This is a genomic window from Duganella sp. 3397, from assembly GCF_031456625.1.
Taxonomy (GTDB): domain Bacteria; phylum Pseudomonadota; class Gammaproteobacteria; order Burkholderiales; family Burkholderiaceae_D; genus Rugamonas; species Rugamonas phyllosphaerae.
In genome coordinates this window covers 55242-283476 of the sequence record NZ_JAVDVB010000004.1, presented here as the reverse complement: position 1 = coordinate 283476, position 228235 = coordinate 55242, and the positions used below count along the sequence as shown (strand labels likewise).

Below are 228235 nucleotides of genomic sequence, written 5' to 3'. Positions count from 1 at the left end.
ACCTGCCGGCGCCGCTGTGCGCCGCCACGCCACTGGAAGGCGTGGAACCGCTGTACGCGCCGCACCACGGCGTACTGGTCTACACCCGCAACATGGGCGACAAGCTGCAGCCGGGCGACGCCATCGCCGACCTGATCGACCCGGTCAGCGGCCACACCACGGTAATCCGCGCCAGCGTGGCCGGCGTGTTCTTCGCCCGCAGCGCCCACCGCCACGTGCTGCGCGGCATGAACGTGGGCAAAGTGGCCGGCGCCACCGCCTTCCGCGCCGGCGACCTGCTCAGTCAATAAACCAATAAGCCAATAAGCCGATACGCCTCACTTCATAGCGACAATAAAAAATGGCCATCAAAAAATTCAAGCTACCGCATACCTTTGTCCTGCTGTTCATCATCCTGGCCCTGATCGCCACCGCCACCTGGCTGGTCCCCGGCGGCAAGTACGATACCCACCTGGTCAACGGCAAGCAGCTGATCGTGCCCGACAGCTTCCATTACGTGCCGAGCGCGCCGCAGGGCGTGGTGGCCCTGCTCAAGGCGCCGATCAAGGGTTTCGTGGAAGCGGCGCAGATCATCGCGTTTGTCCTGATCGTCGGTGGCGCGTTTGCGGTGCTGCACAAGACCGAGGCGGTCGATTCGATGATCAAGGCGCTGGCCGCCGCGCACAAGAATTCGCGCTTCATCCAGAAGGCGCTGATCCCCGTGTTTGTCACGCTGTTTTCGATCGGCGGCGCCACCTTCGGCATGAACGAGGAAGCGATACCGTTCATATTGATTTTCGTGCCGCTGGCGCTGGCACTGGGCTATGACACGATTACCGGCGTGTCGATCCCGTTCCTCGGTTCGCAGGTCGGTTTTTCGGCGGCATTCTTAAATCCGTTCAACGTCGGCATCGCCCAGGGCATCGCCGGCGTGCCGGTGTTCTCGGGCTGGGGCTACCGCCTGATCGCCTGGACCATCGCCACCGCGATTACCGTGGCATTCTTGATGTGGTACGCAGCGCGCATCAAAAAGAATCCGCAGCTGAGTCCTACCTATGCGCTCGACCTGGAAAAACGCAAGGAGCAGCCGGAAGGCCTGGGCGAGTTTACCGGCATGACCGCGCGCCACAAGCTGGTGCTGTGGATGTTTGCCGGTTCGCTGGCGATCATGGTGGTGGGCGTGGTGCACTACGGCTGGTACATCGACGAAATCGCCGCCCTGTTCCTGACCATGGGCGTGGTGATCGGCCTGGTCGGCCGGCTCGATTCGGGCCAGATCGTCGACGGCTTCATCCAGGGCGCGCGCGACCTGGTGGGCACGGCGCTGGTGATCGCGCTGGCGCGCGGCACCATGATCCTGGCGCGCGACGCCCAGATCATCGACACCATGCTGCATGCGTTGACGCCACTGGTGCAGTCGTCGTCGCCGATCTACACGGCGTGGAAAATGTTCGGCATCCAGACCGTGATCAATTTCTTCATCCACTCCGGTACCGGCCAGGCCGCGCTGACCATGCCGATCATGGCGCCGCTGGCCGACCTGGTGGGCGTCACCCGCCAGACCGCCATCCTGGCCTTCCAGTTCGGCGAACTGACCACGCCGATGATCCCCACCTCGGGCATCACCGTGGGCGTACTGGCACTGGCGCGGGTGCCGTGGATTACCTGGGCCAAGTGGATGATTCCGCTGCAGCTGATCTACGCGGTGATGGCGCTGGCGCTGCTGGTGCCGCCGGTGTTGATGCATTGGCAGTGACGTAGGATGGAACTTCTTCGGGGATATGCTAGTCTAAAGTTGCATGTCCCCGAAACCGATCCCCAAGCCATCGTACCTTGACGAGTGCATCAGTCTTGGCGCTCGCGACGGTCAAAGACGTTGGCGTTCCAAGGATGGAACAAAACTCTATACTTGGGACTACACGCACGGCGACATAGAAGTCTTCAATAAACGAGGTCGCCACTTGGGCAGCATTGATGCGATCAACGGGAAATTTATCAAAGATCCAGTGCCTGGGAGGAGAATAGATGTCTAACTTTATTGACATGTGCCGTACGGGTGACGCGCAGCCTGAGGACATCGATGACTTTATCGACGCGTGGCATGATAATCCCGGCTCTGTGCCGCTTTACATATTTCTTGGCATGACCAGGGAAGAATACTCATCTTGGGTTGAGAACGTTGCAAGTCTGCCCGAGATTCTGAATGCACGCGACCATAAACCAAGCATCGCCTGATACCGCTGGAAGCGGTGGCAGACGACTGCTGGGCCTGGCGCCGATCAACTCGACGGATAGACATAAATCTCCGGGAAGTATCGCTCCATCAACGACGCCGGCCCCAATGGCGCGGTAAAGCCGAATTGTGCGTACAAGCCATGGGCGTCGCCCGTGGCCAGCGTGAAGCGGCGCAGTCCCTGCAAGTCGGGATGCGCCAGCACGGCTTCCATCAGGCGCTTGCTATAACCATGGCCGCGATACGCCGGCAGCACGAATACATCGACCAGATTAGCGAAAGTTGCGCCGTCGGTCACCACGCGCGCAAAACCGATCTGGCCGCCGTTGGTATAAGCGCCGAAGCACAAGGAGTTGGCCACCGCCCGATCGAATACGGGACGTGGCAGCCCCCTAGCCCAGCTGGACTGTTCACTCAAAAAACGGTACACCAAGTCAAGATCCAGCGCAGTCCGGTCGGTGCATATTTTCAAAGTAGTCATGGCGAGCCTAGCGAAAACAGCGATATTGACATGGTTTTAGGCAATTGGAACCCTTCTCTGCTAGCCGAGTCCAACCAACCATAGGTACCAAGTGCTTGATATGCAAATATAGCTGGCACGCGCTGACTTCGGCGGCATTCTTTGCATCGCTCCATGTCTGCGAGGTCGCGGTAAGAAACGGCGTTGATGCAGCACTCACGGCGACCTACGGCGCAGAATGGCCGTGGAATCCTACCTTTGAACACAGCCTTCCAAATCCGCGTGGATCGCACTTCAAGCCGCAGGATGAATTGCGCCGCGCACGTGCCAGGATGGTCAAAGGCGCAACCGGCAAGGTGATTGCAAAAATTAAATTTGCCTTTTGGTGCCACGCTTTTACCAGCCGCTACCAAGTGCGCGTATGGGATGCCAATATCAGACATGCGTTTCCCAACCTGCCTGCGGCCTACAGCGCGGCCCTCAACCGACAGGCCATCTATCTCGATCTCGATTCATTGAGCAAGTTCCGTAACCGCATCGCCCATCATGAACCTATCCTTGCCGAGCCCCTGCCGCAACGTCAGCAAAGCATTCGAACGCTGATCCGCTGGCGGTGCATCGAGGTTTCGGAATGGCACGCGACGTGGGAAGCAGTGAGCCAAAATATGGCCACCAAGCCATGATTAGCATGGCAAAGTCGGCAATGTTGACATATTTTTGTGCAGTAAGCGGTTTATAATCACCGCTGACTTTTTACCGCCCCGCTTCACGGCTCCTCAGTGCACCTCTTCAGAAAACCATCATGACTGATCAATTCTCCAAAAAAAGCGAAGCCTGGTCGGCCCGCTTCAACGAACCTGTTTCCGACCTGGTCAAGCGCTATACCGCGTCGGTCTTCTTTGACAACCGCCTGGCCAAGGCCGATATCGAGGGCTCGCTGGCCCACGCCGAGATGTTGTCAGCCCAGGGCATCATCAGCGCGGCCGACCGCGCCGAGATCGAGCGCGGCATGGCGCAGATCTTGTCCGAGATCGAAGCCGGCAAGTTCGAATGGCTGCTGGACCTGGAAGACGTGCACCTGAATATCGAAAAGCGCCTGACCGAACTGGTCGGTGACGCCGGCAAACGCCTGCACACGGGCCGGTCGCGTAACGACCAGGTCGCCACCGACATCCGCCTGTACGTGCGCTCGGCCATCGACGACGTGGTGGTGCTGCTGAACGCCCTGCGCGGCGCGCTGACCGACCTGGCCGAGAAAAATGCCGACACCATCATGCCGGGCTTTACCCACATGCAGGTGGCGCAGCCGATCACGTTCGGCCACCACATGCTGGCGTACGTGGAAATGTTCGGCCGCGATGTCGAGCGCATGCAGGATTGCCGCAAGCGCGTCAATCGCCTGCCGCTGGGCGCCGCCGCCCTGGCCGGCACCACGTTCCCGATCGACCGCCTGCGCGTGGCCGCCACGCTGGGCTTCGACGACGTCTGCCACAACTCGCTCGACGCCGTCTCCGACCGCGACTTCGCCATCGAGTTCACTGCAGCGGCTGCGCTGATCATGATGCACGTGTCGCGCATGTCGGAAGAACTGATCATCTGGATGAGCCCACGGGTCGGCTTCATCGACATCGCCGACCGCTTCTGCACCGGCTCGTCGATCATGCCGCAAAAGAAAAATCCGGACGTCCCGGAACTGGCGCGTGGCAAGACCGGCCGCGTGTACGGCCACCTGACCGGCCTGCTCACCCTGATGAAAGGCCAGCCGCTGGCCTACAACAAGGACAACCAGGAAGACAAGGAACCGCTGTTCGACACCGTCGATACCCTGGTCGATACGCTGCGCATCTTTGCCGACATGGCCGGCGGCATCACCGTCAAGCCCGACAATATGCGCGCCGCCGCGCTGCAAGGCTACGCCACCGCCACCGACCTGGCCGACTACCTGGTCAAAAAGGGCCTGCCGTTCCGCGATGCCCACGAAGCCGTGGCGCACGCCGTGCGCGCCTGCGACGATTTGAAGATCGACCTGTCGGAAATGTCGCTCGAGCAGCTGCGCGCGTACTCGCCGCTGATCGGCGACGACGTGTTTGCCGTACTGACGCTGGAAGGTTCGGTTGCCGCACGCGACCACGTCGGCGGCACCGCACCGAACCAGGTGCGCAAGGCGATTGCCCGCGTGCGCTCGCAGTTGTCCTGATCTGGCTCTTCAGTCGATGCCGTTCACGCATCGACTGACCTGATGAAGTGAAACCTGGAGCGCTCTTAGTCGTTGTAATGGAAGCGGCACTGCACGACGTACACGATGCCCGCCTCCATCCTGTACACCAACCGATGCGCGCGGTCGATACGGCGTGACCACAGTCCGCTCAGATTGCCCTTGAGCGGCTCCGGCTTGCCTATGCCCTTGAAGGGATCCGCAATGCAGGCGTCGATCAAGACATTCAATTTTTCGAAAATTTTCGGGTCACTTTCCCTCCAGTGCTGGAAGTCTTCCAAGCCAAGCTCAGTGAATCCGACATCGATTTTTCTAGCGTGCTCTTTGTTGCTTGCTTTTTGGCTTTTCATTCCGGTCCAGCTCCCTGATTCGGGCTTTGCCGGCTTTGAGCTGTTCGTACGATTCCAGCAACCTGCCAGCGTTTTTCGGTGAGCCAAGGAGGTATAGCGTTTCCTCGATGCTATTGAAATCCGCCAGCGACAACATGACAACCGCCTCGCCGCCTTGGCGAGTAATGACCGTCGGGCTGTGATCGGTGCACACATCGTCCATCACAGCTTTCAGCCCGGCTCGCGCCTCGCTAAAAGTTAAGATGTTCATCCAAATGACCTTTCATCGTCTTGGTTACGCCGCCAGATTCGGCCAAATACATTGTACATATTTCGGTACAATGTGTATACGCGCGATTCAGGCGGTTTTTCAGTGCCGCTTGAACCGGGCCAGCGTGGAAAACGCCGGCCCGGTCTGGTCTTGCTCGAGCAGCACCGTCAGCTCGGTATTGGTGCAGATCATGTTGACCAGGTTGACGCGGTCCCAGGCCAGCTGCCTGAGGATGGCTTGATAGGTGCCCGGTTCGCGGCTTGCCGCCGGCGCCAGGTGCAAGGTCAGCGCGTTCAGGTCGTCCAGCCGGGCCAGCAATTGCTCACCCTCGAAAGCCGCTTCCACCAGCGGCGCCAAGGTGCGGCTGCAAATCACCATCACCTCGTTGACCCCGCGCGTGACTGTCAGGAACGCGCCGCGCAGCGGCCCGGTTGCGGCCAGCAGCTTGCGGTGGCACTCGTGGATGGTGTCGCTGTGGCGGAACGTGTACTCGGTCAGTTCGGTGCGCGTGGTGAGCTCGCCGGTCTTTTGCACCAGCACGATGTTCCCTTCCGGTGGTTCCGGCAGCCGCTCGGCCAGGCGGCGCAAGGCCGTCACCACGGCCGCTTGCCCGACCGGCTTCCATAAATCACTTTCGAGCTGCGGCTGCAACTGCCGCGCCAGCTCCGACAGGTTGATCAGTCCCCGCTTCAGCCCTTCCGTCAGAAAGGCCGACTCCCGCACGATACGTTCAACTTTAGTCGCAATCGACAACATTAACTATCCCCACGCTCTGTAGATGGCCGGCGGACTGCTATCGTCTCGTCCGGCTTCAAACAGTGTAATTCGTACCGGTAACAATCGTGCGATTTTCACGGAAATATTGTTCAGAGTGTTGCATCGCGGCCCCCCTAAATTGCAGAGTTCGCCTTTAGGTAAAGGCGCTATGCGATGACTCATCTGAGCCATTTCTTTCTTGCCAGACCCATTTTCGATGTTTTTTGACTTGCCGATGGCAAGCGGAATAGTGTCGCCATTCCGGTCGGCATCACGTCGCCGTGTCACCATTGGGAGAAGAGATGAACTTACGTAAGACCCTGCTAGCCGCCTCCATCGCCGCCATGCCGCTGATGGTCACGACGCCCGCCTCGGCTGCAGCTCCGGTTGCGACTCCAGCCGTAACCGCCACGCTACAGGACCAATCGCTGCTGGCCACGCTGGCACAACGCGACACTCAACGCGGCCTCGGCAGCGACAACAGCTTCCGCCTCGCCAACCAGCATCCCGGCGTGGACGGCCAGAAGATCACGCGCGTGCACCACACCTACAAGGACCTGCGGGTGTTCGGCTCCGAAGAGGTGGTGGTGACCGATGGCGGCGGCAACATCGTCAGCCTGTCGGTGGCCGACAAGCGCGCCGGCCTGGACGCCAACGTGGCGCAGGACAGCAACCCCGACCGTACGGTGGCCCTGGCAGGCCCGCAAGCCACGCCACTCGATAACATCAAGCCCGCCTTCAACGCCGATGCCGCGATTGCCCGCGTGGCCAAAAAAGTCGCCCCCACCGGTGAGCACCGCTGGCCGCCGACCGCCGAGCTGCTGATCTACCCGGTGATGACCTCCGTGCGCACGGCCGAGGCCGCCGACAAATCCGAAGACGAACTCAACGCGCTCGACCTGCAGGACGTGGTGCAGCGCTACGCCCTGGCTTACTATGTGCAAACGCGCATGATCGTCGATCGCAAGCCGGTCTACCACGACACCATCATCGACGCCAGGACCGGCGACGTGCTGGCCCAGTGGCAGGCACTGCAAACCGTGGTGGGCACCGGCAACAGCCAGTACAACGGCGCCGTGCCGATCAGCACCAGCCAGAACGGCAGCAATTTCCAGATGCTCGACACCACGCGCGGCACCGGCGGCAAGTTCGGCGGCATGGCCATTACCAACGCCAACCATAGCTCGCAGCAAAACCCCAGCCCCGGCAACGTGTACACCAACAGCACCAACACCTGGGGCGACGGCAAGCAGTACATTCCCGGCGGCAGCACCACCAACGCCAACGGCCAGACCGCCGCCGTCAACGCGTTGTGGGGCCTGATGAACACCTACGACACCAACAAGAACGTGCTCGGCTGGCAGTCACTCGACGGCAACAACACCGCGACCTATATCGCGGTCCACGTGGACAATGCCTACGACAACGCCTTCTACGACTCGGGCTGCAAGTGCATGTTCATCGGCGACGGCGGCCAGTATTTCTACAACCTCGGTTCGATCGACGTGATCGGCCATGAAATGTCGCACGGCATTACCGACGCCACGTCCAACCTGGTGTATGCCGGCGAATCTGGCGGCCTCAACGAATCGCACTCGGACATCGGCGGCGACATGGTGGAAGCGTACGCGCGCGCCGGCGGCACCGGCACCGTGATCCCGGCCAGCGGCAACGACTGGATGACCGGCAAGGAAATCGCCCGCGATGGCCAGCCGCTGCGCTACTTGTACAAGCCCAGCAAGGACGGCCGCAGCCCGGACGCCTGGAGCACCAACCTGAAGAACATCGACGTTCACTATTCCAGCGGCCCCAACAACCGGATGTTCTACTTCCTGTCGCAAGGCTCCAAAGCCGAGTCCGGTGACTACAACAGCCAGTATCTGACCAGGAGCCCGGCCGCGATGACCGGCATCGGCAACGACAAGGCGTACCGGATCTGGTTCAAGGCGCTCACCACCAAGTTCACGTCAAGCACCAACTATGCCGACGCCCGCGCCAAGGTGTTGCAGGTGGCGCAGGAACTGTACGGCGCCAGCTCGAAGGAAGCGATCGCCGTGCAGCGCGCCTATGCCGCGATCAACGTGGGCGCCGACATAGACGAGGCCGGCAGCAGCGGCGGCGTCAGCATCGCCACCCAGCCGGCCAGCGTGGCGGTCACCGTGGGCGCCACCGCCTCGTTCAGCGTGGCGGCCAGCGGCGGCACGCCGCCGTACACCTACACCTGGTACCGCAACGGCACGCTGATCGCGGGCGCCACCGGCCCCACTTATTCGCTCACGGCCACGCAGGCCGATAACGGCGCCGTGTTCACGGCGCAGGTACGCGACGCGTCGTCACCGGCCAAGACCGCCACCTCGGGCGAAGCCACGCTGACGGTGGTCACCGCAGGCAGCGGCGGCGAACGGATCACCAACGGCGGCTTCGAAGCGGGTACCACGGGCTGGGCCGGCAGCACCACCGCCATCGGCAGCTTCAGCGGCCAGGCGCCGTTCGAAGGCCAGCGCTTTGCCTGGCTGGGCGGCAACGGCAAGCGGACCACCGAGACGCTGACCCAGAGCGTGACCATTCCGTCGTCGGCTGCCAGCGCCAAGCTGAGCTTTGCGCTGCACATCGATACCGATGAAATCGGCCGGGCCACCTACGACCGGCTGGTGGTGGCAGTCAAGAGCAGTTCGGGCGCGGTGCTGGGCACGCTGGCCACGTATTCGAACGCCAACGCTGCCGACGGCTACCAGGTGCGCACCTTCGACCTGTCCGCGTATAGGGGGCAAACGGTAACGTTGTCGTTCATGGCGACCGAGGATTCGTGGCAGCAGACGTCGTTCGTGATCGATAAGGTCAGTTTGGTGGCGCAGTAAGCCTCAACCCGCAAACCCGTGCGGGGTCGGACCCCGTACGGGGTCCGACCCCATTCGGTAGAGGTGACTTATCGAAACGGGTAGTGACCGGGGTTCCCGGTTACGGCAACTTGATCTGCCACAGTACCCCCTCCTCCCCGTCGTTCTAGCGTGGACTGTCCGCTCAGGCGGACTCGGCGCCATCATCCGATGCACGCCGGAATCGTCATCAGGGTTCAGGAGGATACGATGAATCTGCACACGTCTCTGTTGCTACTCTCCACGCTGGCCACTGCGGCATCGGCATCGGCCCAGCCGCTGTCGCCCACCATGATGGGCGGGCCGGTGGCGCCGCCCTCGGCGCAGGAAAGCGCCAGTCTGCTGGCGCGCCTGGCCACCCTCGACCAGGCCAGCGCCACAACGCGCACGCTGACCGCGCCCCAGTACAGCTTCCGCCTGGCCGCGCACCACCCGGGCGCCGAAGGCCAGAAAATCTCGCGCGTGCAGCACACTTACCAGGGCTTGCGCGTGTTCGGATCGGAAGCGGTGGTGGTGACCGACCGCGCCGGCGCCATCGTCAGCGCTTCGGTGAGCGACCGCCGGCCCGGCGCGCAAAGCCCGGCCGCCGGCGGCGCCGAGGGCACGGCTGCTGCTCCTGCACCGGCCGACCTGAAACCGACGCTCTCGCCGCAGCAGGCCATTACCGTGGCGATCCGCTCGGTGCGCGAAGGGATGCCCAAGATCGAACACCGCTGGCAACCGGTTGCCGAACTGCTGCTCTACCCGGTCGTCGCCACCGCGCGCACGGCGGCAGCAGCCACCAAGCCCGAAGCCGAACTCAATGCGCTCGATGTGCACGAAGTGGTGCAGCGCTACGCGCTGGCGTATTACGTCAAGACGCGCATGGTCAAGGACCAGCAGCCGGTGTACCACGACACCATCGTCGACGCCAGGACCGGCGAGATCATCGCCCAGTGGCAGGCGCTGCAAACGGCCACGGAAACGGGTACAGGAAACAGCCAATACAACGGCGTGGTGGCGCTGTCCACGTCGCAGAACGACAAGCGGTTCCGCATGCTCGATGCCACGCGCGGCAAGGGTGGGCGCTTTGGCGGCATGGCGATTACCAATGCCGATCACAGCTCGATGGTCAACCCCGATCCCGGCGACGTCTATGCCCACACCAGCAACACCTGGGGCGACGGCCAGCAGTACAACGGCGGCAGCACCAGCGACGCCAACGGCCAGACCGCCGCCGTCAACGCTTTCTGGGGGTTGATGAACACCTACGACACCAACCGCAACGTGCTCGGTTGGCAGTCCCTCGATGGCAACAACACCGCCACCCACATCGCCGTCCACATCGACCGCGAGTACGACAACGCCTTTTACGACGACCGCTGCAAGTGCATGTTCATCGGCGACGGCGGCACGTATTTCTACATCCTGGGATCGATCGACGTGATCGGCCACGAGATGTCGCACGGCGTCACCGCCGCCACGGCGGACCTGGTGTATTCGGGCGAATCGGGCGGCCTCAACGAGTCGCACTTGGACATCGGCGGCGAAATGGTGGAAGCGTACGCGCGCGCGGGCGGCACCGGCGCGGCGATTCCCGACAAGGGCAACGACTGGATGGTGGGCCAGGAGATCAGCCGCGACAAGAAGCCGCTGCGCTACATGATCAAGCCCAGCCTCGATGGCAAGAGCGTGGACGCGTGGAGCACGTCGCTCAGGCAACTCGACGTGCATTATTCGAGCGGGCCGAATAACCGCATGTTCTACTTCCTGGCGCAGGGCTCGAACGCCGATCCGGCCAGCGACGCCCACAGCAAATACCTGGTGAAGTCGCCGCAGGCGATGACCGGGATCGGCAGCGACAAGGCCTACCGCATCTGGTTCCGGGCCTTGAGCACCAAGTTCACGTCATCGACCAACTACGCGGTGGCGCGCGCCAGGGTCCTGGAGGCGGCGCAGGAGCTGTACGGCGCCGGCTCGAAGGAAGCCTTGGCCGTGCAGCGCGCCTACGCCGCCATCAACGTCGGCGCGGACATCGACGAGGCCAGGTGATGCCGGACGATCAACGTACCGTGACGAACACCGGGTTCGAATAGAACCACAGGCTGCGGTAGTTGCGGTCGTTGATGTCGTTGAAGCGCTGGGTGGCGTCGGCGGTGCTGGTGCGCTGGTCGGCCAGCGGCTCGCCAGCTTGGGTCAGGCCGGCCACGTCGGTGCCCAGGTTGGTGCCGCGCAGGCGGAAGTACTGGTTCCTGGTCGCGGTGGTTTCATAGGTGATGGTGTTGTAACCATCCGCGTCCGTCTTCCAGTCGGCGCTGGTGAAGCGCTTGACCACGCGGGTGCTGGCATTGGTAGCCACCGCATAGGCGGCGGTGCCTTGCGCGGCCTTGGCGCCCACGTCGCCGACGATCAGGTCCACGTGGTCCACCACCGGTTTCACGCTGGCCGAGGCGCCGCTATCCACCGGCTTCTCATAGTTGTTCTTGGCCGGGCTCTTGAAGCGGATGGTGACCACCACCTTCTCGCCGCTGGCCACTTTCAGCTCGCCGCCCATTTCCTTGCGGTCGCTGGTACTGGCCAGGTTGAAGTCCAGTGCGTTCACCAGGTCGCCGTACACCGAGAACATTTTGCCCGAGCGCAGGCCCTGCAGCAGGTCTTTCGCGGTCGGCGTGCCGGTGGCGCTGTTGAACACGTAGTTCTTGGCGTATTCGCCCGGGAAGTAGCCGCTGCTGTTGCTGCCAACGATTTTGAAGTGGGTGTCGGAGTCGGTCAGGTTCCACACCCGGCGGCCTTCGCCCAGCAGCGCATCCCACACGCCGCCCAGCTTGGCCACCACGTAGTCGGTGCCGCCGTAGGCGCGCAGCGGCGCGTTTTCGGCCGTGTAGGCGGCCGTGTAGCCGCCACGGTCCGGTTCCATCTGGTTGCCGACCATGCCTTCGATGGCGAACATGATGTCGGGCGCGGTGTCGTTGAAGCGGCGGAAGTCTTCCACCGTGTAGCTGCCCTTGTTGCGCGACGGGTGGTTGATCACCGCGTAACTGGTGGTCGGGTAATTGTCCTTGAGCCAGGAGATGGCCTTGAGCGCATCGTCGCCAGTCTTGTTGTAGCGGGTATCGCCGTACTTGGCCTTCCAGGCCGTGAGGTCGGCGGCGTCGAACATGGCGGCATCGCGGGTGGTAAACAGGTACTCGAATTCGCGCACGCCACGGGTGCTCACGGCCAGCGGAGCGCCGGCCGACTTGTCGCTGCCCTCGAAGATGCCGATGCCGATATGGTCATGGGTGGGCATGTCCCACTCGAAACCGGAGAAGATCAGCTTGTCCGCATAGGTGCCGACACTGCCGCCTGCCTGCAGGGCGGCAAGGCGCGGCATCTCGTAGCGTTCCACGCCGGTGGCCATCGGGATCGGCGCGGCCAGCAGCACGCCCTTGTCGTCGCGGGTCGATACGCGCAGGTGGTTGGTCACCGCCATCCAGTCCAGGCCATAGCTGGTGAAGGCCTTGCCGAGGATTTTGTCGAGGGTCTGGCTCACATCGGCGTCGGCCGACTGCGTGGTGTGGGTGTGCAGGTCACCGGCAATCCAGCGGCCCTGGGCAATCGGCGGGACGTTGTTCTGGATGGTGTCGTCGTCGCTGCCACCGCAGGCGGCAAAGGCGATGGCGATGGCAATCGCAGCGGGAATGAGCATGTAGCGTGGGGACAGGCGTGGCAGGTGCGGCATTGTAATTCCTGAAAGTAGGTTCATGGTGCCGGCACGATACCAGCCCCCTGTTACGCCTTGATGACAGCTGCTATCATCGCGGATCATCATTCAATTCAAGCAGGAATAGCTATGGCAATAGGCGGCAAGACCATCGACGAGGCGCTGGCCTCGTTATCCGACATGACGGCAGGCGCGGTTCCGATCGAAAAGGAAGAGCACCTGGCACGCGTGGCGCGCGCCCAGGCCTTCATGCGCGAACAGGGCGTGGCGGCGATCTACATCAACGCCGGCGCCAACCTCACCTACTTCACCGGCACCAGGTGGCATGCCAGCGAACGCATGGTGGGCGCCATCCTGCCCGCCAGCGGCGCCATCGAATACATCGCCCCCGCCTTCGAGGAAAGTACGCTCAAGGACTTCATGCTGGTGGACGGCCCGGTCAACTGCTGGGAAGAGCATGAAAGCCCGTACCAGCTGTTCATCGACACGCTGGGCCGCATGGGTATCGCACCCGATGCCGGCGCCGCGCCGCGCATCGGCATCTGCGAGAGCGCCGCGTTCTTCATCTACGACGGCATCCATCCGCTGGCCAACGGCTATGCGCTGGAAAACGCCAGCCTGGTCACGGCCCACTGCCGCACCCGCAAGTCTGCCAACGAAATCGCGCTGATGCAGCGCGCCAAGGACATGACGATGGCCGTCCACGTGGCAGCCGCGTCGATCCTGCGCGAAGGGATCAGCACCACCGAGGTGGAACAGTTCATCGACCGTGCGCACCGCAAGGTGGGCGCCTCCGGTTCGTACTTCGTGATCGTGCTGTTCGGCGAAGCGACTGCCTATCCGCACGGTGTGAGCTACGTGCAGACCTTGAAGCCGGGCGACACGGTGCTGATCGATACCGGCTGCAAACTCCACAACTACATCTCCGACATCACTCGCACCTATGTGTACGGCGAAATCAGCGAGCGTCAGCGGTCGGTGTGGAACAGCGAGAAGAAGGCGCAGCTGGCGGCGTTCGAGGCGGCGCAGCTGGGCGTGCCGTGCGAAGCGGTGGACCAGGCGGCCCGCCGTGCACTGGAAGAAGATGGTTTTGGCCCAGGCTACAAGCTGCCGGGCCTGCCGCACCGCACCGGCCACGGCATCGGCCTCGACATCCACGAATGGCCGTACCTGGTCGGCGGCAACAAGACGCTGCTCGACGTGGGCATGTGTTTCTCGAACGAGCCGATGATCTGCATCCCCGGCGAATTCGGCGTGCGCCACGAGGACCATTTCTACATGACGGAAAGTGGTCCGAAGTGGTTTACCGAGCCGGCGCATAGCATCGACGACCCGTTTGGCCTGAACCTTTAGGGAACCTCGAAAAACCGTAGCGAGCGGTTCGTTATCGTCGCGAGTAGCGGAAGCGTACGGCTGTACGCTGAGCAACGGAGCGGCGATAGCGGATCGCGCAGTAGGTTTTTCGAGGTTCCCTTTAGGCCTTAAGGTCTTTCACTGCGCGGTAAAAGCGCAGCGGCACGGTGGCGGTGAAGGTGCTGCCCACCGTGCGGCCCACCACGATCGGGCTGTAGATGCGGCGCATCGGCGAGGCGCTGCGGTGGGTAAACACCTGGCCCTGCGCCGATTCGCCGGTGGGCACATAGCCGAACATGGCGATGCGCGCCAAAAAGGCCGTGCTGTCGGCCACGGCCACCGTGCCGCGCACCGGCAGGTGCTCGATGGCAGCAGCGCCGATATAGCCGGCCACGCCCAGCATGGCAATCCGCAAAATCCCCACGAAATCGAACCCGCGCGGCAGCAGTCCCACCGCCAGCAGGCAGGCCAGTGCCACGCCGAAAGTCACCCAGGTGCGCGGGTTTTCCAGCGGGTTGAGTACGAATTGAGTCTTGGTAAAGAGTGCCATGGCGCCGCCTGCTGAGGGAAAGCGCTATTGTGCAGGGTGGACGGTGAATTGGAAAGCTTTAAGCTCTCATGGAAGCGGCGGTTTGATATTCACGGCCACGCCGTTGATGATTTGATAGGGAACCCGAACCATCGGCCCTTCGCCACCAAAATCGGCGGGATTGCGGGTGATGACCACACGCCCGTGAGCTTCGGCAGTAGCGCGGATAATACAGTCCAGCAGCGGCAACTTGGGGGCGCTTTCAGGCTGCGGCCACGGATGACTGCGGCCCGGTCCATGATGTCGTCGTCGGGATGTACAACGCGGATACCAACGCCAGCCAGGAATGCTTTGAAATGCTGACGGCCATTATGTTCCATCTTGCAAGCGATTGCGACCCAGCTAATCGAGCTGATCGTGGCATCCCGGTAGTTCATGATCTCGATGACCGCTGCGCCATGGCCTTCGAGATTGTCTATCAGGATATTGGAGTCGAACAGAACTAAGGGCATTCCGCACGAATTTCTTTTTGATACTCGACAGCATCGCGTGGTTTGTCAGGATCGCCTTTCCACATGCCGTGAACGCTCATGATGGCCGCCAAGCGCCGGGAACTCTCCGCGCCGGCTGAAGCACCGGCCGCGCTGGTAATAGTCTCCAGCAACTGCCGGCGTGTCATGCCGGCGGAATCGATGCCACGTGCCATGGCGAACGACTGCAACATTTCCAGCTCGCGGTCAGCCAATTCAATGTCGGACTCAGCCATCACACCCTCCTGCCAGTTATCAGGTGCAGCCAGTGTATAACACTATGCGCAGCCCAGCATGTGGTGTGTGTGCGGCAAGTCAGTGACGCTTCATCACCAGGGTCAGGATGTCGTAACTGGCCACCAGTTCGTCGTGCTGGTTGGTGACCTGCACGTCCCACGCCACCACGCCCTGCCCCACGCCCTTGTCGTCGGTGCGGTTGCGGTCTACCTTGCGTTTGCAGGTGAGGCGGGCGCGGATGGTGTCGCCGATGGCTACCGGCGCCACGAAGCGCAGGTTGTCGAGGCCATAGTTGGCCAGCACCGGTCCCGGCGCCGGCGAGACGAACAGGCCGGCGGCGGCCGACAGCACGAAGTAGCCGTGGGCGATGCGCTGGCCGAACTGGGTGTCTTTGGCGGCGATATCGTCGAAGTGCATGTAAAAATAATCGCCCGAAACGCCGCCGAAGTTGACGATGTCCGCTTCGCTGACCGTGCGCCGGTGCGTGAGCAGCGAGTCGCCGATGTGCAGCTCTTCGAAGTACTTGCGGAACGGGTGCACTTCGCTCTCCTGCACCCGCGCGCCGCGCACGTATTCTCCGGTCACCGCCGCCAGCATGGTGGGCGAACCCTGCACCGCTGCCCGTTGCAGGAAGTGGCGCACCGCGCGGATGCCACCCAGTTCTTCGCCGCCGCCGGCGCGCCCAGGGCCGCCGTGCTTCAACTGCGGCAGTGGTGAGCCGTGGCCGGTGGAGTCCACTGCCGCTTCGCGTTCCAGGATCAGCACCCGGCCGTGTGACGCGGCGGCCATCGGCACCGCGTAGGCGGCGATCGCCGGCTCCCTGGTTACCAGGGTGGAGACCAGCGAGCCCTTGCCGCGCGCAGCCAGCGCCAGCGCCTGGTCGATGCCGTGGTAGCTGATGATGGTGCTCACCGGGCCGAACGCCTCGACGTCGTGCACGGCGTCGTTGGCCATGCCGTCGCGGCACAGCAGCAGGGTCGGCGCAAAAAACGCGCCATCGGCCACGCCGTCGCCCACCGGATTGAAACCGTCGCGCTCACCGAACAACACCTCGTTGCCCTGCGCGAGCAGCGCCAGGCGTTCACCGACGTCGCGCTGCTGGTCTTTCGAGGCCAGTGCGCCCATGCGCACACCCTCCACGGACGGGTCGCCCACGCTCACCTTGGCCAGGCGCTCGCGCAGACGCGTGCCCACCGCATCGACCATTGCCTCGGGCACGATGATGCGCCGAATCGCCGTGCACTTCTGCCCCGCCTTGCCGGTCATCTCGCGCGCCACTTCCTTGACGAACAGGTCGAACTCGGGATCGTCGGGCGTGACGTCGGGCGCCAGGATGGCGCAGTTGAGCGAGTCCGCTTCGGCCGTAAACGGCACCGAGTGGGCGACGAGGTTGCGGTTCACGCGCAGCTTGGCGGCCGTGTCGGCCGAGCCGGTGAAGGTGACAGCATCGAAACCTTCGAGGCGGTCGAGCAGGTCACCGGTGCTGCCGATGACCAGTTGCAGCGCGCCTTCTGGCAACAGGCCCGACTCGTGAATCATGCGCACCACGGCTTCGGTCAGATAGCTGGTCGCCGTGGCCGGCTTGCCGATGCACGGCATGGCGGCCAGGAAGCTGGGGGCGAATTTTTCCAGCAAACCCCAGATCGGGAAGTTGAAGGCGTTGATGTGCACCGCCACGCCGCCGCGCGGCACCAGGATGTGGGTGCCGGCAAAGCCGCCGTTTTTACCGAGTGCCATGGCCGGGCCTTCGTGCAGCACGTTGGACGACGGCAGCTCGCGCCCGCCCATGCTGGCGTAGGCAAACAGGGTGCCGGTGCCGCCTTCGATATCGACCCAGCTGTCGGCGCGGGTGGCGCCGGTGAGGTGCGAGATCGCGTACAACTCTTCCTTGCGCTCGACCAGGTACAGCGCCAGCGCCTTGAGGATGGCGGCGCGCTGCTGGAAGTCGAGTTTCATCAGCGCCGGCACGCCGGTCTTGCGCGCATAGTGGACTGCTTCGCCGAAGTCGATGGCGTCTGCGTGGGTGTGGTAAATCAGCCCGCCGGTGAGGGCATTGTGCAGCGGCGTTGCTGCCTCGCGGCCGATCCAGCGGCCGCCGATCAGGCTTTGCAGGGTTGGAATCATCTAGGGTCTCCTCTATTCGTCACGCCGAAGCGTTCTTGTGCAGATGCAGTGGCAAGGCGCTGTCCCATTCGAGGCGCGGACGTTCGGCCTCTACTTCGGTCAGCGCTTCCACCTCGCGCATGGTGTTCATCGAGCGCACCGCCAGCTCGTGGTAATGGCCGGTGCCGGTGGTCTTCCAGGCGATTTCGTCGTCGCGCAGCGGCCGCACCACCTTGGCCGGCGTGCCGACCACCAGGCTGCGTTCCGGTATCTCCATGCCAGCGCGCACAAAGCTCATCGCTGCGACAATCGACTCGGCGCCGATCACGGCGTTGTCCATCACCACGCTGTTCATGCCCACCAGGGCATTGCGGCCGATGCGGCAGCCATGCAGCACGGCGCCGTGGCCGATGTGGCCATCGACGCCCACCACCGTGTCGGCGCCGGGAAAGCCGTGCATCACGCAGGTGTCCTGCAGGTTGGCGCCCTCTTCCAGGATCAGTCGCCCGAAGTCGCCGCGCAGCGCGGCCAGCGGGCCGACGTAGCAGCGCGGACCAACGATGACGTCGCCGATCAATACCGCGCTGGGATGGACGTACGCGGTGGGGTGCACCACCGGCGTGAAGCCGTTGATTTCATAGACCTTGACCATGTCAGCCCACCCGCTCGATGATCACCGCAATGCCCTGCCCCACGCCAATGCACATGGTGCACAGTGCGTAGCGGCCACCGGTGCGTTCGAGCTGCGTGAGAGCGGCCAGCACCAGCCGCGCGCCCGAGGCGCCCAGCGGATGGCCGATGGCGATCGCGCCGCCGTTGGGGTTGACGTGGGCAGCATCGTCGGCCAGGCCCAGGTCGCGCGTGACGGCCAGCCCTTGCGCGGCAAACGCCTCGTTCAACTCGATCACGTCCATCTGGTCGATGGTGAGGCCCACCAGCGCGAGCACCTTGCGCGAAGCCGGCGACGGACCGAAGCCCATGATGCGCGGCGCCAGGCCGGCGGTGGCCATGCCCAGCACGCGGGCGCGCTTGCGCAGGCCGTACTGTTCGGCGGCAGTGTGCGACGCCAGCAGGATGGCGCAGGCGCCGTCGTTGACGCCCGAGGCATTGCCGGCGGTAACGGTGCCGTCTGCACGCACCACGCCCTTGAGTTTTGCCAGCGTCTCGATGGTGGTGTCCGGGCGCGGGTGCTCGTCGGTGTCGAAGATTTTTGGATCACCCTTTTTTTGCGGCAGCACCACCGGTACGATCTCGTCTCGGAATATGCCTGCCGCGCTGGCAGCGGCCCAGCGTTGCTGGCTGCGCAGCGCAAATGCGTCCTGGTCCGCGCGGCTGATGTCGAACTGCTGCGCGACGTTTTCGGCCGTCTCGGGCATGCTGTCGATGCCGTATTGCTCCTTCATGCGCGGGTTGACGAAGCGCCAGCCCAGCGTGGTGTCTTCGATTTTGGCGGTCCGCGAAAAGGCGCTGTCGGCCTTGCCCATCACGAATGGCGCGCGCGTCATGCTCTCCACGCCGCCGGCGATGACCAGGTGCGCTTCGCCCGCACGGATGGCGCGCGCGGCGCTGCCCACCGCGTCCAGGCTGGAGCCGCACAGGCGGTTGATGGTGCTGGCCGGGACCTCGACCGGCAGGCCGGCCAGCAGCGCGGCCATACGGCCCACGTTGCGGTTGTCTTCGCCGGCCTGGTTGGCGCAGCCGTAGTACACGTCGTCCACCCTGGCCCAGTCCACTGACGGGTTGCGGGCGATCAGCGCGGCGATCGGCAGCGCTGCCAGGTCGTCGGTGCGCACGTGGGCCAGGGCGCCGCCGTAGCGGCCGAACGGGGTGCGGATGGCGTCGCAGATGTATGCGGAGTTGTCAGTCATGTCGTGTCCTTTACTGCCTGGGGCGTTGATCGACCACGCGACGGGCCTTGCCGGTCAGCGTGCGTTCGATGCCGTTGGGTGCAACCAGCCGGACCTTGGTCGAAACGCCCACGTTGGTCTTGATGCGGATTTCCAGCTCATTTGCCAACTGCTGGGCCAGGGCTACGTTGTCGCCGGCGAGCATATTGCCGGCCTCCGGGCGCAGTTCGGCCAGCACCTCCAGCTGGTCCAGGTGGCCGTCGCGCTTGATGATCAGCTGGTACTGGGGCGCGAGCAGCGGCATTTTCAGGATCAGTTCCTCGATCTGCGACGGGAATACATTCACACCACGGATGATCAGCATGTCGTCCGAGCGGCCGGTGATCTTGCCGATGCGGCGCATGGCTCTCGACGTTGGCGGCAGCAGCCGGGTGAGGTCGCGCGTGCGGTAGCGGATGATGGGCAGCGCCTCCTTGGTCAGCGAGGTGAATACCAGTTCGCCCTCCGCGCCGTCGGGCAGCACCTCGCCGGTGTCGGGGTCGATGATCTCCGGGTAAAAATGGTCTTCCCAGATCACCGGGCCATCCTTGCTCTCGATGCATTCGCTGGCCACACCAGGGCCCATCACCTCGGACAGACCATAGATGTCCACCGCGTCGATGCCGGCGCGCTGCTCGATTTCGCGGCGCATGGCGTCGGTCCACGGCTCGGCGCCGAAGATGCCGACCTTGAGCGAACTGGCGGCGGGGTCGAGCCCTTGCCGCTGGTATTCCTCGATGATGTTGAGCATGTACGACGGCGTGACCATGATGATCGATGGCTTGAAGTCCTCGATCAACTGCACCTGGCGCTCGGTCTGGCCGCCCGACATCGGCACCACCGTGCAGCCGAGCCGCTCGGCGCCGTAGTGTGCGCCCAGGCCGCCGGTAAACAGGCCGTAGCCATAGGAGATATGCACCATGTCGCCACGCCGGCCACCGGCCGCGCGGATCGAGCGCGCCACCACGTTGGCCCAGGTGTCGATGTCGTTCCGGGTGTAGCCGACCACGGTGGGCTTGCCGGTGGTGCCGCTCGAGGCGTGTACCCGCACCACCTCCTCGCGCGGTACGGCAAACATGCCGAACGGGTAGTTCTCGCGCAGTTCCTTCTTGCCGGTGAACGGAAATTTGGCGAGGTCGGCCAGCGATTTCAGGTCGCCCGGATGAACGCCGGCCGCATCGAACGCCTGGCGGTAGTGCGGCACGTTGTCGTACGCGTGTTGCAGCGTCCACTGCATCCGTTGCAGTTGCAGCGCCTGCAGTTCGTCGCGGCTGGCGCGTTCGATCGGCTCCAGGTCCGATGGTTCGGGTGTGCGTTGTACCATGCCTGCTCCCTAAGTTGATGCCAGCACGTGGCCGCCCACGCGCAGCGATTTGCCGCGAAACAGGGCAACCGTGCGGCCTTCCTGGTTGATCACCCCGACGTCATACACGCCGCTCTTGCCCGCCAGCGCCTGTTCGCGCGCGGTGGCGGTGAGCACGTCGCCCGGCCGGCCCGGCGCCAGGTAATCGATGGTGCAGGCTGCGCCCACGGTGGTGAGGTTGTAGCTGTTGCAGGCAAACGCAAACGCGCTGTCGGCCAGGGTAAAAATGAAACCGCCGTGGCAGCTGCCGTGGCCATTGAGCATGTCGGCGCGGATCGTCATCGACATGGTGGCGTGGCCGGGACCGACGCCATCGAGCGTGATGCCCAGCCCTTGCGAGGCAGGGTCGCGCGCATACATGGCGGCCGCCACCTTCTCGGCCAGTGCCTGCGCAGTCAGATCATTCAACGTCTCATGCATGGATGGTTGCTCCTGAAGCGTGCTTGCGCCGCAGCAGCGGCGACACGCGATAGCGGTCTTCGCCGTAGCTGGCGGCCAGGTGGTTCAGTACCGTGACGACATGGCCCACGCCGATGGCGTCGGCCCAGGCCAATGGCCCGCGTGGATAGTTGACGCCCTTCTGCATGGCCAGGTCGGCGCCTGCCGCATCGCACACGCCCTGGTTGACGGCATCGGCCGCCTCGTTGGCCAGCATGGCCACGGTGCGCATGACCGCCATGCCAGGTACGTCGTCGAGCCGGGTGACGGTGAGACCCGCCGCTTGCAGCAGGCCCACCACGGACAGGTAAGCCTCGGGTGCGCACTGGTCGGCGCAGGCGACGGCGATGCGGGTAGCGCTGGCGTAGTCGAAGGCCAGGTCCACCAGCACGGTATCGGAGTGCTGGTTGTCGGCGGCGCGCTGGGTGGCGCTGCGGCCGTCGGTGAGATACACGGCGGCCCCGTTGCAGTGGAAGGCCGGTGCGTCGTCCACGCTCTTTTCCACCTTGCGATGGGCCACGTCGATGCCGGCGGTGCGCAGGCGCGCCGCCAGCGCGTCGGTCACGGCGCCGCCATGCGGGTGCGTGGCCGCTGCCAGCGCAGCTGCGTCACGGGTGTAGCTGACATATGCAGGGATGGGCTGCGGCGCCTCGGCCTGCGCCGGTGCGTTCACCGCGCCATCGCCGTAGCGGTAACAGCCGCGGCTGGTCTTGCGACCGAGGAAGCCGGCGTTGACCAGCTCCTGCTGCAAGACCGACGGCGTAAAGCGTGGATCGTTGAAGTAGGCTTCGAACACCGACTGCGTCACCGCGAAATTGACATCATGGCCGATCAGGTCCATCAGCTCGAATGGGCCCATGCGGAAACCGCCGGCCTCGCGCAGCACCGCGTCGATGGTGGCCGCGTCGGCCGCGCCTTCGGCCAGCAGGCGCCAGCCCTCCGCATAGTACGGGCGCGCCACCCGGTTGACGATGAAGCCGGGCGTGGAGCGCGCGTGCACCGGGCTCTTGCCCCAGGCGGCGGCCGTGTCGTACACGGTCTGCGCCACCGCGCTGTCGGTGGCCAGGCCTTCGACCACTTCCACCAGCGCCATCAGCGGCACCGGGTTAAAGAAGTGCATGCCCACCAGCCGGCCCGGCACGCGCAGTTGAGCGCCAATCGCCGTGACCGAGATCGACGAGGTGTTGGTGGCCAGGATGCAGTCGTCGCCCACCAGGTTTTCCAGCTGCGCAAACAGGGCGCGCTTGGCGTCGAGGTTTTCGACGATCGCTTCCACCACCAGGCCCGGTTTGGTGGCGGCCAGTTCGTCCAGCGTCAGTGACGGTTGCAGCCGGGCCAGAGAAGCGGCGGCATCGACTGGGCTCATGCGCTGTCTGGCCACCAGTTTATTGATGGCCAGCGCGATATCGGACATGGCCTTGGCCACCGGTTCCGGGCGGCTGTCGTACAGCTTGACGGTGTAGCCGGCAACGGCTGCCACCTGGGCGATGCCGGCGCCCATGGCGCCGCTGCCGATGACGGCCACCACCCGTTCTCGAGACAATGCGGTCATGTCATTTCCCCGTAAATTGCGGTACGCGCTTTTCCATGAAAGCAGCTACGCCCTCGCGGTAGTCGGAGGTAGCACCCAGCTCGCTCATCATGGTGCATTCGAGCATGAGCTGCTGCTGCAAGGTGTTATGAGCACTGGCGTGGATGGCCTGCTTGGTAAACGCCAGCCCTTGCGTGGGGGCGCTGGCGAAGTGGCGCGCCAGCTTGTCGGTCTCGGTGACCAGCTCGGCGTCGGGCACGGCTTTCCAGATCAGGCCCCACTGCTCGGCCTTTTCGGCGGTGAGTTTTTCGCCCAGCATGGCCAGTCCCATGGCGCGCGCGCTGCCGATCAGGCGCGGCAAAAAGTACGTGCCGCCGGTGTCCGGGATCAGCCCAAGCTTGCAGAACACTTCCACGAACGAGGCCGAAGTGGCCGCCAGCACGATGTCGCAGGCCAGCGCCAGGTTGGCGCCGGCGCCGGCCGCCACGCCGTTGACCGCGCAGATCACCGGCATCGGCAAGGCGCGCAGCGCCAGCACCAGCGGCGCGTAGTTCTTTTCCACCGAGTCGCCCAGGTCCACCGGACGGGTGCCGGGGGCATTCGATACGGCGCGGTCGGACAGGTCCTGGCCAGCGCAAAAACCGCGCCCGGCGCCGGTGAGCACCAGTACCCGCACGCTCTTGTCGGCGCCAACCTTGCGCAGGGCGTCGCGCACCTCCTCGTGCATGGCCTGGGTGAAGCTGTTGAGTTTATCGGGGCGGTTGAGGGTGAGCGTGGCCACCCCGGCGTCGATCCCGAACACGATGTTTTGATAGTCTTTGGCGTTCATGCTGTCTCCTGGTTATTCGGCCTGGTCGAAGTCGAGCACCACCTTGCCGGTGATGGGGAAGCTCTGGCAGCTCAGTACAAAGCCGCGCGCCACCTCGTAGTCTTCCAGCGCGTAATTGATGTCCATGTCCACCTGGCCTTCGACCAGCTTGCAGCGGCAGGTGGAGCACACGCCGCCCTTGCACGAGTAGCGCATGTCGATACCGGCGCGCAGGCCGGCGTCGAGCAGCGACTCCTGGTCCTGCGCCATGGTGAAGCTGGTGGCGCTGCCGTCCATGATCACGGTCACTTCGGTGTTCTGGTGCGCGCCGGTTTCCATCGCCGCGTGGGCCCTGGCTTTGCGCGGACCGTTGGCGCCGGTAGCGCCGGTGGCTAAAAACAGTTCGACCTTGATCGCCTCCTTCGGCATGCCAGCTGCCTGCAACGCCGCCGAGACGCCCAGCATCATGTCTTCCGGCCCGCAGATGAAGGCGACGTCGACGTCGTCCACCCGCGCCCAGTAGCGCAGGAATTCGGTGCACTTGTCCTGCGTGATGCGGCCGTTGAACAGGTCGATGTCCTGCTGCTCGCGGCTCATCACGTAGGCGATGCGCAGGCGGTCAAGATAGACATCTTTGAGGTCGGAGAGTTCCTCGCGGAAGATCACCGAAGAGCTGGCGCGGTTGCCGTAAAAGAGCGTGAAACGGCTGTGCGGCTCGAACGCCAGCGTGGTCTTGATGATCGACAGGATGGGCGTGATGCCGCTGCCAGCCGCAAAGGCCAGGTAGTGCTTGCGGTTGGCGGCATCGAGCGGCACGTTGAAGTGACCCGACGGCGGCATCACGTCGAGCACGGCGCCGGGCTGCAGGTGATCCACGGCCCAGGACGAAAACAGCCCGCCCTGGGTGCGCTTGATGGCAACCCGCAGCGTGTCGTCCTGCACGGCCGAGCAGATCGAGTACGACCGGCGCACGTCTTCGCCGTCGATGTGCGCGCGCAAGGTCAGGTGCTGGCCCTGCTGGTAGGCGTAGCTGGCCCGCAGCGCGGGCGGCACGGCGAAGGTGACGGCGATGGTGTCGCGCGTTTCGTGGCGCACCTGGGAGACGGTCAGGGGATGGAATTGGCTCATGATCTCAATGACACTTGAAGTAATCGAACGGTTCGCGGCAGTCCAGGCACTTGTAGAGAGCCTTGCACGGCGTGGAGCCGAACTGGCTGGTGACTTCGGTATGGGTGGAGCCGCAGTTGGGACAGGCGATACCGAGCTTTGGCGCCTTGCGCGAAATTGCTGATGCAGGGCCCAGGCGGCTGATGTCGATCACCTGTTCGGCCGGCGGCGCGATGCCGTAGTTGCGCAGCTTTTGCTTGCCGGCGTCCGTCATCCAGTCGGTGGTCCAGGCGGGAGCAAGCTGGGTGTGCAGCACCACCTCAAGCACGCCACGCCCATGCAGGGCGTCGCTAATGGCGTCGCCGATCACCTGCATGGCGGGGCAGCCGCTGTAGGTGGGCGTGATCGTGACGTGACAGGCGCCGTCGTCGGCCACGCGCACGCCGCGCACGATGCCCAGGTCGGTGATGCTGATGGCGGGGATTTCGGGGTCGGGGATTTGTGCGAGCCAGCCGGCCACCTGCTCCTCGTCGAAGCCTCCATCTTCAGATCCGTCATCCTCGCGCATGCGGGGATCCATGGACCGCGTGATGGGACGCTCAGTATGGATTCCCGCCTGCGCGGGAATGACGGATTGAAGGTTGGCGGGAGAAAGAACCGTCTTCGTCGCTTTCATACGCCCCCTCACCACTGCGCATTCGGATACGCGCGCTGCAAGAACTGCATCTCGGCCAGGATGAACCCCAGGTGCTCGGTATGGCGTCCCTGCTTGCCGCCGCTCTGCATCCAGGCGTCCTGCGGCGGCATCACCAGCGTGGCTTCGGCAAAAATCTCCGCCACGTGCGAAAGCCACTGCGTGCGCAGTTGGTCCGCTGGCGGGGCGATGCCGGCTTCCACCATGGCCTGGTCGACGGCGTCGTAGCCGAATACTTCGCCGCTGTACATCCACAGCGCATCGGCGGCGGCCTGGGTTTTGGCGTGGCTGATATCGGTGCCGTCGCCCATGCGCACCACCAGGTCACCGCTGCGGCGCAGGTGGTACGTCACTTCCTTCAAGGACTTTTCGGCGATGGCGGCGATGCGCTCGTCGCTGCTGTGCGTGAGGCCGGCGATCAGGAAGTAGTGCCAGGTGTCGAAGTAGAACTGCCGCATCATGGTGTCGGCGTAGTTACCGTTCGGTTGTTCGAGCAGCAGGCAGTTCTTGAAGTCGTGGGCGTCGCGGTGGTATGCCAGGCGGTCTTCGTCGCGGCCCGCGCCCTCCAGCTCGGCCGCGTATTCGTACCACAGGCGGGTTTGCCCCAGCAGGTCGAGCGCCACGTTCGACAGCGCCATGTCTTCTTCCAGCGCCGGCCCTTTGCCGCACAGGCGGCTCAGTTGCTGGCTCAGGATCAGGGCGTTGTCGCCCAGGCGCAGCAGGTAGTTTACTTTGGCATCCATCGATGGCCTCACAGGTTTTTCACTTCTTCCGGCATCGGGAAGAAGGTGGGGTGGCGATAGACCTTGCTGTTGGCCGGCTCGAACAGGGCGCCCTTGTCGGACGGGCTGCTGGCGACGATGTCGGCCGCGCGCACCACCCAGATGCTCACGCCCTCGTTGCGGCGCGTGTACACGTCGCGCGCATTGTTGACCGCCATTTCGGCGTCGGGCGCATGCAGGCTGCCCACGTGCTTGTGCGCCAGGCCGTGCTGGCTGCGGATGAAAACTTCCCACAGCGGCCACTCTTTGCTGGTTTGGGTACTCAGTTGCGTGCTCATGCGACTTCCTTCACTGCTGCGTGTTTGTCGGCGTGCGCCACCAGGGCCTCGCGGAACCAGGCGCCCTCCTCCCAGGCCTGGACACGGGTGCGCAGGCGCTCGCGGTTGCACGGGCCATTGCCCTTGAGGACGTTGTGAAATTCGGCCCAGTCAATGGCGCCGAATTCGTAGTGGCCGGTCTCGGCGTTGAAGCGCAGGTCGGGGTCGGGCACGGTCAGGCCCAGGAACTCGGCCTGCGGCACGGTTTGATCGACCATGCGCTGGCGCAACTCGTCGTTGGAAAACAGCTTGATGCGCCACTGCGCCGATTGCGCGCTGTTGACCGACTCGGCGTCCGACGGGCCGAACATCATCAGCGACGGCCACCACCAGCGGTTCAGTGCATCCTGCGCCATGGCCTTTTGTTCGGCCGTGCCGCGCGCCAGCGCCAGCATGATGTCGTAGCCCTGGCGCGCATGGAACGACTCTTCCTTGCACACGCGGACCATGGCGCGCGCATACGGACCGTACGAGCAGCGGCACAGCGGGATCTGGTTGATGATGGCCGAGCCGTCGACCAGCCAGCCGATCGCGCCCATGTCGGCCCACGACAGCGTGGGGTAATTGAAGATGCTCGAATACTTGGCCTTGCCACTGTGCAGGGCAGCGAGCAGCTCGTCGCGGCTGACGCCCAGGGTTTCGGCGGCGCTGTACAGGTACAGGCCGTGGCCGGCTTCATCCTGGATCTTGGCCAGCAGGATCGACTTGCGCTTGAGCGTGGGCGCGCGCGTAACCCAATTGCCTTCCGGTAGCTGGCCGACGATTTCCGAATGGGCATGCTGCGAAATCTGGCGGATCAAAGTCTTGCGGTAGGCGTCGGGCATCCAGTCCTTGGCCTCGATGCGCACGCCGGCGTCGATGCGGGCCTGGAAGGCGCGCTCGTCGTCGGCCATGTCGGCGGTGGTGCGGACCGTGCTCAAGCCGGTCTCTACTTGTTGGGCGTACATGCTGTCTCCTCGTTTGACCTCGGTTGAACCCATAATACGATACACAATTCGTTTACGCTACCGGTTTTTTGAGTCATAACGAAATTCCGCATTTAAATACCTTGCCGGGCGTTTCACCCGGTAAACTACGGTTTTCAGCTTTTGTTGGCCGCCATGCACTGCTCCGACTGGATCACCGACTTCCTTGCCCACGACCCGCCGCGCTCGAAATCGCTGGTGGTGACCATCTTCGGCGACGCCATCGTGCCGCACGGCGGCATGGTGTGGCTGGGCAGCCTGATCGAGCTGCTGGCGCCGTTCGGCGTGAACGACCGGCTGCTGCGCACGGCCGTGTTCCGCCTGGCGCAAGAGGGCTGGCTCGGTGCGCGGCGCGATGGCCGCCGCAGCGCCTACGCCATCACGCCCGACGCCATGGCGCGCTTTTCGCACGCCTACCGGCGCATCTACGCCGAACCGCACGCGCACTGGGACGGCAGCTGGACCCTGGTCATCAGCGGCGAAGGCGCGTTGACGCCGGCCGAACGCACGGCCGTGCGCAAGGAACTGTTGTGGGAGGGCTACAGCGTGATCGCACCCGGCATCCTCGGCCATCCGGCCGCCGAGCCGGCGGCGCTGGCCGAGGTGCTGGCTCGGCTGGGCGTGGCCGGTAAACTGTTCGTGGTGCGCGCGGCCACCGTGCCCGGCGTGGGCGCGCGGTCGCTGGGCGACCTGGTGGCCAGCGGCTGGGACGTGCGCGAAGTGGCGGCCGGCTACGAACAATTCCTGGCAAGGTTTGCGCCGCTGGCCACCGCACTCGATGGCGGCGTGGCCGACCAGCTGACCCCGGAGCAGGCCTTCGTGATCCGCACCCTGCTGATCCACGCTTACCGCAGGGTGCAGCTGCACGACCCGCAACTGCCGGCCGAACTGCTGCCCGCCCCCTGGCCCGGCACCCAGGCCTACGCGCTGGCGCGCCAGCTGTACCTGGCCGTGCACACGGCCGCGGAACAACACATCGACAGCGTGCTGCGGCGCGAAGACCCGGAGGCGCCGGTGGCGGAGGCGGCCTTTTATGCGCGGTTTGGCGGCTTGCGTTAGGGCGGCTCTCCCCTGCGGGCGTGCCGCCCAACGCCACCACCCTGTATGATGTCGCCACTGCGCCACAAGCGCTCGACACTGAATTCAACGGGACACACCACCATGCCTATCAAAATCAGCCAGCAGTTCGACGCCGGCGCCATCGACGTCATTTCCGCCGACAACCCGGCCGCGATCGACCTGAACATCCGCAAGGACTCGCACGCCGACATCACCCAGTGGTTCTACTTCCGCGTGCAGGGCGGCGCGTCCACCCCGCTGGCGCTGCGCTTCCTCAACGCCGGCAAGACCGCCTACCCGGACGGCTGGAAGGATTACCAGGCCGTGGCCAGCTACGACCGCGACAACTGGTTCCGCGTGCCGACCTCGTTCGATGGCGAAGTGATGACGATTAACCACACGCCCGAATACGACAGCGTCTATTACGCCTATTTCGAGCCGTACTCGTGGGAACGCCACCTGTCCCTGCTGGACAACGCGCAACTGTCACCGCTGGTCAAGCAGATCGACCTGGGCAGCACCATCGACGGCCGCGACCTGAACATGCTGGTCATCGGCGACCCGGAAGCGGAACAAAAAGTGTGGGTGATCGCGCGCCAGCACCCGGGCGAGACCATGGCCGAGTGGTTCGTCGAAGGCATGGTCGAAGCGCTGCTCGATCCGGCCAACCCGTTCGGCCGCAATTGCCTGAAAGAAGCCGTGTTCTACGTGGTGCCGAATATGAACCCGGACGGCTCGGTACGCGGCAACCTGCGCACCAACGCTGCCGGCGCCAACCTCAACCGCGAGTGGCTGAACCCGACCATGGAGCGCAGCCCGGAAGTATTCCTGGTGAAAAACAAGATGCTGGAAACCGGCTGCGACCTGTTCCTCGACATCCACGGCGACGAAGGCCTGCCGTACGTGTTCGTGGCTGGCAGCGAATCGCTGCCGACCTGGACCCCGGACCAGGCCGAAGGCCAGCAATATTTCATCGACAACTTCCTGATTGCCAGCCCGGACTTCCAGGACGAATACGGTTACGGCGAAACGCCGTACACCGACGAAACCCTGACCATGGGTTCGCCGCACATCACGCACCAGTTCGGTTGCCTGTCGCTGACGGTGGAACTGCCGTTCAAGGACAACGCCAACGATCCGGATGCCGACACCGGCTGGAACGGCGCCCGCAGCGCCGAGCTGGGCAAGGCTGTGCTGCAACCTGTTCTGCAGACGCTGGTCGCGCAGCAGTAAGCACTTACCCGCCCTCCTGGCCTGCGCCAGGACAAGGCGGGCGCTGCCCGCAAAAATACACTGGCCTCCAGCGGCGCCACCCGGCGCCTTTCCTGGAGGTCCAGCATGAACATCCTGTCATCGGCATGCAGCACGGCTGCCGCCCTGTTGCGCCGCACCGGCTTCACACCTCGTCACCATGTCGAGCGCTGTCCGCGTGTGCGCCGCCTCACGCCTGCTGCGGCCCTGGCCTGCCTGGCCCTGCTGGCCGCCTGCAGCACACCGTACAGTCCGCCCGAGATCCTCGACGCCAACACCCGCTTCCCCGGCCTGGTCGACCTGCCCGCGCAAGCAGAAGGCCGTACCATCGACGTCCTGCTGGTGCACGGCATCTGCACCCACGATGCGCGCTGGGCGCAGCAGGTGGTCGCGCAATTGATGGCGTCGATCAACGGCGCCAGCATGACTACCAGCCGCAGCGCCAGTGCTGACGCCAGCGGCATCGAGATCGTACCGGCCACGGTGGCGACGCCCGCAGGCCGTCTGCGCTTCAACGCCCTGATCTGGTCCCCCCTCACCACGCCGCTCAAGCGCCAGCTGTGTTACGACCAGGCCGACAAGTCGGCCATCTGCACCGGCGCACCGCCGTACCCACACCAGCGCGCGCTTTTGAATGCACGCCTGAAAGACACGCTGATCGACGATTGCCTGCCCGATGCGCTGATCTACCAGGGCGTGGCGCGCGAGGCGATCCAGCTGCGCATGCGCGACGCCATCGTGCGCGTGCTGGCCGACAGCGACGCGCCCGACAATGTACCGCTGGTGGTGATTGCCCACAGCATGGGCAGCAAGATCATGTTCGACACGCTGCTACGGATGACGCAGGAGGCGCCCGGCTCTCACGCGGCGGTCGCGGCGCAGCGCACCATGGCGCGGATGCGGATATTGGTGATGGCGGCGAACCAGGTACCGCTGCTGTCGCTGGCCGATCAGCAGGTCGATATCGCAGCCGCGCGGGCAGCGCCGTCAGACAGCCTGCAACTGCTGCTGCAACAGCGCGGCAGCGAGGACCGGCGCCGCACCATGGCCCCGCTGATGCTGGTAGCGTTTTCCGATCCCAACGATCCGCTGTCGTACACGCTGCCGCCGGAGCGCTACGCGGGACAAGGTGTTGCGGTATATAACATCCTGGTATCGAATGCGCCGACCTGGCTGGGGTTGCTCGAGCGGCCCGATGACGCCCACCTCGACTACCTGAAAAATCCCGACGTGGGCCGGCTGGTAGCCTGCGGGGTGCCGGCCAGTGCCTTGTGCACACAGTGAACCCCTCACTACCCGGTAGCGATACGCATGCCGTACCGCGTGGGGTCGGACCCAAGCGGCTCCGACCCCGGCCTGGCCGAATTCAAGAAGACGGGTTCAGGCCCCGCCCACCACCATCTTCTCGATCAGGATCGAGCCGGTCTGCTTGGTGCCGCGCATCATGGTATCCGCCCCCACCGCCACGATCTGCGCCAGCATGTCTTTCATGTTACCGGCAATCGTGATCTCCTCGACCGGGTACTGGATCACGCCATTTTCCACCCAGAAGCCCGAGGCGCCACGCGAGTAGTCGCCGGTGACGTAGTTGGTGCCCTGCCCCATCAATTCGGTGACCAGCAGGCCGGTGCCGAGCTTGCGCAGCATGGCGGGAAAATCGTCGCCAGGCGTCGTCAGCGACGACGACAGCGTGAGGTTGTGCGAGCCGCCGGCGTTGCCCGTGGTTTGCATGCCCAGCTTGCGCGCCGAGTACGTGGACAGGAAATAACCCTGCACCACGCCATCCTTGACCACGTCGCGCGCGCGCGTTTTCACGCCTTCGTCGTCGAACGGCGCCGAACCGACCGCGCCGATCACGTGCGGGTCTTCATGGATTTGCACATGCGATGGCAGGACCTGCTGGCCGAGCGAATCGACAAAGAAGGTCGACTTGCGGTACAGCGCCCCGCCCGACGTGGCCTGCACGTAGGCGCCCAAGAGGCCAATGGCCAGCGGCGCCTCGAACAGCACCGGGCAGGTACGGGTGGCGAGGCTGCGGGCATGGAGCTTGGCCAGCGCGCGCTCGGCGGCGTAACGGCCGATCGCCTCGGGCGAGGCCATGCGCGCCGCATCGCGCACCGACACGTACCAGTCGTCGCGCTGCATGCCGGCGCCACGCCCGGCAATCGCCGCCATCGACACCGTGTGGCGCGAATACGGGTAGCCGCCCATGAAACCGCGCGAATTGGCCGAGACGAAATGCGACTGCTGCACGTGCACGCCCGCCCCCTCGCTGTTGGTCACCCGTGGATCGACCGCAAAGGCGGCCGCTTCAGCGCGCTTGGCCAGTTCCACGGCGCCGGCAGTGTCGATGTCCCATGGGTAGAACAGCTGCAGGTCGGGCGGTGACATTTCCAGCAGGTCGGCGTCGGGCAGGCCGCCACAATCGTCCTCGGCGGTAAAGCGGGCGATGTTGTAGGCCGCTTCCACCGTCGCTTTCAGGGCAGCGGTGGAAAAATCGGACGTGCTGGCGTTGCCGCGCCGCTGGCCGATGTGGACGGTGACGCCCATGCCCTTGTCGCGGTTTTGCTCGATGGTTTCGATACGGTTCTTGCGCACCGAGACCGACAGGCCGCTGCCCTCGCTGAAATCGACCTCGCAATCGGTGCCGCCCTGCGCTTTTGCGTAGCCGAGCACGTCGCGTGCAAGCTGTTGCAACTGGTCTTGCGTGTGGCTGAACATCTGGCTGAAATGCGGATCGGACATGGGCGGTTTTCGTCGGTCGGGTACTAAACCGGGTATCATAGCAGTCGTTCACAGTTTACAGGGACGGCTGCGCGCCGGACCGAAAGTTAATAATATGGTAAATCCAAACCGCGGCGCCGTCGGCTTCAGCTCGACCGAATTCGAACAGGAATACGAGCGCCCTTCCAAATCCGAGATGAAACGCCAGGTCGACGCCCTGCAAAAGCTGGGCGAAGCCCTGGTGGCCGAGCCGCGCGACCGTGTCAAACGCGTGCCGATGCCGGAAGATGTGCGCGACGCCATCCTCGAGTGCCAGACCATCACCAACCACGAAGGCCGCCGTCGCCAGATGCAGTTCGTCGGTAAAAAGATGCGCACCCTCGACGAAGCGGAAATCGCCGCCATCCAGCAAACCATCGATGGCTGGAAAGGCGCGTCCAAGTCCGATACCGCCGCCATGCACGCGCTGGAACGCCGCCGCGACAAGCTGCTGGCAGACGACAAGGCCCTGACCGTGCTGCTGTCGGAAAACCCGGAACTCGATGTGCAGCACCTGCGCACCCTGATCCGCAACGCCCGCAAGGAGCAGGCCGAGAACAAGCCGCCGAAGGCCTACCGCGAAATCTTCCAGATCCTCAAGCAGGTCGAGGCCAAGAAGAAGAAAGACGCCACCGCCGAAGTTGACGACGCCGACACCGAAGAAGATGACGAGTAACGTGGAAGCCATGCTGGTGATCGGCCTGGTGTCGGTCTCGGACCGCGCCAGCGGCGGCGTGTACCAGGACCAGGGCATCCCCGCCCTGCAGGACTGGCTGGCGCGCGCCATCACCACGCCGTACAGCGTAGAAACACGACTGATCGCCGACGAGCGCGCCCAGATCGAAGCCACGCTGGTGGAGCTGGTCGACACCGCGCGCTGCCACCTGGTACTGACCACCGGCGGCACCGGCCCGGCGCGGCGCGATGTCACGCCCGAGGCCACGGTGGCCGTGGGCACCAAGGAAATGCCGGGCTTCGGCGAGCAGATGCGCCAGATCAGCCTGCACTTCGTGCCGACCGCCATCCTCTCGCGCCAGACTGCCGTGATCCGCGAAACGCTTGATCACGCCGCGCTGATCATGAACCTGCCGGGCCAGCCCAAGGCGATTGCCGAAACGCTGGGCGGCTTGAAAGACGCCGACGGCAACACGGTCGCTGGCGGCATCTTTGCCGCCGTGCCGTATTGCATCGACCTGATCGGCGGACCGTACATGGAAACCGATCCTGTCGTCTGCAAGGCGTTTCGTCCCAAATCGGCGCTCCGGCCCGCGCCGGCCGCGTGAAACCTTCCGTTCAGGCAAGGCGGCGCCGCTTTTTGTCGCGCGCCGCCATCTTGTTCCTGATGCCAGTTCTCCCCTCCATCGCAACCGCCACTCCGAGGAAACCTATGAGCCTGCTACACACCATTGAAAAAGAAACCGGCGCCAACCCCACCGTCGCCATCATCTGGATGCACGGCCTGGGCGCCGACGCCAACGACTTCGTGCCGATGCTGCAGGAGCTGGACCTGCGCGACCTGCCGGCGATCCGCTTCATCTTCCCCAATGCCGACACCATGCCCGTCACCGTCAACGGCGGCTACGTGATGCGCTCGTGGTACGACATCGTCGCCACCGACCTCGGTCGCCAGGAAGACGAAGCGGGCCTGCGCGCCTCGCAGGCGAAAGTGGAAGCGCTGATCGCACGCGAAAAGGAACGCGGCATCGCGGCCGACAAGATCATCCTGGCCGGCTTCTCGCAGGGCAGCGCGATGACCATGCAAACCGGTCTGCGCCAGAAGGAAAAGCTGGCCGGCATGATGTGCCTGTCGGGCTACCTGCCGATCGCCGCCAAGGCCACCACCGAGTTCACCCAGGAGAGCCTGGCCACCCCGGTGTTCATGGCCCACGGCCGCATGGACCCGGTCGTCCCGCTGGCCCGCGCTACCGCCTCGCGCGACCTGCTGCAACAATGGGGCTACAACGTGGAATGGCACGATTACCCGATGCAGCATTCGCTGTGCCAGGAAGAGGTCAATGACATCAGTGCGTGGTTGAAGCGCGTGCTGGCTTAATGGAACCTAGAAAAACCTACTGCGCGATCCGCTATCGCCGCTCCGTTGCTCAGCGTACAGCCGTACGCTTCCGCTACTCGCGACGATAACGAACCGCTCGCTACGGTTTTTCGAGGTCCCCTTGACTTCGTTACGCCAAGGCAGAGGCGACGAGCTGCTGCCAGTCCCGGTCCACGCGGTCGGTATTGGCCAGCAAGATCACCGACTGCTGCCGCTGCGGCAATCGCAGCAGTATGGTATTGAAACCCCACAGGCTGCCGCCGTGGAACACCACATCGTGGCCATCGTGCTGCACCCACTCCAGTCCACAGCGGTAGTCCGGTATCGAACCATCTTGCAACGCCGAGGGTTCGAGCATCGCGCGCAGCACGCTGCCGGGCTCGGCCCACTGGCGATGCCACTCACGCTCCCATAACACCAGTTCCTCCACGCTCGCAACCATGCCGCCATCGCCGACCGTGTTGGCGTTGCCGAGCTGCTGCTTGTAGCCGAACGGGCGCGCCGCGTCTTCCTCGTAGCTGAACACGCGGTGTGGCAACACGTTCTGGCGATCGTCGTCGAAGCCCGAGTGTTTCATGCCCAGTGGCTGCAGCAGCTGTTCCTTCACGTAGCGCGCCAACGGTTGTCCGCTCAGCCGTTCGACCAGGGCGGCGAGCAGGATGTAATTGCTGTTGCTGTAACGATGCGCGGTGCCGGTCGGCATCGCCACCTGGTCCATGCGGGTGATCAGCGCCATGATCTCGCGGTTGCTGAAATAGTCGGCCTCGTGGCGGCCGGGCTGGCATTGCAGAAACTGGAAATAATCGGGAATGCCGCTGCTGTGATTGAGCAAGCTGCGCAGCGCAAACGGCTGTTCGAAGCCGGCCAGTTCCGGCAAGTGTACACACACATCGTCATCGAGCGCGATGCGCCCCGCCTGCACCAGTTGCATGACGGCAGCAGCAGTGAACTGCTTCGATTCCGACGCCAGGTAATACATCGAACGCGCCGAGAGCGGCACGCCCAGTTCCAGCGACGCCAGGCCGTGGTGCAGTTCGAACGAGACTTCGCCGTGCTCGAGCACGAGGGCGCTGAAGCCGGGGCCGTCGCCGGGGAGTGTGGACTGCAGGTATTGAAAATGCTGAATCAAGGGGATATGCATTAAGCAGGCATCCGACACGGCCACCGACATTGACAGACATGGCGCAGGGGAAATTAAAAAACAAGGCCAAAAACGGCAATGGCCCACCGAAGTGGGCCATTCTAACTCGCTTGTTCCCGGGGGAAGGCCTAAGCCAACAAGTCCCAGAAAGCACAGTGTAATTATACGTGAATCCACAACCAGACTGGTCAAGAGCCGCTGTAGTGAAACCGCTGAATGGCTGAGGCAATGGGAAGTTGTTACGGTCGCACTGGCCGCCAGACCGTAAATTGGTTCTGGCTAGGATGCTCTTTTCAATCCGGCAATAACGGCGCAGCCGTCCCCGGCACCGCCGTCTGCGCCGCGTTCATCACCATCGCCAGGAACGTGTAATAGCCGTTGATGCCCATCAGGTCCACTACGCCGTGCTCGCCGAAGGCGGCCAGTGCGGCGGCGTAGGTGGCGTCGTCCACCCGTTGTTGCTGGTGCAGTTGCAGGCAAAATTCCAGCACCAGCGCTTCGTCGGCTGGCAGTCCCACCGGCTGGCGCCGTTCGGCGATCGCGGCGATGGTTGCCTCGGCGATGCCGTATTCGCGCGCGATCGGGGCGTGGATCGCCCATTCCACTTGCTGGCTCCACTGGCGCGCCGTGACCAGGATCGCCAGTTCCGTCAGGCGCGTGCCGAGGGCGCTGCGGTAGCGCAGGTATTCGCCCATGCGCTGGGCGGCCGACATCAGTTCGGGACTGCGTATCAACGGTACGAACGGCCCGTACAGCGCGCCGCGCGGGCCGTCGATCACCGCTTGCGCCGCTACCTGCTGGCTGGCGCTCATCTGCGCGAACGGTATCGGTCCCAGGCGATCGGTCATGTGCTTACTCCTAGTAAAGTTTTCTGAGCATGGTGCGGCATAGATCAACAGAAGACAAGCTGAACGACGATATTGTCTGCTGGCAATCACAAGAACCCACCTGCCAGAAAGGATGTCCATGAACCGCCCCAGCGCCGCCCATCACCCCAGCCACCCCAGCCACCTGATTCACCGCAACCTGCGCCACATGCCGCCTGTCGTAGGATCCGCATCCGGCATGATCGTGCACGACCGCGACGGCAAACGCTATCTCGACGCCAGCGGCGGCGCCGCCGTGTCGTCGCTGGGACATGCGCATCCGGAGGTGCTCGCTGCCATGCACGCCCAGATCGACCGCAACGCCTACGCCCACACGGCTTTTTTCACCTGCGAGGCGGCCGAGGAACTAGCCACGCGGCTGGCCAACGACGCCCCGGGCGACCTCGATCACGTGTACCTGGTGTCGGGCGGGTCGGAGGCGATGGAGACCGCGCTCAAGCTGGCGCGCCAGTATTTCGTGGAAGGCGGCGAGGAGCAGCGCAGCGTGTTCATCGCCCGCCGCCAGAGCTACCACGGCAATACGCTCGGTGCCCTGGCCATCGGCGGCAACGAATGGCGCCGCAAGCCGTTCGCACCGCTGCTGATCGACGTGCCGCGCGTGGCGCCGTGCTTCGAGTACCACGACCGCGCGCCCGGCCAGAGCGTGGAAGACTACACGGCCGCCCTGCTATGCGCGCTGGAAGACACCATCGTCAAGACCGGACCGGCGCGCATCATCGGCTTTTGCGCCGAGACCGTGGTGGGCGCCACCGCCGGCGCCGTGCCGCCCACGCCCGGCTACTTTCGCGGCGTGCGCAGCCTGTGCGACAAGTACGGCATCCTGTGGATCGCCGACGAGGTGATGTGCGGCATGGGCCGCACCGGCACGCTGTACGCGTTCGAGCAGGAAGGCGTGCTGCCCGACCTGGTGGTCCTCGGTAAAGGACTGGGCGCCGGCTACCAGCCAATCGGCGCGGTGCTGGCGCGCACGCCGATTATCGACCGCCTGCGCGATGGCAGCGGCGTGTTCATGCATGGGCATACGTATATGGGCCACCCGGTGGCAGCCGCCGCCGCGCTGGCGGTGCAGCAGGTGATCCGGCGCGACAACCTGCTGGGCGCCGTCACCGGCCGTGGCGCCGTGCTGCGCACGCAGCTGCGTGAGGCACTGGGCCACCATCCCCACGTGGGCGACATCCGTGGCCGGGGCCTGCTGATCGGGGTGGAACTGGTGCGCGACCGCGACACCAGGGAGCCGTTCGATCCCGCCTTGAAACTGCATGCGGCGCTCAAGCAGCAGGCCATGGCATGCGGGCTGATGGTGTACCCGATGGGCGGCACCATCGACGGCGTGCGCGGCGACCACGTGCTGCTGGCGCCGCCCTTCATCGCCAGCGACGACGACCTGGCCGAAATCACCGAACGGCTGACCAGGGCGGTCACGCTGGCGCTGGCCAGCGTGCGCTGACAGCGGTGATTACTTGCGCGGCTGCCAGTCGATCACTTCCTGCTGCTGCTCGCCCAGTCCGGGAATGCCCAGCCGAACCTGGTCGCCCTTTTTCAGGAAGCGTGGTTTCGGCAAGCCCATGCCCACGCCCGGCGGCGTGCCGGTGGCGATCACGTCGCCCGGTTCCAGCGTCATGAATTTCGACAGGTAGCTGACGATCTCCGCCACCGTGAAGATCATGGTGGACGTGTTACCGGTTTGCATGCGCTTGCCGTTCACTTCCAGGTACAGGTCGAGGTCTTGCACGTCGCCGATGTTTTCCGGCGTGACCAGCCACGGGCCGACCGGGCCGAAGCTGTCGCAACCTTTGCCCTTGTCCCATTGCGGGCCGCGTTCGAGCTGGTACGAGCGCTCGGAAACATCGTTGACGACCGTGTAGCCGGCCACGTACTTCAATGCGTCCTCTTCGGTCACGTACTGCGCGCGCGAGCCGATGATGATGCCCAGCTCCACTTCCCAGTCGGTTTTCTTCGACCCCTTGGGCAGCATGATCGGGTCGTCCGGGCCGGTGAGCGCGGTGATGGCCTTCATGAACACGATCGGTTCTTTCGGCAGCGGCATCTTCGCTTCCGCCGCGTGGTCCGAGTAATTGAGGCCGATGCAGACGAACTTGCCGACGTGCTTGACCGGCACGCCGAAGCGCGGGTTGCCGCGCACCAGCGGCAGCGTGGCCGGGTCGATTTTTTCCAGCTTGCGCAGTGCCTTGGGGGCCAGTTGCGCCGCGTCGATATCGTCGATGACGGCGGCCAGCGAGCGCAGCTTGCCCTCGTCGTCGATCATGCCAGGTTGTTCTTTGCCGGGACGGCCGTAGCGCACAAGTCTCATGGTTCACTTTCAATCGGTACAGGACTTGGCATTGTAACGCCGTGGGGCCGGACAACCTACTGCGCAGCCCGCTACGGTTCTTCGGCCCCCCTTGCCTCAGCCGTAACGCTCCTGCCGCAGCCATTTGTTGGCGATGATCTTGGTGCCGGTGACCACCGGCGCACCGCCATGCAGGGTCTGGCGGTCGGGCTGGTGGTTGCTGTCGGTGTTGAGAAACCACAGCGCGCTGCCCTTTTTGGGATACACCTCGAGGCCCAGGCCGGGGAAGATGGTGCCGCCGCCCTGCTCCACCTCGGTCAGGTACAGGATGAAGGTGGCCAGGCGCTGCCCACCGCGCGCCAGGTGGCTGCGGTGGCCGGTGGTGTCGGGGTCGAGCCAGTCGTAGTGGGGCCGGTATTCCTGCGTGCTCGCATATTTTTGCAGCTGGAACGGCTCACCGCATTCGGCCGGCCAGTGCGCCAGCGCGGCCAGGCGCCGTTCGATGCGCTCGGCGATATCAACCTTGCCGCGTTCAATAAACGCCATCTCGCTGGTGCGGCCCTCGTGCACCACGCTCGAACCGTCGTCGGCGCCGGTGACGGTGGAGCGCGAATAGCCGCTGCTGGAGCCGGACTCGCAATGCGCGACGATGGCGTCGCATTCTTCGGTGCCCAGTACGTTGCCGAGCAAGATCACCTGCGGGCTCTTGAGCACGAACAGGATCTCGACTTCGCGCTGGTCCACCACGATCTTGTTGCGCGTGGTGTCGATGAATGGCATCACCTGGGCCGGCGTGAAAATGCTGGCGCCGGCGTCTGCACCACCACGCTGGCGCACCGCCTCGGCGAGCGCGGCGCGCGCCACCTCCATGGTGTACTGGCCGGAGCGGGCCATGCTGTTGGCCATGTCGAGCGGGCTGCAGCCACGCGCCAGGTTGGCGGCGATCCAGTCCTGCCACGACGGTGGCAGCGAGGCGAGCACGGCAGCAGTGGCGAAAGCGTCGGGCATGGGATTATCTGGTGCTAGTGGCCGGGTGATGGTCCATTCTACCGGAAGGCGCCGGACGCCTCCAGCGCCGCCAACCGTACCAGGCCAGTCCCGGCGCCTGCAGCGCAATCAGCAACGCAAAGCCCGCCTGGTAAGCCTGCGCCGGATATTGCCCGCGCAGATTCGGATGCCAGCCATCGAGCACCAGCCCGAAGCCGGCCTGCACCGCGAATGCGCCCAGAAAAATCAGCAGGTTCAGGCAGGTGGCCGCGCGCCCCGTCAGCCGGCCCGGCAAGCCTTGCGCGACCATCGTGTACTCGATGCCGGTGACCGTACCCACCAGCGTGAACAGCACCGCCAGCACCGCGTAGCCGGGTCGCCAGCCGCACACGAAACCGGCCTGCACGATGATGAACAGCGCCACGCCGGCAGCGGCCACCCGCACCGGCCGCACGCCGCGCTTTCCTGCCCACTCGGTGATCATGCCCACCACGATCGCCCCGACGATCACTGCGCCCATGCCCACGTACAGCAGCCAGCTGACCTGGTCTTCGGAGTAGCCGGCCACGTCGCCGAGCCAGCGGCCGAGCCACAGGCCCTGGATGCCGAAGAACACCATGTGCGGCACCAGCACCAGTTGCGCCGCCTCGCGAAACGACGGGTGGCGGCATATCTCGACCATGGCCGCGCGCAGCGGCTGGCGCTGCACAATGGCCGCCTGCGGTGGCGCCAGCAGGCGGATCAGCACGGCGGTAAACATCAGCGCCGACGCCAGCGCGATGAACAGGCTGCGCCAGTCCACGTGTTCGAGCGCGATGCGTACCGGCAGCGTGGCTGATGCCGCACCCAGTCCGCCGGCGGCGATCAGGTAGCCCTGCACCGACGGCAGCCGCGCCGGCGTGATCCAGGTCGATAGCGCCTTGACCGCCGCCATGAAGCAGCCGCCCACGCCGAAGCCGATCACCGCGCGCGCCACCAGCAGCTGGGCAAAATCGCGCCCACCCGCAAAGGCCAGCGTGCCCAGCGCCGCGATGACCAGCATCGGCAACTGCACCCGCGCCGGCCCCCAGCGGTCGAGCGCCACGCCCACCGGCAACTGCGCCAGCGCGAAGGCAAAGAAGAACGCGCTGGTGAGCAGGCCCAGCTGGCCGGGCGTGAGCGCCAGCGCGGCGGTCAGGTCCGGCGCCAGCGTGGCGTTGATCATCCGCATCAGCTGGGACAGGTAGTGGCCCAGCGCGAACGGCAGAAACACCGTCAGGAACACCATGCGCCGCGACAGGGCCGGCGCGGCGGCGGCCGGCGGCGGTACGCCGCGCCCGGCGTGGTTGGCGTCGCCCTTGTGGCGGTCGGCGTCGCGCATGGTGGTTATGCTGCGCGGCTGCCGGCGGTCACCAGCTGGATCACCTTGCGCTCGCCGGCCAGTGCGTGGCCATGACCATGCTCGCTGCGGCTGCCGCCCGCTTCCTCGAAGAAGAATTTGTCCTGGCCGAAGGCCGGCTTGAGCTCATCGAGCCACGTCGCCTGCGCATCGAACCTAGCGTAAAACGGCCGCCGCACCCAGTCCGGATTGCGCGCTTGCAGGAACTGCAGCGCAAACACTTTTTCACCGCCGATGGTGACCACGCCGTCGATCACCACCTTGCCGGGGAAGGCGCTCATCGACGGTCCGCGCACGGTGCGCGCCAGGCCAGACACCATCTGGTACGCGGCCTGGAAAATCTCGTGCGCGCGCACCAGGGGCAGCTGGAAGTAGTCGTGCGGACCGGTGTCGCGCTCGACGAACATGTAGTACGGAATAGCGCCCAGGCGCACGCCGGTCTGCCACAGCTCGGCCCAGCTTTTCGGGTCTTCGTTGATGTGGCGGATCAGCGGTCCCTGCATGCGCAAGGTGGCGCCGGTGCCGACGATGCGCTTGACTGCCTGCTGGGCGATCTCCTGGCGCAGTTCCACCGCGTGGTTGTAGTGGCCCATGATGGCCATGTTCTTGCCGGCGGCGACCACCCGCTCGAACAGGCGCAGCAAGTCGTCGGCATCGCGGTCGCTGACGAAACGCTGCGGCCAATACGCCACCGACTTGGTGCCGATGCGGATGTTCTGGATGTGCGCCAGCTCGGGCGCCAGCAGCGGTTCGATGATCGCTTCGAGCGAACGGGTATTCATCACCAGCGGGTCGCCGCCGGTGATCAGCACATCGGTCACGTGCGGCTGGGTTTTCAGGTAGGCGGCCAGGCCGGTCGATTCGCGCGCATCGAATTTCAGGTCGTCCATGCCGACGAACTGCGGCCAGCGGAAGCAGAAGGTGCAATAGGCGTGGCAGGTCTGGCCGGCGCTGGGGAAGAACAGCACGGTCTCCTGGTACTTGTGCTGCAAGCCGCGCAGCGGCACGCCCTCCAGGTGCGGCACGTTGTGCGTCATCTGCCCGGCCGGGTGCGGATTCATTTGCAGGCGCAGCTTGCGCACCAGCGCGGCCAGCGCCGCCGGGTTGGCATTGCCCAGCACCAGTTCGCGCAGCCGGGCGTAGTCGTTGGGCGCAAGCATGTCGCGGTGCGGGAACACCAGCCGGTAAATCGGATCGTCGGGAATGTTGTTCCAGTCGATCAGCTGGTCGAGCACGTATTCGTTGGTGCGAAATGGCAGCACGTGCGACACCACCTGCACGGCTTCCTGCAAATCGGGCGCGAGCCAGTCCCATTGGCGCGCGTTGCTGATGGTCTGTCGGGTGTACGGCTTGAACTTGGCGGGAGCGTTGGTGGTCATGGCTGGATTCCTGTGGCAGTGGAAGGGCGAAGACCCGATGCTAGGGCGGCCATGCGCGCAGTAAATTGCCATGAATCAAGTGATCCTTGGAAAGTTTTGAGGTCTTGAGGCAAGTGACGATACTACGACAGCCGGACTTTCCTTACGGCTATAACTTGCGGCATCGCAATTTGATGGCAGCTCCGCGCCGGTACAGTTCACCGCTCCCTCCACTCTTTCCCATAAGGAAATTCGCCATGAAACTGCAACCCGTGCTGGCCACCTTTACCGCTGCCGCCATGCTGTCGTTCTACGCCCTGCCGGTGCACGCTGCCGAGCCGACCGAAAAAGACGCCATCGCCATGGCCGAACGCGGCGCTGCCTTCATCAAGGCTCACGGCAAGGACGAGATGATCCGCAAGGTGGCCGCCAGGGACCCGAGCTTCATCCAGGGATCGCTGTACGTGGACATCCGCGACCTGAACACGGGCATCGTGCTGGCGCACCCGGTCAACCCGTCCATCGTCGGCAAGGATCTCACCGACGTGCCGGACGCCAGCGGTAAAAAATACCGGCGCGAGATCATCGATCTCGCCGCCAAAAAAGGCAGCGGCTGGGTCGATTACCAGTACAAGAATCCCGCCACCGGCAAGCTCGAACCGAAGACCACCTACATCCTGCGCGTGGGCGACATCGTGCTCGAAGCCGGCATTTACAAGAAGTGACCCCACCCCAGACCGGAGAGCGCCATGCTGAAAAAATTACGGATCGGCCCCAAACTGCTGCTTGCGCCCGGCCTGGTGCTGGTACTGCTGATCGTCACGGCAGGCGCCGCGTCGATCGGCATGGTGCGCCAGAACGCCTCGCTGGAAAACTTGGTGCAGGTGCGCGCCGCGCGCCTGAAAACCACGGCCGACGTGGCCGGCGAGGCGCGCTATGCCCATGCCCACATCTACCAGTTGCTGGCGTGGGTAAACGGCAGCTTCGCCCAGAGCCGCCTCGATGACCTGGGCCTGCAGATCAAGACCCGCCACGCCGGCATCGAAGACCAGCTGCGGCGCCTGGCTGCCGCCGCCACCCAGGGCGACGAGCGGCGCTACGTCGAGCAATCGCTGAAGGCGCTGGCCGAGTACCGCAAGGCGGTACTGGAAACCATGGACATGGCGCAGATGGACCAAAGCATCGCCACCAACGCCATGGCCCGCGCGGAAAAGCAGTTCCTGGTGCTCAACGACCAGCTGGCGCAGTTGTCGCAGCTCGAAAAAAGCCTGAGCGAAAAAGCCCACGCGCGCGCCAGCGCCGACTTCCACGCGCTGACCACCGCGATGGCGGTGCTGGTGCTGCTGTCGATCGCGCTGTCGCTGGGCGTGACGATGGCGGTGCGGCGCGCCATGCTGCGCGATATCCGCGGCATCGGCGAGGTGGTGATCGCACTGGCCGAGGGCCGCCTGGGCGCCGGCCGCGCCAACCTGGGCCGCGATGAAATCGCCGACACCGCGCGCCTGCTCGACCAGAGCATGGGCAATCTGACCCGCACCATTTCCACCATCCTCGGCGCGGTGCGTTCGATCGACACGGCCGCCCACGAAATCGCCAGCGGCAACCAGGACCTGTCCACCCGCACCGAAATGCAGGCCAGTTCGCTCGAACAAACCGCCAGCGCCATGGACAGCCTGACCCAAGCGGTACAGCAGACCGCCACCAACGCGCGCGAAGCGTGCCAGCTGGCGGCGGGCGCTTCCGACATGGCGCAGCGCGGCGGCGCCGCCGTGCAGCAGGCGGTGCAGACCATGGCCACCATCCGCGCCAGCTCGCGCCAGATCGTCGACATCATAAGCGTGATCGACGGCATTTCGTTCCAGACCAATATCCTGGCCCTGAACGCGGCCGTGGAAGCGGCGCGCGCCGGTGAACAGGGGCGCGGTTTTGCAGTGGTGGCGTCGGAAGTGCGCACGCTGGCGCAGCGCTCGGCGGCGGCGGCCAAGGAGATCAACGCGCTGATCTCGGCGTCGGTGGCCACCATCGACAGCGGCAGCGCCTCGGTGCACCAGGCCGGCGAGCGGATGGTCGATATCGTCGCGTCGGTGCAGCAGGTCAACGACATCATCGCCCGCATCAGCGCGGCCAGCGCGGAACAGGCGCAGGGCATCGCGGAAGTGAACCAGGCGGTAGGCCAGATGGACGACGTCACCCAGCAGAACGCGGCGCTGGTGGAACAGGCGGCGGCAGCGGCCGAGAGCCTGCAGGAGCAGGCGGTGCACCTGTCGCAGGCGGTGTCGGTGTTCCAGCTGGGCGGCGCTGACGCTACCGACGTGGCGGTGGTGGAATTGGTGGCAGCGGCGCCGCCGTCACTGGCGGAACGGCTTGCTCAGAAAGCGCGAGCCCGCCAGGCCAAAGCGCCACGGCAGCTCCACGGCTTTCGAAATGCCGATGCGCGGGCCGGCTAGCACCTCGATGACGGCAGCGGGGTCGGGCGCGCTCACCTGAAACGGCGGGCCGTCGAGCGGCAGGTTGTTGTCGGCACGGGTGACGCCCAGCGCCTGGCACAAACGGCCCGGGCCCGAGCACAGCAGGCGCTCGTCGTCCAGGCCGCGCCTGGCCCGCATCTGCTCGAGCCCCACCAGCGGTTCGATGGCGCGCAGCAGCACCCCGGCGCCGTGGCCATTCTCGCGGCAGACGAAATTGAGGCACCAGTGGATGCCGTGCGAGCGGTACACATAGCTGCGGCCCGGCGGGCCAAACATGGAAAAATTGCGCGGCGTCTCGCCGATATAGCAGTGCGAGGCCGGTTCCTCGCGGTCGTAGGCCTCGGTCTCGACAATGCGCCCGCCCACGCCGTTCACCAGCACGGTGACGCCGATCAACTGGCGCGCGACGACATGCGACGGCGCTTCGAAATCAATTCCGGCAATGATTTTGCTCATGGCCAGATTGTAAAGGAAGCCACAAAAAAACTGACAAAACGTTATCAAACGTGCGGCCGCGATGCAAATAGCGGACGAAATATGTTCAAGAAGCAATAAAAAAGCCAGAAAATCGCGCAAGCTGCCAGCGCTTGCGGTGATAATGACGGGTACGCATGTGCCGCTTTTGCGCCGCCCACCCATTCCGACGATCCCGCACCATGACCACAGTTGCAGCCCGAGCAGTGCCTATGCCAGCAGAAAACGCGGTGGAAGAAGCGCTGATGCGCTCCATCCGCATTCCGCCACGGCCGAGCTTGCTCGTCGACCTGCAACGCGAACTGGCCAAGGCCGATCCCTCGCCGCGCACGATTGCCCGCATCATCGGCAACGACGTCGGCATGTCGGGCGCCCTGCTGAAATTGGCCAATTCGCCCTTCTTCGGCGCCGCCCGCAAGGCTAAGTCGGTCGAACAGGCCATCAATTTCCTGGGCCTGGACCTGTGCGCGTCCACCCTCACCGGCTTGCTGGCGCGGCGCGCCATCGACGGCCAGGGCGCGGACCTGAGCGCGTTCTGGGAAATCTCGATGCGGCGCGCGCAGGCGCTGATGTTCACTTCGCGCCGCCTGCGCATCGCCCCCGCCGACATCGCCCACACGTTCGGCCTGTTCTGCGACATCGGCGTGCCGCTGCTGATGGACCGCTTTGCCGACTACGCCGCCACCTACGACGACGCCTGCGACGAACCGCGCCGCCGCTTCACCGAGATCGAGGACGAGCGCTTCAGCACCAACCACGCGGCCATCGGCTGCCTGCTGGCGCGCAACTGGGGCCTGTCGCCCGACGTCTCGTGGGCGATCCTGCTGCACCACGACTACCGCGTGCTCGACGACCCCGCCACCGACGACGCCGTGCGCTCGCTGGTGGCGCTGACCCTGCTGGCCGAAAAAGGCATCGAGCGCTTCTTCGGCCGCACCCTGTCCCACGAGTGGGAAAAAGGCGGCGAACTGGCCTGCCAGCACCTTGGTCTGACCGAGGACGAAGTGGCCGACCTGCTCGACGAGCTGCACGAAGCCTTTCACAACGAACGATAAAGATCCCCCATCCGCATGCCCAAGAATAAGCGTCCCGTCCCCCGTAAATCCGCCACCTCGCCTGAAGTCAAGGATGAGCAGAACACCACCGAACTGTGCGCGCTGGCGCTGGACCTGTCGGACGGCGAAGCCAATCCCGACATCGTCGCCGCCGCCACCCGCGCCGACCTGGCGCAAAAAGCCATCGAGTTCCAGCGCCTGCTGCGCCGCCTGCTCACGCAAGGCAAGGACGAGGTGCTGTACGGCGCGGTGGAACTGGCGCGCGACGAATCGGTGGACGGCTACCGCTACCTGAAAAACGCCATCGAGGAAGGCGCCGCCAACCTGGTGCTGCGCCGCGAAGGCTCGGCCGACATCGAGATCGACGCGTTTGCGATTCCCGTGTTCGTGCACAGCCAGGGCGGCCTCGATCCGGCGTTCGATTTCCAGGACAGCGCCGCCTACGACGCCGTACTGGCCAGCCTGACTACGGCCGGCCTGGAAAGCCCGAAAGCCAAGGTGGTCCTGGTGAGCCACGCCTACGACCTCGAAGAAGTCGAACGTATCAGCTACGGCCAGCTGCACGCCATGCTGCGCGAGGCGGCCAATTCGCTGACCGAGAAAAAACTCACCGCTGCTCCTGCTTTGGAACGAAGCATGGCGCAGGGCTGGACGGCCACCGCGTTTGGCCTCGAGGACAGCGCGGTGGAAGTGCGCTTCCTGCTCGGCTTTGCCTTGAAGCGCGCCGACGACCCGTTCTACCAGGTGCCGAAAAGCGAAAAAGCGGCCGACGCCTATTTCACCAACCGGGCCGACGCCTATCAACAATGGACCGCCGATTTCGCGCCGATGGTGGCGCGCTGCCTGGGTCGTGGCCGCGGTGTTGATACCACCTTGACGCTCAACTTCCTGTACCAGGACCTGTTCTTCGGCGCGCGCGAGCAGGCCGTGGCCGAATACGCCACCCTGCAAATCCTCGCCACCATGAACGGCGCCATGACCGGCCACGCGCCGGACCAGCTGTCGGCCATCATCGCCCCCACCGACATCGACGACGAAATGCTGCTGCGCGTGCAACTGTCCGCTGGCGCCACGGTGCTGGCCACGGCCGACAAGCCACTCGATCTCACCGCCGACCTGGAAGTGGAAGTGGACGACCTGCGCGACGCACTGGCCAGCATTGGTCTGGCCGACGTCTCGGTCGCGCTGCGGTTCGATGCCGACGGCAACGCGGTCGATGTGCGGCCGCTGGCGTGACGAACTTTTTTTGTCTTTGACTTCGGCCCGATAGCGGCGGATACTTTTTCTTCAAGCGGAACATAGAGTCCGCTGCCTGGCGGTGCCGGCATGGTGCGCCGCAGCGGCGCACGCCACTGGCGTCGCCGAAGGAGACGATCATGAAGTCATCGACACCACTGCGGCTGGGACTGTTCGCGTCCCTGCTGCTGGTCTGCAGCGTGTTATCCGGTTGCGCCAACCTCGGCGCCACGCGCGTACCACCGCCCGGCCTGTTCCAGGACCAGTCGTTCAACCAGCCGGACAAGCCGATCGACACGGCCCAGCTGTTTGCCGTCGACGACGCCATGCGGCGCTATCTGCACGACGAGCTCGGCAGTTCGAAAAAGACCGCAGACAAGCGCCAGGCCCTGTTCGACGCGCTGTACCGGCGCGATCAGCTCAAGCTCGAATACGATGCCGTCATCACCCGCACCGCAGCAGAAACCTTTGCTGCGCGCTCGGGCAACTGCCTGTCGCTGGCCATCATGACCGCTGCGCTGGCGCGCGAGCTGAACTTTGCGGTGCAATTCCAGCAGATCGACGTGGGCGAAGTGTGGAGCCGCAGCGGCAATCTGTATTTTTCCAGCAACCATGTGAACCTGGTGCTCGACCGCAAGCGCATCGATGCCGGCAATGCCAGCCTCGGCTATACCCTCAACGCCGACCATCCGCTGGTGGTCGATTTCATCCCGATCCCGGACACGGCGCGCAGCCGCGCCCAGCCGTTGACGCAGGCCACGGTGGTGGCCATGTACCTCAACAACCGGGCCGCCGAGCTGCTGGCGGCCGGCCACGTGGACGACGCCTACTGGGCGGCGCGCCAGGCCGTGGTCGCCGCTCCCGATTTTCTCAACGCCTACAACACCCTGGGCGTAATCTACCAGCGCCACGGCGACCATACAGCCGCCGAGCGCGCGCTGCGCCATGCGCTGGGCGGCGCGCCCGACAACACCGTTTACTTGTCCAACCTGGCGCAGACGCTGGACCACGCCCAGCGCCCGCAGGAAGCGGAACTGCTGCGCGCACGGCTGCGCTTGCTGGAACCGTATCCGCCGTTCTACTTCTATCACCAGGGCCAGCAAGCGATGGCGCGCGGCGACTATCAACGCGCACGCACCTTGTTCCAGCGCGAACTGGACCGCGTACCGAACTACCACGAGTTGCACTACTGGCTGGCGGTGACCAATTACCAGTTGCACGACGTGCGCGCCGCCGAACGCCACCTGCAAGCGGCGATCGACAATAGCACCTCGCGCGACACCCACGACCTGTACGCGGCCAAGCGCAACCGGCTGCGCGAGGCGGCGCCGAAACAGCAGTAAAATAGTGAGATGGTACGTAGCTCGACAACATCTTGTGGCATATTGTCAATCGGCTATTTCCGAATTTGCCAATAACCCGGTCGTCGCCGTTGATGGGCAACTGCGATCACCCTGACTTCACCTGGGGTCAATTGGTAAATCAGGTCATAGGGAAACCTGCGGAGAGCGTAACGGCGCCGCTTACCTCGAAATACAGAACCCAATTGAGTCGAACCAAGGATCAGTGTCACTGACCTCTCGAACTCGGCCAAGAAGGCTTGCGCTAATCCGACACCCGCTTGTGCGCTGTAAAAATCAGCAGCTTCCTGCAACTCTAAAAGTGCTGCGGGAGCGATCGTCAGCTTCACTTGAGACTCGCACGAATCTGGGCCAGGGCCTCATCAACTGGAATAGCTTTTACCGTTCCATTTTCAATTTCAGCGATACGGCGCTCGACCTCAGCTGCCAGTGCTTCGTCAGCCTGTGCATCGTTTTCGAGACTGGCAATCAGCACCTGCACGATCGCTTCGCGCTCGTCCGTCGTAAGCTTCATTGCTTCAGTAGTGATCAATTCAATTGGCGTTTGCATGGCGCTCTCCTTCAAATCCTATCCTACCCCATTGAAGCGCTGCTCAGTTCAGTCAGAAAGCAACCGAATCAGACATCTCTCGCAACACCATCCACTGCGTCAGTTTTTCCGCATACGCCAAGGTATAAGCCGGACTGCTCGACGGCAGCGCGGCGATGCGGTAGTGGGCGGCGTGCTCGCCCAGCACCTTCATGCCCAGCTTGTGGGCGGTCCCGCCGTTGAAGGCGATGGCGGTGATCCGGGGATGGCGGGCCAGGAGCTCGGGCAAGTCGTTGTCGTCGCGGTGGCGGATCGCGCTGTCCAGGCTGCCGGTGCGATGGGCTGCCGCCACCACGTCCCATAAACCGACGCCGTGACGCAGCAGGGCCTGCAGGCGCTGGTCATACGGCAGCGGCACCAGGTCGGTGCCGATCACGGCCGAAATCAACATCCAGAAACGGTTTTGCGTGTGCGCGTAGTACTGCGCCTGGGCCAGCGATTTTTCGCCGGGCAAGCTGCCCAGCACCAGCAACCGCGTGTTGGCGTCGACAACCGGCGCGAAGCACTGTTTTCGTTCCATTGCGCCATTCGTGAACAAGATGGCGGCAATTGTACCGTCAACGGAACAGCGAGTGGCCGAACAGGGTTTGGACGGCGCTCTGGATCGGCTCTTCGGACAACATCAGCACCAGGGCGGTGCTCACGGCAACGTAGAGAATCACGGAAACAACTTTAATTTGCAGCGCGGTTTTCATGACCGCCTCCGGTTCAAGTGGTGTATGCACGAATTCATCATAGTTCGTTTTTGATAATTTTCCCTTGTCTTTACATAATTTAATGTGATCAGCCAACACCGGGGAAAAGGGTCCCGGAAAAATGGCAGCTAGGCAAGTTACTGGCCGGACAGCTATACTGGTTTGATGTCAACACCGCTGCTCTTCATTACCGCCTGCCTGATCTGGGGCTCCACCTTCTTCGCCATCACGCTGCAATTGGGCGAGGTGGCGCCGGCGGTCTCGGTGGCCTACCGTTTCGGCCTGGCTGGCGCGGTGCTGTTCGCCTGGTGCGCGGTGCGCGGCGACAAGCTGTGGCTGCCTTGGCGCGCGCAGCGCTGGCTGCTGGCGCAAGGCCTGGCCACTTTCGCACTCAGCTATATCTGTACCTACACGTCCGAGCAATACCTGGTCTCCGGGCTGGTGGCGGTGCTGTTCGCCTTGATGGTGTTCTGGAACCCGCTGTTCAACCGCTACGCCTTCGGCACCGCGGTCAGCCGCCGCACGTTTGCGGCCGGCGGCGTGGCCATCCTCGGCGTGATCCTGCTGTTTTCCCATTCCATCGCCGGCGCCTGGCGCGACCTGTCTCTTGGCGGCAGCGGCCACTTTTTATTGGGCCTAGTGCTGGCGCTGCTGGCCACCATCGCCAGCACGGTCGGCAACTTGCTGGTGATCAAGGTGCGCGAGCATTCATCGAATGTGTTGCTGGGTATGGCGTGGGCCATGACCTGGGGCAGCCTGCTGGTGGCGGCGTGGGTGCTGGTGAGCGGCCAGCAGTTCACTTTGTCGCGTGCGCCGCAGTACTGGGCGGGCTTGCTGTACCTGTCGCTGTTCGGCTCGGTGATCGCGTTTGCCGCCTACTTCACGCTGATCCACCGCATCGGCTCGGACAAGGCCGTGTACATTGGCGTGGTCACGCCGGTGATCTCGGTGTTGCTGTCGATCCAGCTCGAACATTACCGTCCCGGCGCGGTCGAATGGGCAGGCATGGTATTGTGTCTGTCCAGCGTCGCCTGGGCGTTGCAACCTCCTTCTGTTACCGTCAAAAATACATGAGTACATCAGAACTGATCATCCGCCCGGCCGAACCGGCCGACATCCCTGCCATCTTCGGCATGATTTTCGAACTGGCCGTCTTCGAAAAGCTCGAACACATGGTCGTCGCTGACGAAGCCATGCTGCACGAGGCGCTGTTTTCCGACAAGCCCACCTGCGAGGCCATCGTCGGCGAGACCGACGGCGAAGTCGTCACTTTCGCGCTGTTCTTCCATAATTTTTCCACCTTCCTGTGCAAGAAAGGCCTGTACCTGGAAGACCTGTACGTCAAGCAGTCGATGCGCGGTCGCGGCTACGGCAAGCAGATGCTGGTCGCGCTGGCGCAAATCGCCACGGAGCGCGACTGCGGCCGCTTCGAGTGGTCGGTGCTGGACTGGAACGCCAGCGCCATCTCGTTCTACGAAGGCATGGGCGCCACCATCATGCCCGACTGGCGCATTTGCCGCGTTACCGGCGAAGCGCTCACCCAACTGTCTGCCCAGCGCTAAAAAAATTCCCGCGACACGGGAAGTCATCGCGGGACTGAACCCGTTGTCAGGGGGAGGGAGACGTTGCAACGGGTTCACTATAGCCGCGCCCTGCCCGCCCGAGGACAGGCATTACAATCCCTTACGCGCTGCAAAATCTGCTTACACGGCTTTACATCAACCGGCAACTTCCCCGTACCGGCTTACAGTCGTGGCGCGGGCGCGCGGCTGGCAAAGCGCTCGAGCAGCTCGAACACGGCCTGCGTGAGCAGCGCCAGCACCGCTGCCGGAATGGCGCCGGCCAGCAGCATCTGGTTGTCGTTGAGCGCCAACCCGATCGTGATGCGCTCGCCAAAACCGCCGGCACCGATGAAGGCGGCAATGGTGGCCGTGCCCACGCTCATTACCGCTGCCGTTTTCACCCCGGCCAGAATCACCGGCAGCGCCAGCGGCAACTCGATCAGCCACAGGCGCTGGCTTGGGCGCAAGCCCAGCGCCAGCGCGGCCATGCGCAAGCCGGGCGACACCTGCAATAGCCCGGTGCAGGTGTTGCGCACGATGGGCAGCAGCGCGTACACCACCAGCGCGATCAGCGCCGGCACCGTGCCTATCATCCCCAGCAGCGGTATCAGCAAGGCCAGCAGCGCCAGCGACGGCACCGTTTGCAGCACGCCGGTCACGCCCAGCACCACTTGCCGCAGGCGCGGATAGACCGCTGCCAGCACGCCGAGCGGTACGCCCATCAGGCAGGCCAGTCCCACCGCCACCAGGACCAGCGTCAGGTGCTGGCGCGTGAGGCGGCCCAGGTTTTCATCGAATATTTTGCCGGCCAATCCGGTGCGCCAGGACGATGCCGGCCGGGCATCCGCTGCGGTCGATGCGCCAGTGGTCGATGCTGCGGCGCTTGGCGCCACATTGGCCTTGGCGCCCGCCGGTCCGCCGGCGGCCAGCCACTCGCGCGCCACCTGGCTAAAACTCTTGCCGTCGATTTCAGCGGCTGCATTCATGGCGATCATGGCGTCGGCGCTGATGCGTCCTTCCAGCTTTTCGATGGCCGTCCACGCTGCGGGAAAACGCCGGGCGGCATCGAGCCGGTACAGCAGCACGGCGTCATAACGGGGGAAGTAAGCAAGGTTATCGTCCAGCACGCGCAAGCCGTACTGGCGAATCTTGGCGTCGGTGGAGTAGATGTCGATGACGTCGGTCTGGCCCTGGCGCAGGGCCTCGTAGGCCAGGCCGTGATCAAGGCCTTGCGGACGCTGCGGCAGGCCGTAGGTCCTGGCCAGGCCCGGCCAGCCGTCGGCGCGGCCGATGAATTCGTGCGACAGGCCGAAGCGCAGCGCCGGCTGTTTGGCCAGGTCGGCGATGGTGCGGGTGTCGGCGGCATCGCCGCGCATGGCCAGCGAGTAGGTATTATTAAAACCCAGGGGAACGGCGATACCCAGGCCCATGGGCGCCAGTTCCTTGCGCATCTGCTCGAGCGACGTCGCCTTGGGATGCTTGAGGATTTCGAGGTCGATGGTACCCAGGTATTCGGCATAGACATCGATGCGGCCGGCCTGCAGGGCAGCGAGCACGATGGCGGTATTGCCGAGGCCCTGCAAGTGCGTGACCCTGGCGTGCGGCGCGGCCACTTGCGTGAGCACCTCGCCCAGGATGTACGACTCGGTGAAGCGCTTGGAGCCGACGTGCAGGGTATCGTCAAGGGCATGCGCCGGAACGCACCAGGAGCACAAGGTGCACAGCATGAAAATCAGGGGCAGCCAGGCTGGCGGTCGTGCGTGCACAAAGTCTCCGAATCAGTGGTCAATCCGGCCAGCTTACCATTGGCTGAGCTTACCCGGCCGGGAGCACCTGTGGCGAACGCAGTATGCCAGCGTTGACCACGCCCTGGCACGGATTGAAGCCGATCGCGTACGCCAGCTCACCCGGGCGGGCGATGCGCCACAGCGCGAAATCGGCGCGCTTGCCCACCGCCAGCGTGCCCACCTGGTCGTGCAGGCCCAGTGCGCGCGCCGCGTGCACGGTGCAGCCGGCCAGCGCTTCCTGGGGCGTCAGGCGCCACAAGGTGCACACCATGTTCATCGCCAGCAGCAGCGAAGTCATCGGAGAAGTGCCGGGGTTGCAGTCGGTCGCTACCGCCATCGGCACGCCCAGCGCGCGCAAGGCGCTCACCGGAGGCGGGTTGGTGTCGCGTAAAAAATAATAGGCGCCCGGCAGCAACACGGCCACGGTGCCGGCAGCGGCCATGGCGGCGATGCCTTCGGAACTCAGGTGTTCGAGGTGGTCGGCGGAGAGGCCGTCGTAGCGCGCCACCAGTTCGGCGCCGCGCTGGTCGGACAGTTGCTCGGCGTGCAGCTTGACCGGCAAGCCGTGTGCCTGCGCCGCCTGGAACACGCGCTCGGTCTGCTCATGCGAAAAGCCGATGCGCTCGCAAAACGCATCGACCGCATCGACCAGGCCTGCAGCCGCCAGCGGCGCGATCATCGCGCACACGGCGTCGATGTAGTCGTCGGCGCGGCCCACGTATTCGGGCGGCAGCGCGTGGGCGCCCAGGAAGGTGGTGGCCACCTGCACCGGCAGCTCGCGCCCGATGCGGCGTGCCACGCGCAGCATTTTCTCCTCCGACGCCAGGTCGAGGCCATAGCCGGACTTGATTTCGATGGTGGTCACGCCCTCGGCCAGCAGGCTGCGCACGCGCGGCAGGCTTTGCGCCAGCAGTTCGTCGGCGCTGGCGGCGCGCGTTGCGCGCACGGTGGACATGATGCCGCCGCCGGCGCGGGCGATGTCCTCGTAGGTGGCGCCGTTGAGGCGCGCTTCGAATTCGCCGCTGCGGTTGCCGGCGTGGACGACGTGGGTGTGGCAGTCGATCAGGCCGGGCGTGAGCCAGCAGCCGCCGCCATCGTGCACTGTGGCGGCCTGGTTTGTGGGCAAGGCCGCCCGTGGCCCCAGCCAGGCGATGCGGCCGCCCTTGACGGCAATCGCGCCATCGAGGATCGCGCCGTAGCCGCTCTCGTCATGGGCGCCATCGCCGGCCATGGTAGCCAGGTGCACATTGATGAACAACAGGTCCCACGCCATGGGCAGCCTTTAATTGGCGATGAGATCGACGACGAACACCGTGGCCTGGGCCGATTCCAGCGTCCAGTCCTGTTCGCCCTCGAGCACCAGCAAGTCGTAGCGCACCAGCGCCAGCCGTTCGCGCGCGCTGCACACCGACAGGCTCTCGCCATCGGCCAGGAACACCAGCGTGGTGCCGCTGCGGCAAGGCAGCGGCACGCTGCCGCAGACCACGAACGGTTCGATCCGGTGGCGGTAGCGGCCGCGCCGGGTAAGGACGTTGAAGTCGAGCGTGGATTGCCCATGGACGGTGGCGTGGACGGCATCCTCGCCGGCAAACTCCACCAGCGGTTCGCTGGGACTGAGCACCACGCGCTCGTCGCCGAAGTCGAGCAGCACGCCGTCGCCGGCCACCATCACCAGCGTGCGGTCGACGCCGGGAAACTGCGAGAACGGACCGTCTTCGGCAATGCTGGCCAGGCTCACGCGCCAGTCGAAATCGTCGATGCCGGCGCCGGGCGGCGACATCGCCAGCTCGGTGGTGACGCCGCCGCCGTTCTTCCACGGCGTGGGCCGCAGGCTTGCATACTGGATTAGCCGGTTCATCGGAACTCCCTCAGTTCTGCCATCGTTTGCTTGAAGCGCGCCGCAATCGGCTGCTGCGCCACGTGTTGTGCGTTGCGTACCACCCACCTGCCACCGGCCATGACGTCGCGCACCAGGTTGTCGTTGCCGCTGAAGACCAGGCTACCCAGCACCTCGTGCAGCGCCAGCCCATCCAGGTTGGGATGCGCATCGTCGAGCACCAGCAGGTCAGCCCGGCGGCCCGGCGCCAGCGCGCCCACCGGCCGCCCAGCCGCCTGCGCCCCGCCCTGCAAGGCGCCCTGCCATAAAAAGTCGCCCACCTGGCGCTGCTCTTTTGACACAGCGATATTGCGGCGCTGCTGCTGCAGGCGCTGGCCATACTCGAGCCAGCGCAGTTCTTCCACCGGGCTTTGCGACACGTGGCTGTCGCTGCCGATGCCAAAGCGTCCTCCCACCGCGAGGAAATCCTCGAGCGGAAACAGGCCGTCGCCCAGGTTGGCCTCGGTGGTGGGACACAAGCCCGCCACCGCGCCGCTGGCGGCGATGCTGCGCACTTCGCCGTTGGTCAGATGCGTTGCATGGACCAGGCACCAGCGACCATCGACCGCCACCTGGTCGTATAACAATTCCACCGGGCGCCGGCCGGTGTGGTCCAGCGACTGCTGCACCTCCGCCTGCTGCTCGGCGATATGCACATGCACCGGCCGCCCCGCTGGCAAGACCGCCAGCACCTGGTTGATCTGCGCAATCGATGCCGCACGCAGCGAATGCGGCGCCACGCCCACCTCGGTCTGGCCATCGCGCAGCGGCGCCAGCGCCTCGATCACGCGCAGCACGTCGTCGGCATCGGTGCGGAAACGCTGCTGCTCGGGCTTCAACGGGCTGTCGTTAAAACCTGAATAACTATACAACACCGGCAGCATGGTGACGCCGATTCCCGCCAACCGTGCGGCGGCAATCACGCGCTCGGCGGTTTCGGCCGGCCGGTCGTACCAGTCGCCATTCGGCTGGCGTTGCACGTAGTGGAATTCGCACACCGAGGTGTAGCCGTGGCGCAGGCATTCGGAGAACAGCTGGGCGGCAATCGCCTCGATGTGGTCGGGTGTGATGTTGCGTGCGAAGCGGTACATCAGGTCGCGCCAGGTCCAGAAGCTGTCATGGCTACCAGGACCATCGGCGGCAAATTCCGTGCGCCCGCCCAGCGCGCGCTGGAAACTGTGCGAGTGCAGGTTGACCATGCCGGGCAGCGCATACGCTACCCGCTCGACGCCGGCCGGCGGCGTACTGCCGGGAGTGACGTCCACCAGGTCGCCGGCCACGCTCCATTCAAGCAGCACATCGTTGCGCCAGCCATCCGGTAACAGCGCATGGCGGGCGAAGAGTTGATTCATGCAGTCACCCAGTCGGCCGCCGCCTGCGTCATCTCGCGCAGCAGGCCCTGCACGTGTACCGCGCGATCGGGCCGGTAGCCGTACGGCGCTTCCTCGTCCATGTACACCGACTGGCACATCTCCAACTGGATCGCGTGCACGCCGATGTCGGGGCGGCCATAAAAGCGCGTGATATGGCCACCCTTGAAGCGACCGTTGACGGCCACGCTGTAGCGGTCCTGCACCAGCGCGCGCGACACCACGGCGTGCGCCAGGCCCGGCGCGCAAGTCGTGCCATCGGCAGTGCCGAAGTTCAGGTCGGGCAGCTTGCCCTCGAAAAAGCGCGGCACCTTCGAGGCGATCGAATGCGCGTCCCACAGCGCCACCCGGCCGTGGATGGCCAGCAGCCGGTCGAGCTCCGCGCGCAGGCGCGCGTGGTACGGCTGCCAATACAGCTGCAGGCGCCGTTCCACCTCGGCCTGGTTGGGCACCTGGCCGTCCAGGTACAGCGGCTCGCGGTGAAAGGTATCGACCGGGCACAGGCCGGTGGTGTCCTGGCCCGGGTACAGGTTGGTGTTTTCGGGCGGGCGATTCAAATCGATCGCGTAGCGCGACCAGCGCGCCGAGATGGTCGAGGCGCCCATCTCCTGCAAAAATCCGTACAGGCGCGCCAGGTGCCAGTCGGTATCCTGGCGGTCGGTAGCGGCTGCGGTCATGGTGGCCGCGATCTCGTCGGGGATGTCGGTGCCCACGTGGGGCATGGACACCAGCAAGGGGATGGTGCCGGCCTGGAACTGGTAATCCATGTCGTCTCCGTTGTTATGGATGTAATGCTGCAAACAGCTCGCGGCACGAGGCGCTCAGTTCCCCGCGCATGACCATGCCCTTGGCAGCCTCGATATCAGGCGCGAAGAAGCGGTCGGCGTCAAAAAACGGCACCGACCGGCGCAGCTGCGCATGGACGTGCTCGAGGTGCGGCGCGGTGGTGAGCGGACGATGGAAATCGATGCCCTGCGCGGCCGCCATCAGCTCGATGCCGATGATGACCGCCGTGTTCTGCGCCATATCGTCCAGGCGCCGCGCCGCGTACGTCGCCATGCTGACGTGGTCTTCCTGGTTGGCGGACGTGGGAATGGTATCCACGCTGCCCGGGTGCGCCAGCGACTTGTTCTCGGACGCCAGCGCGGCGGCGGTGACGTGGGCGATCATGAAGCCGGAATTGACGCCCGGCTCGGGCACCAGGAACGGCGGCAGGCCAGACAGGGTCGCGTCGATCAGGAGCGCGATGCGGCGCTCGGCGATGCTGCCGATCTCGGCGATCGCCAGTGCCAGCGTGTCGGCCGCAAAGGCCACCGGCTCGGCGTGGAAATTGCCGCCCGAGACCACCACCGACAGTTCGCCATCCTTGAACAGCAGCGGGTTGTCGGTGACGGCGTTCGCTTCGATCAGCAGGGTGCGCGAGGCGTTGTTGATGATGTCCCAGCAGGCGCCCATCACCTGGGGCTGGCAACGCAGGCAGTACGGGTCCTGCACCCGCTCGTCGCCAACCAGGTGCGAGGCGCGGATCGCACTATCGGCCACCAGTTGGCGGTAGATGGCGGCAGCGGCGATCTGGCCCGGCTGGCCGCGCACTTCGTGCACGCGGGCGTCGAACGGTGCATCGCTGCCCTTGGCGGCGTCGAGCGACAGCGCGCCGGACACAAAACCCGCTTCCAGCAGGCGCTCGGCCATGAACAGGCCGTGCAGCGCCAGCGCGGTCGACACTTGCGTGCCGTTGATCAGCGCCAGGCCCTCTTTGGCGGCCAGCACCACCGGCGCGATGCCGGCGGCCTGCAACGCTGCGGTGGCGTCCATCAGGGTGCCGTTCATGCGCACCTGGCCCACGCCCAGCATGGCCAGCGTCATGTGCGACAGCGGCGCCAGGTCGCCCGAAGCGCCTACCGAACCCTTGGCGGGAATGGCCGGCATGATGCCGGCGTTGTACAGCGCGATCAGGGTGTCGATGATGAGCGGGCGCACGCCCGAGTAGCCGCGCGCCAGGCTGCCGATCTTCATCAACATGATCAGGCGGCAGACGGCGTCCGACACCAGCTCACCGGTGCCTACCGAGTGCGACAAAATAAGGTTGCGTTGCAGCTGTTCGAGCTTGTCGTCGGGGATGCGGGTTTTGGCCAAGAGGCCAAAGCCGGTGTTGATGCCATAGGCGGCGTCGCCCTTGGCGACGATGGCGCGCACGGCGGCGGCCGACGCTTCGATCACGGGATAGGCGTCGGCGGCTAGCGCCAGCGGTGCGGCTTGGTTCCAGACGGCGCGCAAGTCGGAGAGCGTCAGCGCGCCCGGTTTTAAAGTGAGGGTCATCATCATTTGATCATTGGAAGGTTAAGGCCATTGCGCTGGGCGCAGGCGATGGCGGTATCGTAACCGGCGTCGGCGTGGCGCATCACGCCCGAGCCGCTGTCGTTGACCAGTACCCGCGCCAGGCGCTTGGCGGCGGCGTCGGTGCCGTCGGCCACGATCACCACGCCCGAGTGCTGCGAGTAACCCATGCCCACGCCACCGCCGTGGTGCAGCGACACCCAGGTAGCGCCACCGGCGGTGTTGAGCAAGGCGTTGAGCAAGGGCCAGTCGGAGACGGCGTCGGTGCCGTCTTTCATGGATTCGGTTTCGCGATTGGGGCTGGCCACCGAGCCGGTGTCGAGGTGGTCGCGGCCGATCACGATCGGCGCCTTCAATTCACCGGTGCGTACCATCTCGTTGAACGCCAGGCCAGCCAGGTGGCGCTCGCCCAGGCCGAGCCAGCAGATGCGCGCCGGCAGGCCCTGGAAGGCAATCCGTTCGCGCGCCATGTCGAGCCAGCGGTGTACCTGCGCATGGTGCGGGAACAGTTCCTTGATCTTGGCGTCGGTTTTATAGATGTCTTCCGGGTCGCCCGACAGCGCCACCCAGCGGAACGGCCCGCGCCCCTCGCAGAACTGCGGCCGGATGTACGCCGGCACGAAACCGGGGAAATCGAAAGCGTTGGCCACGCCGTGGTCGAGCGCCACCTGGCGGATGTTGTTGCCGTAATCGACCACTTTCGCGCCGAGCGCCTGGAAGTCCAGCATCGCCTGCACGTGCACCGCGCACGAGGCGGCAGCGGCATCTTTCAATTGCGCGTGACGGGCCGGGTCGGCCTGCGCCGCCTTCCATTCCTGGACGGTCCAGCCCTGCGGCAGGTAGCCGTTGATCAGGTCATGGGCCGAGGTCTGGTCGGTGACCATGTCGGGCGCCAAACCGCCCGCGCGGGCGCGGCGCACCAGTTCGGGCAGCACGTCGGCGGCGTTGCCGAGCAGGCCGATGGAAATCGCGTCGCCATTGGCCTTGTGCTGCGCGATCATGGCCAGCGCTTCGCCGATGCTGGCGGCCTGCTTGTCGAGGTAACGGGTACGCAGGCGGAAGTCGATGCTCGACTGCTGGCACTCGACGGTAAGCGACACCGCGCCGGCCATGGTGGCGGCCAGCGGCTGGGCGCCGCCCATGCCACCGAGGCCGGCGGTGAGCACCCAGCGCCCTTTGAGGTCGCCGCCGAAATGCTGGCGCCCCGCTTCGGCAAAGGTTTCGTAGGTGCCCTGGACGATGCCCTGGGTGCCGATGTAGATCCACGAGCCGGCCGTCATCTGGCCGTACATGAACAGCCCCTTGCGGTCGAGTTCATTGAAGTGTTCCCAATTGGCCCACTTGGGCACCAGGTTGGAGTTGGCGATCAGCACCCGTGGCGCATCCTCGTGGGTCTGGAACACGCCCACCGGCTTGCCGGACTGGATCAAGAGGGTCTGGTTGTCTTCCAGTTCGCGCAGCGAGGCCAGGATCTGGTCGTAACAGGCCCAGTCGCGCGCGGCGCGGCCGATGCCGCCGTAGACCACCAGGTGCTGCGGGTTCTCCGCCACTTCCTTGTCGAGGTTGTTCTGCAACATGCGGTACGCGGCCTCGGCGCCCCAGTTCTTGCAGGTCAGCTCGGGGCCGCGCGGGGCGCGGATGTCGCGGGTGGGGTCGAAACGCGGGTCCTGGTTCATATGAGCTCCTGCTCCTGGGGGTGGAAAGTGCCCCTAGCATAGGTTGTCTATACAACCAAGTCAACCGCCTTTTTTATAGACCCGCTTTCCTCCCATCCAGGTCTGCAGCACCACCGTCTTGCCCAGCTGCTCGGGCGGCGCCGTGAAGATGTCGCGGTCGATCAGGATGAAATCGGCCCACTTGCCCGGCTCCAGCGACCCGATCAGATTTTCCTGGCGCGCCGCATACGCGGCGTCGAGCGTGAAGCAGCGCAGCGCCTCGTTAAGCGTCATGGCCTGGTTCTTATACCAGCCACCAGCCGGCGCGCCGGCCGCGTTCTGCCGCGTGACTGCCGCGTGCAGGCCTTCGAACGGATCGGGCGGCTCTACCGGGAAGTCCGAGCCGCAGGCAATCCGCGAGCCCTGGTCGAGGAAGGTGCGCCAGGCGTAGGCGCCCTTGATGCGTTCGTGCCCCACCCGTTGCTCGGCCATGTTCTGGTCCGACGTGGCGTGGGTGGGCTGCATCGACGGGATGATGCCCAGCGTCTTGAAGCGCGGGATGTCCTCCGGCGTGACCACCTGCGCGTGTTCGATGCGGTGGCGCAGCGCACCGGCGTTGTACTTCGGGATCAGCTGGGCGTAGGCGTCGAGGATCTGGTGGTTGCCGGCGTCGCCGATGGCGTGGACGTTGACCTGGTAGCCGGCCTTCATCGCCTTGTCCATCTTCGCCTGCATGGCGGCGTTCTGCTGGAACAGCAGCCCCCTGGTCGATGGCATGTCCGAGTACGGCGCGATCAGCGCGGCGCCCCGGCTGCCCAGCGCGCCGTCCGAGAACAGCTTGACGGCGGCCAGCGCGTACGTGTCGTTGGCGTAGCTGGCGAGCGGGCCGTCCTTGGACAGCTCGTCGAACGCGGCGCCGGTGTCGGCGATCATGGCGTACACGCGAGTGGTGAGTTTGCCGTGGTCGGCGTAGTCGCGGTAGATGCCATCCTCGGCCACGGAGATGCCGGCGTCGTGCACGCTGGTCAGGCCCGACTTGGCCAGCAGCGCCAGCGCGTTGTCGAGCATGGCGCGTGCCTGGGCCGGCGTCGGCAGCGGCACCACCTTGTCGGCCAGCGCCATGGCGCTGTCGACCAGCACCCCGGTGGGGTTGCCCTTGGCGTCGCGCTCGATCTTGCCGCCGGCGGGGTCCGGCGTATCCTTGGTGATGCCGGCCATGGCCAGCGCCGTGCTATTGAGCCAGGTGGCGTGCACGTCCACCCGGCGCAGCAGCACCGGGCGGTCGCTCACCACCGCGTCGAGATCGGCGGCAGTGGGAAAGCGGCCCAGCTTCCAGGCTTCCTGGTTCCAGCCATTGCCGATGATCCAGGCATTCTTGGGATGGGCGCGGGCAAAATCCGCCACCGCGCGCAGCGCCGCCGGCAGCGACGTGGGCGTAAACAGGTCCACGCCGGAGGCGATTTCGCCCAGCCCGAACACGTGGCCGTGGGCGTCGATCAGCCCTGGCAGCAAGGTCTTGCCCTGGGCATCGACGTGCTTCGCACCGGGCAGCGCGGCGGCGGTTTGCGCCTCGCTGCCCGCCACCACCACCTTGCCCTGGGCGTCGAACGCCAGCGACGTGAAGCGCTGCAGCGTACCGGCCGCCGTTAAGGTGTAGCCGTTGGCGTGGTCGATGACGGTCTGTGCCTGGGCCGGGGCCAGGGCGGTGAAGGCCAGCGCCAGGGCGGCGGGCGTAAGAGTGGTGCGCATCGTTTTCTCCATTCGGAACCAGGGTGCCAGTGTAGCGAAGTTTGCCGGGCTACAGGACGGGTACAATGGCGGTTTCGCCGAAATCACCACAACCCAGTGAACAGCCGCCAACTCTATTACCGCCTGCTCAAGGAATTCCGCCCTTACCTGTGGATCGCGATCGCCACCCTGTTCGCGGTGGGCCTGGCCGCCGCCACCGACGTGCTGCTGGTGCGCCAGCTGCAAAGCGTGATCGATGCGCTGGCGCCGTCGCATGCGATCGGCGCGGTGCGCCCGCCCCCCACCGGCCTGACGGCAGTGGTGCAGAACTGGCTCACCAGCATCCTGCCCCAGAGTACCGGCAACATGGCGCTGTGGAGCATTCCGGCCGTGATCTTCGGCCTGGCCATGATGCGCATGCTGTCGAGTTTTGTGGGCGAATACGGCGCCGCGTGGTTGAGCAGCCGGGTGCAGGCCAACCTGCGTGAGCTCATGTTCGCCCGCATCATGCGCCTGCCCACCGGCTTTTTCGACCAGTCGTCCACCGGCACCACGCTCTCGCGCGTGGCGTTCGACGCCGCCCAGGTGGCGCAGGCCGGCCTGACGGTGCTCAACGTGGCGGTGCGCGATTCTGTGCTCACCATCGGCTACCTGATCACGATGTTCGTCTCGGACTGGCAATTGTCGCTGTTCTGCCTGATCCTGATGCCGCTGGTGGCGGGCGTGGTCACTTTTGCGGGACGCCGCATGCGCAAACTGAGCCAGAGCGCGCAGGGGGCCATGGGTGACCTGACCAATGTGCTCGACGAGAGCATCAGCGGCCAGCGCGTGGTCAAGATTTTCGGTGGCCAGGAATATGAACAAACCCGCTTCGACCGCGTGGTCAAGCTCAATCGCCAGCTGGCCGTCAAGCACGCGGCCACTTCCGCCCTCAACTCCGGCGTGATCATGCTGCTGATCGGTATTACGCTGTCGTCGGTAATCTATTTCTCGCTGCTGCGCCACCAGGCCGGCGCGCTGTCGGCCGGCGACTTTGTCTCGTTCATCTTTGCGCTGATGGCGATGCAGTCGCCGATCAAGAACCTCACCAAGATCAACGAGCCGCTGCAAAGGGGCCTGGCCGCCGCCGATTCGGTCTACAGCCTGATCGACACCGACACCGAAGCCGACACCGGCCAGCACACCACCGCCCGCGCCGACGGCCAACTGTCGTTCAAGGACGTGAGTTTCCAGTACCTGGGCGCTGACGGCACCCCGCTGGTGGCCGACGCCAGGCCGGCGCTCGATCAGGTGTCGCTCGATATCCGCGCCGGCGAAACGGTGGCGCTGGTGGGTAGCTCGGGCAGCGGCAAGACCACGCTGGCCAGCCTGTTGCCGCGCTTTTACGACGTGAGCGGCGGCGCCATTACGCTCGACGGCGTGGATGTCCGCGCGTACGCGCTCGCCTCGCTGCGCCGGCAGATCGCGCTGGTCAGCCAGGACGTGGTGCTGTTCAACGACACGCTGGCCGCCAATATCGCCTACGGCGATCCGGCGCCGTCGCAGGAGCGCATCGAAGCGGCCGCGCGCGCCGCCCACGCCCACGAGTTCATCATGCGCCAGCCGCAGGGCTACCAGTCGCAGGTAGGGGAAAATGGCACGCGCCTGTCAGGCGGCCAGCGCCAGCGCCTGGCGATCGCCCGCGCCATTTACAAGGACGCGCCGATCCTGATCCTGGACGAGGCCACCAGTGCGCTCGACACCGAATCGGAACGCCTGGTGCAGCAAGCGCTCGAGCGCCTGATGCAGGGCCGCACCACGGTGGTGATCGCCCACCGCCTGTCCACCATCGAAAACGCCGACCGCATCGTGGTGCTCGACGGCGGCAAGATCCGCGAAGTGGGCAGCCACGACGAACTGCTGGCCAACAACGACATGTACGCGCGCCTGTACCACACGCAAAAAATCACTCAGGTAGCATCGTGAAAGATGATGCCCAGCGTATGGCGTGAGCCGGCGCGTAGCCGGCTCACGCCGTGGCGCATGGCCACCCGGTAGACGTTGCCGCGCGCACCCTGCACCGGGCGGTGGTTGACCGGGAAGATCACCAGGTCGCCGCGTTTGAGGGGCACTACCTCCAGCCGCGACTGCATGCGCGGACGCTGCTCGGTCAGCACGAACTCCCCGCCCTCGAAATCCGCGCCCGGTTCGCTCAACAGGATCGCCGCCTGCAAGGGAAACACGTGTTCGCCATAGAGATCCTGGTGCAGGCAGTTGTAGTCGCCTGGGCCATATTGAAGCAGCAACGGCGTGGGCCGGGCCTGGCCGGCGGCGTGGCAGCGGGCCAGGAAATCGGCATGGTCCGGCGGAAAGCGCGCGGCGATATCGAGCACCTCGTGCCAGCGGTTGGCAATCGCCGCCAGTGGCGCGTACAGCGACTGGCGCAGCGCGGCGACCACCGACGGCAGCGGGTAACGAAAATACTGGTACTGGCCGGCCCCAAAACCATGCTGCGCCATCACCACGCGGCTGCGAAACAGCTGCGGCTGCGCATATTGGGCGGCGACGGCCGCGCACTCGGGCGCGGTCAACAGGCCGGGCGCGATGGCGTAGCCGTGGGCGGTGAGTTCGTCCGCAACGGCTTGCCAGTCCAGCCCTGCCACGTGCACGGCAATGCCGGCGGCCGCGCCCACGCCCTGGCGGCCGGCATCGCGCGGTGCGTGAATCACTTCGCGCGGCGCGCGCTCCGGCACGCCTTGCTGAAAATTCAACTCTCCGTTAGCCATGCGCGCTACTCCTGCCGTTCGCGGTCGAGCAGCGCGGCCTTGCGGTCGACGCCCCAGCGGTAGCCGGAAATGGAGCCGTCGTTGCGCACCACCCGGTGGCACGGTATCGCCACGGCCAGCGCATTGGCCGCGCAGGCGCCGGCCACAGCGCGCGCACCCTTGGGCAGGCCCACCAGCTCGGCCAGTTCGGCGTAGCTGACGGTGCGCCCGGCGGGAATCGCGCGCAACGCCTGCCACACGCGCTGCTGGAACGCGGTGCCGCGCACGTCCAGGGGCAGGTCCAGGCCCAGTTCCGGGTGCTCCACCATGCCGACCACGCGCGAGACCACCTGCTCGTAGTCGGCCTCCGCGCCGATCAGCTCCGCCTTGGGGAACCGGTCCTGCAGGTCGCGCACAAGGAAATCGGGATCGTCGTCGAGCAGGATCGCGCAAATACCTTGATCTGTGCTGGCGACCAGGATGGCGCCCAGCGAGCAGGCCGCAATCGCAAAGCGGATCTGCGCGCCTTGCCCGCCGGCCCGGAATGCCGTGGGCGTCATGCCCAGCACCGCCGGCGCCTGCGCATAAAAGCGGCCGCTGGAATTGAAGCCGGCCGCGTACAAGGTGTCGGTGACCGACGCCTGCTGCGTCAGTCCATCCTGCACCCGCCGCGCGCGGCCGGCGTTGGCATACGCCTTGGGCGTGATGCCGGTGGCCGCCTTGAAGATGCGGTGGAAGTGGAAGCGGCTCACGCCAACGGCCGCCGCCAGCGCGTCGAGGTCGGGCGCGTCGTCGCCAGCCTGGGCGGCGGCGTCGATCAGGGCGCAGGCACGCGCCGCGATGGCAGCCTGGCGCGCGGCCAGCGGCGGCTGGTCGGGCTTGCAGCGCAGGCAGGGACGGAAGCCGGCATGCTCGGCGTCGAGGCGGCTGGCGTGGAAGGCGACATTCTTGCGCAGCGCGGGCCGGGCCGCGCACGACGGCCGACAGTACACGCCGGTGCTGCGCACCGAGTACCAGAACACGTCGTCGGCGCCGGCGTCGCGCGCCTGCACGGCGGCCCAGCGTGCGGCGTCGTCGGCGTAGGCAAGGTTGAACAAAGCTGAGGAACCCATCTCGAACTCCATGAATGTATGGCAATGCAGCCATCGTAGTCACCGGCGCGGGCAGCCACACTCCGGCGCTTGCTTTCGAATTGTATGTCGATGCTAAAATGCCCGCGCAGCCGCCTTCGAGTGCGGCCTACGGAGACGCGGTTTGGACCAGCCAGCAAACAATCAATCACCTGACCATACCCCGATTTTCCAGCGGATCAAGGATTATTTACTGGCCCAGATCGGCGCCGGCGTGTGGAAGGAAGGCGACGTGATTCCTTCCGAGCAGGCCCTGGTCAAGCAGTTCGGCGTCTCGCGCATGACCGTCAACCGCGCCGTGCGCGAACTGACGGCCGAGCAGGTCCTCACGCGGCGCCAGGGTTCCGGCACCTACGTGGCCCAGCAAAAATACCAGTCCACCCTCTTGCAGATCAAGTCGATCGCCGAGGAAGTGCGCGCGCGCGGCCACGTCCACCGCAGCAGCCTGCAGCACCTGGAACAATTAAAGGCGAGCGAGTTGATGGCCAAGCAGTTCGAGCTGGCGGCCGGCCATCCGTTGTTCCACTCGGTGATCATCCATTTTGAAAACGGCGTGCCGATCCAGGTGGAAGACCGCTGGGTCAATCCCGACTGCGCGCCCGACTACATGGACCAGGACTTCGGCGCCATCACTCCCAATGAATACCTGATGCAGGCCGCGCCGCTGCAAGGGGCCAGCTACAGCATCGAGGCGCTGCCGGCGCCGCGCGAGATCGCCGACATGCTGGCCATCGAGGTGCGCCAGGCCTGCCTGGTGCTGCGTCGCCAGACCCTGTCGGGCGGGCGCATCGCCACCATCGCCACCATGTGGCACCCGGGACACCGCTACCAGTTTGCCGGCAGCTTCACCCAATAGTCCATCGCCTAAGTTGCTTTCAAGTAACAAGCAGCGACGACCGAAAAGCGCCTTGCAAATCTCACCCATTGTCACGGAAAACCACAAATATCTGCTCTTTTGCGCAGGCGTTTTCACGTCCGCGCAACACATGGCGATCTCGATCATGCGGCGCCAATTGCGGCCGTTAAAGCTGATATAGTTGCCCGCAGACAGAATAATCCGCCCCCAGAAAGGCCAACCTTGTTCCGCACGCGCATCCGCATCGCTTTGCCATCGTGGCGCCAGATGGCGCATCGGTGGGCCGCATGCATGTTCATTGCAGCCGGCGCGGCAGGGGTGCTGCACGCTGCCGACGCGGGCGCGGCCGAAAAAGTCGCGATCCAGCTCAAGTGGCAACACCAGTTCCAGTTCGCCGGCTATTACGCGGCCCAGGACCAGGGCTATTATCGCGATGCCGGCATCGACGTAACGCTGCTCGAAGCGACGCCGGGCAGCGACCCGGTGCAGGCGGTGGCCGAGGGCCGCGCCCAGTACGGCGTGGGCAATACCACGCTGCTGCTGGCGCGCGCGCTGGGTCACCCGGTGGTGGTGCTGGCCTCGGTGTTTCAGCATTCCGCCGCCGCGCTGCTGGTACGCCACGGCCCCGATGGCAAACCGCGCCCCTGGCCCGGCAGCCGCATCATGATGGCGGCCAACAACGAGGAACTGACCGCCTACCTGAAAAAGACCGGGGTGCGCTACGACAGCATGTACCAGCTGGCGCACACCTACAATTTCGACGATTTCCTGGCTGGCCGGGTAGACGCCATGTCGTTCTACACCACCCAGGCGCTGTTCGCGCTCGAACGCAGCAAGGTGCCGTTCGAGGTGCGCTCGCCGCGCAGCGCCGGCCTCGATTTCTATGGCGACGTGCTCTATACCACCGAGAGCGAACTGCGCGAACACCCGGCGCGCGCCGAGGCGCTGCGCCAGGCCACCCTGCGCGGCTGGCATTACGCCATGGCCCACCCGGCCGAGATGGCCGACCTGATCCGCGCGCGCTACCCGGAGCGCCACAGCCGCGAACAGCTGATGCATGAAGCCGCGCAAATGGTGCCGCTGCTGCAGCAGGACTTGGTGGAGCTGGGCTACAGCAATCCCGAGCGCTGGCAGGCCATCGCCCGCGCGTACCGCGAGCAGGGCATGCTGCCCGCCGACTTCCGCCTCGACGGCTTCGTGTACCAGCCGCGCGTGGTGCATCCGCTGCTGCGCTACGGCCTGCCGGTCCTGGGCGCGGTCATCCTGCTGGCAGCGGCCATCGCCATCTGGCGCCTGCGCCGCCAGGCGCTGGCGCTGCGGCGTGCGCGCCTGGAGCTGACCCGCTCCGAAAGCGTGGCCGGCTTGGCACTGGAGGGCTCCGGTGAGGGCGTCTGGGAATGGCAGCTCGACGCCGGCAAGCTGATACTGTCGGCGCGCTCGCGCCAGCTGCTCGGGCATGACGAGCAGGCGCCCTATCCGTCCAGCCTCGAACAATGGCGGTCCGATATCCACCCCGACGACATGGCCCGCGTGGACCGCAACGTGGACGAATACCTGGCGGCCAGCGCGGTGCACGATAGGCGCTTCGTCGTCGAACATCGCATGCGCTGCCGCGACGGCAGCTGGAAGTGGCTGCTGGCGCGCGGCACCGTCATCGAGCGCGCCGCCGATGGCCGGCCCCTGCGCGCCATGGGCACCTTCGCCGACATTACCGAGCGGGCCAACGACGAAGAGGCGCGTCTGTGCGCGGTGATCGACGCCACGCCCGGGGCCATGCTGATCGCCGACCGGGACGGACGCGTGCGCTATGCCAACCCGGCCTGCGCGCGCAGCTTCGGCGCCGAGGACAACCTGGCCGGGCGCAGCATGGAGCAGCTGGCGCCCGACACCATGCGCAGCACCGGCCGCGCGCGCGAGCTGTTCGCCCGCCCCGGCCTGCCGGGCCGGGTGATGAACGCCCACCGTGCCGACGGCAGCACCTTCCCGGCCATGGTGCACCTGGCGCCGCTGGACCTGGGCGGCCAGCAGCTGGTAATGGTGACCCTGCGCGACATGACCCAGCGCCAGCGCGCCGAAGAAGCCATGCACGCCAGCTCCGAGCGCTACCGCCTGATCGTGCAGACCGCCGCCGAAGGCATCTGGATGACCGACGCCGACGACCGCACCACCTTCGTCAATCCCACCATGGCCGCCATGCTGGGCGTGGAAGTGGACCAGGTGATGGGCCGCAGCATGACCGAATTCATGGACGACGCCGGCCGCCTGCTGCTCAAGCAGCACTTGCAGCGCCACCTGGCGGGCGAGGCGATCCAGGGCGACATCCACCTGCGCCGTCCCGACGGCGGCGAATTGTGGTGCCTGCTCTCTACCACCGTGATCAGCTCCGACGTGGGCCACTACGCCGGCACGCTGGCCATGCTCACCGATATCACGGCCCGCCGCGCCGCCGAGGATGCGCTGCGCCTGACCGGGCAGCGGCTGGCGTCGATCTTCAATGCCGTGACCAACGGCCTGGTGATGGTCGATGGCCGCGGCGTGATCCTGGAGAGCAACGCTGCCGCCGCGCGCATGCTGGCGCACGCCATGGAACTGGACCAGCGCGGCGAGTGCGACGGCCTGTGGTGCGGCGTGCGCGAGGACGGCAGCACCTTCGATCGCGTCAGCCACCCGGTGCGCCTGGCCACCGTCACCGGCCTGCCGGTGCGCGACGTGGTGATGGGGATCACGCAACCCGACGGCGCCATGCGCTGGCTGTCGATCAACGCCGAGCCGATTGCGGACGCCAGCGGCGCGGTGCCGCTGGTGGTAGTCAGCCTGACCGACATCAGCGACCGCAAGCGCGGCGCCGACGCGCTGCGCGAATGGAACGAGCACCTCGAAGAGCGCGTCTTGATGCGCACCCGCGAACTGGAACAGGCGCGCCACCAGGCCGAGGAAGCGAGCCAGTACAAGGGCCAGTTCCTGGCCCACATGAGCCACGAGATCCGCACCCCGATGAACGGCGTGATCGGCATGGCCTACCTGGCGCTCAAGACCGACCTCGATCCGCGCCAGCGCGACTACCTGGAAAAGATCCGCTTCGCCGGCGAACACCTGCTGGGCATCATCGACGACATACTCGACATCTCGAAGATCGAAGCCGGCAAGCTCGATATCGAGCAGGTCGATTTTGCGCTCGACCACGTGATCCAGACCCTCACCACGCTGGTGGCGCCCAGGGCCGCCAGCCGCGAACTGGAACTGGTGTTCGACCTCGACCCGCAACTGCCGCGCGTGCTGCGTGGCGACCCGCTGCGCCTGGGGCAGGTGCTGATCAACTACACCAACAACGCCATCAAGTTCAGCGCCAAGGGCCGCATCGACGTGCGGGTGCGCCAGGTGGTGGCCGACGCCAGCAGCTGCCTGCTGCGCTTCGAGGTGAGCGACTGCGGCATCGGCCTCTCGGAAGCGGAAATCGAGCGCCTGTTCCAGTCGTTCCAGCAGGCCGACACCTCCACCACGCGCGAGCATGGCGGCACCGGCCTCGGCCTGGCCATTTGCAAGCAGCTGGCGCAGCTGATGGGCGGCGAGGTAGGCGTGCGCAGCGAACCGGGCGTGGGCAGCACCTTCTGGTTCACCGCGCGCCTTGGCATTTCCGACGCCAGCGTGCCGCAGATGATCGAGCGGGTGCAGGACGCCGCCGCCGAACTGCAGGCCGCCACGCTGGGCGCGGCCGTGATGACCACGCTCAAGGGCGCGCGCATCCTGCTGGTGGAGGACAACACCTTCAACCAGCAGATCGCGCTGGAGATGCTGGAAGACGTGGGCGCGTCGGTCTGCCTGGCGGCCAACGGCCAGGAGGCGCTCGACCTGCTGCGGCAAGCCGCCTTCGACTGCGTGCTGATGGACGTGCAGATGCCGCTGATGGACGGCCTGGAAGCGACCCGTCACATCCGCGCCGACCCGCGCCTGGCCGGCCTGCGGGTGCTGGCCATGACCGCCACGGCGACCAGCGACGACCGCGCCCGCTGCAGCGCCGCCGGCATGGACGACTTCATCTCCAAGCCGATCCAGCCGGCCGTGATGTATCGCACCATCGCCAACTGGCTGCCGTCAGAACGTACCGAACCGGCGCCAGAGCGCGAGCGGCCAGCCGTGCGCCCCGCCTTCAAGCCCACCCTGGCGGGCGACCCGGCCGTGATCGATTTGTCGATCCTGGCCAAGCTGCTCGGCTATCACCCGGAAAAGGTGCGCAAGTTCGCCTTCAAGTTCCTGCACAACGCCCAAGAGGGGTTGTCGGCGATGGAAGTGGCGTTAAAACGCGGCGACCTGGCGCAGGTGCGCGAGCTGTGCCACCGCCTCAAGTCGCCGGCGCGCACGGTGGGCGCGCTGGGCATGGGCGACATGCTGGCCAGCCTAGAGCTGCTGCCCGACGGCGCCAGCGACGCCGCCAACCTGGCCACCGCCCGCGCCAGCCTGGCCCGGCTGTGGCCGCTGCTGGAACAGATCACCGAACAGATTATGAATAACACCACGTTTGCCGACGAAAATTGACGTCAAAACTCAATCTCCGCACATTTATAAAAAATGGGTTATGATTTGATCCATTCCCGCCTGCCGACCTTTGTTGCCTTCCCTATCCCAGACATTGAATTCGCGCATTTCGTCGCCAAGTATTCTCTGTAACTGGCTTAACGGCAACACTGGCATCATCCCCAGGCGTTATTGATCCCACACCTCGATTGAGGAAAATATGAGCGAAAATATCAAACACATCACCGATACTTCTTTTGATGCCGACGTGCTGAAATCCGACCGCCCCGTGCTGGTCGACTTCTGGGCCGAATGGTGCGGTCCTTGCAAGAGCATCGCCCCGATCCTGGAAGAAGTGGCCAAGGAATACGGCGGCAAGATCACCATCGCCAAGATGGACGTCGATTCGAACCAGGCAGTGCCTGCCAAGTTCGGCATCCGTGGTATCCCTACCCTGATCCTGTTCAAGAACGGTGTACCAGCAGCACAAAAAGTCGGCGCAATGGCCAAGGGCCAGTTGACTAGTTTCATCGACAGCAATATCTAAGTAAGATAGTATTGCGGACAGACGGCTGCTTCTGCGCCCGCAGAAGCAGCCGCCTCAGATCCGGAAAACAGCGTACGGCCCGACCGCAACGCGTTTTATATAAATAAACAGACAACACCACGCAGTTCCCTCCCCTACCTTTACTTTCCCGTCACGGGACACTCAACACATATGCATCTATCTGAATTAAAGGCCTTACACGTCTCGGCGTTGCTGGAGATGGCCATCGGTCTTGATATCGACAACGCGGCCCGCTTGCGCAAGCAGGAGCTGATGTTCGCGATCCTGAAAAAGCGCGCCAAGTCCGGCGAGCAGATTTTCGGCGACGGCGCCCTCGAAGTGCTGCCGGACGGCTTCGGCTTCCTGCGCTCGCCCGACGCCAGCTACATGGCGTCCACCGACGACATCTATATCTCGCCATCGCAAATCCGCCGCTTCAACCTGCACACCGGCGATTCGATCGAAGGCGAAGTGCGCACCCCGAAAGACGGCGAACGCTATTTCGCACTGGTCAAGGTAGACAAGGTCAACGGCGAATCGCCGGAAGCCTCGAAACACCGCATACTGTTTGAGAACCTGACGCCGCTGCACCCGAACGAGCCGTTGCGCCTGGAACGTGACATCAATGGCACCGAGAACATCACCGGCCGTATCGTCGACCTGATCGCACCGATCGGCAAAGGGCAGCGCGGCCTGCTCGTCGCCTCGCCAAAGTCCGGTAAATCGGTGCTGCTGCAGCATATCGCCCACGCGATTACCGCGAACCACCCCGACGTCACCCTGATCGTGCTGCTGATCGACGAACGTCCTGAGGAAGTGACCGAGATGCAACGCTCGGTGCGCGGCGAAGTGGTCGCCTCCACCTTCGACGAACCGGCCACCCGCCACGTGCAGGTTGCCGAGATGGTGCTGGAAAAAGCCAAGCGCCTGGTCGAAATGAAAAAAGACGTGGTCATTTTGCTCGACTCGATCACCCGCCTGGCGCGCGCCTACAACACCGTGATCCCGGCTTCGGGCAAGGTGCTGACCGGTGGTGTGGACGCCAACGCGCTGCAACGCCCGAAACGCTTCTTCGGCGCCGCCCGTAACATCGAAGAAGGCGGTTCGCTGACCATCATCGCCACCGCGCTGATTGAAACCGGCTCGCGCATGGACGACGTGATCTACGAAGAATTCAAGGGTACCGGCAACATGGAGGTGCACCTGGAGCGCCGCCTGGCCGAGAAACGCGTGTACCCGGCGATCAACCTGAACAAATCGGGCACCCGCCGCGAAGAACTGTTGATCAAGCCGGACCAGCTGCAGAAAATCTGGATCCTGCGCAAGCTGCTGTACTCGATGGACGAGATCGAAGCGATGGAGTTCATCATGGACAAGATGCGCGCCACCAAGACGAACACCGAGTTCTTCGACATGATGCGCCGGGGTGGTTAACCCCATCAGCTAAGCTTCACGGCTTGAGCTGACCCGACAGGCAACCCTTGTGGTTGCCTGTGTTGGTTTACCGCTGTATAATCGGCGGTTGCACTATTTTTAATCACTGGCAAGTGATCAGCAATCGGGTCGAGAAGCAGTACAGACCGACGAAGTGCTGTTTGGCTACCAAACTCACCGAGGCTTCAAAATGAAAGCAAATACCCATCCAGAATACCGCGACGTTGTTTTCCACGACCTGTCGTGCGATTTCAAATTCGTTACCCGTTCGACCATCAACACCCGCGAAACGATCAACCACGAAGGTAAAGACTACCCGTTGATCAAGATCGAGGTGTCGGCTGAATCGCACCCGTTCTACACCGGCAAGCACAAGATCGTCGACACCGCTGGCCGCGTCGAGAAGTTCCGTCAGAAATTCGGTACCGTCGGTTCGAAAACCGCCGTTGCAGCCGGTTAATTCCTGCCGCTTCAATGAAAAAAGCAGCCTCTGGCTGCTTTTTTTGTTTATGGCTCCCTGCCGGGGCCGCTGTTTTCCTTCATACTCCCGTCTACCTCAATTTGCACACTGATCGATGAAGCCAGTCCGTCTTCCTGCCGCCGCCACGTTGGCCCTGCCGCGCCTGGCCCTGTTTGCCCTGGGCCTGCTCTACATCCTGCCCGGACTGATCGGCCGCGAGCCGTGGAAGAACGACGACGCCGCCAGCTTCGGCATCATGTGGACCATGGCGCACGGCACCTGGCAAGACTGGCTGGTACCGAATATCGCCGGCCTGGCCATACCCGACGACGGCCCGCTGGCATTCTGGATCGGCGCGCTCGGCATCAAGCTGTTCGGCTGGCTGCTCGGCGACGTGCTCGCCGCCCGCGTGGGTACGGTCGCCATCTTCCTGTTCGGCGTGCTGTCGCTGTGGTTCGCAACGTTCAATCTCGGCCGGCGCCAGGATGCGCAGCCGCTGCGCCTCGCCTTTGGCGGACAGCCCGAGCCCGACGATTTCGGCCGCACCCTGGCCGACGCCGCCGCCCTGATCTACCTCGGCTGCCTTGGTTTGCTGGTGCACAGCCACGAAACCACGGCCGACGCGCTGCGCGTCTCGCTCACCGCCTTCATGTTGTACCGCACCGTGCGCTACGTCGAAGCGCCGTCGCTGCGCAACGCGGCCCTGAGCGGCCTGGCCATCGGCCTGCTCACGCTCACCCATGGCTGGGTGACGCCGGTATGCTTCATGCTGGCCGTGTTTGCCTGTACGCGCCTGCTGGCCCAGCCCGTGGGCCGCGCGCTGCGCGACCTGGGCCTGGCCTTCCTGGTGGCCGCTGCCGTCACTGCGATCTGGGTCGTGCCGGCGCACGTGCTGCAACCATACAACCAGCACCCGGTGCAGGACTGGAGCGCGCTGCATCTGGCGCAATTCGGCCTGCCGACGGTGGTGGCCTATAAATTCTTCTTCCGCGTCGGCGTGTGGTTCTTCTGGCCGGCCTGGCCGTTTGCCGGCTGGGCCATCTGGGCCTGGCGCCGCCAGCGCCTGGCGCTGCACATCGTGGTGCCGCTGGCATTCGTCACCATGGGCGCCATCATGGCGCTGTGCGCCAGCGTGCCCGAACAGGGACAGTTATTGATCCTGCTGCCGCCGCTGGCGGTGATGGCGGCGTTTGGCCTGCTGACCATGAAGCGCGGCGCCATCAATGCCATCGACTGGTTCTCGGTAATGGCGTTGACCCTGTGCGCGGCCGTGATCTGGATTTTCTGGTTCGCCAAGCTGACCGGCTGGCCGGCGCAGGCCGCCAAAAATGCCCTCAAGCTGGTGCCGGGCTTTACCCCGGAAGTGGGCGCGGTGGCGTTGCCGGTGGCGGCGCTGGCCACTGCCGGCTGGTTTGCGCTGGTGCACTGGCGCGTGGCGCGCCGCCCGGCCGTGCTGTGGCGCGCCGTGGTGCTGTCGTCCGGCGGCCTGATCCTGATCTGGATCCTGCTGATGACCTTGTTCCTGCCCGACCTCAATTACAGCAAGAGTTACGCCGGCGTGGCGCGCCAGATCGCCCAGAAGCTGCCGCCGAACGCGGGCTGCATCGAAACCAACGTGGGACCGGCGCAGCGCGCCTCGTTCGCGTTCTATGCGCAACTGCCGTTTACCGGCGTCGAGGGTGGCCGTTGCGAATTGTTGCTGCTACAGGAAAGCACGCGCGCGCGCGACAACCGCGACGTCGCGCCGCACCATCGTGGCAAACAGTGGATTTTGCTGTGGGAAGGCCGGCGTCCAGCGGACAAGGATGAGCGCTTCCGCCTGTATCGGCGCGCTGACTGATTCAGTTCAGGATCGGCGCGACCGCCGATCCTGCGCACCGCATCAACGGCGTGCCACCACCATGGTGTTGGCCGGCAAAATCTGCGCCATCGGCAGTTTCTCGAAATTGCTGACGCCGACTTCATCGCCGTACTGGCTGAACACGATGCGGGCGCCTTGTTCGCTGACGAATTCGTTATTGGCGACCGGCATGATCCGCACGCGGCGACTATTGTCGACCTGGGTGTAGAAGTGGTTGCCGCTCTGGGTGAAACGCAGTAGCTGGCCGTTGCTCAGCCGGTAAGCGTTGGCATACTCGGCAAGCTGGCTGGGCGCGACATACAAGCCGCCACTCACTTTGATCTGCTGCATGGTTTCCTGCGCGTGGGCGGCAGGCAGGGCGGAAAAAGCGAGGGCGGCGGCGAGGGCGATCAGGGCGGTTTTCATGGTGTGGTCCTTGTGTGATGGTTGCAGTTTGGTTGCAGTTTGGTTGCAGTTTGGTTGCAGTAAGGTTGCAGCTAAGGTGCTCTGGCATCACCGCTGTGCTTCTGTTTTGCAGCGGCTGATGTAAGCACGATAGCAACTGCGCTGCCGAAAATCCGGCGTTTGCGACGAGCGGCAAATCGGCCGGTATCAACTGCGTCATCGCACGACGAATGGAATTTGCAAGCAATGTCGACAGGTTGATAACGCCTTGCGCGCACCACACCCCGAAATACTTGTAAGCCCTGCCACGAAAGGCGCCGTTGCTGTGGCGAAGGTCAAATTTTTTCGCCGCAGTGCGATACAAACGCCGCCAAGCCAGCTATAGTGCTGAACAGGACGAGTTGCCGTAGGGCATATAACTTTCACAATATCCGTCCAGAAACACCAATCCGGCAGCGCCACATCGCGCGCCGGCCTTTGGCGGCCTCGGCTGCTGCGCCCTGCTCCCGCGCCCAGACCGACACCAGCTGCCCACACTGGATAGCGCCCACATGTTTACACTGCACAAACTTCAAACTGCCTTACGCAACAACTACGTCCGTGCCATCTTGCTGCTGATCGCGGTCGGCATCGCTGTCATCGTCGGCTGGCGCAAGGAAGTGCCGCAGGACACCAGCCCGTTGCTGCGCACCCAGGACATCTCGCTGATCACGGCGCTGGCCGGCCAGCGCGACAAGCTCGAGTACCTGCTGATTGCCGCGCCGCTGTCGGAAGCGCCGCGCTACATCTTCAAGCTCAAGGGCGACCCGTTGCTGCGCGTGGTCAAAGTACCGAGCACCTCGCACCTGAGCCTGGAGCGCGAAGTCCTGCTGCGCAATAACATTCCTTATGCCATCGCGCGCGAAGACTACCTGGCCTCGCACAAGGCCGTGCTGGTCGACGAGGACAACAGCGCCACGACGCGCGCTGGCGCTTTCCTCAAGCGCCATGCGATCGACATCCTGCTGGTGTGCGTGGTGCTGTTCCTGCTGCGCCACGGCCTGCCCGGCAGCGGCATCAACGCCACCGTGCTCAACCCGGACCAACTGACCGGCAGCATGGACGACCTGATCGGCATGGAAGACATCAAGCAGGAAGTGCTGCACCTGGAAGACATGATCCGCAACCGCGCCGTGTACCGCGAGCACGACATCGACAAGCCGTTCAATGTCATGTTGACCGGCCCGGCCGGCACCGGCAAGACCAAGCTGGCCGGCTACCTGGCCAAGCGGCTCGACATCCCGCTGATCCAGGCCTCGGGCTCGGCGCTGGAATCGGGCTACATCGGCGGCGGCTCCAAGGCGCTGCACGCGCTGCACCGCAAGGCTTGCGCGCGCGGCAGCTGCATCATCTTCCTCGACGAAGCGCAGGGCCTGTTCATGCCGCGCGGCCGTGGTGAAAAGAAATGGGAAGACGACACCGCCAACACCCTGCTGGGCCTGCTCGACGGCGTGCGCAGCGACAAGGGTGCCGGCGTGATCTGGGTGGTGGCGTCCAACTTCGACGACGCCTCGACCAAGATGGACGAAGCGATGCTGCGCCGCTTCTCGGTCAAGATCAATTTCCGCCTGCCCAACAAGAACGAACGCAGCGAACTGCTGCGCTCGTTCCTGGCGCGCAAGGCCGACGGCTGCGTCGACTGGGACAATCTCAAGCTCGACCACGTGGCCGAGATCACCGCCAACCTCAGCCCTGCGCTGTTGCAGACGGTGGTGGAGCGCGCCAGCATGATCGCCATCCAGGAAAACAAGGTCATCAATACCGACCTGATGTTCCGCGCCTTCGAACGCGCCACCATCGGCCTCACCGACCGCGCCACCACGGCCGAGAAGACACGCCAGCGCGAACGCGTGGCCCTGCACGAGCTCGGCCACTTCTTCATGCAGATCGACCCGTGGCTGCGCGAAGGCATGACCCTGGCCGAAGTGAAGGAGCGCTCGCCGTTCCTCAAGATCAGCACCGAGTCGGTCTCCAAGCTGGGCGCGCTCGGCTACGTGCTGTCGGCCTCGGACGACGTGGCGCTGCGCACGCTGGAAGAACTCGAGCGCGACGTGATCCAGTTGTACGGCGGCGTGGCGGCGGAAGAATTGTTCTACGGCGCGCGCGGTATCTCGGTGGGCAGCCAGAACGACATTCAAAAGGCCACGTCGATGCTCGACATGATGGTCAACCAGCTGTCGATGTACTCGCGGTCCAAGCTCGACTACACCCAGTTCAAGCACAAGGACACCGACCTCGACCAGGTCCAGGCCAAGTCCGACGAGCTCTACACGTACACGTTGCAGGCAATCGCCGACTACCGTGAGCAGATCCTGGAACTGAAGGACGTGCTGATGGACCAGTACGTACTATCGAAGGATGCCATCTTCGGCCTGCTGGAGGAACAGCAGCAGCGCCAGGCGCCCCCCCCCGGTCTTGGTGGCGCTTGCCTGAATACCAAATTTTCCAGCCGGGAGCCTTGCGGCTGGGGAGCAAATCAGTGATAATACGGGTCGCATTGCATGCAGACCTGCCTCGGTGGTGGAACTGGTAGACGCAGCGGACTCAAAATCCGCCGCCGAAAGGCGTGCCGGTTCGATTCCGGCCCGAGGCACCAGGTATTTGAAGTAGTGGTTGTACAAACATCGAAACCCGCTTGCCGTCAGGTATTGCGGGTTTTTTGTTGTGTGTGCATCCGCCAGAACCTTGCCAATTTGTAATGATGCAGTTGTTGACGCCCCCGTGCCAGCTGCCTAGCATGGATTGCAAGTGCGGCAACCCGCCCGCCTGTAACCGGACCACTCCATGCGCCCCTTCCACCTCCTCCGCCCGCTCGCGCCGATCGCTGCGGCCTGCCTGCTGACGTTTGCCTCCGCAGTTGCACACAGCGCCACTGTTCCGACTGCCGCCGCTGCTACCACTGCAGCCGCAGAGGACACCGTCCCGCCCAACACGCCGCCAACGTCGCAGGCCGATGTCGATCGGCTCATTGCATACGGCAAAAAGCACGGCGTGCAAACGCCGGCGGGCTGGATGCCCCTGATTTTGCCAAGCATCAGGGGCCATATCCAGTCGCCCGAGACCGACGATGTGGTCCAGTTGATGTACAACGACGAGCAGAAGCTTGCCGGTGCGGTGATGGTGACCTTTACGCCTGGCGGCGGAGGCTATGCCAGCATCCTGAAAACCTTTAAATACGGCGATGCCGACGGCAACCCGGCGCGCCTGTCGATGATCGAACCCGGCGACTACCTGCCCGCCTGCCATCCAGGCAATGCTTGCCAGAAGGTCCATATCGCCAACCAGGCAGTGGGCCTGTGCTTCGGCGAGGCGTCGTGCCGGATTCTCTACTACGAAGGCAAGGAAATGCGCGATGTCGTCATGACCGACTGACCGCCAGCAAGCGGGTGCTGCCATGGCAGGGCCATGGTGCGCCTGCGAACAGACCTCCTCCGTTCGCCCGGACTATGCTGCAATTTTTGCCTCCGGGAGCAGTCATGGGATTCGATCTGGGAAGTTTATTGCAACAACATGCTGGCCATGTCACCGCCGCCGATCCTGACGGCGTGGCGCAAGCCTTCAAGCATATCGTGGGGGAACAGCCGCAGTCGTCGGTCGCCCAGGGCATCGCCCGGGCCTTCCTGTCCGACCAGACACCACCCTTCGCGCAACTGGTGAGCCAGCTGTTTTTCCGCAGCGACTCCGGCCTGCGCACCGAACTGCTCAACCTGCTGCTGGACAATGTCAGTCCGACCATGCTGTCCGCCCTGGCCGGCAGCGTTGGGACCCTGTTTACCGAGAACGGCCACCAACACCTTTCCACAGAGCAAATAGCCGACATTACCCCGCCGCAGGTAGCGGAGATTGCCGTGGTAGCGCAACAACATAATGCGGGGATCGTGGAGCGGGTGGCGACGCTGTTTGCACAACATGCGAACGTGTTCAACGGGCTCGACAGCGACATCCTTAAAGTTGCGCTGGGTACTATGGCGCAGCACCCCGAATCACGCCAGGCGACCTGATCAAGCTGGTCAATCGAGCTCCAGTGTAAGGTGCGCCAAGGTGGTTTGTTTCTGCAATATAATAATTTTGATACAAAAGTTGCTTTAACTTTCATCGTATTTCAAGCAGTATACGAACCTTGACTACTGGCATTTGCCGGGTGAAAAATTACATTGGATGGAGGTTTCAGATGGCTGTTTCTTTTAAATCCACAATGCTGCCAATGACACTGGCCGTGGCCCTGTCGTTCAGTGCGGTGGGTACCGCGTCGGCCGATGCGCTGACCGAAAACTTCGACAACGGCGTACCGTTCGACTGGACTGTCGTCAACAACAGCGAGCCGGTCGGCGGCACCAGCTGGTTTACCGGCTCGCCGGTGTCGCTCAACGCCCACGAAGGCGCGGCCGACTCCTATGTCGCGGCCAACTACAACGCGGTCGCCAATGCGGGCCCCATCAGCGACTGGCTGATCTTGCCGACGTCCACCTATCGCAACGGCGATACGCTGTCCTTCTTTACCAGCACCGCCTCGCCGTCGTTCTACGCCGACAACCTGGAAGTGCGCTTCAGCAATGTTGGCGGCACCGATGTCGGCACCACCGCCAGCAGCGTGGGCACCTTCGGTACCCTGCTGCTGAGCATCAATCCGGCCGAAAACGTGGGCGCCTATCCGGAAAGCTGGACTCAGTACAGCGTGTCCCTGAGCGGCCTGACCGGGGACACTACCGGCGCGTTCGCCCTGCGTTACGTCCTGAGCAATGGCGGTTTCAACGGTAACGCCAGCAACTATGTCGGCGTGGACAGCCTCAGCATTACCCCGGCGGCGGTCACCGCAGTGCCGGAAATGGAAACCTACCTGATGATGGCTGCCGGCCTGGGCCTGGTTGGCTGGATGCGCAAGCGCAAGTCGCGCGCTGCCCAGGTGTCAAAAGCAGCTTAACAAGCAGCGTAAGTCACTGCTCCGGGTGCCAGTCGAGCACCCGTACCGGCTGGGCCGCCACTGCGGCCTGGCCTTCCCCATCGACCTGTCGTACGTCTTGCACGAACAGGCTGAGCACGCCGCTGCGGCGCCACAGCTCGGTATCGAAGCTCGGTTCCCATGAACCCACCGATGCCTTGGTCAAGTCGCTGACCTGCCACTTGCCGTCCGCGATATTCGAGGTGCGCGCCACCGAGACCTTGCTGCCGCGCTCCTCGTCGCGAAACACCAGTACTGCCCCGGGCCGCTCGGCCTCCAGGCTGACCATGATTTGCGGGCGGGCGATCGGTATGCGCTTGGTGCCCTGCCCGCTCAGCGAAAATGTCGTGTGGCGAAAGCCCAGGTTGCGCATCTGCCAGCCCTGGGCATCGCGGTACACCACGCGATACTGCGGCACGCTCGAGCCAGCATCGCGCCAGTAGCTGGCGATGTAGGGACGGCCGTCGGCATCGGCCGCCATCGAGGTCTGGTTGATCAACTCGCTGTTCTGCGGAATGCGCAGCGCATACTCGGCGCTGGCAGCGCTGATCGGCAAGACGTATGGCTTGCCGGTCGAGGTTTCCCACGTCACGCCGCCATCGCGCGAGCGCGCATACGCCAGGTCGTGGTTGCTGGCCACGTCGGGCGACTCACGCCACACCCACGACACGTGCAAGGTCCCCCGGTGGTCGAGGAAAGCCTGCCAGTAGGCGTTGCGCTTGCCTTCGCCCGTGATCAGGTTGGTGTGCAGCCGGGTCCAGGTTGCGCTGGCGGGGTCGTAGCGGTTGATCACCAGGTCGCCCCGGCCGGAGCCGCCCAGGCGGTAGAAAAACAGCAGGCGACCGTCCGGCAGACGGTAGAACTCGGGGTACGACACGGACTCTTCGTCCTTGCCCACCATGGCCTGCTGCGGCCCCAGTTCAAGCGCGCCGGGCGTCACGCTGCGGGCATAGCGCAGCGCGTTGTTGTGGTGGTCCCACGCCACATGCAGGGTGCCGGCGCCGTCGAGCATGAGACTGATGGCGTTGTGGGCGTCAGCGGCATTGCCCTGGTATTGGGTGCGGTGCACGGTCCAGTGCGTTGAACCAAGCTTGCGCTTGCCCAGCACCAGGTAGCGCTCGGCATCGTAGTAGCCGACGTACTGCGTATCGCGGTCGGACACCAGGGAGTTCTTCCGAAACACCACCGCGTTGACGGAGTTATTGGCCCAGCCCGGGCCGACGACGGTCTCCACCGGCGCTGCCGTGGCATTGGCGACAACACTTGCCGCCAATATCGCCGCCATCAGAGTTTTCTCAATCAAATCAATGCCATACATGCAACGTATCCCCTTGTTCATGTTATTTCCGTACGGGAAATGTGCCATAATAATCAGGCTGTTTTTCCAACCACTTTTCCACGTTTTCCGCGTCATGAGCACCGACACTTTCGAGCCCACATCGCACGCCGATCCCCTGCAGTTCTGGGAGCAGCGCGTCAAGGCCAGCCGCTGGATGATCACCAAGACCGTGATGCTCGGCGTGTTTGCCGGGGTACTGGCCGTGCTTGGACAGGGGTGGCTTGAACATGCCGCACCGCTATTGCCCATTATCAGCCAGAACTACAGCGTGTGGCAGTTGAGCTACCTGCTGGCATTAATACTCATTTTCGTGATCTGGGCGCTGGCCCTGCGCCAGAAAATGGGGCTGCTGGAAAACAGCAAGCGCGGCATGCATACCCAGCAACGCATCGCCCAGCACAATGCGCGCCGCCAGCAAGCCGCCGCCGAAGCCCGCCAGCGCCGGGCCGAGCGGGAGAAAGCGCAAGCACTTGCGCAAGAACTGGCGCTGGCCGCCAAGCGCGGCACCAAGAGCAAGAAGTTCGACTACTGATTGCGTAGTCACTACACAAGATTCAGATCCGCCGCGCAACACTCGAGAGGTCTCGCAGCGGCCCTTTTGTGATATGGTTTCTGCTCCAGATCGGCGCACAACCCACTATCCTATGACTACCGCCACTCTGCTTCAATTGTTCTCTCCGCCGAGCGATCCTTCGCTGCTCCAATACGGCATCTATACCCCCACGCTGGTTGTGCTCTCGATCCTGGTTGCCATCTTCTCATCATGGATGGGATTACAAGTTGTCGACCAGGCCAAGTCCACCACCACCCGCGGCCTGCGCGCCACCATGCTGGCCACTGGCAGCCTAGCGCTGGGCTGCGGCGTGTGGGCCATGCACTTCATCGGCATGCTGGCCTTCGACCTGTGCACCGTGGTCGAGTACGATCCCGGCGTGACCATGCTGTCGGTGCTGCCCAGCCTGGGCGCCTCGTGGGTGGCGCTCAACATCATCGGCCGGCGCGAACTCACCACCGGCGCGCTGCTCACCGGGGGCGTTCTCACCGGCGCCGGCATCGGCGCCATGCACTACACCGGCATGGCCGCCATGCGCACCAATCTTTACCTGCAATACGACCCGGCCATGTTCGCGCTGTCGATCGTGGTGGCCGTGGCGCTGGCCACGCTGGCGATCTGGATCCGCTTCGGCGTGCGTACCCTGCGCCAGTATGTGCGTCCCAGCTTCCTCGGCGCGCTGGCGGCCGTGGTGATGGGCTGCGCCATCGCCGGCATGCACTACACCGGCATGGCGGCGGCCCGCTTTACCGGCGTGCCGACAGCCGTCGATGGCCACGGCCAGAACACCGGTTTCCTGGCGCTGTCGATCACCGTGATCACGGTGGCGATCACGGTGTTCGTGCTGGCCGCCAATGGCCTGCTGCGCTACCGCGACCTCTACCGCCAGCTGAGCGAGAGCGAGCGCTGGATGCGCGCCCTGCTCACCACCACCATCGACGGCGTGGTGACGGTGGACCGCGACGGCGTGGTCCACGAATTCAATGCCTCGGCCGAGCGCATCTTCGGCTGGCGCCGCGACGAAATCGTCGGCCGCAATATCCGCCTCCTGATGACCGACGCCCAAGGTTCGGAGCACGACGGCCTGCTGCACTTCCTGGGCCAGCCGGCCGAGGGCGACGCCGCTGCAAACACCAACGCAGACACCGTCCACGAGGTGATCGCGCTGCGCAAGGACGGCGGCGTGGTGCCGATCCGCCGCGCCATCGGCCACGCGCGGGTGGAAGAGCGCGACCTGTTCGTGCTGTTCATTACCGACATCAGCGAGCGGCGCGCCATCATGCAGGCGCTGCGCGCCAACGAGCAGCAGTTCCGCTCCCTGATCCGCAACATCCCCGGCATCTCGTTCCGCAGCAGCATGGGCTACGACGCGCCGCCGGTGTTCGTCAGCGACGGCATGGAGCGCCTGGCCGGCTTCCCTGCCAGCGACTTCGTCGGTCCGCAGCGCACCCGCACCCTGGGCTCGCTGGTGCTGCCCGAGGACCGCGACTACGTGGAAGCGGAGATCAGCCGCAGCGTCGAGCGGCTGTCCGCCTACCAGGTCGAGTACCGCATCCGCCACGCCGACGGCAGCATCCGTTCGATGTGGGAACACGGCGCCGTCACCCGCGACGAAAGCAATCCGGACCTGGTCTGGATCGACGGCGTGATCCTCGACATCACCGAGCGGCGCCAGATGGAAGAGGAGCTGCGCCAGGCCAAGGAAACCGCCGAGCAGGCCGCTGCCGCGCGCGCCAGTTTCCTGGCCAATATGAGCCACGAAATCCGCACGCCGATGAACGCCATCCTGGGCTTTACCGACGTGCTGCTCGATACCGAACTCGATCCGGCCCAGCGCCGCCACCTGGGCACCGTGCGCAAGGAAGGCCGGTCGCTATTGAGACTATTGAACGAGGTGCTCGACACCGCCAAACTCGATAAAGGCGCGGTGGAGCTGGAACCGGACGACTACAGCTTGCTGGGGCTGATCGACGAACTGGCCTCCACCTTCGGCGGCAACGCCCGCGCCAAGGGTCTGACCATCGACATCGAGTACGATCCGTCGCTGCCGGCGTGGCTGCACGGCGACGAGCTGCGCATGCGCCAAATCCTCGGCAACCTGCTGGACAACGCGATCAAGTTCACCAGCGCCGGCAAGATCACGCTACGCGCCGGGGCGCGCCACGGCCAGTTGCAGATCGCGGTGCAGGACACCGGCATCGGCATCGCGCCCGAACGCCAGGCCGCCATCTTCGATCCGTTCACCCAGGCCGACGCCTCGATGACGCGGCGCTTCGGCGGCACCGGTCTCGGCACCACCATCAGCCGCCAGCTGGTCGCGCTGATGGGTGGCACCATCAGCGTGACCAGCGTGCCGGGCGAAGGCGCCACCTTTACCGTGCTGCTGCCGCTGGAACCTGCACATGATCACGACGGCCCGGGCCAGAGTGCGGAGCGCAGCGACTATCCGCTGCCGCCGCTGCGCTTCCTGGCAGTGGACGACGTGCCGCAGAACCTGGAATTGCTGTCGCTGATGCTGGCCAAGCGCGGCCACATTTTGCAGACCGCCAGCGACGGCGCCATCGCCGTGCAGCTCACCGGCGACAACCGCTACGACGTGGTACTGATGGACGTGCAGATGCCGCTGATGGACGGCCTGGCGGCCACCCGCGCCATCCGCACCCGCGAACGGGAGCGCGCGCGCCTGTCGGGCCAGCCGCTGGCCCGGGTGCCGATCGTGGCCATGACGGCCAGCGTGCTGGCCGCGCACCGGCAAGCCACCACCGACGCCGGCATGGACGGTTTTGCCTCCAAGCCGGTGGACTGGTTTGCGCTGTCGCACGAAATCGCGCAGGTGTTGCGTCTGCCGCCGATGGAACACGGCACGGCGGCCGACGCGCCGGCGCGCCAACGGGTGCTCAACCACAAGGCCGGCCTGCAGCGCTGGGCCGGCAAGGAAGCCGTGTACCAGCACGCGCTGGGCCGCTTTGCCGCCGACTACAACGACGGCGCCGCCACCCTGGCCACACTGCTGGCCGTGCCCACCGCTTCGCGCCTGGCGGATGCCCAGGCCTGGTGCCACCGGGTGCGCGGCGTGGCCGCCAACCTGGGACTCGAACAGCTGGCGGCCACGCTGGCCGGCATCGAAAAACTGTGCGGCGCACCACCGCGCGACGCCGACGTGCCGCTCGACGCCGAACTGGCGCAGCAGCAGCGGCAACTGGCCAGCCAACTGGAGGCGGCACTGGGCGCCATCCACGCCATGCAGGCGATCGCCACCCGGCGCGACGCCGCCAACGCCCGCACCTGCGACGATGACGAGGTCACGGCCGCCGGCCAGGGGACGGACACCCCGCTCCCTGGCACCGCTGCGGCGGACGCCTTCGATGTCGCGGCCGCGCGCGCCCGCGCCCAGGCACTGCAACCATCGCTGCGGCGCGGTGCGCTCGACGACGCCGCGCTGGCGGCGCTGGTGGCCAGCCTGGCCAGCGCCCCGGCCACCCCACGCAAACACCTGGCGACGCTGCATGGCGCGCTCGACGATTTCGACTTTCCGCTGGCGGCATCCACGCTGGAAGTGTTAATGGACAGCCTGCCCGAGGAGAGTTGATGCCCTTGACCGCACCAAAATTGCCACTGATTTTGCTGGTGGACGACGAAGCAAGCAACCTGCAACTGCTGCGCCATATTTTGCAAGACCAATACCGGCTGCTGTTTGCCAAGGACGGCCAGCGCGCGCTGGAACTGGCAATCCAGGAGTCGCCGCAACTGATTTTGCTCGACGTGATGATGCCGGGGATGACCGGCTACGAAACCTGCCGCCTGCTCAAGCACGATCCCACCACTCACGACATCCCGGTGATTTTCGTCACCGCCCTGGGCGACGCTACCGACGAGGTGGTGGGCTTCGAGGCCGGCGCCGTCGATTACATCACCAAGCCGGTCAGCCCGCCCATCGTACGCGCCCGCGTGCGCACCCATTTAACGCTGGTGCGCGCGGACGAACTCAAACGCACGCGCCTGGAAATCGTCCAGCGCCTGGGCCTGGCCGCCGAGTACAAGGACAACGAGACCGGCCTGCACGTGATCCGCATGAGCCACTACGCGCGCATCCTGGGCCTGGCGCTGGGCATGAGCGAGGAGGAAGCCGACGACCTGCTGCACGCGTCGCCGATGCACGACGTCGGCAAGATCGGCATCCCCGACAGCATCCTGCAAAAACCGGGACCGCTGGACGCCGAGGAGTGGAAAGTGATGCAGTCGCACGCCTCGATCGGCGGCGACATCATCGGCCGCCACGAGGGCGGCATGCTGGCCATGGCGCACCTGCTGGCGGTCACCCATCACGAAAAATGGGACGGCAGCGGTTATCCGAACGGTCTGAAAGGGGAAGAGATTGCACTCGTGGGAAGAATCGTCGCGATCGCCGACGTGTTCGACGCACTGACGTCGGCGCGGCCCTACAAGCAGGCATGGCCGGTGGAACAGGCGGTGGAATATCTGCAGCAGCAGCGCGGCAGGCACTTCGAGCCACGGCTGGTCGATCTGTTCATTGAACAGATGCCCGCGCTGCTTGAGATCAAGCAGCGCTGGGCAGAGCATTCTTAGGCAACGAGCCGCACCTGGCGCCCGGCCAGGCGCGCCATCACGGCCACCAGGTGGTCGATCTGGCGGCGGGTGTGGCCGGCGTTCATCATGAAGCGCAGGCGCGCCTGTCCGACCGGCGCGGCCGGGAACTGGATCGCATCGACGTGGATGCCTTCGCGGCGCAGTTCGATAGCGTAGCGCTGGCAGGTTTCGGCGTCGCCGATCAGCACCGGCAAGATCGGCGTGGCGGTCGAGATGATGGTGTAGCCCAGCGGTGCCATCTGCTCGATGAAGTAGCGCTGGTTGTCCCACAGGCGCTGGCGCCGCTCCGGTTCCTCTTCCAGCAAATCGAGCGCGGCCAGCAGTGCTGCAGCCTGGTCCGGCGGCGGCGGACAGGTGAAACCGTAGGCGGAACTGGTCAGGCGGATCACGTCGGCGACGTCGCGCTCCACCGCCACGAAGCCGCCGATCGAACCGAGCGCCTTGCTCAAGGTCCCCATCTGCATGATATTGGCGCTGTAACAGCCGAAGTGCTCCGAGGTGCCGCCGCCGTTGGCGCCCAGGATGCCGGTGGCGTGGGCGTCGTCGATGTAGAGCAGCGCGCCGAAGCGCTCGGCCAGCGCGACCAGGTCGGGCAGCGGCGCAATCGTGCCTTCCATGCTGAACACGCCGTCGCTGACGATGATCGGCGTGGTGCCTTCCTGCGCGCCCGCCTGCAGCAGCGACTCGAGATGGTTCATGTCGCAGTGGCGGTAGTTATACCGCAGCGCGCCCGACATCTGGATGCCTTCGCGGATGCTGATGTGGTTGTACTCGTCCGAGTAGTACGCGTACTTGTGGCGCTTCTTGGCGCGGAAGCCGTGCAGCCGCGCCAGCGTGGCCGCCTTGACGATCGACGACAGCACACCGATATTGGTCATGTAGCCGGTCACGAACAGCACCGCGTCGCTCTTGTGCTTGAGCGCCCCCAGGCGCGCTTCGAGCTCTCGGTAAACTTCCAGGTCGCCGCCCAGCAGGCGCGACTCGCAGTTGCCCACGCCGTAGCGGTCCAGGCCCTGCTTGGCCGCCGCCACCAGCCGCGGGTGGTTGGCCAGCGCCAGGTAGTTATTGGTGCTGAAGGAGACCACTTCCTGGCCGCCGCTGATGAAGGTGGGATCGGGCAGCGTGGTGTGGACGGCGGAATCGTGGTGTACCGGGTGGTGCTGCAGCCAGTGGGCGATGTCGGTCAAATCATGCATGATGGAGAGAGGTTCAGTGAGCGTGAAACCATCATAGAACCGGGCGACTCTCCGCAAGCTTGCGGTCACATTACAGGCAGGATAGTTAGCTGCTAGCTTCCGGCCTGCGGCAGCACCAGCCGCGCCACCAGTCCCGGCGCGTTGTCCTCCAGCGCCAGCCGGCCGCCGTGCGACGTGGCGGTGGCGGCGACGATCGACAGTCCCAGGCCGTTGCCCGGCAGGTGGCGGCTTTTATCGAGGCGGTAGAAGCGCTGCGTCACCTTGTCCAGTTCTTCTGGCGGGATGCCGGGACCGTTGTCGATCACCGCGATCGACGCCATGCCGTGGTGCAGGCCGGCGCGCACCCGCACCACCGATCCCGGTCCTGCGTACTTGAAGGCGTTTTCCAGCAGGCTGGCAATCGCGCTGGCCAGCAGGTTGCGATCGCCGTCCACGTACAGCGACGCCGGCGCGTCCACCGTCAGGGTAATGTTGTCGTCCTCCGCGCTGGCCTCGTACATCTCGCCGATGTCGGCCACCACCCGGCCCAGGTCAAGCCGCTCGAACATCCTTGTGCGCATGCCCGATTCCACCTCGGCAATTTGCAGCAGGCGTTCGAACAGCCGTATCAAATCGTCGATATCGTCGATCGCGTCGTGCGAGGCGCCCGAAAGACGCTCCACGCTGGGTTCATGGCGCAATGCGTCGTCGAGCCGGCTGCGGATGCGCGAGAGCGGCGTGCGCAGGTCGTGGGCGATGGCGTTGGAAACGTGGCGGATACCTTCCATCAGCAGCTCGATGCGGTCGAGCATGCGGTTGATGTCGCGGTTCAGGCGTGCAAATTCGTCGTCGCCGCTGATGGCGATGCGGTGGCTCAAATCGCCGGCTTCGATGCGGGCGGCGGTGCCGCGGATCTCACCGAGCTTGTTCTCGATGGTGCGGCGGAACAGCAAGGCGCCAGCCACGGTCAGCAGCAGCGACACGCCGGCGCCGGCCAGCAGCGCATCCCAGATCAAGGTGCGCACCGCTTCCTGCTCGCTCAGGTCGCGGCCCACGATCAGCATGCCGCCGCCGGCCAACGGACGCAGGTACAGGCGCGCAGGTTTCAGGTGACCGTCGCGCACGACGTCGGCGCTGAGCATTTGCGCGCGGGGGTTGGTTTCGGTTTCCCCGTCGGCCTGCGGCCACGAGCCGAGATTGCCGGCCAGGGTATTGCCTTCGCTGTCGAGCAACTGGAAGATTTCGCGGTCGCTGTCGATGCCGTCGGCCAGCTGGCGCCGCACTTCCTCGATCAGGTCAGCGTGGCCGGTGACGCTGGCGCGCTTGAGCAGGCGCTGGGCCTGGGCGACGATTTTACCGTCCAGGTTCTGATCGAGCACGCCGATCGTCCCGGTGTAGAAAACCACCGACACCACCGCGATCGACATGGTGCCCAGCAGGCCATAGCCCAGCACCAGCTTGGCGGCGATCGATGCGCCCCAGAGCCGGTTGGGTCGACGCAGCCAGTCAGCCAAGCGCACGCTCACCGCCGTCGTCTTCGCCGGGTGCAGTGGCGCCCATGCGGTAGCCCACGCCGCGCAGGGTATGGATCAGCATCACCGGGAAGTCCTTGTCCACCTTGGCGCGCAGGCGGCTGATCTGGACATCGATCACATTGGTCTGCGGATCGAAGTGATAGTCCCACACCGATTCGAGCAGCATGGTGCGGGTCACCACCTGGTTCTCATTGCGCATCAGGTACTCGAGCAGGCGATACTCGCGCGGTTGCAGCGTGATGACCTTCGGGCCGCGCGTGACGCGCATGGTGCGCAGGTCGAGCTTGAGGTCCGCCACTTGCAGCTGGGTGCTGTCGGCGCCGGGCGCGCTGCGCCGCAACAGCGCTTCCACCCGCGCCAGCAATTCGGAAAATGCGAAAGGTTTCGGTAAATAGTCGTCGGCGCCGCCGCGCAGGCCCGTCACGCGGGCGTCGATGGTGGACAGCGCGCTGACGATGATGACCGGCGTGTGCTTGCCCAGCGCGCGCAGCTTGTCGACGATGGACAGGCCATCGATACGGCCCGGCAGCATGCGGTCGAGAACGATGATGTCCCAGTCTTCGCCGATGGCGTAATCGAGTCCGTCCGGGCCGGTGGCGCAAGCGGTGACCAGGTAGCCCGCTTCGCGCAGGCCCTTGCAGATGTAGTTCGAGGTTTCGGCTTCATCTTCGATGACCAGGCAGCGCACGCGTTTCTCCATCAGGGGGTGATGGCGTATTTTAACCGTATTAACCGCGCAGCCCGGGGTGAACTCCCGCCGGAACGCCGTCGTTGCGTCGCACAGCAGGTGGCGCCATCTTGGTGGCGTCAATGATGAGGACCGTCGTCAGGGCGTAGAGTTCGGTTGCAATGATAGGTTCTTGCTGCAAAAAAAGAATTGCGGCAGATCAAACGGCGGCCAACTCGCTGTAGAGCCCGTGGTAGTTCAGCGCCATCCGTTCGGCGGTAAACAATTCCTGGTAGCGCGCCCCGGCGCGCCGGCCCATGTCGGCGGCCCGCACCGGGTCGTCCCACAGCGCGCGCATGGCCGCGCCGAAAGCCGGCGGGTCGTCGGGCGGCACCACCAGCCCGGTCTCATTGTCGATATTGATGTAGGTGGTGCCGGTGCCGATCTCGCTCGAGATCATCGGTTTGCCGAACATGGCGCCTTCCAGCAGCGAGATGCCGAACGCCTCCGAGCGCAGGTGCGACGGGAACACCATCGCGTAGCACGCCTGCAGCAGGGCGATCTTGTCGTCCTCGTCCACCGCACCGACGAAATGCACGTGCTCCAGTCCCAGGCGCGCGGCGTGCTGCCTGAGTTCCTGCTCGATCGGGCCGGCGCCGACGATCACCACCGGGTACTGCGCGTGCTCCGGGTGGGCCAGCGCCTCGAGCAGGATGTGCAGGCCCTTGTAGTAGCGCAGCACGCCCACGAACAGGAAGAAGCGCCCGCCGAAGCGCGCGCGCCATTTGTCGGTCACCGCCGCCGGCGGCTGGTGGTAGCCGGCCTTGTCGAGGCCAAAGGTGATCACGCGCGTTTTGTCGGCAAACTGCTGCAGCACCGGCGACGAGGCCAGGTAGTTGGGCGACGTGGCGACGATGGCGTCTACGCTGCGCAGGAAACGGCGCTTGAGCGGCGCGTACAGGCGCAGCAGGTTTTTCTGGCGGACGATGTCGGAGTGGTACGTGACCACGCTGGGCTTGTCCACTCGTGCCATGAAGTGCGCCAGGTCCATGAACGGCCACGGAAAATGGTAGTGCACCACGTCGGCCTGGCGTGCCAGGTGCGCCAGCTTGTCGATGGCGCCGAGCGAAAAACCGGTGGAGGCGATTTCGAAGTTCTGCTGCGCGCGGTGCACCACGTGGCCTTCGAAATCGATGCGCGCCGGCCCATCGCGGCGCAGCGTGAGCACGGTGTTGTCCACGCCCAGGCGGCCGGTGCCCACGCACATCTGGCGGATGGCCTGCTCCACCCCGCCCCACGAATCGGGATAATAGGTTTTGTAGAAATGCAGGACACGCAAACCGGACTTCTTCATGCTGCCAGTACCTGTCGATAGACGTCAACGGTGCGGCGCGCCGCTTGGTCCCAGGTCAGCTCAAGCGCGCGCACGCGGCCGGCGGCGATGAGCCGCGCGCGGGCGCCGTCGTCGCGCGCCAGCGTGGTCATCGCGGCGGCGATGTCGCCCACCGACAGCGGATCGAATTCCAGCGCCGCGCCTTGCGCCACTTCGGGCAGCGACGTGGCGTGGGCGCAGGCCACCGGCACGCCGCTGGCGAACGCTTCGAGCAGCGGCAGGCCGAAGCCCTCGTGCAGTGACGGGAACATGAACGCGCCGGCGCCAGCGTACAGGTGACGCAGTTGCTCGTCGTCGGTCAGGCGGTCAAGCCAGATGACGTTTTCGCCGCGCTCGCGCGCAGCTCTCAGGCGCTGCACCAGCTCCGCGCTGCGCCAGCCCGGCGCGCCGACAATCACCAGCTGCCGCGCCGCCCGCAACACCGGCGGCAGCGACAAGTAGGCGTCGAGCAGCCGCTCGACGTTCTTGCGCGGCTGCAGGGTGCCGACGAACAGGTAGTAGCCAGCCTGCAGGCCATGTTGCGCCAGGGTGGCGTCGCGGGCGGCCGGTGCGGGCGCATCGAACCATTCGGCGCGCACGCCGTGATAGAGCACGCTGATCTTGCGCTCGTCGACGCCGAAAAATTCCACCAGTTCGCGCACCGAATAATGCGACGACGCGATCACGTGCTGAGCCTTGCGCGCGGCGCGGATCTGCAGCCAGTTTTTCAGGCGGCGCCACTTGGGATTGCACCACTGCGGGTGCGAGATCGGCAGCGCGTCGTGCAGGGTCGCCACCACCGGGCAATCCATGCGCACGATGCGGTAGTCGGTGGAGTGGAACAGGTCGAGCCGGGTTTTGCCGCCATCGGCGCCGGCGGGAAGAACGCGGCTCACATCGAGGTAGGCGCCGGACGGCAGCAGCATGTCGCCAAGCGTGGCCACCGGGAACGACAGCGGCAGTGCGCGGCCCGCGCTGAGCTTATGCGTGCCGCCAGGCGGGGCAAAGCTGAGCGGCACCACGTCCACACCGGCGCCGGGCAAATGATCGAGCAAGGCCCGGGTAAAAACGCCGATGCCGTCGAAGCGGCCGCCCGTCAGCGCCGGTTCGATGGTGGTGGTGGACAGGCCCACCTTCAATGGCGTCGCCGCGCCGCTCACGCCTCGGTCATCCAGCGCAGGGTGTCGGCCAGCGGCACCGGATCGATGGGGCCGATCACGCCGGCCAGGCGGCGGTTGTCGCCGACCAGTCGTATCACTTCATTGGCGCGCACGAAGGCCGGGTTGACGTGAACATCGATGCGGTAGCCGGCGATATCGGCCATCAGGTCGAGCACCTCGCCCAGCGAATACGCGTTGCCCGAGCAGATGTTGAAGGCGCGGCCGGCGGTGGCGGCAACTGGCGCGGCCAGCAGCTGGCGGTAGCTGCGCGCCACCATGCGCACGTCGGAAAAATCGCGCCACACGTGCAGGTTGCCCAGCTCGATACGCGGTTCACGGCGGCGGAAGTGCGCGACGATTTTCGGCAGCAGGAAGTTCTCGTGCTGGCCGACGCCGGTGTAGTTGAACGGCCGCGCGATGATCAGCGGCAGGCGATCGCTCCACAGGCGCGCCATGTATTCCATGGCCAGCTTGCTGACCGCGTAGTCGTTGGCGGGCGCGGCCGATACATCTTCGTCGATCACGCCCACGTCGGTGTTGCCGTAGATATTGGCGCTCGAGGCCAGCAGCACGGCCGATGGCGGCTGCGCCAGTCCGGCCAACGCTTCGAGCAGGTTGCGGGTGCCAGCCACGTTGACGCGGTACATCTGCTCGGCGTCGCCATGGGCCACGAAGGCAATCGCCGCCAGGTGCACCACCACGTCGGGACGCACCTGCTGCACCACGGCGGCCAGGCCGGCGCGGTCGTTCAGATCGGCACTGAATTCCCCCTCGCCCACCGGGCTGCCCGGGGCGACGATGCCGTGCACCTGGTAGCCGGCCGCACGCAGCTCCTGCGCCACGTAGCGGCCCGTAAAACCGGCGCTGCCGGTAATCAGGGCGCGCTTGCCGGCGCCTTCCAGGATGGCGTTCATCGGCAGCGTCCTAGAACGATACGCCGGCGCGGTTGCGGCGCAGGTCCGCTTCCACCATCATCTGGCACAGCTGTTCGAGCGTGGTCTGCGGCTTCCAGCCCAATTCGCGCAAGGCCTTGCCGGCGTCGCCGATCAACAGTTCCACTTCCGCCGGACGATAGAATTTCGGATTGACGCGCACCAGTACGCGCCCGGTCTTCTGGCAGGTACCGATTTCGTTCTCGGCGGCGCCGCTCCAGGCCAGGTCGATATCGACGGCTTTAAATGCCATGGTGACGAAGTCGCGCACGGTCTCGGTACGGTTGGTGGCCAGCACATAGGTGTCGGGCGTATCGGCCTGGAGGATGCGCCACATGCCTTCGACGTATTCCTTGGCATAGCCCCAGTCGCGCTTGGCGTCCATATTGCCCAGCTCGAGCACGTCCTGCAGGCCGAGGTGGATCTTGGCCACCGAGTCGGTAATCTTGCGGGTGACGAATTCGCGTCCGCGCAGCGGCGACTCGTGGTTGAACAGGATGCCCGAGGCGCCGAAGATGCCGTACGACTCGCGGTAGTTGACCGTCATCCAGTGCGCATACAGCTTGGCCACGCCATACGGGCTGCGCGGATAGAACGGCGTATCCTCTTTTTGCGGCACGGCCTGCACCTTGCCGAACATCTCCGACGTGGACGCCTGGTAGAAGCGGATGTTCGGGTTGACGATGCGGATCGCCTCGAGCAGGTTGACCGCGCCCAGGCCGGTGATTTCGCCGGTGGTGAGCGGCTGGTCGAACGACACGCCCACGAAGCTTTGCGCGGCCAGGTTGTAAATTTCGTCCGGCTTCACGCGCTGGATCAAGCGCGTCATCGACGACAGGTCGGTCAGGTCGAACTCCACCAGTTCGAGCTGCGGATGCGTGGCGATGCCCAGCTCTTCGATGCGCCAGAAGTTGACCGAGCTGGTGCGGCGATACGTGCCGGTGACCTGGTAGCCCTTGTCGAGCAGCAGTTGCGCCAGGTAGGCGCCGTCCTGGCCGGTAATGCCGGTGATGAGGGCTTTCTTCGAGTTCGTCATGATATGAGCGTGGCAACAATAAGATCGACGATTGTAACCGAGTCAATGTACAGGCCCGGCGAGGTAGCTCATACGCTTACACTCGTTACATCCGGTAACATTCTGGCTGTTACCGGCGAAAAAAAACCGCTTCCCGAGAAAGCGGTTTTTTGCGCAAGCAGGCAGGGTGTTACGACTTGCCAGCCACCGCATCGACCACGCACAGCGCGGTCATGTTGACGATGCGGCGCACGGTGGCCGATGGCGTCAGGATGTGCACGGCCTCCGAGCAGCCCAGCAGGATCGGGCCGACCGCGATGCCGTTGCCGGCGGCCGTTTTCACCAGGTTGTAGGCGATGTTGGCCGAGTCGATGTTCGGCGCCACCAGCAGGTTGGCGTCGCCGGTCAGGGTCGAATCGGGCATGATGGCGTGGCGCAGCTTGGAGTCGAGCGCCGTGTCGCCGTGCATTTCGCCGTCGATTTCCAGGGTCGGATCGAGCTGCTTCACCAGCTCCAGCGTAGCGCGCATTTTTTGCGCCGACTCGCTGTTGGACGAGCCGAAGTTCGAGTGCGACAGCAGCGCTGCGCGTGGCGACAGGCCGAAGCGGCGCATCTCGTCGGCAGCCATCACCGTGATCGCGGCCAGCTCTTTCGCGTTCGGGTTTTCGTTGACGTGCGTATCGACCATCACCAGCTGGCGCTCCGGCATGATCAACACGTTCATGCCCGCATACACGCAGGCGCCCTCGCGCTTGCCCAGCACCTGGTCGATGTATTTCAGGTGCAGCTCGGTGGTGCCGAAGGTGCCGCAGATCATGCCGTCGGCGTCGCCCTTCTTGATCATCATGGCGCCGATCAGCGTGTGGCGGCGGCGCATTTCCAGCTTAGCGTATTCCTGGGTCACACCGGCGCGCGAGGTCAGCGCGTAGTACGACTGCCAGTAGTCGCGGTAGCGGTCGTCGTGGTCAGGGTTGATGACGTCGAAGTCCACGCCGTGTTTCAGGCGCAGGCCGAACTTGGCAATGCGCGCCTCCAGCACGGCCGGACGGCCCACCAGGATCGGGCGCGCCAGCTTTTCATCGACGATCACCTGCACCGCGCGCAGCACGCGCTCTTCTTCGCCTTCGGCATAGACGATGCGTTTGCGTTCGTTGGCGGTCTTCTTGGCGACCTGGAACAGCGGCTTCATGAAGGTGCCGCTGCGGTACACGAACTGCTGTAGGCTGTCGGCGTACGCTTGCAGATCCTGGATCGGACGCGTTGCCACGCCCGAGTCTTCCGCAGCCTTGGCCACGGCCGGCGCGATCTTGATCAGCAGGCGCGGATCGAACGGCATCGGGATCAGGTACTCGGGACCGAACGACAGGTTGGTGAAACCGTAGGTGGTGGCGACGATGTCCGACTGCTCGGCGTGGGCCAGTTCGGCGATCGCGTGCACCACGGCGATTTCCATTTCGCGCGTGATCGTGGTGGCGCCGCAATCGAGCGCGCCACGGAAGATGTACGGGAAGCACAGCACGTTGTTGACCTGGTTCGGGTAGTCCGAGCGGCCGGTGCAGATGATCGCGTCGCCGCGCACGGCCTTGACGTCGTCAGGCAGGATTTCCGGGTTCGGATTGGCCAGCGCCAGGATCAGCGGATTGGAGGCCATGGCCTTGACCATATCCTGTTTCAGTACACCGCCGGCGGACAGGCCGAGGAAGATGTCGGCGCCAGGGATCACTTCGGCCAAAGTGCGGGCATCGGTCTCGCGGGCGAAGCGTTCCTTGTCCGGGTCCATCAGCTCGGTACGGCCTTTATAGACCACGCCGGCCAGGTCGGTGACAAAGATGTTCTCGAGCGGGAAGCCAAGGTCGACGATCAGGTCCAGGCAGGCCAGCGCCGCAGCGCCGGCGCCGGAGACGACCAGCTTGCAGTTCTTGATGTCTTTACCGACCAGCTGGATGCCGTTCAGGATGGCGGCGCCCACGATGATGGCGGTGCCGTGCTGGTCGTCGTGGAAGACCGGGATCTTCATGCGTTCGCGCAGCTGGCGCTCGATGTAGAAGCACTCGGGCGCCTTGATGTCTTCCAGGTTCACGCCGCCGAAGGTCGGTTCCAGCGCGGCGATGATGTCCACCAGCTTGTCCGGATCGAGTTCGTTGATTTCGATGTCGAAGACGTCGATGCCGGCGAACTTCTTGAACAGCACGCCCTTGCCTTCCATCACCGGCTTGGCGGCCAGCGGACCGATGTTACCGAGGCCCAGCACCGCGGTGCCGTTGGTGATCACGGCCACCAGGTTGCCGCGCGCCGTATATTTGTACGCTGCGGCCGGGTCGATGACGATTTCTTCGCAAGGCGCAGCCACGCCCGGGGAGTAGGCCAGCGCCAGGTCGCGCTGGTTGGTCAGTTGCTTGGTCGGCGTAACGCTGATTTTGCCGGGAGTCGGGAACTCGTGGTATTCGAGTGCCGCGAGGCGGAGTTGTTGACGAATTTCTTCTTTTTTCTCTGCTGACGAATCCATGCTTTACTGCCTTCCTATTTGTGCGGTCGGAAAGCTTACGATTTTATCAGACACAACTTTGAGCAGAAGTAGGTATTTTCACGCAGAGTGATAATGGATATCAGCATTTCTTATGATGATATAGATCAAATCGCCGAATTTTTGCCGCTTTTAGGTGCTTTAGCCGCATACATGGGACCATATAATCCATTTTTGGCAATTATGGGATTTACCTATCTGAATATAGAGTTCCATTGAAAATAGCAATCAAGGCGCTGTGATGCGCGCATCGACCGCCGTTTACAATGGCGTATGCTCTCCGAATTCGACCTCATCCAAGAATATTTCCAGCGCCCCCATCACGCCTCGCGCGCGATCCTGGGCATTGGCGACGACTGCGCGCTGCTCTCTCCCACGCCCGGCATGCAGACGGCAATCTCGTCCGACATGCTGGTCGAAGGCCGCCACTTCTTTGCCGGCGAAGACGCGCTGCGGCTCGGCCACAAAAGCCTGGCGGTCAACCTGTCCGACCTGGCGGCCATGGGCGCGCGCCCGGTGGGCTTTACGCTGGCGTTGGCCTTACCGAGCGCCGAACGCGACTGGCTGGCCGGCTTCTCGCAAGGGCTGTTTGCGCTGGCCGACGCCCATAATATCGAGCTGATCGGCGGCGACACCACCAAGGGCCCGCTCACCATCTGCATCACCGTGTTCGGCGAACTGGCGCCGGGCCGCGCGCTGCGCCGCGGCGCCGCCCTGCCCGGCGACGACATCTGGATTTCCGGCACCCTGGGCGACGCCCGCCTGGCGCTGGCGGCCTATCGCGGCGAACTGGCCGTGCCGCTCACCGAAACCGAACATGCCTTGGCGGCGGTCCGCATGCACACACCCATCCCGCGCTTGGCGCTGGGCGTGGCACTGGCAGAAGCAGGCATTGCCCATGCGGCAATCGATATCTCGGACGGACTGGTGGGCGACCTTGGGCACATCCTCAAGCGTTCGGGCGTGGGCGCCACGCTCGATGTCGATGCGCTGCCGCCCGGACCGGTGCTGGCCACGCGCGACCTAGCGCTACGGCGTGCGTACTGCGCCGCCGGCGGCGACGATTACGAACTGTGCTTCACGGCGCCAGCGGGCGCCCGTGCGGCGATCCTGGCGGCGGGCGGCAGCACCGTCACGCCGGTCACGCGCGTGGGCACCATCGAGTCCCGGCCCGGCCTGCGGCTGGTCGACGCGCACGGCGCCGCGCTCGACCTGGGGCTGGCGAGCTTCGATCACTTCAAGTCCTGAACCACTGCCGTGGCAGCCACGGCAGTTTCGTCCTCCTCCGGCAGCCCCACCTTGCGCCCGCTGCCTTGCATCAGCCAGTAATGGTGGAAGGCCAGGCGGATATTGTCGCGCAATTGCACGTCGTCCCACGGCTTGGTGTAGAAGCGGTAGATGGCGCCGCGGTTGATCGATTCGAGCACGGCGTCCACGCCCAGGTAGCCGGACAGGATGATGCGTATCGTCTCGGGATACAGGTCCTTGACCTGGCTGAGGAACTCGGTGCCGCTCATGCCGGGCAGGCGCTGGTCGCACAGGATCACCTGCACGTCGTGCAGCGCCAGCTGCTCGAACGCTTCTTCTGCCGTGCCGGCCATCAGCACGTTGTAGCGGTCTGGCTCGAACAGGTGGCCCAGCGCCCACAGCACGTCCGGGTTGTCGTCCACCAGCAGCAGGGTTTGCGCCGGTTGCAGCGGCATGTCCGGGTCCACCGGCAGGCAGCGGCCCGATTCGACCAGCACGCCCATGTCGCGCGGCGCCACCGGGCGGCTGAAAAAATAGCCCTGGATTTCATCGCAGCGGCCACGGCGCAGGTATTCGAGCTGGGCGCGGGTTTCCACGCCTTCGGCGATCACCCGCATTTTCAGGCTGTGCGCCATGCTGATGATGGCCGTGGCAATCGCCGCATCGTTGGGATTGGTGGTGATGTCGCGCACGAAGGCGATATCGATTTTCAGCTTGTCGATCGGGAAGCGTTGCAGGTACGCCAGCGACGAGTAGCCGGTGCCGAAATCGTCGATCGCCACCTTGATGCCCAGCGCTTTCAACCGCGTGAGCACGTCGATGGTGCGCTCGGTGTTGGACATCAGCGCGGTTTCCGTCAGTTCCAGTTCCAGCAATTCCGCTGGCACGTTGTGGCGCGCCAGCGCGCCGCGCACCACCTGCTCCAGGTCGCCCTCGGAGAACTGGCGGCTGGCGACATTGACCGCCACCCGCACCGGCCCGACCGAGCCGCGCAACCAGGCGCCGATCTGGCGGCAGGCCGCATCGATGATCCAGTCGCCCACCTGCACGATCAGGCCCGTGTCTTCCATCACCGCCACGAAATCGGCCGGGTGCACCAGGCCATAGCCGGGCCGCTGCCAGCGCAGCAGCGCCTCGGCGCCGGCAATCGCACCGGTATGCAGGTTGACCTTGGGCTGGTAGTACAGCAGCAGTTCCTCGTTTTCGATGGCGCGGCGCAGCGCCAGTTCCAGGTCCAGGCGCGCCAGCACCTGCACGTTCATGCCGGGCGTGAAGAAACGGTAGCCGTCGCGGCCGGCCTGCTTGGCGCGGTCCATGGCGGTGTCGGCATACTTGATCAGGGTCTCGGGGTCGCCGGCGTCGTCCGGGTACATGGCGATGCCGATGCTGGCGCTCAGTACCGCCTGGTGGCCATCGAGCTCGAACGGCGTGCGCAGGGTTTCGCGCACTTCGTTGGCCATGTGGACCGCTTCCTGCTGGTCGCGCGGCATGGTCATGATCAGCGCGAATTCGTCGCCGCCGATGCGGCCCACGGTGTCGCGCAGGCGCGCCGTCTGCATCAGGCGATTGGAAAACTGGCGCAGCAGCTCGTCGCCCTGGGCGGACCCCAAGGTGTCGTTGATGCCCTTGAAGCGGTCGAGCGCGATCATCATCACCACCACCCGGCAGCCCTTCTTCTGCGCCGCATCGAGCGAGTCGGCCAGCGTCTGGAAGAACAGCGTGCGGTTGGGCAGGCCGGTGAGGCTGTCGTAGTGCGCCATGTGCTGCAACATCTCTTCGGAATGGCGCCGTTCGCTCACGTCGCGCGCCACGCCCAGCAGGACGGCTTGCTCGCCGGGGCGCTTGAGCAGCTGCCAGTAGATTTCCACCGGCACCGAGACCAGGTCGCGGCGCATCAATTCGCCTTCGGCCAGTTCCGGCGCGCGCGGCTGGCCGACGGCGGCCGCATAGTCTTCGAGCCGCAGCGCTTGCGCGCGCAGCGACGCCAGGGTGCCGAGGCCCAGGCGGCTGGCGGTCTGGCCGAGGATGTCCGCGCGCGAGTAGGCCAGCATGCGGCAGGCGCCGTCGTTCACATCGAGCAGTTCGGCGGTCACCGCATCGAGCAGGAAGATGGCGTCGGCGGTGGCGTCCATGGCGCTGCGAAAGCGCTGCAGTTCGGCAGTCCGCTCGCGCACCGTGGTTTCCAGGCGGGTGTTGTAGTCGCGCGCCTCGCGGTGCAGCAGGCGCACTTCGAGCATGTTGCGGATGCGCGTGAGCACCTCCAGCGGGTCGATCGGCTTGCTCAGAAAATCGCGCGCGCCAGCTGCCAGCGCCTGCACCTTGTGATCGGGTTCGGCAGTGACCACCAGCACCGGCAGCCATGCGCCCTTTTCGAGCGGGCGCAGTTGCTCCATCACTTCGAAGCCGTTCAGGCCGGGCATCTGCACGTCGAGGATGATCAGGTCGTAGTGGTGCTCCGCGTGCAGCGCGGCCACTTTATGCGGATCGGTGGTGGAACTGACAGCCTGATAGCCGGTGGAAGTGAGCAGGTATTCGAGCAGTTCCACATTGACCGGCTGGTCGTCGACGATCAGTATGCGGGCATTGAAAATGTCGGTCTCGCTGATCATAAGGCGGCTCCTGGTTGGCCTCCTGGTTGGCCTGCACGACCGGCTGCGTTGGTCGGCATAGTCCGTCTGAGTGTACGCATGTTCGACATGAGGGTCTAATGAATTCAAAGAATTTCGGTGCGCCAAGAAATTCGTAGTGCACCGCTGGCAACGATTGCGATCTGCATGGTACAGTGGGGCCACCCTTGACCGCCACACCAAAGGAGACTTTCATGAGCAGCGACACCATCCTCGCACTGGCCGCGCAAGTCGGCAAAGCATTGCAAGACAAGGGCCTGATCCTCACCACCGCCGAGTCGTGTACCGGCGGCGGCGTGGCCCAGGCCATCACTGAAATCGCCGGTTCCAGCGACTGGTTCGACTGCGGTTTCGTCACCTATTCCAACGCGTCCAAGACCGAGATGCTCGACGTCTCGGCCGCGCTGATGGCGCAGATGGGCAGCGTCTCCGAAGAAGTGGCCGGCGCCATGGCCACCGGTGCGCTGGGCGCGAGCAACGCCCACATCGCCCTGTCCACCACCGGCATCGCCGGCCCCACCGGCGCGGTGCCGGGCAAACCGGTGGGCACCGTCTGCTTCGGCTGGGCCAACGCCGACAGCGTGCATACCGAACGCCTGGTGTTTGCCGGCGACCGCAAGGCCGTGCGCGAGCAGAGCGTGATTCACGTGTTGCAGGGATTACTCCGCTTTATCAACTAAAGCGCAACCAAAGCAGCGGGAATCCAAGGAAATATTGCCTTCTAACCATAAAACAATTACTCTCGTCCGAGCGGCGATTTTTCCGACGATTCAGGAGTGATGTAGATGCAAAACACGGTACATTTTATTCTTCAGGGCAAAGGTGGCATCGGCAAGACACTGGTGTCCACCATCCTTGCGCAGTGGATCGCCAGCAAGGACGTGGCCGAGGGCGCGCAGCCGCTGCGTTGCTACGACACCGACCAGGAGAACGCCACCTTCAGCCGCTACAAGGCGATGCAGGTCAAGCATGTGCCGGTAATGACCGACAGCCGCAACATCGACCCCAAGCGTTTTGATGCCCTGATGATCGACATCCTCGAGCAGGATGGCAACTGCGTGATCGACAACGGCGCCAACACCTTCTCGCCGCTGATGGGCTACCTGATCGAAAACGACTGCTTCGCGCTGCTCGAAGAATCGGGCCGCAAGGTGTATATACACACCATCGTCGGCGGCGGCGATACCTTGCACGACACCGCCATGGGATTTGTTTCCACCGCCAAGGCCACCAAGGTACCGCTGGTGTTGTGGGAAAACGAGCACTTCGGCCTGCTGCAATCGGCAGCCGGCAAGCAGTTCACCGAATCGCAAACCTACGCGGACAATTCGTCGCGCGTGCGCGGCCGCGTGGTGCTCTCGGCGCGCAATGCCGACACCTTTGGCGCCGACATCAAGAAGATGAACACGGCGCGCCTGACGGCAGCCGAAGTGCGCGAGAGCGACAAGTTCAACCTGATGGAAAAGCAGCGCATCAAGGTCGTGTTCCGCGACCTGTTCGAGCAACTCGACAAGGTGGAGTGGTAAGCGCCCATGGCCATGGATCAGCACAAGCTGCGCACCCTGGTATTTGAAAAAACCGGCGTCAAGATCGACATCGACGATCCCGTCTTCGCCCTGGTCGCCCTGAACGAAGCGGTGCTGGAAGACGCGGTGGAACGCCACATCGCCGCCATCGACAGCGCCACCCGCGAACTGGTGCGCCGCGCCCGCGACGTGGGCGGCCTGCCGCCGGAGCGCAGCGTGGAGCATGATGCCTCCAATGAGCTGGACCCGGGCGCCGGTGCAGCCACGCGGTCGGCCGCCGATGCTGCGCTCTCCCAACCTCCCGCACCGGCCACGAAAATCACCCGCCACGAATGGCGCTTGCTGGCCGTAGCGGCCGGCGTGGCCGTGTTGTCGGCGCTGCTGGTACTGGCCGGCCAAGCCGCCTTCACCAAGCCCGGCTTGACCTCCGCCCAAACCCGGTCGCTGCAAGAAGCCGAACGCTTACGAACCGCCATCAACCAGCTCGACCCCGAGCTGCGGGCCGAAATTCAGGCGCAACTCTCCAAATAACTTCCGCTGAACTTGCCAGCGACTCCCGACTCTAACCATCAGACCGGGATGCCGGTTCGACTGCGCTGATATTAAGCGCACTCAGCAGGTTGTCACTTGACAACCACTGGTTAACCATCTAGCATGGGAGTTGTCATGTCACGCAGAAGTCATCCGAAGAAGGAAGTGGAGCAGGCCATTCAATATGCTGAAGGGCATGGCTGGCGCGTGACAGTAGGCGGCAGCCACGCATGGGGAAAACTATATTGCCCCTACAACGACAGCGAATGCCGCTGTGGCACCTTTTGCATGACCAGTATCTGGAGCACTCCGCGCAATGCCACGAGTCACGCCAGGGATATCCGCAGGGTCGTCGATCACTGCTCTGCGAACCGAAACCAGGACCAAGGAGAACCGTGATGGAATACGAATTCACGCTCAAGTATCAACTCGATGCAGCAGATTGCAATCCCGACGACCTGGTCGAACGACTGGGTGCGGCCGGTTGCGATGATGCGCTGATCGGTATCGGACAACCGGGACAATTAGGTCTCAAGTTCAGCCGTGAAGCGGACTCCGCCAAGCAAGCATTGAAAAGCGCGCTGGAAGACATCCGTGGCGCCGTACCCACCGCGAAACTGGTGGAGGCAGGCCCCGACTTCGTGGGGCTCACCGATGTGGCGGAATTGATGGGCATGAGCCGGCAAAATCTGCGCAAGCTGATGGTCGCCAACCCATCCTCGTTCCCCTTGCCGGTGCACGAAGGCAGTTCGGGGGTCTGGCACCTGGCGGATCTGCTCGGCTGGCTGCAACAAAAAGAATACGCTGTCGATTCCGGCGTTGTCGAAGTATCGCAGACCACGCGCCAGCTCAATGTGCTCAAGGAACTGCAAAGCCTGCCAGGCGGTATCGAAAAGGAAATGCGCAAGCTGGTGGCATAATCTGCGCGGCTAACCCCACTCGCACCGGGGTTATTTCAGCGCTTTTCCGTGCTAACATATGAACACCTATTCATATGACGAATCATGAGCTGCCAACACGACTACTCTGGCTGCGATCCTGCCATCGCCCAACTTGCCGACCTGTTTCACCTGCTGGGCGACCCGACCCGGCTGCGCATTGTGCTTGCCTGCGTGGCGGCGCCGATCGCGGTCAGCGATATCGCCACCTCGCTTGACCTGAGCAGTTCGCTGGTCAGCCACCACCTGCGCCTGCTGCGCGCCGCACGCATCGTCAAGTCCGAGCGCCAGGGCAAGCAGGTGTTCTATTCCGCCGCCGACGCCCATATCAGCGACGTCCTCAACGATATGCTCGAGCATATCGCCGAACCATCGAACGGGAACGACGCATGAGCAAGCATCACGACCACGGCAGCCACGCCGGCCACGACCATCACGACCATGACCACGGCCACGATCACCAGGATCACGGCGCGCACGGCGATCATGGACACGATCACAGCCACGCCCACGGCATCGGCGGCCACCACCATCATGGTGACCCCAACACCATGGGACGCGCGTTTGCGATTGCCATCGTGCTCAATCTCGGCTTCGTGGTGGTGGAATTCTTCTACGGCTACCTGACCAACTCCACCGCGCTGATGGCCGATGCCGGCCACAACCTGTCGGACGTGATGGGCCTGATGCTGGCGTGGGGCGCGGCCATCCTGGCCAGGCGTGCGCCCAGCGCGCGCTATACCTACGGCCTGCGCGGCACGTCGATGCTGGCGGCGCTGTTCAATGGTATGTTGCTGATGGCCGCTTGCGGCGTGATCGCCTTCGAGGCGGTGCAAAAACTGGTGACACCCGATCCGGTAGCGGGCCTGACGGTTTCCGTCGTGGCCGGCATCGGCATCCTGATCAACGGTTTTTCGGCGTGGTTGTTCATGTCGGGCAGCAAGGACGACATCAATATCCGTGGCGCCTACCTGCACCTGGCAGCAGACGCGGCGATTTCACTGGGGGTGTTGCTGGCGGGTCTGGCGGTGCGCTACAGCGGCTGGAACTGGATCGATCCGGTGATCAGCATGGTGATCGTTGGTATCATCGTCTGGAGCACCTGGGGCTTGCTCACGCAATCGCTACGGATGGTGCTGGCAGCAGTGCCCGACAACGTCGACCGCGCCCGCATCGAGCAATTCCTGCGCGACCATCCGGGCGTGACCGACGTGCACGACCTGCATATCTGGGCCATGAGTACCACCGAGAATGCGCTGACCGCGCAACTGGTGACGCCAAGCGGCTATCCGGGCGATGCGACGGTAGATACCATCAGCCAGACGCTCAAGGACAAGTATTCGATTCATCACAGCACCTTGCAGGTGCGGCTGGGCGCGATGCCGCAGGAATGCTGCCTGAAAGTTCCAGCAAACGGGAGCGCCTGACTAGCCCTCCATAGCGGCGTTGCAGCTTCTCGCCGTACTGGCGTACTGTCTACGTCGCTGCGCCTTGCTCTGGAGGGTAGTCAGGCGCTCCGGCTTACTTGACGTCGATGAGTTCGACGTCGAAGATCAGCGCCGAGTTCGGTGGAATGCCGCCGCCCGGTGCGGCGCGCGAACCGTAGGCCAGTTCCGATGGAATGATCAGGGTACGTTTGCCGCCCACTTTCATGCCGACGATGCCCTGGTCCCAGCCCTTGATCACGCGGCCGGTGCCGAGCACGAAGTCCAGCGGCTCACCGCGTGGAATCGACGAGTCGAACTGGCGGCCACGCATATTCTTGGCCAGCGGACGGTACAGCCAGCCCGTGTAATGCATGTAGACGGTGGAACCGCTGGTCGCTTCGCGACCGGTGCCCACCTTGGTGTCGTTGACGATCAGCGATTCGGCGGCCGGGCCCGGCGTGGCGGAACCGACCACCACGGGCGCAGCTGGCGCCGGGGCGGCAGCAGTGGCCGCAGCGGCTGGCGTGGCGGAAGTCGCTTGCGCAGCGGCAGCGGCTGGTTGAGCAGGAGTCTGCGCCTGGGCCGCAATGGCTGCCAGCGCCAGCAGCGTTGCTGCAAGAACGGAACTACGCTTCATAGATTGATTCTCTCTCTGGGTGACTGGGGACGGCACGCGCACGTACCGGCGCCCGCCATGATAGCAAACCTGTCCCGGACGCCGGATTAATTCCCGGTGGTACCGTCTGCCGCTACCAAGGCTACCACCGCTGCCGGCGCAGCAACTGGCTCAACGGCCGCTTGCACCACAGGCGCCGCCAACTGGCGCAGCACGTGACCGGCCGCCACCATGCCGAAGGTGGCCGTGACCACCATGGCCGAGCCAAAACCGGCGCAATTGAGACCGGTGATGCCGCCGGCATCCACTTCGCAGGCATCGGCCTGTTCCGGGTACTTGAGCGGCTCCATCGAAAACACCGCATCGACGTGGAACTTGGTTTTTTCGCCACGCGGAAAACCATACTCGCTGCGCAGCAGGCGCCGCACTTTCTTGAGCAGCGGTTCCTGCTCGGTGCGGGCCAGGTCGCGCACGGCGATCTGGGTGGGATCGGTCTGGCCGCCCGCACTGCCGATGATCACCAGCGGAATGGCGTGGCGGCGGCAGTGCGCGATCATCGCGGCCTTGGCCTTCACACTGTCGATGGCATCGACCACGTAGTCGAACTTGTTGGTGCCGAGCATGGCGTCCAGATTGTCGGGCGTGACGAAGTCTTCCACCTGGTGCACCACGCAGAATGGGTTGATCTGGGCGATGCGCTCGGCCAGCGCGTGGATCTTGGCCTGGCCGACAGTGCTGCTCAGCGCCTGGATCTGGCGGTTGATATTCGATTCGGCCACGTTGTCGAGGTCGATCAGGGTCAGCTGACCGATGGCGCTGCGCGCCAGCGCCTCCACGATCCACGAGCCGACGCCGCCCACGCCCACCACGCACACGTGGGCGCCGCGAAAGCGCTCGAGCGCCGGCGCGCCGTACAGGCGCGCAATGCCGCCGAATCGTCGCTCGAAGTCGACTTCGTCCAGATTAAAGGTTGAATTGGTGTTCATCCCGCCATTTTAGCGGACACTGCAAGAAAAATTATTCTAGAATGATTTTCCCGCCCAGCCAGAGTACCGATTCCATGAGCAACACACTGTTCGACACCGCCCCCGATTTCAACCAGCCGATCGCCGTATTGAAACATTGCCACGACCGCATCCGCAAGCAGCTGACCACGCTCGACAAGCTGCCGGCCCATCTCGCCGCACATGGCGCCGACCTCGAGGCGCAAAAAGCCGCCCAGGCCGTCCTCAAGTATTTCAACAACGCCGCCCACCTGCACCACGACGACGAAGAGCAAAACCTGATGCCGATGTTGCAGGCGACCGCGCGCGACGCCGACCTCGCTTTGCTGGAAGACCTGGTGCCCGGCATCCTGGCCGACCACGCCGCCATGGACCAGGACTGGTTGCAGCTGCAAGCGCAGCTGGACACCATCGCCACCGGCGCCAGCGCCGAACTCTCGAGCGACAATGTGCGGCGCTTTTGCGACGCCTACACCGCCCACATGGCCAGGGAAGAAGCCAATATCGCGCCCATGGCCAAGCGCCTGTTCAGCCCCGAGCAGATGGCCCAGCTGGGCAGCGCCATGCAGGTGCGGCGCGGCATCGCCCCGGCCTTGCCCACCAGCCAGGTACCCGAGCAGCAGCAAGTGCCGGTCCACAACACGGTAGCCGACGGCGTGGTGCTGGCCGACCTGCGCCTCGACTATGGCCGCGCCAGCCTGACGGAAAACGATGTGGCGGACGATCCGATCGCGCAATTCGGCAAATGGTTCGACGAAGCCATGCATGCCAAGGTGAACGAACCGAACGCGATGAGCGTGGCCACCGTCGATGCCGAGGGCCGGCCCAGCTCGCGCATTGTGCTGATCAAGCAATTCGATGCGCGCGGCTTTACCTGGTACACCAACTACGCCAGCCAGAAGGGCCGCCAGCTGGGCGCCAATCCGCACGCGGCGCTGCTGTTCTTCTGGAGCGAGCTCGAACGCCAGGTACGCATCGAAGGCACGGTAGTGAAAACCTCGCCCGAGGAAAGCGACAAGTATTTCTACAGCCGTCCGGTCAAAAGCCAGATCAGCGCGATTGCCTCACAACAAAGCGCGCCCATCGAAAACCGCGAGCAGATGGAAGTCAATTACGAGGCGGTGGCAGCGGCCAGCGGCGAACACCCGGTGCGCCCCGAACACTGGGGCGGCTACCGCCTCGAGCCGGTGCGCATCGAATTCTGGCAGGGTCGCCGCTCACGCTTCCACGACCGCATCGTCTATGTCAGACAAGCCGACGGCAGCTGGGCGAAAGAGCGCCTGCAGCCGTAGCGCTTGTGGCGGCCGGTCCCGCGTCACTTCACCCGGTTGGCGTGCATGGCGCGCAACTTGGCCAGCTTCGGCGCCACCACAAAAGCGCAATAGCTCTGCAGCGGGTGGTGGCTGAAGTAATCCTGGTGATACGCTTCGGCCGGATAAAACGTTGGCGCCGGCGCCAGCTCGGTGACGATCGGTGCATCCCACACCACGGCCATCTCGGCCATCACCTTGCGCGCCACCGCTTGCTGCTGCGGCGACAGGTGGTAGACCACCGACCGGTATTGCGTGCCGATGTCGTTGCCCTGGCGGTTGAGCGTGGTCGGATCGTGGATGGTGAAAAAGATCTCGAGCAGGTCATGATAATCGATCACGGCCGGGTCGAACTCGATTTGCACCACCTCGGCATGGCCGGTCGCGCCGGCGCACACCTGTTCGTAAGTCGGATCGGGCTCCGCGCCGCCCGCATAGCCGGATACCACCTTCGCGACACCTTTGACGTCCAGAAAAACCGCCTCGGTGCACCAGAAGCATCCGCCGCCCAGTATGGCTGTTTCCATGAAAGCCTCCTGCCGTATTTGAATTTAGCAATAATGCCCAAGAACGCCAAAACGCGCCGCGCGATGCACTAGAATCGCTGCCACACTCTTGTTGTAAGGAACTCCGCATGGTCTGGACCCTGATGTCGTCGCTGGTGCCGATTGCCCTGCTCATTGCGCTGGGCACGGCCTTGCGCCGGCGCGCCTTCGTCGAAGCGGGGTTCTGGCCGCAGGCGGAGCGCATCGGCTACTACGTGCTGCTGCCGTCGCTCTTCCTGCACAGCCTGGCGACGGCCAAGCTGGCGGGCTTGCCGGTGCTGGCGATGGCGTCGGCGCTGGTGGTCTCGACCGTGGCAGTGGCCGCGTTGCTGGTACTGGCGCGGCGGAGCATGGCGGTGGACGACGCCGCGTTCACCTCGATCTTCCAGGGTGGCGTGCGGTTCAACAACTACGTCGGCGTGTCGATTGCCACCGGCCTGTTCGGCGTGACGGGGGTGGCCCTGGCAGCCGTCGCCAATGCGGCCATCGTGCCGACCGTCAACGTGCTGTGCGTGCTGGTATTTGCGCGCTACGGCCGTGGCAACAGGTTTTCCGTGCGTGCGCTGGTGCGCGGACTGGCGCTCAATCCGCTGATCGTCGCCTGCGCGATTGGCATCGTGCTGCAGTGGACCGGCTGGGGGCTGCCGGCCGGCATCGAGCCGATGTTCAAGGCGCTGGGCCAGGCATCGCTGCCGCTGGGCTTGTTGTGCGTGGGAGCGGCGCTCGATTTTTCGCAGGCGCGGCAGTGGGTGCGGCCGATCACGCTGGCGTCGTTCGCCAAGTTCGCGCTGATGCCGGTGGCCGCGCTGATCGCCTGCCGCGCCTTCGGCCTGCATGGCGCGGCTGCCATGGCCACGCTGATGTTCCAGGCGTTGCCGACGGCCTCATCGTCGTACATCATGTCGCGCCAGCTGGGCGGCGATGCACCGCTGATGGCAGGCATCATCGCCAGCCAGACCCTGCTGGCCGGCGCCGCCCTGCCCGTGATGGTGCTGGGACTGGCGCATTGGCTCTGACCGCGCTTGGCGGCCCGATTAGCGGTTGGTGTACAGACTCTTCATTTTCATGCCGCCGCGCATTTTCTTCACGCCAGGCGCCATGTCGGCGGGGCAAGCGCCCTGGAAGGTGCCGTTGAGGACGTTATGTTGTACCTCGGTCTTGCCGTTCAGCTCGAAAGAAGTGTCGGCTGTCAGCGTATACGACTTGGCCAGGTCGCCCTTGAAAGAGCCTGCCAGCTTGGCATCGGGGCAGCTGGACTTGAAGGTATAGCCGTCGCCCTTGCCGCTTTGCGACTCGATCTTGCATTCCTGCTCGAAATTGGTCCACATGTCGTCGTCGATCAGGCGATCCTTGGCCTGATCGACGCAAATCTCCCAAGAAAACGGCGACGTCGCGGGGGTGACTTTCCACAGACCGGACGCGCGCTGCAGGCGCTGGGCCGGCTCGGCGGCCGCCGCGGGCGCAGCAAGAGCGAACGGCAAGACGGTCATCAACAACACGGTAGCGGTACGCTTGATCATGGATTCTCCCGTGCAAAAGATGAAATGTAGCAAATGACAAGCTGTGCAGTCGTTCTGTTGCCGTGGGTCTATTGCGCAGCAGCCACCCAATCTTTGGCATAATGGCTAAAATACTCAGGCTGACCATGCACACCATTTCCCCCCGCGCCGCAGAACGACCATTCGACACCGCCCATTTCCGCCAGGCTCTGGGCCAGTTTGCCACTGGCGTCACCGTGATCACCACGCGCCTGGCCGACGGCACTTTTCGCGGTCTGACCGCCAGTTCCTTCAATTCGGTCTCGCTCGATCCGCCGCTGGTGCTGTGGAGCTTGTCCAATAACGCCAACAGCATGCCCATCTTTACCGGCAATTCGCATTACGTGATCAACGTGCTCAGCGCCAGCCAGGCCCACCTGGCCAAGCTGTTCGCCACGCGCGGCGCCGATCCGTGGGCCACCGCCGAATACGAGCTGTCGCGCACCGGCCACCCGATTTTAAAAGGTGCGTCGGCCTGGTTCGAGTGCCACAACCGCAGCCGCTATCCCGAAGGCGACCACGTGATTTTCGTCGGCGAAGTGGAGCTGTGCGAGTTCTCGCCGAGCCCGCCGCTGATCTTCCACGGCGGCCAGTTCGGCAGCCTGGGCTAAAAACGGAAATTGGTGTCGCCATTAGAAAAGCCGTGCCCAGGGCGGCGGCTTAGAATGCAGCAGCATTCACCATAATGAGAGACCACCATGAGCCAAGCCCGCGCCCAGTTCCACTGGGATGATCCCCTGCTGCTGGACCAGCAGTTGACCGACGAAGAGCGCATGGTGCGCGACGCCGCTGCCGCCTACTGCGGCGACAAGCTGGCCCCGCGCATCCTCGACGCCTTCCGCCACGAAAAGATGGACACGTCCATCTTCCGCGAAATGGGCGAACTGGGCCTGCTCGGCCCCACCATCCCCGAACAATACGGCGGCCCGGAACTCAATTACGTGGCCTACGGCCTGATCGCGCGCGAAGTCGAGCGTATCGACTCCGGCTACCGCTCGATGATGAGCGTGCAGTCGTCGCTGGTGATGGTGCCGATCTATGAATTCGGCACAGAAGCGCAGCGCCAGAAATACCTGCCCAAGCTGGCCACCGGCGAGTGGATCGGCTGCTTCGGCCTGACCGAACCGAATCACGGCTCCGACCCCGGCTCGATGATCACCCGCGCCAAAAAAGTGCCGGGCGGCTACTCGCTGTCGGGCGCCAAAATGTGGATCACCAATTCCCCGGTAGCCGACGTATTCGTGGTATGGGCCAAGGACGACGAAGGCGCGATCCGCGGCTTTATCCTCGACAAGGGCATGGCAGGCTTGAGTGCCCCGGCGATCCATGGCAAGTTCGGCCTGCGCGCCTCGGTTACCGGCGAGATCGTGATGGACAACGTATTCTGCCCGGAAGAGAATGCCTTCCCCGACGTGCGCGGCCTCAAAGGCCCGTTCACCTGCCTCAATTCGGCCCGCTACGGCATCGCCTGGGGTGCGCTGGGCGCGGCCGAAGCCTGCTGGCACACCGCGCGCCAGTACGTGCTCGACCGCCAGCAATTCGGCCGTCCGCTCGCTGCCAACCAGCTGGTGCAAAAGAAGCTGGCCGACATGCAGACCGAAATCACGCTGGGCCTGCAAGGCTGCTTGCAACTGGGCCGCATGAAGGACGCCGGCACGGCAGCGGTGGAAATCACCTCGATGATGAAGCGCAACTCGTGCGGCAAGTCGCTCGACATCGCCCGCGTGGCGCGCGACATGCTCGGCGGTAACGGTATCTCGGACGAATTCGGCATCATCCGCCACATGGTCAACCTCGAGGTGGTCAACACCTACGAAGGCACGCACGACATCCATGCGCTGATTCTGGGCCGGGCGCAGACGGGGATCCAGGCGTTCCAGTAACTGTTCGCCTGGGTTAAAAAAAACCGCGCAGTCTGCGCGGTTTTTTGTTTTTAGAAGCTCAACCCTTTGAAGTTGTAGCCGATGCTGATACTCGCCGCGACTGGGTCCAGGCGCACGTCCTGGGTCTGGCCGGTGGAGAAGTGCACCTTGGTTTTCAACTTGGTCTTGATCACGGTGGCGTCGAGGAACCAGTTGTCGTCGATGCGCCAGGTGGCGCCGATCTGGGCGCTGACGCCAGCCTTGTCGTCGAGCTTGTAGGTCGCGCCGGGACCGCCGGTGTTCAGGATCGAGGTCAGCTGTCCCGAACCCCGTTCCTTGATGAACATCGCGTACGTCAGGCCCACACCCACGTATGGGCGCAAGGTGGCGTTGGCTGGCATGAAGCGGTACTGGATGAAGGCGGTCGGTGGCAATACTTTCGAGTCGCCAAGCTTGCCGGTGCCCTTGATCGCGCCGTCACCGATCAGGTCGTGCTTGTACGGCAGGCCCAGGTCCAGTTCGGCCGACCAGTTATCGGTGAGCATGTAGGCGATGGCGAAGCGCGGCTTGGTGTCGGGTTCCACATCGGCCTTGGTGCCTGGCAGTGCCGGCGCCGAGACGTCGCCCGAGTCGACCTTCGGGGTGATCTTGTTCATGCCCAGGGTGCCCAGCCAGGTGCCGGCCGTTTGTTGCGCCGAGGCGGCCGCAGCCACCGACATTGCGGCCGCCAGCACCAGCATTTTGAGCGAGGTTTTATTCATTTCGTCTCCAGATTCTTGTTCGTATTGTTGGTTGCCAGCGGCGGCTTGGGTGCAGCCACCGCCGGCTATCCCGCCTTACATCCAGCCCTTGGTCACCAGGCTGCGCGACACGTAACGCGCCAGCAGCAAGTTGTTGAACGGCGTCGGATGGACCTCGTCGGCAAACGAGTAGTGGCTGATGTCGCCGGCCACCAGGTTGCTGCCGTTACAGGCGATCGAGGAGCCGATCGGATTTTTCGCCGCGCTCAGGTCACAGGCGGGCTCGGAGACATTGGTCAGGCCATATGGTCCCGGATTCATGGACTGGTCATGGCTGACCGCGTACACGTCGACAATCACCACTTTAGGCTCGGCGCCGAGGCTGGTGGTCAGCGAGGTATTGTAGGCCTTGACCATGGTGTCGATCAGGGCGCGGATCTCGGCCGAGCGGCCACGACCGCTAGGCGTGGTGGCAACGTCCGGCAGGTTGTTGACGGTAACGTAGTTGGCGCCGTTGGCGATGATCTGGTTTTTCACCAGCGTGGCCAGCTCGGTGCCGGCCTTGGCCATTTCGGCCACCAGGCTCGGGCCATTGGCGGTGGCAAAGTCGGCGCCGGCTTTGGCGCCAGCGGCGGTGGCGTCAGCCGTGGCCTTGGCGATGATTGCGGTTGCGTTGGCAACCACGGCCGAATTGCCCGGCTGCATAGCTGCCGTACCGATGGCAGCCTGGGTCACGGTAGTCTGGGTGGCGCCCGGCGCTTGTCGTGCCGCGCCCACTGCTGCCGTGATGGCGGCAGCAGCCGTTTGCGGGTTGGTCGCGCCGGCGGCCAGTTGCGGGATCAGGCTCGGGAAGAACGCTGCGGCGCCGGCGGCGTTGCCGGCAGCGGTGGCATCGGCGCTCAGCTTGGACAGCAGGAACAGCACATCGTTACCGCCAGCCATGACCAGCACCAGTTCGTCGCCCTTGAACTTGCCGCCGACGGCAGCCAGGTGGTTGGCGACCTGGGTAACGACCGGAACGGTCATGAAGCCGGTGGCAGCGCCGGTGGCAATGTTGCCGGGGCCGACAGGATTGGTGACGCGGGCGCCACCCTGGGCGTAGCCGAAGCAGCCGGCGTTGGCTTTGCGCGGCACGTTGAAGCCCGGCGCGGTGCCATCGAGGCCGGTGAGTGCCGCGCACGGCGCGGCCAGGCCCAGTTGGGCGGCCACCAGCTCGGTCCAGTTACGGCCGGTCAGGGTAGGATTGATCGCGGTGTTGTCGCCATTGATGGTGAACTTGCCACCCTTGAGCGCGGCGATGGCGCCGACGTTGTAGGAGCCAACATCCGACAGGCTGTCACCGAACGATACTTGCGAATTGAATTTGACACGAAGGGTTTGATCGCCCGCTTCCGGGCTGGAGCCACCGCAACCGGCAAGGATGGCGAGAGCCATTGCGGCGATGGCAAGTTTGGTGTGACGCATATTGTCTCCTGAGGATTTTGTGGCCCAATAAGAACGGGCGTGCTATTCATGCACAACTAGTCTGCCAGCGTTGCGCTGGAATGTATAGCGGCGCACTGTCAATTCTCAGGCGTTGTGTTCAAAAAAGAACAGTTGCTCGTAAAGGAACTCCAGCGTTGCTTTTTATCAAAAAAGTTGAACGCTGGAATACATAAAATCAGGAAACTATTCGCTCAAAAAACGCGCCAGGATGCCGGTCGAACCGAACACCGACCGTCGCAGGCGATCGTTCACGCCGAGCCAGTCGCTGCTTTGCGGCGGGGTCTCCACCAGGATCACATCGGCCTTGACCAGGTCCATCTCGCGCAGGGCCGCATAGATGCCGTAGGCATAGCCGACCGGCTCGGCCGGCAGCAGGCGCTGGCTGTCGCCCAGGTCAACCATGGCGCCGCAGGCGTGACCGATCACCGCCACGCGGGCGCCCCTGGCCTGCAGTTGCGCCACCGTGTCGGCCAGCGCGGCGTGGGCCACCATGGTCACCGGCGTGCGCGGTGCATAGTGCGATTCCAATGTGCCGGAGGCGCGCGGCGCGGCCTGGTCGGGCGCGGCCGGCAACAGGCCAATCACGTCGGCGATCTGCTGCGCGGTGATGTGGCCGGGACGCAGCAGCACCGGGCCGTGGGTGGCCAGGCGCGACAAATCGACGATGGTCGATTCGATGCCGACCTGGCTGGCGCCCCCTTCCAGCACCGTGACGTGCAAGCCGGCTGAACACGCCGGCTCGCCGGTGATCGAACCTTCCTCGACATCATCGAGATGGAATTCGTCGCGCACGTGTTGCGCGGTGGTGGGACTGACGTTGCCGAACTTGTTGGCCGAGGGCGCCGCCAGCCCTCCCCTGCCACCCTTGAAGGCGCTGAGCAAGGCGATCGCCACCGGGTGCGCCGGACAGCGGATGCCCACCGTGTCCTGGCCGCCAGAGACGGCGTCCGGGATATGGCTGGCGCGCTTGAGGATCAACGTCAAGGGACCAGGCCAGAACGCAGCGACCAGCTGGCGCGCGGCGTCGGGAATGTCGGTGACCCAGTAATCGAGGTCGGCGCCGGGCGCCACGTGGACAATCACCGGGTGGTCGTTGGGGCGGCCTTTCGCTTGGTAGATGCGCGCTACCGCTGCCGGATTTTCGGCGTCGGCGCCGAGGCCATAGACGGTCTCGGTGGGAAACGCCACCAGGCCACCGGCCTCGAGTACGCGCGCAGCTGCCGCAATATCGGCATCCATCGCAGCGTCGTCGGCCACGGCAGCAGAGGCAGCGTTTACCGCAGTCACGGCGCGATACCCAGGATGTCGCAGGCAGCCAGCAATTGCTGCTGCGCCTGCTCCAGCGTGGCGGCCACGAAGGTCAGGTGGCCCATCTTGCGCGCGCGGCGCGGGTCGTCCTTGCCGTACAAATGCAGGCAGGCGCCCGGCAGCGCCAGCACCTGGTCCCAGGCCGGCTCACGCACATCGTCACTATCACCGTCGAACCAGAGATCACCGAGTATGTTGAGCATGACCGCCGGCGAATGCTGGCGCACGTCACCGAGCGGCAGACGCGCCATGGCCCGCACTTGCTGCGCGAACTGGCTGGTGATGCAGGCGTCCATCGTGTAATGGCCGCTGTTGTGCGGACGCGGCGCCATTTCGTTGACCACCAGCGAGCCGTCGGTCAGCACGAAGAACTCGATGCACAGCACGCCCACGTAGCCAAGCTCGGCCACGATGGCTTGCGCCGCCTGCTGCGCCTTGACAGCACTCTCGGCCGACACGTTCGGGCCCGGCACGGTGGTGGTCAACAGGATGCCGTCGCGGTGGACGTTTTCCGCGATCGGGTAGACCACCGATGCGCCGTCGTGACCGCGCGCAGTCAGCACCGACACCTCGTACGCCAGCGGCAGCATTTTTTCCAGCAGGCAGGTCACCTGCCCCATCTCGGCAAACGCGGCGCGCACGTCGTCGCGCGACTTCACCCGCACCTGGCCCTTGCCGTCGTAACCCATGCGAACCGTTTTCAGGATGCCGGGCAGCAGGTCGTCGGCAATCGCGGCGATGTCGTCTTCACTGGCGATCACCTTGTGCGGCGCCGGCAGCACGCCGGACTTGTCCGCGCAATCGACAAAGAAACGCTTCTCGGCAATGCGGTCCTGCGCCACCGATACGCCGTGGGCGTTCGGCGCAACAAACACGGTCTGCGCCAGGCGCGACAGGCTGTCGGCCGGGACGTTTTCGAACTCGGTGGTCACGGCCAGGCATTGCGCGGCCAGTGCGTCGAGGCCGGCGGCATCGCTGTAGCCGGCGTTGACCAGGCGCTGGGCCACTTGTCCGGCCGGGCAGGACGCGGACGGTTCGAGCACGGCCACCTGGTAGCCCATGCTCTGGGCGGCGTGGGCGAACATGCGGCCAAGCTGGCCGCCGCCCATCACCCCCAGCCAGGCTGGCGGGTTGGCGGCGGGCAGCAGGGGAAGATCTTTAGAGTGACTCATTATTTCCTACAGCGGCAATGTCATGGCCTTGGCGGCGTCGGTTTGCGAAACGCGGAACGCTTCGAGCTGGTCGGCCAGCGCCTCGTCGGTGGCGGCGATCATGGCCACGGCTGTGAGCGCCGCATTGGCAGCGCCCGCTTCGCCGATGGCAAAGGTGGACACCGGCACGCCTTTCGGCATCTGCACGATCGACAGCAGCGAATCCTCGCCACGCAGGTACTTCGACGGCACCGGCACGCCCAGCACCGGCACGATGGTCATGGCAGCGACCATGCCCGGCAAGTGGGCGGCGCCACCGGCGCCGGCGATGATCGCGCGCAGCCCGCGCGCACGCGCGCTCCTGGCGTACGCGACCATCTCGTCGGGCATGCGGTGGGCGGAAATGACCTGCGCCTCGAACGGCACGCCAAACTGCTTGAGGATGGCAACCGCGTTCTGCATCACGTCCCAGTCCGAAGACGAGCCCATGATGACGCCGACCAGTGGCTTAACTTGATCGGTCATCTTATGCCTTCAGCTTTGCACCGGTCAGGCGCTCGATGGCCTCGAAATACTTGGCCTGGGTTTTTTCGATGACGTCGGCCGGCAGTGCCGGCGCTGGCGCGGTCTTGCCCCAGTCGGTCAGGGTTTCCAGGTAGTCGCGCACGAACTGCTTGTCGAACGACGGTGGCGAGATGCCCACCGCGTACGAGTCCGCTGGCCAAAAGCGCGAGGAGTCGGCCGTCAGCACTTCGTCCATCAAGTGCATCACACCATCGTCGTCGAGACCGAACTCGAACTTGGTGTCGGCAATGATGATGCCGCGCGTGGCGGCGTACTCGGCAGCGGCCGTGTACAGCTTGATGCTGACATCGCGCATCTTGGCAGCGAGGTCGGCGCCAATGCGGCTTTCCATGTCGGCAAAGCTGATGTTTTCGTCGTGCTCGCCCAGGTCGGCCTTGGCCGCCGGGGTAAACAACGGCTCGGGCAGCTTCTCGGCCTGTTGCAGACCCTCGGGCAAGGTGATGCCGCAGATGGCGCCCGTGGCCTGGTAATCTTTCCAGCCCGAACCGATGATGTAGCCGCGCACCACGGCTTCGACCATGATCGGTTTCAAGCGCTTGGCCACGACTGCGCGGCCCTTCACTTGGTCCACTTCGTCGGCGGAGACCACGGACTCGGGCGCTACGCCGGTCAGGTGGTTCGGCACGATGTGGCCCAGCTTCTCGAACCAGAAATCGCTCATCTGGTTCAGTACCATGCCCTTGCCGGGTATCGGTTCATTCATCACGACATCGAAGGCGGACAGGCGGTCGGTGGTGACGATCAGGATCTTGTCGTCGCCAACGGCGTAGTTGTCGCGGACTTTGCCGTGACCGAGCAGTGGCAGGGAGGTAATGGAAGACTGGTAGAGGGCGTTCATAGCTTGGAGTGTGTTGTTAAAAGCAAAACTGTAAAAGCGAAACCGTAAAAGCGAAACCGGCGGAAAGCAATGCTCTCCGCCGGTCGAGAACTCACGGGTCAGTGTCCCGTTGCAGACAGGATTTTACTTCACAATTTGCGACAGCTCGCCGGCCTTGTAACGCTCGGCCATTTTTTCCAGCGGAATTTGCTTGATTTTCGACGCTTGGCCGGCGCAGCCGAACGCTTCGAAACGGGCGCGCACAACTTGCTCGGCAGCCAGACGGGCAGGCTTGAGGTAGTCGCGTGGATCGAATTTCGACGGGTTCTGGAACATGAACTGGCGGATCGCCGCGGTCATGGCCAGGCGGATGTCGGTGTCGATATTGATCTTGCGAACGCCGTGACGGATGCCTTCCTGGATTTCTTCGACCGGCACGCCGTAGGTCTCTTTCATGTCACCGCCGAATTCGCGGATGATGGCCAGCAGCTCTTGCGGCACCGACGACGAACCGTGCATCACCAGGTGGGTGTTGGGGATACGCGCGTGGATTTCCTTGATGCGGTCGATCGCCAGGATGTCGCCGGTTGGCTTGCGGGTGAACTTGTAGGCGCCGTGCGAGGTGCCGATGGCGATTGCCAGCGCGTCGCACTGGGTTTGCTTGACGAAGTCGGCCGCCTGGTCGACGTCGGTCAGCAGCTGTTCGCGGGTCATGGTGCCGTCGGCGCCGTGGCCGTCTTCCTTGTCGCCCTTCATGGTTTCCAGCGAACCCAGCACACCGAGTTCGGCTTCGACGGTCACGCCGATCGAGTGCGAGAACTTCACCACTTCGCGCGAGACAGCAACGTTGTATTCATACGACGCGACCGACTTGCCGTCCGCTTCGAGCGAACCGTCCATCATCACCGACGAGAAGCCGGAGCGGATCGCGGCCATGCAGATCGCCGGCGACTGGCCGTGATCCTGGTGCATCACGACCGGGATGTGCGGATACGCCTCGATGGCGGCGTCGATCAGGTGGCGCAGGAACGCTTCGCCGGCGTATTTGCGGGCGCCAGCCGAGGCTTGCATGATGACCGGGCTGTCGAGCGCGTCGGCAGCAGCCATGATGGCTTGCACTTGTTCCAGATTGTTGACGTTGAAGGCAGGAATGCCGTAACCATTTTCAGCAGCATGGTCCAGCAGTTGACGCATCGATACGAGGGACATGGTATGTACTCCAAACAATTAAAAAAAAGAACCTTGCCGGAGCATCACCACGCCCGCTCGCGCGGGCATGGCCTCCGGACTTACTTATTAACGACCTGACCGACCTTGACGATCCGCAGCGCATTGGTGCCGCCGGCATAACCCATGCGCGAACCCCAGGTCACCACGATGATGTCGTCTTTCTTGACGATGCCGCGCGCCACCAGCAGCTCTTCGGCCTGGCGCATCACGGTAGCGCTGTCGCCGGCCTGGGCCAGGTTGAACGCCTTGACGTTGCGGTACAGCGACGCCTTGCGCTCGGTGAGCACGCTCGGCGTCAACGCATAGATCGGCGTGTCGATATTGTGACGGCTCATCCACAGCGCGGTGGAACCGGACTCGGTCAGCGCCACAATGGCTTTGACTTCCAGGTGGTGCGCGGTAAACAGCGCCGCGTACGCGATCGACTGGTCGATGCGGGTAAAGGTGGCGTTGAGGAAGTCGGCGTCGAGCTTGTTGTACTCGGACTGCTCGGCTTCCACGCAAATGGCTGCCATCATTTCCACGGTTTCGATCGGGTAACGGCCCGAGGCGGTTTCCGCCGAGGTCATCACCGCATCGGTGCCGTCGAGCACCGCGTTGGCCACGTCCGATACCTCGGCGCGGGTGGGCACGGCGTTGAAAATCATCGATTCCATCATCTGCGTGGCGGTGATGGCCAGCTTGTTCGATTCGCGCGCCATGCGGATCATGCGCTTTTGCAGCGCCGGCACCGCCGCGTTGCCCACCTCGACCGCCAGGTCGCCACGGGCAACCATGATGCCGTCGGAGGCGTCGAGAATTTCTTGCAGTACTGGAATGGCTTCGGCACGCTCGATCTTGGCGATCATCATCGGCTTGTGGCCGTAAGGCTCACCGGCGATATTGGCCAGCGTGCGCGCCATTTCCATGTCGGTCGAGCTTTTCGGGAACGAGATCGCCAGGTAATCGCACTGGAAGCTCATCGCGGTCTTGATGTCTTCCATGTCCTTGGCGGTCAGCGCCGGTGCGGTCAGGCCGCCCCCCTGGCGGTTGATGCCCTTGTTGTTCGACAGCTCGCCGCCGATCTTGACGGTGGTGTAAATCTCGCTGCCGATCACTTTATCGACCACCAGCACGATCAGGCCATCGTTGAGCAGCAGCTTGTCGTCGGGACGCACGTCCTGGGGCAAGGCCTTGTAGTCAAGGCCCACGCGGTCCTGGTTGCCCAGTTCGCCGTTCTCGCCCCACTTGGCGTCCAGGATGAACTTGTCGCCGTTGACCAGTTCGATCTTGCTGTTCTCAAATTTGCCGACACGAATCTTCGGTCCCTGCATGTCCGCCATGATCGCCACTTCGCGGCCGCATTCGGCAGCCGCTTCACGCACCAGCCGTGCGCGGTCGATATGGTCCTGCGCCTTGCCGTGCGAGAAGTTCAGGCGAACGACATCGACGCCGGCGCGGATCATCTTGACCAGGACGTCGAAATCAGTCGATGCTGGGCCGATGGTGGCGACAATTTTGGTGCTACGGGACATAGTATTCCTTGAGCGAGAAGGTCATGCGGACAGCTTCCGCGCAGGGCGGAAACCAGGAAAATGCTGCGTCATCGACAACAAATGTAGCCAGACTACAAAACTTTGTAGCATTTTTACAAAAATCATCGTTAAACACTGACATGACAGCGATTTTACTGGTAAATCACTACACGCACGACCGTGCTATTTACTAATCTTTGAGCCAAAAACATTATTGCGCTGCAGCGCGCTGGGTCAGAATTTCGACCGCAGGCAGGGTCTTGCCTTCCAGGAATTCCAGGAACGCGCCACCACCGGTGGAGATGTAACCGATCTTGTCGGTGATGTCGTACTTGGCGATTGCGGCCAGCGTGTCGCCACCGCCGGCAATCGAAAACGCCTTCGAGGCAGCGATCGCCAGCGCCAGCGTCTTGGTGCCTTCGCCAAACTGGTCAAACTCGAATACGCCGACCGGGCCGTTCCAGACGATGGTGCCGGCAGCGGCAATTTGATCGGCCAGCATGGCCGAGGTTTTCGGGCCGATGTCGAGGATCATGTCGTCGTCGGCTACGTCGGCCACGTCCTTGACGGTGGCCGCTGCGGTTGGCGAGAATTCCTTGGCGCAGACCACGTCCACCGGAATCGGCACGGTGGCGCCGCGCTTGGCCATGATCTCGATGATGGCCTTGGCTTCTTCCACCAGCTCGTTTTCCACCAGCGACTTGCCGATGTTCAGGCCGGTAGCCTTCATGAAGGTGTTGGCGATGCCGCCACCGACGATCAGGTTGTCCACCTTGTCGGCCAGCGCTTTCAAAATCGACAGCTTGGACGACACCTTGGAGCCGGCCACAATGGCCAGCAGCGGACGGGCCGGGGCGCCCAGCGCCTTGCCCAGTGCGTCGAGTTCGGCGGCCAGCAGCGGACCGGCGGCGGCTACCGGCGCGAACTTGGCGATACCGTGGGTGGAGGCTTCCGCGCGGTGGGCGGTGCCGAACGCGTCGTTGACGTAGATGTCGCACAGCTGGGCCATTTTCTGGGCCAGTTCGTCGGCGTTCTTCTTTTCACCCTTGTTGACGCGGACGTTTTCCAGCAGCACCACCTGGCCGGCCTGCAAGCCTTCGAGGCCGGCGCCGTCCACCCAGTTCTGTTTCAGTTCAACCGGCTGGCCCAGCAGCTCGGACAGGCGCGCGGCGACCGGCGCCAGGCTGTCTTCAGCTTTGAATTCGCCTTCGGTCGGACGACCGAGGTGGGACGTGACCATGACCTTGGCGCCAGCGGCAGCGGCGGCGCGGATGGCCGGCACGGAAGCGCGGATGCGCGTATCTTCGGTGATATTGCCCGCATCATCCTGCGGCACGTTCAAGTCGGCGCGGATGAACACGCGCTTGCCCTGCAGGGCATTTTGGTCGATAAGATCTTGCAGACGGATGAAGTTCAAAACAGCGGACATGGCGACCCATTGGTTGAGTAATAAGAAGGCGCTATTCTACCGCAAGGCCGGCGTGATTTAATTGTTATTGAAATACAGGAACAGGCCCTGCTTCAAGCAACAAATGAGGATCCTGCGAGCCGTAACGCGGTGAAACAAACCATGCCGAAAACAATGGTTTCCAGCATATTGCGACGCAGCAAATAATAGATTGTCGCCGCGATACCGGAGAGCAATTTGATATTGCTCAAGTCAAAAACGATATGGCCGGCAGGCGACAGCAGCAGATCGGGGCCGATGATGGCCGCCAGTGCGCACGCGGGCGCGTAGCGCAACATATCCTGCACCCGTTTCGGAATATTGATGTGGTGACCGATCAGCCACAGCGAGCTGCGCGCGGTGGCAGTGGCCAGCACCAGCGCGCCGATGACGATCCATATCTCGAGACCGGTCATGGCGCCCTCCGCAGCCTGGCCATGACGCTCTCGACCAGCATGGCAGCCGCCATGCCCGCCACCACCGCTACCAGCAAGCCGAGCTTGTACGGCAGAGCAAACGCCGCCACCGCCACAGCGCCGGCCGCCAGCACGCCGCACAGCGCCGGCACGCCAACGATCAGCGGGATCATCACGCACACGATGGCCAGCGTGCCGGCAAAGCCCAGGCCCCATTCGGGCGGCACGGCGCTACCCAAAAAGATGCCGATGATGGACCCGACCTGCCAGGCCGACCAGTTTGGATAAATCAGGCCTTTTAAATAGGACAGCTTGCCGTCCTGCGGATCGGTCGTCGGATACTTCTGCAGGAACAGGGCCACCGCCAGGTCGCCCGAGACGTAGCCGAGCATCAGGCGCTGGCGCCACGGCAGGTGGGCAAAGTGCGGCGCCAGCAAGGCGGAGAAGATCACGAAACGCAGGTTGACCACCACGGCGGTGAGAAAGATCACCGAGATCGGCGCGCCGGTGGCGATCAGCGGCAATGCCGCCAGTTGCGCCGAACCGGCAAACACCAGCAGCGTCATGGCCAGCGCCTGCGGCACCGTCAGGCCCGACTTGACCATGGCAATGCCCACCACCAGGCCCCAGGCGGCGATGCCGAACAGGGTGGGCATGCCGGTGCGCACGGCTTCGCGCCAGGCCTGCGGGTGGTGGCGGTCCATGGCGTTCAAGGTAGGCGAACTGCGAGGGTCGGTCATGAAGAAGATTGTGGCATTCCTGCCACATGGCAGGGCTCGCCGGGAATGGAGAGGCGCTATTTTACCGATGATTTTTGCTGGTTGCGCGAATCCGTTAAAATCGTGGTTTTCCTTTGCCTTCGGAGCCCGCATAACATGACCGCCAACACCACCAACGCAGCCGCCGCAGTTGAACTCGACGGCAAAGACCTGCCGGCGCACTGCCCCAACCCGGCCATGCCGCTGTGGTCGTCGCACCCGCGCGTGTTCCTCGAATTCGACCACCACGGCACCGCCAAGTGCCCGTACTGCGGCACCGCCTATCGCCTGAAGCCCGGCACCGTCGTCGGCCACCACTAATCTCCGGACGCAGCCGCATGCCAACCAAACGTGTCAAACAGATGAACGGCAGCGCTGCCGAAACCGAGACCGCGTTCTACGACGCCCTCAACCGGGCCGACGTCGACGCCCTGATGGCCCTGTGGGCCGATGACGACGAGATCGTCTGCATCCACCCGGGCGGCCAGCGCCTGATCGGCCACGCCGCCATCCGCACCGCGTGGGAAGCGATCCTGGCCCAGGGTGGCCTGCAGATCATGCCGTCGCAATTGCACGAAACCCATACCTTGATGAGTTCGGTGCACACGGTGGTGGAAGGCACCACCGCCGCCAGCGGCGAGCCGGCCCACCTGCTCGCCACCAACGTCTACAGCAAAACCCCGCGCGGCTGGCGCATCGTGCTGCACCACGTCTCGATCGCGCCGGGCGCGGCGCCGGTCGATCCGCAGGCGCAAATCCTGCACTGACTCTGCAATAATAGACAGTGGAATATTCGTCGCCGTTCTGGCTGCCCAGCGGCCACCTGCAAACCATCTACCCCGCCAAGTGCATCGCCAAGCCGGCGGTGCGGTACCGGCGCGAGCGCTGGGATGCGCCGGACGGCGACTTCGTCGATATCGATTTCGTCGATGGCCAGCGGGGCCAGCCGATGGTCGTGCTGTTCCACGGCCTGGAAGGCTCGTCCGACAGCCACTACGCGCGGTCGCTGATGGCTGCCGTGGCCGCGCGCGGCTGGTCGGGCGCCGTGCCGCATTTTCGCGGCTGCTCGGGCGAAGCCAACCGCGCGCCGCGTTTTTACCACTCGGGCGACGCTGCCGAGGTGGACTGGATCGTGCGCAAGCTGCACGCGCGCCACTGCGGAAAATTCTACGCGGTCGGCGTCTCGCTGGGCGGCAACGCCCTGTTGCGCTGGCTCGGCGAATCGCAGCACCAGGCCGATTTTATCGATGCCGCCTGCTCGGTATCGGCGCCGCTGGACCTGGCGCAAGGCGGCGCCTCGCTCTCGCGCGGCTTCAACATGGTGTACACGCGCATGTTTTTGCAGACACTGAAACCCAAGTGCATCGCCAAGCTCGAGCACTTCCCCGGCCTGTTCGACCTGGACGCCCTGCACGCCGCCCGTGACCTGTACGCCTTCGACAACGTCGTCACCGCGCCGCTGCACGGCTACCGCGACACCAACGACTACTGGGACCGCGCCAGCGCCAAGCACGTCCTGACCGACATCACCGTGCCCACCCTGGTGCTCAACGCGAAAAACGATCCATTCCTGCCCGGGCGCCACCTGCCGCAACGTGCGGCGTCCAATGTGGTGCTCGAGTATCCTGATCACGGTGGCCACGTGGGCTTTGCCGTGGGCCGCCTGCCCGGCAAGCTGGACTGGCTGCCACGGCGCCTGCTCCATTTCCTCGACAGCGCCAGCGATCAACCGGGCAAACCACAGGACGGACAACTAAAACATGGATGACATCGTCAAGCAGGCCCTGGCCAAGTGGCCCGACGTTCCCAACTGCTACGGCTGGCTGGCGCTCGACGCGCGCGGCCACTGGCGCATGCGCGACGAGCGCGCCCAACATCTCGGCCTGCCCGGCGACAAGCTCACCAATCCCGCCCTGGTCGGCTTCATCAACCGCAACTACGCCGCCGACGAGCGCGGCTGCTGGTATTTCCAGAACGGTCCGCAACGCGTGTACGTGCAACTGCAAGCGGCGCCGTACATCGTGCGCACCGATCCGGCCGCCGGCTGGCTGCTGCACACGGGCGCTGCCATGCCTGCCATCGAGGCGGTAGCGCTGACCGAGACCGGCGCCCTGCTACTGGTGGGGGAAGATGTGATTGCACAACTGGACGACCGCGACTTCGCCCAAGTGCTGCCGCGCCTGCACTTGCACGGCGCGCCGGTGGGCGACGATGCCCTGCTGGCGTGGCTGGACGCGCCGGGCGCGCGATTGACCTTCGCCGACGGCGAACGTCATATCGACGTCGAACGCGTGGCTGCCGACCGGCTGCAGCAGCGCTTCGGCTTTGTCAGCGTGCCCAGCTCTCCGGCGTAGCGTCGGATTTTTGACGCAGCCGCTCGAACGGATCGGTGCTCTGGCGCAGCCGGCCGGACGGATCGGTCCACTCCCTGTCGGCGCTGTTGCCCAAACCGCCGGTACTGCTGTTGACACTGCTGCTGTTGCCGCTGCGTAGCTCCGCCTTGAAGGCCGGCTGTAACGCCAGGTCTTTCTTGGCCTTGTCCCCCATCGCCTCGCGCTGGCGCGCCTGCCAGTCACGTTCGCGCGCATCGATCAGCGCCTGGTCGTAAAACGAGGCATCGGAGGCCTTGCGCGCAAAACCGAGCTGCTCCAGCGCCGACAGGGTGCCGCCTTGCAGCATGTACGACTCGGCCAAAGCGATGTGCTGCAAAGCGATCTTGCCCTGCTTGGAATACACCTGCGCCAGGTAATCGAACACTTCCGGCTCCTCGCGGTAAAGCAGGGCCTGGTCGCGCAGGTAGGCGGCAGCATCGTCGTACTTGCCGGCGGCGATCATGGCCTCGGCGTACAGGTGCGACACCGTGCGCGACAGCGGGAACTTCTGCTGCGCCGCCTTGGCTTCTTCCAGGCCCTTGGCGATGGAATCGTGGTCGTCGGACTTGCCCAGCTTGATCTCGATCGAGGTGGTGACAAAAATCGCGTCCGACGCCGGCTTGGGCGCAGCGCTGAAGGTGCCGGGCGGCGGCGCCTTGTTGAAGGTGCCGCGCGCCTTGTCCAGCCACACCTGGGCATTGGCGGGGTCGCCATTCTTGAGCGACCAGAACGCCATGCCGTACTGGCCGGCCGTCAGCTGCAGGCGGTTTTCCTGCTTCATCTGTTCTTCGAAAAACTGTTTAGCTTCGGCCATCGCCTGCGAACCCTGCGCCTGCAACACGCGCGCGCGCGAGCGCACCAGGTAAAAATCGAGACTGTCGGCACGCTGCTTGTACGGCTGGTCGCGGATGCGCGCCTGGATGTCGGCGATGCGCTCGGTGGTGAGCGGGTGGGTTTGCAGGTAGGCCGGCACCAGGTCGCTGTAATTGCGCGTGGCCGACTGCATGCGCTGGAAGAACGCCACCATGCCGGTGGTGTCATAGCCGGCCTCGCCCATGATCTGGAAACCGATGCGGTCGGCCTCGCGCTCGGCCTCGCGGCCAAAATTGAGCTGGCGCTGGATGGCCAGTCCCTGCCCGCCCATGAACACGCCGATGGCCGCATCGCCACCGGCGCGCGACGCCAGCGCCGCCAGGATCATCGCTGCCAGCGGGATCAGCGCATCCTGCTTTTGCTGGCCGATCGAGCGCGCAATGTGGCGCTGCGCCACGTGGCCGATCTCGTGGCCGAGCACGGACGCGAGCTCCGACTCGGACTGCGCCGCCAGCAGCAAGCCCGAGTGCACGGCAATGAAACCGCCGGGCAGCGCGAACGCGTTCAACTGCGGATCGCGCACCGCGAAGAAATAATAGTCGTAATTGGCCTCGCCGCGTGCGCCGGGACGCGCCGCCACGAGTGCATTACCAAAATTGTTCAGGTATTCGAGGATGGGGCCGTCGTCGAGGAAATCGCGGTCGCGGCGGATGTCGCGCATGATTTCCTCGCCAATCTTGCGCTCCGAAATGGGCGACAAATCCTGGCGCTCGGTGTCGCCGAGCGCGGGCAAATTGGGGATTTTTGCGGGCGCGAGCGCATTTTGCGCGATGGCCATCGGCATCGCGATCAACAAAGCCGCAGCCACCATGCGCACACGCAGGGGACGGCGGGACTCACTGGCAGGGGGGCGGTGTTTTGAATTCACGGTGCTATGATACCCGCAACCGGGGCCTTGGCGCACCACGCGCTCCCCTTTGATCACCTTGTTGCCACTTTCCTATCCGCACCTTTCCATGACCGATAACCTCCCTCCAGCCGACCACCTGACCCACTTCGACGCCAGCGGCCAGGCCCACATGGTCGACGTGGGCGCCAAGGCGCAAACCCACCGCATTGCCGTCGCTTCCGGCACGATCCGCATGAAGCCGGAAACCCTGGCCATCATCATGGACGGCACCGCAAAAAAAGGCGACGTGCTGGGCATCGCCCGCATCGCCGCCATCATGGCCGCCAAGCGCACCAGCGACCTGATTCCCCTGTGCCACCCGCTGGCGCTCACCCGCGTGGCGGTCGATTTCGACACCGACCAAGCCAACGCCAGCGTCCACTGCAAGGCGCAAGTGGAAACCTTCGGCAAGACCGGCGTCGAGATGGAAGCGCTGACCGCCGTGCAGGTGGGTTTGCTGACCATTTATGACATGTGCAAGGCGGTGGACCGGGGCATGGTGATGGGCGAGATCCGGGTGATGGAAAAGCACGGCGGAAAGTCGGGGGATTGGAGTGTGACGAGCTAGTCCGGGTAAGGACTCGACGCGGGCTGGCCAGCCAGGTCGGTCCAGATGTCGTCGGGCAGCGAACGGTCGCGCAGGCAAACCCGGTCGTGCTCGGGATACGTGATGCGGTCGACCGGGGCGCGGGTGCCGACCACCAGGCAACGCGTGGGCGAGGCGCTGCGATTTTCCAGGCAATGTCCGACCGCAACGCCGGCCTTGAAAGTTGCTGCGTCACCGGCACGCATCAGCTTCTCGGATGCCCCCTCGATCACAATGATCTCACCATCAAGCACGTAGACCATCTCGTCTTCGGCGCTGTGCCAATGCCTGATCGACGATCTGCTGCCAGGCTGAAGCACCTCGACGAAGGCGCCGAACTGCGACAGTTCGCCCACCTCGCTGATCCAGCGGCGTTGATTCGGTTCCGTGGAACCTGGCGCCGGGTCGCTTTCGGTCAACAGTTGATCGGGCGTGAAGACAGGCATGGATGGGACTCCTCGATAACGTCAACAATGACAGCAATGGCTGATTGTAACAACAAGCATCACCCTGCATGACGTAATCATGGCGTTGAGAATTGGCGCCATACCCGTCCGCGCCGGGCCTCGAAGTGATAGTTTTCTTACTCTCCAAGGAAACCATCGCATGCAAATGAAAAACACATCCTGGCTGGTGCTGTGGTTATTCGTCCTGGCCTTGTTCGGCCAGGCCAGCGCCGCCGATATCGTCCCGGCCAATGACCCCGCCTGGTCGCAGTCCCTCAACGGCAACTGGTCGTTCAAATACCTGCCCTCTCTCGACGCCGGCGCCGATGCGCAGTTCTCCGCGCCCGGCTTCGACGTCTCGCGCTGGCAGACCATCCCCGTGCCGGCCAACTGGGAGCTGCACGGCCATGCCGAGCCTTCCTATGGTGACGATCTCAGGGATGGCCTCGGCTTGTATCGGCGTACGTTCACGGTGCCGAAAAGCTGGCAAGGCCGGCGTACCTTCCTGCGCTTCGACGGCGTGGCGTTCGGCTACCAGGTGTGGGTCAACGGCAAGCTGGTTGGCACGTCATCGGCCAGCGCATTCAACCGCCATACCTTCGACATCACCGATTTGCTGCAAGACCAGAATACGGTGGCCGTGCGCGTGACCACCAAGCCGCTCGGTTACGAGTTCGATCTCAACGATGACTGGTCGCTGTCGGGCATTTATCGCGACGTGACCTTGGTCTCGCTGCCGGCGGTGCACGTGCAGGACTTGAGCACCAGCACTGTCCTGCAAGGCAAAGACGCCCTGCTCGCGGTCAAGGTGCAACTGAGCGCGCCGAGCGCGGTGGTGCATGCCGACCTGTTCGATACGCAAGGTAAGCGAGTAGCGCGGCAGGTACTCACCAACCTGGGCACGACAATACGCATCAAGCAACCGCAACTGTGGACCGCCGAAACGCCAACGCTGTACCGCCTGGTCCTCACCGTGACGCAGCAGGGCAAACCGATCCAGACAGTCGAACAGCGCGTGGGCCTACGCGACGTCAAGGTCGCTGGCAAGCTGCTGCTGGTCAACGGCAAGCCGGTCAAGCTGCGTGGCATCAATCACCACGATCTCGATCCCGTCACCGGCCGTGCCGTGACCGGGGCGCAGATGCGGCAAGACCTGGCGCTGATGAAGCAAGGTAATGTCAATTATGTACGCACCTCGCACTACCCGCCCCATCCACGCCTGCTCGAACTGTGCGACGAACTGGGCTTTTATGTAATGGACGAAGTGGCCATCGGCCACGGTGAAAAGAACCTCGACAATCCTGCCTACCGCGACAACATCCTGGCCCGCGCCCGCGCGACCGTGATGCGCGACAAGAACCATGCATCGGTGATTATCTGGAGCATCGGCAACGAGAATCCGATCAACGACTTCGAGCTCGATGCCGGCCGCCTGGTCAAGCAACTCGATCCCACCCGGCCGATCACGCTGCCCAAGATCGGCAGTTACTTTGCCAAAAACTACGCGCGCATCCCGGCTTTCGTCGACCTGTATTCGCCGCATTACCCGAGCAACGCTACCCTGGCAGGCTACGCCGACAAGCTGACGCGCCCGACCATCCTGACCGAATACGCGCATGGCCTGGGCCTGGCCAGCGACCGCATCCAGGACCAGTGGGCGCTACTGCAAGCCAACCCGGTGTTCGCGGGCGGCTCGCTGTGGCACTTCCACGACCAGGGCTTGCTGCGTCGCCGGGCAACGCAGGTCGATCCCGATCAGGCGACCCAATACGCGTGGCGCGACCCCCACCAGTACTACGATACCCACGGCCTCGACGGCGCCGACGGCCTGGTCTATGCCGACCGCACGCCGCAGGTCGATTTCTGGCAGATGCGCAAGGTATATGCACCGGTCCAGTTCGTCGAGCGCACGGCGCGGGTGGCACCCGGTCGGCAACGCATCGCCGTCACACTGGAAAACCGCTACGACTTCCGCAGCCTGCGCGGCGTCACGTTGCACTGGGCCTTGCAACAGAACGGCGTGAAACGCCAGCAAGGCAAAGAGGCGCTGTCGGCTCCAGCACGCGCTACGGAAGCGACCGCCATCGCGGTGGACATTCCGGCACCGGCCGCATCGCTCACCGACGTGCTGGTCTTGCAGTTGCGCGCGGTGGACGAGCACGGCACGCAAATCAACGAGCGCAGCTTGCACCTGCTGCGCGCGGAACCGGCACAATTCAACTGGACGGCCACTCCTGTGGATCCTGTGGCCTTCGTGACTCCTGCTGCTGCTCTTGCTACTGCTACTGCTACTCCTGCTGCCCCTGGTATTGCTGCCACTCCTGCTCCTCATTCGCCGATACTGGCCGAGGATGCGGGCGCAACTTCCGTCACGACCGCGCAATGGATCTTGACCGTGCAGCGCGAAACCGGCGCACTGGCGATCCGCGACCGCGCCGGCCGGGTGCTGGTCGATGGCATCGTGCCGCATGGCGGACGCCGGTTCACCATGGCCGAGGCGCTGGGCGCGAAAAAATCGGGGACCTGGCCGGTGTCGATCCTGGAACAGGCCGACCAGCCCGTGATCAAGGCGGAGCGGCTGGGCGAGCGGGTGCGGCTGTCGGTACACGCGACTTACCGCCTGCCGGTACCCGCTGCGCTGGCAGAGGCGGCGCCGAAAGGCGCAGCCGCTCAGCCGGACGATCTGCTGCCCGCAGGCGAGGCCAACCACATCGCCAGCCCAGGCCGACCAGGTAGGCCAGGCAACAATGGCGGCGCCGCACTCGCCAGCGAGCAAGGCCTGGTCGGCGGCTACACGCTCGAGATCGACGGCAAGGGCGCGATCGCCGTCAGCTATGCGTATCGGCCGCTGGCGCCTGGCGCCATCGTCTCGGAGGCGGGTTTGTCGCTGGTGGCGCCGGCAGGCATGGCCGAGTTCCGCTGGGTGGGGCAAGGGCCGTATGCCGGCTACCCTGGCAAGGATCAACTGAACGAATTCGGCATCTACCACCTGAACCGCGCCGACCTCCGCTTCCAGGGCAACCGGCGCCAGACCGAACTGGCGGTGCTGTCGGACACTGCCGGCGCAGGCTTTGCGCTGGCGCTGCCGGCAGCCGATGTGGCCGTGGAGCGCCACGGCGCGCGCACGCTGCTCAGTCACAACGCGGTGATTGGAGGCTTGGGGAATAAGGGAACCCAGCCGGAAACCGTTGTCGCGCTGGACGAGGTGGGGGAAATCTCCGGCCGGTTCCTGCTGCTGCCGCTGGCTGGCGCCTGGCCCCAGGCCTTGCAAGGCTGGGTAGGTGCGCCGGGTGCGGCGGGGGAAGTATTAAAACCGTTCGTGCACAGTTATGATCAGTAAGCAGAGGAATCGGCATTCGGCCGATTCCTCTTGCCAAGTTAGCCGCCTGTTGGTGCAGTTACTTTAGCAACGTTGTTTTTCTTCAGTGCTTCGATTGCGGCCGCATTGGTCAAGTTGGTATCGACGGTCCAGGTCAGGCTGGTGGCGGCAGCGTCAACGGTAGGCTCAAAGGTGACCGTCTTTCCTTGGGAGTCACTGGCCACGCCCTCAGCCAGCACTAGGGTGATCTTACCGCCGGTAACCGAACCCGAAGCCACTTCCTTGGTCGCCGTAACGGTTGGCACGCCATTCGAGCCGGATGTGCAATTGGCAACCGAACCGCCAGCTTCCTGTGCGCACAGTGCCACAGCGGTCTTGGTGGCATCGGCTGCCGCCATGATGTTGGCGACTTTGGCCTTGACCGTGTAATTGCTGTAAGCAGGAATGGCCACCGCAGCCAGAATGCCGATAATGGCCACCACGATCATCAGTTCGATCAGGGTAAAGCCGGCTTGTGCCTGGGATTTCATGGACTTCATGGACTTGAGGGATTTCATGGTTGCGTCTCCGGGGTTGAGATGGGTCAGTGTCACACCTGAGATATCGCAATAGCTGTGCCAGCTCTGCGCCGGGGCAAACCGCGCCTCGGCAGCGCGAGAACTGCCGTTTTTTGTCAGTCGCGCCAGCGCGATTTGTCAGCGCTGACAATTTTCGTCAGCTCATCATGAGCCCAATAATGACAAAAGGGAGCGCAAGGCTCCCTTTTGTTATCGTGCGATCAAGCTGGCTATTACAGCATGGCTTTCAGCAGACGCGCCATTTCCGACGGGTTCTTGGTGACGGTAATGCCGCAAGCTTCCATGATTTCCAGTTTGGCTTGTGCGGTATCGGCGCCGCCGGAGATCAGCGCGCCGGCGTGGCCCATGCGCTTGCCCGGAGGAGCGGTGACACCGGCGATGAAGCCGACCACTGGTTTTTTCATGTTGTCTTTGATCCAATAAGCCGCGTTGGCTTCGTCAGGACCACCGATTTCGCCGATCATGATGACCGCGTCGGTATCAGGATCGTCGTTGAACATTTTCATGACGTCGATGTGCTTCAGACCGTTGATCGGGTCGCCGCCGATGCCGACTGCCGACGATTGGCCCAGGCCCAGTGCGGTCAGCTGACCGACTGCTTCATAGGTCAACGTGCCCGAACGCGACACCACGCCGATACGGCCCTTCTTGTGGATGTGACCTGGCATGATGCCGATCTTGATTTCGTCAGGGGTGATCAGGCCTGGGCAGTTAGGGCCCAGCAGCAGGGTTTTCGAACCGGCTTTGGCCATGCGGTCTTTCAGTGCCATCATGTCGCGCACTGGAATGCCTTCGGTAATGCAAATTGCCAGGTCCAGCTCGGCTTCTACGGCTTCCCAGATGGCGGCAGCTGCGCCTGCTGGTGGTACGTAGATTACCGACACGTTGGCGCCGGTTTCTTTTTTCGCTTCTGCAACGTTAGCGAAAATTGGAATGCCTTCGAAGTCTTCGCCGGCTTTCTTTGGGTTCACGCCTGCGACGAAGGCATTTTTGCCGTTCGCGTAGTCGCGGCAACCGCGGGTGTGGAACTGGCCGGTCTTGCCGGTGATCCCTTGGGTGACAACTTTGGTATCTTTATTGATCAGAATGGACATGTTGATTCCTTAATTAAGCTTGACCGGCAGCAGCTGCAACAACGCTCTTGGCTGCTTCTTCCATGGTGTCGGCTGCGATGATCGGCAGACCGGAATCGGCCAGCATCTTCTTGCCCAGGTCTTCGTTGGTGCCCTTCATGCGCACCACCAGTGGCACGTTCAGCGATACGGCTTTGACTGCGGTGATCACGCCTTCGGCGATGACGTCGCAACGCATGATGCCGCCGAAGATGTTTACCAGGATGGCTTTCAGGCCTGGGTTTTTCAGCATGATCTTGAACGCTTCGGTGACTTTCTCGGCCGTTGCGCCACCGCCGACGTCGAGGAAGTTGGCCGGCTCGCCGCCGAACAGCTTGATGGTGTCCATGGTGGCCATGGCCAGGCCGGCGCCGTTGACCAGGCAGCCGATGTTACCGTCGAGCGAGATGTAAGCCAGGTCGAATTTCGAGGCTTCCACTTCAGCTGGATCTTCTTCGTCCAGGTCGCGGTAAGCGACGATTTCTGGTTGACGGAACAGTGCGTTGGCGTCGAAGTTGAACTTGGCGTCCAGGGCGATAACCTTGCCCGAACCGGTCAGGATCAGTGGGTTGATTTCGGCCAGCGACGAGTCGGTTTCCCAGTAGGCTTTGTACAGGCCTTGCAGGTTGGTGACAGCGTCAGGGATCGAAGCTTCTGGTACGCCGATCTTGGCAGCGATGCCGGCAGCTTCAGCGTCGGTCAGGCCAACCGATGGGTCGATGGCGATCGAGTGCAGCAGTTCCGGATGCGATTCAGCCACTTCTTCGATGTCCATGCCGCCTTCCGACGAGGCCATCAGGACAACGCGCTGCGATACGCGGTCGGTGACCAGCGATACGTACAGTTCTTTCTTGATGTCCGCGCCTTCTTCGATCAGCAGGCGACGTACTTTTTGGCCTTCTGGACCGGTCTGGTGCGTGATCAGCTGCATGCCCAGGATTTGCTCGGCGTATTCTTTGACTTGTTCCAGCGATTTTGCGACCTTGACGCCGCCGCCTTTACCACGGCCACCGGCGTGGATTTGTGCTTTTACAACCCAGACCGGGCCGCCCAAGGTTTCAGCAGCTTTCACTGCCTCGTCGACGGACAGGCACGGAATACCGCGTGGTACCGTCACTCCGTATTTCCGGAGGATTTCTTTGCCTTGATACTCATGGATCTTCATGCTGGCTTCCCTTCTGATGCTGATGTGTAAAAATCGATTAAGACTGCGGAATAGTGTGGTGCTTGGGTAAAACTATGGCCCGGTCGCTATTGAAGCCAGCGGCAAGGCAAATCGGGGGGTGCAATGAGGGGGGTGGTCCACCATGGCGTGTACACGCTGAGGCGGCGATCGCGCGCGTGCGGAACGCACGACGAGAAACAGGAATCGACAATGACATAAGATGAATACCGCTTGCGCGGCATGAATTTTAGTTAGCAGCCTATGTATCCGTAGCTTCTACGGACAACCACCGCACCCACGGTGCTGCAAAAACCGTAAAAGTGTAGCACACACCAGACCGAGTTGATACGTGTCAAACGCCATCTGGCCGTAAACCGTTGGCGGTGACGAGGGTATTCATAGGTATTCACCAACTAAATATCGGCAATCACTGGTCGAAATCGGCAGTGCCCTTCATGGCGGTGCGGATGGCGCGCTGGGAGAAGCCGCGTTGCAGCAGGAAGCGCATTTGCTTGTTGCGTTGCTCGGGATCGGTGGCGACCTCGCCGAACTTGCGTTCCCATATCTCGCAACAGCGCGCGGTCTCGGTGTCGGCCAGGCTTTCCTTGAATCCTTGCAGCGCCTCGCCCTGCACGCCGTGGCTTTGCAGCTCGGCCATGATGCGGGCATTGCCGAAACGGGCAGAACGACGGTGGATCAGCGATTCGGAAAAACGTTCCTGCGACAGCCAGTTGTTCTTTTCGAGCAGGTCGAGCAAGGCGTCGACGTCGTCGGTGTCTTCGGCGTAACGCGAGAGTTTGCGCGACAGTTCGAGACGGCTGTGTTCGCGCTGGGAGAGGTAGCGCAGGGCGCGGCCTTTGAGGCTGAGGGGGGGACGGGGCATGGTGGGACCTCTGGACTTTGAGGCGAGTGTACGGATGCTATGAAATACAGACACCGCACCGTTAGCCGGAGAACCGTCATCCCCGCGAAAGCGGGGATCCATACTGAGCGTGCGTTCTATGGATCCCCGCGTACGCGAGGGTGACAGGTATCAGGGCGCGGGCGCTTTGCGTTAAAGGCCGACGTGATAAAACGGCCAACCCGCCTCCATGAACTTACGCAGCGTCAGCTTCGCCCTTGGCAGGCTTGAGCTTGACCACGGTTTCCGGCTTTTCAGCGGCCAGCGGTGGCAGTGAACGAACGCCCAGCGATTCACGCACGCGGTTTTCGATTTCCCACGCCAGTTGCGGGCGCTCTTGCAGGAAGATGCGGGCATTGTCCTTGCCCTGGCCGACGCGCTCGCCGTTGTAGCTGTACCACGAACCGGACTTCTCGACGATCTTCGCTTCCACGCCCAGGTCGAGGATTTCGCCTTCGCGCGAGGTGCCTGCGCCGTACAGGATGTCGAAGTGCGCTTCCTTGAACGGTGGCGCGATCTTGTTCTTGACGACCTTGACCTTGGTTTCGTTACCGATCACCTCGTCGCCGGACTTGATCGAGCCGGTGCGGCGGATGTCGAGGCGCACGGACGCGTAGAACTTCAGTGCGTTACCACCGGTGGTGGTCTCCGGGCTGCCGAACATCACGCCGATCTTCATGCGGATCTGGTTGATGAAGATGACCAGGGTGTTGGTGCGGTTGATCGAGCCGGTGAGCTTGCGCAGTGCCTGCGACATCAAGCGTGCCTGCAGACCTGGCAGCGAGTCGCCCATGTCGCCTTCGATCTCGGCGCGTGGCGTCAATGCAGCCACGGAGTCGATCACGACCATGTCCACGGAACCGGAACGCACCAGGGCGTCGCAGATTTCCAGTGCCTGTTCGCCGGTGTCCGGCTGCGAGATCAGCAGGTCGCTCAGGTTGACACCCAGCTTTTGCGCGTAGGTGACGTCCAGCGCGTGCTCGGCGTCGATGAACGCGCAGGTGCCGCCCAGTTTTTGCATTTCCGCGATGGTTTGCAAGGTAAGCGTGGTTTTACCCGAGGATTCAGGGCCGTAGATTTCCACCACGCGGCCGCGCGGCAGGCCACCCACGCCCAGCGCCACGTCCAGGCCCAGCGAACCGGTGGACACGACCTGTACTTCTTCGATCGGCGCACTGGCATCCATGCGCATGACGGAACCTTTGCCGAACTGCTTCTCAATCTGTGCCAGCGCGGCGGCCAGCGCCTTGGCTTTCTCGGATGCGGGTACTACAGCTTTTTTATCGTCCATAATGTGCTTTCAACCAGTTGGTGGTGACAATTTGTCGGTACAGGTAGTACTGTATAAAAAAACAGTGATAAGCGCAAGCGCGATTTGATTGAAATGTCGATTAATTTTGTTGCCAGCCCCGGCCGGTGCAAAAATTCGCCAGCAAGCAAAAAATCCAACACAATACCGGCTTGAGCCTTTGCCCCAGTGCACCCGGAGTATCCACATGCGTATTTTATTAGCCGAAGATGATGGCGTTCTCGCCGACGGGCTCACCCGCTCGCTGCGCCAGTCCGGCTACGCCATCGATTGCGTGCGCAACGGCCAGGAGGCCGACACCGCCCTCTCCACCCAGGAATTCGACCTCTTGATCCTCGACCTGGGTTTGCCCAAGCTGTCCGGCCTGGAAGTGCTGCGCCGGCTGCGTTCGCGCGGCTCGCTGTTGCCGGTGCTGATCCTCACCGCTGCCGACTCGATCGAGCAGCGTGTCAACGGCCTCGACCTGGGCGCCGACGATTACATGGCCAAGCCGTTCGCGCTCTCGGAACTGGAAGCGCGGGTGCGCGCCCTCACCCGCCGCGGCGCCGGCGGCGGCGCCACCGTCATCAAGCACGGTCCGCTGTCGTATGACCAGGTGGGCCGCAGCGCCTATATCAACGAGCAGATGCTGGACCTGTCCGCGCGCGAACTGGGCCTGCTGGAAATTCTATTGGCCCGGACCGGCCGGCTGGTCTCCAAGGAGCAACTGGTCGATCACCTGTGCGAATGGGGTGAAGAAGTGAGCAACAACGCCATCGAAGTGTATGTGCACCGGTTGCGTAAAAAGATCGAGGTGGGCGGCGTGCGCATCGTCACCGTGCGCGGTCTCGGCTATTGCCTGGAAAAATACACCGAAGCTAAGGCCGCAGCCGTGGAAGTCGGGGACGCCGTCAAGTGAGCGATCAGGCGGCAGACGAGGCTCCAGAATACCAGCCGCCTGCGGTCGAGCCCGACGAGAGCATGCAACGCTCGCTGTTCGGCGAGATCCTCGACTGGATGCTGGCGCCCTTGCTGCTGCTGTGGCCGATGAGCATCGCGATCACCTACCTGGTGGCCAAGTCGATCGCCAATCAGCCGTTCGACCATGCGCTCGAAGACAGCGTGACGGTACTGGCGCAACAGGTGCGCTCGGTCGATGGCAAGCTGATTCATGGACTGTCCGGGGCTGCGCGCGACATCCTGCGCGCCGACGATGTCGATAACATCTATTTCCAGGTCCAGGGCCCCAGCGGCGACGCCATCGATGGCGACCGCGACCTGCCCCATCCCGGCAGCGATCCCGAGGAAGACCAGGCCCGCGCCGGCAGCGTACGCTTTCGCAACGACATCATGCACGGCACCCCGGTGCGCGTGGCCTACATCCATATCCGCGTGGAACCCAGCGATGGCGCGCCCTCGCCGCACCCGCCGCTGGCGCTGGTGCAGGTGGCGGAAACCCTGGAAAAGCGCGCCCAGCTGGCCAACGAGATCATCAAGGGCGTGATCCTGCCGCAATTCATCATCCTGCCCATCGTGCTGGCCCTGGTCTGGTTTGCCTTGTCACGCGGCTTGTCGCCGCTGGCGCAGCTGCAGGAGCGCATACGCGCGCGCGGTTCCGACGACCTCAGCCCCATCGCCGCGAACCTGGTGCCGGAAGAAATCTCACCGCTGGTCGGCTCGCTCAACGAAATGCTGGAACGGCTCGGCCACACCATCGACATGCAAAAGCGTTTTATTGCCGACGCCGCGCACCAAATGCGCACGCCGCTGGCCGGCATGCGCATGCAGTCCGAGCTGGCACTGCGCCAGACCGACAGCGGAGAAATTCACCGCTCGCTCGAGCAACTGGCCAAAAGTTCGGAATCGGCGACCCGGCTGGTGAACCAGCTGCTGGCCCTGGCCCGCGCGGAAAACCAGCCGCAGGCCGGATCAAGCATGGTGCAGCTGGAACTGTCGGCACTGGCGCGCAGCACCGTGCACGACTGGGTGCAGGCGTCGTTCGCCCACCAGATCGACCTCGGTTACGAAGAGCCGCCGGCGCCGGTGCACATCAACGGCGACCCGACCATGTTGCGCGAGCTGCTGTCGAACCTGATCGACAACGCGCTGCGCTACACCCCGGCCGGCGGCAGCGTTACCGTGCGGGTGCGGGTCGATTTCGAGGACCACGCGCTGCTGGAAGTGGAAGACACGGGCCCCGGCATTCCACCGGCCGAGCGCACCCGCGTGTTCGAGCGTTTTTACCGCATCCTCGGCAATACCGCCGAAGGCAGCGGTCTGGGCCTGGCCATCGTGCGCGAAATCGCCCAGCAGCACGGCGCCGAGGTCGATGTGTTCAACAATCCGCGCGTGCAACTGGCCAGGCTGCCTGGCAGCCTGTTCCGGCTGACGTTCCCGCTGCCAGTCGATCCGCTCGACGATGCCGACGAACCGCCTCACTTTGGCTAACCAGGGATAAAGAATGGATAAAACCATCCGCCGCCGCCACTGGCAGCAAACCCGCCGCATGACCGGCTGGCTCCTGCTGCTGTGGCTGGTGACGACATTTTGCGCGGCTTTCTTCGCACGCGAACTGAACAACCTGTCGATCTTCGGCTGGCCGCTGTCGTTTTATCTCGCCGCCCAGGGCGCCTCGCTGGTGTACCTGGCCATCATCGGTTTTTATGCCTGGCGCATGCGCCGGCTCGACCAGCAAGCCCGCGCCGATGCCAGGGTCAGACCATGAAAGAGCGCAGCTTTTCCGGCAAACTGGGCCGCTACTACCTGCTGTTTACCGCCGGCTTCGGCGGCTTTTTGCTCTCGCTCACGCTGCTCGAACAGGAAGGCATGCCGCGCATCTGGATCGGCTACCTGTTCATGTTTGCCACCATCGTGCTGTACGCGATCTTGGGCGTGCTCAGCCGCACCTCGAACGTGCTCGAATACTACGTGGCCGGACGCAAGGTGCCAGCCATGTTCAACGGCATGGCCACCGCCGCCGACTGGATCTCGGCGGCCAGCTTCATCAGCCTGGCCGGCGGCCTGTACCTGCACGGTTTCGACGGCCTGGCCTACATCATGGGCTGGACCGGCGGCTACGTGCTGGTGGCGCTGCTGATCGCGCCTTACCTGCGCAAGTTTTGCCAGTACACGATCCCCGACTTCCTGGCCATGCGCTTCGGCCACGCCAATGGCGAGGACAATGGCGCCGGACGCGTGGTGCGCATCATGGCGGTCATGGCCACCATCATCGTGTCGTTTACCTACGTGGTGGCGCAGATTTACGCGGTGGGCCTGATCACCTCGCGCTTTACCGGCGTCGATTTTTCGGTGGGCATTTTCCTCGGACTGGCCTCGATCCTGGTGTGTTCCTTCCTGGGCGGCATGCGCGCCATTACCTGGACCCAGGTGGCGCAATACATCATCATCCTGGTGGCGTTCCTGCTGCCGGCGATCTGGATGTCCATCAAGCTCAGCGACAACCCGATCCCGCAAGTGGCTTACGGCAAGCTGCTGCCCAAGCTCAGCGCGCGCGAGGCCGTGCTGCAGGCCGATCCGAAGGAAGCCGAGGTACGCGCCATCTTCCAGCAGCGCGCCGATGACTACCAGCGCCAGCTCGACAACTTGCCGGCCTCGTGGGAAGCGGGCCGGCGCGACGCCCAGCGCCGGCTCGACCAGGTAAAAACCCGCAACGCCTCGCTGCTCGACATCCGCAGCGCCGAGCGGGCGCTGATCGCCTATCCCAAGAACCCGGACATCGCGGCCCGCGAATGGGCCGCAGCCCATGCCTACAACCTGGCCCGGGCCCGTCCGATCAACCCGCACGCGGAACCGTACGCGGGCGACGCCGAAACCTCCGCCATCAAGCGCAACAACTTCGTGGCGCTGGTGTTCTGCCTGATGCTGGGCACGGTGGCGTTGCCGCACATCCTGATGCGCGCCTACACCACGCCGTCGGTGCATGCAACGCGGCAGTCGATGGTGTATGCGCTGTTTTTCATCCTGCTGATTTACCTGACGATTCCGGCCATGGCGGTGCTGGTCAAGTACGACATCTACACGGCGCTGGTGGGCAGCGACTTCAACCACCTGCCCGGCTGGGTGTCGTACTGGGCCAACGTGGACAAGGCCACGCCGCTGTTCAGCATTGCCGACGTCAACCGCGACGGCGTGGTGCAACTGGCCGAAATCACCATCGACGCCGACGTGCTGGTGCTGGCCGCGCCGGAGATCGCCGGACTGCCGTACGTGGTCTCGGGCCTGGTGGCGGCCGGCGGCCTGGCTGCGGCCCTGTCCACCGCCGACGGCCTGCTGCTCGCTATTTCCAACGCGCTGTCGCACGACATCTATTACAAGATCGTCGACCGCCACGCGTCCACCCAGAAGCGCGTGACGATTTCCAAGCTGTTGCTGCTGGGCGTGGCCTTCATTGCCGCTTACGCTGCCTCGCAGCGGCCTGGCGACATCATCTCGCTGGTCGGCGCGGCGTTCTCGCTGGCCGGTTCGACGCTGTTCCCGGCGCTGGTGCTGGGCGTGTTCTGGAAGCGCGCCAACCACCAGGGCGCCGTGGCCGGCATGATCGCCGGCTTTGCCGTGTGCCTGTATTACATGTTGCACGCCAACCCGGTGCTGGGCGGCAGCGTGACCGGCCAGTGGTTCCATATCGCGCCCACGTCGGCGGGCATCTTCGGGGTGCCGGCGGGCCTGGTGGTGATGGTGGTAGTGAGCCTGCTGACGCCGGCACAGGATGCGCAGACCAGGGCGCTGGTGGACTATGTTCGTGCGCCTGAGAAATAATTTAATGGCGGTTATGACAACTCGGTGGTATTGTTGAGAGCTTAACAATTTATCTCGATCCCCATGGGCTCCAACCGAGTTTTCGCGCGCTTTGCACGCTGCGCAGTGCTGGCGGCAGTGGCTGCCAGCGCCGCACTTCCCCCGCTGGCGTTGGCCGCCGCCCCCCCGCCAGCCATTGTCACCCAGCGGCCGCCGATCGCCGACTTCTTCGAGAACCCCGAGTTCAGCGGCGCCCTGCTCTCGCCCACCGGCAACTACCTGGCCGTGCGCATCGGCAGCAAGGAGTTGCGCGACCGCCTGGCGGTGGTCACGCTGGCCGATAACAGCGTCAAGGTGGTGGCGGCGTTTGGCGACGCCGACGTCGGCACCTTCCAGTGGGTCAATGACGAGCGGCTGGTCTTCACCGCCACCGACCGTACCGTGGGCCAGGGCGACATGCGCTACGGCCCGGGCCTGTACGCGATCAACCGCGACGCCAGCAAGTTCATCCAGCTGGTCAGCCGCAGCAGCAAATCACTGTTTACCAGCGGCAGCATGATACGCAACCGCGACATGTTGCCGGTCACCGCCTACCTGCTCGGTCAGAAAGCTGCACAGGACAGCGAGTTCGTCTACGTGGTGCAACCCCAGGTGTCGGGCGCCAGCCAGGTGCACGAGGTGGGCCTGCTGCGCCTCAATACCCTGACCGGCCGCGCGACGCCGGTGACCGGCACCCCCGACAACAGCAGGCAGTGGCTGCTCGACGACAAGGGCGAGCCGCGCATCGTCACCACGGTCAACAAGGGCATCAGCACGATCCTGTACCGCGATCCGGCCAGCAATGCGTGGCGCGAGCTGGCCACGTACAACACCTATACCGGTGGCAAGGACGGGTTCTCGCCGCGCGCCTTCGGCCCCGATGGCACGCTGTACGTGGTCACCAACGCCGGCAACGACACCACGTCGCTGCACAAATACGACCTGGCCGCCAACCAGGTGGCGCCGCAAGCACTGGTGCAGATCGACGGCTATGATTTTCGCGGCAGCCTGGTAACCGCCAACGGCAAGCTGCTCGGCGTGCGCTACCTGGCCGATGCGAACGGCACCACCTGGTTCGACGATGGCATGAAAGCGATCCAGGCGAAAATCGACACCATGCTGCCCAACACCGTCAACCTGCTCAGCGTGCCGACCCGGTCGGAGACGCCGTGGGTGCTGGTGATCGCCTATTCCGACCAGTTCCCGGCACGCACCCTGCTCTACAACAGCGCCACCAGCAACCTGACCACGGTGGGCGGCAGCCATCCGAAAATCAGGCCGGAACAGATGGCGCGCCAGACCCTGGTGCATTACAAGGCGCGCGACGGCCTGACCATTCCCGCCTGGCTCACCGTGCCCAAGGGTGGCGGCAAGAACCTGCCGCTGGTGGTGCTGGTGCACGGCGGCCCGTACGTGCGCGGCAATAGCTGGGGCTGGAAAGCGGACAGCCAGTTCCTCGCCTCGCGCGGCTACGCCGTGCTCGAACCCGAGTATCGCGGCAGTACCGGCTTCGGCAGCAAGCACTTCCGCGCCGGCTGGAAGCAGTGGGGCCTGAAAATGCAGGACGATATCGCCGACGGCGCACGCTGGGCAATTGCCGAAGGGACCGCCGATCCGCAGCGCATCTGCATCGCCGGCGCCAGCTATGGCGGCTATGCCACCCTGATGGGCCTGATCAACGACAAGGACTTGTACCGCTGCGGCATCAACTGGGTGGGCGTGACCGACATCAACATGATGTATGACGGCCACTGGAACTTCTCGTCCGACCTGTCCGATCACTGGAAACAATACGCCATGCCACAGCTGGTCGGTGACCAGGTCAAGGATGCCGAGCAGTTGAACGCGACGTCGCCGTTGCTGCGCGCGGCCGAGATCCGGCAACCGCTGCTGCTGGCCTACGGCGGCGCCGACCGCCGCGTGCCGCTGCCGCATGGTACCAAGTTCTACAAGGCAGTCAAGCAGGCCAATCCCGACGTGGAATGGATTGAATACGAGGAAGAGGGCCACGGCTGGGCGCTGCCGAAGAACCGTATCGACTTCTGGGGCCGGGTGGAGAAATTCCTCGACAAGCAGATCGGCGCGGGGCGCTAGGAGGGGTATAGTCGGGTTTCCACATACGGAGGAGACAGCATGACATCCGGCAAAATCCTGGTAGCGCAAGGAGGCGGCCCCACCGCCGTGATCAACCAGTCGCTGGCTGGCGTGGTGCTCGAAGCACGGCGCTTTCGCGACTGCACCCGCGTCTATGGCGCCATGCACGGCGTGCGCGGCATCGTCGACGAAAACCTGGTGGACCTCACGCGCGAAACCAGCCAGAACCTGGAAATGGTGGCCGCCACGCCGTCCTCGGCGCTCGGCTCCACCCGCGACAAGCCCGACATGGCCTATTGCGCGGAAATCTTCAAAGTGCTGCGGGCCCACGAGATCGAGCAGTTTTACTATATCGGCGGCAACGATTCGTCCGACACCGTGCGCATCGTCAGCGAGCAGGCGCAGCAGGCGGGCTACCCGCTGCGCTGCATCCACATCCCCAAGACCATCGACAACGACCTGGTGGGCAACGACCACACGCCGGGCTTCCCTTCGGCCGCACGGTTTGTCGCCCAAGCGTTTGCTGGCGCCAATCTCGACAACGCCGCCCTGCCCGGCGTGTACGTCGGCGTGGTGATGGGCCGCCATGCCGGTTTCCTCACCGCTGCCGCCGCGCTGGGCAAAAAGTTTCCTGATGATGGACCGCACCTGATCTACCTGCCCGAGCGGGTGTTTTCGCTCGAGCAGTTTTTGCGCGATGTGAAGGATGTGTATGCGCGCTATGGGCGCTGCGTGGTGGCGGTCTCCGAAGGCATCCACGACGCTTCCGGGGCGGCAATCGCTACCCTGCTGTCGAACGAAGTCGAGCGCGATGCCCACGGCAACGTCCAGCTGTCGGGCACCGGTGCGCTGGCCGATCTGCTGTGCGACGAAATCAAGGCCAGGCTCGGCATCAAGCGCGTGCGCGGCGACACCTTCGGCTACCTGCAGCGCTCGTTCATCGGCTGCGTCTCGGACGTCGATCAGCGCGAGGCGCGCGAGGTGGGAGAAAAAGCGGTGCAGTTCGCCATGTGGGGCGACCGCGACGGTTCGGTGGCGATCAAGCGCACCGGCTTCTACTCGGTCGACTACGAATTGCAGGCCTTGCAGGCCGTGGCCGGCAAGACGCGGGTGATGGAGGACGAATTCATCAGCGCCAGCGGCACCGATGTGACCGATGCGTTCCGCATGTACTTGCGGCCGTTACTGGGCTCGGGCATGCCCGATGCGTTCCGGCTGCGGCCGGCGCCGGTGGAGAAAATCCTCAAACGGTAAACGTAAAAAAAGCACGCCGCAGCGTGCTTTCCTCGTTCCAGCAGATAAAACTTACACCACGATGGTCTGGTGCTCGTCGCCCACGCGCGCGCGGATCTTGCCGATGGTGTACACGGTCTCGCCAGCCGCTTCGAGCTGGGCGATCGCTGCCGCGGCGTTCTCTTGCGAGACGATCACGGTCATGCCGATGCCGCAGTTGAACACGCGGTGCATTTCAGCGTCGGCCACGCCGCCATGCTGTTGCAGCCAGGTGAACAGCGGTGGCATGGTCCACGATTTGCCGTCCAGCTCGGCCACCAGGCCAGGCTGCAGCACGCGTGGGATGTTTTCCGCCAGGCCGCCGCCGGTAATGTGGACCATGCCTTTGACTTCGAGCGACGCCATCAGGGCCAGCAGCGGCTTGACGTAGATGCGGGTAGGCTGCATCAGCACGTCGGCCAGCTTGCGGCCGTGGAAGTCGCCTTCCAGGTCCGGCTTGGCTACTTCGATGATCTTGCGTACCAGCGAGTAACCGTTGGAGTGCACGCCCGACGACGCCAGGCCCAGGATCACGTCGCCCGGGGCGATCTTGGTGCCGTCGATGATCTGCGATTTTTCCACCGCGCCCACCGCGAAACCGGCCAGGTCGTATTCGCCGGCCGGGTACATGCTCGGCATTTCAGCGGTTTCGCCGCCGATCAGTGCGCAACCGGCTTGTTCGCAACCCTGGGCGATGCCCTTGATGACGTCGGTGGCGATCGCCACGTCGAGCTTGCCGCAGGCGAAGTAATCAAGGAAAAACAGCGGCTCGGCACCCTGCACCAGGATGTCGTTGACGCTCATGGCCACCAGGTCGATGCCGACCGTGTCGTGACGGTTCAGTTCGAATGCCAGCTTGAGCTTGGTGCCCACGCCGTCGGTGCCCGATACCAGGACCGGCTCCTTGAATTTCTTGCTGATCTCGAACATGGCGCCGAAACCGCCTAGGCCGCCCAACACGCCTTCGCGCAGGGTGCGCTTGGCAAATGGCTTGATCGCTTCGACTAAGGCGTCGCCTGCATCGATATCGACGCCGGCGTCACGGTAGGACAGGGAAACATTTGAAGGTTGGCTCATGGTGTGTATTTGGCAGCGGAGGCGGTAAAATAGAAGGCGGAGACCGTTTTTATGGCCCGGTCAATCCGCTATTTTATCAAACTGCCCCGTCAAAATCCCTTTTTATGCCATTTGCCGCCATTTTTCTGCTTGTGCAAGCAAAAACACACAGCGTTTCGGCCAGTTGTGGGGGCAGCACCTTCTATAATGCAAAACGTTAACAAGAAAAATGATTAGTACGACGTTATGCAGATGATGGGACCACCATGAAGCAGTTGGTGCTCGATTTGGGCGCGGACCAGCCGCACAGCCTCGACGCGTTCGAGGTTGGCCAAAATGCCGAGGCGATGGCGCTGCTGGGCCAGTTCGCCTCGCGCACGGCGCGCGAGCACTTCGCCTATCTCTGGGGCAACGCCGGGGTGGGCAAGACCCACCTGCTGAAAGCGCTGGCCTCGGCCGGCGGCGAAGCCGAACAACTGCGCGCGCGCTATATCTCGCCGTTCTCGATCGAAACAGAATTCGTGTATTCGCCAGACGTCGACCTGTACCTGCTCGACGACTGCGAAAAGCTCTCGCCGGTCGCCCAGATCGACGCCTTTGCCCTGTTTAACGAAATCCGCGCCAATCACGCCTTCATGGTGTGCAGCGGCGCGGTGGCCCCGGCCGTATTGCCGGTGCGCGAGGACTTGCGCACCCGCATGGGATGGGGTTTGATCTACCAGATTCATGGCCTGACCGACGACGAAAAGGTCGCGGCGCTGGGTGCGGCGGCCACCGCGCGCGGCTTGACGCTGTCGCCGGGCGTGATACCCTACCTGCTATCTCATTTCCAGCGAGACATGAGTTCCCTGTCGACCATGCTCGATTCGCTGGATCAATATTCACTGGAAACCCAACGCCCGATCACCCTGCCGCTGTTGCGCGAGTGGTTGCAGGCGGAAGCAAAAGAATGAAAAAACTCGCCTTATTTGACCTCGACCACACGCTGCTGCCCATCGACTCCGACCACGAGTGGGGCGAGTTCCTGGTCCGCCTCGGCGCCGTCGATGCCGTCGAGTTCGCCCGCCGCAACGACGCCTTCTACGCCCAGTACCAGGCCGGCACCATCGACCCGGTCGAGTACCTGGAGTTCTCGCTCGGCACCTTGGCCACATTTCCGCGCGCCAAACTGGACCACATGCGCGCCCAGTTCATGACCGAGGTGGTAGTGCCGAACATCCGCCCGGCGGCGCTGGCGCTGCTCAAACAGCACCAGGATGCCGGCGACCTGGTGGCCATCGTCACGGCCACCAACCATTTCGTCACCGAGCCGATCGCCCGCGCGCTGGGCGTGGAACACCTGATCGCCGCCATGCCCGAGCTCGATGCGCAAGGTAACGTCACCGGCCGCCTGATCGGTACGCCCACCCAGGGCAAGGGCAAGATCACCCATACCGAAGCCTGGCTGGCCAAGATGGGCAAGACCTTCGCGGACTTCGAGAGCGTCCACTTCTACAGCGACTCGCACAACGACCTGCCATTGATGTCGCTGGTGAGCCACCCGGTGGCCACCAATGCCAACGCCACCCTGAAAACGCACGCCACCGCCCAAGGCTGGCAACTGATTGAACTGTTCAATGATTAAGAAACTGATCCGCAAAATCCTGGGCACCAAGACCAAGGTGCGTGATACCAATATCCCCGAGGTGCTGGGACCGGACGCGCACGGCATCGACCCGAAGCTGCTGTCCAATAACGCCGTGCGCGTGACCAGCACCTTGCAGGAAGCCGGCTTCGAAGCGTTCGTGGTGGGCGGCGCGGTGCGCGACCTGCTGCTGGGCGTCAAACCGAAAGACTTCGACATCGCCACCAACGCCACGCCGGAGCAGGTACGCAAACTGTTCCGCCGCGCGTTCATCATCGGCAAGCGGTTCCAGATCGTGCACGTGATGTTCGGCCAGGACCTGCTGGAAGTGACCACCTTCCGCGGCACCACGTCGGACAACGCGCCCAAGGACGAACATGGCCGCGTGCTGCGCGACAACACCTTCGGCTCGCAGGCGGAAGACGCGGTGCGGCGCGACTTCACCATCAACGCCATGTACTACAACCCGGCCAACCAGCAAGTGCTCGACTACCACGGCGGCATCGAGGACATCCGCGCCAAGACGCTGCGCATCATCGGCCAGCCCGAGGCGCGCTACCGCGAAGACCCGGTGCGCATGCTGCGCGTGGTGCGCTTTGCGGCCAAGCTGAAATTCACCATCGAGCCGACCACCGCCGCGCCGATCGCCCTGATGGCGCCGCTGATCGACAACGTCCCGGCCGCCCGCGTGTTCGACGAAATGCTCAAGCTGCTCATGAGCGGCCACGCGCTGGCGTGCCTGCAGCAGCTGCGCAAGGAAGGCCTGCACCACGGCCTGCTGCCGCTGCTCGACGTGGTGCTCGAGCAGCCGATGGGCTTCAAGTTCGTCACGCTGGCACTGGACTCGACCGACGCCCGCATCGCTGCCGGCAAGACCGTCTCGCCAGGCTTCCTGTTTGCCTCGCTGCTGTGGCACCAGGTGCTGGAAAAGTGGACCGCGTATCGCGCTGCCGGCGAGCAGACCATCCCGGCGCTGCACCTGGCCGCCGACGACGTGCTCGATTCGCAGACCGAAAAGCTGGCGCTGCAACGCAAGATCGGCACCGACATGCGCGACATCTGGTCGATGCAGCCGCGCTTCGAACGCCGTACCGGCAAGGCGCCGCACAAGCTGCTCGAGCACCTGCGCTTCCGCGCCGGCTACGACTTCCTGCTGCTGCGCTGCGCGTCGGGCGAGATCGATGCCGAGCTCGGCGAATGGTGGACCGCGTTTTACGAGTCCGACGAAGCTGGCCGCGAGGCGTTGATCGCCAGCGCCAGCCGGGCGCCACGGCCGCCTCGTTCGGCTGGTTCGGCTGGTTCGGCTGGTTCGGCTGGTGGTGCTGCTGGTGCTGGTGCTGGTTCGCGTGCTGGTGGTGGCGCGTCTCGTGCCGGTGGTGCCGGCGCTGGTGGCTTCGGTGCTGGTGCTTCCAGTGCCGCTGACGGCTCCGGCGAGGACGATTATGCCGATGCTCCAGCCGCCAGCGAACCGCCGAAGCGCAAGCGCGCGCCACGTCGCAGCCGCGCGCGTGGCCCGGCAGCAGCCGCCGAGAGCGGTGCACCCGGCGCCTCGGGTGCTGGTGGCACTGGTAGCGCCGGCGGCGGCGCGGGCTCCGATCACGACTAAGTTTTGTCATGAGCATCACCGCCAAGCCCGATGAAGGCGGCTTCGCCTTCACCATCGCCTACATCGGCATCGGCGCCAACCTCGGCGACGCCCGCGCCAACGTGGCCGACGCCTTCGAGCGCCTGCAAAAACTGCCCGGCTGCACGCTGATGGCCACCTCGAGCCTGTACCGCACGGCGCCCATCGATTCGTCCGGCGACGACTACATCAACGCCGTGGCCCGCATCGCCACTACGCTGGGCGCCCCTGCCCTGCTGGCGGCGCTGCACGGCATCGAGCAGGCCCACGGGCGCGAGCGCCCCTACCGCAATGCCCCGCGTACCCTGGACCTGGACCTGCTGCTGTATGGCGACGCCGTGATCGACACGCCGGACCTGGTCGTGCCGCATCCGCGCATCACCGAGCGCGCGTTTGTGCTGGTGCCGCTGCTGGAACTGGCGCCGGCCATCCATGTTCCCGGTTTCGGCGCTGCACAGGATTATCTTGCAGCAGTCGCCGACCAGGGCATCGCCCCGCTCTAAACCGCTACAACCGCTACACTAGCGCCGTCTGCCCCCATTTTTAAAGGATTACCATGTCTGGTTATTTGCAAGGAAACGAACTGGCCGCGAGCCAACAGCCCGCCGCCAACGTACCCGCGCCGGCGCCGGCCAAGTCGGCCGCCACCAAGGCAGTGACCATCCACACCCTGGCCGAGCTGCGCGCACGCGGCGAGAAAATCGCCATGCTCACCTGCTACGACGCCAGCTTCGCCTCACTGATGGACCGCTGCGGCGTGGAGATGCTGCTCATCGGCGACTCGCTGGGCATGGTCTGCAACGGCCACGCCTCGACCCTGCCGGTGACGGTAGCCGAACTGGCCTACCACACGGCGGCCGTGGCGCGCGGCAGCAAGTCGGCGATGATCGTGGCCGACCTGCCGTTCGGCGCCTACGGCACCACCGAGACCGCGTACCACAACGCCGTGCAGCTGATGCAGGCCGGCGCCCACATGATCAAGATCGAAGGCGGCGCCTGGCTGGCCGACACCGTGCGCTTCATGACCGAGCGCGGCGTGCCGGTCTGCGCCCACCTGGGCCTGACCCCGCAATCGGTACACCAGCTGGGCGGCTACAAGGTACAAGGCAAAACCGCCGACAGCGCCGAACTCTTGAAGCGCGACGCCATGGCCCTGCAAGCGGCAGGCGCCTCGGTGGTGGTGCTCGAAGCGATCCCCGCCGCGCTGGGCAAGGAAGTGACCGACCTGCTGGCAATTCCCACGATCGGCATCGGCGCAGGCCCCGACTGCTCGGGCCAGGTGCTGGTGATGCACGACCTGCTGGGCGTCTTCCCGGGCCGCAAGGCGCGCTTCGTGAAAAACTTCATGGACGGCCAGACCAGCATTGATGGCGCGATCACTGCGTACGTGAGCGCGGTCAAGGACGGCAGCTTCCCGGCACTGGAACACTGCTTCTAAGCCCGGACCGATAAACCGTCATCCTCGCGCACGCGGGGATCCATGGAACATGTGAGCAGTGCGTCTCCAATGGATAGTAGCGCGACTCATCTGCCCTATGGATCCCCGCTTTCGCGAAGATGACGGAGCGGGGGCGGTGATTTTATACCAGCGCCGCCAGGCAGTCGTCGAACGCTTGCAGCAGTCGCTGCAAATCCGCTTCGCTGGTGGCAGGACACACCAGCAGCATATTGTGGAACGGTGTGATCAGCACACCGCGATTGAGCAGGTAGAGGTGGATCGCCTGTTCGAGTTCCTCGTCCATCAGCATTTTCGCTGCGCTGCCGTTCTGCGGTGGCACTAGGCCGAACTGGAATTCGGTGCGGGCCCCCACTTGCGTTACACACCACGGCAGGCCGTGCCTGGCGATGCTGGCGCGCAGGCCATCGGCCAGTTGCTGCGCCAGCGCGAACATCTGCGTGTACGCGTCTTGCGTCATCACCTGTTCCAGGTTGGCGCGCATGGCCGCCATGGCGAACATATTGGCGGACAGCGTGGTGCCGATGCCCGAGTGGCCGGCCGGGGCGCTGCGCTTGGCGTGCTCCACACGGCGCGCCAATTCTTCCGTCATTCCATACGCGGCACAAGGCAGGCCGCCGGCCAGCGGTTTGCCGATCACCACCGCGTCGGGCCGCATGCCGTGCGCTTGCGCGTAGCCACCGGGACCACTGCTGATGGTGTGGGTTTCGTCGATCACCAGCAGCGTGCCATGACGCGCGATGATCTCCTGCGCTGCCCGCCAGTAGCCGGGCTGCGGCAGCACAATGCCCACGTTGGTCATCACCGGTTCGGCCAGCACGCAGGCGATGTCGCCCGCGCCTAACGCGGCGTCCAGGGCATCGAGGTCGTTGAATTCCACCACCACCGTGTGCGCGGTCAGATCATGCACCTGGCCGAGCAGGCTGGCGCGCTGGGTGGGCACGCCATCGACCAGATCGACGAACACATCGTCCACCGTGCCGTGGTAACAGCCGTTGAACACCAGGATCTTGCTGCGGCCGGTGGCCGCGCGCAGCCAGCGCAGCATGAAGCGGTTGGCGTCGGACGCGGATAACGCGAACTGCCAGTACGGCAGCCCGAAGCGGCGCGCCAGTTCGGTGGCTACCGGCGCGGCGTCATTCGACGGCAGCATCGCCGTGTAGCCACGCGTGGCCTGGCGGGCGATGGCGGCGGCCACTGGCGCCGGCGCGTGGCCGAACATGGCGCCGGTGTCACCGAGGCAGAAGTCGGCGTATTGAAGGCCATCGGCATCGGTAAAGTGTGCGCCGGAAGCTTCATTGACGGTGAGCGCGAACGGCGTGGACCAGTCGTTCATCCAGTGCATCGGCACGCCGAACAGCAAGTGCTGCGCCGCCTGCGCGGCCAGCGCTTGCGAGGCCGGATGGCGGGCGACGTAGTCGGCGCGTTCGCGTGCCGCCAGCGCCTGCACGCGGGGCCAGTTCAAGCCGTCGCGAGTACCCATGCGCCCTCCTACACCAGCAGCATCAGGTGCTCACGCTCCCACGAGCTGATCACCCGGCTGTAGGTGGAAAATTCGAGTTCCTTCACTTCGCAGAACGCTTCCACGAACAAGTCGCCGAGGATCTCGCGCAGCGGCGCGCATTCGCGCAAGCGGTTGATGGCGTCTTCCAGGTTGCGCGGCAAATGGTCGTGCACCTGCTCGGCGCTGCCGGCCATCGGCGGCGAGGCGTGCAATCCCTGTGTCATGCCGAGGTAGCCGCAGGCCAGGGTAGCGGCCATGGCCAGGTACGGGTTGACGTCCACGCCAGGCACGCGGTTTTCCACGCGGCGGTTGGCCGGCGTGGAGTTCGGGATGCGCAGCCCGCAGGTGCGGTTGTCGTAACCCCAGTGCACATTGGTGGGCGCGGACATGAAGCGCGACAGGCGCCGGTACGAATTGACGTGCGGCGCAAACAGCAGGGTGGCCGCCGGCGCAAATTGTTCGAGGCCGGCGATATAGCTGAAAAACAGGTCGCTGGCGCTGCCGTCGGCGCGGCTGAAGATATTGGCGCCGGTGACCGTATCGAGCACGCTCTGGTGGATGTGCATGGCGCTGCCCGGCTCCGCTTCCATCGGCTTGGCCATGAAGGTGGCGAAGATGCCGTGCCGTAGCGCCGTCTCGCGCACGGCGCGCTTGAACAGGAACACGCGGTCGGCCAGCTCCAGCGCCTCGCCGTGGGTAAAATTGATTTCCATCTGGCCTGCGCCCGCCTCGTGGATCAGCGTTTCGACGCCCAGCTGGTGCTGCTTGCAGAAGGTGGACAGTTCTAAAAAGAACGGATCGAAGTCGTTGACGGCGTCGATCGAATACGACTGACGGCCCGATTCCACCTTGCCGCTGCGGCCCAGCGGCGGCGTGAGCGGCTCGTGCGGATTGCTGCTGCGCGCCACCAGGTAGAACTCCAGCTCGGGCGCGACCACCGGCTGCCAGCCACGATCACAGTACAGCTTGAGCACCTGGCGCAGCACCGCGCGCGGCGACAAGCCCACCGGCGTGCCGTCGAAATTCTGGCAGTCGTGGATGACCAGCGCGACGTTCTCCGCCGCCCACGGCACTTGCCGCAAGGTGGCAGGGTCGGGCACGCAGATCATGTCCGGGTCGGTCACGCCCACGTAGGGCCGGTTGTTGGGCTGCTCGCCGTTGACGGTGTTGAGCAGCACGCTCTTGGGCAAGCGCATTTCGCCTTCGCCCAGGAACAGGTCCTTGGGCAGGATTTTCCCGCGCGCGATGCCGGTCATGTCGGCGATCACGCATTCGACTTCGTGGATGTTACGCTCGCGCAGAAAATCCTTCATCGCCTGCGTCATCAGTATTCCCCTCGTGTTTAGCCGATCTGGATCCAGGTGGTTTTGAGCTCGGTGTACTTGTCGAACGCGTGCAGCGACTTGTCGCGGCCATTGCCCGACTGCTTGTAGCCGCCGAACGGCACGGTGATGTCGTCGTTGTCGTACTGGTTCACGTGCACGGTGCCGGCCCGCAGTGCGCGCGACGTCTGCACCGCCTTGGTCAAATCCGATGTCCACACCGCCGCGTGCAGGCCATAGACGGTGCCGTTGGCCTGTTTGATCGCGTCGTTCAAGTCGGTAAAACTGAGCACCGACAGCACCGGTCCGAAAATCTCTTCGCGGGCAATCGTCATGCCGCTATCGACCTGGTCGAACAGGGTGGGCTCCACAAAAAAACCGCCGGTATCGTCGCGCACCCGCGCGCCGCCGGACAGCAGGCGCGCGCCACCTGCCTTGCCGGCTTCGATATAGCCGATCACGGTATTGAGCTGCGTGGCATCGACGATCGCTCCCATCACGGTGTTTTCGTCAAGCGGGTCGCCCGGCGCGAACGACGGCATCATGGCCAGCGCCTTTTCGATAAAACGCTCCTTGATCGATTCTTCCACGAACAGCCGCGACGGCGCGTTGCAGCTCTGGCCCTGGTTGAAGTAGATCGAGCCGATGGCCGCTGCCACCGCCGCATCGAGATCGGGGCAATCGGCGCAGACGATATTGGCCGACTTGCCGCCCAATTCCATCCAGGCGCGCTTGAGGTTCGATTGCCCCGCCATCTGCATGATCTGCTTGCCCACGCGGGTGGAACCGGTGAAGGCTATGCAGTCGACATCCATGTGCAGCGCCAGTGCGGAACCGGCCTCGTTGCCGTAGCCAGGCACCACATTGAACACGCCCGCAGGGATGCCCGCCTGCAGCGCCAGGTCACCCAGGCGCAGCGCCGTCAATGGCGACTTCTCCGACGGCTTCAGGATCACGCTGTTGCCGGCGGCAAGCGCCGGGGCGATCTTCCACGCGGCCATCAGCATCGGGTAATTCCACGGCACGATGGCGCCGACCACGCCCACCGGCTCGCGCGTGATCAGGGCCAGGCTGCTGTCGGCCGTCGGCGCGATTTCGTCGTAGATCTTGTCGATCGCCTCGCCGTACCAGCGGATGCAGTTGGCCGCGCCACCGACGTCCACGGTCTGGCTGTACTTGATCGGCTTGCCCATGTCGAGCGTCTCCAGCAGCGCCAGTTCCGCCCGGTTCTGCTCGATCAACTCGGCGAACTTGATGAGAATACGCTTGCGCTGCGCCGGCGCCTTGCCGGCCCACGCACGCGCCTCGAACGCGGCGCGGGCACTGGCCACGGCCGCATCGACATCCTGACCATCGCAGCGCGCCACCATGCCCAGCGAGCGGCCGTCGATAGGCGAGCGGTTGTCGAACTGCTGGCCGCCCAGCGCCCACACGCGCTGGCCGCCGATCAAGGCGCGGCCATCCGGTGTGACAGCGGCGGCGCGGTCATGCCATGAAGATGCAGTCATGTCATTCTCCTTGCAGCCAGCCGCGCTGTTTGATGTCTGCGTGCGTCAGGTCCAGGCAACGCCGGATCAGGGTGATCATCTCGTCGATCTGCTCGCGCGTCATCACCAGGGGCGGTGCGATGATCATCCTGTCGCCCACGGCGCGCATGATCATGCCGTTGCCGAACATATGGCCGCGGCACACCATGCCCACCCCGAGCGCGCTATCGAACGCCACGTTGTCATGGGGGCTGTCGGCCTTGGTGCGCACGAGGTTCAGCCCCGCGACAAAACCGCAGCTGTCGGCGTAGCCGACCAGCGGATGATCGGCCAGTTCGGCAAAGCGCTGCTTGAGGTACGGTCCGGTATCGTCGGCCACGCGTTCAATCAGCTTTTCCTCTTCCAGGATGCGGATGTTTTCCAGCGCGGCCGCGCACGCAACCGGGTGGCCCGAATACGTGAAACCGTGATTGAACTCGCCGCCCTGCTTGATCAGCACATCGGCAACGCGGTCGCCCACCAGCACGCCGCCGAGCGGAATGTAGCCGGACGTGACGCCCTTGGCGAACGTGATCAGGTCGGGGCGGATGCCAAACATCTCGGACGCGAACCAGCGCCCCAGGCGCCCGAAGCCGCAGATGACTTCATCGGCGATCAGCAGGATGCCGTACTTGTCGCAGATGCGCTGGATCTCGGGCCAGTACGTGGCCGGCGGGATGATCACCCCGCCCGCGCCCTGCACCGGCTCGCCGATGAAGGCAGCGACTTTGTCAGCGCCCACCTCGAGGATTTTATGCTCGAGCCACGATGCCGCCTCGATGCCGAATTCGTCTTCGATCATGCCGCGCCCGGACTCGAGGTAGTTCGGTTGGCCGATGTGAACGATACCCGGAATCGGCAAGCCACCCTGCGCGTGCATGTCGGTCATGCCGCCGAGCGACGCACCAGCCACCGTGCTGCCATGGTACGAGTTATGGCGGCTGATGATGGTGTGGCGTTCCTTGAAGCCCAGCACATCCCAGTAGCGGCGCACCATGCGCAGGTTGGTGTCGTTGGCCTCGGAACCGGAGCCGGTGAAGTACACGTGGTTGAACTGCGGCGGCGAAATCGCCGACAGTTTGTTCGCCAGCAGTACCGCCGGCACATTGGTGGTGTTGAAGAAGCTGTTATAGAACGGCAGCGTCTCCATCTGGCGGTACACGGCGTCCGAGATGCTCTTGCGGCCGTACCCCACATTCACGCACCACAGCCCCGACATGCCGTCGAGGATCTTGTTGCCTTCCGAGTCCCACAGGTAAATGCCCTCGCCGCGCACCATCACGCGCGCACCCTTTTCGCCGAGCGCCTGGTGGTCGGTAAACGGGTGCATATAGTGCGCCGTGTCGAGCTTCTGGATGGCGGCGGTGTCGTACAGTTCTTTGAGCTGGATGGTCATGTTCTGGTCTCCGGATTGCTGTTACTGGGTCAGACGTGCAGCAGCAGGTGCTCGCGCTCCCATGGGCTGATGACGGTCATGAATTCCTGGTGTTCGAGATCCTTGATGGCGGCGTAGACGTCGATGAAGCGCTCGCCGAGCACGGTGCGCAGCCGGTCTTCGCGGCGCAGCAGCTGCAGCGCCTCGGGCAGTCCCTGCGGCAGTTCGACGTCGAGATCGTAGGCGCTGTCGGTGGTCATGGCCGTGGGCTCGATCTGGTCGATCATGCCCAGGTAGCCGCAGGCCAGCGTGACGGCCAGCGCCAGGTACGGGTTGGCGTCGGCACCGATGATGCGGTTTTCCACGCGGCGGTCGTTCACGCCCGATTCGGGTACGCGGAAACCGACGGTGCGGTTGTCCATGCCCCACTGGATGTTGATCGGCGCGGCCGTGTGGCGCACGATGCGGCGGTACGAATTGACGTACGGCGCAACGATCGCCATCGCCGACGGCATATAGCGCTGCAGGCCGCCGATGTAGTGCTTGAAGATCGGCGCGGCCGAGCCGTCGTCGGCGCTGAAGATGTTCTTGCCGGTTTTGATATCGACCACGCTCTGGTGCACGTGCATCGCCGATCCGGGTTCGCCGGCCATCGGCTTGGCCATGAAGGTGGCGTACATATCGTGCTTGAGCGCCGCCTCGCGCAAGGTGCGCTTGAAGAAGAACACCTTGTCGGCCAGGCCCAGCGGATCGCCGTGCAGGAAGTTGATTTCCATCTGGCCTGCGCCGATTTCGTGGATCAGGGTATCGACGTCGAGGTTCATCGTTTCGCAGTAGTCGTAGATGTCCTCGAACAGCGGGTCGAACTCGTTGACGGCGTCGATGCTGTACACCTGGCGGCTGGTTTCGGCGCGGCCGCTGCGGCCGATCGGCGGGCGCAGTGGCAGGTCGGGATCGGTGTTCTTGGCGGTGAGGTAAAACTCAAGTTCAGGTGCGACCACCGGCTTCCAACCACGGTCCGCGTAGAGCTTGAGCACCCGGCGCAGCACCGAGCGGGGCGCGAAGTCCACCAGGCGGCCATCGGCAAAATAACAGTCGTGGATGACCTGCGCGGTAGGGTCGCTGGCCCACGGCACCATGGTGATGGTGGTGGGATCGGCCTTGAGGATCATGTCGCGGTCGGTGCTGGAAATGGCGCGGTCGTAGGCCGCATCATCGACCGGGTAATTGCCGGTGACGGTCATGCCCAGTACCGCTTCCGGGATGCGCATGCCGCGCTCCTGGGTGAATTTTCCGCGCGGGAGGATCTTCCCGCGCGCCACGCCGGTCAGGTCGGGCACCAGGCATTCGATCTCGGTGACGTGCTTTTCGTTGAGCCACACGTCCATGTCGGTGTAGGTGAAGTTTTCGCGTATAGCCATCAGATCTCTCCGGAGTTTTATTTGATTCTGGTTTTTTTATAGTGCCGGCAGGCGTCACCGAACGCCTGCAGCAGCTTCAGGGAATCCGGGTTGTCCATCAGTTTCCATTCAGGGTGCCACTGTACCGCGAGCGTAAATCCGGTGGCGTCCCGCACGCGGTAGGCTTCGACCAGTCCGTCAGCGGCGCGGGCCTCTACTGCCAGCCTTGGCGCCAGCTGATCGAGGCCCTGGCCATGCAGCGAATTGACCATGATGCGGTCCACGCCGCCCAAGGCGCGCGCCAGCACGCCGCCTGGCTCCACCTGCACATGGTGAACCGGCGCGTACTGCTCTTCCATCGTGTGACCCTTGTGTTCGCGGTGGTCGCTCATGCCGGCCACGCTGTGCACCGACTGGTGCAGCGTGCCGCCCAGCGCCACGTTCACTTCCTGGAAGCCCCGGCAAATCGCCAGCAGCGGGATGCCACGCTCGATGGCGGCGCGGATCAGCGGCAAGGTGGTGGCGTCGCGCGCGGCGTCGAGCGGCAGCGCCGGATCGAGCACCGCCTGGCCGTACAGGCCCGCGTGCACATTCGATGGTGAACCGGTGAGCAGGATGCCGTCGGCCAGGCCGAGCAGCGCCTCGAAGTCGGTGGACTCGCCCAGCGCCGGCATGATCAAAGGTGCGCAGCGGGCGCCGTCGGCGACGGCAGCGACGTACTTGAACTGCGCGGTGTGGGCGGCGTGCAGGCCAACCGGATTGACGCAGGCGGGGACGAGAACGATGGGGCTGCGCATATTGGTCTATGAAATATGAAGCAGGTTTGATCATAAGCCTAATTTGGTATGATTGCCATTACTGCTACTTGACCCAGCTTAAAGTCTGCTCCGCATGACCGCTTCAACTCCATGAAAAACCTGCCGTGGCGCGACTTCATCGCGCTCGTTGCCAGCATCGGCGTGGTCGGCCTGGGGCTCGGCGCGACCATCCCGCTCACCGCCCTGCGCCTCGACCAGCGCGGCATCGGCACCGACATCATCGGCATAATCACCGCCGTCAGCGCGCTGGGCATCCTGGCCGTGACGCCGTTCGTTTCGCGCTGGGTGGCGTGCCATGGTGCGCGCACGTGCATGATCGCGGCGATTATCGTCGGTGGGCTGTCCACCGCGCTGATGGAAACCACGTCCGATTTATTCGCCTGGGCGCTGCTGCGCTTTGTCTTCGGCGCTTGCATGGGCGTGCTGTTTACCGTGGGCGAGGCGTGGGTCAACCACCTGGCGCCGGGCCATGCGCGCGGGCGCGTGGTGGCCATGTACACCACCGCTTTTACGCTGTTCCAGCTGGTCGGGCCAGCGCTGGTGGCGGCAGTGGAAGATAAAATGACCTGGGCCTTTGCCGCCGCCGGCGCGCTGTTCTTGCTGGCGCTGCCCGGCATGGCGCTGATACGCGGCGACGCGCAATCCGACGACGAAGACGAAGCGCAGGCGCCGTGGCGCATGGTGCTGCCGCAGATGCCGATGATCGCCATGGGCGCGGCGTTTTTCGCGCTGTTCGACACCCTGGCTTTGAGCCTGCTGCCGCTGTACGCGATGCGCCAGGGTATCGCCACCGAGCTGGCGCTGCTCTCGGCCACGGTGGTGCTGGTGGGCGACACGGTGCTGCAATTCCCGTTCGGCTGGCTGGCCGACCGCTACGGGCGGCGCCGCGTGCATACCGGCTGCGGCATCGCCGTGTGCGTGCTGCTGCCGGTGCTGCCGTTTGCGGCGGGCACGCCGTGGTTGTGGTGGACGGTGTTATTGATGCTCGGTGCCGCGGCGGGGGCGATCTACATGCTGTCGATCGTGGCGTGCGGCCAGCGCTTTACCGGCGCCAGGCTGGTGGCGGCCAGTGCCATCCTCAACGCCAGCTGGGGCGTGACCAGCAGCGGCGGGCCGCTGGTCACCGGGGTGCTGATGCACTCGGTAGGGATCAATGCGCTGCCGGCAGTGATGTGGTGCGGCGCGGCGGCCTTCGCCGCCTGCGCCTGGTGGGAGTATCGCCGGATTCCTTAGAACCTTAATCTTTACCGGCGTTGGAAATCTGCTTATGACGCAGCCGCTCGGCGCGGGCGATGTACAAGCTCGATGCGATCACACCGATGGACACGACCAGGATGGTCAGCGCCGCCACCGCATTCACGCGCGGATCGAGCCCCAGCCGCGCGCGCGAGAAGATCACGATCGGCATGGTCGATGAGCCGGGGCCGGACAGGAAGGCCGACAGCACCACGTCGTCGAGCGACAGCGTGAACGTCAGCAGCCACGCGGAGCCGAGCGCCTGCTTGATGTTGGGCAGCGTGACCAGGAAGAACACCTGGTACGGCCGGCAGCCGAGGTCCATCGCCGCTTCTTCGAGCGACTTGCTCATCTCCTGCAGGCGCGATTGCACCACCACCGCCGCGTAGGCCATGCCCAGCAGCGTGTGGCCGATCCAGATCGTGGTCAGGCCGCGTTCCGGAAAGCCGAACGCCTTTTGCACCGAGACCAGCATGAGCAGCAGCGACAGGCCGATGATCACTTCGGGCATCACCAGCGGCGCACTGACCATGCCGGCGAACACTGTGCGCCCGGTAAAACGGCGGTAGCGATCGAGCACGAAGGCGGCAAAGGTGCCCAGCACCACCGAGGCGAAGGCCGTAAGCACCGCAATGCGCAGCGACAGTCCCAGGCCGTTGATGATTTCCGTGTCCTGCATCAGCGCCGCGTACCACTGCAGCGAAAAGCCGCTCCACACCATGTCCTGGCGCGAGCTGTTAAACGAAAACACCACCAGCACCACGATGGGCAGGTACAGGAACAAGTACCCCAGCGACAACCAGCCGCGCCCGAACCAGCGCTGCATGAAACTCGTATTGGTTTTCATCGGCTGTCCTCCTGCTCTGCCTTGTACTTGTTGAAGATCGCCATCGGCACCAGGATCAGCATGATCACCACCACCGTCACGGCAGACGCCAATGGCCAGTCGTTATTGGTGAAGAATTCGTCCCACAGCTGGCGGCCGATCATGAGGGTCTCGGGGCCGCCCAGCAGCTCGGGGATCACGTACTCGCCCACCGACGGAATGAATACCAGCATCGAGCCGGCGATGATGCCGGACTTCGACAGCGGCACCGTCACGCGCCAGAAGGCCTGGAACGGCGTGGCGCCCAGGTCGGCCGCAGCCTCCAGGAAGCGCACGTCCATTTTCACCAGGTTGGCGTACAGCGGCAGGATCATGAATGGCAAATACGCGTACGTCATGCCGATGATCAGCGAGAACTGGGTGTTCATCAGGTGCAGCGGCTCGGCAATCGCCCCAATGCTGATCAGGAAGTTGTTGAGGATGCCGTTATTGGCCAGGATGCCCTTCCACGCGTAGATCCGCAGCAGGAACGAGGTCCAGAACGGCATCATCACCAGCATCAGCAGCACCGGCCGGATGGTTGGTTTGGCGCGCGCCATGAAGTAGGCGAACGGGTAGCCGATGAACAGGCACAGCGCGGTGGTGATCGCGGCGAACTTGAGCGAACTGAGATACGTCAGCACGTACAGGTCGTCCTGCAGGATGAACAGGTAGTTCGAGATCTTGACCTTGAGCGTCATCACGCCGTCGGCTACCGTCACCAGCGTGCCGAACGGGTCGCCCACATCGGCTTCCGCAAAGCTGATGCGCAGCACGATCAGGAACGGCACCAAAAAGGCGAACGTGAGCCACAGCGACGGCACGGCAATGACGAACCGGCGCCCCGTGAAAAAATTCTTGAAAAAGTTCATGGCCGCGCCCTAGCTGGTGAGCACCACGACATCGGCGCCATCCCACCACGCATACACGCGCTGGTCGCGCTTGAGCGCGGCGGCGTCGTGGCGGGCGGCGTTGGTGCGCGACACCTTGATGCTCATGCCGGTGTCGAGCTGCACGTGGTACAGCGTCTCGTTGCCGAAATAGGCCAACGCGGTAATCGTGCCCTGCACGCAGTTGTAGCCATGCTCGCTGGCGTTGGCGCGCTGCTCGAGGGTGGGTGCCTCCGCCTGCACAGCGATCTTCTCGGGCCGCACGGCCACCGCCACCGGCATGCCCATGGTGCCGGTGATGCCGTGGGTGATGTAGTGGCGCCCTTCCGGCGTATCGATGATCACGTGGTCCGGTTCGTCGACGGTGACGCTGCCGTTGAACAGGTTGACGCTGCCGATGAAGTCGGCAACGAAGCGGCAGTTCGGCGTCTCGTAGATTTCTTCGGGTGCGCCCACCTGCAGGATGCGGCCCGCGCTCATGACGGCGATGCGGGTGGCCATGCTCATCGCTTCATCCTGGTCGTGGGTGACCATCACGCAGGTTACGCCCACTTCCTCGATGATGGACACGAGCTCCATCTGGGTGCGCTCGCGCAGTTTTTTGTCGAGCGCGCCGAGCGGCTCGTCGAGCAGCAGCAGCTGCGGGCGCTTGGCCAGGCTGCGCGCCAGCGCCACGCGTTGCTGCTGGCCGCCGGACAGCTGGTGCGGCTTGCGTTTGCCGTATTCGGACAGCTGCACCAGCGCCAGCATTTTCTCGACGCGGGCGGCGATTTCGTCCTTGGGCAAACCATCGCGGCGCAGGCCGAAGGCGATGTTGTCCCATACCGACAGGTGCGGGAACAGCGCGTACGACTGGAACATCATGTTGATGGGCCGCTGGTACGGCGGCACGCCGACGATGTCCTGGCCGGCCAGGATGATCTCGCCGGCGGTGGGGGTCTCGAAGCCGGCCAGCATGCGCAGCAGCGTCGATTTGCCACAGCCCGAGCTGCCGAGCAGCGCGAAGATCTCGCCCTTGTTGATCGCCACGGAGACATCATTGACGGCGCGTACGCCATCGAAGTCCTTGACCAGGTTGCGGATCAGGAGAAAAGGTTCAGCAGCTCGCTCTGGGGTCATATTGTGTAAAAATTAATGGTGCCAATTAGAGAACAGAAATGTAACCACTGTCGGACAAGCCGTCATCCTCGCGCATGCGGGGATCCATAGACCGCGTAATCGGATACTCAGTATGGATTCCTGCTTTCGCGGGAATGACGACTCATCGGGCAGCGACATGTCGTCCGCATCCGATTTTTCGAACCCATGATTATAAATGCAGCGCTTCAAACATGTAGCAACAAGTGTTCCCGCTCCCACGGGCTGATCACGGTCATGAACTCCTGGTGCTCGAGTTCCTTGATCGCCGTATAGACGTCGATGAAGCGCTCGCCCAGTATGTCGCGCAAGCGGTCTTCGCGGCGCAGGCCTTCGAGCGCCTGCGGCAGGCCCTGCGGCAGTTCGTGGTCGTGGTCGTAGGCGCTGCCGGTGATCATCGGCGACGGATCGATCTGATCGACCATGCCCAGGTAGCCGCACGCCAGCGTGACGGCCATGGCCAGGTAGGGGTTGGCGTCGGCGCCGATGATGCGGTTTTCCACGCGCCGGTGACCGGTGCCCGAGATGGGAATGCGGAAGCCCACGGTGCGGTTGTCGATGCCCCACTGGACGTTGATCGGTGCGGCCGTGTGGCGCACCATGCGCCGGTACGAATTGACGTACGGCGCCAGGATCGCCATCGCCGCCGGCGTGTAGCGCTGCAGGCCGCCGATGTAGTGGCGGAAGTGCTGCGACGACGCGCCGTCGGCATCGGTAAAGATATTGCGGCCCGTGGCCAGGTCGTTCACGCTCTGGTGCACGTGCATGGCCGATCCCGGCTCGCCCGCCATGGGCTTTGCCATGAAGGTGGCGTACATCGAGTGCTTGAGCGCGGCCTCGCGCAAGGTGCGCTTGAAGTAGAACAGGTTGTCGGCCAGGGCCAGCGCGTCGCCGTGCTGGAAATTGATGCCCATCTGGCCGGCGCCCGTTTCGTGGATCAGCGTATCGACGTCGAGGTTCATCAGCGCGCAGTAGTCGTAGATATCCTCGAACAGCGGGTCGAACTCGTTGACGGCGTCGATGCTGTACACCTGGCGGCTGGTTTCGGCGCGACCGCTGCGGCCTACCGGCGCGCGCAGCGGCAGGTCGGGATCGATGTTTTTCTCGGTGAGGTAGAACTCGAGTTCCGGTCCCACCACGGCCTGCCAGCCACGGTCCGCGTATAGCTTGAGTACGCGGCGCAGCACCGAGCGCGGTGCGTAATCGACCAGCGTGCCATCGGAAAAGTAGCAGTCGTGGATCACCTGCGCGGTGGGATCCTGCGCCCACGGCACGGTGGTGATGCTGCCGGGGTCCGCGCGCAGGATCATGTCGCGGTCGGTGGACGAGATGGCGCGGTCGTAGGCGGCGTTGGCGGTGGGGTAGTTGCCGGTGACGGTCATGCCCAGCACCGCTTCGGGGATGCGCATGCCGCGGTCTTGCGTAAATTTCGCACGCGGCAGGATTTTGCCACGTGCCACACCTGTCAGATCAGGTACCAGGCATTCGATTTCAGTGACGCGGTTCTCGTTGAGCCACGCGTCCATATCGGCGTCGGAGAAGTTTTCACGAATAGACATGTTCGCTCTCATGGTGGTGATCAAGCGATCGGTGGTCTAATTTACCATATTTGGTAAATAGTTAAACCCTCGCCTGATCAACCAGCGGCCAGCTCCGCCCGCGTATGCACGAGGATCTTCTTGATCTCGGGGACGCACGAGCCGCAATTGCCACCGGCCTTCAGGCACGCCGTCACCTGCGCCACCGTCTGCAGGTCCTGCTCGACGATGGCGTTGCAGATGGTGTTGCGACCGACGCCAAAGCACGAGCACACGGTCGGGCCGGTATCGGCGCCCTTCTCCACCGGCATGCCCACCAGCAGGCCCACGCGGTCGATCTCGCTCAGTTGATCCCTGGCGAACAGGCTGGCCAGCCACGCGCGCGACGGCATGTCCTGGCGCGGCGAGAGGAAGATGCACTGCTCGATACGATCGTCCACCACGTGCACGGCGCGGTACACGCCAGCGGTCTTGTCTTCGTATTCCAGCCAGTCGGCGTCGAGGTCGTCCACCCCCAGCAGCGCGCGCGCCCAGGCGCTGAAGTCGCCGATAGTGTTGCGGCCCGCGAGCTCGTAGCGGGCGAATGCCTTGCCCTGGATGCGGGTCCAGTGCGCCACGCTGTCGAGATTCACTTCGGTGCGGCTCAAGATAAAACTATGCCAGTTGACGCGGAACTGGTCGATGCGCACCGGCGTGTGCTTGAACTCCGGCTCGCCCGATACCGGATCGACCACCGGGTTGACCAAGGCGCCCACGCGCGCGTCCGACGAGGTCTGGCCGTTCCAGTGAATCGGGATGAACACGCTGCCGCGCGCGATGCCGCCGCCGTGCTGCACCCGCGCCACCATGGCGCCCCAGGCAGAGCTGATGCGCGCCAGTTCGCCCTCGCGCACGCCGTGCAGCAGCGCGTCCTGCGGGTGGATGTCGACGAACGACTCGGAGATGTGGTCGGCCAGCGTGTGCGACTTGCCGGTGCGCGTCATCGTATGCCACTGGTCGCGCACGCGGCCGGTGTTGAGCGTGAGTGGATAGTCTTCGCACACGGCGTTGGCCGGCGCCCGGGTGGCGGTGGCGATGAAGCGCGCCTTGCCGTCGCCGTGGGCAAAGCGGTGGTCGGCAAACAGCCGCGCTTCGCTCTGGATCACGCCGGCGGCATCGCGCCGTGCCGGCCACTGTACCGGTTCGAGCTCGGCGTATTCGGCTGACGACAGGCCGGCCAGGCCCGACATGTCGAACGCACGCGGAATATCGTCGGCTTCGTTGCGAAAGCCGCTCAGGCGCGCGTGCTCGTCGAAGACGGCGCCAGCATCGGCAAAGTCGAAGCCGGCGTAGCCCATGCGCTGCGCGAACAGCGAGATGATCTGCCAGTCGCCCAGCGCCTCGCCCGGTGCGGGCAAAAATGCGCGCTGGCGCGAGATGCGGCGCTCCGAGTTGGTGACCGTGCCGTCTTTTTCGCCCCAGCCCAGCGCCGGCAGCAGCACGTGGGCGTAAGCATTGGTGTCGGTGTTCTGCATGATGTCGGACGCCACCACCAGCTCGCATTTTTCCAGTGCGCGGCGGGCCTGGTCGGCGTCGGGCAAGCTGACCAGCGGGTTGGTGGCCATCACCCATACCGCCTTGACCTTGCCCTCTTCGATAGCCTGGAACAGGTCCACCGCTTTCAGGCCGCCCCTGTCGGCCATGGCCGGCGAGTCCCAGAACGTTTGGACCACGTCGCGGTGATCGGCGCGCTCGAGGTCCATGTGGGCGGCCAGCATATTGGCCAGGCCGCCCACTTCGCGCCCGCCCATGGCGTTGGGCTGGCCGGTGATCGAGAATGGCCCCATACCGGGCTGGCCGATCCGCCCGCCAACCAAATGGCAGTTGATGATGGCGTTGACCTTGTCGGTGCCGGCGGACGACTGGTTGACGCCCATCGAATACGCGGTGATGGTCTTGGCCGTGGCGGCAAACGCTTCGTAGAATTCGATGAGCAAAGCGGGATCGATGCGGCACACCTTGGCCACGGCCAGCGGATCGGCGCAGTCGATGTTGGCGGCAGCCAGCGCGGCATCGAATCCGTTGGTGTGGTCGGTGATGAAATCGGGGGCCACCGCGCCGATGCGCGACAGGTAGCTCAACAAGCCGTTGAACAGCCAGACGTCGGTGCCGGATTTGATCGGCAGGTGCAGGTCGGCCAGCTCGCAGGTGGCGGTGCGGCGCGGGTCGATCACGACCAGCTTCAGGTCCGGGCGGGCTTCCCTGGCTTTTAAAATGCGCTGGAACAGGATCGGGTGGCACCACGCGGTGTTGGAACCCACCAGCACCACCATGTCGGCCAGCTCCAGGTCGTCGTAGCACAGCGGCACCAGGTCTTCGCCAAAGGCGCGCTTGTAGCCGGCCACCGCCGACGACATGCACAGGCGCGAGTTGGTGTCGATATTGGCGCTGCCCACGTACCCCTTCATCAGCTTGTTGGCGACGTAGTAGTCCTCGGTCAGCAGCTGGCCCGAGACGTACAGCGCCACCGCGTCCGGTCCATGCTCGTCGATGACGGCGCGCCACTTGGCGGCCATCTTGCCGAGCGCCTCGTCCCACGATACGCGGCGCAGGCCATCGCCCTCGCGCACGTGCGGATACAGCAGGCGACCGTCGAGACCCACGGTCTCGCCCAGGGCGGAACCCTTGACGCACAGGCGGCCCAGGTTGGCGGGGTGGTGCTTGTCGCCGGCGATGGCGACCGTGCCATCGGCCTGCGGCGTGGCGCTCACGCCGCAGCCCACGCCGCAGTACGCGCAAGTGGTACGGACGGTGCCCACCGGGGCAACCGGGCGGATGGCAAGATGGTCTTGGGACAGGTTCAAGGTTGGCTCGCTATCTCGATAGTTTTGCTACGCGGCCCTGGCGCTGAGCGCCTCGCCGAACAACAGGTTCTGGCGCATGGCGCTGATGTCGGTGCGGTTCTGGATCAGGCCGAAGTACCACGGACCGTCTTTCACATCACCGTACAGCACGGCGCCGGTTACACGATTGTCCTTCAATACCAGCCGCTTGTACACGCCCCGGCGCGCATCGCGCAGCACCAGGTCTTCGCTGCCCGCGCCGCCTATGAAGTCGCCGACCGAGTACAGGTCCACGCCGGTCACCTTCAGGCGCGTGGGCGAGGTTTGCTGCACGTAGCGGCGCACGCCAGCGCCGGCCAGGTGGGCGCCGCACACGCGCGCCTGGTCCCAGATCGGCGCCACCAGCCCGAACGTGGCGCTGCGGTGCTGCACGCATTCGCCCACGGCGTAGATGCGCGGATCGTAGGTTTGCAAGGTGTCGTCCACCACGATGGCGCGGTCGCAGTGCAGGCCGGCCGCCTTGGCAAGCTCGATATTCGGCCGCACGCCAGCAGTCATCACCACCAGGTCGGCCGGGATCCCGGTGCCATCCTGGAAGCGCACGCCCGTGACGCGGTCGGTGCCGGTAATTTCTGCGGTGTTGGCGTTCATCAGGAAGGTCAACCCTTTCGCTTCCAGCGCCTTTTGCAGCAGCAGCGCGGCCGGCTTGTCGAGCTGCTGGTTCATCAGCGCGTCGCCCACGTGCACCACCGTCACCGCCATGCCCTGGCGTTGCAGGCCGTTGGCCGCTTCCAGTCCCAGCAAGCCGCCGCCGATCACCACCGCGTGGCGGTGATTACGGGCCATGGCCAGCATGCTTTCCACGTCCTGGATATCGCGGAAGGCCAGCACGCCGCGCAACTGGTGGCCCGGCACCGGGATGATGAACGGCTTGGAGCCGGTGGCGATCAAGATGCGGTCGTAGCGCACCTGCAGGCCGGAACGCGCACGCACGATGCGCTGCTTGCGGTCGATATGCTCGACCGGGTCGCCCGCGTGCAAGGTGATGCCATGCTGGACATACCATTCGCGCGTGTTGAGCATGATGTCCTCCATGCTTTTTTCGCCGGCGAGCACCGGCGAGAGCAGGATGCGGTTGTAGTTACCGTGCGGCTCGGCGCCGAACACGGTGATGTCGTACAGGTCCGGCGCGAGCTTGTGCAGCTCCTCGACCGTGCGCATGCCGGCCATGCCGTTGCCGATGACGACCAGCGACGGCCTGGCGGCGTTGGCAGGCGCGTCTGCAGACATACTCACAGCCCTACCCACACTTTGCCACCGGCGATGCGCGCCGGGTACGTGCCCACCGAGTGCGCCGGCGACTCGATGCATTCGCCGGTCTGCAAATCGAAGTGCTGCTTGTAGATGGGCGAGGCCACCACGATCCGTTCGCCGATGCTGCCCACCAGGCCGCGCGAGAGTACCGAGGCTTCCGAGTTGGGGTCGTAGTTTTCGATGGCGAACACGCGCGAGCCACCGTCATCGACGTGGAACACGGCCACCTGCGCGCCGTTCAGCAAGGCGCACACGCCGGTGTTGGGGACGATGTCGTCCAGCTGGCAAACGGCGATCCAGTGGTCGGTTTGAATATCGCGATGCATGGCATTCTCCTCAGGCGGTAACGGCGATCGGAATCACGCGCTTGCGCTCTTCCACGGTGGCCGGGCGGATCTGGCCGCGTTCTTCCATGAACAACACGTTCTCGTCGCCCTTGTCGCTGTTGACGAAGTGGCGGAAGCGCTTGCGCGTCTCCGGGTTTTCCACGGCTTCCTTCCACTCGCACGCATAGGTATTGACCACGTGCTGCATGTCCGCTTCCAGGTCGGCGGCGATGCCCAGCTTGTCGTGCACCACGACCTGCTTGAGGTAATCGAGGCCGCCTTCGAGATTTTCGCGCCAGGTGCTGGTGCGCTGCAGGCGGTCGCCGGTGCGGGTGTAGAACATCAGGAAGCGGTCTATGTACTGCACCAGCGTGGCTTTATCGAGGTCGGTGGCCAGCAGCTCGGCGTGGCGCGGCTTCATGCCGCCGTTGCCGGCCACGTACAGGTTCCAGCCCTTCTCGGTGGCGATGATGCCCACGTCCTTGCCCTGCGCTTCGGCGCACTCGCGGGTGCAGCCAGAGACGCCGAACTTGATCTTGTGCGGCGTGCGCAAGCCCTTGTAGCGGTTTTCCAGTTCGATGGCCAGACCGATCGAATCATCGACGCCGTAGCGGCACCAGGTGGACCCCACGCACGATTTGACGGTGCGCAGCGACTTGCCGTACGCGTGACCCGATTCGAAGCCGGCCGCGATCAATTCCTCCCAGATCAGCGGCAACTGGTCCACGCGCGCACCGAACAGATCGACGCGGGCGCCGCCCGTGATCTTGGTGTACAGGCCGTACTTCTTGGCGACCATGCCCACGGCGATCAGGCCATCGGCCGTCACTTCGCCGCCCGGCATGCGCGGCACGACCGAATACGTGCCGTCCTTCTGGATATTGCCGAGGAAGTAGTCGTTGGTGTCCTGCAGGCTGGCGTGCTCCTTTTTCAGCACGAAGTCGTTCCACACCGACGCCAGGATGCTGGCCGCCAGCGGCTTGCACACGTCGCAACCGAGGCCCTTGCCGTGCTTTGCCAGCAGGTCGCCGAACGATTTGATCTGGCCCACTTTGATCAGGTGGAACAGCTCCTGGCGCGAGTAGGCGAAGTGTTCGCACACGTGGTTGTTGACCGCCATGCCGAGCTTTTTCATTTCGGCCTTCATCACTTGCGTCACCAGCGGCACGCAGCCGCCGCACGAGGTGCCGGCGTTGGTGCAGCTTTTGACGTCGCCGATGGTGGTGGCGCCGCCCGCCACTGCTGCGCAGATCGCGCCTTTGGAGACGTCGTTGCACGAGCAGATCTGCGCGCCTTCCGGCAGCGCGTCAACACCGAGACCCGGCCTGGCCGCGCCATCGGACTGCGGCAGGATCAGGAATTCCGGCGACTCGGGCAGCTCTATCTTGTTGAGCATCATTTGCAGCAGCGTGCCGTATTCGGCTGCATCGCCCACCATCACGCCGCCCAGCAGGTACTTGCCGCAGTCGGAGACGACGATCTTCTTGTAAATCTGCTTGCGCTCGTCGGTGAACTGGTACGAGCGGCTGCCGGCGACATTGCCGTGCGGGTCGCCGATGCTGGCCACGTCCACGCCCATCAGTTTGAGCTTGGTGCTCATGTCGGCGCCGGCGAACTCGCCCGCCTCGCCCAGCATGTGCCTGGCCGCCACGCGGGCCATCTCGTAACCGGGCGCCACCAGGCCGAAAATCAGGCCGCCCCACAGCGCGCATTCGCCGATGGCATACACGTCCGGGTCGGACGTGACGCAGTTGTTGTTGATCTCGATGCCGCCGCGCGGGCCCACCGTCAGGCCGCATTCGCGCGCCAGCATGTCGCGCGGGCGGATGCCGGCCGAGAACACGATCATGTCGGCGTCCAGGTGGCCGCCGTCGGCGAATTCCATTCTATGGGTGCCATCGACACCATCGACAATCGCCGTGGTGTTCTTGCCGGTGTGGACGGTCACGCCCAGCTCTTCGATTTTCCGGCGCAGCACGCGCGCGCCGCCTTCATCGACCTGCACCGCCATCAGGCGCGGCGAGAATTCCACCACGTGGGTTTCAAGTTTTAAATCGCGCAGCGCCTTGGCGCATTCGAGGCCCAGCAAGCCGCCGCCGATCACCACGCCGGTTTTCGAGCGCGCGCCGCATTCGAGCATCGCTTCCAGGTCTTCGATGGTGCGATAGACGAAGCAGTCCTTGCGGTCCTTGCCCGGCAGCGGCGGCACGAACGGGAACGAGCCGGTGGCCATCACCAGCTTGTCGTACGGGAGCACGCTGCCGTCGCCGATGGTAACGGTTTTGGCGGCGCGGTCGATGGCGGTGGCGCGGGTGTTCAGGCGCAAGACCATGTCGTCGCGTTCAAAAAAGCCCGGTTTGACCAGCGACAGGTCTTCGGCGGTTTTACCGGAGAAGAATTCGGACAGGTGCACGCGGTCGTAGGCAGGACGCACTTCTTCGCACAGTACAGTCACCTGCAAGCCAGGCGCGCCGCCGGCAGCGAGCGACTCGAGGAATTTATGGCCGACCATGCCGTGGCCGATGACGATGATTTTCATGGTGTAGTCCTTGACGTGATTACTACGCTGCCAGCTTGGAGGCGATGACATTTTCTTCGATGGTGCTGCTGGAGAAGCGCGCCGCCAGTGCGCACAGGGCGGTGCCTGCAACCACGAAGCCGAGGATGGAGAGCGTCTGCTGGACGTCGCCCATGCCCTTCATCAGGAAGCCCGCGGCCACCGCACCGACGTTGCCGCCGGCGCCGATGATGCCGGCCACGCCACCCAGGGCGCGCTTGTCGACGAACGGCACCACGGCGTAGGTCGCACCGCAGGCCATGTGGGTGAACAGGCCGAAGATCAGCATGGCGCCGATGGCCAGGACGGCAGTGCTGGCGTGAGCAAACATCAGCAGGCCGGCGCCTTCACCGAGCATCAGCACGAACAGCAGCGTGACGCGGTGATTGAGATTGCCGCGTGCGGCAAACTTGTCCGAGGCCCAGCCGCCCAGGGCGCGGGCAAACAGCGCCAGCAAACCGAAGCTGCCGGCGGCCATGCCGGCCTGGCCCAGCGTCAGGTTGAAATGATCGACGTAGTAGATGGCGGCGATGTTGTGGATGAAGATCTCGATACCGAAGCAGGCGCCGTAGGTGACGAACAGCAGCCACACGCGGTAGTTGGCAGCAGCCAGTTTGAAGCTCTCCCAGCCGCCCTTCTTGCCGCCTTCGATTGCAATGCCGGCGGCGCGCAGCTCGCTGAAGTTGCCCTGCGGGCAGTCCTGCGTGTAGCGGTAATAGACGAAGGCCATCACGATCATCAGCACGCCCGGCACGATCAAGGCGGCGCGCCAGCCGAAGGTCTCGGACACACCCAGCATGATCATCGCGGTCATCAGCAGCGGCATCACGGCTTGCGCCACGCCGCCGCCCGCATTGCCCCAGCCGGCAGCTGCCGCATTGGCGGTGCCGACCACTTTCGGGCCGAACATGACGGAGGTATGGTACTGGGTGATGACGAAGCTGGCACCGGCCGCGCCGATCCCCAGGCGGAAGAACAGGAAGCTCTCGTAGCTCTGGGCAAAGGCGACGCCGATCACCGGGATGGAGCCGAGCAGCAGCAGGCCGGTATAGGTCTTGCGCGGACCGAAGTGGTCACACAGCGGGCCGACGATCAGGCGCACCAGGATCGTGATGGCGACGGCGGCGATATTGATGTTGGCGATCTGCGCGCCGGAGAGATTGAATTCTCCCTTGATGACAGGCATGAGCGGCGCGCAGGCAAACCACGCGAAGAAGCAGACGAAGAACGCCATCCAGGTCAGGTGGAACGCCCGCATTTGCGGCGTCGAGATCGAGAGGAGCTTGATGCTGTTAGCTTTGGTGGCCATTGTTTTATCCCGTTCAGAAAACAAAAAGGCGCCCGCGCAACCGGGCCATAAAAACCGGGTTGGGCGGACGCCGTTGTCCTGCCAGTCCGTCTTTGGACCGGCTATGTATTCGTGTGCTGCAGGGAGATCGCCGTTGACCTCTTGAGCTTAGCTATTGCAAGAGGCGTGCCAGATAGGGGTGGGTGGTGCGACAGAGGGGGAATGCGGTGGCGAGGGTGATGAGCGACGTGGTTGGTGCAAGCTGGCGGTGCATGGTGCACGTTATGGGTGCGTTATTGCGGTGCAGGCACTAAACCCCGCAGGTCCGGCCACGACACGCGGCCTGCGCGTCGATGGGGTCGGACCCCGTAGGGGGTCCGACCCGGCATGGCCGTGCGGGGTTATCAGGCGTTCGCCTGCAGCGGTGCAGCCGCGGCCAAATCCTGCCAGTCATCGGCACACCGCACCACGTCACCGACCACGATGATGCTCGGGCTGCCCAGGCCGCTCGCGCGCAGCGCGGCGGGCAGTTCGCCCAGGGTGGTGAGCAGCTTGCGCTGGTTGTCGCGCGTGGCGGCCTGCACGACGGCCACCGGCGTGTGAGGCGATGCGCCACCGGCCAGCAGCCCGGCCTGGATGGTGTCCACCCGCGCCACGCCCATGTAGATCACCAGCGTCAGCCGGCTTTGCGCCAGCGCCTGCCAGTTCGGTTCCGACGCCGCATCCTTGCCGTGGCCCGTCACGAAGGTCGCGCCCTGGCTCCACGAGCGATGGGTGACCGGTACGCCGATGCTGGTCGGCGCCGCCAGGCCACTGCTGATACCGGGGATGACGTCCACCGCGATGCCCTGCGCGCGCAAGGTGGCGCGCTCTTCGCCGCCGCGGCCGAACATGTACGGATCGCCCCCTTTGAGGCGCACCACGTGATTACCGGCGCGCGCCTCGGCCACCATCAGGCGCTCGATGAACTCCTGCGGCGTCGATGCGCAGCCGCCGCGTTTGCCCACCTGGACCACCCGGGCACTCGACGGCGCATAGTCCAGCACTTGCGGGTTGACCAGGTCGTCGATCAGCAGCACGTCGGCGCGTTCGATGGCGCGCACGGCCTTGATGGTCAACAGTTCGGGGTCGCCCGGTCCGGCGCCCACCAGCGTTACACTGCCCTGGGTAGTCATGGTTGGTTCCTCTCGTTGCTTTACGCTGCCGCAGCCAGCGCGGTAGTGACCATCTGGTCGATTTCATCGGTGATCCCGGACAGCACGCCCGCCACCACTGCAAACTCGCGCCCGGCCTGCCCCGCGCGCGCCGCCACCACGCGCGCATTGAAGGCCACCATGCGCGCCTGCTTGTTGATCTTCTCGATATCGGTGATCACGCCGCGCAGCTGCTTTTTCATCAGCCGCGCGTGCAATTTGGCCTGTTCCTCGTACACGGCGGTAATCTGGTTGAGGATGGCCAGCGTGGGCGTGGTCAGGCGCACCAGTTCGGCCAGCAGGCTGGCTGACGCGCCACTGCCGTGGGAGATGGCGGCCAGGGTGCGGTCGGCCTGCTCGGCAAAGGCGGCGATCTCGCGGTCGCCGGCCAGCTTGCCAAAATATGCCTCGCGCAGTTCGGCGCAAAACACGCCGGGCAAGCCGTCGGCGTCCGTCAGCAGCGCCTTGTGGGCGCCCCGGAACAGGCCCAGCGCCTCGCGCGCAATCGCTACCGCATCGTCCTGGCCCTGAGCGGCCAGCACCGCGTACAGCACGATGCGCTGCGACGTGAAGCGGCGCCGGCCCGACAGGTTGATCATGGCGCCGAACACTTCGCCCGACAGCGCCTTGGCCTCGTTTTCCAGATGTCGCGTGTCCATGTCCATCAAGCCGCATCCTTGGCCGGGTGCGCCTGTTTGCGGTACAGGAACTCCAGCACGGCGGTACGGTACGCCATGTAGCGCGCGTCCTGCGCCAGCGCCACGCGGTCACGCGGACGCTCGAGCTGCACGTCGACGATCTCGCCGATGGTGGCGGCCGGGCCGTTGGTCAGCATGACGATGCGGTCCGACAGCAGTACCGCCTCATCGACGTCGTGGGTCACCATCACCACGGTGGACCTGGTGGCGGCAACGATCTTGAGCAGCTCGTCCTGCAGGTGGGCGCGCGTCAATGCGTCCAGCGCGCCGAACGGCTCGTCCATCAACAGCACTTTCGGCTCCATCGCCAGCGCCCGGGCGATGCCCACGCGCTGCTTCATGCCGCCGGAGATTTCGTTGGGACGCTTGGTTTCGGCGGCGGTCAAGCCGACCAGCGCCAGCGCCGCCATGGTGCGCTCGCGCAGCTGCGCCTTCGAGTCGGTTTTGCCGAACACGCGTTCCACGCCCAGGTGGATGTTTTCGTAACAGGTCAGCCACGGCAGCAGCGAGTGGTTCTGGAACACCACCGAGCGCTCGGGCGACGGCCCGGCGATCTCGCGGTTGGCGCACAGCAGCACGCCATCGGTCGGGCGGGTCAGCCCGGCGATCAGGTTGAGCAGGGTCGACTTGCCGCAGCCCGAGTGGCCGATCAGGGTAATGAACTCGCCCTTGGCGACGGTGAGGTCGATCTCGCGCAGCGCGTGGAATACGCCTTTTTTGGTGTGGAAAACCATCTCCACGCCTTCGATATCAATAAACCTGGATTCGTCCATGACATGCTCCTTAGTTCGAAACTTGTTCGTAGGTGAAAGCACGGGCCAGCGCCATCAGCGCTTGTTCCAGCAGCAGGCCGACAAAGCCGATGGCGACGATGGCGATGATGATGTGCGGGACATTGAGGTTGTTCCACTCGTCCCACACCCAGAAGCCGATGCCAACGCCGCCGGTCAGCATTTCGGCCGCGACGATCACCAGCCACGCGGTACCGATCGACAGGCGTACGCCGGTCAGCACGTACGGCAGCGCCGATGGCAGCAGGATCTTGGTCAGGATCTTCCACTCGGACAGGTTGAGTACGCGCGCCACGTTCATGTAATCCTGCGGCACGCGCTGCACGCCCACGGCCGTGTTGATGATCATCGGCCAGATCGAGCAGATGAAGATCGACCAGATCGCCGCCGGGTTGGCCGACTGGAACACCAGCAGACCGATCGGCAGCCAGGCCAGCGGCGACACCGGTTTGAGCAAACTGATGATGGGGCTGAACATGGCGCTGACAAACTTCACGCGGCCGATGACAAAACCCAGCGGGATGCCCACCAGCGCGGCCAGGCCGAAGCCCACTGCCACCCGCTGCAACGACGCCAGCAGGTTCCAGCCTATGCCCTGGTCATTCGGACTGTTGCGATAAAACGGATCGGAAAACATCTTTACCGCTTCGTGGAACGTCACCAGCGGCGTCGGGAAGGTGGCGTTCTTGATGGTGATGAGCTGCCAGATCAGCACCATCAAGGCCGCGCCCACCAGCGGCGCGACAATTTTCATGGCAGTGGCAGAGAGCTGCTGGCGCACGCGCGAGCTGGAGTTGGCAGCCAGCGGGCGGCGCGGGCGGCGCGCCGGTTTTTCTGTAGCGATAACTTCTGTGTCTGGCGGCTGGGCGCTGCCGGGTTGGAGCATGGCGTTCATGGCTTTCCCTTGGAGGACGATGAATCGGACTTACTGCAACTAGGCTTTGATCTTGAACGAGGCGGCAAATGCCTTCGGATCCTTGCCATCCCATACCGCGCCGTCCATCAGCTTCGAGGTGCGCAGCGGACTTTTCGGCACCGGCGTCTTGGTCATCGCGGCCGCATCCTTGTAAAGGTCGATCTGGTTGACCTTGGTGGCCACGGCCAGGTAGTCCGGATCGTCCTTGAGCAGGCCCCAGCGGCGGTGCTGGGTCATGAACCACATGCCGTCCGACAGGTACGGGAAGTTCACCAGGCCGTCGTTGTAGAACTTCATGTGGTTGGCGTCGTCCCAGGTCTTGCCCAGGCCGTTCTGGTAGCGGCCCAGGATGCGCTGATCGATCGCGTCCTTGCTGGTGTTGACGTACGACTTGTCGGCGATCACTTCGGCCATCTTGTTCTTGTTGGCCAGCGAGGCGTCGATCCACTTGCTCGCGTCCAGGATGGCAGCCATCATGGCGCGGCAGGTGTTCGGGTATTTCTTGGCGAATTCCAGCGTGGAGCCCAGCACCTTTTCCGGGTGGTCCTTCCAGATGTCCTGGGTGGTGGTGGCGGTGATGCCGATGCCGTCCATGATGGCGCGGTGGTTCCATGGCTCGCCCACGCAGAAGCCGTCCATGTTACCGACGCGCATATTGGCCACCATTTGCGGCGGCGGCACCGTGATCACTTTGGCGTCCTTCATCGGGTTGATGCCGTTGGCCGCCATCCAGTAGTACAGCCACATGGCGTGGGTGCCGGTCGGGAAGGTCTGGGCGAACGTGTATTCGCGCTTGTCGGTGCGCATCAGCTTGGCCAGGCTGGCGCCATCGACGGCGCCCTTGTCGGCCAGCTTTTTCGACAGCGTGATGGCCTGGCCATTGTTGTTCAGGCCCATCAGCACCGCCATGTCCTTCTTCTGGCCGCCGATGCCCATCTGCACGCCGTACAGCAGGCCGTACAGCACGTGGGCGGCATCGAGGTCGCCATTGGACAGCTTGTCGCGCACGCCAGCCCACGAGGCTTCCTTGCTCAGCACGAATTTCACGCCGTACTTCTTGTCGAAGCCCAGCACCGACGCCATCACCACCGACGCGCAGTCGGTCAGTGGAATGAAGCCGATCTTGACTTCCTCTTTCTCCGGCTTGTCGGAACCCGCCGCCCATACGCCATTTGTTGCCAGACCCAACATGCTTCCTCCTGCGACCAGACTTGCGCCATGAATGATTTTCCTGCGCGTGACATTAACGTCGGCTGCGGTCGGTGGCAAGGCGTTGTCGGCGTTTTTTGGTGTTTCTTTCATGGCGTTCCCTTAGTAGTCAGCAAAACCGTTGGACCAACGAAAAACGCCTACCCCCGCGAACGCATTCGCGTGATGGTAGACGTCGTTGTCTTGTGACCCTCACCGCCGTTGGCGAGGTTCAGCAGCGCAGCGTTGCGCTTGAGCTTTACTGTACGCAATGTCTGTGCCAGCCGGCTGTCACAGGAGAGAGGATGAGGAATTAGCGGCAACGCACCGCATCCGCGCACCGTTGGTGAGCACGCGCCTCATTTTGGACGCGAAAAACAAAATAAAGATTATCCGAGCAGATCTTCCACATCCAGAATACGCTGTGCGACTTCGGAGAGCTTGAGGTTCTTGCTCATGGCCATGCTGCGCAGCTTCTGGTACGCCTGCTCTTCGGTAAAGCGCTGGCGCTCCATCAGCAGGCCCTTGGCGCGCTCGATGACCTTGCGCTCGGCCAGCTTGCTCTTGGTATCGGACAATTCGTCGAGCAGCTTCTGCTCGCGCTTGAAACGCGCCAGCGCCACGTTCAGTACCGGCTTGATGCGGTCGCTCTGCAGCCCGGCCACGATGTACGCCGATACGCCGGCAGCGACAGCGGCCTCCATGCTGGCGGTGTCGTCGCTTTCGGTAAACATCACGATGGGCCGGCGCTCGTCGCGGGTAGCGATGACGATGTGCTCGAGCACGTCGCGCGCATCGGACTCGGCATCGACGATGATCATGTCCGGCTGCAACTGGGCGATACGATCCGGCAAGAACATGTCCGGCGGCAGCGAGGCGACGATATCGTAGCCCGCCTCGAGCAGCCCAATCCGCAGTATCCGCGCCCGTTCGACCTGGGCGTGCACGGCCTCGTCATCCTCGCTGCCGGGATGCATGAGGGCGTTGACGACAACAATGCGCAGGTTACGCGTGGTCATGGAAAGTGGCGGCGGGTGGGTCTTGCGTCTTGGGGCAAGCAAGAACCAAACCAGTGGAGTTGATGATCATGCGCAGATTCTAAGGCACAACACCAAATTTTTGCCAGTTTATCAGGGCTGCTGTCGATTTAATGCGACCATATCCTCACCCGAGCCGTGACGTTGCGGGTCTCAGCGCATTATCGACTAAAGATGTTGGAAAAGCTGCGTGGCGCCCTTTGTATTCCAATATGGTGTAACCTTAACTTTATGAATGCCATCCTCTCACCCATAGAATCAGAATTTGCTACCGCTGAAGAAGCGGCGGCCTACGATCTATGGTTCCGCGCCAAAGTTCAGGAATCGCTGGACGACCCACGCCCGAGTATTCCGCATGACGAAGTAATGGCGCAGATGCGAGCCATCTTGGCGTCGAAGAAGAACGATTCAGGGACGAAGAGCTCATCCTGAAGCCAGACTAAATACAGCTTGGCTGTACCGTAGTTTCTGGAGGATTAATGCTTCCCGTCCAATGGCTTGCCGACGCCAGCAACAACCTTTCCACCATCATCGAGTTCATCGCCGAGCGCAATGAAACCGCCGCTGCCGATCTGCTTGATGATATCGAGCGCGCCGCCTCCCAGCTCCCGCAACATCCTTACCTGTACCGACCCGGCCGGGTGGCAGGCACGCGTGAAATTGTGGCGCATCCTAACTATGTCGTGGTGTATCGCATCCAACCGCACGTGATTGAAATTATTGCAGTGCTACACTCCCGACAACAATATCCAGCCGCCCCCTGATAAAGCAAAAAGGGAAGCGCAAGCGCTTCCCTCTTCGATATTGCCGTCACCGCTAGTTTACGCAGCAACCGCCTCGTACCGCGCCAGCGACTGCTCCACGCGCGGCGCCAGCTCTGCCAGCGACGACACGCTCATGCCCAGTTCCTGCAACTGGCCGTCCTGGATGCCGTACACCCAGCCGTGCACGGTCAGTTCCTGGCCGCGGTCCCAGGCGTCCTGCACGATGGTCGTGCGGCAGACGTTGGAAACCTGTTCGATCACGTTCAGTTCCACCAGGCGCTCCGAGCGGCGCTGTTCGTTGAGCACGGTGCCCATGTAGCGCTCGTGCTTCTGGTGCACGTCGTGGACGTGGCGCAGCCAGTTGTCGACCAGGCCCACGCGGGTGCCGGTCATGGCTGCGTGCACGCCCTTGCAGCCGAAGTGGCCCACCACGATCACGTGCTTGACCTTGAGGATGTCGATGGCGAATTGCAGCACCGACAGGCAGTTCAGGTCCGAGTGCACCACCACGTTGGCAATATTGCGGTGAACGAACACGTCGCCCGGCGCCAGGCCCAGCAGCTCATTTGCCGGCACCCGGCTGTCCGAGCAACCGATCCACAGGTACTCTGGCGCAGCCTGGTTGGCCAGGCGGTTGAAGAAATCGGGATCGCGCTCAACTTCCGAGGCGGCCCAGCGCCGGTTGTTTTCCAGCAGGCCACGCAGGGGGGAAGTGCTCTGTTCCAGGTCGTTCATGATGTCCTCTCGTACATAAAGAGACCGCCGGTCCACCCACAATGGGCGGCGCGGCGGTCAGATCTTACCGGTGCTGCATGACGTGACAGTTACTCGAAGAAATCTTTCACCTTGTCGCGCCAGGTCTTGGTCTGCGGGCTGTGCTTGTTGCCGCCTTCGGTGGTCGACTTTTCGAACTCGCGCAGCAGGTCTTTTTGCTTCTCGGTCAGCTTGACCGGGGTTTCGACCGCCACGTGGCAGAACAGGTCGCCCGCGAAACCGGAGCGCACGCCTTTGATGCCCTTGCCTTTCAGGCGGAAGGTCTTGCCCGACTGGGTGCCTTCGGGAATCGTAAACGACACTTTACCAGACAAGGTCGGCACTTCGATTTCGCCACCCAAGGCTGCCTTGGTAAACGAGATCGGCATTTCGCAATGCAGGTCGTCGCCTTCGCGCTGGAACACCGCGTGCGGCTTGATGTGGATTTCCACGTACAGGTCGCCCGATGGTCCGCCATTGGTGCCCGGTTCGCCGTTGCCCGACGAGCGGATGCGCATGCCGTTGTCGATACCGACCGGAATTTTCACTTCCAGGGTCTTGTTGCGCTTGATGCGGCCCTGGCCCGAGCATGCCGGGCATGGTTCCGGGATGATCTTGCCGGTGCCGTGGCACTTGGGGCAGGTCTGCTGGATGCTGAAGAAACCCTGCTGCATGCGTACCTGGCCGTGGCCGGCGCAGGTAGTGCAGGTGACCGGCGATGTGCCGGGCTTGGCACCGCTGCCGTGGCAGGTGTCGCACTTGTCCCAGGACGGTACGCGGATGGTCGTATCGAAGCCATGCGCCGCTTGTTCCAGCGTGATCTCGAGGTTGTAGCGCAAGTCGGCGCCACGGTACACCTGCGGGCCGGCGCTGCGGCCGCGCCCTGCGCCGCCACCGAAGATGTCGCCGAAGATGTCGCCAAAGGCGTCGCCGAAACCGCCGGCGCCACCACCGAAGCCGCCACCGCCATTGTTCGGATCGACGCCGGCGTGACCGTAACGGTCATACGCCTCGCGCTTGTCCGGGTTGGTCAGCATCTCGTAGGCTTCCTTGACTTCCTTGAACTTGCCTTCCGCCTCGTCGTCATCGGGGTTGCGGTCGGGATGGTATTTCATGGCCAGCTTGCGGTAGGCCTTCTTGATTTCGTCTTCCGACGCGTTTTTTGCGACACCGAGTGTCTCGTAGAAATCACGCTTTGCCATATTGGTCGGGACCTTGCTGTATTAAATATTCGGTAGTGATGATGCTAAAAAGCCGAGCCGGCAGCGTTGGGGACGCCCGCTCGGCTCGGCGGAATGCTGGCGGTGCGGGATGAACCCGCGCCTGCTGCACCGTCATCCCCGCTTTCGCGGGGATGACGGTGCTACTGCTACTTGCTACGGTTGCTGCAACAATTACTTGTTGTCTTTGACTTCTTTGAAGTCGGCATCGACCACGTCGTCCTGTGGCTTGGCTTGCTCGGCGCCTGGGGCACCTTGCGCGCCCGCACCGGCACCAGCAGCACCCTCGCCGCCAGCTGCCTGCTGCGCCTGCATGTCGGCGTACATCTTCTCGCCCAGCTTCTGCGAAGCGGTGGTCAGGGCGGCCACTTTGGCGTCGATGTCGGCCTTGTCGCCCGACTTGATCGAACCTTCGAGGTCGGTGATCGACGCTTCGATCGCTTCCTTCTCCGACGCTTCCAGCTTGTCGCCGTATTCGGTCAGCGATTTGCGGGTCGAGTGCACCAGGGCATCAGCCTGGTTGCGCGATTCGGCCAGTTCTTTCACTTTCTTGTCTTCTTCGGCGTTGAGCTCGGCGTCTTTCACCATTTTCTGGATTTCCGCTTCGGTCAGACCGGAGTTGGCCTTGATCGTGATCTTGTTCTCTTTGCCGGTGGCCTTGTCCTTGGCGCCCACGTGCAGAATACCGTTGGCGTCGATGTCGAAGGTCACTTCGATCTGTGGCGTACCGCGCGATGCTGGCGGGATGCCTTCCAGGTTGAATTCGCCCAGGCCCTTGTTACCGGCCGCGATTTCGCGCTCACCCTGGTAGACCTTGATGGTCACGGCAGGCTGGTTGTCGTCGGCGGTCGAGAACACTTGCGAGAACTTGGTCGGAATCGTGGTGTTCTTGTGAATCATCTTGGTCATCACGCCACCCAGGGTTTCGATACCCAGCGACAGCGGCGTCACGTCCAGCAGCAGCAAGTCCTTGCGTTCGCCCGACAGGACCGAACCTTGAATCGCAGCGCCCACAGCCACGGCTTCGTCCGGGTTCACGTCCTTGCGTGGATCCTTGCCGAAGAACTCTTTCACTTTTTCCTGCACCTTCGGCATACGGGTCATACCGCCGACCAGGATGATGTCGTCGATGTCCGAGACTTTGACGCCGGCATCCTTGATGGCGATGCGGCATGGCTCGATGGTGGCGATGATCAGCTCTTCCACCAGCGATTCCAGCTTGGCGCGGGTCATTTTCAGTGTCAGGTGGACCGGCGCGCCGTTCGCCATGGCGATGTACGGCTCGTTGATTTCGGTCTGCTGCGACGACGACAGTTCGATCTTGGCGCGCTCGGCCGAAGCCTTGATGCGCTGCAGGGCGATCGGATCTTTTTTCAGGTCCAGGCCGTTGATCTTCTTGAACTCGTCGATGATGTAATCGATGATGCGCTGGTCGAAGTCTTCGCCGCCCAGGAAGGTGTCGCCGTTGGTGGCCAGCACTTCGAACTGCTTCTCACCGTCAACGTCGGCGATTTCGATGATCGAGACGTCGAACGTGCCGCCGCCCAGGTCATACACGGCGATCTTGCGGTCGCCCTTTTCGTTCTTGTCCAGGCCGAATGCCAGTGCGGCAGCGGTTGGCTCGTTGATGATGCGCTTGACGTCCAGGCCAGCGATACGGCCGGCGTCCTTGGTAGCCTGGCGCTGCGAGTCGTTGAAGTACGCTGGTACGGTAATGACCGCTTCGGTCACTTCTTCGCCCAGGTAGTCTTCAGCGGTTTTCTTCATCTTGCGCAGCACTTCAGCAGAAATCTGCTGTGGCGCCAGTTTCTTGTCGCGCACGCCGATCCACGCATCGCCGTTGTCGGCTTTGGTGATCGTGTAAGGCATCAGGCCGATGTCTTTCTGTACTTCTTTTTCGTCGAACTTGCGACCGATCAGGCGCTTGACCGCGAACAGGGTGTTCTTCGGGTTGGTCACCGCCTGGCGCTTGGCCGGGGAGCCGACGAGAATTTCACCATCTTCTTGATAAGCAATGATCGACGGCGTCGTACGTGCGCCTTCGGCGTTTTCGATTACCTTTGGCTGACCGTTTTCCATGACGGAAACGCAGGAATTCGTGGTTCCCAGATCGATACCGATAATTCTACCCATGATTTTCTTCCTCTTTGCTATGTTCTAGATGGTACTAATATGTGGAATTACTTTGTCTTTTCAAGTGCTTACTTTGCTTGCGCAGCAGTCACGATGGCCGGACGCAACAGGCGGTCGGCGATCATATAACCTTTTTGCAAGACAGCAACAACGGTATTGGCTTCCTGGTCCGCAGGCACCACGGCAACGGCCTGGTGCTTGTTCGGATCGAGCTTGTCGCCCTGCGCCGGCAGAATTTCCAGCAGGCGGTTTTTCTCGAATGCCGCGTTCAGTTGCTTGAGGGTCATTTCGACACCCTCTTTCAGCGATTCGAGCGTTGGCGCTTCGACCTTCAGCGCCATTTCCAGGCTGTCCTTGACCGGCACCATGGCTTCGGCGAAGCTTTCCACCGCAAATTTATGGGCCTTGGCCACGTCTTCCTGGGCGCGACGGCGCATGTTTTCGCAGTCGGCCTTGGCGCGCATGAACGCGTCGTGGGTTTCCGCCAGGCGCGCTTCGGTACTGGCCAGTTGCTCTTCGAGCGAAGATTGCTGGTCCGGAGTCGATGGCGCTGCAGGCTCGGCAGCGGCGGCAGTTTCTGGATTAGGTACGGCTTGATTTTCCTGATCTTGCATCTAAAGACTCCTACGATCGTATTTGTTTGATAAGGCGTTTATCACTGCACTGGCCATAAATGGAGCGCTATCGCCGTATTTCAAGGGGGTAGCGCAAGGTTGGCGCCAGCAGTGACGATGTAGCAAGCTGGGTATTTTAACAGGCTGGCACTCACCACCGGCAAGTGCTGATTATCGAAAGGTAGCAAGTACCCCACACTGCTTGGGGTCGGACCCCGAACCGGGGTCCGACCCCGGCCTTTTGGGTTTAGTCGGCGGCACCGCGCGCCAGGGCTGCGGCGCGGCCCACTTCGGCATCCTTGCGGCGCGCCTCGTGCTCGGACGGACCGGCCTGGGTTGGCCAGCCGATCATGTGGTGCTCGGCAATTTCGGCCAGCGCCGAGATCCACTTGCGCGAGTCGTTCAGGCACGGGATGTAATGGAACTCGCGTCCGCCGTTCTGCTCGAAGTCGTGGCGCACTTCCATCGAGATTTCTTCCAGCGTCTCCAGGCAATCGCTGGTAAAGCCGGGGCACAGCACATCGATGCGGCGGGTGCCATCGCGCGCCAGCTGCGCCACCGTGGGCGCCGTGTACGGTTGCAGCCACTCTGCCTTGCCGAAGCGCGACTGGAAGGTCACGATATATTGTTCCGGCTTCAGACGCAGTGCGGTGGCCAGCAGCCGCGCGGTCTTTAAGCATTCGCAGTGGTACGGATCGCCCAGCATCAGCGTGCGTTTCGGCACGCCGTGGAAGCTGAGCACCAACTTTTCTGGCCGGCCATGTTGATCCCAGTGCGCCAGCACCGAGTCGCGCAGCGCGTGGATATAGCCTTCGTCATCGTGGTAGTTGCGCACGAAACGCAGTTCGGGAATATTGCGCACCGAGCCGTAGTGCTTGAACACGGCGTCGTAGATCGAGCCGGTGGTGGTGCCCGAGTACTGCGGGTAGGCAGGCAACACCAGGATGCGGTCGTGGCCGTCAGCCTTCAGCTTGCCGAGCACGTCCGGCAGCGACGGCGAACCGTAGCGCATGGCCATGGCCACGGTCAGGTCCTGGTGGCCACGGTCTTCCAGCGCGCCGATCAGCTTGCCCGCCTGGGCATCGGTATTGACTTTCAAAGGAGAACCTTCGGCGGTCCAGATGGTGGCGTATTTCTTGGCCGACTGGCTCGAGCGGAACGGCAGGATGATCAGGTTGAGGATGAACCACCACACCGCGCGCGGCACTTCCACCACGCGGCGGTCGGACAGGAATTCCCGCAAATAGCGCCGCACCGCCGAGGTGGTGGGCGCATCGGGCGTGCCGAGGTTGACCAGCACCACGGCGGTGCGGCCAACGGTGCCGTGTTTGTACGGTGGTTCTTTTTTGAATGTCATGTGGCAGGCGGCTATGAATTTGGATTAACCCGCCATTATAGATAAGAAACCGCGCAACCACCTGACACCACAACGGTTCACGACGCCAGCAACTCCCGCGCATGCTGGCGCGTGGTGGCGGTAATCTCGAGGCCGCCCAACATGCGCGCCACCTCTTCCACCCGCGCGCCGGCATCGAGCACGTCGATGCGCGAGGCGGTCTTGCCGTTGGGAAGCGTGCGCTTGGCCACCTGGAAGTGCTGGCCGCCCTGGCTGGCCACCTGCGGCAAGTGAGTCACGCAAAGCACCTGGCGCTCCTGGCCCAGCCGGCGCAGCAGGCGCCCCACCACCTCGGCCACGGCGCCGCCGATGCCGCTGTCGACCTCATCGAAAATCAGCGTGGGCGTGGTGGCGGCTTTCGAGGTGATCACGGAAATGGCCAGCGAAATACGCGCCAGCTCACCGCCGGACGCTACCTTGGCCAGCGGCCGCGCGGCCACGCCGGCGTGGCCGGCGACCAGGAATTCCACCTGCTCCACGCCGTGCACGCTGGGCTCGCACGGGTTGAGCGCGATATCGAAACGCCCGCCCGTCATGCTCAGTTCCTGCATCGCCTTGGTGACAGCGTCGGCCAACTGGCGGCCGGCGCGGGCGCGCACGGTGCTCAGTTTTTTCGCCATGTCGAGGTAGGCGTCCTTGAGCTTTTGCTCCTGCTTGCGCAGGCCTTCGATGTCGCTGGCGTCGGCCAGTTGCGCCAGGCGTTCGGCCTGTTTGGCGTGCTCTTCCGGCAGTTCTTCCTCGGTCACGCGGAACTTGCGCGCAGCCGAGTGGATCGCTTCCATGCGCGACTCCACCGCGCGCAGCCGCTCGGGATCGAGATCGACGCGGTCGAGATAATCGTTGATCGCGTACACCGCTTCCTGCAACTGGATGCGCGCCGGCTCGATCAAATCGACCACCGCCTGCAAGCCGGTATCGACCGCCGCCAGCTTGCTCAGTTTTTGATTCAGTGACGACAGCTGCGAGATGATCGGATGCTCTTCCGCTTCGGACAGCATCGTCAACGCTTCCTGCGCGCCTTCGAGCAAACTGGCCGCGTGCGACAGGCGGCTTTGCTCGTTGCTCACTTCGGCCCACTCGCCCGGTTTCACGGCCAGCTTTTCCAGCTCGTTCACCTGCCACTCCAGCCGCTCGCGCTCATATAAAACGTTGGCGGCGTTGGTTTCGAATTCTTCCAGCTGCCTGGCCACCGCGCGCCAGGCTTTATAGGCGGCAGCCACGGCGCGGGTGTCGGCGCCAGCCTGGCCATCGAGCAGCGCGCGCTGGGCGTCGGCCTTCATCAGCGACTGGTGGGCGTGCTGGCCGTGGATGTCCACCAGCAGGTCGCCCAGTTCACGCAACTGGGCGGCAGTGGCTGCCACGCCGTTGATATAGGCTTTGCTGCGGCCGGCGTTGTCGATCACCCGGCGCAGCAGCGCGCCGCCCTCTTCCACTGCAAATTCGTGCGCCTGCAACCATTCGGCAGCCTGCGCGCTCGGTGAGAAATCGGCAGTGATGTCGGCCTTGGCCGCGCCTTCGCGCACCACGCTGGCGTCGCCGCGGCCGCCCAGGGCCAGGGTCAGTGCATCGATCAGGATCGATTTGCCGGCCCCGGTTTCGCCGGTGAAAACCGTAAAGCCTGCGGAGAATTCCAGTTCGATCGAATCGACGATAACGAAATCACGGATGGACAGGGTGCGGAGCATGGATGCCTGAAAGTGTGGTTGAACCGAGAGGTTAACTGAGTTTGCCTTCGCCCGACGGATACTCGTTCCAATGGAGTTTTTCGCGCAGGGTGTTGTAGTAGCTCCAGTTTTCCGGATGCAGGAAGTTGATCGTGTGCGGCGAGCGGCGGATCACGATCTGGTCTTGCGGCATCAGGCTGGCAAAGGTTTGCATGTCGAAGTTGACGCTGATATCGCGTCCCCGCACTATTTCCACCATGATCTCGCTCGACTCGGGCAGCACGATGGGACGGTTGGACAGCGCGTGCGGCGCGATCGGCACCATCACGATGCCGCCCAGCGCCGGGTGCAGCAGCGGGCCGCCGGCCGACAGCGCATACGCGGTGGAGCCAGTCGCGGTGGAGATGATCAGGCCGTCGGAGCGCTGGTTGTACATGAACTGGTTGTCCACGTCCACGCGCAGCTCGACCATGCCGGCGCCGGCGCCGCGCGCCACCACCACGTCGTTGACGGCCAGGCCCAGGTGGATGCTGCGCCCTTCGCGCAGCACGCTGCCTTCGAGCAGGGTGCGGCGTTCGGCCTTGAAGCTGCCGCCGAGGATACGGCCAAGCGCGTCGAACATGCCTTCGAGCGGGATGTCGGTGATGAAGCCGAGCCGGCCCTGGTTGATGCCGATCAGCGGCACATTGAACGGCGCCAGCTGGCGGGCAATGCCGAGCATGGTGCCGTCGCCGCCCATGACGATGGCCAGATCGGCCTCGGCGCCGATCTCGGCGGCCGTCATCGAGCGGATGTCGGCAAAATGCGGCGCCAGGTCGAGCGCGGTTTGCTCCTCGAACACCACGGTGTAGCCGCCGGCGCGCAGAAAATCGACCACGCTGTCCACCGAGTCGGCGATGCCGTCGGTGTTCTTGCGCACGGCGAGTGCGATGGTGTGAAAGACGGCGTGCTTGGTAGTCATAAAAATCTCGGCAAAAGTTGGCGGCGGCGACACGCAGCAGAGTAACCGATTACGTCGGCTTCTGCCATCACCGGCCAACCCACGGCCCGCACCGGTTTGCTGTACATATGAACAGTATTTCGCGCAGTATAGTGTGCGCTTGCCCGGAGTGCAAGCATGCAACGCCCGCGCGCCAATAAGTTGTCAGGATTCAAGGTGGCGACTGCGGCCATGACAACTCGCTAATATCGTTGAAACAACGAATCAGGGAGAACACCATGCTCAAACAGGCCAACATCAATACCGACGCCAAGGTCAAGGACGACGGCAAACCGCGCATGCCGCACGAGCGCGACGAGTCACCGGACGGTCACCAGCACAAGCAACGCACGATCATGGAACAAGCCGCCGCCGACGTCGAGAGCGGCATGGTCGATACCGACCGGCACAACAAGCCCGGCGTCGAACACGTCAAAAATCCCACCCCGCGCGAAGCCACCGCCAAGCCGCTGCCAGACACCAAACAGGACTAATCGAGCAATGAACACCACCCTGAACGCACACCTGCGTAACGCCCTCCTGATCCTGACCGCCGCTGCGGCGCCGGCTGCCGCACTGGCCCAGACAGCGGCGCCGACTGCCCCTGGCGCCTACCCGGTCGGCTTCGGCCCCAACCCGGTGCTGCCCAAGCCCGACAAGTCCTTGATCCCCACCGTCAACGTGGCGCCGGTCGACCGCTGGACCGCGCAGGAAACCCCGCGCCCCGCCGCCGGCTTCACCGTCACCGCCTACGCGCGCGGACTCGACCATCCGCGCTGGATCTACACGCTGCCCAACGGCGACGTGCTGGTGGCCGAAACCAACGCCCCGCCCAAGCCTGACGACAGCAAGGGCATCAAGGGCAAGATCATGCAGCACCAGATGAAAAAAGCCGGCGCAGTCACGCCGTCCGCCAACCGCATCACTTTGCTGCGCGGAGTCGATGCCAAGGGCGTGGCGCAAACCCGCACCGTGTTCCTGCAAGGCCTCAATTCGCCGTTCGGCATGGCGCTGGTCGGCAACAACCTGTACATCGCCAACAGCGACGCGCTGGTGCGCTTCCCGTACAAGGAAGGCGACACCAGCATCGCTGCCGCCGGCACCAAGGTCATGGACCTGCCGGCCGGTACCCGCAACCACCACTGGACCAAGAACGTCATCGCCAGCCCGGACGGCAAGTCGCTGTACGTTACCGTCGGCTCCAACAGCAATGTCGGCGAAAACGGCATGGAAGAGGAAGAAGGCCGCGCCGCCATCTGGCAGTTCGACATCGCCAGCGGCAAGGGCCGCCTGTTTGCCACCGGCCTGCGCAACCCGAACGGCATGGGCTTCGAGCCGCAAAGCAAGGCGCTGTGGACGGTCGTCAACGAACGTGACGAACTGGGCAATGACCTGGTGCCCGATTACATGACGTCGGTGCGCGATGGCGGCTTCTACGGCTGGCCGTACAGCTACTTCGGCCAGAACGTCGATACCCGCATCGAGCCGGCCAAGCCGGACCTGGTGGCCAAGGCCATCGCCCCCGACTACGCGCTGGGCGGCCATACGGCCTCGCTGGGCCTGGTGTTCTACGAAGGCAAATTGCTGCCGCAGGCTTACCAGGGCGGCGCCTTCATCGGCCAGCACGGCTCGTGGAACCGCAAGCCTTACAGCGGCTACAAGGTCGTGTATGTGCCGTTCGCCAACGGCAAGCCGTCAGGCCCGCCGCAGGACTTCCTTACCGGTTTCCTCGACGCCAAGGGTAAAGCCCAGGGCCGCCCCGTGGGCGTGGCGGTGGATAAACCAGGCGCGGTGCTGGTGGCCGACGACGTGGGCAATATCATCTGGCGCGTGGCCCCTGCCGCGACAACCGCCAGCAAATAACCATTCAACCCAAGGAGAAACACATGAGCAGTCAACACAGCGGTTCGGCAGTCTGGAGCGGTGGCCTGAAAGACGGCATCGGCAGCATTTCCACCCAGACCGGGGTACTGAAGGAAGCGCCGTACGGCTTCAAGGCCCGTTTCGAAGACGGCCCCGGCACCAACCCGGAAGAACTGATCGGCGCCGCGCACGCGGGCTGCTACACGATGGCGCTTTCGGGCGTGCTGGGCGAAGCCGGCATGACCGCGCAAAAGCTCGAAACCACGGCAGCCGTTACGCTCGACAAGGTCGATGGCGGCTTCGCCATCACCAAGGTGCACCTGACCCTGCTGGCCACCATCCCCGGCGCCGACCAGGCCAAGTTCGAGGAAGCGGCCAACAAGGCCAAGGTGAGCTGCCCGGTTTCCAAGCTGCTGAACGCCGAAATCACCCTCGACGCCAAGCTCCAGGCGTAAGCGGTTGACAAACCCTGCATAGCGGCGTTGCAGGGCCTCGCCGTACATTCGTACTGTCTTCGTCCCTGCGCCTTGCTCTGCAAGGCTTGTCAACCGCTTCAAGCACTCAGCAGAGCTCGACCAAATCGCATAAAATCGCCGCTTGTTCATCACGAAAGACCACCATGCGAATCCTGCATACGATGTTGCGAGTCGGCGATCTTCAGCGTTCGATCGATTTTTACACCAAGGTGCTGGGCATGCAATTGCTGCGCACCAGCGACAACCCGGAATACAAATACACGCTGGCGTTCCTCGGTTACGGCGCCAACCCGGACCATGCGGAACTGGAACTGACGTACAACTACGGCACCACCAGCTATGACCTGGGCACCGCCTACGGCCATATCGCCATCTCGGCCGACGACATCTACGCCGCCGCAGCGGCAGTGCGCGCCAACGGCGGCGCGGTCACCCGCGAGCCGGGCCCGGTCAAGGGCGGCAACACGGTAATCGCGTTTGTCACCGATCCCGACGGCTACAAGATCGAACTGATCGAACGCCGGTTTGACGGCGCCGGCGCCGGGCTGTAATCGCCAACCCGCACGGCTAAACAGGGGTCGGACCCCGCACGGGGTCCGACCCCAAGCACTTGAGGTCCGGCCCCATCACGCGAGATGAAAAAATGGCGGGCCACACGGCCCGCCATTTTTACGTCCAGCGCATTACTTGATGGCCAGCGCCAGATCGGTCAGTCCCACCGCACCGGCGCCAATCGCCGAGGTGGCCGGCGTGGTGGCGCCATTGGCCAGCACCGCCGCGCCGGTCGCCAGGTCGATCCGGTACAGCGCGCTCGGGCCGGCGGCCGTGGTGCGCAGCGCGGCCAGGGCCAGGCCGTTGGCGCCGCCGGCGATATCGAAGCCGGCATCGCCCGCCACCGCAACATTCAGCAAGCCGACGTTGACCAGCGTGCCGTCGTTGGGCGGGTTTTGCAGCGCCAGGCTGGCGCTGGCCGTGTCGATGTCAAACAACTGGGTGGCGGTGGTGCCGGCGTAGCTGTTGGTGTAGGCCGCTGCCGTGACCACTGGCGCCACGCCTGCACGGTTGACGGCGCCGTCGGTGGTGGTGGCGCCGGTATCGACGTTGATGCGCAGGCTCTGGCCGGTGTTGCCGATCACGCGCAGGCGGTCGGCGACCGGGTTGAAGTCCACCGCAAAGGCGGTGCCGGCAATGGCCGTGTACGGCGCGGTGGTGTCTGCCGGGTCCGCTGCCAGGGTGGCCTTGGCAGTCGCCGCGCCGGTGGCGGGGTCGATGGTGACGATGCGGCCGGTCGAGGACATGCCGTACAACAGGCCGTCTTTCGGCCGCACGTCGATACCCAGCAGGCGCTCGCCCGCTGCCAGGCCGGCAATGGCGACGTTGGCGTCGAGCGTGTTCGGCGTGGCGGTTTTGAACGTGACCAGGCGGGCGTCGTCGGTCAGGCCGTACGCGACCGGTGCGGCCGCAGCCTTGAGGGCGACACCGCGCAATTCTTCGCTGACATTGATCGCTGCCACCAGGGTCGCTTGCGTGGCCGGCGCCACCGGTGCGGCCAGGTTGAGCGTGTAGAAGCCGCGTACGCCGCCCACGGTCATCACCGCGTAGCCGGTGTTGGTGCGGGCGTCGATATCGAAGCCGGCCACGGCGCTGGCGGTCAGGCCCAGCGCCAGCGGCACCGCCAGGGTGCCATTGTTCGGTGGATTCTGGGTGTACAGCACGCCGTTGGCGGCGTCGATCACGAACAGGGTGGTGGTGGCGGTGCCGGCAAAGCTGTTGGTGTAGGCAGCCGCATTGACAGCGGTAGTGGCAGCGCCGCCATTGATGGCGCCGTCGGTGGTGGTGGCGCCGGTATCGACATTGATGCGCAGGCTCTGACCGGTGTTGCTGACGAGGCGCAGGCGATCGGCTACGGGGTTGAAGTCGACGCCGAACTCGGTACCGGCCAGCGCCGTAAACGGCAAGGTGGTGTCGGTGGCGTCTGCGGTCAGGGTCGATTTGAGCGTGGCGGCGCCGGTGGTGCCATTCAGGGTGTAGATGCGGCCGGTACTGCCCACGCCGTAGAGCATGCCGTCGGCGGGGCGATAATCGATGCCCAGCAGGTTTTCGCCCGCTTGCAGGCCGGTTACAGTGGCCGTGGTGCGGATGGTGCCCGGGGTGGCGCGGTCGAACGACAGCAGCTTGTTGCTCGCGGTCAGCACGAACACGTCGCCGGCCACCGCAGCCACCGGTGGCGTCGTGGTCGGTGGCGTGACGGTGCCGATATCGTCATCGCTGCCGCCGCAGGCGACCAGCGAGAGGGAGACAGCGGAGGCGAGCAACAATTTCGAGTATGGCAGGGTGGGCATGGTCTTGGCTCCTGTAGTGGTGGTTTTGGGCTTACCCAAGCACTACCCATGACCAGCCGGTTTGGATGCAGTCAAAATAAAATAATTATTTCGACTGCATCCGCAGGAGTTGGTGCAGACGTTTAATGTTGCAGCAGCGCATTGACCGGCGCCAGGTCTTCCTCGCGCAGGGTGCCGGCGGCAGAGCGCAGGCGCAAGCCGTTCATGACCGTGTCGTAGCGTGCCTTGGCCAGGTCTTTCTGGGTGGCGTACAACTGGCGCTGGGCGTTCAGCACGTCGATATTGATACGCACGCCTACCTGGTAACCGAGCTTGTTGGAATCGAGCGAGGACTTGCTCGACACTTCCGCCGCTTCCAGCGCTTTCACTTGCGCCAGGCCGCTGTTCATGCCGAGGAAGGCCACGCGGGCATTCTGGGCCGCCAGGCGCTTGGTCGCTTCGAGGTCGTTGCGGGCCTTGTCTTCGAGTGCGATCGCTTCGCGCACCTGGCTGGTCACGGCAAAGCCGCTGAAGATCGGGACGGTCCAGGTGACGCCGATGGCGTTGTTCTTTTGCGTGCCGTACGCCGTGGTGCTCTGGTGGCTGGTGGACGCGGCCAGGTTCAGGGTCGGCATGTGGCCGGCGCGGTTGCGCGCAATTTCGCGCCGGGAGATTTCCACCTGCAGTTGCGAGGCGATCACCGAGAAGTTCTGGCCTTCGGCCGAGGTGACCCACGGATCGATGGCGGCCGGTTCCGGCGCGGTGATGGTCACGCCGGTGCGCAGCGGCGCCAGTTCGCCGGTGGGCTTGCCGGTGATCACCTGCAGCGCGGTGCGCTTGTTATCGAGATCGGTAATCGCGGCAAACTCCTGCGCCACCACCAGGTCGTACGCGGCTTGCGCCTCGTGGGTGTCGGTGATGGTCTGGGTGCCCACTTCGAAATTTCGCTTGGCCGAGGCCAGTTGTTCGGTGGTCGCAGTTTTCTGGGCCTGGGTAGCGGTCAGGTTGTCCTGCGCCGTGAGCACGTCGAAATACGCTTGCGCCACGCGGGTGATCAGGTCCTGGCGTGCCTGGGCGAAGGTGGCTTCGGAGATGGCCTGGGTCAGCTTGCTTTGCTGGAAGGTTTGCCAGGCGGCCCAGTTGAACAGCGGCTGGCTCAGCGTGACCGAGTAGCTGTTGACGTGGTTGTCCTGGTTCTGGCGGGTGACGAAGCCGGGTACGCCGTTGATGGTGGCCAGTTGCCCTTCGTTGAACGGGCGGAAATCGCCATCGTTACGGGTATTGCTCCCCTGCGCCGAGACGAACGGCAGCAAGCCGGCGCGTCCCTGGGTGGTGCGCTCGCGCCCCGCATCCAGTGACGAGCGGGCGCTGGCGTACGTGGCGTCGTTCGCCAGTGCTTGCTGATAGACTTGGATAAGATCGGCGGCTTGTGCGCCTGGTAAAGCCAAGGTCATCAAAGCGCTGGACAGCAGCACGGCGATAAGGGGTTTCTGCATTGCTTTCTCCGTTGGAGTCTTTTTAAGTTGATCGTATCAAACACCGCTCCCGCAGCGCCGGTATCGGCCGGCGCTTGCGTTTCATTTCTTTACCGCTTTTAGTACTTTTTCATTGTGCCATCGACCTGCAGGGCCCAGGCATGAATGCCGCCGGTCAGGTTGACCATCTTGCCGAAACCGTTGCGTTCCAGGAACGCCGCCACGTTCATGCTGCGCGCGCCGTGGTGGCAGATGCAGACAATCTCGGCATCTTCATCGAGGTCGTCGATGCGTGCCGGGATGGTATTCATCGGGATCAGCACCGAGCCATCGATGCTGCACTCGGCAAACTCCCACGGTTCGCGCACATCGAGCAGCACCGGCTTGGTGCGCGTATCGTCGGCCAGCCAGGCCGCCAGTTCCGGCGCGGTGATCATCTGCATGCCGGCCCCGCTCAGAACTTGAACGCCGACGGCTTGGAAGCCAGGTGCAGCGGCTTGACCGAGGTCTCGAACAGCGTGCGCGTGTCGTAGCCGGCTTCGCCGGTACGGGTGACCAGTTGCGCCTTCATCGCCGGCGCCTGGCCGATGATGACCGCCAGTCGGCCGCCGACGTTGAGCTGCTTGAGCAGCGCTTCCGGCAGTTCCGGCAGCGAGCCCGACACCACGATCACATCGAACGGGGCGCCGTTGGTCCAGCCCTGCGCGCCATCGCCCAGCTCGACCGTGACATTGGCGACGCCGTTGGCGGCCAGGTTCTGTTCGGCCAGAGCCTTGAGTTCCGGCGAGATTTCCACGGTGGTCACGTGGCGGGCGCGGTGCGCCAGCAGTGCGGCCATGTAGCCCGAACCGGTACCGATTTCCAGCACCGACTCATGTTTCTTGACCATGACGTCTTGCAGCAGGCGCGCTTCGATCTTCGGGAACAACATGTTCTCGCCGCCTGGCAGTGGAATTTCGGTATCGGCAAAGGCCAGCGCCTTGTGGGCGACAGGCACGAAATTCTCGCGCTTGACTACGTGCAGCAGCTCCAGCACTTCGGTGTCGAGGACGTCCCAAGGGCGGATTTGCTGTTCGATCATGTTGAAGCGGACTTGTTCAATATTCATCTGAAGACTCGGTCGGGATTAAATAATCCGTCATTTTATCGTTGAACTGGCATCGGGGGACATATTAACGATGTGACGGTCGGATCGCGGTAAATTGCGACAGTCTGCAATTTAAGGGGGATGAAGTGGCGGAATCGGCAAGTGGCCACGCCACCTCGCACTGGTTCACGGCGCGGGCACGGCCAGGCCGGCCAGGCTGGTCGTGATAAACAGGTCCAGATAGGCGTGCGGATCGACGGGCGGCATCTCGCAGGCGGGCATGTACGACTGGGTCCACATCAAGAGCATCATCACCGGGGCCACCAGCACCGGCGTCATGACATCGGGATCGACCGCGCGGAACTCGCCGCGCGCAATACCGCGTACCAGCACGCTGCGGATCACGCCAGTGCCGCGCGCGACCACTTCTTCGTTGTAAAAATGCGCCAGTTCCGGGAAGTTATTGCCTTCGGCGAACATCAGCTTGGTGATCCCGGCCAGCGGGGTGGCGCAGCACTGGTTCCACCAGCGTAGCAGCAACTCGCGCATCAGGTCGGCGCTATGGCCTGCGAAATCGGCCGCATCCTGCTCGGCCTCGCCGATCACCTCGACGATGGTGCCGCGCACCACGGCCTTGAACAGCTCTTCCTTGTTGGTGAAATACAGGTAGAGCGTGCCCTTGGACACGCCGGCGCGCTTGGCCACGTCTTCCAGGCGGGTGGCGGCGTAACCGCGTTCGACGAACTGGTCGAGGGCGGCCGCCAGCAACTCCTGCGGACGCGCATCCTTGCGCCGCTCCCAGCGGGGCTTGTTGTCGTGGAGGGCTTGCATAGGAATTGACGCGCTTTCGACTTACTTACTCATAAGTCATTAATACTAAGCGCAAGAATACTCAGCGTCAAGCCACACAGGACTACTCAGGTCCAATCACCATATAGCCGGGAATGGCATAAGTCTTGTTTTTCTCATCGCAGGTAGAAATATCCTGCCAATTGAACACCATTTTTTTCCCGGAAGCCTGCGCGGCCAGCAGCATGGCATAGGAATTTTTAACGGTCGCTGCATTGCCACCAACCTGGCACCAGCTTGGGCAAGTTTTTTCCGTAGTAAAAAAGATAACGCCGTTGGTGTGGCTAATGATGTTGCCTACCTTTTCGGCACAGTCAACTACAGCAAGCGCTTTAGGTGTCAACAGACATCCGAGGATTGTTGCGAAAAAAACTGATTTAGTGTTCATTTAGAGTTTATTCAGTCGGTAAAGGTTGGGGCGATTAAGGACAATGTTTCCCTTTTGCAATATACCGATTATTGATAACAGGCGCTAGCTGACAACTTCGTTTTCTGACAACTTTGGAATAAATAAAACATCTGTCCAACCAAAACTCCATAGCCAGCGCACGCGGACGACAGCCGTCCACGGCTATTTCGAGCTGATCACGTGCTGTATGGCCGGCATACCTTGCACGCACCCCTCTATCCCGAATACCAGAGGCTGACCGGTAAAATGCGCCGTCATGACGAGCGCCACAATTTCCTTGTAATAAGGATGAGTTTTTTCCAACATATACCAATCGCTACGCTCACATGCATCGCCGTTTTTCATCACCGGTTGTTTCACCAGGAGCCCTACGTGCCCGTTGTAGTAGTGAAAGTCAGAAATTCGCAAGGCCTCACTAATGTCTTTCGCATAGACGTTCGAAGAGAGCGACAACGAGGCAAAAATCGCTAAGATAATTTTTTTATACATATTTCACCGGTTTTTAACTTGCCATCCTAAGGAAACCAAGTTGACCTTTCTTTTGTTTCATTTTGTTCATCTAAATTTCGATGCTGCATCATTGTAGATGCTTTTCTTCCTAAAAAATCATCCCAAATCAACAATTTTTCCTTTGTTGAAATAATGCAACTCTCTATCTGACACAGTACCTGCTCGCCTGCCGCGTCGAAGTGAAGATAAATCGCAAATCACCGTCTCGCACCGGCTTCGCAGACGGTACGGAAGGTGGTGACATCGTCGGCATTGAGCGGACGCTGCTGGCGCCTAGCTGGCGCGGCAATGACAGGTTGATGTCTCAGTTTGCTCGGAGGCGCGCTTGAGGATGCCTTTGTGACCCAACTGGGCCCAGGCTTGTTGCCGGAATGCTAACGTAGCGAAACGATCTTGCGCAAACCATCGGCAGACGGTGGCGGGATCGCCTTCAGCCGCTCCCATAATGTCAATACGACACCCTCATGCTCCCACGTCTGAGGGCGGTCAGGTCAGAGAGGTGCTGAACAGTCACAAACAAATTGCATTAAAAATAAAATATTGCTATATTTTAATAAATATCAATTTAATTTTTTGATCTACACATCCGACGACCATGAGAAAAATTCTTCTTGCCCTGACTTTGACACTCGTGAATGCTTACGCGTACGCCTACGATGGTTCTGCCAATGGAAAAATAGTTCGAATGGAATCTGCCGGTGGTGCAAACGCCGGGGCAAATTTCGACATTCGTGTAACCCTCGCTCCAGGGGTGGCGGCTTGTGGGGCAGGCACCGTGGACTGGGTCTATCTCAACACCACGGATTACAACTACAAAGCAATGCTAGCGACTCTAATGATGGCCCAATCCATGGATAAAACCGTGACCATTTACAGCACCAAGGTCGCGGGACAATACTGTAATATTGGGTGGATACACATCACGTAACTCCCGGCCGAAAGAAGAACGCTTTCTATCCTTGCTGTAGACCTTAGCATAGCCCCAGAGGCAATCCCTTATCCGTTAGAACTGCGCACAAGTAAACAATGAACCCATCTTCCGCTTACATGAAATTTTTCTTGAAATCTCTCCGGCTTTCCGTTATGGCCACCGTGCTCCTGAGCGGCGCGGCTCAGGCTGAAATCCGTCAAATGAACTACTCTGCCGCCCAGACGCCGTGGAAACTGGAAAACTACAGGGCCGATGCGATCGCGGTATGGGGAACGGCTTCCCCCTGCGGTGGCGGCGTGCTGGGGTTTGCACCCGACGCTTCGTTGGGAGACAAGAATCGTTTTTATGCAACCGTGATTGCCGCGAAAACGACAGGGGTTACGATGTTTGTCTATTACGACTATCAGGCTGCCGCAGGAGCCTGCCTTATCGTCAGTTTCGGATTGTTGTAATCACCACCGTCATGGCACGGCAAACAAAGTTTTCTATTTGCTCAGCACCACGCCCTTGACCGTCGCTGGATTGTTCTGCGACTGCCACTGGTAGCTGGCCAGGTACCACCGGGCGACCCTCGGTTCGCCCCCTTCCGCTGCACCTTCGTTGAGCGCGTCGACAAAGCGCACCAGCACCGCAGTATCGAGCGCTTCGACCGATAACTGGGTAACGCCCCCGGCCTGCTCGTGCGAGAGCGACAGCACCGCCACATCGTTGCCATCGGCTTCTTCGATGGTGGCCAGAACCCGGCCCCAGGGATAGCGCAAGGTGGCCAGAATCTTTTCCTGCTCTTTTACGCGGCGCTCGGTTTCAGGGTCGCTCCTGGCCTGCAATTGCTCGGCCGCGCGGCGCCGCTCCTGCAAGGTCTGCTCCAGCCTGGCCGTGCGCGCGGCTTGCTCGTCGGCGAGCTGTTTCAATGAAAACCACTGGTCCAGCAATACCCCCAGCACACCCAGCGACAGCAGCAGGCAGGCGATACCAAGCCACGGAATGCGCCGCCGGGCGATAAATTCAAGCTGCAACTTCATGCCGCCACCTGCGGCAGGGGCAGGAACAGCAGGTCGCGGAAATCGCTGTAGATCGGCTGGCGCAGGTATGCGTCGGGTTGCAGCACCTTGTCGGTGTGCAGCTGTGCCAGCGGCAGCAGCTCAGGGACCAATGCCAGGCGGATATGGCGCTGCGTGTCCTCACCCACGGCGTAGGCCATGCGGCGTATTTCGCGGTCGATCAAGGTGCTCTCGCGGCGATGCGACAAGGCATTGACCGATACGATGGCGCCCGCCTTTTCGATCACGATTGCGAAAGCATCTTTTTCCACCAGCATCAACGCCTGCGCCTCCTCAGTGGCGGCTGCGGGCGCCTTGTGTGGCGTTTGCAGCGCATTCCAGCTGCTGGCGGCAAACGGCCGCAACGACAGCAGTCGCATGCCGCGCGTGCGCGCCACATGGCCGATCCTGGCGAACACATCGGCGCGCAGGGCACAGGCGATGGCCTGGTTGGCACCGGGCAACCGGTCCACGCTGAAGGTCCACTGCCCGGGCTGCAAGCCCAGCTGGTGCTGCATCTGCGCCTGGGCCGCCGCGCGTGCTTCGTCGTCGCTGCGCAGCCCGGCCGGCAGGTCGAGCACCATGAATTTTCCCAGCGCCGAGCCCATGTAGACCGTCAGCGTGGCGTGGCGATGCCGGCGCAGCACCAGCGGTTCGAGGTCGAAGCTGGACGCCAGGTCGGCATTCCACTCCCAGCGCGCCACGTCCTCCAGGCGGCGCCACGGCCCCCAGCCGGTCTGGCGCCGCACGATGGCTTCGCTGCTGTTGAGATAAAGATGGTAGGCATCAATCATGCGCCACCACCCGGTCGATTTCTTCGATGGTGGTGGCGCCAGCGGCCACCAGGTCGAGCGCGCGCACATTGAGCGGACGCACGCCCAGCGCCAGCGCGTAGCGCTTGATCTCGACGACGTCGGCGCGGTTGAGAATCATGGTGCGCAGGCTGTCGTCGAACGGCAACACTTCGGCCAGCGCATGGCGGCCCTTGTAGCCGGTGTGGCGGCAGTGCTCGCAGCCACGGCCGCGCCTGAGCGCCAGCTGCTCGAGCGCCACGCCGGCGGCGGCCAGCCGTCCCAGCAGCTCGGGCGCCGGCGCTTCGGGCTCGCTGCATACGGGGCAGTTGGCGCGGATCAGGCGCTGCGCCACCACGCCGTTGAGCGCCGACATCAGGCTGTAGAGGTCGATGTCCATGTGGGCGAAGCGGCTGATCACGTCGAACACGCTGTTGGCGTGCACGGTGGTGAAGACCAGGTGGCCGGTCAACGCCGCCTGCACCGCGATCTCGGCGGTTTCCGCGTCGCGGATTTCGCCCACCAGGATCTTGTCGGGATCGTGGCGCAGGATCGAGCGCAAGCCCTGCGAGAAGGTCAGCCCCTTTTTTTCATTGACCGGGATTTGCAGCACCCCCGGCAGTTCGTACTCCACCGGGTCTTCGATGGTGATGATTTTTTCCTGACCGGTCTGGATCTCGGTGAGCGCCGCATACAGCGTGGTGGTCTTGCCGCTGCCGGTGGGGCCGGTGACGAGCAACATGCCGTGCGGCTTTTTGGCCAGCCGGCGGATGCGTTCGATCGCATCGACATCGAGGCCCAGGCTGGGCAGGGAAATGGCGTGGGCATCGCCGCGCAATTGGCTCTTGTCGAGCAAGCGCACCACCGCGTCCTCGCCGAAAATGCTGGGCATGATCGAGACCCGGAAATCGAGCTCGCGTGAGCCCAGCTCGATGCGGAAGCGCCCGTCCTGCGGCACCCGGCGCTCGGCAATATCGAGCTGCGCTAGCACTTTGATGCGCGAGATGACTTCTTCCGCCCGCACCCGGTCTGCCAGTTCCGAGGCCGGCACCAGCACCCCGTCCAGGCGCAGCTTGACCTTGACGCCGTTGCGGTCGCACTCGAAGTGGATGTCGCTGGCGCCGGCCTTCCAGGCGTCGTAGATGGCGGCATCGACAAAGCGCACGATGGGACTGCTGCTGCGCTCGATGGTCTCGATCGAGATCTTGTTGCCGGAGGCGCCGCCGGTATCGCCACGCGGTTCGCTGGCGCCGCCGGACAAGCCGCTCGAAGCCTTGATGCGGTGCTGCGCCTGTTCCAGCGCGGCCAGGATTTCGGCCTTGTCGCCCCATACCAGGGCCGGATAACCACCCACCCGGTTGGCCAGCCATTGCAGCGCATGGTCGTCCCACGGATCGGCCACCACAAAGCAGTCGCCGCTAGCCAGGCGCAGCGGATAAATCGCCCGCCGCACACAATCGGTAAAGCTCACCAGCGCAAACTCGGGGGCGCTCGCCAGCATGGCCGGCAACGGGTAATAGGCCACGTCCAGCTGGGCCGGCGCGGCGGCGGCCAGGCCGGCCAGGTCGCAGCCGGCCAGCGCGGCCAGTTCGGCGGCCAGCGATTGGCCGCTGTCGCGCGCACGGTTGCGCGCCTGCGACAACAGCGCGCGCAGCGGCAGCACTGGCGGTAAAACGGCATCGCCGGTCATGTCAAATTCCTCCCGCCAGGTCGAACACCGGCATGTACATCAAAATGATAATGGCGCCGATCATTATGCCCACCGCCATTAGCAGGATAGGTTCGGCCACGCGCGTGGCGCGGTCGATGAAGACCGTGAACTCCTGGCGATAGGTCTGGGCGATGATGTCCATGATCTGCGCCAGGTTGCCCGAGCGTTCGCCCACCTGCAGCAGGCGTTCCGTCACGCTGTCGGTGAGGCCGTTTTCGGCAAACGCGGTCGATAGCCGCTTGCCCTCCTGGATCACCGAGCGGGCGCGCAGGATCTGGTCTTGCAGCTTTTTTTCGAACGCCAGGTTCTGCGCCAGCGGAATCGCATCGGACAGGGTGTAGCCGCCTTTGAGCAGCATCGACATGGTCTGGAAAATACGCGCCAGCTGGTACAGGCGCAAATAATACTGGACGAAGCGGAAGCGGCCCAGTACCCGCAGCAGGAATATCTTGAGTTTGCCGTTGCGGTGCCCCACCACCGCCAGCGCGACCAGCGCCGCCAGGCCGGCCAGGATCAGGCCGATGTACTGGTTCGACAGCTGGCCCGCCTTCATCAGCACCATGGTCGAAAAACTGAGCTGCGGCGTAAAGTCGTCGTACACCTTGGCAAAGCGCGGCACCACGTACGAAATCATGAACAGGCACACCAGCATGCCGAAACCCACCACCAGGCTCGGATAGATGGCGGCGCTGACCACCTTGCGCCCGAGGTCCTGCCCCACCCGCTCGTAGGCCACGTATTCGTCGAGTGCCTGATCGAGCCGGCTGGTGCGCTCGCTGGCGCGGATCGACGCGATCAGCAGCGGCGGAAAGCCCAGGCGATTCATTTCCAGCGCGGTGGACAGCGGTTTGCCTTCCAGCAGCAGCTGGCGGATCTCCAGCAGCACGGTGCGTTTGGCGTCGTCGTTGTCGCGCGTGCACAGGGTGTCGATCGCTTCCACCAGCGACATGCCGGACGTGAGCAGGGTGCGCAGCTCGTCGCAGAACAGCACCAGGTTGAAGCCGCGCAGGCCGCCGGGACCGCGCAGGCGCACATGCCCGCCCAGGGCGGCCACCGACAGCACCGCCAGCCCCTGCTGCTCGAAGGCCAGCTTGACGGCGGTGGCGTCCTCGCCTTCGACGGTTTTTTCAGTGACCGCGCCGGAGGCGGCGTGAAAAGTACGTACCTTGAATTGCATCGCTGTCAGGTCCAGTTCATCATGTCATCACATTAGGGCGCCACATACACGAACTTCCAGTCCACGTAACGCTCGCCCACCAGCGGCGGCCCTTCCGGCATGGCCTGGGGCTGGCGGCGCAAGGTCGGTTTCTCGCTCATGCTGTACACCCCGACGATGCCGCCATCGGGCGCCTTGAGCAGGCCCCATTCGCCTTTGCCAACCGGGTCTGCATAGACCTTGCGCAGGTGGCGGCGCACGCCGATGAAGCGCCGGTCCTCCACCAGTTCCTGCAAGGTTGGCGGGTAAGCTTTGACGGTGCCGGGCGCCTGCGCGTGGTATTCGCCGATGGCGTGCACGTAGGCCCTGCCGATCTCCAGCAATTCCTCTTCGCGCTCGCGCTGGGTGGCATGACTCCACGCCTCGCCCACCGCCGCCAGGCCCACGCCGAACATGGCCAGCGCGAACAGCATGGCCACGTAGGTAAAGCCGCGTTCTCGTTCTCCGCCAGGATGGCTACCACGACGCATACTCGCTCCCGTCGCGCGCGCGGCCAGGCGCGCCGCTCTGGACGTCGAACACCTTGCCCAGCTCTTTTTTCTCGGGCGCGACGATGATCCAGGTGTCACTGCGGTCGGTCACCGGATCGACCGGCAGCTTGCGCAGGTAGCGCCGCGCCACGATCTCGTCGAGCGAATCCGGGTAGCGGCCCTGGTCGCCGAAAAATTTGTCGATGGCGTCGCGCGTGAGCGCCAGGTTTTGCCGCAGCACCGACTCCTTGGCCTTGTCCACGTTGCCGAAGTAGCGCGGCACCGCCAGCGACAGCAGCATGCCGATCAGCGCCATCACCACCAGCAGTTCGATCAAGGTAAAGCCGCGCCGGGCGGCGGAAGGACGTTTTACCATGACCGGTACGGCACGCCGTTCATGCCGATCAGCGCCGACGTCGAGTAAACGTCGAACACGTCCTCGCCCGCTTTCGGTTCATCCGGCGGCGACATATAGCTGCGCAAGCCCCACGATACTTCCGGCTTGACGTCGGCCGGCGCGAACGGATCTTTCGGAATCCGTCGCAGCAGGTAGATCAGCTGGCCGCCGGCGCGCGCGTCCGGCACGCCCTGCACCAGCACCGCCAGCGACGGCGGATAACCGCTGGGCGGCCCGCCCTTGGCGATGCGGCCGGTATCGTAGGCCTGCTTGTAGCCGTCGAGCGCGCGGCGGATTTCCCACAGCGCCTGCTTCAGCTCACGCTCCTTGTTGCGGGTGGCGGTTAGCTCCACCACCGGCATGGCGGCGGTGGCCAGGATTGCCAGCACGGCCATCACCACCAGCAGTTCGATGGTGGTGTAGCCGCCGCGCCGCGTGCGCAGCCCACGCGAGATAGGCATTTACTTCACCATGATGTAGAGCGGCGTTGGCGACGTGGGCGCCTCGACCGGCGTGACCGACACCGGCTTGGCCGACAGCACCCGGATCTCGCCGGGACCGGCCTTGAGGGCCTTGAACTTGAAGCTGGCCATGGTTCCCTCTCCCTTGACGCCGGCAGCGCCATTGCGCAGCACCGCCATCGTGGCCACGCCGGTGGCCTGGTCCAGCGCCTTGCTGCCGCTGGCGCTGGCGCCGTCCTGGGTGAAGAACGCGCCCTCTTCCGCATCGATCGCCTGCAGCGACTGCGGCGAATACTGCAACTTGACCGGCATGCCGCGCAACGCGGTGTCGGACTTGACGTTGACGTGCACGGTGAAGGTGTCGCCAGCCTTCACTTCCTTCGGTCCCACCATCGACACCACCACCTGCTGCACCGGCGGGGCCGGTATCGCCATCACCTCGGGGCCGGGCGCCATCATCGGCGCGGCGGCCGGCGGCATGCCGGGGACGGCAGGCGCCGTCGCACCACCGGGGGCGGCGGCAGGCTTTTCCGCCGGCGGCAGGGTCAAGGGCCGGCTGCGGACATCGTTCTCGGTACCGGACCAGAACTCGGCCTGGTTCAGATCGGGACGGCGCACGTTGCGCACGATGCGCGGCGTAATCGACAGCACGATCTCGGTGCGCTGGCCGTCGTCGCGCTGCGACGAGAACAACCTTCCCAGCAGCGGCACATCGCCCAGGCCAGGCACGCGGCTGGCGCTCATGCGTTCTTCATTGTTGATCAGGCCAGCCAGGATCTGGGTTTCGCCATCGCGCAGGCGCAGCACGGTGCTGGCGGTGCGGGTGCCGATCTGGTACACCAGCGAGCCGGCGGAAGTCTTCACTTCCCGCACCAGGGAGCTCACTTCCAGGCCGACCTTGATCGCCACCTCGTCGTCGAGCGTGATGTTCGGCTCGACCTCGAGCTTGAGGCCCACGTCCACGTACTGCACCGACTCCGAAATAAAGCTGTTGTTGTTGGAGCTGCCGGTCGTGGTCACCACCGGCAGTTTATCGCCGATCATGACCTTGGCCTTTTCGCGGTTGCGGGCACGGATTTTCGGGTTGGCCAGGATATTGACGTCGCCGACGTCGCGGTGCAGGTTGATGCGCACGTCGGGCAGGTTGATGCCGATCGAATCGCGGTTCAGGCTGCGTACATTACCCAGGGTAAACCCGTCGGAACCGGCCGGCGCCAGCGGCGTGAGATTGAAGCCGTCCGGGTAGCGGATACCCAGTTCGGTCAGGCTGGAGCGCTTAATCTCCAGCACTTCCACTTCCATCATCACTTCCGGCTCGGCCATGTCATGCAGCGCGATCAGGCGCTCGGCCAGGCGCACCGTCTCCGGCGTTTCGCGCACCATGATCAGGTTGAGTTTTTCGTCGATGAACGGCTCGCGGATCTTGAGCATCGATTTGAGCAGCAAGGCGGTCTGCTTGACGTCCGCGCTCGACAGGTAGAACGCCCGTATCACCAGGTCCTGGTATTCGCGCGCCTTGTCGGCTGTCTTCGGGTAAATCAGCACGGTGGACGGATCGAGCACCTTGAAGGTGAGCTGGCTGGTGGACGTGAGCAGCTCGAGCGCATCGTCGAGCCGGGTCTGGCGCAGGAAGATGGTGGTACGCAGGTCTTGCCGCACATCCTTGTCGAGCACGAAATTGACGCCGCTGTTGCGGGTCAACGCTTCGAGCACCATGCGCAGGTTGGCGTCGCGAAAGTCGAGCGAGATCGGCCGGCTTTCGGACAAGCGCATCACAGCCAGTTCGGACTGCTTGCTGGCCAGCTCCAACTGCCGTTGCAGGCCCAGTAGTTCGGTATTTTTGGGGGTATCCTTGAGGGCCGCCTCGATCACCAGCGCGGCGCGTTCGCGCAGCCCTTTGTCGATCAGCTCGCGGGCGCTGGCAACGGCCGCCTTCTGGCGCGCATCGCGTTCGATTTCCAGCAGCATCGCCTTGGCGCGGTCATCGCCGGCCTGGATCGCCAGCGCGCGCTGCAAGATCTCGCGGGCACGCGCATCGTTGCCACGCGCACGCGCAGTGGCGGCATCGGTAAGCAGCCGGGTCATGATGGTGTCGCGCGCACTGATCTGGCCGGTGCGCAGCACCACGCTTTCCGGATCGCCTTGCAGCGCGGTGTCGTAGGCCTGCAAGGCCTGTTCGAATTTGCCGGCCGCAATCTGGCGCTGCGCCTCGTCGCGGATGTATTGCGTACCGCACCCCGCCAGCAAGGCGGCGCCGCACAGCGCACCGGCCCAGCGCAAATAAAACCCCTTGTAACGCAATGCCCTACTCCCTGTTTGACTAGCGCCGCAGGCTATTTACCCGACTGCACGGCGATCACGATCTTTTCTTCCAGCGGCACATACGTCACCACAATCTGCGTTTCAGTCACGGCCTCGATCCGATAGCTATTATCCAGTAACTGTTGTGGATGTATAGGAATTAATGCGTCATCGCGGGAGAGATAAGTGATTGTGTTGCCATTGATGTCTACCATGCGGCCGAAGTAGGTGTATGGGAAGGCTGGGGCGGTTGGTTTTGGTGGTGGTGGCGGTGGGGGGAGTGGTTCGGCCTTGGGTGCGGGGGGCTGGAAGCTGACCAGGCGGAACAGGTCGGCGGTGGCTTCGGGGAGGGGGTCGCGGTCGAGCAAGCCGTCCGGTTTGGGGGGGCTTGGTGGGTTGCTTACTGTGCTGGGGGCTGTTACCGGCTGGGGCCGATGGGCCATTGTGTGCGTGGTGGGTTCGACCAGGCTGCCTTGGTCGCGCCAGGCGGTCCAAATGCAGAGGGCCACGGTGATCAGGGCGGCCAGGTAGAGGTTTTTTTGGGATTGGGGGATAGTTGATAAGGGCTTTACCATTATTCGTACTTTTTATGACAGTAACCGAGGCGTAGGTCGAGCTAGAGAATTATAGAATGCTGGACGACGGCCCATGAGCGCAACATCTTGAACGATTGCTCTCCCATACGGCCCGGCGTCCTCGTCGAATTGGGATCGGTAGTCACATCGAATAGCTCACCCTTGATCTTGTCATCAGTCCAATTGGATGGAACCTGGATTCCCCCAGGTTCACCGGTTCCGCCACGATGGCCGCCACTGGTCGTAACACCTTCAAAGACGTGCGACTCGCCTTTATCGTCAAGCGGATTCGGCTTATCTCCGCTGTTTTACCAGACTTGAACGAACCATTATGCCAAGGCCGACATAGTCGCCGACCTGGCCGATCAGGCAAAAATCCCACGCATGACAGAGAAAACCCAGCCCTGGCGCGGCTTTGCGACCGTTTTTGGTATTCGCCCCAAAAGTCGGCCCACCGCGCGGTTTTTAAGGCAGCACGCCAGTTGCGAGGTGTGTGGCTGTTCTTCATTGGTGGCGGGGTTGCCCGCCGTTTTCAGACAGGGTCAGCGGCGATGATTATCTACGGAAGGCGGTGGACGCCGGTGGCGCAGGCTGCGCAATTTTCTGTGATCGGCTTCGATCTCGCCTGGCGGGCGGGATCAGAGTTTGCAGCGTCCAGCGCCTGGGCCAATGGGAGAGAAGTGCGCCTAAAACGCCCTAAGCGATTTCGAAGCAAATGCCGTGGGTGTAGATAGTTGCGAAGCCTTACTGCTATTGCTCAGACATAAAACAGAAGGACTGCCCCCAGCGTCCATGACCCCGTCCTTCCATCATCGACGCGCGTTGCGTGATGACTTGCTAAACATTAACCTGTCCAACGGCCGACAGAAAATACTCAGCTTCTCCAGAAGGAAACTCACCAAATAACCTGGGCGCCACCTTAATCAGCACGCCCTTCAAATATGAAATCATCTTATCCTCGGAGTCCGCCTCTATAACATCGCAATCAGCAAGATCAATATCGCACTCAATCATGCAATTATAATGAACCCTCCCACCAGTTATTAATTTCATATCGTAATTTCTCCGAACGCGCAGCTTGCATACTCTAAATCCAGTCTGAATCCTACTCACCGACTGGAATGAAACGTATATTGCATCGATCTCCTCAAACCCCGACTGGTTCAAAATTCCATTTAAAGAGGCATCAAGCGTCTTGGCGCACTCCTCCAGCAGCCCACCAGGCCCCTGGCTATGCACATATATTCCAAATTCCATTTTCTATCTCGTTGTCTTATTTCCGGGTGGAAGCTGCCAATTGAACATGACGTAGCCATTGAGCTTTACCGCCTCAAAGAACTTGGCACTCGTTTGTGTTCCAACATGCTCCACCACAAATTTTAAATTCGATCTTCGCAATAGTGCACCCGAATATCTATATTGCTTTATATCAGCAAGATCGGCCCCGAGCTGGGTTGTTTCGCCGTATTTCCATACATCACCAGCCTTTAATTCGACTGTCCCATCCCTCACGTCTGGGTAGAGGCCATCCACGGTCGCCCTAAGCGAGTACTGAATACCAACCTTTAGAGTAGCTGATTCCGACAAAATAGCGCCGAGCTTATCAATTGCACGAGAAAGAGCTTCGCCGAGCTGCTCCGCAGTTCGATTGCAACCGCAGCCGCCCTGGCCCGGATACATCTCTTCGGTCAACGGATCGCTAGGGTGCAACGAATGATTAAAGAGGTACCCGAAAGCGGCAGTTGTTGCTCCGTTGGAAAATTTTCCTCCACCGAGAACTGAGGCTGTCCCTCCTATTACCGCGCTAGTTGCAGCACCGGCTAAAGTGTTACCCTTAGTCCATTCCGCGACAGTAGGCGTTAATGCATTTGAAAATGCAGCGCTCAGCGCTCCCTGTCCACATTTACCACCACCTGCGGCGCTGGTAACACATCCTACCACAGCGTGAATGGAAATTCCGGCTTTATAACCAAGTCCGGCGTCTTTTATCAGCGTACCTGCGCCGTAGAACATGCCCGCAGTAAAAGCCCCCTGCAAGCCACCTTTGAGGTTACCGGAACCCACAGCTCCACTGGCAAAACCGCTGATTACTGCTTGAGAAAAAGGTCCAAACTGCATCGAAGCGAGCATCCCCGGCATGTAGACCGCGACGGCAATCGACGCGATCATCGGAACATACTGCTTGATGTGCTTATTCCAGAGGTTATCAATGGCCTTGATTTTAATCAGACCGTTGAAAAGGTAGCCGCTTGGATCCGTACACGTCAGCGGACTGTTATAGCAGTAGGTGTAACGGTTGTAGTTCTGCAGCCCTAGCGGATCCTGAATATAGGGATCAGCCTGCATGAACATGCCTAATCGCGGATCGAAGATCCGGCCGTTCATGTGGATCACGCCCACATCATCAAGATGCTCATGACCCGTGTAACCGCGGTCGGTACCACTGCTGGTATTGTTCCAGTCGATGACGAGATTGCCGCTGGCATCATAGGCACCGCCTGCCATGCGGCGCTTGCCGAACGGATCGTAGGAATATCGCGCCGTCACCGTGCCATTATGGTCGGTGGTAGTGATCAGGCTGCCCTGCAGATCCTTGTGCCAATACTCCAGCTTGACCGCTGTGATTCCGCCAGGCACACCCGGTTCCATCTGGCCCGCTGCCAGCGACGGTACATTGCCGGTGGTGATCAGAACACCGAGGCTCATTCCTTGTACCGACAGATAGTGACGGTTGCTCACACCACTGCCCAGCTGTTCGCTCTCAAACCCGAGACCGCCGACATTATCCGGGTGCATCATCCACGTGACGCGGCTACCGGTACTGCCTGCATGAGTTTCTTTTACCCGCTGATGATTTTCGTCGTATTGCCAGCTATAGCGCGGATAGCCGTTGGGGCCCTCGAGGCCGTTCTGCGCATCCGGCAAGTTAAAGCTGGTGTAACTGATCTTGCGGTAGGCGCCAGCCGTGGCGCCGGTCAGGTTACCGTTGGCGTCGTACGTGTAGCTCGCTGGAACTGCGCCACTGACCGCTTGCAGCGCGTGCGGACGCACCGCGCCAGCACCTTGTGCCGGATAGCTGTAGTTGCCTACATCGCTCTTGTAGAGCACGCTGCCCAGCGCGTTGTACTGGATCGATACTGTCCGACCATTCTGAGCAATGGCCGGGGACGACACCGTGTAGTCGGTTAGCCGGCCAATTGGATCATATAAATAATCGTCAGTGACCGCGACGCTGCCGTTGCCATTCGCATCGGTGCGCTTGGCCAAGTAACTGAGGCTATTCCACTCGTACCGATAATCCATGATCGTCGCGCCCGCGCCAGCACCGGCAGCGGCAGCGGTCATGGTGCGGATACGCCCATTTACGCTTTCGAACTCGGTACGCGAGGTGACGTTGTTGCCATAGGCATGCTGTTCGGATTTACCCCAAGCGTTGTAAGCCTGCCCCTGCCATAACAGACTGCCAGCCGCCAGCGTCTTGCCCGCAGCGGCTGCTGCGCCATTGGCGCCCGGCAGCGGCGTGATCGTGGCCGCTTGCGCCAGCGTCATCGCCGACAAGAAGCCCTTGGCCGTGTACTGATAATTGACCTGCACGCCGGTAGGATAGATCTGGCTCACCACCCGGCCGCCTGCGTCGTAGCGAGCGCCGCTGGCAAAGCTCGGACCGCCGGTGATATCGGTGCGCGTGCTGACCGGGCGTCCCAACGCGTCGTACGCGTATTTGCGACTGATGCCGTTGGTCGTGCTGGTGCCGCATAACTTGCCGATCCCTTTTACACAGGCACTGCCATCGAAGTGTTTGTCGTAGGACCAGTAACTAATAAATTCAGGTTCATTGCGCGTGGTCAGGCGACCGAGCACATCGTAGCCCAAGGTCGTCGATTGATTCAGCGCGCGCTGGTTGGGACTTTGCTGCCATACCAGTTCACCGAGAGCGTTGTAGTCGTATTGCCACAATCCCGTGTCCGGATCGTTCTGGGATGTCTTGCGGCCACGCACGTCGTAGGCAATGGTGATGACATTTTGCAAGGCATCGCGCGTCTGGATCAGGTTGCCGAAAGCATCGTACTGGTGGGCGATCTGCGCACCGAGCGCGTCGGTCACAAGCACGACCCTGCCATCGACATTCTTTTCTTCGATGCGCGTCTGGCCCAGGTCGTTGGTGGAGGTCACCTTCATGCCGGAGTATGAGATCACTTCTTTTGACGCGTTCATCACGCGACGGGTGCCGAACTGCACGACACCATGCAGACCCTTCGGATCGCTGGTGTAGGTACGTACCACACGGCCCAGTGCGTCCAGAAGATTAAAGGTCATGCCGTAATCGTCGCGTCCACCGCTGATCGAAGATTTGCTATCGAGGAAGTATGGTTCTGTAACCAATACCGTGGCGCCCTGGGCGTTGTAGTCGGTATCCTGAACGATCAACCGGCCCGCGCCGCCTGGCTGCGTGGCGCCATCGAAAGCTTCAGTGACCGTACGCACCTTGCGGCCCGCGCGGTCCATGTAGACGCGCGAGAACGGCCCGTTTTTGACATCGTTCTGGTCGCGCGGCTCGCTGTGCACAAAACTGATGGCTTCGGCCGTCCACTCTTCGCGCGCCGTTGATGGGCAATGCGGGCTGTTCGAGCTGACGTCGGCGATGCCACGCTCCGGAAGATAGCAATAGGCGGTCACGCTGCCCGTATTGTCAGCGTGCCGCTCTCGCACCGTGCGCCCGAACTCGTCAAGCTCTGCCTTGGTGGTCAAGGCATTGGGACCGGTCAACGATGTCGTAACGCCGAACCGCGGATCGAACTGCTTGGTTTCCGTCTGCTGCAGCGCATTGGCTGCATTGGTTTGAAACGTCCCCGCCGGCACGCTGACATCGCGGCCAGCGACGGCAACGGTATAGGCTGCGTAAGCCGTTGTGCTACTGCGTGTGGCAAACGCTGCGTTGCCGCCCGAACCGCAATTGGATACTGTCGCACCTGTCTTGTTACCGTAAGCGTCATAGGTATAGGTGGTGTTGACGCATGCACTGGTACCAGGCTCGACCACTTCACTTTTGAGCAACCCAGTCGTAGGGTAATACTCGAATGAACTCGAACGGCTGTACGCCAGGGGATTACCCGGTACCTGTGCGTGCGCCAAAGGAGCACCGACAACCATTAGCGTGATCAGCAGGCGGAAAAGTTGACGCATCGCGGTCCTTGAGTTTGCCATGCTAGGCAAGAAGTTCATCAGTACGGCAAGGTTATTTTGATTATTCAGTCTGGATGACACGCGCATCAGTCGTCTCCCAGAAGCAGCATGATGATCTGGTTCAGGACGGCAGGATTAATCGACGGCACCAGCGGCGTGACGGCAGGCTCGCTGCCCGTGCCCACATTCGCTGTGGCCAGCGGTGCAGCGCCCGCGCTGGTAGGCAAACTCAGAGAACTGTTGCTCACATCATTGAATACCGTGGCTTTCTTCAGACGTCCCAGGATCCAGCTGTCGCCGTCAATGGCCGCCGCGTGGTATTCATTGGTCGTGCGCTTGGTACTGCTCTGCGCCGGGCCGCTGGTGCTGGACGTGACCACCACAATATCGGTCGCATCGCCATCGTTGTTAAAGACGTTGGTAGTCGTTATCTTTGGCAGACCCGTGCCTTGCAGATCCCACCCCTCCTCGGTGCTCTGATACAGGTAGGGACGCTGAACCTTGGAGGTCGTGGCACACGGCGTACTGCTCGTGGCAGCAGCTTGGGCGTCGGCGGCGGCAGTCTTGTCGCAATAGATAAACGTGCTGCGGCTAAGCAATGGCGCACCTGGCTGGTTCAAGGCGCCAAGCCGGGTTTCGGTGACACTTGCAGGGCCAGGGTTGGGCCCGTTCTGGATGTTGTAGGTGGAGACGGTCAGCAGTTCACCGTTGGGCGCGGTGGTTTGGCTAAGGTTGGTGCGGAAACCAAGCCAGCCACGACCATCAGATGACCATTTCATGCCGGCATAGGCGTATTCGCTCACCTGAAGCGCACCGCTGAAACCCGAATCTGCGGAGGAGGTGGCCACAACATAGGCGGGAGGCAGGATATCGATCGTCGGATATACAGCAGCGTTTGGCGTGCCTCGATCGCTCTTGTACCGTTGTCCCAAGCTGCCACTGATCGAATCGGTCAGCTGCACCCAGGTCAGGGTGGTCGTGATGCCACTACCGCTCCGAACAGAAACCAACTGGTCTGGCGGCGCTCCCTTCGATTTGACGTAAAGTTGATTTGCGGTCCCGTCACCAGCAGTTGGACTGGCTTTCAATCTCAAAATTTGCGCATCACCAACGCCGATGAAATCGCCAAGAATAAAAGTGGCTGTACCATCGCTTTTTCCTAACTGATTGTTTGCGCTAGTCAAATTGAAACTCGCAGTCCGGAATTGACCGTCGCCATTACTCAGATAGACTGTATTCAAAGCAGGATTGTCACGCCAGCGCAGGATATCATCGCGGCCATCCCCATCGAGATCGGCAATCTGAATCCCCGCCAATGAGGCGGCAGTCATTTCGTTTCCGGGAACGGTAAGGTTAAAATTAGCGGTGAAAAATGAACCGGAACCGCCATTAGTTATAAACAGTTTATTGTTTACTGCGTTGCCCCCTGGCATTAAACAGTCCTGCAAACCGTCGCCATTGGCATCCAATTTTAATTCGCAGTTATCACTCAACGCAGGCGCCGCAACGCCATCAAAATTTCCATCACCTCTCGAAAGGAAGAACGGAAACTTATTAAAATACTTGGTTGGCAACCACCTTAGATCTGCTAATCCATCCCGATTGACATCCATCAAGCGTTGGGATGCGCCAACTCCATCGGAAGCCAACGGTTGCACGTAGACCGAGACGTTGGCCAGATTTGTTGCAATTTGAGAAAAGGTTCCATCTCCCTGGCTACGATAGATTTTTGTGCACTCCATGGCTTCACAAGGGTCCACTTCGTCCGCCACAGTGGAATAAAAAGGTAATATCGTTGTGATGATGTCAAGTCGTCCGTCACCATCCACATCGATGAAGTAAAAGTTCGAACCTTCCGACCACCCAGGATGACTTGTCCCCTCATCATCACATACACCAATCTTAATGCAGACCGGACGAGGCTTACTGGCTTTCCGGGCCATAGAAATATTGGTAGGAAAATCTCGTCGCGAGAAGCTGCCATCACCATTATTGAGATAGGTGTAGATAGGCCCATAAGAGCCACAAGTACTACCGCTCAAGTTGGTCGATGCGCTATAGCGCAATAGATCGGGCAGACCATCCCCGTTAATGTCTGTCAATATAGTGGTGTAACAGCCATCACTCTTGAAGAGATTTTGGTCACGGATATTGAAATTGTTCGCCAGCGAATACTGACCGGCAGTCGCGCCGCTGAGATAGAGCTGATTTTCTGCTGGACGGTCCGACCAGCGTAATATATCGAGCTTGCCGTCGCCATTGAAGTCGGCCTGAAGCACGCCATAGTCACCGGCCAAGCTATGCAAAACCGTGGTGGCCAAGGGCCCTGCCTTGAACGCTTCGTTTGCGGAATAATTGAGAGCATCACCAGGCGAATAGGTGAAGGTAGTCGGAGGAAGGCATTTATTTCCAGCATCGCCTACGCACTCCGTAATTTTCTGAACCCGGCTGCGATTGGTCAAGGGGCCGCGATCATAGGTGAGCGATGTGGTCTTGACATTGATGGCGGTAGCGGGCCTGGTTGCCTGATCGGCCGGCCAGTTGATAAAGGTCGAAATCGAGTCGAGCAACCAGATACTGACGTTTTTACCGCCTTGATGGTAGGTTTCTACACGATCTTGTGCACTTCCTGCTGCCGCGGCGGGTCGATCGCTGTAATTGAAGACCACCCGGTTGACAGCCTGTTGCGTTGCAGTGCCGGTGTACAGAACTTCCTTGATCTGCCACTCATGTCCTGCTGATGCCGTCCCAGCCGTGGGTCCCGTCCCCCATGCCACATCGCGTTGCAGGTAACGGAAGTCGATGTAGTTACCGACCGTGTCGCTGATGCGGTTGACGGCCCAGGCCGACACGATGCTTTTGCCGGTGACGGTAATTGCCGCGTTTCCACCATTACCGTATTCATAAACCTGCCCGCTCTTGGTCCACACCTTGAAATAAGCGGGGCCGTTGGCGGCGTTGCCATTGGCGCCATAGGCACGAATGCGCGAATAAATGTCTTTGTCGGTACGATACTCACGTACTGCACCTGAGCCCCCCAAGCTATCGCCCTGCTGACTCGCAAGTGGATTGCCAGAGGCATCGGTCTGCACCAGGCGTTGACCGTCCAGACATAGCTTATCGTTGCCATTATAAGCAACAGCCTGTGCTTTGCCATCGATGCGCTTATCCCCCGGACAACGAGAAATGAGCGAAATCCCCTGCACGCTCCAGCCATAACCTACCGGTCCGTTAATTCCGCTGCCACTATAGTGCAGCGCCAGGTTTGGGGTCATGCCAGCTACCCCCGGGGGCACACCGATTGGTACGTCGTACGTAGGGGTGCCGCTTCCAGAGATGCCGAGTCCCTGAGCTATTGCACAGCCCGGTACCAGAGGAAGAAGTATGGCAGCCGCAAAAACGGTAACCAGCGATGCCGCACACTTATCGCCAAAAGCACGCAATTTCATTAGAGCTTATCTCCGGGAGCAGTGTAGTCCTGTCAAGCAGGCCGGATCAGCCATGTCTTGGAGCGTATTACTCGCCAGGAAAACACCAGCAATATTAAGAATTTGAAAAGGGAATATAGCCACATATTACCCAAAAGAAAAACAATTCTCAAAGAAAAATCTAGTTTCCTTTGAAACTTCTCTTATTTACAACATTGTGGTGGTGGGCCCCGGGGTGGGGCTGGAAACTGAAGGGATATAATCCATCAAGCAAAACGAGTAAGACCGAATCAATCCCGGTAGAAGTAGCTAAACCTCAAATCCACATCTGCCACCAAATCCGAAGCCCGCGCACGCCGCATCGACAGCGACTCGAGCGCCAAACCCGGATGCGCGGCAAGCATGGCGCCCAAGGTTTTCTTCAACGGCACATACGCACCCTTCAGTCGGGCGGTCACTTCGATGCGCCCGGTCTTGGTATCGGACTGGGCATTCGCGGCCGGTTTGAACGTAGCATCGGAAAGCAGCAGGCCGTTTTGCGCGGCCAGTGCATGGAGGTCGGCGGTCACTTGCGACAAGGTGTCGAAGCTGGCCAGTTGGCTTGGCAGGTTCTGCGGCAATGCTGCGGTCGCGGCAGCTTGAGTTCGCAGGGAGGTTTCCAGCGAACGCAATTTGGCCGCAGCGGCATTGTTAGCAGCCTGTTGCGTCGGCAGTTCCATGAAGCCCAGCCACGCGGCTGCACACAGGACAACGGCTGCGGCGGCATAGGGCAGATGGCGGACTTTATTTGAGAGCAACAAGACTAAACCTCAGCTGATAATTAAACCGGTTGCCTTTGATGGACATTGCATGCCGGAGTCGGCTCAGTCCTGGGTGATGACCGCGCTGATGTAACAAAATACCCCACCACTTTCGGCCACACTGTTCACGTCGAAACGCACCAGTTTTTTACCCAAGTTTTTCGTGTTCAGCAAAGTCGCGTAGATGGCGCGGCCACCCGGAGTATCGAGCTTGACGTAGTAAAGTTCGTAAGCGCATGCGTATGGTCTGCTAGCGGCGGGGAACTCAACAGTGTTAAAAAATCCAACGCCTTCCGATGCTGATCCGAGTGTCTTGAGAAAGATGCCGGACAAATCTTGAACGATATCGACCGCTTTCACGGAAGTTGGCAACAAAAACGCTGCAGCCAGAGCGGCTGCCGAAAGATATTTTGGGATTTTCATGGAGAAAAGTCAGTCTGGAAGTTGCAATTATAATAGCAGCGTTTCCATGGTGAATTTTTTATTTCTATCGCGCCGTCGTTCTTAAGCAACATTACACATCCATCAACTGAGGCGTCGCGGCAGGCGATTTTCTGAGAAACTGCAACCCCATCAACCAACTTTTAATCCCGTGACCAAAACCGAAAAACAGAAAATGCTCGCCGGCGAGTTCTACAGCGCTGCCGATGACGAACTGCAGGCCGACCAGGCCGCCGCGCGCCACTGGATGGAGCGCTACAACCGCAGCATCGGCCTGTCGCCGCAACAACATGCGGACCTGCTGCAAGAGGGGCTGGGCGCGGTCGGCGAAAATTGCGTGGTACGCCCACCGTTCCACCTCGACTACGGCTACAACATCACGCTCGGCAATGGCGTATTCATGAATTTCAATTGCGTGATCCTCGACGTGGTGCAAGTGGAGATCGGCGACGGTACCCAGATCGGGCCCGGCGTGCAGATCCTTACCGCCGACCATCCGCGCGAACCGGCGCTGCGCGCCCAGGGACTGGAATTTGGCCGCCCGATCAAGATCGGCAAAAATGTCTGGATCGGCGCTGGCGCCCTGATCATGCCGGGCGTAACGATCGGCGATGACGCGCTGATCGGCGCCGGCAGCGTGGTCACGCGCGACGTGGCGCCGGGCGTGACCGTGGTGGGCAATCCGGCACGGCCGCGCTGAGCGGTCCAGTGGCCCGCTGGCCCGTTGGTCCACTAGGCAAGGCGGGCCTTAAAACATCGACAACAATGTCACAGAACGCGCTGAAAAGTGTCGCAAAAACGCCGTTGATTAACTTCATTTCATTTGCCTGGCAGAAATTAATCAGCTAGACTGATGCCGTTCGCTGTCACACCGCCGGTCTAGCGAGACTGCGCGCATGCAAGTCCATGGCCTGATCCCTGCCGCCGTGACCGAACCCTCGATGTGGCCCATTTCCCTGCCGCATAGCTGCCCACCGCCATCCCGGCGCACAGCGTAGAGGCCGATTTCAGCAACCGACCACTTTTTCCTGGTCCGTTGCCGCTGTTGACACTGCAATCCTGCTTCCGTTGACCGTATTTTGGCCTTGCGACAATCTCGAATGGACTACACCATGTTTGCAAACCTCACTATCCGTACCCGCCTGATCGGGACCATGTTGCTGCTTGGCGCCTTGATGATTTTTATCGGCGTGCGCGGCATTTCGGCGCTGCACACCACCAATGGCGTGCTCAAGGACGTCTACGAGAATTCCATGACGTCGATGAAGGCCATCGCCGACGCCCAGATCCAGATCGACCGCGCACGCCTGTCGATCGACCGCGTGGCGCTCAAACCGGACGCGGCCAATGCAGAAGAAACGCTGACGCGGTCGCAAGGCTTCTTGGAAGCCAGCGACAAGGCCTGGGCACGCTACACTGCGCTGCCTTTCGGCGAGGGTGAAAAAGCGCTGGCCGACCAGACCGGTGCAGCACGCACGGCCTTGATCAAGGACGGCATACAGCAAGCGTTCAAGGCGCTGCGCGAGAAGAACCAGCCGGAAATCGATCGCCTGATGCTGACCGAAGTCACCCGCCTGTTCCGCCTGTACACCGACAGCGCCGAAAAGCTGTCGGTGTACCAGCTCGAATCGACCGCCAGGCAATACAACGACAGCCAGGCCGCCTATAACCGCAACATGACGTTCGCCATCGTGGCTATCGTGCTGGGCCTGGTCGTGGCGCTGGTGTCGTCGATCATGCTGCTGCGCGCCGTCATGAACCCGCTGGGCGAGGCGCTGAAGCACTTCAACGCCATTTCCGACGGCAACCTGGCCAACACCATCGACCTTGGCCGCCAGGATGAAATGGGCGCGCTGATGACCGGCCTGCACCAGATGCAGGACCGCCTGGCGGACACCGTGCGCAGCGTGCGCGACGGTAGCGACGCCATCGCCACCGCCAGCAACGAAATTGCCGCCGGCAATATGGACCTGTCGCGCCGCACCGAGCAGCAAGCCGCCAGCCTGGAAGAGACCGCCTCGTCGCTGGAAGAACTGACTTCGACCGTCAAGCAAAACTCGGACAATGCGCGCCAGGCCAACCAGCTGGTCGGCTCGGCCTCGGACATCGCCGTCAAGGGCGGCGAGCTGGTCTCGCGCGTGGTCGATACCATGGCGTCGATCACCGAATCGTCGGACAAGATCGCTGACATCATCGGCGTGATCGACGGCATTGCCTTCCAGACCAATATCCTGGCGCTGAACGCCGCAGTGGAAGCGGCCCGTGCCGGCGAACAGGGCCGTGGCTTCGCGGTGGTGGCCACCGAGGTGCGCAACCTGGCGCACCGCTCGGCCAGCGCGGCCAAGGACATCAAGCAGCTGATCACCGACTCGGTGGAAAAAGTGGGCACCGGCAGCGCGCTGGTGAACGAAGCGGGCACCACGATGACGGAAATCGTCAGCAGCGTGCGCCGCGTGACGCAAATCATGGGCGAGATCACCTCGGCCGGCCGCGAGCAGGAACTGGGCATCGAGCAGATCAACACCGCCGTGGCCGAGATGGACACCGTGACCCAGCAAAATGCCGCCCTGGTGGAAGAAGCCGCAGCAGCCTCGCAGGCCATGCAGGAACAGGCCGTGAAGCTGGCCGAGATGGTGAGCGTGTTCCAGGTGGCCGGCACTCCGGTGGCCGGCACTCCGGTGGCGGGGAGCCCCGCTCGCGCAGCCGCGGCGCCACGTGCAACAACGGCACCGGCCAAAGCAGCAACTGCGGCGGCCCGTCCAGCCATCGCCAAACCGGCAGCCAGGCCAGCGGCCAAGTCGCCATCGTTGAAACTGGCAGACAAACCGGCCCGCAACAAACCGGCCGCCAGCAGTGACGGCGACTGGGAAGAGTTTTAACCCTCGGCATTAACCCCGTCATTCCCGCGCAGGCGGGAATGACGGGGCGCGGAGACTGGCAACCTTACCACCCCATCTTTTGCCGAATAAACGCCGTCAGCTTGGCGGCGTTGGCCTGGTGGTGTTTTACGCGCGGGTGTTTGTCGTAGCCCGTGTAGTCGAAAAACAGCGTGTCGATGCGCTCGTCGTGCTCGGCGCGCAGTTGCGCTACCGCGCTGCTCACGTAACCGGGCCACTTGCTGCCCGGGCTCACCGCGTCCATGCTGCCCAGCGCGCAGACAATGTATGCGCGTGGATACTCGGCACGAATCTTTTTCACCAGGTCCTTGTAGGCGGCGATGCGCAGCTCGTCGGTCGGCGCCGGTTTCAAACGCTTTTCGCGGTCGATCAGCCACTTGTCGTTCTGGAACAGGTTGATCACCACCACGTCCGGCGTCCACTGGCTGAAGTCCCAGCGGCTGTCGTTGTTGCCCACCGCGCTCAACTGGTCGTAGAACTGCGGCATGGTGAACGGGAACCAGCTGATCATCACGCCGATGCCGCTTTGCGATACCACGTGCATTTCGGCGTCGAGGGCGCGCGCGGTGATGGCGTCGTACGCCATGAAATTATTCTTGTCCTTGAGCTTGTCGTCCGGACCGTCGTCGGGCGATTCGTTGCCCATGCCGCTGGTGATCGAGTCGCCGAAGAAGGCGATCTTGCGCGCCTTGCGCGGCGGCGGCGCCAGCAGCTTGCCGCCGTCGGCCAGTTCCAGGCCCCGGAATACGGTCGCGCCCTCCTCGCCCTCGGTACGCTTGGTGATCAAAAAGCGGTGCGGGACGGCCGGCAGGCCGGTCGCCACCGCATACGTCTTGCCGCCCTTGGCGGCGCTGATGATCACCGGCTGGTCCAGCTTGCCGTCGATGAAGACGTTGAACCAGTTCTTGCCGTACTGATCGTCCAGCGTGACCGCCAGGGTGCTGCCGGTGAAGTTGCCTTCGATGCTGGTGCCGGGCCAGGAAATGACCGGCGCGGCCTGGTCGGCGAAGTCGATGCGGCCCGTGTATTGCAGGTTGGCGTTATCGGCGCCCACCACCACCGCAGCCCAGGCGCTGCCGGTGCACAGCAGCGCAGCCAGTCCGGCGGCGCGGAAAATGTTCAGGGTCGGCATGGTCAGTCGCGTCGCAGAATGAAACAGGTGGCGGTGGCATGGGCCAGCAACTTGCCGTCGGCCGTCCTGAGCGTGCCTTCGGAGACGCCGAGGCTGCGCGACAGGTTGATGATCTTGCCTTCGACCACCAGGGTTTCACCCTTGGGCACCGGCCGGAACATTTTGACGCTGAGGTCGGTGGTGCCATAGCCCACGCCCGCTTCCAGCATCGAGTGCACCGCGCAGCCGGTGGCCGAGTCGAGGATGGTGGCGGCAAAGCCGCCGTGGACGCCGCCCATCACGTTGATGTGGCGCTCGTCGGCGCGCGCGGTGCCGAGGATGTAGCCGGCTTTGGCCTCGGTAATTTCCATCGGCATGGTGTCGGACATGGGAGGACGGGGAAACTTGCCGTCGATTGCTGCCTGCAGCAACTCCAGGCCGGTCATTTTTTCGGGATGCATCGGTAATTCCTTCGATAAGGATGGGCGTGGCAGCCACTATAGCGAAGCGCGTGCTGCTCTGCCAATAGAGTAACTCTTCAGAAAATATGCCGACCGGCATATACCGCGCACCCCGAGCGGCAGATTTTGGGCATGGACGCAGCACCCATACTGTGTTCTGTCGGCAGTAAATCAAACGCGTGCCGGCAACGACCGCAGGAACCCCTGCTCTACCACTAAAAGGATTTCATCATGTTCAAGACCTTCCGCAAAGCCGCTCTCGCAACCACCCTGGCAACGGGTCTGGCCGCAGCACTGCTGGCTGGCGGCGCCCACGCCGCCGGTACCAAGGCCGCACCGTACGGCGTGATGGCGCCCGCCACCGCCGCCGAGCGCCACGTGGTAATCACGGAAAAAACCCGGGCGGTCAACGTGAACAACGGCGAGACGGTGGAGTTCCGCGCCAACGGCCAGAGCTTCACCTGGCACTTCCAGACCCTGCGCGATGAAGCCCGCTTCGACCTGTCCAAGATCGCGCCGGGCGGAATGATCAACCACAAGGTCACGGTGCACGTGGCGTCCCACCCGCTGTACCGCGGCTAAAAATCGCGGCTAAAAAAAACCGCCGCCGGGTTCAACACCGGGCGGCGGTTTTTTGACGTCAAGGCGATCAGTGATCGCTGATGGCCTTGCCGTGTTCGCGTGGCACGTAGTGGTACGTGCGCAGCTTGTGCTGGATGTCGATTTCAGGATTCTTCAACATGCGCAGCATTTCAGCGCCAGCCAGCAATACCGGACCGTAGCCGTGCATGGCGTCGACGCTGGTCGGACGGTTGTAGTAATAGATGTGGTCGCTGGCAAACGTCGTACCCACGCAAGTTCCTTCCACCTGGCCCTTGGCGTTGATACGCGTGCTCAAGCCCACCCATCCGGCCTGGGCGATGGAGCCATAGGTGGTCGGGCTGATCCAGCCTTCGTTGATCGCATGGGCGAACACGTAGACGAAGATGGCAGTAGCCGAGGTTTCCAGGTAGGAGTCGTTACGGTCGAGCATCTGGTGCCACAGGCCGGTACCGGACTGGGTTTCGGCGATGCCGTGCAGGCTGGCGCGCAGTTGCGCGAGCACCTTGTTGTACGACGGATGGTCTTTCGGCAGCACGTCGAGCAGGTCGCTCATGGCCAGCACGGCCCAGCCGTTGGCGCGCGCCCAGTAAAAGCGCGGCGCGTCCGGGTTGTTAGCGTTCCAGCCGTGGGTAAACAGTCCGTTCTGCTGGTTGTACAGGTGCTCGGCCATGGTCAGAACGTTGGAGGCGGCATCGTCGAACCAGGCTTTGTCGCCGGTCAGGTGGCCCATCTCGGCCAGCGCGGGAATGCCCATGTACATGTCATCGGCCCACAGCGACGACGCTTGCGGACGCTTGCGCGCGAAGGTGCCGTCGGCCAGCCGGTACTGCTGCTTTTGCACGTAGCCGCTGCAGGTGTCGATCATGTCCTTGAGGTCGGGACCGATCTTGGCAAAGCGCGCGCGCACCAGCGCTGCGCACATCGAGCCGCTGTCGTCGAGCGACATCGGCTGCAGGAAACGGGTGAAGCTGTTGGCGCGGCCCAGCTTGAACTGGTCTTCCTGGGCGCGGAAATAAGGCTTGCTGTCCTTGAAGAACTGGAAGTGGCGGCGCGTCATGTCGGTATAGCGCTTGTCGCCAGTCACTTCGGCCGCCTTGATCAGGCCGGAATGAATCACGCCCATCTCGTAGACCATCAAACCAAAATCGTTGGACGACGGCTCGAACACGGCGCCGGCAATCGGTTTTTTCAGGTCGGTGACCGGCTTACCGGTAGCCTTGTCGACGATGCGGGTGGGGGTGATGCTGTCCACGTAGCCGCGTACACGGTCGAGTGCGCCGGTGATGTCGGCGGCGGTGGGCTTTTTGTACGGAACCGGGTACGTGCCTTCGCTCGTATCGTTGAGGTTTTTGTTATCCGTGTTGCGGAACGATCCGCCCGGCTGAATATCGAGCGCCGTGGCGGCATGGGCAGCCCCCGTGGCCAGGACGGCGGTCAGCAGCATTGCGAGGCGGCTTGAAACGTGTGTCATCGTTTACCCTTTTTATGGTTGTGTGTGAAGTCTCCAGCAGGAAGGCTATGGAAGGTAAACGATTTCGTCAAGTTACTTTTTCACTTCCTGCATGGTCCACCCCTGCCGCTGCCCGAGAAAAGCCTGCATCGAATCGACCGTCACCACGTTGATGCGTCCGGCATAGCGCAGCGTGCCCGGATGATCGTCGAACGCGACATTGGCCTTGAACATGCGCCCGCCCAGCCGCGTCAACGTTCCCACCCGCATTTCGGTGGGCTGATAGCCGGCCGTCTTGAGCCATTCCTGCGCTTCGTCGCGGGTGCGCACCCGACCCTCGCTGGCGCTGGCGTACGCCAGCACCTCGAGCACCCACTGGTTGGAATTCTGGTACTTGTTCGAAAACGGGTAGGCCACCATGTTGTAGCGCCGCCCGTGCAGGCGGTGCAGGCCGGCGGTATCGGCCAGCGCCAGTGTCAGCCGCTGCGCGATCGCCGGCGGCGGCACCATTACCAGCGCATCGTAGCTGAATGGATCGTCGAGGAAGAAATTGCCCAGTCCATCGACCCACAGCGCCGAATCGGCCGTGCCGCAATCGTTGAGCAACTCGTACACGCGCCACGGCTGGTCCGGCGCCGCGCGCCAGGCCAGTCCCGCATGCGAGTATTTAAGCTGGTACTTCGACAGATCCTGGCCCTGGCGCGCGATCAGCGCCACGTCGCTGCCGGTGGCGTCGAGCGTCTCTCTCAGGCGCTGGCCGGCGTCGAGGGCGTGGCCCAGCGATACCGCCGTCATCATGGTCTCTTCGCAGGTGCGGCCGGCGTGCGCGGGCGCCACGGCGGCGCCGGCGATGGCAGCTGCCAGCAGCACGGTCCGCAAGGTAGTTCCTGCGATCATTGCTGCGGTCATTGCTCGGGCAGGCGCTTCTGTGACAGCAGCGCTTCACCGGCAGCGTTGGGGATGAAAGCCAGCACTTTGCCCGAGGCGACCAGCATGGTGCCGCTGGCATGGGCCGTGAATTCCACCGTATTGCCCACCGAGACGCCGATACCCTGCAAGGTCTTGCCGGTCAGCTTGACCGACAGCTTGGCGCCGGTGGCGGCCGACGTCAGGATCAACTCGACCACCTTGGCGCTCAGCTCTGCCACGCCCGACACCACGTAGGTGCTGCCGACCAGCGCCAGCCCGCTGGCCGCGCCAAGGTCGCGGCCCTGACCGGATGCAGCAACGGAGGCAACGGGGGCCACGACGACCGACACCACGCCCAGCGCGATGTTTTCCGACGGCTTGCCGTTCGACAGGGCCGGTTGCGCCGCGGTGGCGGCCTGCGCCAGGACCAGCAGCACAGCGGCGGCAGTCGCTTTGAAAGTGTTATTCATATAATCATTTCTTTATAACAAGTGACGCCGAAGAATAGCATGTTGGCGGGTAAAAGTATCCGCGCATGCGGGCACGGTCATTTCAGCTACTTCAGCTACACTTGGTGGTCCCCGCTTCCAGTGTCCCTGCACATGCCCGAGAAGAACCTGCCAGAACTGATCACCCTGAAACGCCTGATCGACGCCGGCGCCAGGCATATGCAGGTGGACACCCATTACACCGTCTCGATGGACGGGCGCGACTTTCCCGTGTATTCGATCGCGCTGGGCAATCCCAGCCTGGACGTGCCGGCGCTCGGCTTTTTCGGCGGCATCCACGGCCTCGAGCGCATCGGCACCCAGGTCATCCTGTCGTTCATGGAAAGCATCCTGGCGCGGCTGCGCTGGGACCGCACGCTGCACCAGCAGCTCGAATCGATGCGGCTGGTCTTCATGCCGCTGGTCAATCCCGGCGGCATGTGGCAGGCCACGCGCTGCAACCCGCAAGGTGTCGATCTGATGCGCAACGCGCCGCTGTCGGCCGTGGACCGGGTGCCGTTCATGCTCGGCGGCCAGCGCTACAGCCACCACCTGCCCTGGTATCGCGGTCCGGCCGGCGCGCCGATGGAGCCGGAAAGCCTGGCCGTGTGCGCCGTGGTCGAGCGCGAGCTGATCAGCCGCCAGTTCAGCATGGCGCTCGACTGCCATTCCGGCTTCGGCCTGCGCGACCGCATCTGGTTCCCGCACGCCCACACCGCCGCGCCGATCGCCCACCTGGCCGACATCGGCGCGCTGGAAGAGCTGTTCAGCGAAAGCTACCCCAACCACAACTACGTGTTCGAGCCGCAAAGCCGCCAGTACCGCACCCACGGCGACCTGTGGGACTACCTGTACCTGAACGGCACCAGCTACACCGAGCGCACGTTTTTGCCGCTTACCCTCGAGATGGGCTCGTGGCTGTGGGTAAAAAAGAACCCGCGCCAGCTGTTCGACCGCGTGGCCATGTTCAACCCCACCGCCGCGCACCGGCTGCAGCGGGTGCTGCGCCGGCACCTGATCTGGTTCGATTTTTTGATGCGCGCCGTCAACAGCCACGGCCGCTGGGTGCCGGAAGGCATGGCGCGCAAGCAGCAGCGGCGGCGCTCGCTCACGCACTGGTACGGAAGCTGACGCCATGAGCACCTGGATCCTGCTGCGCGGCCTGATGCGCGAACAGCGGCACTGGGGCCGCTTCCCCGGCCAGTTGTCCCGGGCGCTGCCGGGCGCGACCATCATCACCCCGGATTTACCCGGCAACGGCATCCACCATGCGGCCATCAGCCCTGTTTCCGTAGCAGAGATGGTGGAGGCGTGCCGCGCCGAGCTGCGCACGCGCGGTGCACGGGCGCCCTACTCGCTGCTGGCCTTGTCGCTGGGCGGCATGGTGGCGGTGGAGTGGGCCAGCCGCTATCCAAAGGAAATCGAACGCGCGGTGCTGATCAACACCAGCATGCGGCCGTTCAGCCGCTTCCACCAGCGCCTGCGCTGGCGCAACTATCCAGCCATCGTGCGCATGTTGCTCGAAGGCGGCGTGGAGGCCCAGGAAAGGCTGATCCTGCGCCTGACCAGCCGCCACGGCGACAATGCCGAGCGCGAGGGCCTGCTGCGGCGCTGGCTCGGCTACCAGCACGAATTTCCGGTCAGTCGCCGCAAC

The 228235-nt window shown here is 63.7% G+C and carries 211 protein-coding genes and 1 tRNA gene (2 of these 212 only partly in view); 82 read left to right on the top strand and 130 right to left on the bottom strand.

Annotated features, from left to right (window positions below):
• The 4 genes in view from J2X54_RS14045 to J2X54_RS14035 are tightly spaced (at most 50 nt apart) and all read left to right on the top strand, a layout consistent with a single transcriptional unit that may run on beyond the window.
• Positions 1 to 290, top strand: partial view of a M14 family metallopeptidase gene (locus J2X54_RS14045; RefSeq protein WP_310181470.1) — the 3' portion only. 835 nt of this gene lie to the left of the window's left edge; only the last 290 of its 1125 coding nucleotides appear in the window; its start codon lies off the left edge, out of view; its stop codon occupies positions 288 to 290.
• Between the two features lie 50 nt (positions 291 to 340).
• The gene (locus J2X54_RS14040) at positions 341 to 1735 is read left to right on the top strand and encodes a YfcC family protein (RefSeq protein ID WP_310181469.1); all 1395 of its coding nucleotides are present in this window, start codon (positions 341 to 343) and stop codon (positions 1733 to 1735) included.
• 43 nt (positions 1736 to 1778) lie between these two features.
• The gene (locus J2X54_RS25745) at positions 1779 to 2012 is read left to right on the top strand and encodes a colicin E3/pyocin S6 family cytotoxin (protein ID WP_071651682.1); all 234 of its coding nucleotides are present in this window, start codon (positions 1779 to 1781) and stop codon (positions 2010 to 2012) included.
• The gene (locus J2X54_RS14035) at positions 2005 to 2214 is read left to right on the top strand and encodes a hypothetical protein (RefSeq protein ID WP_070251308.1); all 210 of its coding nucleotides are present in this window, start codon (positions 2005 to 2007) and stop codon (positions 2212 to 2214) included. Before J2X54_RS25745 ends, J2X54_RS14035 begins: the two co-directional genes overlap by 8 nt.
• Before the next feature lie 44 nt (positions 2215 to 2258).
• Here the strand turns inward: J2X54_RS14035 and J2X54_RS14030 are convergent, their stop codons facing one another.
• Positions 2259 to 2693 carry a GNAT family N-acetyltransferase gene (locus tag J2X54_RS14030; protein ID WP_404990914.1) on the bottom strand — a complete coding sequence of 145 codons (435 nt, stop codon included), beginning with the start codon at positions 2691 to 2693 and terminating at the stop codon, positions 2259 to 2261.
• A 95-nt stretch (positions 2694 to 2788) separates the two neighbouring features.
• Between J2X54_RS14030 and J2X54_RS14025 the strand changes: the two genes are divergently transcribed.
• Both J2X54_RS14025 and argH read left to right on the top strand, forming a co-directional pair.
• The gene (locus tag J2X54_RS14025; RefSeq protein ID WP_310181466.1) at positions 2789 to 3355 is read left to right on the top strand and encodes a hypothetical protein; all 567 of its coding nucleotides are present in this window, start codon (positions 2789 to 2791) and stop codon (positions 3353 to 3355) included.
• A gap of 119 nt (positions 3356 to 3474) precedes the next feature.
• Positions 3475 to 4869, top strand: coding sequence for an argininosuccinate lyase (gene argH, locus J2X54_RS14020; RefSeq protein WP_310181465.1), 1395 nt, complete (start codon positions 3475 to 3477; stop codon positions 4867 to 4869).
• Positions 4870 to 4934: 65 nt separating this feature from the next.
• Here the strand turns inward: argH and J2X54_RS14015 are convergent, their stop codons facing one another.
• The 3 genes from J2X54_RS14015 to J2X54_RS14005 form a co-directional block, all read right to left on the bottom strand.
• Complete coding sequence (locus J2X54_RS14015) at positions 4935 to 5237, bottom strand: Txe/YoeB family addiction module toxin (RefSeq protein ID WP_310181463.1); 303 nt, start codon at positions 5235 to 5237, stop codon at positions 4935 to 4937.
• Positions 5200 to 5487, bottom strand: a complete 288-nt coding sequence (locus tag J2X54_RS14010; RefSeq protein ID WP_310181462.1) for a type II toxin-antitoxin system prevent-host-death family antitoxin — start codon at positions 5485 to 5487, stop codon at positions 5200 to 5202. Before J2X54_RS14010 ends, J2X54_RS14015 begins: the two co-directional genes overlap by 38 nt.
• Positions 5488 to 5586: 99 nt before the next feature.
• A complete protein-coding gene (locus J2X54_RS14005; protein WP_310181461.1) occupies positions 5587 to 6243 on the bottom strand; it encodes a hypothetical protein in 657 nt (218 codons plus the stop codon).
• Between the two features lie 302 nt (positions 6244 to 6545).
• On the opposite strand from J2X54_RS14005, the gene J2X54_RS14000 reads away from it, so the two are divergent.
• Positions 6546 to 9101, top strand: coding sequence for a M4 family metallopeptidase (locus J2X54_RS14000; RefSeq protein ID WP_310181460.1), 2556 nt, complete (start codon positions 6546 to 6548; stop codon positions 9099 to 9101).
• Positions 9102 to 9329: 228 nt separating this feature from the next.
• The gene (locus J2X54_RS13995; protein WP_310181459.1) at positions 9330 to 11150 is read left to right on the top strand and encodes a M4 family metallopeptidase; all 1821 of its coding nucleotides are present in this window, start codon (positions 9330 to 9332) and stop codon (positions 11148 to 11150) included.
• Between the two features lie 10 nt (positions 11151 to 11160).
• Here J2X54_RS13995 and J2X54_RS13990 read toward each other — a convergent pair whose 3' ends face one another.
• The gene (locus J2X54_RS13990) at positions 11161 to 12819 is read right to left on the bottom strand and encodes an S-layer protein (protein WP_310181457.1); all 1659 of its coding nucleotides are present in this window, start codon (positions 12817 to 12819) and stop codon (positions 11161 to 11163) included.
• Between the two features lie 111 nt (positions 12820 to 12930).
• Between J2X54_RS13990 and J2X54_RS13985 the strand changes: the two genes are divergently transcribed.
• On the top strand, positions 12931 to 14154 hold the full coding sequence (locus tag J2X54_RS13985; protein WP_310181455.1) for a Xaa-Pro peptidase family protein: 1224 nt from the start codon (positions 12931 to 12933) through the stop codon (positions 14152 to 14154).
• Between the two features lie 121 nt (positions 14155 to 14275).
• Here J2X54_RS13985 and J2X54_RS13980 read toward each other — a convergent pair whose 3' ends face one another.
• From J2X54_RS13980 to paaA, 15 genes are all read right to left on the bottom strand, one after another.
• The gene (locus J2X54_RS13980) at positions 14276 to 14704 is read right to left on the bottom strand and encodes a hypothetical protein (RefSeq protein ID WP_310181454.1); all 429 of its coding nucleotides are present in this window, start codon (positions 14702 to 14704) and stop codon (positions 14276 to 14278) included.
• An 89-nt stretch (positions 14705 to 14793) separates the two neighbouring features.
• Positions 14794 to 15195, bottom strand: a complete 402-nt coding sequence (locus tag J2X54_RS13975; protein ID WP_310181453.1) for a hypothetical protein — start codon at positions 15193 to 15195, stop codon at positions 14794 to 14796.
• Positions 15186 to 15449 (bottom strand): hypothetical protein, encoded by a 264-nt coding sequence (locus J2X54_RS13970; protein WP_310181452.1) that lies wholly within the window; start codon positions 15447 to 15449, stop codon positions 15186 to 15188. Before J2X54_RS13970 ends, J2X54_RS13975 begins: the two co-directional genes overlap by 10 nt.
• A gap of 79 nt (positions 15450 to 15528) precedes the next feature.
• Entirely contained in the window at positions 15529 to 17574 is a 2046-nt protein-coding gene (gene paaZ / locus J2X54_RS13965; protein ID WP_310181450.1) for a phenylacetic acid degradation bifunctional protein PaaZ, read from the bottom strand.
• Positions 17575 to 17593: 19 nt separating this feature from the next.
• Entirely contained in the window at positions 17594 to 18205 is a 612-nt protein-coding gene (gene paaY / locus J2X54_RS13960) for a phenylacetic acid degradation protein PaaY (RefSeq protein WP_310181449.1), read from the bottom strand.
• Position 18206: 1 nt separating this feature from the next.
• Positions 18207 to 19421: a 3-oxoadipyl-CoA thiolase gene (pcaF, locus tag J2X54_RS13955; RefSeq protein ID WP_310181447.1), complete on the bottom strand. Its 1215-nt coding sequence runs from the start codon at positions 19419 to 19421 to the stop codon at positions 18207 to 18209.
• Positions 19422 to 19431: 10 nt separating this feature from the next.
• Positions 19432 to 20763, bottom strand: a complete 1332-nt coding sequence (gene paaK / locus J2X54_RS13950; RefSeq protein ID WP_310181445.1) for a phenylacetate--CoA ligase PaaK — start codon at positions 20761 to 20763, stop codon at positions 19432 to 19434.
• A gap of 9 nt (positions 20764 to 20772) precedes the next feature.
• Positions 20773 to 21222, bottom strand: coding sequence for a hydroxyphenylacetyl-CoA thioesterase PaaI (gene paaI / locus J2X54_RS13945; protein ID WP_310181444.1), 450 nt, complete (start codon positions 21220 to 21222; stop codon positions 20773 to 20775).
• Positions 21215 to 22792, bottom strand: coding sequence for a 3-hydroxyacyl-CoA dehydrogenase (locus tag J2X54_RS13940; RefSeq protein ID WP_310181443.1), 1578 nt, complete (start codon positions 22790 to 22792; stop codon positions 21215 to 21217). The genes paaI and J2X54_RS13940 overlap by 8 nt, the downstream gene beginning before the upstream one ends.
• Before the next feature lies 1 nt (position 22793).
• On the bottom strand, positions 22794 to 23600 hold the full coding sequence (paaG, locus tag J2X54_RS13935) for a 2-(1,2-epoxy-1,2-dihydrophenyl)acetyl-CoA isomerase PaaG (RefSeq protein ID WP_310181442.1): 807 nt from the start codon (positions 23598 to 23600) through the stop codon (positions 22794 to 22796).
• Positions 23601 to 23612: 12 nt separating this feature from the next.
• Positions 23613 to 24707: a 1,2-phenylacetyl-CoA epoxidase subunit PaaE gene (gene paaE / locus J2X54_RS13930; protein WP_310181440.1), complete on the bottom strand. Its 1095-nt coding sequence runs from the start codon at positions 24705 to 24707 to the stop codon at positions 23613 to 23615.
• Positions 24708 to 24711: 4 nt separating this feature from the next.
• A complete protein-coding gene (gene paaD / locus J2X54_RS13925) occupies positions 24712 to 25254 on the bottom strand; it encodes a 1,2-phenylacetyl-CoA epoxidase subunit PaaD (RefSeq protein WP_229255470.1) in 543 nt (180 codons plus the stop codon).
• 116 nt (positions 25255 to 25370) lie between these two features.
• Positions 25371 to 26123 (bottom strand): 1,2-phenylacetyl-CoA epoxidase subunit PaaC, encoded by a 753-nt coding sequence (gene paaC / locus J2X54_RS13920; RefSeq protein WP_310181439.1) that lies wholly within the window; start codon positions 26121 to 26123, stop codon positions 25371 to 25373.
• Positions 26124 to 26131: 8 nt separating this feature from the next.
• The gene (paaB, locus tag J2X54_RS13915) at positions 26132 to 26440 is read right to left on the bottom strand and encodes a 1,2-phenylacetyl-CoA epoxidase subunit PaaB (protein ID WP_070251268.1); all 309 of its coding nucleotides are present in this window, start codon (positions 26438 to 26440) and stop codon (positions 26132 to 26134) included.
• The gene (gene paaA, locus J2X54_RS13910; protein ID WP_070251267.1) at positions 26437 to 27426 is read right to left on the bottom strand and encodes a 1,2-phenylacetyl-CoA epoxidase subunit PaaA; all 990 of its coding nucleotides are present in this window, start codon (positions 27424 to 27426) and stop codon (positions 26437 to 26439) included. Before paaA ends, paaB begins: the two co-directional genes overlap by 4 nt.
• Before the next feature lie 144 nt (positions 27427 to 27570).
• On the opposite strand from paaA, the gene paaX reads away from it, so the two are divergent.
• The 3 genes from paaX to J2X54_RS13895 all read left to right on the top strand — a co-directional run bounded on the left by paaX (position 27571) and on the right by J2X54_RS13895 (position 31038).
• Positions 27571 to 28503, top strand: coding sequence for a phenylacetic acid degradation operon negative regulatory protein PaaX (gene paaX / locus J2X54_RS13905; protein ID WP_404990913.1), 933 nt, complete (start codon positions 27571 to 27573; stop codon positions 28501 to 28503).
• 102 nt (positions 28504 to 28605) lie between these two features.
• Entirely contained in the window at positions 28606 to 29736 is a 1131-nt protein-coding gene (locus J2X54_RS13900; RefSeq protein WP_310181434.1) for a M14-type cytosolic carboxypeptidase, read from the top strand.
• A gap of 105 nt (positions 29737 to 29841) precedes the next feature.
• A complete protein-coding gene (locus J2X54_RS13895) occupies positions 29842 to 31038 on the top strand; it encodes a hypothetical protein (RefSeq protein ID WP_310181433.1) in 1197 nt (398 codons plus the stop codon).
• Positions 31039 to 31134: 96 nt separating this feature from the next.
• Here J2X54_RS13895 and pmbA read toward each other — a convergent pair whose 3' ends face one another.
• A complete protein-coding gene (gene pmbA / locus J2X54_RS13890; protein WP_310181432.1) occupies positions 31135 to 32499 on the bottom strand; it encodes a metalloprotease PmbA in 1365 nt (454 codons plus the stop codon).
• Positions 32500 to 32593: 94 nt separating this feature from the next.
• On the opposite strand from pmbA, the gene yjgA reads away from it, so the two are divergent.
• The 3 genes from yjgA to J2X54_RS13875 all read left to right on the top strand — a co-directional run bounded on the left by yjgA (position 32594) and on the right by J2X54_RS13875 (position 34570).
• Positions 32594 to 33193, top strand: coding sequence for a ribosome biogenesis factor YjgA (yjgA, locus tag J2X54_RS13885; RefSeq protein ID WP_310181431.1), 600 nt, complete (start codon positions 32594 to 32596; stop codon positions 33191 to 33193).
• Complete coding sequence (gene mog / locus J2X54_RS13880) at positions 33183 to 33800, top strand: molybdopterin adenylyltransferase (RefSeq protein WP_310181429.1); 618 nt, start codon at positions 33183 to 33185, stop codon at positions 33798 to 33800. The genes yjgA and mog overlap by 11 nt, the downstream gene beginning before the upstream one ends.
• A 104-nt stretch (positions 33801 to 33904) precedes the next feature.
• Positions 33905 to 34570, top strand: coding sequence for an alpha/beta hydrolase (locus J2X54_RS13875; protein ID WP_310181428.1), 666 nt, complete (start codon positions 33905 to 33907; stop codon positions 34568 to 34570).
• 130 nt (positions 34571 to 34700) lie between these two features.
• Here the strand turns inward: J2X54_RS13875 and J2X54_RS13870 are convergent, their stop codons facing one another.
• Together J2X54_RS13870 and J2X54_RS13865 are read right to left on the bottom strand one after the other, a co-directional pair.
• On the bottom strand, positions 34701 to 35699 hold the full coding sequence (locus tag J2X54_RS13870) for a serine hydrolase domain-containing protein (protein ID WP_310181427.1): 999 nt from the start codon (positions 35697 to 35699) through the stop codon (positions 34701 to 34703).
• Between the two features lie 305 nt (positions 35700 to 36004).
• Entirely contained in the window at positions 36005 to 36559 is a 555-nt protein-coding gene (locus tag J2X54_RS13865) for a carboxymuconolactone decarboxylase family protein (protein WP_310181426.1), read from the bottom strand.
• A gap of 118 nt (positions 36560 to 36677) precedes the next feature.
• Here J2X54_RS13865 and J2X54_RS13860 point away from each other — a divergent pair, with 118 nt between their 5' ends.
• The gene (locus J2X54_RS13860; protein ID WP_310181425.1) at positions 36678 to 38045 is read left to right on the top strand and encodes an aspartate aminotransferase family protein; all 1368 of its coding nucleotides are present in this window, start codon (positions 36678 to 36680) and stop codon (positions 38043 to 38045) included.
• Between the two features lie 9 nt (positions 38046 to 38054).
• On the opposite strand, the gene J2X54_RS13855 is transcribed toward J2X54_RS13860, so the two are convergent.
• The 4 genes from J2X54_RS13855 to J2X54_RS13840 form a co-directional block, all read right to left on the bottom strand.
• Positions 38055 to 38909 (bottom strand): fumarylacetoacetate hydrolase family protein, encoded by an 855-nt coding sequence (locus J2X54_RS13855; protein WP_310181423.1) that lies wholly within the window; start codon positions 38907 to 38909, stop codon positions 38055 to 38057.
• A gap of 96 nt (positions 38910 to 39005) precedes the next feature.
• A complete protein-coding gene (locus J2X54_RS13850; protein ID WP_310181422.1) occupies positions 39006 to 39896 on the bottom strand; it encodes a 2OG-Fe(II) oxygenase in 891 nt (296 codons plus the stop codon).
• A 4-nt stretch (positions 39897 to 39900) separates the two neighbouring features.
• Positions 39901 to 41235 (bottom strand): MFS transporter, encoded by a 1335-nt coding sequence (locus J2X54_RS13845; RefSeq protein WP_310181420.1) that lies wholly within the window; start codon positions 41233 to 41235, stop codon positions 39901 to 39903.
• 5 nt (positions 41236 to 41240) lie between these two features.
• Entirely contained in the window at positions 41241 to 42632 is a 1392-nt protein-coding gene (locus tag J2X54_RS13840; protein ID WP_310181419.1) for a lysine 2,3-aminomutase, read from the bottom strand.
• A gap of 236 nt (positions 42633 to 42868) precedes the next feature.
• Here J2X54_RS13840 and J2X54_RS13835 point away from each other — a divergent pair, with 236 nt between their 5' ends.
• Together J2X54_RS13835 and J2X54_RS13830 are read left to right on the top strand one after the other, a co-directional pair.
• Entirely contained in the window at positions 42869 to 43336 is a 468-nt protein-coding gene (locus tag J2X54_RS13835) for a cache domain-containing protein (RefSeq protein WP_404990912.1), read from the top strand.
• A gap of 24 nt (positions 43337 to 43360) precedes the next feature.
• Complete coding sequence (locus tag J2X54_RS13830) at positions 43361 to 45058, top strand: methyl-accepting chemotaxis protein (protein ID WP_310181418.1); 1698 nt, start codon at positions 43361 to 43363, stop codon at positions 45056 to 45058.
• Here the strand turns inward: J2X54_RS13830 and J2X54_RS13825 are convergent.
• Complete coding sequence (locus J2X54_RS13825; protein WP_310181417.1) at positions 44960 to 45535, bottom strand: DNA-3-methyladenine glycosylase; 576 nt, start codon at positions 45533 to 45535, stop codon at positions 44960 to 44962. The genes J2X54_RS13830 and J2X54_RS13825 overlap by 99 nt on opposite strands.
• A 200-nt stretch (positions 45536 to 45735) precedes the next feature.
• On the opposite strand from J2X54_RS13825, the gene J2X54_RS13820 reads away from it, so the two are divergent.
• From J2X54_RS13820 to J2X54_RS13810, 3 genes are all read left to right on the top strand, one after another.
• On the top strand, positions 45736 to 46608 hold the full coding sequence (locus J2X54_RS13820) for an HDOD domain-containing protein (RefSeq protein ID WP_070251240.1): 873 nt from the start codon (positions 45736 to 45738) through the stop codon (positions 46606 to 46608).
• A gap of 15 nt (positions 46609 to 46623) precedes the next feature.
• Positions 46624 to 47844 carry a DUF2863 family protein gene (locus tag J2X54_RS13815; RefSeq protein ID WP_310181416.1) on the top strand — a complete coding sequence of 407 codons (1221 nt, stop codon included), beginning with the start codon at positions 46624 to 46626 and terminating at the stop codon, positions 47842 to 47844.
• Between the two features lie 140 nt (positions 47845 to 47984).
• The gene (locus J2X54_RS13810) at positions 47985 to 49187 is read left to right on the top strand and encodes a tetratricopeptide repeat protein (protein ID WP_310181415.1); all 1203 of its coding nucleotides are present in this window, start codon (positions 47985 to 47987) and stop codon (positions 49185 to 49187) included.
• A gap of 53 nt (positions 49188 to 49240) precedes the next feature.
• Here J2X54_RS13810 and J2X54_RS25740 read toward each other — a convergent pair whose 3' ends face one another.
• From J2X54_RS25740 to J2X54_RS13795, 4 genes are read right to left on the bottom strand one after another with little or no spacing between them, the layout of a single operon-like run.
• A complete protein-coding gene (locus J2X54_RS25740) occupies positions 49241 to 49534 on the bottom strand; it encodes a type II toxin-antitoxin system RelE/ParE family toxin (RefSeq protein WP_404990911.1) in 294 nt (97 codons plus the stop codon).
• Complete coding sequence (locus J2X54_RS13805; RefSeq protein ID WP_310181414.1) at positions 49531 to 49755, bottom strand: addiction module protein; 225 nt, start codon at positions 49753 to 49755, stop codon at positions 49531 to 49533. The genes J2X54_RS25740 and J2X54_RS13805 overlap by 4 nt, the downstream gene beginning before the upstream one ends.
• 52 nt (positions 49756 to 49807) lie before the next feature.
• Positions 49808 to 50314 (bottom strand): DNA-deoxyinosine glycosylase, encoded by a 507-nt coding sequence (locus J2X54_RS13800; protein WP_070251232.1) that lies wholly within the window; start codon positions 50312 to 50314, stop codon positions 49808 to 49810.
• Between the two features lie 37 nt (positions 50315 to 50351).
• On the bottom strand, positions 50352 to 50519 hold the full coding sequence (locus tag J2X54_RS13795; RefSeq protein WP_310181413.1) for a hypothetical protein: 168 nt from the start codon (positions 50517 to 50519) through the stop codon (positions 50352 to 50354).
• 135 nt (positions 50520 to 50654) lie between these two features.
• Here J2X54_RS13795 and J2X54_RS13790 point away from each other — a divergent pair, with 135 nt between their 5' ends.
• Together J2X54_RS13790 and J2X54_RS13785 are read left to right on the top strand one after the other, a co-directional pair.
• Positions 50655 to 51563: a DMT family transporter gene (locus J2X54_RS13790; RefSeq protein ID WP_070251230.1), complete on the top strand. Its 909-nt coding sequence runs from the start codon at positions 50655 to 50657 to the stop codon at positions 51561 to 51563.
• Positions 51560 to 52051, top strand: a complete 492-nt coding sequence (locus J2X54_RS13785) for a GNAT family N-acetyltransferase (protein ID WP_310181412.1) — start codon at positions 51560 to 51562, stop codon at positions 52049 to 52051. Before J2X54_RS13790 ends, J2X54_RS13785 begins: the two co-directional genes overlap by 4 nt.
• Positions 52052 to 52233: 182 nt before the next feature.
• Here the strand turns inward: J2X54_RS13785 and J2X54_RS13780 are convergent, their stop codons facing one another.
• From J2X54_RS13780 to J2X54_RS13745, 8 genes are all read right to left on the bottom strand, one after another.
• On the bottom strand, positions 52234 to 53778 hold the full coding sequence (locus J2X54_RS13780; RefSeq protein WP_310182069.1) for a glycine betaine ABC transporter substrate-binding protein: 1545 nt from the start codon (positions 53776 to 53778) through the stop codon (positions 52234 to 52236).
• A gap of 88 nt (positions 53779 to 53866) precedes the next feature.
• Positions 53867 to 55111 (bottom strand): imidazolonepropionase, encoded by a 1245-nt coding sequence (gene hutI / locus J2X54_RS13775; protein ID WP_310181411.1) that lies wholly within the window; start codon positions 55109 to 55111, stop codon positions 53867 to 53869.
• 9 nt (positions 55112 to 55120) lie between these two features.
• The gene (locus tag J2X54_RS13770; RefSeq protein WP_310181410.1) at positions 55121 to 55696 is read right to left on the bottom strand and encodes a HutD family protein; all 576 of its coding nucleotides are present in this window, start codon (positions 55694 to 55696) and stop codon (positions 55121 to 55123) included.
• Complete coding sequence (locus J2X54_RS13765; RefSeq protein ID WP_070247140.1) at positions 55693 to 57066, bottom strand: formimidoylglutamate deiminase; 1374 nt, start codon at positions 57064 to 57066, stop codon at positions 55693 to 55695. Before J2X54_RS13765 ends, J2X54_RS13770 begins: the two co-directional genes overlap by 4 nt.
• Positions 57063 to 57851, bottom strand: coding sequence for an N-formylglutamate deformylase (gene hutG / locus J2X54_RS13760; protein WP_310181408.1), 789 nt, complete (start codon positions 57849 to 57851; stop codon positions 57063 to 57065). Before hutG ends, J2X54_RS13765 begins: the two co-directional genes overlap by 4 nt.
• Positions 57852 to 57864: 13 nt before the next feature.
• Positions 57865 to 59409 (bottom strand): histidine ammonia-lyase, encoded by a 1545-nt coding sequence (gene hutH / locus J2X54_RS13755; RefSeq protein ID WP_310181407.1) that lies wholly within the window; start codon positions 59407 to 59409, stop codon positions 57865 to 57867.
• Positions 59406 to 61097: a urocanate hydratase gene (hutU, locus tag J2X54_RS13750; protein WP_310181405.1), complete on the bottom strand. Its 1692-nt coding sequence runs from the start codon at positions 61095 to 61097 to the stop codon at positions 59406 to 59408. Before hutU ends, hutH begins: the two co-directional genes overlap by 4 nt.
• A 60-nt stretch (positions 61098 to 61157) precedes the next feature.
• Positions 61158 to 62825 (bottom strand): amidohydrolase family protein, encoded by a 1668-nt coding sequence (locus J2X54_RS13745; RefSeq protein ID WP_310181403.1) that lies wholly within the window; start codon positions 62823 to 62825, stop codon positions 61158 to 61160.
• A gap of 96 nt (positions 62826 to 62921) precedes the next feature.
• Between J2X54_RS13745 and msbA the strand changes: the two genes are divergently transcribed.
• A complete protein-coding gene (msbA, locus tag J2X54_RS13740) occupies positions 62922 to 64769 on the top strand; it encodes a lipid A export permease/ATP-binding protein MsbA (protein WP_310181402.1) in 1848 nt (615 codons plus the stop codon).
• Here msbA and J2X54_RS13735 read toward each other — a convergent pair.
• Both J2X54_RS13735 and ada read right to left on the bottom strand, forming a co-directional pair.
• The gene (locus J2X54_RS13735; protein ID WP_310181401.1) at positions 64754 to 65569 is read right to left on the bottom strand and encodes a 2OG-Fe(II) oxygenase; all 816 of its coding nucleotides are present in this window, start codon (positions 65567 to 65569) and stop codon (positions 64754 to 64756) included. The genes msbA and J2X54_RS13735 overlap by 16 nt on opposite strands.
• A 5-nt stretch (positions 65570 to 65574) precedes the next feature.
• Positions 65575 to 66672: a bifunctional DNA-binding transcriptional regulator/O6-methylguanine-DNA methyltransferase Ada gene (gene ada, locus J2X54_RS13730; protein WP_310181400.1), complete on the bottom strand. Its 1098-nt coding sequence runs from the start codon at positions 66670 to 66672 to the stop codon at positions 65575 to 65577.
• A 130-nt stretch (positions 66673 to 66802) separates the two neighbouring features.
• On the opposite strand from ada, the gene hutC reads away from it, so the two are divergent.
• From hutC to J2X54_RS13700, 6 genes are all read left to right on the top strand, one after another.
• Positions 66803 to 67534 carry a histidine utilization repressor gene (gene hutC / locus J2X54_RS13725; RefSeq protein WP_310181399.1) on the top strand — a complete coding sequence of 244 codons (732 nt, stop codon included), beginning with the start codon at positions 66803 to 66805 and terminating at the stop codon, positions 67532 to 67534.
• A gap of 291 nt (positions 67535 to 67825) precedes the next feature.
• Complete coding sequence (locus J2X54_RS13720; protein ID WP_310181398.1) at positions 67826 to 72067, top strand: PAS domain S-box protein; 4242 nt, start codon at positions 67826 to 67828, stop codon at positions 72065 to 72067.
• A gap of 199 nt (positions 72068 to 72266) precedes the next feature.
• Positions 72267 to 72593: a thioredoxin TrxA gene (gene trxA, locus J2X54_RS13715; protein ID WP_056150583.1), complete on the top strand. Its 327-nt coding sequence runs from the start codon at positions 72267 to 72269 to the stop codon at positions 72591 to 72593.
• A 171-nt stretch (positions 72594 to 72764) separates the two neighbouring features.
• Positions 72765 to 74027, top strand: a complete 1263-nt coding sequence (gene rho, locus J2X54_RS13710) for a transcription termination factor Rho (protein ID WP_070248992.1) — start codon at positions 72765 to 72767, stop codon at positions 74025 to 74027.
• A gap of 190 nt (positions 74028 to 74217) precedes the next feature.
• Entirely contained in the window at positions 74218 to 74487 is a 270-nt protein-coding gene (locus J2X54_RS13705; protein WP_070248994.1) for a type B 50S ribosomal protein L31, read from the top strand.
• 115 nt (positions 74488 to 74602) lie between these two features.
• Positions 74603 to 76327 (top strand): glycosyltransferase family 39 protein, encoded by a 1725-nt coding sequence (locus J2X54_RS13700; protein WP_310181396.1) that lies wholly within the window; start codon positions 74603 to 74605, stop codon positions 76325 to 76327.
• A gap of 42 nt (positions 76328 to 76369) precedes the next feature.
• Here J2X54_RS13700 and J2X54_RS13695 read toward each other — a convergent pair whose 3' ends face one another.
• Positions 76370 to 76753, bottom strand: coding sequence for a gel scht (locus J2X54_RS13695; RefSeq protein WP_310181395.1), 384 nt, complete (start codon positions 76751 to 76753; stop codon positions 76370 to 76372).
• Positions 76754 to 77283: 530 nt separating this feature from the next.
• On the opposite strand from J2X54_RS13695, the gene J2X54_RS13690 reads away from it, so the two are divergent.
• The 5 genes from J2X54_RS13690 (at position 77284) to J2X54_RS13670 (ending at position 81692) form a co-directional block, all read left to right on the top strand.
• Complete coding sequence (locus J2X54_RS13690) at positions 77284 to 79254, top strand: AAA family ATPase (RefSeq protein WP_310181394.1); 1971 nt, start codon at positions 77284 to 77286, stop codon at positions 79252 to 79254.
• A gap of 28 nt (positions 79255 to 79282) precedes the next feature.
• Positions 79283 to 79367, top strand: a tRNA-Leu gene (locus J2X54_RS13685).
• Positions 79368 to 79555: 188 nt separating this feature from the next.
• Positions 79556 to 80143, top strand: a complete 588-nt coding sequence (locus J2X54_RS13680; RefSeq protein WP_310181393.1) for a hypothetical protein — start codon at positions 79556 to 79558, stop codon at positions 80141 to 80143.
• Between the two features lie 104 nt (positions 80144 to 80247).
• Positions 80248 to 80772, top strand: a complete 525-nt coding sequence (locus J2X54_RS13675) for a hypothetical protein (RefSeq protein WP_310181392.1) — start codon at positions 80248 to 80250, stop codon at positions 80770 to 80772.
• A gap of 194 nt (positions 80773 to 80966) precedes the next feature.
• Entirely contained in the window at positions 80967 to 81692 is a 726-nt protein-coding gene (locus J2X54_RS13670) for a choice-of-anchor J domain-containing protein (RefSeq protein ID WP_310181390.1), read from the top strand.
• A 13-nt stretch (positions 81693 to 81705) separates the two neighbouring features.
• Here J2X54_RS13670 and J2X54_RS13665 read toward each other — a convergent pair whose 3' ends face one another.
• On the bottom strand, positions 81706 to 82995 hold the full coding sequence (locus J2X54_RS13665) for a BNR repeat-containing protein (RefSeq protein ID WP_310181387.1): 1290 nt from the start codon (positions 82993 to 82995) through the stop codon (positions 81706 to 81708).
• A gap of 127 nt (positions 82996 to 83122) precedes the next feature.
• Here J2X54_RS13665 and J2X54_RS13660 point away from each other — a divergent pair, with 127 nt between their 5' ends.
• From J2X54_RS13660 to J2X54_RS13650, 3 genes are all read left to right on the top strand, one after another.
• Positions 83123 to 83581 (top strand): hypothetical protein, encoded by a 459-nt coding sequence (locus tag J2X54_RS13660; protein WP_310181385.1) that lies wholly within the window; start codon positions 83123 to 83125, stop codon positions 83579 to 83581.
• A 112-nt stretch (positions 83582 to 83693) separates the two neighbouring features.
• Positions 83694 to 87191 (top strand): MHYT domain-containing protein, encoded by a 3498-nt coding sequence (locus tag J2X54_RS13655; protein ID WP_310181383.1) that lies wholly within the window; start codon positions 83694 to 83696, stop codon positions 87189 to 87191.
• The gene (locus J2X54_RS13650) at positions 87191 to 88189 is read left to right on the top strand and encodes a two-component system response regulator (protein ID WP_310181381.1); all 999 of its coding nucleotides are present in this window, start codon (positions 87191 to 87193) and stop codon (positions 88187 to 88189) included. The genes J2X54_RS13655 and J2X54_RS13650 overlap by 1 nt, the downstream gene beginning before the upstream one ends.
• Here the strand turns inward: J2X54_RS13650 and J2X54_RS13645 are convergent.
• The 8 genes from J2X54_RS13645 to J2X54_RS13610 all read right to left on the bottom strand — a co-directional run bounded on the left by J2X54_RS13645 (position 88186) and on the right by J2X54_RS13610 (position 98572).
• Positions 88186 to 89406, bottom strand: coding sequence for a pyridoxal phosphate-dependent aminotransferase family protein (locus tag J2X54_RS13645; RefSeq protein WP_070249014.1), 1221 nt, complete (start codon positions 89404 to 89406; stop codon positions 88186 to 88188). The genes J2X54_RS13650 and J2X54_RS13645 overlap by 4 nt on opposite strands.
• 92 nt (positions 89407 to 89498) lie before the next feature.
• A complete protein-coding gene (locus tag J2X54_RS13640; RefSeq protein WP_310181378.1) occupies positions 89499 to 90911 on the bottom strand; it encodes a HAMP domain-containing sensor histidine kinase in 1413 nt (470 codons plus the stop codon).
• A complete protein-coding gene (locus tag J2X54_RS13635) occupies positions 90892 to 91608 on the bottom strand; it encodes a response regulator transcription factor (RefSeq protein ID WP_070249265.1) in 717 nt (238 codons plus the stop codon). Before J2X54_RS13635 ends, J2X54_RS13640 begins: the two co-directional genes overlap by 20 nt.
• Before the next feature lie 199 nt (positions 91609 to 91807).
• Positions 91808 to 92926: a glycosyltransferase family 4 protein gene (locus tag J2X54_RS13630; protein ID WP_310182068.1), complete on the bottom strand. Its 1119-nt coding sequence runs from the start codon at positions 92924 to 92926 to the stop codon at positions 91808 to 91810.
• 11 nt (positions 92927 to 92937) lie between these two features.
• Entirely contained in the window at positions 92938 to 94119 is a 1182-nt protein-coding gene (locus tag J2X54_RS13625; RefSeq protein WP_310181375.1) for a glycosyltransferase family 1 protein, read from the bottom strand.
• A complete protein-coding gene (locus J2X54_RS13620; protein WP_310181374.1) occupies positions 94116 to 95033 on the bottom strand; it encodes an NAD-dependent epimerase/dehydratase family protein in 918 nt (305 codons plus the stop codon). The genes J2X54_RS13625 and J2X54_RS13620 overlap by 4 nt, the downstream gene beginning before the upstream one ends.
• Before the next feature lie 10 nt (positions 95034 to 95043).
• The gene (gene gmd / locus J2X54_RS13615) at positions 95044 to 96087 is read right to left on the bottom strand and encodes a GDP-mannose 4,6-dehydratase (protein ID WP_310181373.1); all 1044 of its coding nucleotides are present in this window, start codon (positions 96085 to 96087) and stop codon (positions 95044 to 95046) included.
• 169 nt (positions 96088 to 96256) lie between these two features.
• Complete coding sequence (locus J2X54_RS13610; RefSeq protein ID WP_070249022.1) at positions 96257 to 98572, bottom strand: NADP-dependent malic enzyme; 2316 nt, start codon at positions 98570 to 98572, stop codon at positions 96257 to 96259.
• A 93-nt stretch (positions 98573 to 98665) separates the two neighbouring features.
• Between J2X54_RS13610 and J2X54_RS13605 the strand changes: the two genes are divergently transcribed.
• Together J2X54_RS13605 and thiL are read left to right on the top strand one after the other, a co-directional pair.
• A complete protein-coding gene (locus J2X54_RS13605) occupies positions 98666 to 98809 on the top strand; it encodes a hypothetical protein (protein ID WP_167359066.1) in 144 nt (47 codons plus the stop codon).
• A 54-nt stretch (positions 98810 to 98863) separates the two neighbouring features.
• Positions 98864 to 99838, top strand: a complete 975-nt coding sequence (gene thiL, locus J2X54_RS13600) for a thiamine-phosphate kinase (RefSeq protein WP_310181372.1) — start codon at positions 98864 to 98866, stop codon at positions 99836 to 99838.
• Here the strand turns inward: thiL and J2X54_RS13595 are convergent.
• Positions 99823 to 102447 carry an EAL domain-containing protein gene (locus J2X54_RS13595; protein ID WP_310181371.1) on the bottom strand — a complete coding sequence of 875 codons (2625 nt, stop codon included), beginning with the start codon at positions 102445 to 102447 and terminating at the stop codon, positions 99823 to 99825. The two genes, thiL and J2X54_RS13595, sit on opposite strands and share 16 nt — an antisense overlap.
• A gap of 212 nt (positions 102448 to 102659) precedes the next feature.
• Here J2X54_RS13595 and J2X54_RS13590 point away from each other — a divergent pair, with 212 nt between their 5' ends.
• From J2X54_RS13590 to J2X54_RS13560, 7 genes are all read left to right on the top strand, one after another.
• Positions 102660 to 103145: a CinA family protein gene (locus tag J2X54_RS13590; RefSeq protein ID WP_070249025.1), complete on the top strand. Its 486-nt coding sequence runs from the start codon at positions 102660 to 102662 to the stop codon at positions 103143 to 103145.
• 105 nt (positions 103146 to 103250) lie between these two features.
• A complete protein-coding gene (locus J2X54_RS13585) occupies positions 103251 to 103991 on the top strand; it encodes a hypothetical protein (protein WP_310181370.1) in 741 nt (246 codons plus the stop codon).
• 12 nt (positions 103992 to 104003) lie between these two features.
• Positions 104004 to 104522, top strand: coding sequence for a hypothetical protein (locus J2X54_RS13580; RefSeq protein WP_310181368.1), 519 nt, complete (start codon positions 104004 to 104006; stop codon positions 104520 to 104522).
• A gap of 135 nt (positions 104523 to 104657) precedes the next feature.
• Positions 104658 to 104921, top strand: coding sequence for a hypothetical protein (locus tag J2X54_RS13575; RefSeq protein ID WP_310181367.1), 264 nt, complete (start codon positions 104658 to 104660; stop codon positions 104919 to 104921).
• Complete coding sequence (locus J2X54_RS13570; protein WP_310181366.1) at positions 104921 to 105442, top strand: DNA-binding protein; 522 nt, start codon at positions 104921 to 104923, stop codon at positions 105440 to 105442. The genes J2X54_RS13575 and J2X54_RS13570 overlap by 1 nt, the downstream gene beginning before the upstream one ends.
• An 84-nt stretch (positions 105443 to 105526) precedes the next feature.
• A complete protein-coding gene (locus J2X54_RS13565; RefSeq protein WP_070249028.1) occupies positions 105527 to 105853 on the top strand; it encodes a helix-turn-helix transcriptional regulator in 327 nt (108 codons plus the stop codon).
• On the top strand, positions 105850 to 106887 hold the full coding sequence (locus J2X54_RS13560) for a cation diffusion facilitator family transporter (RefSeq protein ID WP_310181365.1): 1038 nt from the start codon (positions 105850 to 105852) through the stop codon (positions 106885 to 106887). The genes J2X54_RS13565 and J2X54_RS13560 overlap by 4 nt, the downstream gene beginning before the upstream one ends.
• 94 nt (positions 106888 to 106981) lie before the next feature.
• Here J2X54_RS13560 and J2X54_RS13555 read toward each other — a convergent pair whose 3' ends face one another.
• Positions 106982 to 107524 carry an FKBP-type peptidyl-prolyl cis-trans isomerase gene (locus tag J2X54_RS13555; protein WP_310181363.1) on the bottom strand — a complete coding sequence of 181 codons (543 nt, stop codon included), beginning with the start codon at positions 107522 to 107524 and terminating at the stop codon, positions 106982 to 106984.
• Between the two features lie 86 nt (positions 107525 to 107610).
• Positions 107611 to 108489, bottom strand: coding sequence for a tRNA cyclic N6-threonylcarbamoyladenosine(37) synthase TcdA (gene tcdA / locus J2X54_RS13550; RefSeq protein WP_310181362.1), 879 nt, complete (start codon positions 108487 to 108489; stop codon positions 107611 to 107613).
• 74 nt (positions 108490 to 108563) lie between these two features.
• On the opposite strand from tcdA, the gene pdxH reads away from it, so the two are divergent.
• The gene (gene pdxH / locus J2X54_RS13545) at positions 108564 to 109799 is read left to right on the top strand and encodes a pyridoxamine 5'-phosphate oxidase (protein WP_310181360.1); all 1236 of its coding nucleotides are present in this window, start codon (positions 108564 to 108566) and stop codon (positions 109797 to 109799) included.
• A 23-nt stretch (positions 109800 to 109822) separates the two neighbouring features.
• Here the strand turns inward: pdxH and msrA are convergent, their stop codons facing one another.
• Positions 109823 to 110344, bottom strand: a complete 522-nt coding sequence (msrA, locus tag J2X54_RS13540; protein ID WP_310181359.1) for a peptide-methionine (S)-S-oxide reductase MsrA — start codon at positions 110342 to 110344, stop codon at positions 109823 to 109825.
• Between the two features lie 107 nt (positions 110345 to 110451).
• Here msrA and J2X54_RS13535 point away from each other — a divergent pair, with 107 nt between their 5' ends.
• Positions 110452 to 111378, top strand: coding sequence for an AEC family transporter (locus J2X54_RS13535; RefSeq protein WP_310181358.1), 927 nt, complete (start codon positions 110452 to 110454; stop codon positions 111376 to 111378).
• 18 nt (positions 111379 to 111396) lie between these two features.
• Here the strand turns inward: J2X54_RS13535 and J2X54_RS13530 are convergent, their stop codons facing one another.
• A complete protein-coding gene (locus J2X54_RS13530; protein WP_310181357.1) occupies positions 111397 to 111882 on the bottom strand; it encodes a DUF3617 family protein in 486 nt (161 codons plus the stop codon).
• Between the two features lie 125 nt (positions 111883 to 112007).
• On the opposite strand from J2X54_RS13530, the gene J2X54_RS13525 reads away from it, so the two are divergent.
• Positions 112008 to 112511: a flavin reductase family protein gene (locus J2X54_RS13525; RefSeq protein ID WP_019923811.1), complete on the top strand. Its 504-nt coding sequence runs from the start codon at positions 112008 to 112010 to the stop codon at positions 112509 to 112511.
• Positions 112512 to 112598: 87 nt separating this feature from the next.
• Positions 112599 to 113783: an acyl-CoA dehydrogenase gene (locus tag J2X54_RS13520; protein ID WP_070249035.1), complete on the top strand. Its 1185-nt coding sequence runs from the start codon at positions 112599 to 112601 to the stop codon at positions 113781 to 113783.
• 50 nt (positions 113784 to 113833) lie between these two features.
• Here J2X54_RS13520 and J2X54_RS13515 read toward each other — a convergent pair whose 3' ends face one another.
• From J2X54_RS13515 to J2X54_RS13465, 11 genes are all read right to left on the bottom strand, one after another.
• Complete coding sequence (locus tag J2X54_RS13515) at positions 113834 to 114523, bottom strand: OmpW family outer membrane protein (RefSeq protein ID WP_310181355.1); 690 nt, start codon at positions 114521 to 114523, stop codon at positions 113834 to 113836.
• A gap of 75 nt (positions 114524 to 114598) precedes the next feature.
• Positions 114599 to 115966 (bottom strand): SGNH/GDSL hydrolase family protein, encoded by a 1368-nt coding sequence (locus J2X54_RS13510; protein WP_070249037.1) that lies wholly within the window; start codon positions 115964 to 115966, stop codon positions 114599 to 114601.
• Positions 115967 to 116170: 204 nt separating this feature from the next.
• A complete protein-coding gene (locus J2X54_RS13505; RefSeq protein WP_310182067.1) occupies positions 116171 to 117226 on the bottom strand; it encodes an L-threonylcarbamoyladenylate synthase in 1056 nt (351 codons plus the stop codon).
• 44 nt (positions 117227 to 117270) lie between these two features.
• Complete coding sequence (locus J2X54_RS13500; protein ID WP_310181352.1) at positions 117271 to 118467, bottom strand: 5-(carboxyamino)imidazole ribonucleotide synthase; 1197 nt, start codon at positions 118465 to 118467, stop codon at positions 117271 to 117273.
• Between the two features lie 6 nt (positions 118468 to 118473).
• The gene (purE, locus tag J2X54_RS13495) at positions 118474 to 118971 is read right to left on the bottom strand and encodes a 5-(carboxyamino)imidazole ribonucleotide mutase (protein WP_310181351.1); all 498 of its coding nucleotides are present in this window, start codon (positions 118969 to 118971) and stop codon (positions 118474 to 118476) included.
• A gap of 1 nt (position 118972) precedes the next feature.
• The gene (locus tag J2X54_RS13490) at positions 118973 to 119869 is read right to left on the bottom strand and encodes a phosphoribosylaminoimidazolesuccinocarboxamide synthase (RefSeq protein ID WP_310181350.1); all 897 of its coding nucleotides are present in this window, start codon (positions 119867 to 119869) and stop codon (positions 118973 to 118975) included.
• 123 nt (positions 119870 to 119992) lie between these two features.
• A complete protein-coding gene (gene fba / locus J2X54_RS13485) occupies positions 119993 to 121057 on the bottom strand; it encodes a class II fructose-bisphosphate aldolase (protein ID WP_310181349.1) in 1065 nt (354 codons plus the stop codon).
• A gap of 80 nt (positions 121058 to 121137) precedes the next feature.
• Complete coding sequence (gene pyk / locus J2X54_RS13480) at positions 121138 to 122592, bottom strand: pyruvate kinase (protein WP_070249041.1); 1455 nt, start codon at positions 122590 to 122592, stop codon at positions 121138 to 121140.
• A 211-nt stretch (positions 122593 to 122803) separates the two neighbouring features.
• Positions 122804 to 124021: a phosphoglycerate kinase gene (locus J2X54_RS13475; RefSeq protein ID WP_084640716.1), complete on the bottom strand. Its 1218-nt coding sequence runs from the start codon at positions 124019 to 124021 to the stop codon at positions 122804 to 122806.
• A gap of 92 nt (positions 124022 to 124113) precedes the next feature.
• Positions 124114 to 124455 carry an AzlD domain-containing protein gene (locus tag J2X54_RS13470; RefSeq protein WP_070249043.1) on the bottom strand — a complete coding sequence of 114 codons (342 nt, stop codon included), beginning with the start codon at positions 124453 to 124455 and terminating at the stop codon, positions 124114 to 124116.
• Positions 124452 to 125195, bottom strand: a complete 744-nt coding sequence (locus J2X54_RS13465) for an AzlC family ABC transporter permease (protein ID WP_310181348.1) — start codon at positions 125193 to 125195, stop codon at positions 124452 to 124454. The genes J2X54_RS13470 and J2X54_RS13465 overlap by 4 nt, the downstream gene beginning before the upstream one ends.
• 135 nt (positions 125196 to 125330) lie before the next feature.
• Here J2X54_RS13465 and J2X54_RS13460 point away from each other — a divergent pair, with 135 nt between their 5' ends.
• Genes J2X54_RS13460 through J2X54_RS13445 form a run of 4 tightly spaced genes read left to right on the top strand, consistent with a single transcriptional unit; the run spans position 125331 to position 127567 of the window.
• A complete protein-coding gene (locus J2X54_RS13460) occupies positions 125331 to 125534 on the top strand; it encodes a zinc-finger domain-containing protein (protein WP_019923798.1) in 204 nt (67 codons plus the stop codon).
• 17 nt (positions 125535 to 125551) lie between these two features.
• On the top strand, positions 125552 to 125980 hold the full coding sequence (locus J2X54_RS13455; RefSeq protein ID WP_070249045.1) for a nuclear transport factor 2 family protein: 429 nt from the start codon (positions 125552 to 125554) through the stop codon (positions 125978 to 125980).
• Positions 125981 to 125997: 17 nt separating this feature from the next.
• Entirely contained in the window at positions 125998 to 126981 is a 984-nt protein-coding gene (locus J2X54_RS13450; RefSeq protein ID WP_310181346.1) for an alpha/beta fold hydrolase, read from the top strand.
• The gene (locus J2X54_RS13445; RefSeq protein ID WP_310181345.1) at positions 126974 to 127567 is read left to right on the top strand and encodes a DUF2946 family protein; all 594 of its coding nucleotides are present in this window, start codon (positions 126974 to 126976) and stop codon (positions 127565 to 127567) included. Before J2X54_RS13450 ends, J2X54_RS13445 begins: the two co-directional genes overlap by 8 nt.
• Here the strand turns inward: J2X54_RS13445 and J2X54_RS13440 are convergent.
• Positions 127542 to 129269 carry a M48 family metalloprotease gene (locus J2X54_RS13440; RefSeq protein ID WP_404990910.1) on the bottom strand — a complete coding sequence of 576 codons (1728 nt, stop codon included), beginning with the start codon at positions 129267 to 129269 and terminating at the stop codon, positions 127542 to 127544. The genes J2X54_RS13445 and J2X54_RS13440 overlap by 26 nt on opposite strands.
• A gap of 145 nt (positions 129270 to 129414) precedes the next feature.
• Here J2X54_RS13440 and moaC point away from each other — a divergent pair, with 145 nt between their 5' ends.
• Positions 129415 to 129915 carry a cyclic pyranopterin monophosphate synthase MoaC gene (gene moaC / locus J2X54_RS13435; protein WP_310181344.1) on the top strand — a complete coding sequence of 167 codons (501 nt, stop codon included), beginning with the start codon at positions 129415 to 129417 and terminating at the stop codon, positions 129913 to 129915.
• Here the strand turns inward: moaC and J2X54_RS13430 are convergent.
• A complete protein-coding gene (locus tag J2X54_RS13430; protein ID WP_310181343.1) occupies positions 129912 to 130379 on the bottom strand; it encodes a cupin domain-containing protein in 468 nt (155 codons plus the stop codon). The genes moaC and J2X54_RS13430 overlap by 4 nt on opposite strands.
• Before the next feature lie 166 nt (positions 130380 to 130545).
• Between J2X54_RS13430 and J2X54_RS13425 the strand changes: the two genes are divergently transcribed.
• Positions 130546 to 133719 carry a glycoside hydrolase family 2 TIM barrel-domain containing protein gene (locus tag J2X54_RS13425; protein WP_310181342.1) on the top strand — a complete coding sequence of 1058 codons (3174 nt, stop codon included), beginning with the start codon at positions 130546 to 130548 and terminating at the stop codon, positions 133717 to 133719.
• A gap of 38 nt (positions 133720 to 133757) precedes the next feature.
• Here J2X54_RS13425 and J2X54_RS13420 read toward each other — a convergent pair whose 3' ends face one another.
• The 5 genes from J2X54_RS13420 to recA all read right to left on the bottom strand — a co-directional run bounded on the left by J2X54_RS13420 (position 133758) and on the right by recA (position 138745).
• On the bottom strand, positions 133758 to 134255 hold the full coding sequence (locus J2X54_RS13420) for a pilin (protein WP_310181341.1): 498 nt from the start codon (positions 134253 to 134255) through the stop codon (positions 133758 to 133760).
• 233 nt (positions 134256 to 134488) lie between these two features.
• Positions 134489 to 135370 carry a succinate--CoA ligase subunit alpha gene (sucD, locus tag J2X54_RS13415; RefSeq protein WP_019923788.1) on the bottom strand — a complete coding sequence of 294 codons (882 nt, stop codon included), beginning with the start codon at positions 135368 to 135370 and terminating at the stop codon, positions 134489 to 134491.
• Between the two features lie 13 nt (positions 135371 to 135383).
• Positions 135384 to 136553, bottom strand: a complete 1170-nt coding sequence (gene sucC / locus J2X54_RS13410) for an ADP-forming succinate--CoA ligase subunit beta (RefSeq protein ID WP_070249053.1) — start codon at positions 136551 to 136553, stop codon at positions 135384 to 135386.
• Between the two features lie 427 nt (positions 136554 to 136980).
• Positions 136981 to 137436 carry a recombination regulator RecX gene (recX, locus tag J2X54_RS13405; RefSeq protein WP_070249054.1) on the bottom strand — a complete coding sequence of 152 codons (456 nt, stop codon included), beginning with the start codon at positions 137434 to 137436 and terminating at the stop codon, positions 136981 to 136983.
• A gap of 214 nt (positions 137437 to 137650) precedes the next feature.
• On the bottom strand, positions 137651 to 138745 hold the full coding sequence (gene recA / locus J2X54_RS13400; protein WP_070249055.1) for a recombinase RecA: 1095 nt from the start codon (positions 138743 to 138745) through the stop codon (positions 137651 to 137653).
• 205 nt (positions 138746 to 138950) lie between these two features.
• Between recA and J2X54_RS13395 the strand changes: the two genes are divergently transcribed.
• From J2X54_RS13395 to J2X54_RS13370, 6 genes are all read left to right on the top strand, one after another.
• On the top strand, positions 138951 to 139661 hold the full coding sequence (locus J2X54_RS13395) for a response regulator transcription factor (protein ID WP_070249056.1): 711 nt from the start codon (positions 138951 to 138953) through the stop codon (positions 139659 to 139661).
• Positions 139658 to 141190: a sensor histidine kinase N-terminal domain-containing protein gene (locus J2X54_RS13390; RefSeq protein WP_310181336.1), complete on the top strand. Its 1533-nt coding sequence runs from the start codon at positions 139658 to 139660 to the stop codon at positions 141188 to 141190. Before J2X54_RS13395 ends, J2X54_RS13390 begins: the two co-directional genes overlap by 4 nt.
• 13 nt (positions 141191 to 141203) lie before the next feature.
• On the top strand, positions 141204 to 141467 hold the full coding sequence (locus J2X54_RS13385; RefSeq protein ID WP_310181335.1) for a DUF4212 domain-containing protein: 264 nt from the start codon (positions 141204 to 141206) through the stop codon (positions 141465 to 141467).
• Entirely contained in the window at positions 141464 to 143518 is a 2055-nt protein-coding gene (locus J2X54_RS13380; RefSeq protein ID WP_070249059.1) for a sodium:solute symporter family protein, read from the top strand. Before J2X54_RS13385 ends, J2X54_RS13380 begins: the two co-directional genes overlap by 4 nt.
• A gap of 63 nt (positions 143519 to 143581) precedes the next feature.
• Positions 143582 to 145630, top strand: coding sequence for an alpha/beta fold hydrolase (locus J2X54_RS13375; RefSeq protein WP_310181334.1), 2049 nt, complete (start codon positions 143582 to 143584; stop codon positions 145628 to 145630).
• Positions 145631 to 145669: 39 nt separating this feature from the next.
• The gene (locus J2X54_RS13370) at positions 145670 to 146884 is read left to right on the top strand and encodes a 6-phosphofructokinase (protein WP_310181333.1); all 1215 of its coding nucleotides are present in this window, start codon (positions 145670 to 145672) and stop codon (positions 146882 to 146884) included.
• 51 nt (positions 146885 to 146935) lie between these two features.
• Here the strand turns inward: J2X54_RS13370 and purM are convergent, their stop codons facing one another.
• Positions 146936 to 147979: a phosphoribosylformylglycinamidine cyclo-ligase gene (gene purM / locus J2X54_RS13365; RefSeq protein WP_310181331.1), complete on the bottom strand. Its 1044-nt coding sequence runs from the start codon at positions 147977 to 147979 to the stop codon at positions 146936 to 146938.
• Positions 147980 to 148224: 245 nt separating this feature from the next.
• On the opposite strand from purM, the gene hda reads away from it, so the two are divergent.
• Genes hda through panB form a run of 5 tightly spaced genes read left to right on the top strand, consistent with a single transcriptional unit; the run spans position 148225 to position 152644 of the window.
• The gene (gene hda, locus J2X54_RS13360; RefSeq protein ID WP_070249062.1) at positions 148225 to 148911 is read left to right on the top strand and encodes a DnaA regulatory inactivator Hda; all 687 of its coding nucleotides are present in this window, start codon (positions 148225 to 148227) and stop codon (positions 148909 to 148911) included.
• The gene (locus J2X54_RS13355; protein WP_310181327.1) at positions 148908 to 149582 is read left to right on the top strand and encodes an HAD family hydrolase; all 675 of its coding nucleotides are present in this window, start codon (positions 148908 to 148910) and stop codon (positions 149580 to 149582) included. Before hda ends, J2X54_RS13355 begins: the two co-directional genes overlap by 4 nt.
• Entirely contained in the window at positions 149575 to 151188 is a 1614-nt protein-coding gene (pcnB, locus tag J2X54_RS13350) for a polynucleotide adenylyltransferase PcnB (RefSeq protein WP_310181325.1), read from the top strand. Before J2X54_RS13355 ends, pcnB begins: the two co-directional genes overlap by 8 nt.
• A gap of 8 nt (positions 151189 to 151196) precedes the next feature.
• The gene (folK, locus tag J2X54_RS13345; RefSeq protein WP_310181324.1) at positions 151197 to 151709 is read left to right on the top strand and encodes a 2-amino-4-hydroxy-6-hydroxymethyldihydropteridine diphosphokinase; all 513 of its coding nucleotides are present in this window, start codon (positions 151197 to 151199) and stop codon (positions 151707 to 151709) included.
• A gap of 53 nt (positions 151710 to 151762) precedes the next feature.
• On the top strand, positions 151763 to 152644 hold the full coding sequence (panB, locus tag J2X54_RS13340; RefSeq protein ID WP_208600047.1) for a 3-methyl-2-oxobutanoate hydroxymethyltransferase: 882 nt from the start codon (positions 151763 to 151765) through the stop codon (positions 152642 to 152644).
• Positions 152645 to 152786: 142 nt separating this feature from the next.
• On the opposite strand, the gene J2X54_RS13335 is transcribed toward panB, so the two are convergent.
• Genes J2X54_RS13335 through J2X54_RS13310 form a run of 6 tightly spaced genes read right to left on the bottom strand, consistent with a single transcriptional unit; the run spans position 152787 to position 160586 of the window.
• The gene (locus tag J2X54_RS13335; RefSeq protein WP_310181323.1) at positions 152787 to 154145 is read right to left on the bottom strand and encodes an aspartate aminotransferase family protein; all 1359 of its coding nucleotides are present in this window, start codon (positions 154143 to 154145) and stop codon (positions 152787 to 152789) included.
• Positions 154146 to 154153: 8 nt separating this feature from the next.
• Positions 154154 to 155491, bottom strand: a complete 1338-nt coding sequence (locus J2X54_RS13330) for a glutamine synthetase family protein (RefSeq protein WP_310181321.1) — start codon at positions 155489 to 155491, stop codon at positions 154154 to 154156.
• A gap of 17 nt (positions 155492 to 155508) precedes the next feature.
• Positions 155509 to 156996, bottom strand: a complete 1488-nt coding sequence (locus J2X54_RS13325; protein WP_310181320.1) for an aldehyde dehydrogenase — start codon at positions 156994 to 156996, stop codon at positions 155509 to 155511.
• A 1-nt stretch (position 156997) separates the two neighbouring features.
• Positions 156998 to 158410, bottom strand: a complete 1413-nt coding sequence (locus tag J2X54_RS13320; protein WP_310181319.1) for an aspartate aminotransferase family protein — start codon at positions 158408 to 158410, stop codon at positions 156998 to 157000.
• Positions 158411 to 158439: 29 nt separating this feature from the next.
• On the bottom strand, positions 158440 to 159810 hold the full coding sequence (locus J2X54_RS13315) for a glutamine synthetase family protein (RefSeq protein ID WP_056138053.1): 1371 nt from the start codon (positions 159808 to 159810) through the stop codon (positions 158440 to 158442).
• A gap of 17 nt (positions 159811 to 159827) precedes the next feature.
• Positions 159828 to 160586, bottom strand: coding sequence for a gamma-glutamyl-gamma-aminobutyrate hydrolase family protein (locus J2X54_RS13310; RefSeq protein WP_310181317.1), 759 nt, complete (start codon positions 160584 to 160586; stop codon positions 159828 to 159830).
• Positions 160587 to 160697: 111 nt separating this feature from the next.
• On the opposite strand from J2X54_RS13310, the gene J2X54_RS13305 reads away from it, so the two are divergent.
• The gene (locus J2X54_RS13305; protein WP_310181316.1) at positions 160698 to 161840 is read left to right on the top strand and encodes an MFS transporter; all 1143 of its coding nucleotides are present in this window, start codon (positions 160698 to 160700) and stop codon (positions 161838 to 161840) included.
• A 4-nt stretch (positions 161841 to 161844) separates the two neighbouring features.
• Here the strand turns inward: J2X54_RS13305 and J2X54_RS13300 are convergent, their stop codons facing one another.
• The 15 genes from J2X54_RS13300 to J2X54_RS13230 form a co-directional block, all read right to left on the bottom strand.
• On the bottom strand, positions 161845 to 162690 hold the full coding sequence (locus J2X54_RS13300; RefSeq protein ID WP_310181315.1) for an ABC transporter permease subunit: 846 nt from the start codon (positions 162688 to 162690) through the stop codon (positions 161845 to 161847).
• Entirely contained in the window at positions 162687 to 163580 is an 894-nt protein-coding gene (locus tag J2X54_RS13295; RefSeq protein WP_310181313.1) for an ABC transporter permease subunit, read from the bottom strand. The genes J2X54_RS13300 and J2X54_RS13295 overlap by 4 nt, the downstream gene beginning before the upstream one ends.
• Positions 163581 to 163589: 9 nt before the next feature.
• Positions 163590 to 164717: a polyamine ABC transporter ATP-binding protein gene (locus tag J2X54_RS13290; RefSeq protein ID WP_310181312.1), complete on the bottom strand. Its 1128-nt coding sequence runs from the start codon at positions 164715 to 164717 to the stop codon at positions 163590 to 163592.
• A 206-nt stretch (positions 164718 to 164923) separates the two neighbouring features.
• Entirely contained in the window at positions 164924 to 166294 is a 1371-nt protein-coding gene (locus J2X54_RS13285) for a glutamine synthetase family protein (protein WP_310181311.1), read from the bottom strand.
• A gap of 77 nt (positions 166295 to 166371) precedes the next feature.
• Positions 166372 to 169116: a molybdopterin-dependent oxidoreductase gene (locus J2X54_RS13280; protein ID WP_310181309.1), complete on the bottom strand. Its 2745-nt coding sequence runs from the start codon at positions 169114 to 169116 to the stop codon at positions 166372 to 166374.
• A gap of 27 nt (positions 169117 to 169143) precedes the next feature.
• Positions 169144 to 170385 (bottom strand): FAD-dependent oxidoreductase, encoded by a 1242-nt coding sequence (locus J2X54_RS13275; protein ID WP_310181307.1) that lies wholly within the window; start codon positions 170383 to 170385, stop codon positions 169144 to 169146.
• Positions 170386 to 170387: 2 nt separating this feature from the next.
• Entirely contained in the window at positions 170388 to 170735 is a 348-nt protein-coding gene (nirD, locus tag J2X54_RS13270; RefSeq protein WP_070249079.1) for a nitrite reductase small subunit NirD, read from the bottom strand.
• A 10-nt stretch (positions 170736 to 170745) separates the two neighbouring features.
• Complete coding sequence (nirB, locus tag J2X54_RS13265; RefSeq protein WP_310181306.1) at positions 170746 to 173274, bottom strand: nitrite reductase large subunit NirB; 2529 nt, start codon at positions 173272 to 173274, stop codon at positions 170746 to 170748.
• Between the two features lie 22 nt (positions 173275 to 173296).
• A complete protein-coding gene (locus J2X54_RS13260) occupies positions 173297 to 174601 on the bottom strand; it encodes an MFS transporter (protein WP_310181304.1) in 1305 nt (434 codons plus the stop codon).
• A gap of 383 nt (positions 174602 to 174984) precedes the next feature.
• Entirely contained in the window at positions 174985 to 175755 is a 771-nt protein-coding gene (gene cobA, locus J2X54_RS13255) for a uroporphyrinogen-III C-methyltransferase (protein ID WP_310181303.1), read from the bottom strand.
• 20 nt (positions 175756 to 175775) lie between these two features.
• Positions 175776 to 176438 carry a methyl-accepting chemotaxis protein gene (locus tag J2X54_RS13250; protein ID WP_310181302.1) on the bottom strand — a complete coding sequence of 221 codons (663 nt, stop codon included), beginning with the start codon at positions 176436 to 176438 and terminating at the stop codon, positions 175776 to 175778.
• Complete coding sequence (locus J2X54_RS13245) at positions 176438 to 177244, bottom strand: ABC transporter ATP-binding protein (RefSeq protein WP_310181300.1); 807 nt, start codon at positions 177242 to 177244, stop codon at positions 176438 to 176440. The genes J2X54_RS13250 and J2X54_RS13245 overlap by 1 nt, the downstream gene beginning before the upstream one ends.
• A gap of 10 nt (positions 177245 to 177254) precedes the next feature.
• The gene (ntrB, locus tag J2X54_RS13240; protein ID WP_310181298.1) at positions 177255 to 178157 is read right to left on the bottom strand and encodes a nitrate ABC transporter permease; all 903 of its coding nucleotides are present in this window, start codon (positions 178155 to 178157) and stop codon (positions 177255 to 177257) included.
• 39 nt (positions 178158 to 178196) lie between these two features.
• On the bottom strand, positions 178197 to 179369 hold the full coding sequence (locus tag J2X54_RS13235) for a CmpA/NrtA family ABC transporter substrate-binding protein (protein ID WP_310181296.1): 1173 nt from the start codon (positions 179367 to 179369) through the stop codon (positions 178197 to 178199).
• Between the two features lie 386 nt (positions 179370 to 179755).
• Positions 179756 to 180385, bottom strand: a complete 630-nt coding sequence (locus J2X54_RS13230; protein WP_070249087.1) for an ANTAR domain-containing response regulator — start codon at positions 180383 to 180385, stop codon at positions 179756 to 179758.
• 249 nt (positions 180386 to 180634) lie between these two features.
• Between J2X54_RS13230 and J2X54_RS13225 the strand changes: the two genes are divergently transcribed.
• Together J2X54_RS13225 and J2X54_RS13220 are read left to right on the top strand one after the other, a co-directional pair.
• A complete protein-coding gene (locus tag J2X54_RS13225; protein WP_071651639.1) occupies positions 180635 to 180835 on the top strand; it encodes a hypothetical protein in 201 nt (66 codons plus the stop codon).
• Between the two features lie 47 nt (positions 180836 to 180882).
• Entirely contained in the window at positions 180883 to 181167 is a 285-nt protein-coding gene (locus J2X54_RS13220; RefSeq protein ID WP_310181295.1) for a type II toxin-antitoxin system RelE/ParE family toxin, read from the top strand.
• Positions 181168 to 181224: 57 nt separating this feature from the next.
• Here the strand turns inward: J2X54_RS13220 and can are convergent, their stop codons facing one another.
• The 7 genes from can to J2X54_RS13185 form a co-directional block, all read right to left on the bottom strand.
• A complete protein-coding gene (gene can / locus J2X54_RS13215; protein ID WP_070249089.1) occupies positions 181225 to 181902 on the bottom strand; it encodes a carbonate dehydratase in 678 nt (225 codons plus the stop codon).
• An 89-nt stretch (positions 181903 to 181991) separates the two neighbouring features.
• Positions 181992 to 183122 carry a molecular chaperone DnaJ gene (gene dnaJ / locus J2X54_RS13210; protein WP_310181294.1) on the bottom strand — a complete coding sequence of 377 codons (1131 nt, stop codon included), beginning with the start codon at positions 183120 to 183122 and terminating at the stop codon, positions 181992 to 181994.
• Between the two features lie 192 nt (positions 183123 to 183314).
• Entirely contained in the window at positions 183315 to 185273 is a 1959-nt protein-coding gene (gene dnaK, locus J2X54_RS13205) for a molecular chaperone DnaK (RefSeq protein ID WP_070249091.1), read from the bottom strand.
• A gap of 68 nt (positions 185274 to 185341) precedes the next feature.
• Positions 185342 to 185887, bottom strand: coding sequence for a nucleotide exchange factor GrpE (gene grpE / locus J2X54_RS13200; protein WP_070249092.1), 546 nt, complete (start codon positions 185885 to 185887; stop codon positions 185342 to 185344).
• A 247-nt stretch (positions 185888 to 186134) separates the two neighbouring features.
• A complete protein-coding gene (gene hemH / locus J2X54_RS13195) occupies positions 186135 to 187244 on the bottom strand; it encodes a ferrochelatase (protein ID WP_310181293.1) in 1110 nt (369 codons plus the stop codon).
• 77 nt (positions 187245 to 187321) lie between these two features.
• Positions 187322 to 188968: a DNA repair protein RecN gene (recN, locus tag J2X54_RS13190; protein WP_310181292.1), complete on the bottom strand. Its 1647-nt coding sequence runs from the start codon at positions 188966 to 188968 to the stop codon at positions 187322 to 187324.
• Between the two features lie 31 nt (positions 188969 to 188999).
• Positions 189000 to 189908: an NAD kinase gene (locus J2X54_RS13185; RefSeq protein WP_070249095.1), complete on the bottom strand. Its 909-nt coding sequence runs from the start codon at positions 189906 to 189908 to the stop codon at positions 189000 to 189002.
• 257 nt (positions 189909 to 190165) lie between these two features.
• Here J2X54_RS13185 and J2X54_RS13180 point away from each other — a divergent pair, with 257 nt between their 5' ends.
• The 4 genes from J2X54_RS13180 to gloA all read left to right on the top strand — a co-directional run bounded on the left by J2X54_RS13180 (position 190166) and on the right by gloA (position 192816).
• A complete protein-coding gene (locus tag J2X54_RS13180) occupies positions 190166 to 190420 on the top strand; it encodes a hypothetical protein (protein WP_310181291.1) in 255 nt (84 codons plus the stop codon).
• Positions 190421 to 190427: 7 nt separating this feature from the next.
• Positions 190428 to 191789 (top strand): sorbosone dehydrogenase family protein, encoded by a 1362-nt coding sequence (locus J2X54_RS13175; protein ID WP_310181290.1) that lies wholly within the window; start codon positions 190428 to 190430, stop codon positions 191787 to 191789.
• Between the two features lie 23 nt (positions 191790 to 191812).
• The gene (locus J2X54_RS13170) at positions 191813 to 192244 is read left to right on the top strand and encodes an OsmC family protein (protein WP_310181289.1); all 432 of its coding nucleotides are present in this window, start codon (positions 191813 to 191815) and stop codon (positions 192242 to 192244) included.
• A gap of 164 nt (positions 192245 to 192408) precedes the next feature.
• On the top strand, positions 192409 to 192816 hold the full coding sequence (gloA, locus tag J2X54_RS13165; RefSeq protein WP_310181288.1) for a lactoylglutathione lyase: 408 nt from the start codon (positions 192409 to 192411) through the stop codon (positions 192814 to 192816).
• A gap of 132 nt (positions 192817 to 192948) precedes the next feature.
• Here the strand turns inward: gloA and J2X54_RS13160 are convergent, their stop codons facing one another.
• From J2X54_RS13160 to J2X54_RS13130, 7 genes are all read right to left on the bottom strand, one after another.
• A complete protein-coding gene (locus J2X54_RS13160) occupies positions 192949 to 194607 on the bottom strand; it encodes a DUF4394 domain-containing protein (protein ID WP_310181287.1) in 1659 nt (552 codons plus the stop codon).
• Positions 194608 to 194729: 122 nt separating this feature from the next.
• Positions 194730 to 196082 (bottom strand): TolC family outer membrane protein, encoded by a 1353-nt coding sequence (locus J2X54_RS13155; RefSeq protein ID WP_310181286.1) that lies wholly within the window; start codon positions 196080 to 196082, stop codon positions 194730 to 194732.
• Positions 196083 to 196180: 98 nt separating this feature from the next.
• The gene (locus tag J2X54_RS13150; protein WP_070249101.1) at positions 196181 to 196504 is read right to left on the bottom strand and encodes a rhodanese-like domain-containing protein; all 324 of its coding nucleotides are present in this window, start codon (positions 196502 to 196504) and stop codon (positions 196181 to 196183) included.
• An 11-nt stretch (positions 196505 to 196515) separates the two neighbouring features.
• Positions 196516 to 197169, bottom strand: a complete 654-nt coding sequence (locus J2X54_RS13145; RefSeq protein WP_310181285.1) for a protein-L-isoaspartate O-methyltransferase — start codon at positions 197167 to 197169, stop codon at positions 196516 to 196518.
• A 165-nt stretch (positions 197170 to 197334) separates the two neighbouring features.
• Entirely contained in the window at positions 197335 to 197979 is a 645-nt protein-coding gene (locus tag J2X54_RS13140; RefSeq protein ID WP_310181284.1) for a TetR/AcrR family transcriptional regulator, read from the bottom strand.
• Between the two features lie 82 nt (positions 197980 to 198061).
• Complete coding sequence (locus tag J2X54_RS13135; RefSeq protein ID WP_310181283.1) at positions 198062 to 198385, bottom strand: hypothetical protein; 324 nt, start codon at positions 198383 to 198385, stop codon at positions 198062 to 198064.
• A gap of 183 nt (positions 198386 to 198568) precedes the next feature.
• Entirely contained in the window at positions 198569 to 198895 is a 327-nt protein-coding gene (locus tag J2X54_RS13130; RefSeq protein ID WP_310181281.1) for a hypothetical protein, read from the bottom strand.
• A 616-nt stretch (positions 198896 to 199511) separates the two neighbouring features.
• On the opposite strand from J2X54_RS13130, the gene J2X54_RS13125 reads away from it, so the two are divergent.
• Entirely contained in the window at positions 199512 to 199844 is a 333-nt protein-coding gene (locus J2X54_RS13125; protein ID WP_310181279.1) for a hypothetical protein, read from the top strand.
• A 98-nt stretch (positions 199845 to 199942) separates the two neighbouring features.
• Positions 199943 to 200299 carry a hypothetical protein gene (locus J2X54_RS13120; protein WP_310181278.1) on the top strand — a complete coding sequence of 119 codons (357 nt, stop codon included), beginning with the start codon at positions 199943 to 199945 and terminating at the stop codon, positions 200297 to 200299.
• Between the two features lie 33 nt (positions 200300 to 200332).
• Here J2X54_RS13120 and J2X54_RS13115 read toward each other — a convergent pair whose 3' ends face one another.
• The 14 genes from J2X54_RS13115 to J2X54_RS13050 form a co-directional block, all read right to left on the bottom strand.
• Complete coding sequence (locus J2X54_RS13115; protein WP_310181276.1) at positions 200333 to 200869, bottom strand: hypothetical protein; 537 nt, start codon at positions 200867 to 200869, stop codon at positions 200333 to 200335.
• Positions 200866 to 201681 carry a hypothetical protein gene (locus J2X54_RS13110; protein WP_310181274.1) on the bottom strand — a complete coding sequence of 272 codons (816 nt, stop codon included), beginning with the start codon at positions 201679 to 201681 and terminating at the stop codon, positions 200866 to 200868. Before J2X54_RS13110 ends, J2X54_RS13115 begins: the two co-directional genes overlap by 4 nt.
• The gene (locus J2X54_RS13105) at positions 201674 to 203368 is read right to left on the bottom strand and encodes a GspE/PulE family protein (protein WP_310181272.1); all 1695 of its coding nucleotides are present in this window, start codon (positions 203366 to 203368) and stop codon (positions 201674 to 201676) included. Before J2X54_RS13105 ends, J2X54_RS13110 begins: the two co-directional genes overlap by 8 nt.
• A gap of 1 nt (position 203369) precedes the next feature.
• A complete protein-coding gene (locus J2X54_RS13100) occupies positions 203370 to 204566 on the bottom strand; it encodes a type II secretion system F family protein (protein ID WP_310181270.1) in 1197 nt (398 codons plus the stop codon).
• 32 nt (positions 204567 to 204598) lie between these two features.
• Positions 204599 to 205075, bottom strand: coding sequence for a type II secretion system protein (locus J2X54_RS13095; protein WP_310181269.1), 477 nt, complete (start codon positions 205073 to 205075; stop codon positions 204599 to 204601).
• A complete protein-coding gene (locus tag J2X54_RS13090) occupies positions 205062 to 205451 on the bottom strand; it encodes a prepilin-type N-terminal cleavage/methylation domain-containing protein (RefSeq protein ID WP_310181268.1) in 390 nt (129 codons plus the stop codon). Before J2X54_RS13090 ends, J2X54_RS13095 begins: the two co-directional genes overlap by 14 nt.
• Positions 205445 to 205933, bottom strand: a complete 489-nt coding sequence (locus J2X54_RS13085) for a type II secretion system protein (protein WP_310181267.1) — start codon at positions 205931 to 205933, stop codon at positions 205445 to 205447. Before J2X54_RS13085 ends, J2X54_RS13090 begins: the two co-directional genes overlap by 7 nt.
• Entirely contained in the window at positions 205934 to 208213 is a 2280-nt protein-coding gene (locus tag J2X54_RS13080; RefSeq protein ID WP_310181266.1) for a cohesin domain-containing protein, read from the bottom strand.
• A 53-nt stretch (positions 208214 to 208266) separates the two neighbouring features.
• Positions 208267 to 208809, bottom strand: coding sequence for a hypothetical protein (locus J2X54_RS13075; RefSeq protein WP_310181263.1), 543 nt, complete (start codon positions 208807 to 208809; stop codon positions 208267 to 208269).
• Between the two features lie 837 nt (positions 208810 to 209646).
• Positions 209647 to 210066 carry a hypothetical protein gene (locus J2X54_RS13070; protein WP_310181261.1) on the bottom strand — a complete coding sequence of 140 codons (420 nt, stop codon included), beginning with the start codon at positions 210064 to 210066 and terminating at the stop codon, positions 209647 to 209649.
• Positions 210067 to 210069: 3 nt separating this feature from the next.
• Positions 210070 to 214080, bottom strand: a complete 4011-nt coding sequence (locus tag J2X54_RS13065; RefSeq protein WP_310181260.1) for an RHS repeat-associated core domain-containing protein — start codon at positions 214078 to 214080, stop codon at positions 210070 to 210072.
• The gene (locus J2X54_RS13060) at positions 214080 to 217442 is read right to left on the bottom strand and encodes an FG-GAP-like repeat-containing protein (protein WP_310181258.1); all 3363 of its coding nucleotides are present in this window, start codon (positions 217440 to 217442) and stop codon (positions 214080 to 214082) included. Before J2X54_RS13060 ends, J2X54_RS13065 begins: the two co-directional genes overlap by 1 nt.
• Positions 217443 to 217711: 269 nt before the next feature.
• Positions 217712 to 218221 (bottom strand): GspMb/PilO family protein, encoded by a 510-nt coding sequence (locus tag J2X54_RS13055; RefSeq protein ID WP_310181257.1) that lies wholly within the window; start codon positions 218219 to 218221, stop codon positions 217712 to 217714.
• 63 nt (positions 218222 to 218284) lie between these two features.
• On the bottom strand, positions 218285 to 218644 hold the full coding sequence (locus tag J2X54_RS13050; protein WP_310181255.1) for a hypothetical protein: 360 nt from the start codon (positions 218642 to 218644) through the stop codon (positions 218285 to 218287).
• Positions 218645 to 218813: 169 nt separating this feature from the next.
• On the opposite strand from J2X54_RS13050, the gene J2X54_RS13045 reads away from it, so the two are divergent.
• Positions 218814 to 219362: a sugar O-acetyltransferase gene (locus J2X54_RS13045; RefSeq protein ID WP_404990909.1), complete on the top strand. Its 549-nt coding sequence runs from the start codon at positions 218814 to 218816 to the stop codon at positions 219360 to 219362.
• Between the two features lie 412 nt (positions 219363 to 219774).
• Complete coding sequence (locus tag J2X54_RS13040) at positions 219775 to 221541, top strand: methyl-accepting chemotaxis protein (RefSeq protein ID WP_310181254.1); 1767 nt, start codon at positions 219775 to 219777, stop codon at positions 221539 to 221541.
• Between the two features lie 64 nt (positions 221542 to 221605).
• On the opposite strand, the gene J2X54_RS13035 is transcribed toward J2X54_RS13040, so the two are convergent.
• Both J2X54_RS13035 and J2X54_RS13030 read right to left on the bottom strand, forming a co-directional pair.
• The gene (locus tag J2X54_RS13035) at positions 221606 to 222691 is read right to left on the bottom strand and encodes a GDSL-type esterase/lipase family protein (protein ID WP_310181252.1); all 1086 of its coding nucleotides are present in this window, start codon (positions 222689 to 222691) and stop codon (positions 221606 to 221608) included.
• Between the two features lie 2 nt (positions 222692 to 222693).
• Positions 222694 to 223131 (bottom strand): PaaI family thioesterase, encoded by a 438-nt coding sequence (locus J2X54_RS13030; RefSeq protein ID WP_310181251.1) that lies wholly within the window; start codon positions 223129 to 223131, stop codon positions 222694 to 222696.
• 231 nt (positions 223132 to 223362) lie between these two features.
• Here J2X54_RS13030 and J2X54_RS13025 point away from each other — a divergent pair, with 231 nt between their 5' ends.
• Entirely contained in the window at positions 223363 to 223713 is a 351-nt protein-coding gene (locus J2X54_RS13025; protein WP_310181249.1) for a CzcE family metal-binding protein, read from the top strand.
• Positions 223714 to 223780: 67 nt separating this feature from the next.
• Here the strand turns inward: J2X54_RS13025 and J2X54_RS13020 are convergent, their stop codons facing one another.
• The 3 genes from J2X54_RS13020 to J2X54_RS13010 all read right to left on the bottom strand — a co-directional run bounded on the left by J2X54_RS13020 (position 223781) and on the right by J2X54_RS13010 (position 226563).
• Entirely contained in the window at positions 223781 to 225205 is a 1425-nt protein-coding gene (locus J2X54_RS13020; protein ID WP_310181248.1) for a glycoside hydrolase family 88 protein, read from the bottom strand.
• Between the two features lie 72 nt (positions 225206 to 225277).
• A complete protein-coding gene (locus tag J2X54_RS13015) occupies positions 225278 to 226081 on the bottom strand; it encodes a DUF2145 domain-containing protein (protein ID WP_208600048.1) in 804 nt (267 codons plus the stop codon).
• Between the two features lie 8 nt (positions 226082 to 226089).
• Positions 226090 to 226563, bottom strand: coding sequence for a hypothetical protein (locus tag J2X54_RS13010; protein WP_310181245.1), 474 nt, complete (start codon positions 226561 to 226563; stop codon positions 226090 to 226092).
• 132 nt (positions 226564 to 226695) lie between these two features.
• Here J2X54_RS13010 and J2X54_RS13005 point away from each other — a divergent pair, with 132 nt between their 5' ends.
• The gene (locus tag J2X54_RS13005; RefSeq protein WP_310181244.1) at positions 226696 to 227712 is read left to right on the top strand and encodes a M14 family zinc carboxypeptidase; all 1017 of its coding nucleotides are present in this window, start codon (positions 226696 to 226698) and stop codon (positions 227710 to 227712) included.
• 4 nt (positions 227713 to 227716) lie between these two features.
• Positions 227717 to 228235, top strand: partial view of an alpha/beta hydrolase gene (locus J2X54_RS13000; protein ID WP_310181243.1) — the 5' portion only. It continues 258 nt past the right edge of the window; the window shows 519 of its 777 coding nt (coding positions 1-519); its start codon is at positions 227717 to 227719; the stop codon falls past the right edge of the window.

Excerpts from the sequence above, each read along its gene's own strand:
- paaZ (WP_310181450.1), bottom strand. The coding sequence starts at position 17,574 with ATGATTCCAACCCTGCAAAGCCTGATCGGCGGCCGCTGGATCGGCCGC.
- J2X54_RS13230 (WP_070249087.1), bottom strand. The coding sequence starts at position 180,385 with ATGACCACGCGTAACCTGCGCATTGTTGTCGTCAACGCCCTCATGCAT.
- J2X54_RS13115 (WP_310181276.1), bottom strand. The coding sequence starts at position 200,869 with ATGAAGTTGCAGCTTGAATTTATCGCCCGGCGGCGCATTCCGTGGCTT.
- J2X54_RS25745 (WP_071651682.1), top strand. The coding sequence starts at position 1,779 with ATGTCCCCGAAACCGATCCCCAAGCCATCGTACCTTGACGAGTGCATC.
- J2X54_RS13460 (WP_019923798.1), top strand. The coding sequence starts at position 125,331 with ATGACCGCCAACACCACCAACGCAGCCGCCGCAGTTGAACTCGACGGC.
- J2X54_RS13260 (WP_310181304.1), bottom strand. The coding sequence starts at position 174,601 with ATGGCCACCAAAGCTAACAGCATCAAGCTCCTCTCGATCTCGACGCCG.
- recX (WP_070249054.1), bottom strand. The coding sequence starts at position 137,436 with ATGCCCCGTCCCCCCCTCAGCCTCAAAGGCCGCGCCCTGCGCTACCTC.
- J2X54_RS13705 (WP_070248994.1), top strand. The coding sequence starts at position 74,218 with ATGAAAGCAAATACCCATCCAGAATACCGCGACGTTGTTTTCCACGAC.
- J2X54_RS14035 (WP_070251308.1), top strand. The coding sequence starts at position 2,005 with ATGTCTAACTTTATTGACATGTGCCGTACGGGTGACGCGCAGCCTGAG.
- J2X54_RS13235 (WP_310181296.1), bottom strand. The coding sequence starts at position 179,369 with ATGTTGGGTCTGGCAACAAATGGCGTATGGGCGGCGGGTTCCGACAAG.
- J2X54_RS13445 (WP_310181345.1), top strand. The coding sequence starts at position 126,974 with ATGGATGACATCGTCAAGCAGGCCCTGGCCAAGTGGCCCGACGTTCCC.
- argH (WP_310181465.1), top strand. The coding sequence starts at position 3,475 with ATGACTGATCAATTCTCCAAAAAAAGCGAAGCCTGGTCGGCCCGCTTC.
- dnaK (WP_070249091.1), bottom strand. The coding sequence starts at position 185,273 with ATGGGTAGAATTATCGGTATCGATCTGGGAACCACGAATTCCTGCGTT.
- J2X54_RS13510 (WP_070249037.1), bottom strand. The coding sequence starts at position 115,966 with ATGCGTCACACCAAACTTGCCATCGCCGCAATGGCTCTCGCCATCCTT.
- J2X54_RS13980 (WP_310181454.1), bottom strand. The coding sequence starts at position 14,704 with ATGGCACTCTTTACCAAGACTCAATTCGTACTCAACCCGCTGGAAAAC.
- J2X54_RS14005 (WP_310181461.1), bottom strand. The coding sequence starts at position 6,243 with ATGTTGTCGATTGCGACTAAAGTTGAACGTATCGTGCGGGAGTCGGCC.
- J2X54_RS13490 (WP_310181350.1), bottom strand. The coding sequence starts at position 119,869 with ATGAACGCCCTCTACCAGTCTTCCATTACCTCCCTGCCACTGCTCGGT.
- J2X54_RS13095 (WP_310181269.1), bottom strand. The coding sequence starts at position 205,075 with ATGCGTCGTGGTAGCCATCCTGGCGGAGAACGAGAACGCGGCTTTACC.
- dnaJ (WP_310181294.1), bottom strand. The coding sequence starts at position 183,122 with ATGGCAAAGCGTGATTTCTACGAGACACTCGGTGTCGCAAAAAACGCG.
- J2X54_RS13585 (WP_310181370.1), top strand. The coding sequence starts at position 103,251 with ATGCAAAACACGGTACATTTTATTCTTCAGGGCAAAGGTGGCATCGGC.
- hutU (WP_310181405.1), bottom strand. The coding sequence starts at position 61,097 with ATGAACCAGGACCCGCGTTTCGACCCCACCCGCGACATCCGCGCCCCG.
- J2X54_RS13290 (WP_310181312.1), bottom strand. The coding sequence starts at position 164,717 with ATGACCCCAGAGCGAGCTGCTGAACCTTTTCTCCTGATCCGCAACCTG.
- J2X54_RS13025 (WP_310181249.1), top strand. The coding sequence starts at position 223,363 with ATGTTCAAGACCTTCCGCAAAGCCGCTCTCGCAACCACCCTGGCAACG.
- J2X54_RS13790 (WP_070251230.1), top strand. The coding sequence starts at position 50,655 with ATGTCAACACCGCTGCTCTTCATTACCGCCTGCCTGATCTGGGGCTCC.
- J2X54_RS13385 (WP_310181335.1), top strand. The coding sequence starts at position 141,204 with ATGGATAAAACCATCCGCCGCCGCCACTGGCAGCAAACCCGCCGCATG.
- J2X54_RS13250 (WP_310181302.1), bottom strand. The coding sequence starts at position 176,438 with ATGGACATGGACACGCGACATCTGGAAAACGAGGCCAAGGCGCTGTCG.
- J2X54_RS13830 (WP_310181418.1), top strand. The coding sequence starts at position 43,361 with ATGCTGAAAAAATTACGGATCGGCCCCAAACTGCTGCTTGCGCCCGGC.
- J2X54_RS13670 (WP_310181390.1), top strand. The coding sequence starts at position 80,967 with ATGCTGCCAATGACACTGGCCGTGGCCCTGTCGTTCAGTGCGGTGGGT.
- J2X54_RS13050 (WP_310181255.1), bottom strand. The coding sequence starts at position 218,644 with ATGAAAATCCCAAAATATCTTTCGGCAGCCGCTCTGGCTGCAGCGTTT.
- J2X54_RS13735 (WP_310181401.1), bottom strand. The coding sequence starts at position 65,569 with ATGGCTAACGGAGAGTTGAATTTTCAGCAAGGCGTGCCGGAGCGCGCG.
- J2X54_RS13675 (WP_310181392.1), top strand. The coding sequence starts at position 80,248 with ATGGGATTCGATCTGGGAAGTTTATTGCAACAACATGCTGGCCATGTC.
- J2X54_RS13175 (WP_310181290.1), top strand. The coding sequence starts at position 190,428 with ATGAACACCACCCTGAACGCACACCTGCGTAACGCCCTCCTGATCCTG.
- J2X54_RS13500 (WP_310181352.1), bottom strand. The coding sequence starts at position 118,467 with ATGAGTCACTCTAAAGATCTTCCCCTGCTGCCCGCCGCCAACCCGCCA.
- J2X54_RS13465 (WP_310181348.1), bottom strand. The coding sequence starts at position 125,195 with ATGACCGACCCTCGCAGTTCGCCTACCTTGAACGCCATGGACCGCCAC.
- J2X54_RS13645 (WP_070249014.1), bottom strand. The coding sequence starts at position 89,406 with ATGCATGATTTGACCGACATCGCCCACTGGCTGCAGCACCACCCGGTA.
- J2X54_RS13185 (WP_070249095.1), bottom strand. The coding sequence starts at position 189,908 with ATGACTACCAAGCACGCCGTCTTTCACACCATCGCACTCGCCGTGCGC.
- J2X54_RS13520 (WP_070249035.1), top strand. The coding sequence starts at position 112,599 with ATGAGCCAAGCCCGCGCCCAGTTCCACTGGGATGATCCCCTGCTGCTG.
- J2X54_RS13745 (WP_310181403.1), bottom strand. The coding sequence starts at position 62,825 with ATGCGCACCACTCTTACGCCCGCCGCCCTGGCGCTGGCCTTCACCGCC.
- tcdA (WP_310181362.1), bottom strand. The coding sequence starts at position 108,489 with ATGAACACCAATTCAACCTTTAATCTGGACGAAGTCGACTTCGAGCGA.
- panB (WP_208600047.1), top strand. The coding sequence starts at position 151,763 with ATGTCTGGTTATTTGCAAGGAAACGAACTGGCCGCGAGCCAACAGCCC.
- yjgA (WP_310181431.1), top strand. The coding sequence starts at position 32,594 with ATGGTAAATCCAAACCGCGGCGCCGTCGGCTTCAGCTCGACCGAATTC.
- paaC (WP_310181439.1), bottom strand. The coding sequence starts at position 26,123 with ATGGATGCCAAAGTAAACTACCTGCTGCGCCTGGGCGACAACGCCCTG.
- J2X54_RS14040 (WP_310181469.1), top strand. The coding sequence starts at position 341 with ATGGCCATCAAAAAATTCAAGCTACCGCATACCTTTGTCCTGCTGTTC.
- recA (WP_070249055.1), bottom strand. The coding sequence starts at position 138,745 with ATGGACGATAAAAAAGCTGTAGTACCCGCATCCGAGAAAGCCAAGGCG.
- purE (WP_310181351.1), bottom strand. The coding sequence starts at position 118,971 with ATGACCGATCAAGTTAAGCCACTGGTCGGCGTCATCATGGGCTCGTCT.
- J2X54_RS13825 (WP_310181417.1), bottom strand. The coding sequence starts at position 45,535 with ATGAGCAAAATCATTGCCGGAATTGATTTCGAAGCGCCGTCGCATGTC.
- J2X54_RS13125 (WP_310181279.1), top strand. The coding sequence starts at position 199,512 with ATGAGAAAAATTCTTCTTGCCCTGACTTTGACACTCGTGAATGCTTAC.
- J2X54_RS13690 (WP_310181394.1), top strand. The coding sequence starts at position 77,284 with ATGTTTACACTGCACAAACTTCAAACTGCCTTACGCAACAACTACGTC.
- J2X54_RS13225 (WP_071651639.1), top strand. The coding sequence starts at position 180,635 with ATGAATGCCATCCTCTCACCCATAGAATCAGAATTTGCTACCGCTGAA.
- J2X54_RS13090 (WP_310181268.1), bottom strand. The coding sequence starts at position 205,451 with ATGGTAAAACGTCCTTCCGCCGCCCGGCGCGGCTTTACCTTGATCGAA.
- paaK (WP_310181445.1), bottom strand. The coding sequence starts at position 20,763 with ATGGTACAACGCACACCCGAACCATCGGACCTGGAGCCGATCGAACGC.
- hemH (WP_310181293.1), bottom strand. The coding sequence starts at position 187,244 with ATGACATTCAAAAAAGAACCACCGTACAAACACGGCACCGTTGGCCGC.
- J2X54_RS13100 (WP_310181270.1), bottom strand. The coding sequence starts at position 204,566 with ATGCAATTCAAGGTACGTACTTTTCACGCCGCCTCCGGCGCGGTCACT.
- J2X54_RS13155 (WP_310181286.1), bottom strand. The coding sequence starts at position 196,082 with ATGCAGAAACCCCTTATCGCCGTGCTGCTGTCCAGCGCTTTGATGACC.
- J2X54_RS13300 (WP_310181315.1), bottom strand. The coding sequence starts at position 162,690 with ATGAAAACCAATACGAGTTTCATGCAGCGCTGGTTCGGGCGCGGCTGG.
- gloA (WP_310181288.1), top strand. The coding sequence starts at position 192,409 with ATGCGAATCCTGCATACGATGTTGCGAGTCGGCGATCTTCAGCGTTCG.
- J2X54_RS13305 (WP_310181316.1), top strand. The coding sequence starts at position 160,698 with ATGAAAAACCTGCCGTGGCGCGACTTCATCGCGCTCGTTGCCAGCATC.
- J2X54_RS13535 (WP_310181358.1), top strand. The coding sequence starts at position 110,452 with ATGGTCTGGACCCTGATGTCGTCGCTGGTGCCGATTGCCCTGCTCATT.
- moaC (WP_310181344.1), top strand. The coding sequence starts at position 129,415 with ATGACCGATAACCTCCCTCCAGCCGACCACCTGACCCACTTCGACGCC.
- J2X54_RS13355 (WP_310181327.1), top strand. The coding sequence starts at position 148,908 with ATGAAAAAACTCGCCTTATTTGACCTCGACCACACGCTGCTGCCCATC.
- J2X54_RS13040 (WP_310181254.1), top strand. The coding sequence starts at position 219,775 with ATGTTTGCAAACCTCACTATCCGTACCCGCCTGATCGGGACCATGTTG.
- J2X54_RS13180 (WP_310181291.1), top strand. The coding sequence starts at position 190,166 with ATGCTCAAACAGGCCAACATCAATACCGACGCCAAGGTCAAGGACGAC.
- J2X54_RS13865 (WP_310181426.1), bottom strand. The coding sequence starts at position 36,559 with ATGACCGATCGCCTGGGACCGATACCGTTCGCGCAGATGAGCGCCAGC.
- mog (WP_310181429.1), top strand. The coding sequence starts at position 33,183 with ATGACGAGTAACGTGGAAGCCATGCTGGTGATCGGCCTGGTGTCGGTC.
- J2X54_RS13245 (WP_310181300.1), bottom strand. The coding sequence starts at position 177,244 with ATGGACGAATCCAGGTTTATTGATATCGAAGGCGTGGAGATGGTTTTC.
- pcaF (WP_310181447.1), bottom strand. The coding sequence starts at position 19,421 with ATGACTGACAACTCCGCATACATCTGCGACGCCATCCGCACCCCGTTC.
- J2X54_RS13895 (WP_310181433.1), top strand. The coding sequence starts at position 29,842 with ATGAACATCCTGTCATCGGCATGCAGCACGGCTGCCGCCCTGTTGCGC.
- J2X54_RS13605 (WP_167359066.1), top strand. The coding sequence starts at position 98,666 with ATGGATATCAGCATTTCTTATGATGATATAGATCAAATCGCCGAATTT.
- J2X54_RS13655 (WP_310181383.1), top strand. The coding sequence starts at position 83,694 with ATGACTACCGCCACTCTGCTTCAATTGTTCTCTCCGCCGAGCGATCCT.
- J2X54_RS13505 (WP_310182067.1), bottom strand. The coding sequence starts at position 117,226 with ATGGATGCCGATATTGCGGCAGCTGCGCGCGTACTCGAGGCCGGTGGC.
- J2X54_RS13720 (WP_310181398.1), top strand. The coding sequence starts at position 67,826 with ATGTTCATTGCAGCCGGCGCGGCAGGGGTGCTGCACGCTGCCGACGCG.
- J2X54_RS13530 (WP_310181357.1), bottom strand. The coding sequence starts at position 111,882 with ATGATCAAGCGTACCGCTACCGTGTTGTTGATGACCGTCTTGCCGTTC.
- hutI (WP_310181411.1), bottom strand. The coding sequence starts at position 55,111 with ATGGCGTGGGACCTGTTGTTCATCAATGTGCACCTGGCTACCATGGCC.
- J2X54_RS13975 (WP_310181453.1), bottom strand. The coding sequence starts at position 15,195 with ATGCCCTTAGTTCTGTTCGACTCCAATATCCTGATAGACAATCTCGAA.
- J2X54_RS13475 (WP_084640716.1), bottom strand. The coding sequence starts at position 124,021 with ATGTCCGCTGTTTTGAACTTCATCCGTCTGCAAGATCTTATCGACCAA.
- J2X54_RS13660 (WP_310181385.1), top strand. The coding sequence starts at position 83,123 with ATGAGCACCGACACTTTCGAGCCCACATCGCACGCCGATCCCCTGCAG.
- paaE (WP_310181440.1), bottom strand. The coding sequence starts at position 24,707 with ATGAGCCAATTCCATCCCCTGACCGTCTCCCAGGTGCGCCACGAAACG.
- J2X54_RS13140 (WP_310181284.1), bottom strand. The coding sequence starts at position 197,979 with ATGCAAGCCCTCCACGACAACAAGCCCCGCTGGGAGCGGCGCAAGGAT.
- J2X54_RS13380 (WP_070249059.1), top strand. The coding sequence starts at position 141,464 with ATGAAAGAGCGCAGCTTTTCCGGCAAACTGGGCCGCTACTACCTGCTG.
- J2X54_RS13860 (WP_310181425.1), top strand. The coding sequence starts at position 36,678 with ATGAACCGCCCCAGCGCCGCCCATCACCCCAGCCACCCCAGCCACCTG.
- nirB (WP_310181306.1), bottom strand. The coding sequence starts at position 173,274 with ATGAAAATCATCGTCATCGGCCACGGCATGGTCGGCCATAAATTCCTC.
- J2X54_RS13595 (WP_310181371.1), bottom strand. The coding sequence starts at position 102,447 with ATGATCAGCGAGACCGACATTTTCAATGCCCGCATACTGATCGTCGAC.
- J2X54_RS13425 (WP_310181342.1), top strand. The coding sequence starts at position 130,546 with ATGAAAAACACATCCTGGCTGGTGCTGTGGTTATTCGTCCTGGCCTTG.
- J2X54_RS13970 (WP_310181452.1), bottom strand. The coding sequence starts at position 15,449 with ATGGCTGAGTCCGACATTGAATTGGCTGACCGCGAGCTGGAAATGTTG.
- J2X54_RS13455 (WP_070249045.1), top strand. The coding sequence starts at position 125,552 with ATGCCAACCAAACGTGTCAAACAGATGAACGGCAGCGCTGCCGAAACC.
- rho (WP_070248992.1), top strand. The coding sequence starts at position 72,765 with ATGCATCTATCTGAATTAAAGGCCTTACACGTCTCGGCGTTGCTGGAG.
- J2X54_RS13985 (WP_310181455.1), top strand. The coding sequence starts at position 12,931 with ATGGCAATAGGCGGCAAGACCATCGACGAGGCGCTGGCCTCGTTATCC.
- J2X54_RS13105 (WP_310181272.1), bottom strand. The coding sequence starts at position 203,368 with ATGACCGGCGATGCCGTTTTACCGCCAGTGCTGCCGCTGCGCGCGCTG.
- J2X54_RS14030 (WP_404990914.1), bottom strand. The coding sequence starts at position 2,693 with ATGACTACTTTGAAAATATGCACCGACCGGACTGCGCTGGATCTTGAC.
- J2X54_RS13610 (WP_070249022.1), bottom strand. The coding sequence starts at position 98,572 with ATGGATTCGTCAGCAGAGAAAAAAGAAGAAATTCGTCAACAACTCCGC.
- J2X54_RS14015 (WP_310181463.1), bottom strand. The coding sequence starts at position 5,237 with ATGAAAAGCCAAAAAGCAAGCAACAAAGAGCACGCTAGAAAAATCGAT.
- hda (WP_070249062.1), top strand. The coding sequence starts at position 148,225 with ATGAAGCAGTTGGTGCTCGATTTGGGCGCGGACCAGCCGCACAGCCTC.
- J2X54_RS13995 (WP_310181459.1), top strand. The coding sequence starts at position 9,330 with ATGAATCTGCACACGTCTCTGTTGCTACTCTCCACGCTGGCCACTGCG.
- J2X54_RS13650 (WP_310181381.1), top strand. The coding sequence starts at position 87,191 with ATGCCCTTGACCGCACCAAAATTGCCACTGATTTTGCTGGTGGACGAC.
- J2X54_RS13810 (WP_310181415.1), top strand. The coding sequence starts at position 47,985 with ATGAAGTCATCGACACCACTGCGGCTGGGACTGTTCGCGTCCCTGCTG.
- fba (WP_310181349.1), bottom strand. The coding sequence starts at position 121,057 with ATGTCCCTCGTATCGATGCGTCAACTGCTGGACCATGCTGCTGAAAAT.
- J2X54_RS13780 (WP_310182069.1), bottom strand. The coding sequence starts at position 53,778 with ATGCTGTGCACCTTGTGCTCCTGGTGCGTTCCGGCGCATGCCCTTGAC.
- J2X54_RS14010 (WP_310181462.1), bottom strand. The coding sequence starts at position 5,487 with ATGAACATCTTAACTTTTAGCGAGGCGCGAGCCGGGCTGAAAGCTGTG.
- J2X54_RS13375 (WP_310181334.1), top strand. The coding sequence starts at position 143,582 with ATGGGCTCCAACCGAGTTTTCGCGCGCTTTGCACGCTGCGCAGTGCTG.
- J2X54_RS13805 (WP_310181414.1), bottom strand. The coding sequence starts at position 49,755 with ATGCAAACGCCAATTGAATTGATCACTACTGAAGCAATGAAGCTTACG.
- J2X54_RS13515 (WP_310181355.1), bottom strand. The coding sequence starts at position 114,523 with ATGAATAAAACCTCGCTCAAAATGCTGGTGCTGGCGGCCGCAATGTCG.
- J2X54_RS13800 (WP_070251232.1), bottom strand. The coding sequence starts at position 50,314 with ATGGAACGAAAACAGTGCTTCGCGCCGGTTGTCGACGCCAACACGCGG.
- gmd (WP_310181373.1), bottom strand. The coding sequence starts at position 96,087 with ATGACGAACTCGAAGAAAGCCCTCATCACCGGCATTACCGGCCAGGAC.
- J2X54_RS13320 (WP_310181319.1), bottom strand. The coding sequence starts at position 158,410 with ATGACCATCCAGCTCAAAGAACTGTACGACACCGCCGCCATCCAGAAG.
- J2X54_RS13030 (WP_310181251.1), bottom strand. The coding sequence starts at position 223,131 with ATGCATCCCGAAAAAATGACCGGCCTGGAGTTGCTGCAGGCAGCAATC.
- J2X54_RS13005 (WP_310181244.1), top strand. The coding sequence starts at position 226,696 with ATGCCCGAGAAGAACCTGCCAGAACTGATCACCCTGAAACGCCTGATC.
- J2X54_RS13110 (WP_310181274.1), bottom strand. The coding sequence starts at position 201,681 with ATGATTGATGCCTACCATCTTTATCTCAACAGCAGCGAAGCCATCGTG.
- can (WP_070249089.1), bottom strand. The coding sequence starts at position 181,902 with ATGAACGACCTGGAACAGAGCACTTCCCCCCTGCGTGGCCTGCTGGAA.
- paaA (WP_070251267.1), bottom strand. The coding sequence starts at position 27,426 with ATGTACGCCCAACAAGTAGAGACCGGCTTGAGCACGGTCCGCACCACC.
- folK (WP_310181324.1), top strand. The coding sequence starts at position 151,197 with ATGAGCATCACCGCCAAGCCCGATGAAGGCGGCTTCGCCTTCACCATC.
- J2X54_RS13845 (WP_310181420.1), bottom strand. The coding sequence starts at position 41,235 with ATGCGCGACGCCGACCGCCACAAGGGCGACGCCAACCACGCCGGGCGC.
- J2X54_RS13840 (WP_310181419.1), bottom strand. The coding sequence starts at position 42,632 with ATGACCACCAACGCTCCCGCCAAGTTCAAGCCGTACACCCGACAGACC.
- J2X54_RS13990 (WP_310181457.1), bottom strand. The coding sequence starts at position 12,819 with ATGCCGCACCTGCCACGCCTGTCCCCACGCTACATGCTCATTCCCGCT.
- J2X54_RS13815 (WP_310181416.1), top strand. The coding sequence starts at position 46,624 with ATGCCCAAGAATAAGCGTCCCGTCCCCCGTAAATCCGCCACCTCGCCT.
- sucD (WP_019923788.1), bottom strand. The coding sequence starts at position 135,370 with ATGTCCATTCTGATCAATAAAGATACCAAAGTTGTCACCCAAGGGATC.
- J2X54_RS13900 (WP_310181434.1), top strand. The coding sequence starts at position 28,606 with ATGCCTATCAAAATCAGCCAGCAGTTCGACGCCGGCGCCATCGACGTC.
- J2X54_RS13015 (WP_208600048.1), bottom strand. The coding sequence starts at position 226,081 with ATGATCGCAGGAACTACCTTGCGGACCGTGCTGCTGGCAGCTGCCATC.
- J2X54_RS13420 (WP_310181341.1), bottom strand. The coding sequence starts at position 134,255 with ATGAAATCCCTCAAGTCCATGAAGTCCATGAAATCCCAGGCACAAGCC.
- J2X54_RS13820 (WP_070251240.1), top strand. The coding sequence starts at position 45,736 with ATGACCACAGTTGCAGCCCGAGCAGTGCCTATGCCAGCAGAAAACGCG.
- cobA (WP_310181303.1), bottom strand. The coding sequence starts at position 175,755 with ATGACTACCCAGGGCAGTGTAACGCTGGTGGGCGCCGGACCGGGCGAC.
- thiL (WP_310181372.1), top strand. The coding sequence starts at position 98,864 with ATGCTCTCCGAATTCGACCTCATCCAAGAATATTTCCAGCGCCCCCAT.
- J2X54_RS14000 (WP_310181460.1), top strand. The coding sequence starts at position 6,546 with ATGAACTTACGTAAGACCCTGCTAGCCGCCTCCATCGCCGCCATGCCG.
- J2X54_RS13370 (WP_310181333.1), top strand. The coding sequence starts at position 145,670 with ATGACATCCGGCAAAATCCTGGTAGCGCAAGGAGGCGGCCCCACCGCC.
- J2X54_RS13075 (WP_310181263.1), bottom strand. The coding sequence starts at position 208,809 with ATGGTAAAGCCCTTATCAACTATCCCCCAATCCCAAAAAAACCTCTAC.
- paaB (WP_070251268.1), bottom strand. The coding sequence starts at position 26,440 with ATGAGCACGCAACTGAGTACCCAAACCAGCAAAGAGTGGCCGCTGTGG.
- J2X54_RS13440 (WP_404990910.1), bottom strand. The coding sequence starts at position 129,269 with ATGGTGGCTGCGGCTTTGTTGATCGCGATGCCGATGGCCATCGCGCAA.
- J2X54_RS13085 (WP_310181267.1), bottom strand. The coding sequence starts at position 205,933 with ATGCCTATCTCGCGTGGGCTGCGCACGCGGCGCGGCGGCTACACCACC.
- J2X54_RS13220 (WP_310181295.1), top strand. The coding sequence starts at position 180,883 with ATGCTTCCCGTCCAATGGCTTGCCGACGCCAGCAACAACCTTTCCACC.
- J2X54_RS13065 (WP_310181260.1), bottom strand. The coding sequence starts at position 214,080 with ATGCGCGTGTCATCCAGACTGAATAATCAAAATAACCTTGCCGTACTG.
- pmbA (WP_310181432.1), bottom strand. The coding sequence starts at position 32,499 with ATGTCCGATCCGCATTTCAGCCAGATGTTCAGCCACACGCAAGACCAG.
- sucC (WP_070249053.1), bottom strand. The coding sequence starts at position 136,553 with ATGAAGATCCATGAGTATCAAGGCAAAGAAATCCTCCGGAAATACGGA.
- paaG (WP_310181442.1), bottom strand. The coding sequence starts at position 23,600 with ATGAACGCCAAAGACTATCAAAACATCGTGTTCGGGATCGACGCCGGG.
- J2X54_RS13835 (WP_404990912.1), top strand. The coding sequence starts at position 42,869 with ATGAAACTGCAACCCGTGCTGGCCACCTTTACCGCTGCCGCCATGCTG.
- nirD (WP_070249079.1), bottom strand. The coding sequence starts at position 170,735 with ATGCATCGCGATATTCAAACCGACCACTGGATCGCCGTTTGCCAGCTG.
- J2X54_RS13330 (WP_310181321.1), bottom strand. The coding sequence starts at position 155,491 with ATGACGCAGGCGATGAAGGATTTTCTGCGCGAGCGTAACATCCACGAA.
- J2X54_RS13565 (WP_070249028.1), top strand. The coding sequence starts at position 105,527 with ATGAGCTGCCAACACGACTACTCTGGCTGCGATCCTGCCATCGCCCAA.
- pyk (WP_070249041.1), bottom strand. The coding sequence starts at position 122,592 with ATGTCCCGTAGCACCAAAATTGTCGCCACCATCGGCCCAGCATCGACT.
- hutH (WP_310181407.1), bottom strand. The coding sequence starts at position 59,409 with ATGATGATGACCCTCACTTTAAAACCGGGCGCGCTGACGCTCTCCGAC.
- J2X54_RS13695 (WP_310181395.1), bottom strand. The coding sequence starts at position 76,753 with ATGAAAACCGCCCTGATCGCCCTCGCCGCCGCCCTCGCTTTTTCCGCC.
- J2X54_RS13170 (WP_310181289.1), top strand. The coding sequence starts at position 191,813 with ATGAGCAGTCAACACAGCGGTTCGGCAGTCTGGAGCGGTGGCCTGAAA.
- J2X54_RS13060 (WP_310181258.1), bottom strand. The coding sequence starts at position 217,442 with ATGAAATTGCGTGCTTTTGGCGATAAGTGTGCGGCATCGCTGGTTACC.
- J2X54_RS13770 (WP_310181410.1), bottom strand. The coding sequence starts at position 55,696 with ATGAACCGGCTAATCCAGTATGCAAGCCTGCGGCCCACGCCGTGGAAG.
- grpE (WP_070249092.1), bottom strand. The coding sequence starts at position 185,887 with ATGCAAGATCAGGAAAATCAAGCCGTACCTAATCCAGAAACTGCCGCC.
- ada (WP_310181400.1), bottom strand. The coding sequence starts at position 66,672 with ATGGAGTTCGAGATGGGTTCCTCAGCTTTGTTCAACCTTGCCTACGCC.
- purM (WP_310181331.1), bottom strand. The coding sequence starts at position 147,979 with ATGAGCCAACCTTCAAATGTTTCCCTGTCCTACCGTGACGCCGGCGTC.
- J2X54_RS13940 (WP_310181443.1), bottom strand. The coding sequence starts at position 22,792 with ATGACCGCATTGTCTCGAGAACGGGTGGTGGCCGTCATCGGCAGCGGC.
- J2X54_RS13010 (WP_310181245.1), bottom strand. The coding sequence starts at position 226,563 with ATGAATAACACTTTCAAAGCGACTGCCGCCGCTGTGCTGCTGGTCCTG.
- J2X54_RS13665 (WP_310181387.1), bottom strand. The coding sequence starts at position 82,995 with ATGGCGGCGATATTGGCGGCAAGTGTTGTCGCCAATGCCACGGCAGCG.
- paaD (WP_229255470.1), bottom strand. The coding sequence starts at position 25,254 with ATGCGCGAGGATGACGGATCTGAAGATGGAGGCTTCGACGAGGAGCAG.
- J2X54_RS13145 (WP_310181285.1), bottom strand. The coding sequence starts at position 197,169 with ATGAATATTGAACAAGTCCGCTTCAACATGATCGAACAGCAAATCCGC.
- J2X54_RS13575 (WP_310181367.1), top strand. The coding sequence starts at position 104,658 with ATGTCACGCAGAAGTCATCCGAAGAAGGAAGTGGAGCAGGCCATTCAA.
- recN (WP_310181292.1), bottom strand. The coding sequence starts at position 188,968 with ATGCTCCGCACCCTGTCCATCCGTGATTTCGTTATCGTCGATTCGATC.
- J2X54_RS13020 (WP_310181248.1), bottom strand. The coding sequence starts at position 225,205 with ATGACACACGTTTCAAGCCGCCTCGCAATGCTGCTGACCGCCGTCCTG.
- J2X54_RS13765 (WP_070247140.1), bottom strand. The coding sequence starts at position 57,066 with ATGAATCAACTCTTCGCCCGCCATGCGCTGTTACCGGATGGCTGGCGC.
- J2X54_RS13335 (WP_310181323.1), bottom strand. The coding sequence starts at position 154,145 with ATGGGTACTCGCGACGGCTTGAACTGGCCCCGCGTGCAGGCGCTGGCG.
- J2X54_RS13395 (WP_070249056.1), top strand. The coding sequence starts at position 138,951 with ATGCGTATTTTATTAGCCGAAGATGATGGCGTTCTCGCCGACGGGCTC.
- J2X54_RS13310 (WP_310181317.1), bottom strand. The coding sequence starts at position 160,586 with ATGCGCAGCCCCATCGTTCTCGTCCCCGCCTGCGTCAATCCGGTTGGC.
- J2X54_RS13135 (WP_310181283.1), bottom strand. The coding sequence starts at position 198,385 with ATGAACACTAAATCAGTTTTTTTCGCAACAATCCTCGGATGTCTGTTG.
- J2X54_RS13285 (WP_310181311.1), bottom strand. The coding sequence starts at position 166,294 with ATGTCTATTCGTGAAAACTTCTCCGACGCCGATATGGACGCGTGGCTC.
- J2X54_RS13160 (WP_310181287.1), bottom strand. The coding sequence starts at position 194,607 with ATGCCCACCCTGCCATACTCGAAATTGTTGCTCGCCTCCGCTGTCTCC.
- J2X54_RS13875 (WP_310181428.1), top strand. The coding sequence starts at position 33,905 with ATGAGCCTGCTACACACCATTGAAAAAGAAACCGGCGCCAACCCCACC.
- J2X54_RS13785 (WP_310181412.1), top strand. The coding sequence starts at position 51,560 with ATGAGTACATCAGAACTGATCATCCGCCCGGCCGAACCGGCCGACATC.
- J2X54_RS13295 (WP_310181313.1), bottom strand. The coding sequence starts at position 163,580 with ATGAACTTTTTCAAGAATTTTTTCACGGGGCGCCGGTTCGTCATTGCC.
- J2X54_RS13525 (WP_019923811.1), top strand. The coding sequence starts at position 112,008 with ATGCACACCATTTCCCCCCGCGCCGCAGAACGACCATTCGACACCGCC.
- J2X54_RS13580 (WP_310181368.1), top strand. The coding sequence starts at position 104,004 with ATGGATCAGCACAAGCTGCGCACCCTGGTATTTGAAAAAACCGGCGTC.
- J2X54_RS13570 (WP_310181366.1), top strand. The coding sequence starts at position 104,921 with ATGGAATACGAATTCACGCTCAAGTATCAACTCGATGCAGCAGATTGC.
- J2X54_RS13700 (WP_310181396.1), top strand. The coding sequence starts at position 74,603 with ATGAAGCCAGTCCGTCTTCCTGCCGCCGCCACGTTGGCCCTGCCGCGC.
- J2X54_RS13855 (WP_310181423.1), bottom strand. The coding sequence starts at position 38,909 with ATGAGACTTGTGCGCTACGGCCGTCCCGGCAAAGAACAACCTGGCATG.
- ntrB (WP_310181298.1), bottom strand. The coding sequence starts at position 178,157 with ATGAACGCCATGCTCCAACCCGGCAGCGCCCAGCCGCCAGACACAGAA.
- J2X54_RS13315 (WP_056138053.1), bottom strand. The coding sequence starts at position 159,810 with ATGGCTATACGCGAAAACTTCACCTACACCGACATGGACGTGTGGCTC.
- J2X54_RS13680 (WP_310181393.1), top strand. The coding sequence starts at position 79,556 with ATGCGCCCCTTCCACCTCCTCCGCCCGCTCGCGCCGATCGCTGCGGCC.
- J2X54_RS13850 (WP_310181422.1), bottom strand. The coding sequence starts at position 39,896 with ATGCCCGACGCTTTCGCCACTGCTGCCGTGCTCGCCTCGCTGCCACCG.
- J2X54_RS13325 (WP_310181320.1), bottom strand. The coding sequence starts at position 156,996 with ATGACTGCATCTTCATGGCATGACCGCGCCGCCGCTGTCACACCGGAT.
- J2X54_RS13555 (WP_310181363.1), bottom strand. The coding sequence starts at position 107,524 with ATGAAGCGTAGTTCCGTTCTTGCAGCAACGCTGCTGGCGCTGGCAGCC.
- J2X54_RS13590 (WP_070249025.1), top strand. The coding sequence starts at position 102,660 with ATGAGCAGCGACACCATCCTCGCACTGGCCGCGCAAGTCGGCAAAGCA.
- paaI (WP_310181444.1), bottom strand. The coding sequence starts at position 21,222 with ATGCATGAGACGTTGAATGATCTGACTGCGCAGGCACTGGCCGAGAAG.
- paaY (WP_310181449.1), bottom strand. The coding sequence starts at position 18,205 with ATGGTCAAGGTCTATGAAATCAACGGCTTCACGCCGGTGGTGCACCCC.
- J2X54_RS13130 (WP_310181281.1), bottom strand. The coding sequence starts at position 198,895 with ATGTATAAAAAAATTATCTTAGCGATTTTTGCCTCGTTGTCGCTCTCT.
- J2X54_RS13620 (WP_310181374.1), bottom strand. The coding sequence starts at position 95,033 with ATGAACGCCATCCTGGAAGGCGCCGGCAAGCGCGCCCTGATTACCGGC.
- J2X54_RS13035 (WP_310181252.1), bottom strand. The coding sequence starts at position 222,691 with ATGCCGACCCTGAACATTTTCCGCGCCGCCGGACTGGCTGCGCTGCTG.
- trxA (WP_056150583.1), top strand. The coding sequence starts at position 72,267 with ATGAGCGAAAATATCAAACACATCACCGATACTTCTTTTGATGCCGAC.
- J2X54_RS13430 (WP_310181343.1), bottom strand. The coding sequence starts at position 130,379 with ATGCCTGTCTTCACGCCCGATCAACTGTTGACCGAAAGCGACCCGGCG.
- J2X54_RS13070 (WP_310181261.1), bottom strand. The coding sequence starts at position 210,066 with ATGGAATTTGGAATATATGTGCATAGCCAGGGGCCTGGTGGGCTGCTG.
- J2X54_RS13560 (WP_310181365.1), top strand. The coding sequence starts at position 105,850 with ATGAGCAAGCATCACGACCACGGCAGCCACGCCGGCCACGACCATCAC.
- J2X54_RS13275 (WP_310181307.1), bottom strand. The coding sequence starts at position 170,385 with ATGTCTGCAGACGCGCCTGCCAACGCCGCCAGGCCGTCGCTGGTCGTC.
- pcnB (WP_310181325.1), top strand. The coding sequence starts at position 149,575 with ATGATTAAGAAACTGATCCGCAAAATCCTGGGCACCAAGACCAAGGTG.
- J2X54_RS13120 (WP_310181278.1), top strand. The coding sequence starts at position 199,943 with ATGAACCCATCTTCCGCTTACATGAAATTTTTCTTGAAATCTCTCCGG.
- msrA (WP_310181359.1), bottom strand. The coding sequence starts at position 110,344 with ATGGAAACAGCCATACTGGGCGGCGGATGCTTCTGGTGCACCGAGGCG.
- hutG (WP_310181408.1), bottom strand. The coding sequence starts at position 57,851 with ATGGATTACCAGTTCCAGGCCGGCACCATCCCCTTGCTGGTGTCCATG.
- J2X54_RS13470 (WP_070249043.1), bottom strand. The coding sequence starts at position 124,455 with ATGACCGGTCTCGAGATATGGATCGTCATCGGCGCGCTGGTGCTGGCC.
- J2X54_RS13150 (WP_070249101.1), bottom strand. The coding sequence starts at position 196,504 with ATGCAGATGATCACCGCGCCGGAACTGGCGGCCTGGCTGGCCGACGAT.
- pdxH (WP_310181360.1), top strand. The coding sequence starts at position 108,564 with ATGAGCAACACACTGTTCGACACCGCCCCCGATTTCAACCAGCCGATC.